Genomic DNA, 230,686 nt, shown 5'->3' with positions numbered 1-230,686 from the left:
ACATAGTTGTTTCGTATCTAACCCCTCGTCGCCTGCCGTATACAGCAAGGCTTCTAGGATGCCTGAATTAGGAATGCTCATAGTTTACACCTCTAAAGATTTCAATATCGGTAAAATTCTTCTCTTGTTCGATATTAATAATACCGGATTTAGACAATTCTAACATGGCAAGAAAGTGTGTGACGACAACTTCTAAACTTTCTTTAAACGTAAAAAGTTGGAAGAAATTAAAAGATTCGTGTTCTTTTAAACGGTCATTAAACTTAGAAGTTGCTTCTTGAATGGTAAACGTTTCTTTATGGACGTTAACCGTAGTTGGTTTAGATAGCGCGACACGGTTTTTGATACGCTGATACGCGATAATAAGTTCCGTTAAATCGATTGTCTCATTTTCATCCCACGTTTCTTGTGATTCCAAGTGTGATAAGTCAGATGGTGGCTTTGAGAAATACTGTTCGCGATCTGTTTTATATTGACTTAAAATTTCCGTATATTCTTTGTAGTTCTGATACTCAATCAAACGTTCTACTAAGTCATCACGCGGGTCCTCTTCTTCAAGGTCATCAGCGTCGTGTTGAGGTAATAACATTTTACTTTTAATCATGAGAAGTTCGCTCGCAACAACGAGATATTCACTTGCAACATTGATTTCAAGGCGATTCATCGCATGGATGTACTGCATATATTGTTCAGTAAGTGATTTCATGGGGATATCATAAATATTGATTTCAAATTCTTTAATTAAATGTAATAGTAAATCGAGTGGTCCATTGAAGGCATCTAATTTAACTTCGTACATAGTTTCTCCTTCATCTTTGCAAGTTGAATGCATATTTCAATAAAATATTATAGCATGTTTGTTAAGAACAATAAATTTTGGAGAGTATGTTTTATGAAGGATGCTTTATTAGAATTTTATTACGAATTTCATCATTCAAGACATTATTTTTTATGTCACGATATTTTAGAGGAAGCTTGGAAAGACAATCAAAGCTTCACTAAAGACGATCCTGTCGTGTCACTTATCCTGCTTGCGACGGGTTGTTATCATTATCGACGACATAACTATAAAGGCGCTTACCGTTCTTTTAGAAAGGCTAAGCATGTGATTGATGGCGTTGAGGATCAAGAACTGCTAGGTATCGATATCAATGCATATCTCGAAACACTCGATCATCTCATTGAAGCTTCCCATCAGCAAAAGCCTTATGCGCCGATAAGTCTGCCTTTAACAGAAACCTTTCAACGTTTGTTAATGCAGAAATACCCATCCTTTCAGAACAATATGACACCTATCGAGGATCACTATATCGTTCATCATCATTTAAAAAGAGATCGTCAACCCGTTGTCGACGCTCGAGATCAAGCCTACCGACAACGACATCAGGAGAAATAATATAAAAAAACCGAGCAACGTGGATTGCTCGGTTCTTCTATGCTCTCGGATGATATTCGTTATAAATCTTACGAATTTGTGATTTAGAGACATGCGTATAAAGTTGTGTTGTTGAAATATCTGAATGACCTAGCATTTCTTGTACAGCACGTAGGTCAGCCCCATTTTCAAGGAGATGCGTCGCAAACGAATGTCTTAACGTATGCGGCGTTAAATTCTTCTTAAGACCTGCTTTTAAAGCAGTCTGTTTCATAATCTTCCAGATACCTTGTCGTGTTAAAGGCTTACCGTGCGTGTTGAGAAATAAAATGTTCGTCATATGTTGCTTAAGCAAATTCGGTCGCACGTATTCAATATACGTGTCGAGATAATCAATCACGGTATCGCCTAACGGAACGATACGTTCTTTATCACCTTTACCAAAGACTTTGACAAAGCCCATAAGTAGATTGACGTTCGTGATTTCGAGCTCTATCAATTCCGTCACACGCATACCTGTAGCGTAAAGGAGTTCTAGCATTGTACGGTCACGATAACCGTTGTTCTTATTTAAGTCTGGTACTTGAAGTAGCCTTTCAACATCATCAATCGATAACACGTCTGGTAATTTACGTTCGTATTTGGGCGTTTCGATAAGTACTGTAGGGTCATTAGCCGCGTACTTTTCACGCAGGGCAAACTGATGAAAGCTACGAATTGTAGACGTAAACCTTGCGATCGATTTGTCTTGGCGACCTTGTTCTCTTAATGTGAGTAAACAGTCCTGAATGACTTTACGGTCGATAAAGTCGATATGACTGATTTTCTTTTCTTCAAGGAGTTCTCGATATTTATTGAGGTCTCGACGATAAGCGCCTATTGTATTGTCGCTGAGGCCTTTTTCTAATTGAATGAACTTTAAGTATTCTGAAATGATCTCTTGCATGAATCGCACCTCGCGTCTCTAAGTTACTTACCTTTTTGTTGACATGAATCACAGATGCCGTGAAATGTTAAACGATGGTCAATAATTTTAAAGTTAAAGTCTTTCTCTACTTTGTCTTCAACTTGAGGTAATAAATCTTCTTCTATTTCATCGACGCGGCCGCATTCCATGCATACTAAATGATGGTGGAAGTGCTTGGCACCTTCTTTTCTTAAATCGAATCTCGCGACGCCATCACCAAAGTTAATTTTATCAACCACTTTTAATTCCGCTAAAAGCTCTAATGTACGATATACTGTAGCAAGTCCAATTTCAGGGGCTTTATCTTTAACTTTAAGATAAACATCTTCAGCGCTTAAGTGGTCAGCCTCATTTTCAATTAATACAGTAACAGTCGCTTCACGTTGTGGTGTGAGTTTATATGATGATTGTTGTAATTGTTGCTTCACGCGATCTAAACGTTCTTCCACGGAAGCCTCACTCCTCTTCTAATGTTTATAATGATTCTCAATTAAATAATTTACATCTAATAAATTACCAGTTAATGAGAATTATTGCAACAAATCTCTGTCTTTTATTTATAATGATTATAATTTAATAAAAGGTATTGTAAAGCTATAATTGTCTTAGCGTCTTCAAACTCCTGGTTTTGTAAGGCTTCTTTTACTTTATCAATTGGAAGCGTGATATGTTCGACAAACTCATCATCATCTAAATCCACTTCACCTTTCGTTAAACCCTCTGCCATGTATATTGAGATTAATTCATTTGAAAAGCCCGGTGTGCCGTATGAATTTGCAATTAATGTTAGTGATTCTGCTTCATAGCCTGTTTCTTCCTTTAATTCGCGCTTCGCTGCGTCTTCACGATCTTCACCTTTTTCAAGCTTACCAGCAGGAATTTCGACTAAGGGCTTTTCAAGAGGTTTACGAAATTGCTTCACGAGAATAACCTCGTTATCCGCATTTAATGCACATACTGCCACTGCGCCATTGTGATACACGACTTCACGCTTTGATGTGTTACCGTTAGGCAGTTCGACCTCGTGTAACTCGACATCGATAATCTTTCCATTATAAATGACCTCTTTATTTAATGTAGGTTCATTGTTAGACATTTACATCACGTTCCCTTTTAATTAAGATTAGTTGTTTCATATGATAAACTGAATACATATTAAGTAAATGATAACGAAAGGAGCTTGTCCATGCAAAAGAATACTTTAAAGAGCGGTATTGAGATTTCTGAGTTAGGCTTAGGTTGTATGAGTTTAGGTACTGGCAAAAAATATGCTACAGAAATTATCGAACGTGCCTTAGAACTCGGTATTACCTATTTTGATACCGCTGACATTTATGATAAAGGGATTAATGAAGAAATTGTCGGTGAAGCGTTGAAGCCGTACCAAGACCGCGACGATATCGTGATTGGTACGAAAGTCGGTAATCATCTTAAAGATAATGGCGAAACGTTTTGGGACCCTTCTAAAAAGTATATTAAAGAAAGCGTTAAAGGTTCTCTAAAACGTCTTCAACTCGATCACCTTGATTTATATCAACTACACGGTGGTACGATTGACGATCCGTTAGATGAAACGATTAGTGCTTTTGATGAATTGAAACAAGAAGGCTATGTGAAAGCTTATGGTATTTCGTCTATTCGCCCGAATGTGATTAACTACTACCTTGAACATAGCGATATTGAAACGTTAATGTCTCAATTCAACCTTATCGACAATCGCCCTGAATCACTGATGGACAAAGTTCATGCTAATGAAGTGAAAGTACTTGCACGCGGTCCTGTATTTAAAGGTCTTCTCACTGAGAAAAGCAACGACGTGCTAGACCGTAAATTTAAAGATGGTATTTTCGACTACGATTACGAAACGTTAGGCGAAACAATTGCTTCTATTAAAGAGGTAGACCATAATTTATCTAGCTTGTCATTCAGCTACTTAAGATCGTTCAACGCTATGGGCTCTATCATTACAGGCGCTAGCTCAGTAGAACAAATCGAACAGAACGTTAAGCAATACGAAGACCTTGTTAAGGCAGATAAAGTTTTAGCTGCACGTAATCGTGTTAAGGACTTAGAGTATACGAATCACTTAGATTAATCAGGTTCAATGAGGAGCAAAGAAGCACGGCGCTTCTTTGTTCTTTTTTGTATTGGTTGATGAGGTTGGTTTTGATAGCGGTTTGGTTGGTGTAGTTGGCTCAGTAATAGTTTAAATGTGGGTCAAAGAAGCATGGGCTTCTTTGGACTGCTTTGAGGGGCGGTCGTAGGTTTGCATGATTGTGGGATCTTGTAATTTTGGGGGCCGTCGGTTTATCACGTTTCATCTTTCTTGATAAACGGAGGGCGTCGGTTTATCACGTTTTCGCAGTCTTGATAAACGGAGGCCGTTCATTTATCACGTTTTCACTTTCTTGATAAACGGAGGCCGTCGGTTTATCACGTTTCCGTTTTCTTGATAAACGGAGGCCGTTCATTTATCACGTTTTCTCTTTCTTGATAAACAGAGGCCGTTCATTTATCACGTTTCCGCTTTCTTGATAAACGGGGGCCGTCGGTTTATCACGTTTCGGTATTCTTGATAAACAGAGGCCGTTGGTTTATCACGTTTCATCTTTCTTGATAAACGGAGGGCGTCGGTTTATCACGTTTACGGAGTCTTGTAAATTTAGACCCGTTTGATTTACACGTTTACGGAGTCTTGTAATTTTAGACCCGTTTGATTTACACGTTTATGGAGTCTTGTAAATAAAGAGCCCTTTGATTTACACGTTTATGTAGTCTTGTAAATTTAGACCCGTTTGATTTACACGTTTACGGAGTCTTGTAATTTTAGACCCGTTTGATTTACACGTTTACGGAGTCTTGTAATTTTAGACCCGTTTGATTTACACGTTTATGGAGTCTTGTAAATAAAGAGCCCTTTGATTTACACGTTTATGTAGTCTTGTAAATTTGGAGGCCTTTGATTTACACGTTTTCGAAGTCTTGTAAATTTAAAGCCCTTTCATTTACACGTTTCGAAAGTCTTGTAAATTTAGACCCGTTTGATTTACATGTTTCTGTAGTCTTGTAATTTTAAACCCGCTATATTTACTCGTTCCAAAAATCTTGTAATTTCAAATTGAGATTATTTCATACAATCGCTTCTATTCTCTCAACCCCTACGACCGCCCGTCCCCCGCACCAACCAAAAAAGCTGCGGCAAGCAGCTTTTCACCGCTTACCACAGCAAGCCATACCATCCAAAGATTACCCTACGCAGCTTGACCTTGATCGTCTTTCATATCAGCGCGATATTCATCAATCATATGTTTAATCTTTGGATCAGCTTTGACATTCTCGATATCGTATAACTTATCCTTAGAATCTACAAGCTCTAGCTGTCCGTTCTTAACTTTATACGTTAAGTTCAGGCGACCTAGGTAATGTTCCTCTTCGCCACCGCCTTGTGTAATCGGTACGTTTTCATGACCGTTAGATTCATATTCAGCGCCGCCTTTAATCACTTTATGCGTATCGGCACCAAGTACAGCTGAAACACCAGGATGTTTCGCTAAGTCGTGGTCGCCTTTATTACCAACATGCGACAACACGATATTCGCATCAGATTTCTTACTTACTTCAGGCACTAATTTCTTAAGTGCTTTGGTAGGCTCGATGAAATCTAAATCCTTAACATCGTTCCACTTACGGTTCTCAGGTTTCATCGACGTTAACCCGATTACACCGATCTTAACGCCTTTCTTAAACGTATACGTATGATACGGGTCAGTCATCTTCATATAGTCATTCGTATCTTTATCAATCACGTTACCAAGTAGTAACGGGAAGTTCGCGTTCTTTTGATAATTCTTTAAGAATGCATCACGTTGTGCTGGGTCACCTATACCGGCAGGATGTACGCGGAAATCATTATTACCGATTACTAAACCGTCATAACCCATCTTCTTCATAAGCTTCGTTTCAAGGTCCCCTTCAGCACTTTCGAACTCACCGCGTAAGAACAAGTCACCGCCATCAAGGACAAGCACGTTATCTTCTTGTTGCTTAACTTCCTTAATCTTCGTCGCGTACTTCGCAACATTGTTCTCATGCATCTTACCATTCTCAAGCTTCGTCGTATCATCCAAATGACCGTGCCAATCATTACTATGTAATACCGTTAGATGAAATGTTTCACCCTCTTTTAACTTCTCTGATGCGTCAGCTTGTTGTGGCACGAAACTAAGTACACTGAGCATCATCACGCATACCGCGATAACTTTCATAACACGTTGCATCAACGTCCACCTCTTTCTCTCTTTATGAGAATAGTATATCTGACCATTGTAAACACCATGTTAAGTCGCAATAAAGTCGTCGTGAAGGCTACTTATTCAGCTTCGATGTGAAAAGCCCTTTAAACTTAGTCTCGAAAAATGCCGGATTTAATTGATAAATCTTAAGCAATACATACATCCAACGTGGCGTATTAATCTCACGCTTCTTATGTTCAATACCATTGACAATACGCTTCGCAAGCTTGTCTTTATTCAACATAATCAGTTTAACTTTCTTTTGATAGTTTAAGGTCGGGTCGGCCTTTTCATGAAACTCAGTCTTAACTGGACCCGGGTTCACAACGAGCACGTGATAATTCGGTTCTTCTAAGCGAATCGTGTTTAACAGTTGATAAAACCCCGCCTTACTTGCACCGTAATGCGCTGCAGCGGGTTGAGACGAAAAGGCCGCCATACTTGATATGCCGACGATATGCGCATTAAATCTTAAATAAGGTTTGATAAGTTTATAAAGCACGGAAAAGCTGACTAAATTCAATTGATACGTTTGAACGGTTTCGTCTATCGTATGTGCTTCAATTGATTTAAAGTAGCCCATACCCGCACTGTAGATAAAACCGTCGTACGGGGCAAATTGTTCGAGCTCACCTGAAATTTCTTTAATGTATTCGATATCATTTAAATCGCAATGTATATAATTCACCTTTGAATAACCGTACGTTTCCTGAAGACATTGCGCCTTCTCAACATTGCGCACGATTAAGGTCACTTTCACACCTTTTTTTAAAAGGGCTTTTACGAGAGAGAGACCGATACCACTCGTTCCGCCGGTCACAATAAAGTGTTGTGAAACCATATTTATCACCTCATGACTAGTTTACTTCATGAAATATGTTAATATAAAGTAGAAAACTAAATTGAGGAAGTGAGATACCGTATGAAAATTGTATTCTATGGTGCTGGAAATATGGCACACGCGATTTTTACAGGAATTGTGAACTCAAATATTGTACCACCTGAAAATATCCTGTTAACGAATCGTTCGAATGAAGAACGCTTAAAGTCGTATAACAAGGAACTTGGTGTCAATTATAGTTACGCTAATGAGGAGCTATTAAAAGACGCTGACTATGTATTTTTAGGTACTAAGCCGCACGACTTTGATGGCTTAGCTGACAGAATCAGACCATATATCAACGATAACAATAAGTTTATCTCAATTATGGCTGGATTACCGATTTCTTACATTAGAGAACAACTTGGAACAAGTAATCCAATAGCTCGTATTATGCCAAACACAAACGCACACGTAGGTCACTCAGTTACAGGTATAAGTTTCTCAAATAACTTTGGCCCTACTTCAAAAGGCGAAGTACATGACTTAATCAACGCATTCGGTTCAGTTATGGAAGTAAATGAAGATTCACTTCACCAAGTTACTGCGATTACAGGTAGTGGTCCAGCGTTCTTATACCATGTATTCGAACAGTATGTGAAAGCTGGAACAAACTTAGGTTTAGAGAAATCAGAAGTTGAAGAATCAATCCGTAACTTAATCATCGGTACAAGTAAGATGATCGAACGTTCTGATTTAAGCATGGAACAATTACGTAAGAACATTACGTCTAAAGGTGGTACGACGCAAGCAGGTTTAAATGCGTTGTCAGACCATGATATTCAAGGCATCTTTGAGGATTGTTTAAAAGCCGCGGTAGACCGCAGCGTAGAATTATCAAATAACGACGAATAATATTGAGGTTGAGATGATTCTCAACGTCTTACACGGCCCAACTCATATAGAATGAGTTGGGTTGTTTTAATTGGGGCTAATTCATGCTGTCACTAGTTCAATTATAAACCCCGGCTTGCTTTGCTTGTTAATTTGCTTACGCATAAAGCTCAACCCGAATTTTTAATTCGTTGGTTGAACTTACAAAGAAGCTAAGTCTTCTTTGTTCTTTGAGATGTGCCGGAGCCCCGCCCAACTTATCCACATAAAAAATAGCCGTGGCAACCTCGCCGTGGCTATCATTATATAAATATTCATACGCGCTAATCCTAAACAAGCGCCACACAATGACTTCTATTAAAACGTATACGCATCGAAATCTTTTACGAATCTAAAATCATGACTAAAGCCAGCCTTCAACTCAGCTTCAATCTCTTCAACATCTTCAATCGTGTAGCGATTACTGATATGCGTTAAGCAACTGTACTTAACATCATTGCGCTGCATTAATTCAAATACATCATCAATATGACTATGATGATAATTCTGCGCTAACGTTTTATCACCATCTAAGAACGTCGCTTCATGAACCATTACGTCCGCGTTCTCTACAAGCACATCCTCATTCGAACACGGTTTCGTATCACCAAGCACACTAATAACCGGCCCCTTTTTCGAAGGACCACGGAAATCTCTTGAATGATAAATTTCACCATTATATGAGAACGTATCCTCTGACTTAACCTGTTGATACAACGGACCAGGTTCCATACCAATCTCACGTAATTTCTCAACGTCTAACTTACCTACCGTACTAGGCGCTTCAATTCTAAAGCCGTACGATGGAATACCATGATTCAATATCTTCGCCGTAACTTGAAACTCATTAATCACAAGGTCCATCTCGTGATCAAGCTCAATCACATCAATCGGATAATTTAAATGCGACTGTGATAACTTCAAGTTCATCTCGACGAACGATTTAATGCCTTTAGGCCCAATAATGGTTAATGGCTTATCTTCACCGCCTTGGAACGAGCGGCTTGTAAGCACACCAGGTAATCCAAATATATGGTCACCATGCATATGCGTGATAAAGATATGACTCACCTTACCGAGCTTTATCGAATGATGTAGAATCTGATGTTGCGTTGCTTCACCGACATCAAATAACCATACATCAGACTGGTAAGGATCAAGTTTTAATGCGACAGATTGGGTGTTACGCTCTTTCGTTGGTAATCCCGCACTTGTTCCGAAAAATACTAATTCCATGTAAGTGCCTCCCTTAACGTCATCTTATCACATCAACACTTTAAAAAGATAATACAATTCGATTAAAATTTAAAGCAAAGTATATGCTTATCCCCTATACTTGTTCTATAATAAGTAAAGATATTTATTTAGAATTGAGGTTTTAAATCTTGAATAAAATTGATAAGCAAATTCCATGTTTGATTACCATTTTTGGTGCGACTGGTGATTTAAGTCATAGAAAGCTTTTTCCATCTTTATTCCATTTATTCCAACAAGATAATTTAGACAGCCACGTTGCCATTATCGGAATCGGAAGAAGATCATTAACAAACGATGAATTTCGTACTCAAGTAAAAGAATCAATTCAAGCCCATGTCGCAGATACAAAACACTTAGACAAATTTATGTTACACGTGTTTTATCAACCTCATGACGTGAATGATGAAGAAAGCTACGAGAACTTACTTGAGTTAAGTTTAAAGCTCGATCATGAATTCGAACTTGAAGGCAATCGTATGTTTTATTTAGCGATGGCACCTCAGTTCTTTGGAACCGTTACAGATTTCTTAAAGTCTTCAGGTTTAACTGAAACGAAAGGCTTTAAGCGTCTCGTCATTGAAAAGCCCTTCGGCAGTGACTTAGCATCTGCAGAAGAGTTAAACGAACAAATTAGACGTTCCTTCCAAGAAGAAGAAATCTACCGTATCGACCACTACTTAGGTAAAGATATGGTACAAAACATCGAGGTTCTACGTTTTAGTAACGCCATGTTTGAACCTTTATGGAATAATAAATACATCTCAAACATTCAAGTAACCTCTTCAGAAGTACTCGGCGTTGAAGATCGTGGTGGTTACTACGAATCAAGCGGTGCTTTAAAAGACATGGTCCAAAACCATATGCTTCAAATGGTTGCACTACTCGCAATGGAGCCACCTATTAGCCTAGAAAGTGAAGATATTCGTTCTGAAAAGGTCAAAGTCCTTAAGTCACTTCACCTTCTAAAACCAGAAGACGTACAACGTAACTTCGTACGTGGACAATATGATAAAGGTAAGATTCAAGGCCAAGAAGTCAAAGGCTATCGTGACGAAGACCGTGTCGACGAAAACTCTAAGACACCTACGTTCGTTTCAGGTAAAGTAATGATCGATAACTTCAGATGGGCTGGCGTACCGTTTTACATCCGTACAGGTAAACGCATGAAACGTAAGTCGATTCAAGTTGTCGTAGAATATAAAGAAGTACCAATGAACTTATATTACGAACGTGATAAACATTTAGATTCCAATCTACTTGTGATTAATATCCAACCAAATGAAGGTGTGTCATTCCACCTAAACGGTAAGAAATACGTTCAAGGTATCGAAACAGAACCAGTACAACTTTCTTACTCAATGAGTGCTCATGATAAGATGAATACTGTAGATGCGTATGAAAACTTATTGTTCGACTGCCTTAAAGGCGATGCGACAAACTTTACGCATTGGGAAGAATTAAAAGCAACATGGAAATTCATTGATATCATTCAAGAAGAATGGGAACACACAGAACCTGAATTCCCTAACTACGAAGCAGGTTCAAACGGCCCACTTGAAAGTGACCTACTCCTAAGCCGTGATGGGTTCCAATGGTGGGACGACATTCAATAAACATCAATATAATATTAGATTTTATAAACGCTGGCTGATTGTATACGACTACAATCGCCAGTTTTTTATGCACGCATTAAAAAGGCCGTGCCCTTATCAAGACACGGTCAGTTAACTATTTGCTCAATTGTAATGCGTCATTGAGGTGGTATAAAGAGCATATACAGTACTAATGTTAACAGGCCACCTAATAACCCAGCCACAAGTACTTGAAGCCAGAATCTTTTATTGCTTTTGAAAAAGCCCTTCGTAACATAGAAACTAATTAGAACACTAATAACTACGATTAACATCGTTAAAAACGTCGTATTCAAGCTTCTTCACTCCCTTCAGAGCGTTTAGGTTAATAAATCTACACTATCAAATTACCATATGAATGATTAAAATTTTTCAAAAGTTCTTAAGTGTCGTATTTAGTACCCTTAGTGTTCGATAGTATTACTATAAAAACGACTCAAGAAACATGTGTATATTTAAAGGGCTTTTCAGAGAGGAAGAAGCAATGAAACGAACAACCGATAATTTTTGACTTATGAAACGCTTTTATATATACTTTCCAAATATATGAATTGAACGAGAACCATTCAACGTGTAATTCAAATCAATTTAGTGTAAACTTAATGCGAGTTAGATTTTAGGAGTGAACATTTTGAACGTTATCAATCAACTTCAGCAAGCGATTGTGTATATTGAAGATCGTTTGTTAGAGCCTTTCGATTTACAAGAACTCAGTGATTACGTTGGTCTTTCACCCTATCACTTAGAACAAGCATTTAAAATGATACTCGGGCTATCACCTAAGGATTATCATTACGCTCGAAAAATGACTGTAGCAGCACACGAAATTTTACATACAAGTGGTAGATTAATTGATTTAGCTAAACGCTTTGGTTACCCAGATATGAACCAATTCGCGCATGACTTTAGTTCACATCATGACATTTCACCAATCCAAGTTAAAACCAAACAAGACCGATTAAATATACAGAAACGTTTATATATTAAATTATCTGCAACTGAAAAGAAACCCTACCGCTATAAACTTGAAAACTTAAGCGATATCTCACTTGTAGGTCAATCGAGATTCGTGCCTACTGATGATTTAAGTCAGCACTTTTTGATTCCTGACTTTCTCGAAGACTTAAGTTTGAGCGGTGATTTAGACGACATTATTAAATATAACGATTGTAGCCCGCACGAGTTGTTCGTTGTCAGTTGCCCATTAGATAATGGTTTAGAATTATTTATTGGCGTACCTAGTGAACGCTATCCCGATCATTTAGAAAGTCGTCTACTTCCAGAGCGACACTATGCGATGTTCAATTTAGAAGGTGAAATTGATTACGTGACCACTGAAGCATGGCATTATATCGAGACACGATTAGAGCTTAATTTACCTTACGAACGTGATAGCTTATATGTCGAAGTCTACCCACTTGATCTATCATTCGACCACCCTTACACCAAAGCCCAACTATGGGTACCAATTCAAAAGGACAATTTAGGTATGGATGAGGATATTATTTAAATAGAAGGATTATTAAATGTGAAACGCCCTACTACATGTGTAGTAAGGCGTTTTCTTTAGATATCGTTACTATAGTTAGGATTGTCTTTGTTTAAGATCCAATTACCTGTTGTAAGGTAACTTGCGTACGCACTCCATACAACGTATGGTAATAGCAACATGCCAATGATTGGTCGCTTTTTAATGACTACGACAGTTTGAACAACTACCGCTATTAATAGTAGGAAACTATCGATTAAGGCTGTAAATCTTAACTTCCATTTGAAGTAAAGTAACGTCCATGAGAAATTAAGAATAAGTTGTGTGCAATGTGTGACCATTACATCAAGTGAGTCCTTATCTTTCTTGCGAATAGCCATATACACGAAACCCATAATGAGATAAAGTATCGACCATACGATTGGAAATGCGATTTTAGGTGGCGCAAAGGGAGGCTTCTTAAAATCTTCATAGTCTTGTTTCGTTTCATTAGCGATAACTTTACCTATGATATTACCACCTACAAATGGTAGAAATATCCTAACTAGATCTTTAACGATCTTCATTTTAACACTTCCTATGTCTTTTATAGTACAATACCCTATTGAGCATGGAAATAATGTTAAAAGTATAAAATAATATTTAAAAGTTAGGAAATTTAATTAGCTTTGAGTTGATTTTTAGTAGTGATATGTAATATAATTCATTTATATAAAACACCTAGTCTCTTTGACCTTGATCTAGGTGTTAGAGTTTAGAACATATGGAACCGTGAAATTCGCTGATATGTTTACCAACAACTATTTAGTCATTATGTTGCTGCATAATGGCTATTTTTTTACGATTAAAATTTATTAAGTTTTTTAATAGATTTTTTATCATATTGTACGTGTTATATTGTATTATATAGTTGAGGAGGGATATGCATGGAACGCACTTATGAAATTTTACAAGCACTCGTTAAAGCACATGAACGTATAACCGGTGAAAGTTTAATCGGTGATGAAATGAAAGCCCACAAACTTATGTATTTCGCCCAAAAAACATCATTAGTATTGACTGGTGAAACACTATTTAACGAGAAGTTTGAAGGATGGGTTTACGGTCCTGTATTACCTTCACTTAGAAATATATTTAAGCATTTTAAAGAGGAAGAGTTTAGTGATTTTAAATTAAATGCTACAGAAACATACATTATTGATAACACCGTTCACACATATGGTAAATACGATTCTTATACGCTAAGCAAAATGTCTCATGAAGAATTATCATGGAAGAATAGCAGGAAAGGTATGAGAACCAACCAACGTGGGTATTATTCACTCAAAATAGATGATATAAGAAAAGACGCTGAAAATATGAGAATTTATGATCATTTATACGATATGTATTTAGATGAGTTTGACGATATTGATGAAGAGGAATTTAGATGTGTGGAATGATGCTTCAGATTATATAGGTATTATCGCCATAACGCGATTACCATACTACAACATTAAAGATAAAAAAATAGCATATAAAGCTAGACCAGTTTTAATTATTGGTGCTGAATTAAAAACTTTACCATGTGATTTTACTGTCTTGCCCCTTTCTTCGATTTCAGATAAATCTAAAATTAGTCTTGAATTCGATTATGAGATAAGTTCTAAAGATTGTAGAAAGTATAACTTAAAAAATAACCTTTCTTTTATACGAACTCATAAACCTACAACAATTAACAGTCGAGACGTACATAATAAGGTTATCTGTAATTTAAGATTATTAGACTACCAAACTTATCTTATAATAGAACAAAAATATCATAAATTTAGTAAAACGCTCTTCTAAATATAAAGCCCTACAACCTTAATTAGTTGTAGGGCTTAAATCATAACTTAATTCAGACTTATAATTTTTTATGGCTCTATAATAAATTCGGTTGGTGACCTCATTCGAGGTCATTAGCCGAATTATTTTTTGTACTAAAAGAGCGCATTTATCTCTATAATTGTAAGTGACCAAACTAACAAAAAGGAGATAATGCGCCTGTGAATAATTTTATAACAGAACTCTTAAGATTGAAAGAACCAAATTTAGTCATCGAGGAAAAGACTGATGAAAAAGAAATAAAAGGAAGAATCTATATAATGCTTTATGGGGTTCTCTCTTCCAAAGCTGATAAGTGTCAACACTGTGGTATCACTAATCATCAACGCACTATTATAAAGCATGGATTTCGAGTAATTAATGTTAAATTACCACGCCTAAGTGGGTTTCCATGTCTACTAGAATTAAAGAAGCAACGCTATTTGTGTCACAATTGTAATCGAACTTTTGTAGCTGAAACATCTATAGTAGATAAGTATTGTTGCTTATCTAACAACTTGAAAATGTTTATAGCTGACAAAGTTAGAGAAGTACGTTCCATTAAATCTGTTGCCGAATCTTGTTGTGTATCATCACCTACGGTGGTTCGAATCATTAAACAAACCGTTGATGAAATTAGACATAAAGTAGGTTCGCATTTGCCTGAGCACATTATGATGGATGAGTTCAAAAGCGTTAAAAATGTTGATGCTTCAATGAGTTTCATCTATTGTGACAGTACTTCTCATCAAATTATTGACATTGTCAGTGATAGAAGAAAGTTTAACCTCAAAAACTACTTCATGAAGTTTGATCTTTACGCAAGAAAGCGCGTTAAGACAGTATGTATAGATATGTATGAACCATACATGGATCTAATATCAGATGTTTTCCCTAATGCTTTAGTTATTATTGATAGATTTCATATCGTTCAGGCAATTAATCGTGAGATTAACCGTACCCGAGTTAAAGTCATGAATCAAGCTAGACGTAATAGGCGCCCACTTTACAATAAATATAAACGGTATTGGAAACTACTTTTAAAACCTAAGTTAAATCTTAACGCTATAAACTATAAATATCATCGATTATTCAAAACTTTAATTACTGAAAAAGACATCGTTTCGTACTTATTATCTAACGATAATACGCTCAATAACACTTACGAGATAGGACAAGAATTAATACTGGCATTGAAGCATAATGATATTGATTTATTTCGATCAGTACTGTATAAATCTCGTCAAAACCACATTTCAGAAGGTTTAATGAGAGTACTGCGATCATTTATGAAGTATTTACCCTTCATATGTAATACTTTAAATCACCCTATGATAACTAACGGTCCGATTGAAGGCATAAATAATAAAATAAAATTACTTAAAAGAAATGCTTATGGTTATAGAAATTACGCAAACTTTAGAGACAGAATATTACTCATGTCACGCTTATATAAACTTAGACAAAGAAAAACACCTATGCATGAAGTAGCATAGGTGTAGAATGATTGCTTGAAGACTCCCGTGGCTCTGTGAGTAAGGGAGATCCAAGCGAAGCTTTAGCTCCCAACGAGCGCCACAGGAAAGCGAAAAGCAAATCATTCGTCTACGGTTTTACCAACCGAATTTGACGTAGAGCCTTTTTTATTAAATTAGTTTATTATTTAGAACTGTCATGGTTTTAACCTTATAAGTAGTATTACTTTAAATCAATCTTGTGTCATAACTATAACTTTAACTTGATTCATAGCTTTCCTCAATATAAACTTTGGCTTTTTCAAGTTCATTATCATTACTAATTCTAATCTCAAAATTACCTGTTCCTTAATGCCCTATATCTGTCACGTCACTACTAAAAACCTCTATAAACTCAGCACTGTCTAACTTAACTTTTAAATATAAAGCTAAAACGCTTTTTTTAGAAAGACCTAAACGCTCACAAAGTTTTTAATAAGTTTGAAGGCATTATAGAATTTTAATTCTTTTAGTCGGACATCATCGTCCAATGACATTAAATTTTGCATAAGTCTGTCATAGAGTTCTTTAATATCCCCCATGTGAATTAACTCCTATAGCGTGTCATCTTTAAACCCATTAATAATTTTCTCTTCAATCCTAGGAAGTTCATTCTCAATAAATTTAACAAATTTATCCGTCACAAAACTTATAAGGTTGTGGTGGTCTTCACCATTAAGTTCATTATTAGTTGCTAAATTTTTAGTATATAAATTTGTAAAAGATTGGGATAATTTACGTTGATTTCTAAAAATACGTGAATTCTCACTTGTGATATGATGTATTTTTTCTCTTAATTCAGTTTCTCCAGGACCTAATTCTAAATGTAAACTTACTCTATTAGGAAAATTTTTAATCTCAAATAATAATGGGCGCTGAGTTGATGTCCATCTTTGCACAGTTTGATATTCCTTTAATAAATCATCTAACGTATTTGTAGTAAATCTAATATATGATTTATTGCAATCATCCATTATGATATGTTCATTTTCTTTGATAATTTCAGTGAGTTCGTGATTGATATCACTATTTATATCAGGCTTATATTCATATATTAAATCTAAAGCATCTTTATGTTTAAAATAGATTTCTCTACATATTTTTTCAAGTTTCGTATCAGTCAAAATATGCCTCCTTAAAATATCTAAGTACTGAGATAAAAAGTCTTTAACCTTTGAATCAAGTGAAAGATCGTTTTGAAGAATACTATCAATAGCATGTATAATATCGGCATAAGACATATTTACCCATTCATCGGGGATAGAACTTAAATCACCCTCAGGTGTAAGATAAACCTTAAATACTTGATAATTCTCAAATTCATGGTTAAGTACTTGAGTATAACGTTCTAATTGACCTTCAGATTCGGTACTATAAACTTTATTCTCGATAGCAACAATGATCTTATTGGTCTCTGATATAAGCAATAAATCAATGTGTTCCCATTCTCTTCTAACCTTTAAGTCACTATTATCAGCTATTAGTAGTTCTAAATAGTTAAAATTATCTAGTTCATTCAATGTAATGTCTACATATATATGCAGAAATTTCTTCATAAACGAATCCCGTAGATTGTGATTTTCGTATGGACTAAATAACCAAGCAAGCACGTTACTGTGACGAATCTCCGTATTTACTACACCTAATACCTAAAATGCATTAAAGTTTTTCGTATAGTGGTTTAAGTTGTCTAAAATAGCGATATCTTTCATAAACTTTAGTAATGATATTTCTTTTTCTGTCATATTTTCACTTCTTTAAAAGATTAAATTTGTATAGCATTGTATTTATTTAATCATATAATGATTATTAAATAAACATTTTTTGCAAAAGACCTTGTTTTTGTTGTCTAAGTAAATTAACTTTTTTTTCTTTAAGATTGATTAGATTATCTACTTTGCTTAGAAGATTACCAATATAAGCTTGTTCCTCTAGTGACGGCAATATTATTAGGATACTTTTAATAATTTTTGCTGATAAATTTCCTTGTCCACCCTGTAAAAAAGTCTTGATAATATGATTTTTTTTGTATTTCAAATAGTAGTATAAATAAGAAGGGTATTCATCAGTTCGTATGCATAAGATTGCTTGGTTAATTGCACCATCGATTTTACTTATCGCCACTTCCCCACTGGTAGCTCCATATAATGCGTATAAAATATCGCCTTCTTTTATCATTTTAGCCGAAGAATTTTGTAATGCTTTTTCACTTATTTTAAGTTCAGTTGAAATTTCACCAATTTCTCCAGATCTAATGAATGGAATTGTACCATTATAGAAACTTTTGTTTATAGAACTTGGGGTTCCTCCACTATATGTCAATGCTACATCGCTTAATTTCTTCTCTTCCCACTCAGGATAATCATTCCCATTTTCATCTTTAAATCGTAGCTTTTGGGAGAAGATTTGTTGCATGTACCCTTTCTTCTGTAGTTCAAGTAACTCAAGTTTTTTCTCTTCAAGTTCGATTAAGTGGTCGAGTTTGCTAAAAAAATTACCAAGTATATGTTGTTCTTTATGTTGTTTAGGATACATGTATTTCATATTACTTATAGCTTGTCCAGAAGTTAATGCTCTCGTAGTCATAGAACTTTTTATCATCATTTCTTTTCTAAACAAGTTCGTAATAAAAACATATTTTTTAAATAAATCACTGGATAGATTGCAATTATCTTTTGGTCTAGCTCTCAATACAAATCCACTAAAAACCGTACTACCCATGTCTGACATTGCTACAGCTGGCAGACCTATTTCTTCTATAACTTCACTTGTTCTAGTAAAAAAAACATCACCTTGTCTAACAGAAAAGTTTTTGATTTCAGATAAACTAGCTTCTACCCTTCCCTCTAAATTATCGAAATAGATAGCTCTATTATTATATACGTCTTTAAAGTTTATTATTGGTATACCATGTCCAAAATATTCCTTACCTTTATTAATCCCATTTTTAAAAGTAAAATTGTCACCTACTAAACCCTCTTCCCATTCATTTTTAAATCCTGGAAATCGTAGTTCTGGAACTTTTCTTTTATCGTTAGTCATGGTTAGCGACTCCTAATTCTTTTAAGTAACCTTGTATTTCTTTCTCGACTTCAGCGATTTCTTTTTCAATATCTTTAAGTTCTTGTTGAACTTTATTGAGATCCACTGGTTCTTCTTCTTCGAATGTATCAACATAGCGTGGTATATTTAAGTTGAAGTCGTTTTCTTCGATTTCTTGTAAAGTGGCGTTGTAACTAAATTTATCGATAGCTTCTCTATTGCGATATGTGTCAACTATTTTATCGACATCTTCATCAGTAATGTGGTTTTGATTTTTGCCCTTCTCGAACGACTGAGAGGCATCAATAAATAATACATCATCTTCTGATTTACGACATTTTTTAAATACTAAGATACATGTAGGAATACTCGTACCGTAAAAAAGGTTCGCAGGTAATCCGATTACCGCATCTAAATAGTTTTTCTGTTCAATCATATAACGACGAATAGTTCCTTCTGCTGCCCCACGGAATAAGACACCATGAGGTAAAACAACAGCCATTGTGCCATTATCATCAAGGTAATGAATCATATGTTGAATGAACGCAAAGTCAGCCTTAGATTTTGGCGCGAGTTTGCTATAATTACTGAAACGTTCATCATCTAGGAATTTAGAATCAGCACTCCACTTGGCACTGTATGGTGGGTTTGCGACAACCGCTTCAAACTTCTTACCTTCAAATGCCGGTTGTTCAAGTGTATCTCCATTCTCTATAGAGAAGCGTGTATAGTTCACATCGTGCAGTAACATATTCATACGTGCTAAGTTATATGTCGTATTATTGTATTCTTGACCGTAATATTCACGTACATTTGCTTCACGACCTATGCGTAATAATAATGATGCTGAACCACACGTAGGGTCGTAAACATGACGTAAATCCGTTTTATCAGTCGTTACAATTTTAGATAAAATTTTAGACACTTGTTGTGGTGTATAGAATTCGCCAGCTTTCTTACCAGCGTTTGCCGCAAATTGACCGATTAAGTACTCATAAGCATCGCCTAACATATCAATTTCTACATCGCCATCATTAAACGGTAATGTTGATAAATTCATCATAACTTTAGAAATAAGCTTCGTGCGTGTGGCGTTAGTATTACCTAAGCGCGTAGAATTTAAGTCCATATCTTCGAATAAATGATAGAAGTCATCTTCACTTTCTTCACCTTTAGTTGACTCCTCTATCTTATTTACTGCACGGTGAAGATCTTCTATTTCGAAAGTTTGGTGTTCGATCTTTGTAATTAAATGACCAAATAAGTCTTGAGGCTCTACAACGAAGCCAATACGTTTGATGAGTTCTTCTTCGATTGCCTCTCGATACTCAGGGTTCTCCCACGCTTCTTCGTAAGAGATACCATCGTCTTCATCATCGTTTAACATGTGTTCCACTTTTCGTTCCGTTTTCTCAGAAAGGTAACGATAGAAGATTAATCCTAAGATATAGTTTCTAAATTCACTTGCATCCATGTTCCCACGCAGATCATTCGCGATACTCCATAATTTCTTCTGAAGTTCTGCCTGTTGCATGCGTTGTTATTCAGTTATAGACACCTGTATTTCCTCCCGTTGAACGACGAAGCCGTGTTTTCTATGTCTCTAACGGGTTCATTGTTCACTTCTTAATAATGCTTTTCATAAAGTGATAGTAATAAAAGCTATCTTCTAACCACTTAATCCATATTTAATTGCGACTTCTTTAATGAAGTTCGTTATTTTATCAATCTTCTTTCTGCGTTTAATAAAACTTCCTTTAAGCTTTGAATCAACTTGATTACGGTTGATGTTACCGCTAAATTCGTACTCGTCTAATAGCGACGTCAGTTCACGTTGTGAGAAATCTGTGTCCGTTGCGAAGTCGTGAATTTCTTGAACTTTAGCTTGCTCTTCAAAGTTAAGGTAAGCTTCATTCATATCTGTTCCAACTTCAAGTTGAGGGACAACTTCATCTATAAACTCTCGAATTAAGTCAGCCTTAAGGCGAACTTGATCATCGATTGCTTTCTTAAGCATGTTATGAATTTGCTTACGCTGTTCATCGCGCTCGACTATATCCCTTAAATTAATATCTTGAATGAGGTCGAGTATGTACTGAACATTTATGACGTCGTTGTGTAACATCTCTATCTTGAAATCAATGTCTTCAAGTATAGATACCGCATCTGAATCTCGGCGCTTGATCACGCGGTCGTAAATATGTTGATGCTTACCTTTATAATCTTGAATGTCTTGTTCTGAAATACCTAGATCACGAGCCTGGTAGTCATCTCTCATCTTAAGTCGCTCAAGCAAACCTAGCATTCTTCTATAAGTTAAGACAAAGTCTTTTTGTTCTTCCTCACCTTCTAGTAAGTCAACGGACTCTGGTGTCGACGCAATTAAGTTTAATTGATCAACTAAGTCTTTAAACTCGTTTAAAACATCTTGATATTGAGGTTCAAGAACTAAATCCGTATTATCGGTTTGTGAAAAGATTTCAATAGCTTCGTCCGTACGCGCCTTTAAGTTTCGATAACATACGATATTGCCATAAGGCTTCGTTTCCTTTTCGACCCGATTTGTACGTGAATAAGCTTGAATAAGCTCATGGAATTGAAGATTTTTATCTACATAAAGGGTATTGAGTTTACGACTATCGAAGCCAGTTAAAAACATGTTAACGACGATAAGGATATCAATTTTTTGACCAGGGATTACTTCTCGCATGCGTTTCGATACATCTTTAAAGTAACTATCCGTATTCTCTGTCGAGTGATTCGTATCGAAGATGAGGTTGTAGTCCTGCATGACCCTTTCTAAAGCATCACGTGTTGCTTCTCGGTCGTCTTCTTTAACATCCTCATTTGGTCTTAATGAAAATATCGTTGTAACATTTAAATCATGTAACCCTTGCGCCTTAGCTTGACTAAAAAGATTATAGTATTTTAACGCCATAGGGATACTTTGGACCGCTAAGATACTTGTATACTTTCGGTTTACAGTTTTATTGTCATAATGATCTACAATATGACGCATAATTTGACTCAAACGTTCATCAGCCATCCAAACTTCTTCTGTATTGATCTTATCTGCAGTTTCGCTCTCATCGAGTTCATCCTTAACGTCAAGTGTATTCATGTAATCTATAGAGAAACCTAATACGTTACCATCTCGAATCGCATCCTTGATTAAGTACGTATGCAAGCAGCGTCCAAATATATCTGACGTTGCACGCCCGTCATTACTCTTATTCTCTTCAAATCGCGGAGTACCTGTAAACCCGAAGTATTGCGCATTCTTAAATTGTTTACGTATTAAGCGATGCATCTCACCGAATTGAGAACGATGGCATTCGTCTATAATGAATATCACTTTATCGTTTTCATAGCGTTTTAGAATATCGTCACCGCTTTTAATCGCATGTGATATTTTTTGAATCGTAGTGATAAGCAATTTTTGAGACGGATTTGCTAATTGCTCGAGTAATTTCTTCGTATTCTCAGTATCGTCTACCGAATCAGCTTGAAACTTATTAAATTCACTTAATGTTTGGTCATCTAAATCATTACGGTCGACTAAAAAGATGACTTTCTTAATATCTGGTTCTTCAGCAAGTACTTGGCTTGATTTAAAAGACGTTAGTGTTTTACCGCTCCCAGTTGTATGCCAAATATAACCATTGTTGTTTGTTTCAAGCGCTTGATTAATCAATGCCTCAACTGCATAAACTTGATACGGACGAAGTGCCATCAGTATACGATCAGCTTCGTTAACGATCATGTAACGACTTATCATTTTAGCGAGCTTACATGGCGATAAGAAAGCATCTATGAAATCTTTTAAGTGATTAATACGTTTATTGGCTTCGTCACTCCAATAAAACATAAAACCTTTAAGAAGTTCTTTATCACTATTTGCAAAGTAACGCGTTTCCATTTTATTACTAATGACGAAGAGTTGTATGTATCGGAATAAACCTGTGAAACTTTGTTTGTGGTATCGCTTCACTTGGTTAAACGCTTCAGTAATAGCAACACCACTACGTTTAAGCTCAATTTGCACGAGCGGTAGACCATTAATCAGGATTGTCACGTCATAGCGACTGCGATAGTCTTTGCGATCGTTCACTTGGTTTGCGACTTGAAACGTGTTCTTGCACCACTTCTGTTTATTTAAGAAGTCGAGGTAAACGATAGATTCATCGTCACGCTTTAAGACGTACTTGTCTCGCAAAATCAATGCACTATCGAATACACTTTTACCGTTTATATCAAGCATTAATCGTTCAAATTCTTTGTCAGATAAAGGTTTACCATCGAGTTTATCACGGTGTCTATCATTAATAATTTGACGAAAATTAGCTTCTAAAGTTTGTTTATTATGGATGTTCACGCGTTCATAGCCGATTTCACTCAAACGCTGTAATACATCATTTTCAAGTTGTAATTCGCTTTGATATGCCATACCGCCACCCCATAAAATAAAAGTTAAAATCATAAATCTTACATTTACGACAATTATATTTATATTTATATTCAGTATAGCAAAATTGTGTTTAAGTTTATATCAAAATATAAAGCTTCTTAGAATTTAAATGAATTTATGCAGATAGTATATAAAGTAGCTTGAAGCTTGATAATTAATAGGTATATAAAAAGCCCTGAACTTCAATATGAAGTTCGGGACTTAGATATAAAAAAATTCGGAGCGACGTGTCGCCCCGATTTTCAAAAATTAATATTAATTTATCCTTTGTTCCATTCTGTATGGAAGACGCCTTCTTTATCCTTACGTTCGTACGTATGTGCACCGAAGTAGTCACGTTGTGCTTGGATAAGGTTAGCTGGTAGGTTCTCTGTACGATAGCTGTCATAGTAGTTAATACTTGCTGAGAAACCAGGTGTTGCTACACCGTTCTTAACACCTTCTGCCACAACGTCACGTAAGCTATCTTGGTATGTTGTCACGATGTCTTTGAAGTAATCGTCTAATAATAAGTTTTCAAGTTCTGCATTGTTGTCATATGCGTCTTTAATCTTTTGTAAGAATTGCGCACGGATAATACAACCTTCACGCCAGATCATCGCTAATTCGCCAAGTTGTAAGTTCCACTCGTAAGCTTTACTTGCTTCAGCCATTTGGTGGAAACCTTGAGCGTATGAACAAATTTTACTCATGTATAAGGCTTTACGAATCTTTTCTAAGAAGTCTGCTTTATCGCCTTCAAAGTTTGCTTTAGGACCGTGAAGGGCTTTTGAAGCATTTGTACGCTCATCCTTTAATGAAGAAATGAAACGCGCGAATACAGATTCAGTGATGATTGTTAAAGGTACGCCAAGTTCTAATGCATTGATAGACGTCCACTTACCAGTACCTTTCTGACCAGCTTTATCCATAATTTGTTCAACGAGCACTTTACCGTCATCGTCAACTTTACTAAAGATATCGCCAGTGATTTCAATTAGGTAACTTTCAAGCTCACCTTGATTCCACTCTTTGAACGTATTTGAGATCTCAGTGTGCGTCATACCTAATAAATCTTTCATTAAGATATAACTTTCTGCAATTAGCTGCATATCCGCATACTCAATACCATTATGCACCATCTTCACATAGTGACCGGCGCCATTAGGACCGATGTAGTTTACACATGGTTCACCGTCTTCAGCTTTCGCAGCGATTGATTCTAAGATATCTTTCACTTTAAGATACGCTTCCTTTTGACCACCAGGCATTATCGAAGGTCCAGTTAACGCACCAATTTCACCACCTGAAACGCCTGTACCGATGAAGTTGATACCACTTTCAGCTAAAGCTTTGTTACGACGGATCGTGTCGTTATAGTTCGTGTTACCACCGTCGATTAAGATGTCATCATAATCTAATAAAGGTAATAATTGATCGATTGTCGCATCAGTAGCTTGGCCTGCTTTTACCATTAATAAAATTTTACGAGGCTTTTCTAACGATTGCACAAATTCTTCAAGAGAATACGTTGGAACAATGTTCTTCCCTTCTGATTCTTGAATCATTTCGTCAGTTTTTTCTCTAGAACGATTATATACAGATACAGTATTGCCGCGTGATTCGATGTTCCACGCAAGGTTTTTACCCATTACTGCTAATCCGATTACACCAATATCTTGTGTCATTTGTCATACCTCTCTTATTATAAATTCAAATTGATTGTACCATATTTCGAACACAACTTTCATATTAATTCACTCTCTTTGAAAAGCCCTAGCGCAATTATTTCAAGCGTTTGCCTCGTTAAATCCTCTAGGCTTTGTATCGCGATTCTTTCAGATGTCGTATGAATGTCTTCAAAGCCGACACCAAGGATAACCGTTTCAAGCCCGTATTGGTTTAGAATTGTACCATCTGACCCGCTTAGTACGGTAGATGTTTCTGGTTCAAGTCCTATACGCTTAGCACTTTCTTCAGCGATGGTCACGACATTCGTATCTTCCTGAACTTTGAAGGCTGGATAGAGTTCGATTATTTCCATCAGTGCTTTCGCATTTAGCATCGAAGTAGTTTCTTCAATCGTTTGCTTCATTGTTCGTGCGACTTGTCTAATAGTTTCATTTGAGAAGGACTTAAGTTCAAATTCAAGTCGTACCGCGTCGCTTTTAGCGAACGGTTCACCGCCCATTTTCATGAGCGTTACTTTCGTTTGTTCGTCGATTGTTCCAAGTTCAAGTTGTTGGATGACCCTGCTTGCGATTTGAGTGGCACTGAGTTGGGCTTTTCCAGGGGGAGCAATAATCGTCACTTTAAAATGCGTGCGTGCAGGTCCGCCGATAACGGTTTCGCCTACTGGTTTCGTAGCATCAAGCGTGAATCCCATATCACTCTTAATCATGTCAGGGTCTAGCGCTTTGATTCCGAGAAGCCCTGACTCTTCGCCAATTGTGAGCAGGATTTGAATCTTACCATGCGGGAGTGCGTCTTCTTGAATCGTTTTAAATGTTTCGAGGAGTACTGCGATGCCTGCTTTATCATCAGCACCCAGTATCGTCTCGCCCTCTGAATATATGTAACCGTCTTGAATGATAGGTTTCACGTTCTGACCTGGTTGAACCGTGTCCATGTGGCTCGTAAACAACATCGCGTGCTGATACGGTGCATTCGCTTCAAGCGTACAAATGAGGTTGTTCGCACCGAAACCCGTGTCGTTCATGGCGTCATCTTCTTGTACTTCAAAGTCTAATTCGGCAAATGCTTGCTTTAAATAACGTTGTAGCTGACCTTCGTGACCTGATACAGAATCGATTTGAACGAGTTCCATGAAAGTTTTACGTAGACGCGCTTTGTTCATATTTTCATCCTTATCTCTATTCGTCTTATGGTTGCATACGCATATATCTTAACACGACGGTTTCACGAAATGTACTAGAATTCATGAATTAATCTCGGTATAATAATACCAAGATAATATTTTGGAGGTTCAAATATGAGAAACGGAAACATACGTAGAATCGTAGTTATTGTGATGTTAATCGCAGTAGTAGTAGCGCTATTATTATCCAGCTTAGCGCCAATGATGGGATAAATTAAGAAATCATAATATAAAATGAGCGACGCGACAACTTGTTCTAGTGTTAAGGCTAGATCAGTTGTCGCTTTTTTGATTGGTTTGAGGGATTTTCTTGAAAATGGAGGTTACGTGCCGTAGCGAAACTTGATTAGAGTTTCGCCATCAAGTTTGGATGGGCCTGAGACTTGATTAGGAGTTGCTCATCAAGTTTGGAAGGGTCTGAGACTTGATTAGAGTTTCGCCATCAAGTTTGGAAGGGGTTGAGACTTGATTACAGTTTCGTCATCAAGTTTCAAAGGGCCTGAGACTTGATGAGAGTTTCACCATCAAGTCTCAAATAAAATCATAATCAATCGTTTCCCTTAATAATAAAGAAGCGTCTGGAGTACCAAACCCTAGACGCAACAATATTTAATGAGTAATAATGATATGAACTATTATAAATATTAATGCTATTGTACTAAAAATGATTTGTAGCTTTCTGCTTTCAACGATATAGGCTAAGAAGACAAATATTGTATTGAAAGTTAGTAAGTAGTTTGCTTCACCGTGAATAATCCCAACGGTATTAAGTATATCTAATACTAACATGCCTATAACGACTAATCCTAAAAGTGTTGTTAAAACTTTATGCTCTTTTGCATACTCATCCATAGAGATACTCCTTGTGAGAAATAATGTATAAGGTATTTATAAATTAACATAGTTTTTCTAAAAATTATAGACTTAATATAATGGCTGGCTAAATAATGTTACGAAATAATCTAAATTTTATTAATTGAAATAGTACTTAAATAAAATCTACAATGAAGTATAATAAATATTTTAAATTCAGGTGACAACTTATGAAAACTTTATCTTATATTAGCGGTACTATCCTACTACTCATTATTTTATACTTACTTCTTGCTTTCTTTTTCTACGACTATTGGGTGATTAAATCCAGTGAGACACAAATTAATTCGTATGTTGAAAAACACGATAACACTCATTTAAGCCAAATGAGCAATGATAAAACTACAGCTCGTTTACTTAATAAAGCTGATCATGTAAACCTTCATTTAAATAGCGACAATCAAGGTAGTGATGATATTGGTTATTACCGCATTGATTTAAACGGCGAACCAGCCGAGATTCAAGTTAAATTCGATCAATCCCCTTTTTCGTGGGATTATGAAATACAAGAAATAGGGTTGATTCATTAAAGTATACGCATAAGAATAAAAACTTAATGACATATTCTATAATGAGACTTGATTAGGAATTGCTCATCAAGTTCCAGAGGGTCTGAGACTTGATTAGAGTTTCGTCATCAAGTTTGAAAGAGCATGAGACTTGATTAGAGTTTCACCATCAAGTTTCAATTCAAATCTTAATCAATCTTTTCCCTCTTTTAATAAAGAAGCGTCTGGAGCTCAAACCCCAGACGCTTCGCCTTTTCATTCATTAAATGATATCGCCCCATATAAACAATGATATACCTGATATAATCATTAATACGTTAAATATAATGGAAATTCTTTCAGATTTAGCGACCTGAGCAATTAACATGCAAGTTAAAGTAACCGTAACGAGTAAGTTTGATTCATTAACTACGCCGAATAATCTTAGAATTCCTTTCACAACTCCAGCTATTATTACAAGCGTCGTTAATCCATATAAAACTTTCTCTTTTTTATTTAGTTCTCTCATAAATGAACTCCCTTCTCTTTATCTACGGGATCGATTTTTTAAGACTAAATCATCATATTTATAACCATGAATCCACATGAGATTAATCCCAAAGTGAAAGAAATCTAACGGTTTTTAATTATCATAGAGGCACCTATAAAGATAAAGCCCAATGTTAGAAAATAATTAGGATCTTTGGCTAGTCCAAACGTAGCCATCACATCGTGGACTACGCTAAGGACAATCATAATCGTATACAAAATGAATGCTATCCATAGGTATTTGTCAAATTCCTTAAATGCCACTTCTATCACCCTCACATAAAAAGTAAAATGATATGAGCAACCATAAAAATGCATGCTAATAAGTTTAAAACAATAGAAATTTTATCTGATTTAATGAATAACGGTAATCCTCCTAAAATAAGGCCTATAGTAAATAAAAAGGAAGAATCATTTGTAGCTCCAGTTAAAAACATAACGTTTTGAATGATTAGAATTATTAATGCAATAATTAATAAAACTAATCCTACCCATTGTATCTTATTGAATTTCGGAAAGTACATGTCCTTCACTCCTATCTTTATACGATGACTTGATTATGATGTTTCAGTGACCCAAATTCTGATTTAAGTTTTAAGTAAACTTCCATTTCATTCAAGATCTGTATGATGCTCGCGCGAGATTTTAGCTCAGCATGTGTTTTAGGTAAATCGTGTTTTTCAAGGTTGAGTTTGATTTCATATAGCGAGTGTAAACGTAATAACGTGTAGTTATTACTATTCACGTTCAGTGCGATCTCTTGGAAAAGCTGCGCAATATCCTGATGTATTGGATCATCAGTGCTAATTTCGCCGATTAAGGCTTGTATACGTTTAAGTACATCTAACTGTTCTTCACGCATATTAAAGTAATTGTAATATGAGTTTTCATTACGTACGTAATGGTTTTTAACATCTCGGAAAGCGTATGATTTCGCTTTCTTTATATTCGTTTCAACTGTATTGAATGAGAAGTTTGGCGATGTGTTTGGGTGCTTACAATGCTCACCAAACTGCATGAGAATTTCTGTAAAACTTGATTCAATACGATTTTTATAGTCCTTTAACTTACGGTCTAAGCTCGGCATAATTAAGTTCATTAAGAATGCGATACCAAGACCTACAAAGAGTAATAACACTTCGTTGATTATAAGATTAAAGTCGAGTGTCTTCGCGTTAAAGATGTGTAATAAGATAACGATACTCGTTACGACGCCTTCTTGGACTTTTAAAGAAACGGTCAATGGAATAAAAATTAAGACAATGAGTCCGAGTACAATGGCGGACTGACCAAGTAGCTGAAAGATTAAAAAGCCGAGTAATATCGCAATTAGACAAGATATAAAACGTGAAACGATGGCGTTTAATGAATGTACTTTCGTATCTTTAATACACAGTACAACTAAAATGGCACTAGATGCAAAATTATCTAAACCTATAAGTTTAGCAATTATGACGCCTAGTGCCATACCGATCGCCGTTTTAATGGTCCTAAATCCAATGCGATATGGATTTAAACGTAACATGGCGATACTCCTTATTATTTCGTTTCACAATATTTATCGAATAAGGCTTGAAGTTGGTTGATAACATCCATAATTTCGTGGCCTTCGATTTGATGACGTTCTACCATCTCTTGAACTTTACCATCTTTAACAAGTGCAAATGATGGACTTGATGGTGGGAAGCCTTCAAAGTATTCACGTGCTTTTTGAGTTGCTTCTTTATCTTGACCAGCGAATACAGTTACTAATCGATCTGGTAATGCATCATAGTGTAATGCGTGTTGCGCTGCTGGGCGTGCGATACCGCCAGCACAACCACAAACTGAGTTAACCATTACAAGCGTTGTACCGTCTTGTGATAAGACTTTGTCGACTTCCTCGCTTGTTGTAAGCTGTTCGTAGCCAGCTGCTTCTATTTCATTACGTGCTTGTTCAACCACGTTATTCATATATAAATCAAAATTTAAATCCATGGTAAACCCCTCTCTATTACTGTTAGTGTTAATTTAATTTTACTAGATTGAAGGGCGTTATTCAATTAGCCAAATTAAAAGATTTGCGTATGTTCAATGGTATATGACTCAATACGGTCTTTAATATAGTTGATAAATTGACCGGCCATTAAACCGTCTAAGATACGATGGTCAATTGAGATACATAAGTTCACCATATCACGAATACCAATCATATCGTTAATGACCATTGGGCGTTTAATGATTGATTCGACTTGTAAGATAGCCGCTTGAGGGTGATTGATAATACCCATTGAAGAGACTGAACCGAATGAACCTGTGTTATTCACAGTGAAGGTACCACCTTCCATATCGGCTTGTGTTAATTGGTTATTGCGTGCTTTATGAGCTAAACTGTCGATTTCACGCGCGATACCTTTAATGGACTTTTCATCGGCGTGCTTTATCACAGGCACGAAAAGCTTGTTTTCTGAAGCGACCGCAATAGAAATATTGATGTCTTTGTGGACTTTAATTTCGCTACCCTGCCAACTACTGTTAAGCATTGGGAATTGTTTTAAGGCTTCTGCGACTGCTTTTACGAAAAAGGCGAAGAACGTTAAGTTATAGCCTTCGTTCTTTTTAAAGTCTTTCTTGTAATGGTTTCTTGTTTTAACAAGCTCTGTCGCATCGACTTCTACTTTCATCCATGCGTGTGGAATTTCTGTAACACTTTGTACCATCTTGTTCGCGATTTGACGACGAACACCATCTACTGGAATACTTGAAGCATTGGCATGGTCATCGCTTGAAGCTGTTGTAGGTGTGCTTTGTGGTGCTTGAGATGATGGCTCAGCGCTCGTTTGATCAATAGCTGTACTTGGGCCTTCTTGAATAACACGTTCGATATCTTTCTTAGTAACACGTCCTAAGTTACCTGTACCTTCAACATCGGCTAAGTTAATATTATGTTCTGACGCTAATCTAAAGACAACTGGTGAATAACGACCATTGTTCTTAGGTTGATTTGAAGCAGGTTTAGACGTTTGCGCCTGATTATCTTTATTTGGCTTTTCAGAAGAGGAAGTGTCTTGAGACGGACTTTCAGATTGTGCATCCTCGGCATCAGACGTTGGCTCATTGTCCGCACTATCATCACCTTCTACCACCATCTTACAAATGACTGTTCCAACTTCGATGGTTTCTCCTTCAATTGCGATAATTTCAGTAATCGTACCCGCGTATGAAGATGGCACTTCGGCTGTAACTTTATCTGTGATAACTTCACAAAGCGGATCATATTCTTCAACTGTGTCGCCTTCTTTAACTAACCATTGTTCAATTGTCCCTTCGTGCACACTTTCACCTAATTTAGGCATTTTAATTTCCATCGTAGGCCCTCCTTAAAATTCCGCAAGCTCTTTCATTTTAGCTTTAATCTTTTCAGGGTTCATCATAAACTCATCTTCAAGTGGCGGCGCGAACGGCATCGCAGGCACGTCAGGACCCGCTAGACGCATAATCGGTGCATCTAAGTCGAATAAACAATTTTCAGCGATGATTGCAGCAACCTCTGACATGACGCTACCTTCAAGATTATCTTCGGTAACAAGTAAGTTCTTACCTGTCTTTTTCGCGCGTTCGATAATTGTCTCTTTATCAAGCGGATACACGGTACGAAGGTCGACAACCTCTACTTCAATACCTTTTTCTTTAAGCATATCGGCAGCTTGAAGGCAGTAATTGACGCATAAACCATATGTAAAGACGGTTAAATCGCTACCTTCACGTTTTACATCTGCCTTACCTAAAGGCACTGTGTAATAATCTTCAGGCACTTCTTCTTTTAATAAGCGATAAGCTTTCTTATGTTCGAAGTATAAGACAGGGTCATTGGACTCAATTGAAGCAAGCAATAAGCCTTTCGCGTCATATGGTGATGAAGGGATAACAACTGTGAGACCAGGCGTTGATGCAAAGACACTTTCGATACTTTGTGAGTGATATAAAGCACCATGAATACCGCCACCAAATGGCGCACGAATCGTAAGTGGGCAGTTCCAATCGTTATTCGAACGGTAACGAATCTTAGCCGCTTCACTCATAATTTGATTGGTCGCAGGTAAAATATACTCAGCAAACTGTATCTCCGCAACTGGTCGTTTACCTACCATAGAGGAACCGATCGCAGTACCGACGATATTAGATTCAGCGAGCGGCGTATCAAGCACACGGTATAAACCGTATTTATCTTGTAAGCCTTTCGTTACGCCGAATACACCGCCTTTCTTACCGATATCTTCACCTAGTAAGTAAACCTGGTCGTCTTTAGCCATAGCTTGATCAAGTGCTTGGTGAATCGCATCTAAATATGAAATTTTAGCCATTTTGGAAGCTCCCTTCTTCATAAACATGCGTATACGTTTCCTCGATAGATGGATAACTTGATTTCTCCGCATCTTTCGTCGCTTTATTAACGATATCTTTGTGCTTTTGATCAACTTCGTCGAACCAAGCTTCATCGCACACACCGTTATCTAAGAGGTAATGCTTAAAGCGTACGTTACAATCTAAACGCTTGTCTTCATCTTTCTCATCCGTTGTACGGTACGAATCATCATCGTCTGATGAATGGGGTGTTAATCTTGAACACATCGCTTCAATTAACGATGGACCTTCACCAGCTAATGCACGTGCACGGGCTTCTTTCATAACTTTATACATCGCGATAGGATCATTACCGTCGACTTGTTCACCATGCATGCCGTACCCTATTGCACGGTCTGATAGTTTCTCAGACGCATATTGTAAGTTTTGTGGTACTGAAATGGCGTATTTATTATTTTCGATAACGCAAATTAAAGGTAGCTTATGAACACCAGCGAAGTTTAAACCTTCGTGAAAGTCACCTTGACTGGATGAACCTTCACCTAAAGTCGTTAACGCGATGTTCTCTTTACCATCCATCTTCATCGCAAGCGCAGCACCTACACCGTGAAGTACTTGAGTTGCGACAGTTGAACCTTGTGAAATAATACCACTTTCTTTACGACTGAAATGTGATGGCATCTGTTTACCACCCGAACTGACATCGTCACGTTTACCAAACGTCGACATCATCGTATCAAGAACAGGCATACCAAGTGCCGTCACAAGTGCTAAATCACGATAATAAGGAGACGTAATATCGCCTTGTTCCATCGCATATGCCATACCAATTTGCGCTGCCTCTTGGCCTTGGCAACTAATTACAAACGGAATCTTACCGGCGCGGTTCAAGAGCCACATTCTTTCATCTAGCTTACGACCTAGATCCATCCATTCATACATTTTCTTTAAATCTGATTCAGTCAAACCCACTTCTTTATAATCTATCATCAATTTGCCTCCTTATTAGACATGAATCGCGCTATTCTCTGTTTTTAAACCCATCTCCATAAGCACTTCACCGATTGATGGATGTGCATGCGTAGTTAAACCAAGTTCTAACGTTGAACCATTCATAAATTGAAGCAGTGAAACTTCATTAATCAGTTCAGTTACGTTAGGACCAATCATACTTAAACCGAGTATCTCATTAGACCCTTCTTCAACAACCATTTCACACATACCGTCCTGTGGCGTGAGACTTTCAATGACTGCTTTGCTATTCGCTTGAAAAGGCACTTTGTGCTTCTTCGCCTTAAAGCCTTGAGACTTCGCTGCTTCAAAGGTCATACCAATTGATGCAATCTCAGGTTGCGCATAAATACATTTAGGCATCTTGTTATAATCGATTTCAATTGGACGTTGGTCAAACATATGTTCAACAGCCGTGATACCTTCCTTAGAACCCACATGCGCAAGTTGAAGTTGACCAATGCAATCGCCTGCCGCATAAATATGACTATCGTCCGTTTGCATGTAGTCACTTACTTGGATAAAGTTACGGTCATCCAGTTGAACTTTCGTATTATTAAGCCCTAGATCATCCGTTAAAGGTGCACGACCAATCGCAACGAGCACTTTCTCAACCTCAATCGTTTGGTCTTGTAATTGAATGGAAACCGTATCGCCTTGTTTAATCGCGTCTTCATCAAGCATGACATTTTCATAAATATGAATGCCCTTCTCTTGAAAAGCCCTACGCAACTGCGTAACGATTCTCGGACTCTCATTCGGTAGAATCGAGGAGCTACCTTCTATTATATGTACGTCTACACCAAAGTCATTAAGCATTGATGCAAATTCGATACCTATCACGCCACCACCGATAATCGCAATAGAATCAGGGAATGACGTCATTTGTAATAAATCATCACTCGATAAAATTTGTTTATGGTCAAATGGTAAGAAAGGTAGTGACATTGGTTTAGAACCTGTAGTAATCAATACATGGTGGTTCGGTAATAATTCTGATTCACCATCTTCATATTCAACAGATACCGTGCCACTTTGAGGTGAGAATATCGATGAACCTAGTAAGCGCCCACGTCCGTGGTAAACGTCAATTTTATTCTGCTTCATAAGATGTTTGACGCCTTGATACATTTGGTTCTCAACTGTATCTTTTCGGCCAAATATTTGGTCGACATTTAATTTAAAAGCTTCAGTTTCGATACCGAATTCACTTGCATGTTTAATCGTATCTAAAACTTTAGCTGATTTAAGTAATGCTTTCGTAGGAATACATCCTCTATGTAAACACGTTCCACCAAGTTGATGTTCTTCAACAAGTGCAACGGACTTTTTTAATTGACTTGCACGGATTGCAGCAGAATAACCTGCCGTACCGCCGCCAATAACGACTAAATCGTATTGTTCTTTAGACATTGTTCAACTCCTAACGATAGTCTTTAGCTTCTTCATGATCAATAAATAAATCATATACACGTGTGGCTAAAGCATCCATTTCTTTTTCACCTGCGTAAATCGTAACAGGTGCTATCCAATCAACGTAACGTTTGATTTCGTCTGTTATATAAGTGTTATAAGCAAGTCCACCTGTCAAAATAATTTGGTCAACCTGTCCTTTTAAAGAAATTGAACGTTCACCAATTGCCTTTGAAACTTGATAAATACAACTGTCTACGGCTAACTTATATTCAGCGTTTTGATCCATCTCACGACATATAGACTCAACATCATTAGAACCACAAAGTGATATGAAGCCTGTCTTACGGCTTAAGAAATGATTGAAGTCCTTAGGTGACATCTGTCGTTCAAAGCCGTATTGATAGAGCGCGTCGTTAGGTACTGAACCTGCACGTTCTGGACTCATTGGACCTTCTCCTAGTAAACCATCGTTCACATCGACAACTTTGCCTTTAAGATGGGCACCAACTGTTGTGCCACCGCCCATATGCGCAACGATCACATTAATCTCATCATATGGTCGATTAACGGACTTCGCATACATACGTGCTACAGCCTTTTGGTTTAAGGCATGATAAACACTTTTACGGGCTACACCTTTAATACCTGTAACACGTGAGATTGGTATAAATTCATCAGTTACAGGTGGATCAAGTGTATAAACAGGTACACCGTACATATTACCTAACGTGTAACCAGTCATGGCACTTAAATTTGATGCGTGGGAACCATATTTAAAAGATGAAAGGTCTGCAACCATTTCTTTCGTGACATGATACACCCCGCCTTCAATCGGTTTTACAAGACCGCCTCGACAAGCTATACCATCAAAGTGATGTAAATCATAGCCTTCTGTACGTATGCGTGCATGAATTTCTTCAAGACGTTTCCCTTCTTGTTCGGATAAAGGCAAGGATGTTAACGCCATATCATGTTTTAAGTTTTCGTAAAAGACACATTGATTATCAAAATAAATTGCAATTTTTGAAGATGTACTTCCTAAATTTAAAACTAAAATTTTCGTTTCCATAAGCAATAATCTCTTTCCGTTTTTTATTATACTATGATATGTTTTCCAATTTAAAATTATACGTATTCGTAAATGAGTGCAATCATTTAAGTTACAATTCGACAAACGTAACTGATTTAAATGGCTTTTAAAGTGAGAATAGCGGTTAAATACTTGTTCTTAACGCTATCGGCACGAGACGTGATTCCTATCGGTAATGAAGCCCCTAAGATAATGCTCGCAACGTTCGCATTACTGAAATACGTTAATGTCTTATAAATCGCGTTCCCCACGTCGAGTTGAGGCACGATAATCACGTCAGCTTCACCAGCTACTTGGGATGAAATTTGCTTCTTGATCGCGCTGTGCTTATCAATCGCATTATCAAACGCGAAAGGACCATCAACTACGACATTCACATCAGACGTTTGTTGTTGATAATGCTCAGCGACTGCTTTCGCGTCGATAGTCGAAGGAATGTTCTTTGTTTCATATTCTACAGATGACAGCATCGCAACGTTTAATGACGTATACCCGATTTCTCTCGCAAAGGGCTCAATGTTATGGATCATGTTCATCTTATCTTCAACACTTGGTAACACGTTTAAAGCAACGTCCGAAATCATAAGTAATTTATGGTAATCTGGGATATCGAAACATGCTACATGCGATAAGAAACATTGGTCTTGAACTTGCTTTTCATATTTAAGTACGGCCTTTAAGATCTTTGAAGTCGTGATATTACCTTTAAAGATGACGTCAATTTCTTTCGACGCAATGTCGTTAAAAACATGTTCAAGCATGTCACTTTCATCTTGGTATGTCTTGATATCAATGCGTTCGTAATCTGATTGGGATAAATCGAATGAACGTACCATTTCTGATGTATCAGTTACATCATATAAAACTAGTTGTGCGCTTGTATGGTGTAGGACATCAATCATTGCCTTTAAAGTTGATTCATCGTTTGCTGCAACAATACCGATGCGACCTTTGAGATTGTCTATATCATTTAATACATCTTTAAATTGCATGATTTAGTTCAGCTCCTTAGCGACTATTTTGTTCAATCATTTCTTTCGCGTTCTCGCGTGTAATCGATGTAACTTGTGCACCTGAGATCATTCGTGCGACTTCATCAATTCGGTTGTCACCTTCTAGCTCTTGAACGGATGTTGTCGTACGGTCATCTTTTTCAACCTTTGAAATAAATAAGTGATGGTCACTCATAGCTGCTACTTGTGGTAAGTGCGAAATACAGATGACCTGGATATGCTTTGCAATGTCTTTCATCTTAACAGCCATCTTTTGAGCGGCTTGACCGGATACGCCAGAATCCACCTCATCAAATAATATAGCCGTTTGACCACGAGATTTAACAAAAATACTTTTCAACGCGAGCATAATACGAGATAATTCCCCGCCTGATGCGACTTTATTCAGGCTCTTTAACGGTTCTCCTTTATTCGGACTAATTAGGAACTCAATAAATTCTAAGCCGTCATGAGATGGTGAATCTAACTTTTTGAAGGAAATTTCAAGGTTTGCATCCTTCATTTGTAGATTTTGGATTTCATCTACAATATGGTCGCGTAACTCTTGGGCTACTTTACGGCGTTTCTTGGATAGTTGCTCACCGTATTTAATGACCTTATCGTACAATTCTTCTATCTCTTTACGTAGTTCCGCTGAACTTTCTTCATAGTTCTCAATTTTATGAATCTCATCCGCGATCGTTTCTTGATAAAGCAGTAACGACTTAATGTCCTTGCCGTACTTACGCTTTAAGTTATTAAGCAAGTTCATACGTGACTCTAATTCATTTAAATATTGCTCATCAAATTCTGTATTACTCATTTCATCATAAATCTGATGTTTGGCATCTTCGAGCAGATAATAAAACTGGTCGACTTGATCTTTGAGCTCTTGATACTGATCAGGGATGATTTCGTTGATATTTTGAAGTTCCGTTGATAGTTCGTATAAACGATCAGGGATCGCATTCTCATCTGTAAGCACCACGTGCGCATTATTAAGCGCGTAACTCAATTGTTCAGAGTTTTGTATCCGCTTTATTTCAGCCTCAAGGTCTTCAATTTCTCCTTCTTTAAGATGGGCCTCTTTTAATTCATCGAACTGAAACTTCATTAAGTCTAAACGTTGTAACAACGCTTGGTCAGCAGACTCTAAATTCTTAAGCTCTTTCTTTTTACTCACATATGCTTCATACGTCTTATGATACTGTTTGAGCTCCTTATCATATTGACCTTCAGCATACTGATCTAATAGCGTGAGATGATATTTCTGCTTCAAAAGAGACTGCGTCTCGTGCTGGCCATGGATATCTAATAATTCCTGCATGACCTTTCGCAAAGATTGAAGCGTCACAGTTTGATTATTAATTCGGCATATACTTTTACCCGAACTAAAGATTTCACGTTTCACGATTAAGAAATCTTCGTCTACATCGATGTCCATATCCTTTAAAATAGCGATAGCATCTTTCGCATTATCGATATCAAAGATACCTTCAATAGTCGCTTTCTTAGCACCATGACGTACAAAATCATGTGACGCGCGTACCCCTATTAATTGACCAATCGCGTCGATGATGATGGACTTACCCGCACCCGTTTCACCACTAAGTACCGTTAAGCCATCGCCAAAATGAACTTCCAGTTCGTCTATAATCGCAAACTGGCGTATTGATAATGTTTGTAGCATATTCTCACATCCTATAGCATATTAAAGATTCTGTCTTTAATTTCCTTAGCTGCATCTTTGTTTCTGCAAATAAGTAAACATGTATCATCACCACAAATGGTACCAAGTACTTCGTCCCAATCGATTTGATCGAGTATCGCACCGATTGATTGCGCATTACCTGGTAACGTTTTAAGTACTAAAAGATTGTCAGTACCTTCTATATTAACGAACGAATCCATTAAATAACGACCTAGTTTTTCTAAAGGGTGATACTTGCGGTCGTTAGGCAAACTATAGACATAATGGCCGGTTGGTGCTGGCACTTTAATAAGTTGTAACTCTTTAATGTCACGAGAAACTGTCGCTTGAGTGACATTTAATTCAAAATCGTTCAGTCTTTTGACTAACTCTTCTTGAGTTTCAATTTGTTCATTTGTGATAATTTCTCTGATTTTAATGTGTCTAACCGATTTCTTGGCCACGACGAACACCTCTTATTTTGAATATTTATACATTCATTTTATCACAAGCAAATTTTTACAACTACTAATAACCATGTAATGTAAGGGTATTCACGAATGTTTTGATTTTTCGTTTATGTATAAATTGAATAAATGCATGATTATGACGCATTTGAAAGTCAGCGATTTAATAGATAACTACGTTTCTTATTACGAGCGATTAAGCCGGTTTTGTGACTTTAATACACGATGAAGGGAAATTCAATACATTAAAATCAAAAAAAGGACTTAAGACATGTAAGTCAATTTCGATATGGCGTTCATTCTAGGTCTCGACCTATTACAATCGCGATTTAGAAATTGAATGAATAAGCATAAAAGCTTTACTCGTTTAAATGTCTTAAGTCCATCTAAGAATGCTAAAGTACTTTTCAAGGAAGTAAAAAAGCATTCGATGTGTATTAAAGAGATTGTTTAAGATTGTGTGTTGAAAGCATTTCAGTTGTTGCTTTCACAATGTTTTCGGCAGTTAAACCGATGTCACGAAGGATTTCTGAAACGTCACCGTGTTCGATATACTCATTAATAATACCAAAGCGTTTAGTTTGATTAAGAAATTGATTATCCATAAGAAATGATTGAATTTGACTACCTAGTCCACCCGTTAACATTGCTTCTTCAACAATAATCATTGGTGTTTGCTTACGACCTAACGTCATTAGTAGAGATTCATCCATTGGCTTGATAAAGCGTGCATTAATTACTGACGCTTTGATACCATAATCTTCAAGCAGCTCTTGCGCCTTCTCAATCATTGAAACGCTTGGTCCATAGCTAATAAGTGCAACATCGCTACCTTCATGGATAACTTCCCATTTACCAATAGGTAGTTCTTGTTTCGTTGTGTCGAGTGGCACACCTAAACCATTACCTCTTGGATAACGGATTGCGACTGGGCCATTTTCATATTTCATGGCAGTATGAACGAGATGTTGTGCCTCATTCTCATCTTTAGGCATCATAATTGTCATATTAGGACACTGACTTAAGAAACCAATGTCAAAGACACCTTGGTGTGTTTCACCGTCTGCACCAACTAATCCAGCACGGTCAACACCAAAGATAACGTTTAAGTTTTGACGATCCACATCGTGTAACACTTGGTCAAAAGCACGTTGTAAGAATGTTGAATAAATCGCTACGTACGGTTTCATACCGTCTACAGCCATACCTGCAGCCATCGTAACGGCATGTTGTTCTGCGATACCAACATCAAAGAATTGCTCTGGTAATTCATTTTGGAATTTCGTTAACTTAGAACCTACTGGCATTGCAGGTGTGATCGCTACGACACGTTTGTCTGATTTTGCATAATGAAGTATTTCATCGCTCATAAACTGACTCCATGAAGGACCAGCGCTAGTACCTTTAATCTGTTCACCAGTTTCAAGTTTATAAGGTCCAAGACCATGCCAAGTACCGATTGTATCGAGTTCAGCTGGCTTATAACCTTTACCCTTTTTCGTTACAACATGAATAATGACTGGTTTATCGATTGATTTAGCTGTCTCAATTGACTCTCTAAGTTCGTGGAAATTATGTCCATCGACTGGTCCGATGTAACGAATACCTAACTCTTCAAAAAAGGCACCGTCTACCACGAGGTATTTCAAGCTATCTTTTAAACGATCAGCTGATTCACGTAATCGACTGCCACCTGGTAACTTGCTTAGTACAGTTTCCGCATCTACTTTTAGACGATTATAGCCTTGATTCATGCGAATACGGCCTAACATATTATGCATTGCGCCAACGTTCGGGGCAATACTCATTTCGTTATCATTTAAAATGATATTGATATTCGTTTTATCATGGCCAATATTATTTAAAGCTTCAAGTGCCATACCACCTGTTAAAGCACCGTCACCAATAATTGGAACAACGTGATGGTCTTCGCCTCTTATATCACGTGCTTTCGCCATACCATGTGCTGCTGATAAAGATGTTGAACTGTGACCTGCTTCCCACACGTCATGTTCAGACTCTTTTAATTTAGGGAATCCACATAATCCTTTATATTGTCGTAATGTATCAAATTGTTCACCACGGCCAGTCAATATTTTATGAATATATGATTGATGCCCCACATCGAAAAGTATCTTGTCAGTAGGACTATCAAAATACTTGTGTAATGCAAGTGTTAATTCAACAACACCTAAGTTAGCACCAATATGTCCACCAGTGATCGAACATTTTTTGATGAGAAATGTTCTGATTTCTTCGCTAAGTTGAATCAGTTCCTCGTCATTAAGACTTTTTAAGAATGATGGATCCTGTATTTTTTCTATATCCACATATATCACCCTTAATTTAAGTTGAAATAATTCATATGCAAGTTACGTTTAATCATTTAAGTTAATCATAATACCCAATTAATGTAAACGTAAAGTGTAATGACTATTTATTTCGTGCGTTGATACATTAATTTTGTGATTTCTTGGAGCTCTGATGTATCAAATTCATTTTCTAATTCGTTTAAAGCGTTGTGAGCTTGATCGACATATGCATGTAGACGTGCGTTTGTCTCTTTCTCGCCTAATAATGAAACATATGTATTTTTATTGTTCGCAACGTCGCTTCCTGTCGGTTTACCGATTTCGGCTTCGTCACCATATATATCAAGTAAATCATCTTTAATTTGGAAAATCATCCCAAGTGCATCGCCGAATGTATCTAATGCATTAAGGTATTTCCCATCTACTTTCGCAATGTGTGCACCTGCTAAAACAGCGTATTTAAGTAAAGCACCAGTTTTATAGCGATGAATGGTTTCAAGTTGCGATAGTGAGATTGTCTTATCTTCACTCTCCATATCAATCGTTTGACCACCAATCATGCCCATATGTCCACTTGCGATAGCTAGGTCTTTGATTAATTGAACCTGAATCGTTGGTTCTAGCTTCTCATCTTTCGTGATGATTTCGAATGCTTTTGTTAAAAGCGCATCTCCGGCTAGAATGGCTTTCCATTCACCATAAACTTTATGATTCGTTAATTTACCACGTCTATAGTCATCGTTGTCCATAGCGGGTAAATCGTCATGAATCAGTGAGTACGTATGAATCATCTCTAGCGCTATAGCGGTTTGATAACCATTTTGTACGGCGTTAGGATCAATCATATCAATGGTAAGTAACATGAGTAAGGGGCGAATACGTTTCCCGCCTGCTTGAAGTGAATAGCGCATGCTTTCTTCTAGGTTCGTATTCAGTTCTGAAGTTTCAATCGATTGTTCGATGACGTTATTTATATCATCAATTGTTTGCTTCATGTGTGGCGTTATCATGATTATTATCCTCTTCTTCTTTAATCATTTCGTTCACTTTTTCTTCAGCATTTTTAAGCGTTTGATCACATTTCGTTGATAATTCCATGCCGCGTTGATAGAGTTCTAACGACTCTTCTAGGGAAACTGTTTCGTTATCAAGCTTTTGAACAATGTTTTCAAGTTCTTGCATCATGTCTTCAAAGTTTTGCTTCTTACTCATTTTTACACCTAACTTTCTTTACGATTGCATCGACGTTGCCATCCTTCATAGTAAGTTCAATTTCATCATTTTCTTTTAAAGCTTGTGTGCTCGTCACAACTTTATCGTCTTTATTCACGATGGTATAACCACGTAGCATCGTGTTAGTAGGACTGAGATTGTTAAGTCGTTCTAGTTTATTTACATAGGCATTTTGATGATGCTTTAAGGTTGATTTCATTGTTTGTTGAAGCCTAGAACTTAACTTAGCTTTTGTCTCATTTAGATGAGTCACACGTTCATTTAATTGTTTGAGATTAAAACGTTGATTATACAAGCTTAATTGATAGGTCGTGTTTTGAATTCTCAACATCATTGTTTGTATAAGTTGCTTTTCAAGATCATCTTTCCTTTGAAGTTGTTGATCATAAAGTAATGTAGGTTGTTTGAACTTATAATAAGATGATAGATGAGATAAATGTTTGGAATGATGTTTTAAAAGTTGTTGCATTGACCTTGTAAGTGTTAACTTCGTTTGTTTTAGTTGTTGAAGTAACTCATACTTATCAGGAGTCGCGATTACAGCTGCTTGCGTAGGTGTGGCAGCTCTAACATCAGCTACAAAGTCACTAAGCGTGAAGTCAGTCTCGTGACCAACCGCTGAAATAATTGGCGTTTGGCATTCATATATTGCTTGAACAACTTCTTCTTCATTAAAGTTCCATAAATCTTCTATAGAACCGCCACCACGACCGATAATGATCGTGTCTACACCTAATGCATCAGCCTTTTGAATGTTTTGAATAATATCCTGTTTCGCTTGTTTACCTTGTACTAAGGTATTGATTTGAACTTGTTCCACAAGTGGATAGCGCTTATTAATCGTAGAGTGAATATCTCGAATCGCAGCACCCGTGCTCGCTGTTAATACTGCAATTTTTTGAGGGTATTTTGGAATGGGCTTTTTAAGAGATTGATCAAAATAGCCTGCTTTGTGTAACTTCTTCTTAAGTTCTTCAAGTCGTTGGTATAAGTTACCAATACCATCTAATTGCATTTTATTAACATAAATTTGATAACTTCCTCGTGCCTCATAAACAGAAACACGTGCTTCAATTAAAACTTCGTCACCTTCTTTAGGTTCAAAGTTTAATTTTGAAGCATTTCCTTTAAACATCATCGCGCTGATTACGCTTCCTTTGTCTTTTAAAGCAAAGTAAAGGTGACCGCTAAAGTGCTTTTTAAAGTTGGAGATTTCACCTTTAATAAGCACCGTTTGAAGATGCGGGTCTTGATCAAATTTATATTTAATGTATTTCGTGAGTGCTGAAACACTTAGATATTTTGACATAAAATCACTCAATCATTTTTAATAATATTACTTAATACGCCGTTCACAAATTTGTAGTGACCTTCGTCACTATATTGCTTGGCAAGTTCGATGGCTTCATTAATGATAACTTTATCAGGCGTATCACTATAACCGATTTCATAAGTAGCGATACGTAGAATGATGCGATCAGATTTTAAAAGACGAGAAATCGTCCAGTCCTTTAAATAGGGTTGAATCTTATTATCAAGAACAGATTCATGATCTTTAACGCCTGATACAAGCCAGTGAATGAAGTCGAAGTCTAAATCTGGATAATCATCTTTAATAAATGAAATCGCTTCATCAATTGAAAGTTCGGTATCTTTCATCTCTAATTGGAATAAAGTTTGAAAAGCTTGAGCTCTTGCTTGTGTTCTACTCATATTATGCTCCTTCATTTCTGTAAATTTCTACTAGCGCACTTTTTTATTATGAGACACTTCGATGTGAGAAATATGAATATTGACTTGTTTAGGTGTAATCGCAGACATCGTTTTTATTGAATTATGAATAGCATTTTGAACTTTGTGAGCAGTCTCAGAAATGCGTGTGCCATATTTAAATGAACAATACACATCAATATAAATTTCGTTATCTTTCGTTTCTACTTTGATACCTTTGCTTGGATTTCTCTTACCGAATCGCTCTAATGTTATATCTTTAAAATCAGAGAACAATCCATGCACGCCTTCAACCTCTGATGCAGCAATGCTTGCGATGACGGAAATAACCTCTGGTGCGATTTCTACATTACCTAAATTCGGGTGTTCTTTGGCAATAGCTTGAACCATGGTTTTTGCCTCCTTTATTAACTATTATTCTCCATTCATAATATCATGAATTTCCAAGAATTTCGTTGAAAAGAATCCTTTTCGGAAAACATCATGATTTAATAAACGTAAATGGAATGGAATTGTCGTATCAATATCAAGCACGACAAATTCGCTTAATGCACGAATACCTGTTTGAATCGCTTCATCACGCGTTGGTTGATGCACGATTAATTTGGCCACCATAGAATCGTAGTAAGGTGGAATCATATAGTTTGTATAGCAAGCAGATTCGATACGTACGCCCATACCACCAGGTGTTAAGTATTGCTCAATTTTACCAGGTGATGGCATGAAGTTTTGATATGGGTTCTCTGCATTAATACGAAATTCCATCGCGTGACCATTAATCTGAATGTCATCTTGCGTGTATGGTAATCGTTCGCCCATAGCTACTTTGATTTGTAGTTTAACTAAGTCGACTCCAGTAACCATTTCAGTTACAGGATGCTCAACTTGGATACGCGTATTCATTTCCATGAAATAGAAGTCATTCGTATCTAAATCATAGATAAATTCAATTGTACCTGCATTGACATAATTCACGGCTTTAGCAGCACGTACTGCCGCATCGCCCATTTCTTTACGCTTATCTTCAGATATGATCGGTGATGGTGCTTCTTCAACGAGCTTTTGCATACGGCGTTGGATCGTACAGTCACGTTCCCCTAAGTGAATAACGTTACCATATTCATCACCAATAATTTGAATTTCAACGTGTCTAAAGTTTTCTATAAATTTCTCAAGATATAAACCGCCATTACCGAAAGCTGTCTCAGCTTCTTGTTGAGTCATCTTATAACCGTTTTCAAGCTCTTTAACGTCGCGAGCTACACGGATACCTTTACCGCCACCACCTGCTGTTGCTTTAATGATAACTGGGTAACCGATACGTTTAGCTGTCTTCTTAGCTTCCGAAATGGAATCAACTAAGCCTTCACTACCTGGAACTACAGGAACTTCAGCACGTTTCATTTCTTCTTTAGCAACGTCTTTGATTCCCATTTTTTGTATTGAGCTATAGTTTGGTCCAATAAATTTTAATTGGCAAGCTTCACATAGTTCAGCGAAATCCCCATTTTCCGCTAAGAAACCATAACCTGGATGTACCCCGTCACATCCAGTTGCTGTTGCGATTGAGAGTATGTTTGGAATATTTAAATATGAATCTTTAGATTGCGTTGGACCTACACAGTATGCTTCATCTGCTATTTGAGTATGTAAAGCGTCTTTATCGCCTTCAGAATAAATCGCTACTGTTTGTATCCCTAGTTCATGGCATGCTCGAATAATTCGAACTGCAATCTCCCCACGGTTAGCAATTAGAATTTTCTTCATCATTATTTCACCTTAAATAACGGTTGGCCATACTCTACCATTTGTCCGTCTTCTACTAGAATTTCAACAATCTCGCCTGATACTTCGGCTTGAATTTCGTTAAATAATTTCATAGCTTCTAAAATACAAACAGTGGATTCGTTAGATACTTTATCTCCAACTTGAACATATGCAGGTTCATCTGGTGATGGTGCTTTATAGAATGTACCAACCATTGGTGCAGTAATTTTTTGCGTACCATCGTCTTCTTGATCGTTAGAACCTGGGTTTGATTGGTCAGACGTATTGACTGGTGCTTGTGGTTGAGCAGGTTGGTTATGTACTGGTTGAGCTTGAACACTTTCACGGATAACTTCTTTTTCCTTCTTAAGTGTTACATTATTCCCCTTACTTTCAACATTAATTTCGGTTAAGTTAGAATTGTCTAATATCTCTATTAATTCTTTAATCTCTTTAAAATTCATTTCGACTGACTCCTTCAGTTAGATTTCGTCTATCCTGTTATTTTACTTTACAGATTTTATCAATTCAAGTAAATCACGCATATACATTTACCCTAAACTCATGTATGATACATCATTTTAATTGATAAATATGTACACATAGTAATAGTAACATTTTATGAGTTTCAATGAACAGAAATATAGGTAGGCTTACGCTATAATTTCCTATTGATATAGAAAAATTCTCAATCTCTTAAGTCAGCACGACGTAAATAGCTTAATATTGAGTAAAAAACTCAACAGTGCTAAAGGTACGCAGGCTGTATAAGAAATTGAGAATCATGGTTCAAACTTAGCAATGATTTGACGATTATGCTCTTGAACTATAGCTTCCGTCAGAAGTGTTAATAACTAATGCGTCACCTTCATTAACGAAAAGTGGTACGTTTAACGTATAACCAGTTTCAACTGTAGCTGATTTCGTAGCACCAGTTGCTGTATCGCCTTTGATACCTGGTTCAGTATCCGTAACTGTAAGTTCAACAGTTTTAGGTAATTCAATACCGATTGTTTCACCTTCATAAGATTGAATTTGAACTTCCATGTTCGCTTTTAAGAATTGAAGTTCATATTTTAAGTAATCTTCAGGTAATTCAATTTGATCGAACGTTTCGTTATCCATGAAGACATGGTTTTCACCATCTGCATATAAGTATTGCATACGGCGGTTTTCAATCATTGCTGGTTCTACTTTTTCACCAGCACGGAATGTTTTCTCTTGAATCGCACCTGTACGTAGGTTACGTAACTTAGAACGTACGAATGCAGAACCTTTACCTGGTTTAACGTGTTGGAAGTCTACAACTTTCCAAATACCGTTATCTACAGAAATAGTTAAACCTGTTTTAAAATCATTAACCGAAATCATTCAGTTTCCTCCTCATTATGCTTTCATTATAAAATAATAAGTTCTTTTGACGAATTAGTAAAGCGTTGACACCCATCTTCAGTGATTAAAATGTCATCTTCAATACGTACGCCACCTAAACCTTCTACATAAATACCCGGTTCAATTGTAACACATTGATTGACTTTTAAAGTGGCATCAGATTTGAATGACAGTACTGGTGCTTCGTGTACATCGAGCCCGATACCATGACCTAGTGAGTGACCAAAGTTATCACCATAGCCTGCTTCAGTAATAATGTCACGCGCTACAGCATCAAGTTCTTTACAACCCATGCCTGCTTTCGCTTGTTTCACAGCTTCTTCTTGTGCTTTTAAAACAATGTTATAAATTTCTTTCATTTTAGGATCAGGGTCGCCGACCGCAAATGTACGCGTAATATCTGAAGCGTAGCCTTGATAATAAGCACCAAAGTCGAGTGTAATCATATCGCCTTTCTCGATTACTTTATCACTAGCAACACCATGTGGTAATGCGCCACGATAGCCTGAAGCTACAATCGTATCGAATGACGTGTCATCAGCACCAAGATGAAGCATTTTACTTTCTAGGTATGCTTTAACTTCTTTCTCAGTCATACCTGGTTTTACAACTGTTAAAATATATTCATAGGCATCATCCACGATTTTAGCTGCATGTTGAATAATCTCAATTTCTTCTTGAGTTTTAACTTGTCTGATTTTATCAATATCAAAATTTACCGAAGTTAAGGTAAAATCAAATGCATTTAAAGCCTCATATGTATCGTAAGGTACATGTGGACCTTCAAAGCCAATTTCTTTAAGTCCTTTAGATTCAATTAGCTCGCCAACGGTAGCAATTAAATCCTTCGTTTGCTTAACGATTTCAAAGCCTTTAGCCTGTTCATTAGCTTGTTCGATATATCTAAAGTCAGTGACAAGGATTGATTCTTTAGATGTGATTAACAGCGCACCGCTCGTTCCTGTAAAGTTTGAAACGTAGCGTCTATTGAAATCAGATAATATGATTAAGGCATCTAGATCTTTCTCTTTTAAAATGTTTTTCACATTTTCTAATTTATTCATGTCGTCATCCCCTTTAAATATTTGTACTAAGTAACGCTATACATTAAAATGATAGCATACATACTTTATAAAAATTAATTGAATAGGAAGATTATGAGATGAAAAAAAGTTTGTTGCTACTTATTTCAGGTTCGTTATTATTAACTGCTTGCGGGAGCCAAGATTTAGCTCCAATTGAAGAGAAAACAACTAAATTAAGAGAATCTAACCATAAAACAAAGCTTAAGATTCAAGAACTTAAGACAGATATCTCCGATAAAAAGGAACGTCTTCATGGTCTTGAAATGGATATGGAGAACGGTAAACAGGCCAAACAAAATCAAAAGCATTCTGATTATCTAGAAGCTTCTGCTAAGTATTATGAAGATATTACGCATATTATTGAGGAATATGCCAAGATAGATGAAGAAGTTACGGAAAATAAAGGTGAAGATGAAATTAATGAGCAGTTAGATGAATTACAAGAGAAAGCTAGCACTGCTTACGATGATTATAAGTCTAACATTGAGGAAGTTTCTAAAATATCTAAAGATGATGACAAACAAATTAAATCAATAAATAAGAATTTAGATAAAGCATTAACTGAAATCAAAGATGGTTATCGTGATAAAGATGATAAGAAAATAACTAAAGGTAGACAGAAATTACGTGAAATTACTTATGTAAATCAAGAAACTGAAAGTAATGATTCTGAAACTACATCACAAGAATAGAGGTGAAAGCATGGGTCAAAAAATATTCTTTTGGTTTATTGTCATCGTTGCCTTAATAGGAATTGTTCTCAATTTTAATATGTTTATGGATAGCTTCATTAGAATGATAATCTCCCTATTAATTTTAGTAGGTATTGGATATCTTATATACCATTTCTTCTTCTTAACCGAAGATCAACGGAAATATCGTCGTGCGTTGCGAAAGAACAAACGACGTCGTAGAAAGTAAGAGAAAGCCCTAGTTGACCATATATCATCTAGGGCTTTTAAAGTTGAAATAAATCTTTAATATGTGAGATGTCGTTATTTACGGTAATTCCACTCGTCAGACTTAAATTTCGCTTCTAGTTCTTTAATTTCTGCTTCTTGGGCTTCTGTAAATGTTAAAGGCTTGAATTCGATATTAAGACCTTTTTTAAAGCCAGCTTCAAATGCTTCTTCCATTTCTTCTAAGGTAATGTGTTTATCAGCAATATCGTTAATTGCGACTGCTTTATCGATAAACGCCTTTTTCATTTTGTCTTTAAGGCGATCATTTTTGAAGATGAACATATCGAATAAGTCATCAATGTCAACCTCTTGCAAGATAGAACCATGTTGTAAGATAACGCCCTTTTGTCTAGTTTGCGCGCTACCTGCAATTTTACGACCTTCTACTACAAGTTCATACCAACTTGGCGCGTCAAAACATACAGCACTACGTGGTTGTTTTAATTTCTCACGTTCTTCTTTTGAACGAGGGACAGCAAAATAAGCATCAAATCCTAATGATTTAAATCCTTCTAACAGTCCTTCTGAAATCACTCGGTATGCTTCAGTTACTGTCTTTGGCATATTTTCATGTGATTCAGGTACAATCACACTGTAAGTTAACTCTTTATCATGTAATACCCCGCGTCCGCCTGTTTGACGACGTACGAGACCATATCCTTTTTCACGCACCATATCGATGTCGATTTCTTTTTTTAGTCTTTGGAAATACCCTACTGATAATGTAGGTGGATCCCAAGTGTAGAATCTAACTACTGGATCTATTTCACCTCGAGATACAAAATTTAACAGTGCCTCATCGACTGCCATATTGTAAAACGGGTCGTTGCTTCCAGTGTTAATAAAGTTCCAAGTTTCAGTCAATTATAAAACTCCTATCTAAATATATCTATGTATATTGCACTAAATTCTAACTTTTCACATTATATTAATTCATAAATTTTTCAATGAAAAAGTTTTGAAAATTAACTAGAACAGTCTTATAATTATAATATCGGTATTTTAGGGAGGATGCAAGATGAGTAACTTTTGGTTTATAGCCCTAGCAATATTAATTATTATTGTGCTATATATGGTCTATCAATTTTTCATGAATAAAAAATCAGTTACTGAATTAAACCAAAATGAATTTAGTGATGGTTTACGTAAATCTCAAGTTATTGATTTAAGAGAGAAAGTTGATTATGACTACGGCCACATTAACGGTGCTCGAAATATTCCTATGACGATGTTTCGTCAACGTTATAAAGGCTTACGTAAAGATCAACCGATTTACTTAATTGATGCGAATGGTATCGCTAGCTACAGAGCAGCTCGTATCCTTAAGAAAAAAGGTTACACTGATATTTATATGCTTAAAGGCGGCTATAAAAAATGGACAGGTAAGATTAAGTCTAAGAAATAAGCTTATCTCACCAATTTATTTTATTATAATTATTAAAACACCCAAACCACTGCTATGTGGCTTGGGTGTTTTTTAGTGTATCGATTAATATGTTATTTATTCTTTTTCAGCTTTTAAACCTTCAAATTTTAAAACAGGTTTACGCGCAGCTTGTGTTTCATCTAAACGGTCGATAATCGTATTATGAGGTGCCTCTAATACTTTATCAGGATCTTCTTTAGCTTCATTAGAGATTTGAATTAAAGCGTCACAGAAGTAATCTAAAGTGTCTTTAGATTCAGTTTCTGTAGGCTCAATCATCATACCTTCTTGAACGTTAAGTGGGAAGTAAATTGTAGGTGGATGTACACCAAAGTCTAAAAGACGTTTAGCCATGTCTAATGTACGTACACCTAGTTCTTTTTGTTTAACACCACTTAGAACGAATTCATGTTTACAATATTGATCGAATGGAATTTCGAATTCTTCTTTAAGACGCGCTTTGATATAGTTTGCATTTAATACAGCTGATTCAGATACTTCTTTTAAGCCTGTAGCACCCATAGAGCGGATGTACGTGTATGCTCTAAGATAGATACCGAAGTTACCGTAGAACGGTTTAACACGTCCGATAGAATTTTCAATATCATTGTCATATTTAAAGCTGTCGCCCTCTTTAACTACAAGTGGTTTAGGCATAAATGATTTTAATTCTTTCTTAACGCCGATTGGGCCTGAACCAGGACCACCACCGCCGTGAGGACCAGTGAATGTTTTGTGTAAGTTTAAGTGTACAGCGTCAAAGCCCATGTCTCCAGGACGTACTTTATCCATGATGGCATTTAAGTTAGCACCATCGTAGTATAATAAGCCGCCTGCTTCGTGAACGATTTTACCAATTTCCATGATGTTTTGTTCGAAAATACCAAGCGTATTTGGGTTTGTTAACATGATCGCTGCAGTGTTTTCATTAACAAGCTCTTTTAAGTGCTCAATATCCACTTCGCCGCGTTCGTTAGACTTAACTGTAACTGATTTAAATCCAGCGAATGCCGCAGAGGCTGGGTTAGTACCGTGAGCTGAGTCAGGTACGATAACTTCGTTACGGTGACCTTCACCATTTTTCTTATGATACGCTTTGAAAATCATTAATGCTGTCCACTCACCGTGAGCACCAGCTGCAGGTTGTAACGTTACTTCGTCCATACCTGTGATTTCTTTAAGTTCTTCTTGTAAGTTATACACGATTTCTAAAGAACCTTGAACTTGTTCAACATCTTGTAAAGGATGTGATTCACTAAATCCAGGAATTCGTGCAACTTTTTCATTAATTTTAGGGTTGTACTTCATCGTACATGAACCTAATGGATAGAAACCGTTATCGATACCGAAGTTTTTATTAGAAAGCTCAGTATAGTGACGAACTAAATCTAATTCAGCAACTTCAGGTAATTCTGCTTTTTCTTTACGGATGAATTTCTCATCTAAAAGTGACGAAGCTTTTTGACCTTCAATATCTTTTTCTGGTAATGAATAAGAGAATCTACCTACTTTAGAACGTTCAAAAATTAATGGACTTGATTTACTGACCATTTACTTCACCTGCTTTCTTAACGAATGTATCAATCTCTTCTTTAGTTCTTAATTCTGTAACTGCAATTAACATATGATTGTCAAAGTCGCTAGATGCAGCACTTAAGTCGAAACCACCGATAATATCTGCTTCAAGTAATTGTTTATTAACTTCAGCAATTGGTTTATCGAATTTAACAACGAATTCGTTAAATGACATACCATCTAATACTTCGAAACCGTTATCTTTAAATTGTTGTTTTGCATAGTTTGCATTTTCAAGGTTACGTTCAGCAATTTCTTGAATACCTTGTTTACCAAGAGCTGACATCGCGATAGATGAAGCAATCGCGTTTAACGCTTGGTTTGAACAGATATTTGAAGTCGCTTTGTCACGACGGATATGTTGTTCACGCGCTTGTAATGTTAATACAAAGCCACGGTTACCATGGTCATCTTGCGTTTGACCTACTAAACGACCTGGTACTTTACGCATTAACTTTTTAGTCGTTGCGAAGTAACCACAGTGAGGACCACCAAATTGAGCTGGAATACCAAATACTTGAGTATCACCAACAACAATGTCCGCACCAAAGCTACCTGGAGGTGTTAATAAACCTAGAGCTAATGGGTTAGCGTATACAATGAATAATGCTTTTTTATCTTCAATGAATGACTTGATCTTTTCTAAGTCTTCAATAGAACCATAGAAGTTAGGATATTGAACTGCAACAGCAGCTGTATCGTCATCGATAGCGTCTTGTAACTTTTCTAAGTCCGTTACTGTACCGTCAAGATCAACTTCTACGACTTCAAAATCTTCTCTAATTTCTGCATAAGTGTGTAGTACTTGAAGCGCTTGGTAATGTAAGCCTTTAGATACTACGATTTTGTTTTTCTTCGTTTGAGCAAAAGCTAAAATACAAGCTTCAGCAAAACTTGTCATACCATCATACATAGATGAGTTAGCGATATCCATATCTGTAAGTTCACAGATTAATGTTTGGAATTCGAAAATTGCTTGTAGTTCACCTTGTGAGATCTCAGGTTGGTATGGTGTGTACGCAGTATAGAATTCAGATCTTGAAATCATCGCATCTACAACTGCAGGTGTGTAATGATCATAAACACCAGCACCTAGGAAAGATGTGTGTGTTTCTTTAGTAATGTTTTTACTTGCGATTTTATTTAATCTTTTTAAAAGTGTTGTTTCTGGTACTGCCTCTTCAATGTTTAATTTGCGATCTAATAAGATTTCTTTAGGAACGTCACTATATAACTCATCGATAGAGTTAACACCAATAGTTCCAAGCATTTCTTTTTTGTCTTGTTCTGTTAATGGAATATAACGATGACTCACAATATACACCCCTTATTTATTGATATGATTTTTCTTAACAATTTTAGCTTCTACTTGACGCTTACGAACTTGAATAATGATTGTTTTACCAAGTTCATATTCATCTCTCTTAATCATAGCTAGACCAATTGATTTGCCTGATGATGGAGATTGTGTACCTGAAGTTACAACACCGATTTCTTCACCATCTTCGTTGTATACTTCATAGCCAGTACGAGGGATACCTTTACCAACTAATTCAATACCAACTGAACGACGTGGTGAACCATTTTCTTTTTGTTCTTTAAGTACGTCTTTACCAATAAAGTCCTCTTCAATTAGAGGTTTACAAGCAAATGCGATACCGCCGTCATATGGCGTAATATCTTCTGATAAGTCTTGACCATGTAAAGGTAAACCAGCTTCTAAACGTAACGTGTCACGTGCACCTAGACCACATAATGTTACATCTTTATCAATGAAGCCTTCCCATACAGCTAAAGTATCTTCAGCCTTCGTATAGATTTCAAAACCGTCTTCACCAGTGTAACCTGATTGAGAAAGTAATACTTTTTTACCGAATATTTCGACATTTTGTTTAAATTCAAACGGTTTCATTTCTGAAACGTCAACGTCTACTAAAGATGCAACTAGGTCACGTGCTTTAGGACCTTGAACAGCAATTTGGCCATAGTCTTTAGATACGTTCGTAACCTCAGCATCAAAACCATTTTTATGGTTAGCCATCCATTCGTAATCTTTATCCGTATTAGCAGCGTTAACGACTAATAAATATTTATTATCATCTAACTGATAAGTGATTAAATCATCAATTACGCCACCTTTTTCGTTACATAAAGCTGTGTATTGTGCTTTTTCAGTAGTTAACTTAGAAGTGTCGTTAGATAATAAATATTGAACAAGCTTAGAAGCTTCAGGACCTTCAATTAAGATTTCTCCCATGTGACTTACATCGAACATACCAACGTTTTCTCTAACCGCATTGTGTTCTTCTTTAATGCTAGAGAATTGAACTGGCATTGCCCAACCACCGAATTCCACGATTTTAGCATCGTGATCAACAAAACTTTGATAAAGTGGTGTTTGTTTTAATTCATTTGACATATTGAAACCCCCATTTTAAATGATAAATAAAAAAGAGTGACAAGTAACTTGCCACCCTGTTGAATATCCTTCAGGAATGCGTCCCAATGTTATCCTTTTGCCTGAGAGATTCGCGTAATGCTTGCTCCTTCGGCGATGATTTTTGTATCATTCTCTCTAACATTGATCATTCGCGTTAATTTGATTCATAATTTCTTGGTAGGAATCATGAATAACCTGGTTCGTATTCACTTTTATGAATGCGATTTCATTATATCTTGAATGCCTTGAACAATACAAGTTTTTTAATTCGTCTAAAGTTTTACCATTAGCGTTTGGACGGTTTGAATCAGTGTTCACACGATGGTAGATTGTATCGATATCGCAATCTAACCAGACGACATTTTGACATGATTCTAAAAGTTTAAGAGATGTATCGCTTTCAATAATGCCACCACCAGTAGCGATGATGTCGTATTGATGCATACAATCCTTTAAATAATCATGTTCAAGCTTTCTAAAATGAGACTCGCCGTCTTGATCAAAAATTTCGGGAATCGAACGATTTTCATTAACTACAATATAGTGATCTAAATCTATAAACGTTGCTTGAAGTTTTTCTGCGAGGTACTCGCCTAAAGTTGTTTTACCTGTCCCCATAAAACCGACTAGGATAATTGGTTCATTTCGTTCCATCTCGTGCTTCATCCTTTTTGATTGATTTGATATATACGTTGATTTCATGGTCATAATATTGCTCTAAATGATAAAGCGTTTTAAATTTAAGTTCATATTGAATGATGTAATATGCCACGATTGACATATACAAACTAAATAATATGAGTACGCCGGGTAAAATAAATCCTTTGTTACACATAAAAAAGCTTTTCATAGGCATATTGACCTCTTTTATTAAGTATTTTAACGCTAATCATATCATTTGGTAAACGTATAAACTCTAGATCTGATACTTGATAAAGTAACGTGATGTCCCCTCTACCATTTACCGTTTTATGGATTTTATGATTTCTTATAAAAACACGTATGATATCTCCATCCTTTTCAAAAGTTAGCGCATCCTTTCGAACATGAACCTGATTACGTTTAACATGTTTTAAATCGTCTGTTAAATCTCTCATAAAAAATTCGAGTTGAACGTCGTTAGAATTATAGATTTGAAATTCTAACTGTCCTAACGTACGAATCATTAAAGGTAAAAGGCTCAGTACGAGTGACAGCACGAGCATCGCAAACAACATTTCAATATAAGTGAATCCACTACTTCGTTGCACACGTTTCATACTTTAACCCTTCATGTATGACGCATACACGACCTTTTTTAGATTCAATCTTATAAGGATGAAGTTTGTAAGATTGCGTTTCGAATTGGTGATGTTTTAAATGCGTAAATAACATTTGTTTCATTTCAACTTGACGTTCGATTTCTTCAAGCTTTTGGTTGAGTTGATTAAAAATTGGAATTAGGATAAACGTAATCGTTGAGAGAACAAACATCGCTAACAAAGTTTCAATGACTAATGACCCTTGGTTATTTTTTAACAATTCTAAAACGCCCTCTTTCTATATGGAAGATAAACCCATAATCTTGTTCACCAAATCTAATATCAATTCGACCAAATTGTTTTAAATGACCATCTTTTGTAAATGTTAGTCCGTTTATATTACTTGAAGGTAAAATTTTACCGCCTCGTAATGGCAATCGCTTTGGTTCTCGCTCCCCTTGCTCATATAACGTTATATAGTCTCTATAAGGGTTTAAAGTCACATGTATCGTTTTTTGCTGTCCAATTGCTTTTGCTTGAATGTAATTTAATTCTGATACAAAGTGTTTTACTTGTCTTTCAGAAGCTTGATCTCGGTTAATTAAAGCTTGTAAGTGTAGCGTAATCGTGAGCATAACGCTAATAACCATCAAGACTAATAGCATTTCTAATAAGGTGAATGCCTTATTTTCGCGCAACCGCTTCACCATTCACAATTGAAATCGTTGCACCATTTTTACATGTTTTTTGATTCTCTCTTAAAAAGCCATCATTAACAAGCTGATCAATCGAAGTAGGTTTTTGATTATGCTTAAGCGTGTAAGACTCAATTTGGCTATTTACCATTTTAGTTTGTGCTTCACATCCAGTAGCTTGAATATGTTCAGTTTGTTTCGCGATGTTCGGTAATATCAATATTAAAAGTAGAGATACCACTAACAAAACGACTAACATTTCGAGCAAGGTAAAAGCTTTATTATTTCGGAAAGTTTGTTTCAATTGTTGTAATTTTTGATTCATAGATGTCACTCCCAAATTAATTTTGTATCGATGCCATCATTTCAAACATTGGTAACATGATGACAAGGTATAAGGTTACGATAAAAAATCCTAGTAAGCAGAATACTAAGGGCTGTATCCACTTCAAGTGGAATAAAAAGCGTTTTTTAAGTTTGTTTAAAATAAAGGTGCTATACATTTTGAGTTCGATGTCTAACTTGCCACTTTTCTCACCTTGCCTAATATACTGTATAAAGTCATTTTCAAATAGGTTTAAAGAAGCTAAGGCATCTGGTAAAGCCGTACCTTGATGCATGTGTTCATTTAACGCCTTAGAAATGTACTTAAGATACATATCTTCGTCCTGCGTGCGATAAATGTGAATCATATTCTGAAGCTTAATACCGTTCTTATAAAATAGCGCAAATTCATTGGTAATAAAGTACGTTTTAAACATGCGGTAATACTTTGAAATAATGGGTATACGTCGATACACGATTAAACGCCTCTCAATCGACAACCGCTTCATCACCGTTATAAATATTACGACACTTAACGATATAACGAAGAGAAGACCCATGAGTACTGTAGGTAAATGAAAGATGATGTTGGTTAATATAACTTGGATATGCGACCGTTTAACTTGCATCGTATCGAACATCGTTTGAAATTCAGGTATAATGGTTTGATTAATTACGATAAGCATTGAAATAAAGATGAAGAGTAATACAAGCGGATATTGAATCGTCTTAAGTAAATTCTTTCGTATATTGAGTTGCTCTTTCAAAAAGAAAGCTGCTGTCTCAAGGTTCTCCTCTAAGGAACTATACTTTTCCGCAAAGAAAATTTGCATAATGACAGACTTCGGATATTTCAATAATGTCAAAATATAATAACATTCCTTGCCTGAGCGTAGGTCCTCTAAGATGTCATCCTTAAGATGTTTCGGTTTTAGATGATATTGCGATAATAAAAACTCAACCGATTCGTATAACGTAAAGCCGTGTTTCAATAATTCTGAGAGCCGATTTAAAAAGTCAATTTGATCCTCTGGCTTAAAAGACTGTCGAAATTGAATCGAGTTAATGATAGCGGTTATACGTGTCTTCACAAATAATACCTTCTTTGTTCAATTTAGCGAGCGTGTCTTGGATGCTCAAAAATGAGGACGGCAAGACTTCATGTGCTAAGAAATATTGAATGGCTTCCTTATCCATTACTTCATAAACCAGTTGACGTTCATGATCATTGGTAGTTATTAAACGCTGGTTCGTTACTTGGTTAATCGCTTGTTTAAGTTCTTCTTTCGTAACACCCATTTCGAGTAACCTTAATAAAACGCCTTGGCAATCATTCGCGTGAATGGTTGATAGCACTAGGTGACCACTTAAACTCGCTTGAATCACTTTCTTCGCGATATGGTGGTCTCTGATTTCGCCGATTAAAATGATGTCTGGATCACAACGTAGTATCGCTTTGAATGATGTTTCATAATCGATTTCTGCCTTATCATTAACCGAGATTTGTGTTATACCTTCTATAAGTTGTTCGACTGGATCCTCAATGGTAATAATGTTGCGGTTTAGATGATTTAAGGCATATTTCACCATTTGATACATCAGCGTACTTTTACCAGCGCCTGTTGGTCCACTAAATAAAATTAAACCTTGCTTCTTATGCATGAGCTTTAATAAGGGCTGATGTGAGTGGTACCGCTTCTCATCTTGAAAGTATTGAGGCGTAATCCGAATGACACAACTTTCAATCCCCAAACTTAATGGCAATGTAGAAATCCTTAGGAAATATACGATATCTTGCTTAAAGACGTAACGCCCACTTTGAGCTTTATGCTTTGTCGATACATCTAAACCTGCTTCGTATTTCATGTACGTTAACAACTTATTGTAAGTATCGAACTTTACGCGTTCAAACTCCTCTAACTCATCTCCTATCCTAAACTTAATGACGACCTCATCTCGAAACGGTATAAAGTGTACATCAGACGTTTGCTTTAAAATGGCTTGTTGAATAATACCTTTAAATAATAACTTCAAAAAAACACCTCCTACATATAATTAAACGTAGGAGGTGTCTAAATTACTTTTAATTTTAGCCATTTAAATATGGATTGAGTTCTTCGTCTTCCACTGTTGTATATGGCCCATGACCAGGATATAAAGGTAAATCTTGTTCAAGTTCAAAGATTTTATCTTTGATGGAATCAACAAGCGTTTCATAATCACCTTTGTATAAATCCGTACGTCCGATACCACTATTGAATAATGTATCGCCTACAACAGCGAATTCATCAAATACATACGTTAAACTACCTGGTGAATGACCTGGCGTATGCAATACATTAAATTTAAATCCTTCAACTTCTGCTTTGCCTTCATTAAGAAATTGAGGCTTGGCAGTGCTTTTCACAAGAGGTAAACCATACTCTGCGAACTTGCCTGAGCCGTTCTTATCAGGGTCTGTTAGGAAGCTTTCTTCTTCTTGATGCATATAAACGGGCACGTCATATTTCTCGATAACGTCATCAAGTGCACCGATGTGGTCGAAGTGTGCGTGCGTTAGGAGTACCGCTTTAACAGGTTTATTAATCTTGTTCACTTGATCAAAGATTCGACCTGAGTCAGCACCTGGGTCGACAATGATTAAACTGTTATCATTCTCAATGAAGTAACAATTTGTTTCAACCATACCTAGTGGTAGATGTGAAATACGCATTATTGATCACCCTTTAAATGTTTGTTTACAGAGTCTAATTTTTCGTTCATCTTGCGAGATTTGTCGCGACGATCGTCAATTCTAATATTCGTACATACACGGTCTAAGCCTTTATCGAAAGGTAATTCGTGAATGACTTGAACAACTTCTAGTAAATTTTTTAAATCACCTTCGATTAACGTATTCATTGGTGTTAATTGATAATCAATTTTACCTTCTGCTTTATAAGACTCAAGCTTCGTTTGGATTTCAGCGATGTATTTACTTACGCTTGGTCCTTCTGTACCTACAGGAATTACAACTACGTCTACTATTGCCATAATTATGCTCCTTTTGTATCGATTAGATAAGTTTTGATTAAGCCAGCTGCACCTTCAATACCTGCATCGTTACCAAGTTCTGCTTGAACGATTTCAGTACCATCTTGCGCTGGGTTAAATGTTAAATGACGATATTCTGTCTTAATATTTTCAATAAGAATGTCACCAGCGTCTGACATACCGCCACCTAAAATAACGAATTTAGGATTACTCATGACGCTGATAACACTGATCGCATATGCGATGTGGTTTGCGACACGCTCTGTAATAAAGATACAGAATTGATCGCCTTCTTTTGCAGCATCGAACACAGATTTAGCGGTAACTTTGTTCTCCTTAATTAAATGTAATATCGATGATTTAAACGTTAATTTCGGATAGTAAAAGTTCACGAGATTAACAACACCTGTCGCTGAAGCTACGGTTTCTAAACATCCTGATTTACCACAATTACATTGAAAGCGTTGGTCATGGTCAACTCTAAAGTGGCCGAATTCTGCGCCTGAACCATTGTGCCCATGTACCAGTTTATCATTCGCAATCATACCACCGCCAAGTCCAGTGCCTAATGTAATCATCGCTACGTCACGCGCACCTTTACCTGCACCCTTGTGCTTTTCACCGAGGGCGGCTACATTCGCATCATTATCAACAAATACAGGACAGTCGATATGTTTACTTAGAAGCTTCGGAATATCGACTTTATTCGGCCAATTTAAGTTAACAGCGCCATTAACGACACCTGTTTCGAAATTAACTGGGCCTGGTACGCCAATGCCGATGCCTAAAACGTCTTCGAGTTCAAAGCCGAGATCCTTAAGTGATGCTTGCCATGCGTTGAAAATATCTTCAATTAAGCTTTCGCCTGTTTCGTCCTTGATGTCGGTTTTGATGGACCATTTCTTTAGTCTGATGAGTGTTGAATCAAAGATGCCTAATTTACATGTTGTACCTCCAATATCAGCTGCTAAAATAATGTTTTTCATTTAAGTTCCATCCTTCTCTGATTGATAAGTAATTTAGCTTCTATAAACGTTTGGTTGGAAATAAGATGAAAGTCTCGTAACTCATGAATTTCTTGTTCGATGAGTTCTAAATGGTCAAGTGGATTCTTCATATAAGACACGTAACCAAACTGTTTGAGAAGTTGTAATACATCATAAAATTCTTTTAACTGATTATTCTTCATCGTCGTCCTCAAGTTCATGCTTTAAATCTTTATACTTCTTCACATTAGGCGCGTACTTAACAGCTTTATTAATGTGTTCTTTAGCCGTATCTAAGTCACCTAGTGAGCGGTTCGCAATCGCCATCTCGAAGTGAAGTAAACTTGATTTAGGGAATATTTTAAGACCGCGTTCCCAATCAGCCATTGCTTCTGCTTTCGAATTTTTAGTCGCATTAATTAAACCGCTTAAATAATACGTGTAATCATCCGCATAATCCTTCTTCTTCGTTTGATTAATCATGTGCTCCGCTTCATCATAATGATTCTCATACATCTGTTCTCGAATAATTCGGTTGTAGATGTTATCGGTTTGTGTCACAAATATCTTGATTAAAAGTAATAACGCAACAAATGCCGTACATGCGATGATGATACAGAATAACTTACGGTCCTTTAAGAAGTAATAACCTAGGAACGTTACAAGTACACCACCTAGTAAACCACCAATATGTGCTAAGACATTGATGTTTGAAATGAAGAGCGAAATCACGACCATAATCAATAGCGCTAATAAAAGTTGACCGATTGTACGTTGGTCGAATTTCTGGCTAATAATCATGCACGCGATTAAAGAACCGATTAAGCCGAATATCGCACCACTAGCCCCTAACGAGAACGTATCTGGGCTAAATGCGAGCGTAACTAAATTACCAATAATCCCCGATAACATGTATACACCGAACATGCGCCATGAACCGAGAATCGACTCGAGTAACTTACCAAATATGAATAAACTCAACATGTTAAATAATATATGTTCAAAGTTGAGATGTAAGAACATCGATGTAATCAGACGGTGCCATTCACCGTGAACGACATTGAAATGCGCTAACGCACCTAAATCAATTAACTTTAAATCTGTAAACTCGTTATGATGTAAGATATTAATTAAGGCCCAAATGATTACGTTAAGTAGTATAAGGCCATATGTAATTGGACTAAATTTGTTCATGTGTCGTTCGATAGGATTTTCATTGAGCACACGTTTCTTATAGTAAGAAGCGGATTTACTATCTTTACGATTTGCCATGCGTTTCGCAATCGGGTGCGACATAATTGAAGCTAAATCAGATTGAGATTCAATAAAATGATACGTCATCTTTGTACGGTCATATTCATTGAAATCGTGCGTGTCATACGTGCGGTCTGTGAAATAATAAAACTTATAAGCTTCTGGCCTAAAGCCAAGAAATCTATTAATATTATCAGGATGTTCAAGGATACGACTTTTATCGAAACGAATTTCTTGAGATGTACTAGACCCATATTTAAAGATAGCAATCTCATGGCGCTTCGTATGTTTTAGCCAAATCTCATTAAGATCCTTTGATTTAAATGCAATTTCATAATTAGAATATTTCATCCAACGATGAATCGTCTGCCAGTAATACTTTTCACTAATCATAAATGCCTCCGTTACGTTTTCGCCACAATCAGTTCATCAACTGGTTGATCATGTGACGCTACTGGTATTTCATCAATTTGAAATTCATAAATTAAACTTAACGTTTTAGGTTGATGTTTACTTAAAAACTTATCAAAGTATCCGCCACCATATCCAATACGGTACCCCTCTTCATTAAAGACAACGCCTGGTACAACAACTAAATCTAAGTCGTTGCTGATTTCAGTATCGCTCACGACATGGTCAATCCCTTTATCGTCAGGTCCAATTTGATCAAGACTTTCGATACGTTTAAAGTTCATTTCTTTATTGTCATAATCTGTTTCCGGCACGAATACAGCTTTATTCATAGCAAGTGCCTTTTCAATGATGGGATGCGTATTCACCTCATGCGGCATAGATAATACGAGCCCGATACGGTTCGCTTTTATAAATTTATCATGTTTTAATAATTGATTCATTAAATATTGATCAGAAGACTTTTTATTTTCAATTGAATAATCTTTCATTTTAGCTATTGTTTCTTTTCTCAATAAACGCTTATCCAATCATAACACCCTCTTTTATGTAGTATGCCTTAATTATACAATTTCTCTAATATGATGTCATGAATAGACGTCGCATTTTTGAAAAGTCCTTTAAATACAAAAAACTTGAACGATGCTAAACAAAGTTCAAGTTTTAGGCTTTTATTTCATGTTTCTATGAAATTTAAGCAATATTATTTAGTTTCACGGTGTAATGTGTGTTTATTATCACGTGCACAGAACTTTTTCATTTCGATACGTTCAGGATTCGTTCTTTTGTTTTTAGTAGAGATGTAGTTTCTGTCTCCACATTCTGTACATGCTAGCGTTACGTTGATACGCATTATAAACCCCTCCTCATTTTTCAAAATACGACCTATATATCATATCATTTCACGAGAGATTTTGAAAGCGTTAATTTTTATCATAAGATTCGTAACGTTCACCTGTCATGTAGTAATAGATATGTTCTGAGATATTCGCGATGTGATCACCAATACGTTCTAAATATCTCGCTGCTAAATGCGCTTGTGCTGCAACGAATGGGTCGTTATCAATTAAGTACGTTGTGTTGATGATATCTTTAAATAAGTCGTCAATATCTTCATCGCGAATAATGATTTCTTTAATTAAAGTAATATCATCCTCACGTACTGCAGTGTTTAAATCTTTAAGCATTAACATCGCAAGTTTACCCATTGTATCAAGGCGCATCAGAATGTAGTTATCTGTGAACTTAACACGCTTTCTGATTTGAGCGATATTCGCGGCATTATCACCGATACGTTCAAATTCTGATGATATTTTAAGCGCAGCAATCATTAAACGTAAGTCAGTCGCAATTGGTTGCTGCTTCGTAATTAGCATGATGACTTGTACATTGATGTCATGATCTAAACGATTAATTACGGTATCCTTTTTAACAACAGCTCGTGCATGGTTAATGTCTTGATCACTTAATACAGATACGGATTGCTGTATTAAAGAAAAAATACGAAGGCCCAATCGTCTGATATCTTTTCTAAGTTCTAACAATTGGCCTTCGTATGTGTGTCTAATTATTGCCATGTATTAACCGAAGCGTCCTGAGATGTAGTCTTCAGTTTCTTTATCTGAAGGATTAGAGAATAAAGTATCCGTATCATTATATTCATTCACATAACCATGTAAGAAGAATGCTGTTTTATCAGATACACGCGCTGCTTGTTGCATGTTGTGTGTAACCATGATAATTGAGTATTCTTGTTTTAACTCTTGAACAAGTTCTTCGATTTTTAATGTTGAAATTGGGTCAAGTGCAGATGTTGGTTCGTCCATTAAGATAACATCTGGTTCAATCGCTAAACATCTTGCGATACAAACACGTTGTTGTTGACCACCTGATAAACCGTAAGCGTTTGTATCTAAACGGTCTTTTAATTCATCCCAAATTGCTGCGCCACGTAAAGATTTTTCAACGATTTCGTCTAACGTTTTCTTATCTTTAATACCGTGGATCTTAGGACCATATGTGATGTTGTCATAAATTGATTTAGGGAATGGGTTTGGTTGTTGGAATACCATTCCGACATCAGTTCTTAATTTTTCAGTTGAGTATTTCTTATCGTAGATGTTTTGGTCACGATATAAAATTTTACCTGAAGTTTTAACTGATGGTACTAATTCTACCATTCTGTTTAAAGCTTTGATGTATGTTGATTTACCGCAACCTGAAGGTCCGATAATCGCTGTTACGTTATTTTCTAAAATATCTAAGTTGATATTTTTTAATGCATGGTTCTCACCATACCATAAGTCTAAATTTTGAGTAGAGAATACTACGTCTCTATCTTTGTCTGTGATGATTTTCTTTTTGTTGCCTTCATTTTTTTCTAAGTTAGATTCAAATGTTTTTTGATCAGTGTTTTGCTCTGTATTTAAATCTTTTACTTTATTCATATTAAAAACCCCATTTTATATTAATACTTTTTAGAGAATTTGTTTCGGATATAGATTGCTACTGAGTTTAATAAAAGTAATAACACTAGTAGAACAATGATTGCTGCTGCAGAAAGGTGTTGGAATTCTTCTTGCGGAAGCGCTGACCAGTTGTAGATTTGAAGTGGTAACGCTTGGAATGAATTTAAGATACCTTGTGGTGTCGCAAGTAAGATTGTCGGAATTCCAAGTGCTACAAGTGGTGCTGTTTCACCAATTGCACGAGAAATCGCTAAGATAACACCTGTTACGATACCAGGGATAGCCGCTGGTAATACAACATTCTTGATTGTTTGCCATTTGTTGGCACCTAAGCCATATGAAGCTTCACTTACTGAACGTGGTACTGAGCGAATCGCTTCTTGGCTCGCTACAATAATTACAGGTAAGATTAATAATGATAAAGTTAATGCAGCCGCAAGAACTGAGTTACCCATTTTCATTAAAGTAACGAAAATTGTTAAACCTAATAAACCGTAAACAATTGAAGGAACACTTGCTAAGTTAGAAATGTTCACTTTGATAAATTTAGTAAATGCGTTGTCTTTCGCATATTCTTCTAAGTAAATTGCTGTACCTACACCAAGTACTAAAGAGATTGGAATTAATGTCATCATTAACCATAATGTACCGATTAATGCACCTTTAATACCTGCTTTTGAAGGTGTCGTAGATGAAAAGTTTGTAAAGAATCCACCAGTTAGTGAACCTAAACCTTGTCGTAAAATATCGATTAATAAGATTGCTAAAACGATTAAACCGATTAATGTACAAGCAAAGAAAATACCTCTAAAGATCGAATTCTTTTTCTGTCTGCCAGAGAGATTTTTTTCTATAGCTTTATGATCGACTAAAGACATATTTTAATACTCCTCTCTGAATCGTTTCGTGATCCATTGTGAAATTAAGTTCATGATTAACGTAAAGATAAATAATGTGAAACCAACAGCATAAATACTGTAGTAGATATCAGTACCGAATCCAGCGTCACCTGAAGTTACTTGAACAATGTAACCAGTCATTGTTTGGATTGATTTGAAGATACTGAAGTCTGAACTTGGATCACTACCTGCTGCAAGTGATACAATCATTGTTTCACCGATTGCACGTGAAATCGCAAGAACGATAGAAGCAATGATACCTGAAATCGCAGCCGGAATTACGACTTTTAAAATCATTTCTAATTTCGTAGCACCTAAACCTAAGGCACCTTCACGAATTTTATTTGGAACTGAAGACATTGCGTCCTCACTTAAACTTGCAATCATAGGAATAATCATTACACCTACTACTAAACCAGGACTTAGTGCGTTGAAGCTTTCTAATCCAGGGATAATACTTCTAAGTAATGGTGTAACAAATGTTAAAGCGAAGAAACCGAATACGATAGTAGGAATACCAGCAAGGATTTCAAGTATTGGTTTGATGATTCTTCTTGCTTTATCAGATGCATATTCACTTAAGTAAATAGCAGCACCTAAACCAACAGGTACGGCAATTAACGTAGCTATGATTGTAATTTTAAGCGTACCTAAAATTAATGCCCAGATACCAAATTTAGGATCAGATGAGAATGGTTTCCACTCGCTCGTAAATAAGAATTCGGCGAATGAAATGCGTGTAAAAAATGTAATTGTCTCAGTGAGTAACGTGATTAGAATACCAATCGTAGTAAGGATTGAAATAGTAGCAATAGCACCTAAGATGACTGGCATAATCTTATCACTGATGTTTGATTTACCCTTTTGATTTTTCTTAATCATCTCTCTTACAGAAGAATTTGATTTCATAAGATAACTCCTTTATTCACAAAAAGGGGCGTCTTAGGATTAAGCGCCCCTTTGGTTGATCTTAATTCAATTCATTATTTTGATTCTTTTTTGTCTTCAGAGCCACCAGAGATCTTTTTAAGTTTGTCAAGTTGCTCTTTGTACTTATCTTCTGGTAATGCAACGTAACCAGCGTCTTCAGCTGCTTTACCTTTATCTTCTAAAGCAAATTTCATGAATTCAGATGCTACTTTGTTTTCTTTTAATTTCTTGTTGTTAGCATAGATGAATAATTCACGGCTTAAAGGATAAGATTTATCTTGGATAGTTTCTTTAGTTGGTTCTACAGCTTCACCTTTGTCACCTTTGATTTTAACAGGTTTTAACTTGTCTTTGTTTTCTTGGAAGAAGCTATAACCGAAGAAACCGATACCGTTTTTGTTATCTTCAACTGATTTAACGATTACGTCAGTTTTTTGGTTCTTTTGAGACGTTAAGTCTTTTTTATCTGTAACGTGTTCAGTAAAGAAATCGTATGTACCATGTGATTGGTCAGGTGAGAACGCTTTGATTTCTTTATCAGGATATTTAGAATTTACATCTTTCCAAGTCTTAGCTTCGCCAGTGTAAATCTTTTTAAGTTCTTCCATTGATAATTCTTCAACGAAATCATTTTCTTTGTTTACAGCAACTGTTAGTCCGTCAAGACCTACAGTGAATTCAGTGTAGTCGATACCTTTGTCTTTTAATTGTTTTTTCTCATCGTCTTTAATTGGACGAGAAGCATTTGAGAAGTCAGTATCGCCTGAGATGAATTTCTTGAATCCATCACCAGTACCTGATGTAACTGATTCGATTTGAGCTTGAGGGTTTTTCTTAGCCCATTCTTCGTTTAATTTTTCAACAACAGGCGCAACAGTTGATGAACCGTTAGCTTTTGCTTTACCACTTAAATCGCTTTGGCCACCGCCTGAACCAGAACCACTTTCAGATTGTCCAGCGCCACCACAAGCAGCTAATAATAATGCAGCACTAGCAGTCGTAGCACCTAAAACATGTAATTTCTTCATTGAAACATCCTCCTAGTATCAATATACTTTCTACAACATCCACAATACATACATATTATTAATGCGTGATGAACTTATTGTAAATTTTCTGTTAACATGCTATTTAATTTCGTAATTCTTTATCGTTTACGATATTTATACTTAAATATTAAGTAACTTAAAATATATTCATAATTTTTCGACTATTCCAATCACTAAATTTCTTTCTTTTTCTCCTTGAAAAGCCATTAAAAAACAAGGACGCGTTTGCGCCCTTGTTAACTATAATTATTGAGTTTGTGATTCATTTTCATCTTCAGGTCTTGTAGCATTCTGTTGGTTAGTACCTGCATTTTGGTTACCATTACCACCTTCTGAGTTTTCTGAAGGTGATTCACCATTGTCATCTTGACCGTTCTCAGATGATGCTTCACCATTTTCGCTTTGCTCTGTTTTCTTATCTTTAGATGACGGGTCGTCCTCTTTTTCTTTCTCTTCTTTGAAATAGTAGTTGATGATATCTCTACCTAAGTCACCACCTGGTAAGAATGGTTCTGGAACTGGGTGGTTCGTATAAACGATTGAGAATGCAAGTTCTGGATCGTCTTTTGGAGCATAACCAACATATGTTGAGTTAACACGAGGCTCACCATCAAGGAATACTTCAGCAGTTCCTGTTTTACCAGCTGATGGAACAACTGTGTCGTGGAAACTCATATAACCTGTTCCATTGATGTCATTGAATGCCTTGTCGAAACCTTTTTGAACTTGATTGAGTTCTTTATCGGAGTTATTGATTTTATTTAAAACATTGCCATCGATTTTACTCTTAACTGGACCAAGCTCATCTTTATTTGTAGCTTTACGAATTTCTTTGCCAATGTGTGGCTGAATACGATAACCACCATTACCCACTGTAGATGCATATTGTGCTAATTGGAATGGTGTGTACGTATCATACTGACCAATTGATAAATCGAGATAGTTACCAGGATTATCTTTTAAAGGTTCGATTTGACCGTTTACCTCATTAGGTAAATCAAGACCCGTTTTAACGCCTAAACCTACTTGGTTAAGACCTTTACGTAATTTAATACCTGCTTCTGATACATCACTTGGAAGTGGCATATCTTCCTTATATTCATAGCCAGCAAGTTTTAATGCTGTCTTGAACATGTAGACGTTTGATGAATGCATTAATGCTTCAGCATCATTAATTTCTTTAGAACCATCTTTATTAAAGTAAGAACTTTTCTTAAGGCCACCATTAAAAATCATCGGCGTATCAATCATTTGTTCGCCAACTTTAATCGCGCCATTTTGGTAACCAGCGAGTAACGTAGCACCCTTAACAGAAGAACCTACTGTATACTGAGTACTAAACGTACCGTAGTCGAAGTTCTTAATTGTGCCATCTTTTTCGATTTGCTTACCAGATAAAGCGAGTACTTCACCTGTTTTAGGATTTTGGACGACCATTAAGGCTTTGTCCATATCCTTAGCACCCTCACTACGGAGCTTTTTAATATGTTTTTCCATAAGTTCTTCAAGTTTTTGTTGTAACTTAATATCAATAGATAATACTAAATCATCGCCACGAGAACCTGGATGAATGACTTCAGAGTCAATAATACTACCTGACTTATCGGTCGTATATTTCATCTCTTTCTTCTTAGCTTTTAAGATGTTCTCATATTGATATTCTAAATATGTTTTACCAACGCGGTCATTTCGTGAATAGCCTTTCGATAGATACTCATTTAAAAGCTCTTTAGGTACACCTTCTTCTTCTGAAGAAACATTACCAAAGATTTCTCTTAACGTTTCATCGTAAGGATATTTACGATCCCAATCCATTGAAGTGTTAACACCTGATAAGTTAGATAATTGTTGTGATACTGCCGCATATTCTTTTTCAGTAACATCTTCATTCTTGATTGTTTGTGGATCCATCATAGTACCTGACATCATACGGCTAAAGATAGCTGCGACTTCTTTATCTTTATCTGAGAGGTTGTCAAGTTCTTCTTGAGGTATTTTCTCATGCATCTGCTTATCATAATCTTCCTGAGAAATACTACCATCTTGAACCATTTGTTCTTCTTTTTTAACAATTTCTTTAGCTTTTTCAGGGTTCTTTTGAATCCAATAGTCTTGTTTATCACGAGGTGTGAGTTTCGAAGTATCCATTTCTATAAGCTTAGAGAGCTTTTCGGCAGTTTCTAAAACTTCATCAGGACTTGAGTTTCTATTTCTTGTATATGTAATCGATTTTTTGGATGCATTATCTACAAGGACATTACCATTTCTATCAAGTATACGTCCTCTTGGTACGGGTTCATTTACAGTTAGGTTTTCGCTATTTTTGATTAATTCACTATAATGCGAGCCTTGAGCAATCTGTAAGTACCCTAGCCTTAGGACGAGAATTGCAAATATAAAGATAACAATACCAAATATAAAATTGATCCGTTTGTTCATCTTATTGATGTTTTTTTCATCATAAGATTTCTCTTTTAATCTTTTTAGCAAAACAACCTACCTCTATTCACTAAAGTCTCTTTATCAACTATAAATGAAATCGCATGATTTTGCGAACAATTTTATAAAAAATAAACGACCTCGTATAGAGGTCGTTATTTATAAATATCATGCAAAATTATTTTGCAGCGTTGTATAACTCGTCTACTTTTTCCCAGTTAACAACGTTCCAGAATGCTTCGATATATTCTGGGCGCTTGTTTTGATATTTAAGGTAGTAAGCGTGTTCCCAAACGTCTAAACCAAGTAAAGGAGTTTGACCTTCAGTTACTGGGTTATCTTGGTTTGGTGTAGTAACGATTTCTAATTCACCGTTATTTAATACTAACCAAGCCCAACCTGAACCGAAACGGCCTGCAGCTTTTTCAGCAAATTCTTTTTTGAAGTCGTCCATTGAACCCCATTTTTCTTTGATCTTTTCAACTACGTCACCTTTTTCTTCTGAATTAGGTGAAAGTAATTGCCAGAATAGTGAGTGGTTTAAGTGGCCACCACCGTTGTTACGTACTGCTGTACGTTTTTCTTCTGGTACGCTGTCTAAGTTAGCAATGATTTCTTCGATTGATTTAGATTCTAAATCAGTACCTTCAACAGCTGCGTTTAATTTAGTAACGTAAGTGTTGTGGTGTTTAGAGTGGTGGATTTCCATAGTCTCTTTATCGATATGTGGTTCTAATGCATCGTATGCATATGGTAATTTTGGTAATTCAAATGCCATAAATAATCATCCTCCTTGATTTGTTTACAACTTAACTATAACAACTAGCTATGTTGCTACTCAATCTTTTTGCTTGTAACGACTTAATTGAATAAGTGCGTTACGATGTATGTTCAAAATAACATCTTTAAAGGACTTTTCAAAATATTGAAATTGATTCATTAATGTTTAAACAATTAATGTTATAAGTAGTGAGACTTTAACCTTTTGCATATAATATAGTATAATGAGCTTTGACAATAAAGTAAGTAACATATTTGATATAAATATTGGTATAAAGGAGTCATAACATGTCTGAAATTACGCATCGTAAAAATACGCGCACTGTGAATGTTGGAGGTATTCCAATTGGTGGTGCGAATGAAGTAGTCATTCAAAGTATGACGACAACTAAAACATATGATGTTGAAGCAACTGTGGCTGAAATTAAACGTTTAGAAGAAGCTGGTTGTCAAATCGTGCGTGTCGCTTGCCCTAACGAAGAAGATGCGCATGCGATTAGAGATATTAAAGAACAAATTAATATTCCTCTTGTAGTCGACATCCACTTTAACTATAAATTAGCGTTAATCGCTATTGAAAATGGTGCTGACAAGATCAGAATCAATCCTGGTAATATTGGTCGTCGTGAGAAGGTAGAAGCTGTAGTTGAAGCATGTAAAGCTAAAGGCATTCCAATTCGTATTGGTGTTAATGCTGGTTCATTAGAAAAGCACATCCTTAAGAAATATGGCTACCCTACTGCTGATGGTATGGTTGAAAGTGCGTTACACCATATCAAAATCTTAGAAGACCTAGATTTCCATGACATCATTGTTTCAATGAAAGCAAGTGATGTTGATTTAGCTATCGAAGCTTATACTAAAGCTGCGAAAGCTTTCGACTACCCATTACATTTAGGTATTACAGAAAGTGGTACATTATTTAATGGAACAGTTAAATCATCAGCTGGTCTTGGTGCGATTTTATCACTTGGTATCGGTAACACATGCCGTATTTCATTATCAGCTGACCCTGTTGAAGAAGTTAAAGTTGCAAAATCGCTATTAAAAGCATTTGGTCTTGCTAGTAACGCTGCTACTCTAATCGCGTGCCCAACTTGTGGTCGTATTGAAATTGACTTAATTTCAATCGCGAACGAAGTTGAGGAATATATCGAAAAAATTCAAGTGCCGTTGAAAGTAGCCGTACTTGGTTGTGCCGTAAACGGCCCAGGTGAAGCGCGTGAAGCCGATATTGGTATTGCTGGTGCGCGTGGCGAAGGCTTGTTATTCATGAAAGGTAAAACTGTTCGAAAAGTCCCAGAAGAAACAATGGTTGATGAACTTAAGATTGAAATTGATAAGTTAGCAGCTGAATGGGAGAAAAAACGCGAAGAAGAAAAAGAAGCAGAAGCTACAAAATAATAGCTTTATATAAAAAGAAAGGATCTAAGACGATTAACTTGTTCAGTTATTACACTGAATGAAGTTAAAGTCTTGGATCCTTTTTATATTTAAAGTCTAATTTCCTAACAGCATGCTTTCCTGGGGCGTGGCCGGAGCCTGTAGTCTCCGGACTCACGCTACTCCCCTAGGAGTCAGCTGTTAGGAAATTTAAAGTTTATTCACTTAGTAAGTACTATTACTCTTTTAATAAGACAACAGGTTCAGCTGTTTAATCTAACAATTTCTTTAATTTACTATTTAATAAAATATAGTAATAGTACAAATATATATAAAACTTTAATATGATTTATTTCGCATTGCACTTTTCGCAGATGCCATAAACTTCTAATTTATGTTTTTGAATGTCAACTTTAGGTAACTGCGATTTGATTTCATCAATCGGACAATAATCAATGACTTTCGTATCACCACATGATTCACAAATAAAGTGATGATGGTGATGATCGGTACAAGCGATTCTGAATTTCATTTCTCCATCTAATTCAGTACTTTCAATGATGTCTAAATCTTTGAATAAGTGTAAGTTTCGGTACACCGTATCAAAAGAAATGCCAGGATACAATGTGTTCATATGCTTTTGAACGTGTTTCGCATTAATATATTTATCTTCATCAATAAATAATTGTGCCATATCACGTCGTTTATCTGTATATTTATGTCCGTTAGACTTTAGTATTTGAATCGCATCGTTAACGTTCATGATTACCAGCTCCTACAAATTTATTCGCAATGAATTTTTGGTATAACATTGTGATGATAAGTAATAATATAAGTACTACTACAATAACACCACCAGGCGATAAATTCATATAAAATGCTAGCGTCAATCCACTAATTACTGAGAACTCCCCTATAAGGATGCTGAAGGCGATAAGTTGTTTAAAGCCTTTTGACAAACGCATCGCAATCGCGACTGGTAAAGTAATCAATGCACTTACGAGTAAGATACCTACTACGCGCATTGAAGCTGAGATAACGAGTGCTACGATAACGATAAATAAGAATTGAATCCATCTTGGAATACCAATCACTTTACTATACTCTTCATCAAAGGATAATATAAACATTTCTTTATAAAAGAATAGAATGAATAAGAGTACGATAATCGCTATCACAATAACTGTAATTAAATCACTTTTCGCAACGGCACTAATAGAGCCAAAGAGTAATCCGACTAATTCTTGGTTAAATCCTTCTGATAATGAAAGAAAGATAGCGCTCAAACCAATACCTGAACTCATAATAATCGGTATCGCAATTTCTTGATAATTTGAGTATGAGGTACGTAGTCTTTCTATTAAAAAGGCACCAACGATAGCGAACAGAATTCCGAACCAAATCGGATTAAATACGACCATAAATGGGAATGCGGTAATGATAAACATCCCGAATGAAATACCACCGAGCGTAACGTGACTTAAAGCATCTGCGATAAGAGATAGTCGACGTACGACGATGAAAGCCCCGATTAATGGGGCGAGTAAACCGATTAAAATACCACTGATGAAAGAGTAACGCATAAACTCATAGTTAAGTATCGCCTCAATCATGAACAACACGCCCTATCATGTTGGTGATCCACGAATTTAACCGGATGACCATATATTTTAGATACTTCAACTTCGTCTAGTGACTTGAAATCTTCAGTCGTGCCATGGAAGTGTAAGTGACGATTTAAGCATGCCACTTCTGTAGCCGTATCTACTACGACACCAATATCATGTGTTACGAGAATGATCGTTACGCCGTCTTCTTTAAGTTGGTTCAGTGTGTCATAAAATTCTTTTACGTGTTTCGCATCAATACCGTTAGTCGGTTCGTCTAAAATGAGTACGCTTGGTTCAGAAATTAACGCACGCGCGATTAAAACGCGTTGTTGTTGTCCACCTGATAAACGTGCAATATTTTTATGCTTAAGATGAGTAATATTTAAACGATCGAGCACGGCATCTACAGCTTTATCATCTTTTTGATTAAACCATTTAAATAAGCGTTTCTTTTTCGTAAGCCCACTCAGTACAACTTCTTTCACGGTTGCTGGAAATCCTTGGTTAAAGGCAATCGCACGCTGAGAAACGTAACTAATCTTTTGCATCGCATGTTTATTTGAATAGCTACGACCATCTACAAGAATTTCACCCTTTTGTAGTGGAATTAAGCCTAAAATGAGCTTTAGTAGCGTAGATTTACCAGCTCCGTTAGGACCAACAATCGCCAAAAATTCAGCTTTATTTATCTTAATATTTATATCTTCAAGTACTTGTTTATTTTCATAATAGAAATCTATATGCTTTAATTCGAATACTGGCGTTTCCATAGTTTCACCTCGTTTAATACTATACAACCAGTTGCAAGTTATGTAAATAGTAATCTTTACGAAATATATAATTTGAAATAGATGTTTAATTCTGATAATTGTATGATTGGGATAACACGCAATGTCAGTTTAATTTCTAAAGGGCTTTTTATAAAGAAAAAACCGACACATCAAGTGCCGGTTACTTTCATTTAGTAAGGTTCGCACGCGAAGCCATCTTTGTCTCTATCAAGTTTTCGAGAATAAGAAGGATGACTACTTGGGACTCCGCCTGGATAGAATTGCCTCATTTGACCACATGTACCAAAATAAACAGGTATAGCAGGTTGCTCCTGAGGTTGAGGTTGCTGTTGTTGTTGCGGTTGTGATTTAGAATCATTTGGTTGTGAAGGCGTATTATAATTATCTTTTTGGTCATTTTGTATAGATGGATTCGTATGATTCGTATTTTTCTCAGATTGTTCCTTTTCAACGGTCTCTGGTAGATTACCAACTTCCCTCTTTAAATAAGACCATAAATTTAATCGCTCTTTTTTAGCTAAAGATTCACTTTCATAAAACTTATCGTATAAGGTATCGTTTTTAAAAGAATCGAATTTAAGACGGGCTAAACCCTGACGTAATAGTTCATTATTTAAGGAATTATTATCTGCAAATAGATATACTAAATAATGTCCCTTGTCATTCTTTTGACGCCCTTGATCAAAGACTACATATATTTGTTTTGCATTAGTTAATAGCTTTTTAGTTAAATGATACGCCTTTTTACCGTAGTACTTAAATTCTTTAGTGGTACTTTTTATATCAGGTGTTTCTACCATTAATAACTGCATCGTAAGTACTTCACCTTTATATTTAAGTTTAATGGTATCACCATCTACAACCTCTTCAAGCTTCATTATGTATTTAGGAACATCCTCCTCGGATTTTATTTTACCGTAAATATCTGTTTTGAGTGACTCGAATTTCAAGTCATTACTAGTCTTTTTAGACTTGGTCTTTTCCGTATCTTGGGTTTTAGTTTTTGTATCATCCTGTACGAAGAAACCTAAACCCATAAATAAAATGAATGTTATAAATAATCTTTTAATGATTGGTTTAACTTTTCTTCTCTTAATTAGATAGTAAAGTATTTTAATCGTATAAAATATGAGCATAATAAATGTAATTACGAAGCAAAAACTTATGATGAAATTCAAATTACATCTTCCTTTCAAACTGTATAATATAATTATAGATACTTTATAAATAATGTATAGTATTTTAGCGTTTTTTCACAAAAATAAACCGACACATCAAGTGCCGGTTTAATCCATTAACCTACTTCACAAGCGTAACCATCTTTGTCACCATCTAAAGATGACTTGTATGCTGGGTGATCTTTTGAAACACCTTCTGGATAAACTTTACGTAGTTCAGAACAATTACTGAAATCGTTATCAGTATTTTCATCAGGTGTGTCAGGCGCTGTTTCATCGCTTGACCATAGATTTAATTTATTCTGTTTTGCGTATTCTTGGCTTTTTTGAAGCTGAGGTAAGTATGTCGTGCTTGGTGGGTAAACGTATTTAATTTCTGCTAAACCATTTTTCACTAGTAGATTGTTTAACATTTGGCCATCCACATAAATATAAGCAAGCATGCGACCATATTTGTCACGTTTTTCACCAACGTCAAATTCCACTTCAATTTTCTCAGCGTTCTCTAATTTCTTCTTCGTGAATGCTGCAGCCTCTGGGCCGTATGGTTCAACGCCAATATCAGGGTGTTTTGTTTCAGGTGTATCCACTAATAAGAATCTAAACGTTTCTTGCTTGCCGTTTAAATTTAATCTCACTGTGTCACCGTCAACTGCTTCTGAATATGTAGCCTCATATTTTGTTAAGTCTTTGAAGTTATCATCTGAAGATTCAGCTGCTTGAACCGATTCGCTTGGTGCTTGGTATGTAGTTACGCCAACTAAAGTTGCGATAGCCGTTAGTACAATTAAACCTTTTCTCACTTTAAAAGCACTTTCAATACGACTCGCCATAAATAACAATAAACCAACTGCAAGTAATGTCATCGAAATAAGTGTGATATTCATTTGTATAACCTCCCTCAACAAATCATATACTAATTGAAAAAAGAGGTATATATCTTACGAATAATCTAAATAATTATTTAATTAGAATTTACAAATTTTAAATATTCAAAGGTATCTTCACCCTATTAAAAAGGCTCTACGTCAAATTCGGTTGGTAAAACCGTAGACGAATGATTTGCTTTTCGCTTTCCTGTGGCGCTCGTTGGGAGCTAAAGCTTCGCTTGGATCTCCCTTACTCACAGAGCCACGGGAGTCTTCAAGCAATCATTCTACACCTATGCTACTTCATGCATAGGTGTTTTTCTTTGTCTAAGTTTATATAAGCGTGACATGAGTAATATTCTGTCTCTAAAGTTTGCGTAATTTCTATAACCATAAGCATTTCTTTTAAGTAATTTTATTTTATTATTTATGCCTTCAATCGGACCGTTAGTTATCATAGGGTGATTTAAAGTATTACATATGAAGGGTAAATACTTCATAAATGATCGCAGTACTCTCATTAAACCTTCTGAAATGTGGTTTTGACGAGATTTATACAGTACTGATCGAAATAAATCAATATCATTATGCTTCAATGCCAGTATTAATTCTTGTCCTATCTCGTAAGTGTTATTGAGCGTATTATCGTTAGATAATAAGTACGAAACGATGTCTTTTTCAGTAATTAAAGTTTTGAATAATCGATGATATTTATAGTTTATAGCGTTAAGATTTAACTTAGGTTTTAAAAGTAGTTTCCAATACCGTTTATATTTATTGTAAAGTGGGCGCCTATTACGTCTAGCTTGATTCATGACTTTAACTCGGGTACGGTTAATCTCACGATTAATTGCCTGAACGATATGAAATCTATCAATAATAACTAAAGCATTAGGGAAAACATCTGATATTAGATCCATGTATGGTTCATACATATCTATACATACTGTCTTAACGCGCTTTCTTGCGTAAAGATCAAACTTCATGAAGTAGTTTTTGAGGTTAAACTTTCTTCTATCACTGACAATGTCAATAATTTGATGAGAAGTACTGTCACAATAGATGAAACTCATTGAAGCATCAACATTTTTAACGCTTTTGAACTCATCCATCATAATGTGCTCAGGCAAATGCGAACCTACTTTATGTCTAATTTCATCAACGGTTTGTTTAATGATTCGAACCACCGTAGGTGATGATACACAACAAGATTCGGCAACAGATTTAATGGAACGTACTTCTCTAACTTTGTCAGCTATAAACATTTTCAAGTTGTTAGATAAGCAACAATACTTATCTACTATAGATGTTTCAGCTACAAAAGTTCGATTACAATTGTGACACAAATAGCGTTGCTTCTTTAATTCTAGTAGACATGGAAACCCACTTAGGCGTGGTAATTTAACATTAATTACTCGAAATCCATGCTTTATAATAGTGCGTTGATGATTAGTGATACCACAGTGTTGACACTTATCAGCTTTGGAAGAGAGAACCCCATAAAGCATTATATAGATTCTTCCTTTTATTTCTTTTTCATCAGTCTTTTCCTCGATGACTAAATTTGGTTCTTTCAATCTTAAGAGTTCTGTTATAAAATTATTCACAGGCGCATTATCTCCTTTTTGTTAGTTTGGTCACTTACAATTATAGAGATAAATGCGTTCTTTTAGTACAAAAAATAATTCGGCTAATGACCTCGAATGAGGTCACCAACCGAATTTATTATAGAGCCATTAAAAAAGCATCCACTTACAAAGCGGATGCATCATAAATTATTGATTCATAATTTTTTCTTTTAAGTTCATATCGAATGTTTGGTTACGGAATGATTCAATTTCAAATTTATATGGTGGTTTCTTATTCTTCTTATCCTCACCAACATAAGGTGTTTCTAAGATTTTAGGAATATCTTTGAATGTATCGTGATGCACGATGTAGTTGAGTGCATCAAATCCAATGTGTCCAAAGCCAATGTTTTCGTGTCTATCTTTATGAGCGCCCATTGGATTCTTACTGTCGTTAACGTGAAGCACTTTAATGCGATCTACACCTATGATTTTATCAAATTCCTCTAACACGCCATCGAAATCTTCTTTAACATTATAGCCAGCATCATGTGTATGACATGTGTCGAAGCATACTGATAATCGTTCGTTATGGTTAACGCCTTCCATAATTTGAGCAATCTCTTCGAATGAACGTCCAATCTCAGAGCCTTTTCCTGCCATCGTCTCAAGCGCAATACGAACGTCATTATCATTAGTAAGTACTTCGTTAAGACCTTCAATAATACGTTTAATACCAACGTCTACACCTGCACCTACGTGAGAACCAGGATGTAATACGATATCTTTAGCACCTAAAGCTTCAGTACGTTCAATTTCTTTTTGTAAGAAATCTACACCAAGTTCGAAGACGTGAGGCTTTTGTGTATTCGCAATGTTGATGATATATGGTGCATGAACGACAAGGTTTGAAAGACCATACTCTTCCATCGCTTTCTTACCCGCTTCAATATTTAAATCTTCGATGCTTTTACGGCGTGTGTTTTGCGGCGCACCTGTATAAATCATAAATGTTGAAGCATCGTACTTGTGCGCTTCTTCAGCCGAACCTTGTAGCATTTTCTTACCATTCATAGATACATGAGAGCCAATTAACATAAAGTCATTCTCCTAACCTTTTCTATTCTGTCTATTACGTCTCTTACTATATTTACGACGTTCTTTACGTTTTAATTCTTCAAGTTCAAACTTAAATTTCTTTTTATAGCCTGGTTTAACACGTTTCTTATTGTTACGTTTAAGCTTGTTTTTAAGTTGTTGTTCTAGATGATCGTCTTGCTTTTTACGTACTTTACGCGTGTTGTGGGCTTTAATTGGTTTTAATTCTCCGTTCTTAATATCGACGTTTTCAAATTTATAACCTTTATCTTCAACTAAAGCAATTTTATCTTCTTCGTCAGGCGTGTAAAGTGTAATTGCGATACCTTTATAATTACCGCGTCCTGTACGACCAACACGATGTGTAAAGAAATCAATATCTTTAGGTACATCATAGTTAATAACGTGACTAACACCTTCGATATCTATACCACGTGATGCAAGGTCACTCGCAATAACATATTGGAATTCTAAATTACGAATACGTTTCATTTGTTGCTTACGTTCACGAGGTGTTAACCCACCATGAATCATACCGACTTTTAAGCCTGTTTCATTTAATTGTTTCGCAAGCACATCAGCATTATCACGGCTATTACAGAAGATAATACATAAATAAGGATTTAAGATGTCGATAAGGGCTTTTGCTTTATCGAGCTTCTCGGCACCCTTCGTTGGAATTAAATAGAATGTGATATTCTTCTTATTCTTCTGATGAGACTCAACCTCAACAAATTCAGGGTTCTCTAAGTATTTATTAAGAAATGGATAGAGTGATTTCGGAATCGTAGCACTGAATACGGCGAGTTTCGCATCATCGCTTAGACGAGCAGCGACGTGGTCGACATCGTCAATTAAACCTAAATCAATCATTAGGTCTGCCTCATCGACAACTAAGTGTGTCGCTAAGTGAACGTGAAGTTCCCCTTCGTTTGCTAAATCGTTAATACGCGTAGGCGTACCGATAATAATTTGAGGTTGCGTTCTTGCTTTCTGCTTGTCCTTTTCAAAGTCAGTGCCGCCAATAAATAAGCTCACTTTAACCCCTTCTTTAAAAGACGTTAAGTGACGGCATGCATCAAATAACTGCGTCGCAAGCTCACGAGTTGGCGCAAGCACAATCATTTGTGGTTCTTTCACATCAGGATCTGCCATGTTCACAAGTGGTAGTAAGAATGCATGTGACTTACCTGTACCAGTTTGTGATTGACCGATTATATTTGCCCCTTTAAATATTTTAGGGATAATACGCATTTGTATGTCAGTTGGTTTATCGAAGTTTAAATCTTTAACCGCATCAATTAATTCAGGTTGTAAATTAAAGTGCGAAAACGGATGGTTTGCCATTTTGTGGCCTCCTTAAAATTTCATCTTATCTATTATAAAGGAAAAGTGTTCACTTTTGAACATTTTAAATAAGATTTCACCTTAAATCCTTTCTCGTTTCACCGCATCGTATGACGTTACTGTCGTCACGTGTTATCTTTATTGTGTAATAAATGAGTGAATCATGCAATTAAATTACATCATTCGACCGATACTCAATCTATTTCAATCGTGTATCTAAGTTGATATAATGAGAGTAAAGAAGGAGGCACATTCATGGAACTCGTAAAAATTACGCCAAGAGGCTACTGCTACGGTGTGGTAGACGCTATGGTGATTGCTCGTAACGCATCTTTAGATAAGTCACTTCCACGCCCGATTTATATCTTAGGAATGATTGTACATAATAAACATGTAACGGATGCATTTAAAGAAGACGGCATTATTACATTAGATGGTCCTAACCGTTTAGAAATCTTGGATCAAATTGATGAAGGTACAGTTATTTTCACAGCACATGGTGTCTCACCAGAAGTTAAACGTCGTGCTAAAGAAAAAGGACTTACGTGCATTGATGCTACGTGTCCAGACGTTGAGAATACACACAACCTTATCCGTCAAAAACGAGATGAAGGTTATCATGTCATCTATATAGGTAAAAAAGGACATCCTGAGCCAGAAGGTGCAGTTGGTGTCGCACCTGATATCGTGCATTTAGTTGAAACGAAAGATGATGTTGAAGCACTGTCAGATGATTTAGCACAATATCCGCTTATCGTGACGAACCAAACAACGATGTCACAATGGGATGTTCAACATCTTATGGAAGATTTAGAAGACAAGTACCCACATATTGAACAACATGAAGAAATCTGCCAAGCAACGCAAGTTCGTCAAGAAGCTGTTGCGACGCAAGCTGAAGAAGCAGATTTATTAATCGTAGTTGGCGATCCTAAGAGTAATAACTCAAACCGCCTAGCTCAAGTTTCAAAAGATATCGCGCATACAAATGCACATCGCATTTCAGATATCTCACAACTTGATACAGCATGGCTTGAAGGTGTTGAAACTGTAGCTGTCACAGCTGGTGCTTCTACGCCTACACCGATTGTTAAAGAAGTTATTAAATATCTTAAAGACTATAATCCGTTAGAACCATCAACTGAAGAACTACGTTCAAATGTGCCTGTTGAAAAAATCTTACCTAAAATTAAAAAAGCACAACCAGTTAAGATTATGGAATAATCTACTTGTTTATATAGAGGAGAATCTGGAACTTAAGCGTCCAGATTCTTCTTTTTTGTGGAGAAAGATCGATTTCATGAGGAATTTGGCGAATATCGCGGTGTACTAGGACGGGATGAGACTTGATGAAAGAACTGTAATCGCTTTTCAAGCCGATTGAAACTTGATGAGCGAAACTTAATCAAGTCTCAAGCCGATTGAAACTTGATGAGCGAATCCTAATCAAGTCTCAAGCCCTTTGAAACTTGATGAGCAAAACTTAATCAAGTCTCAAGCCCTTTGAAACTTGATGAGCGAAGCTTAATCAAGTCTCAAGCCCTCTGTAATACCCTCCTTACCGTCACCCCCACTGAATCAACACAACCATTTCGTACTTTTCCTAACCGCCTCCAACCAAAAAAAAGAATTCAAGCCACCTTAGCTTGAATTCCTACCTATGTCATTACATATAATCATAAGGATCTGTATTTAAAGTAGAAGCTACGATTGAAACAGAACTTTCTTTACCTAACCAATCTTCTAATAATGCTTTAAGTCCATCTTTCATGACGTATTCACTGTAGTGATTAATGTCTAATAAGTTCATACCATTGATTTTAGCGTCTAGTGCTTCATGGTGTTTGATATCACCTGTAATAAAGATGTCCGCGCCTAGGGCTTTTGCTTTATATTCGAAACCGATGCCACTACCACCGATAATCGCAACTTTCTTAATCGACGCACGCTTATCGCCAATGAAACGAACGCTCGGCATATCAAGTTGAGACTTAACGTCTTGAACGAATCCTGGAACTGCCTTCGCTTCTTGAAGTTCACCAATCACTCCGAGACCACGCGTCATTTCCTTATCTAATCGAATGAAATCAAATACTGGTGTCTCATACGGATGATGTTTATAAATTAATTGTTCTGTCTTCATACGCTCGTGTTCTTGAATCATGAACTCCATGCGCAGTTCGTTAACGTTCTCGACCTTACCAATTTCGCCTAAATAAGGATCTGCACCTTCTACAGGTCTAAACTGGCCATTACCTTCAACTTGGAAGAAGCAATATTCATAGTCGCCATCTTTCGCAATACCTTCTTTGCTTAATGCTTCCTTAAAGTCATCGGCATTCTCTTTCGGAATAAATACTTGCACTTTATAATAATCTTCATACTGTGGATTTAAAATTTTAACATCGCTTAAACCTAATTTAGACGCAAGCATATGGTTGACGCCTTTCTCATAAACATCTAAATTCGTATGCAAGGCGATTAAGTTTATGTCGTGCTTAATTAACTTACGAATAATTGTGCCGTAACCATCTTCTGTAATAGACTTAACCCCTTTAAAGATAAGTGGATGGTGCGCAACAATCGTATCTACTTTAGCTTCAATCGCCTCGTCAACAACTTCGAGCGTACAATCTAAGCACGTCATAATGCGATTAACCTCTTGAGACGCGTCACCTATTAATAAACCAACATTATCCCATGATTCCGCTGTATAAAACGGAACGTGCGTTTCAATTTTAGAAAGTAATTCTTTAACAATCATCGTAACACCTCTTCTAATTGTTTAATTTGCGCGGTGATTTCAGCCAGACGTTCTTGATGTGATGCTTCATTAAGTTGGGCTTGGATACGTTTAAGTGCTTGTAATTCTCGTTCCCACTTCTTATAAAACAATGCATCTTTCTCTTGTAATAACTCAGGGCCGAACTTATAAGCTTCGTCGCTCAACGTCATCTCACCTTGATCCGCTACAATAATCTCATAGATATGCCCTTTCTCTTCAACAAGCGCTTCCGCAACAATTTTATAATTGAGCTCATTTAACGTGCGTCTTATTGGCTCAGATTGAATGTTAGATTGTAAAACTAAGCGAGGATGGTTCACGAGTTTTGACGCCCCATTGTTTAAGATATCGGCAATGAGTGGCCCGCCCATGCCGCAAATCGTAATACAATCAACGTCATCTGATGGGTCAATGACCGCTAATCCATTCCCTAAGCGCGCAGAAATCGATGATGTTAAACCATATGATGCGATATTGTCTTCCACTGCTTTTAGAGGACCGTGAATAACCTCACCTGCAATCGCGCGTTTGATGTGTTGGTTTTGAATCAAATAAATCGGTAAATAAGCGTGATCAGAACCAATGTCAGCAAGCGTATCGCCCGTCACATAAGTACTCACGCGTTTTAATCTTTGATTGATATTAATCATAATGTCACCTTTTAAATATATTTACGTTTAAAGTCATTTTATCATAACTTATTTTCCCTCTTCATTGAAAAGCCCTATCGTTATTCAATCGTCTAGGGTGCCTGAACGCGTTTCCTTAAATTATCTTAATAAGTAATAAGTATTTCAACACCTCAAAAGTAGTTTATGAAACCTAATTCCCTTAACAGCTGACTCCTAGGGGAATAGCGTGCGTCCTGAGACTACAGGCTCAGGCCACGCCCCAGGAAAGCATGCTGTTAAGGAAAGAACTTTAGATATAAACTAATCAAACCTACAAAAAAACTGGCTTGTCTTATTAAAAGACAGCCAGCTTCTATCCTTATTAGTCCATAAAGTCTTTAAGACGTTTACTACGGCTTGGATGGCGAAGTTTACGAAGTGCTTTTGCTTCAATTTGACGAATACGTTCTCTCGTAACACCAAATACTTTACCAACTTCTTCAAGCGTACGTGTACGACCATCATCTAGACCGAAACGAAGACGTAAGACATTTTCTTCACGGTCAGTTAGCGTATCTAAAACATCTTCAAGTTGCTCTTTTAGAAGTTCATAAGCTGCATGGTCAGATGGACTTTGTGCTTCTTGGTCTTCGATAAAGTCACCTAAATGACTGTCGTCCTCTTCACCAATTGGCGTTTCAAGTGATACTGGTTCTTGAGCAATCTTAAGGATTTCACGTACTTTTTCTGGAGGTAAATCCATCTCTTCACCGATTTCTTCAGGTGCAGGATCACGGCCTAAATCTTGTAAGAGTTGACGTTGAACACGAATTAATTTGTTGATTGTTTCAACCATATGCACTGGAATACGAATTGTACGCGCTTGGTCAGCGATGGCACGAGTAATTGCCTGACGAATCCACCAAGTTGCATAAGTTGAGAACTTGAACCCTTTACTAAAGTCGAACTTTTCAACGGCTTTAATTAAGCCCATGTTACCTTCTTGAATTAAATCAAGGAATAACATACCACGGCCAACATAACGTTTCGCAATACTTACAACAAGTCGTAAGTTTGCTTCTGCGAGGCGTGATTTCGCAATTTCGTCACCTTGCTCAATACGTTTCGCAAGTTCGATTTCTTCTTTGGCACTTAATAAGTCCACACGACCAATTTCTTTTAAGTACATGCGTACTGGGTCATTAATTTTTACGCCTGGAGGTGCACTAAGGTCATTAGGATTCAGTTTGTCATCTGTATCAGAGCTATCTTTTTCATTAACTAATGTAATATCATTATCATTGAGTAGATCGAAAAATTCATCCATTTGGTCAGAATCCATATCGAAATTCTGTAATTTATCCGCAATTTCTTCGTGACTAAGATGACCTTCTTTTTTACCTTTTTCGATGAGTTGTTTTTTAACATCTTCTAATGTTAACGTCGGGTCTATTGTCTCTTTTTTAATTACTTTTACCTGGTTATCAGACATAAAAAGGCCTCCTGAAAATAATCTATTATTAATGGTTTATATTTTGTCGTTTAAGTGATATCAATTGTTCTAAATAATATTTTTGCAATTCAAAATCACCTGTTCTCTCTGCTTCACGTATTTTCATCGCGATATCTGTTACAGAAAGCGTATCTTTCCCCTCAGTCATTGTATGAATGTAGTCATGCATTTCTTCAATAGATGGCTCATAATTCATATCTAATCCATCTAAATAAATCAATGTATCCTTATCTTCATTGTATTCAATATATTGAAACGCATCACTTAAGATAAATTCATCATATTCACCATAGTATTGATGCAATAAATTAAAAATGCGTTTAAATTGTAATTGATTAAAATCATCAGATTCAATTGATTTATGATGATCTAAGAATATATCCTTATCATTCATAAAATGCTTTAATAACGCTCTTTCTGCCTTATCTTTTCGTGATAATTTAGGGTTTGAAGCTTGATTGTGATTTGAATAAGATTTAGGTTCATGATTATGAGTCACTACTTCATTATTTAGACTATCAAAGCTTACTTTAAACAATTCAGCTACTTCTTGCAATACTTTTTTGCGTAATAAATCAGATTTCATGAATCCTACATCATGGGTGATTTCTTTTAAATAACGCTCATAGGCTAAGTCATTATTTTCAATTTCATCCTTATATTGTCGCATCTTATATGATACAAACGCAACTTTATTTGATGTTACATATTGATGGAACGTCTCTTCACCATACTTCGAAATGTAGTCGTCTGGATCCATGCCATTTGGTAAGGTAATCACAAATACATTGAGATGCTCTTTTAATAGCGCTTCGCCCGTTTTAAGCGTCGCATTAATACCTGCTTTGTCACCATCGTACATGAGCGTCACGTTAGAAGTAAGCTTACGAATCACTTGGAAATGATCACTCGACAATTCGGTACCCATACTTGCGACAACATTCGTAACGCCCGCTTCATTCGCTTTAATCACATCCATAAAACCTTCAAGAACCATCATCTCATCTAGCTTACGGATAGACCTACGAGCTTGATGTAAATTATAAAGCAACTTTCTTTTTTGGAAGATAGGAGACTCTGGACTATTCAAATACTTAGGTTGCTGACTTTCTTCATATCCTCTTCCTGAAAAGCCAACCGTACGCCCTTGATAATTTTTTAAAGGGAACATGACACGATCACGAAATCGGTCATAATAGGAGAAGTTTTCTTCATTACGTGATAATAAACCTGCTTCATAAGCAAGATTAATATCATAGCCTCTCTTTTTTAGAAAGTCATGACAGAAATGCGACACATTTGGCGCATAACCTATTTTAAGCTTCTGGATAAGTTCTAACGTGAATCCTCTCTCTTTAAGGTAGGCTAATGCTTTTTCACCTTCTACGGTTTTAAGCAGTGCATAATGATAGTAAGACTCAATCAGCTCATGCATCTCAATCATACTTAAGTCATCAGATGCATACGTTTCTTCTTTACTGCTCTGGTTCGTTTCAACTTTAACATTTACACGCTCACCAAGTTGTGCAACTGCATCGACAAAGGAAAGACCTTCGATTTCTTGTAAAAATTGAAAGGCATTGCCCCCTTTTTTACAACCGAAGCAATGACATATTTGTTTATCCTCTGATACTGTAAACGAAGGTGTCTTTTCATCATGAAAAGGACACAAACCTATATAATTGCGTCCTCTTTTCTCTAACTTAACGTATTCACCTACAAGATCAATGATATCTGTCTTATGTTTGATTTCATCTATAACAGATTGTTCAATTCGCAACCCTATCACCTGATTATTCTAGCTAATTCGTCATTAAATACGAAAGACATTATATTAGATATTTAAACATTATAACAATTAAAAGCGCATATTGGAATTATTTTGTTCAATAATATACATAATATCGTTAGCTGTTTCTTCAATCGCTTTGTTCGATACATCAAGTACCGGGCATCCAATGCGTTCTACGATTGTTTCGAAATACTCGAGCTCTTCTTTAATACGTGTATCTGTCGCGTAACGTGCAGAATCATCTAAACCTAGCTGCTTTAAACGCTCTTTGCGAATCGTATTTAAACTTGCTTCGCTGATTTTTAAGGCGATGCATTTCTTCGGATCAATTTCGTATAAAGCTTCTGGTGGTGAAACTTCAGGTACAATTGGTACGTTCATGACTTTGTATCGCTTATGTGCAAGATATTGAGATAACGGCGTTTTAGACGTGCGTGAAACTCCAATTAATACGATATCCGCTTTTGGTAAACCTTTAGGGTCCTTACCATCATCGTATTTAACCGCAAATTCGATTGCCTCTATTTTCTTAAAGTAAGCTTCATCAAGTTTATGCACGATACCAGGTTCATTGTATGGTAACTCTTCAAACTTCTCGGATAAGATACGCATCAGTGGTCCCATAATATCAACTGACTCAATTTCTTCCTCTTGAATTAAGCCTTCCATATATTCACGAATTTCAGGTTTAACGAGCGTATAAACGATGATACACCCTTCATCTTTCGCTACTTGAATCACTTCTTCAATGTTTTCTCTCGTTTCAATATATGGATAACGCACGATTTCCGTAATTTTATTACGTGTATTGTATTGTGAAATACATGCTTTTGCTACTAATTCAGCAGTTTCTCCTACAGAATCCGAGGCAATGATAATCTTTACTCTTTCCATGATTAACTCCTCCTGTTACTTAAATAATGACACAAATAGCTTTGTAATCGTCGTCTTCGATATACGCCCCGTCACTTCATACTTACCGTTTGGCTTTTCAGAAACGATAGGAATCGAATCAATTTCTCGCTCAATCATTTGATTCGCAGCATAAAGCACTAAGTCGTCATCCTTTAAAAGCACTATATTCGGCATTCTTGTCATAATGACATTAACAGGTATGTTATGGATATCTTGACCTGCCATCGAAGCGCGCAATAAATCTTTACGTGAACATACACCAATTAGATCGTTGTCACTGTTAACGATGAATAGCGTACCGACATCCTCTAAGAAAATGGTGCATATGGCTTCATAAACGGTTACATTACTCTTTAAAATAACAGGTGTTGATTTATAATCTTTAACGAGATAATGTTTAAACTTCTCAGTTAATAATTGAGAACTTGATTTTCCTGAATAGAAGTAACCTACACGTGGTCTTGCTTCTAAATAGCCTGCCATTGTTAAAATTGCTAAATCCGGTCTTAAGGTAGCACGCGTTAAATCAAGCTTATCTGCAATTTTCTCACCTGTAATGGGTCCATCCCTTTTTACAATTTCAATGATTTTCTCTTGCCTTGAATTGAGTTCTATTGGAATCACCCCTTTGAAATACAACCTCAATTTAATCATGGGCAAACAATTTAATTAATAATTCCTATTATACCCTTTAACAATTGAAACGACAAACTTGGTGAAAAGCATCATTTTACTTGCCTTAAATATGCCTTTAACTTAAAATAAAGATTGAAGCGAGCTAAGGATGGTGTGAGCTTAGCAATTAATTTGGCGTAAGATACAATTTCATGTAAAGCGAGTGGCTACACTAATTTGGGTGGAACCGCGGATTATCATACATAATTCGTCCCAAGACTTAGAGTTAATCTTTGTCTTGGGGCGTTTTTTATATTAAAAAGGAGTGTTATGGAATATGACAAAAGATATGGAAACAATTGTACAATTAGCCAAGCATAGAGGTTTTGTATTCCCTGGCAGTGACATTTACGGTGGTTTAGCAAACACTTGGGATTATGGTCCATTAGGTGTTGAACTTAAAAATAACGTTAAAAAAGCATGGTGGAAAAAATTCATTTCTCAATCACCATATAACGTTGGTTTAGATGCAGCTATTCTTATGAACCCTAAAGTGTGGGAAGCTTCAGGTCACTTAGGTAACTTTAACGACCCAATGATCGATAATAAAGATAGTAAAATTCGTTACCGTGCCGACAAAATCATTGAAGAATACATGCAAAATGAAAAAGGCGACGAAAACTTCGTAGCTGACGGTTTAAGCTTCGATGAAATGAAGAAAATCATTGATGACGAAGGTATCGTATGTCCTGTAAGTGGTACAGCTAACTGGACTGACATTCGTCAATTCAACTTAATGTTCAAAACTTTCCAAGGTGTAACTGAAAGTTCAACTAACGAAATTTTCTTACGTCCTGAAACAGCTCAAGGTATCTTCGTAAACTACAAAAACGTTCAACGTTCAATGCGTAAAAAGTTACCATTTGGTATCGGTCAAATCGGTAAATCGTTCCGTAACGAAATTACGCCAGGTAACTTCATCTTCAGAACGCGTGAATTCGAACAAATGGAATTAGAATTCTTCTGTAAACCAGGTGAAGAAATTGAATGGCAAGAGTATTGGAAAAACTTTGCAAGTAACTGGTTACGTAACTTAGGTCTTGTTGATGATAACGTAAGATTACGTGATCATGACGAAGACGAGTTATCTCACTACTCAAATGCTACTACTGATATCGAATACCGCTTCCCATTCGGTTGGGGTGAATTATGGGGTATCGCAAGTCGTACAGACTTCGACTTAAAACGCCATAGTGAACATTCAGGTGATGACTTTAAATATCACGACCAAGAAACGAATGAGAAATACATTCCATATTGTATCGAACCATCTCTTGGTGCTGACCGTGTTACATTAGCATTCTTATGTGATGCTTATGACGAAGAAGGTGTTGAAGGTAGTAAAGATGCACGTACAGTATTACACTTCCACCCTGCTTTAGCACCATACAAAGCAGCAGTTTTACCATTAAGTAAGAAATTATCTGACGATGCAATGAAAGTTTACGAGCAACTTAGTGAAAACTTCACAATCGACTTTGACGAATCACAATCAATCGGTAAGCGTTACCGTCGTCAAGACGAAATTGGTACACCATACTGTATCACATTCGACTTCGATTCATTAGAAGATAACCAAGTTACAGTTCGTGACCGCGATAGCATGGAACAAGTTCGTATGCCTATCGATGAGTTAAACGACTTCTTAGCTGACAAAGTTAAATTCTAATTTATTCTCAATATAATTAAAAGATCCGGGACACAATTAGTTGTCTCGGATCTTTTTTAGTCTGACTCAGTTGATTGTTCAAAGCGTTTCAACTGGTTGATTAACTTTTGACCTTTAAAGAAGACGCCCGCGTACTCACGGTATAGCATCAATAATAAATCATTCATCTCAGTTAATATGTCTTCATTTATCGTAATAGATTTCATTTTATCGATCGGTAAATGTTGTAAAACATCCATTAGATAAAACGTTCGATTTTTTATGCGCACCGCATGGGGATCTTGGTGCAAGACCTTTTCAGAAATGGGACCATCAAACTTAAAGCTATAACCAGCTAGATGAGATTGGTCGGTATCATGCGTAATGGCGCAAGTTGTAAAGTCGAGCTGGAAGCCGAAGAGATACATACACTTTAAGAATACAATATTTGCTACGAGTTGAGGTGAAACGTCCGCTTCAATTCGCGTTAAAGCAAACTGTAGTAGCTTAAAACTTTCTTCGCTTATTTGATCTTCAAAGCCACGATCTATAATTTCCGCACACAAACTCACGTAACTACTTTTATAAATATCTAATTGCAATGGATAATGGCGGTCAATCACATCTACAGACGTTAACGTCCCCATACCGCGCCATTTAGAATAAATAAACAAGCCATATACAAATAATTGTGTACTGGCTTGTAGTCCTTTTTTACTCTTTTTCGCACGACGAACCATCAACGGCACTTTACTACCGTGCTCATTTAATATCGTAATAACCTTATCCGATTCACCATAATCGACTGATTTAATAATGACGCCCTTTTGCTTTTGTAACAAAAGGCATCACCTCTTCCTTTTAATATTCATCCTCAACGTAACCCATTTGGCGAATGAAATTCACTTTATTACGCCAGTCGCGTTGAACTTTTACCCAAACATCTAAATAAACTTTAGAACCAAGGAGTATCTCGATATCACGTCTTGCGCGCTTACCAACTTCTTTTAACTTCTTACCGCCTTTTCCGATAACGATACCTTTTTGGCTGTCACGCTCAACAAAAATCGTTGCTTCAATACGCACGCGGTCTTCGCTTTCTTTAACCATACGGTCAACGTTTACACCAATCGCATGCGGTATTTCCTCAGAAGTTAGCTCTAAAATCTTCTCGCGAATGAGCTCACTAACAACGAATTGTTCAGGGTGATCAGATATTTGATCGTCTGGATAATACTTCGGCCCTTCCGGTAAGTAAGATTTCAACACACTAATAAAGTGATCTACATTAAGACCTTCTAAAGCGGAAATCGGAATCACTTCTGTGAAATCCATGTACTCTTGATATTGTTCAATACGTGGCATTAATTGATCAGGATGCACAAGATCAATTTTATTTAATACTAAGAATACGGGCGTCTTAACATTTTTAAGCATGTCCATGATATATTGATCGCCGCGGCCTATTTCTTCATCCACATTGACCATAAACATAATCGCATCAATTTCACCGAGCGTATTTTTAGCGACTTTCATCATATAGTCACCTAGTTTATGTTTCGGTTTATGAATACCCGGTGTATCAAGAAAGATAATTTGAGAATCCGCTTCCGTCATAACACCTTGAATTTTATTTCGAGTTGTTTGCGCTTTATCAGACATGATTGCAATTTTATGTCCAATCACACGATTCATGAACGTCGACTTACCTACATTCGGGCGTCCAATAATCGATACAAACCCTGATTTATGTTCCATTTAATCTAAATCCTTTCCTGAAAAGCCAAGTGGTAATAATTCATTGACTGTTAACATTTTCATATCACCTTTGTGGTTCGTCATATAGACAGGCATATCGTCATCACAGAGTTCTTTTAACACTTGTCTACAAGAACCACATGGTGAAGATGGCTCATTTGCATCAACTGTAACTGTGATACTTTCAAAGTCGCTTGGGCGGTAACCATCACTAATAGCAGCAACTAAACTTGAACGTTCTGCACAAATACTGTCTGGATATGCAGCATTCTCAACGTTAGCGCCATGGTAACTTTTACCATCTTTCGTAATTAAATAAGCACCTACTTTAAAGTTACTATACGGTGCATAAGCTTTACTTTGCGCTTCACGCACTTCTTTAAAATACGTTTCATTATAAGCCATGCTTGTTCCTCCTTGTTGTTAAATAAGTTTCGGTATGAATATGATTATTCCAATAATGACTGCCACAATAGCCATGATTACAACACTGAACGCAGCGATATCTTTAGCATATTTAGCATAATCGTGATACTCAAGTGTCACTAAATCAACAACGTATTCAAGCGCTGTATTTATCACTTCAAAGGCAAGCACTAATCCGATTACGAGCGTGAGTATCATCCACTCTATAGGAGAAATTCCGCAAATGATTCCAAATATGATTGCAATTATCATTAACACGATGTGCAACAAGAAATTATGATCTTTTTTAAAGAGTTGAATACATCCTTCAAATGCATATTTGAAACGCTTCATATTAATCCCTTGTTAAACCATATTCATTGAGAATCTCTGTCTGACGACCAAACATTTTCTTCTCATCCGCTTCATTCATGTGGTCATAACCTAAAAGATGTAAGAAACCGTGTAGAGCTAGGAACCCAAGTTCACGTTCGAATGAATGGTTATAGCTTTCAGCCTGTTCTTTCGCAACGTCAGTACAAATAATGATGTCACCAAGAACGCGCGGCATGTCTAATCCTTCAATCTCAGGCTCATCCTCTTCTAATGCAAAAGAAATCACATCCGTCACTTTGTCTTTGTCACGATAATCTCGGTTAATACTTTGAATTTCTTCTTTATCTACGAAAGTTACGGATAATTCAGCTTCCTCTTCAATACCTTCTTTAGATTTAGCAAACGTAAGCAGGTCTTCAATTTGTTCAAACCATGAAGCCTCAACTTCATTCGTGTGATCACTAAAATCTATCGTAAACATGCTTTATTCCTCCTCATAACGATCGATAATTCTACCGACTAATGGGTGACGCACAACATCAGTTTGTTCTAACTGAAGTATCGAAAGGCCCTTAACACCTTTTAAACGTTGTTCAGCTTCAACTAAACCACTTTTAACACCTTTAGGTAAGTCAATTTGGGTTTTATCGCCTGTAACAACCATTTTAGAACCGAATCCTAAACGTGTTAAGAACATCTTCATTTGTGCATGCGTTGTATTTTGAGCTTCATCGAGAATTACAAATGCATCGTCTAAAGTTCGACCGCGCATGTATGCAAGTGGTGCAATTTCAATAATACCGCGTTCAATAAAGCGGGCAGTTTGTTCAGCACCGAGCACTGTGTTTAAACCATCATATAACGGACGTAAATACGGGTCGACCTTCTCTTTTAAGTCACCAGGTAAGAACCCTAAAGATTCGCCCGCTTCAACTGCTGGTCGCGTAAGCACAATTCGCTTAACTTCACCTTTTCTTAACGCCTTAGCTGCAAAGACGACCGCTAAGAACGTTTTACCTGTACCAGCAGGACCTATTCCAAACACCAAATCATTTTGTTTCATAGCGTGTACATACATACGTTGCCCCATTGTTTTGGCACGTATTGTTTTACCATAAGCATCTTTGGTAATTTCTTCTTCATATAAATCAATTAAATGATTGATGTTGCCGTTTTTAGCCATTTTAACTGCTGCTTGAACATCTTTAATGTTAATTGAGGCACCTTGTTCAATCACCTTTAACAGATTCTTGATAACAGATTCAGCAAGTTCAACTTCCTCAACCTTTTGACCTCTTACAGCAATTTCTTGACCTCTGGCATGAATATTGACATCAAACGCATCATCGACAAACTTTAAGTGTTCATCATTACTCCCAATTAATGCTTGTGCTTGATTGATGTCATCGATATGAATTAACTCAGGCATACATGAGCTCCTTTTCAATTGTAATTTAGTTCAATTTAAATGTATCAAAAGCATGTTAGCCATGCAATTTAATTAACTTATATCCATCTCAATTATATCACGATTCATGACACATCACCTTAAAATTGAAACTACGATTTCGCCATTTTATTCTCGCTTTCCCCAAATAAAAAGCCCCGAATAATCTCGTACTTAAGATCACTCGGAGCTTTATCATCATACTTTTTGAAAAGCCAATTTAAACATTTATAATTGTTTAGGTTTATTTAAAATTTCTGACCAAATTAACCCATTAACCACTTCATTATCTGAAAACTGATGACCTGACTTCAATTGATCTTTAGGTTTAAACTGTGCCATTAATTCTTGAATGCGAGCACGTTTTGCTCTAGGCGATAAGTATTTGTCGTCTAAGATAAGTTCAGTTTTGTATCTAATTTCAGCTAAGCGTTCGTCCTTAACCTTGTCAATTTCATAACTAACACTATCCATGTGACGACGTACATCTTCTTCAAGTTCACGTCTCACTTCAGCTTCAGCGGCACGCTTTTTCTGTTCAGAATTAGACATTTCTTTAGGTTTTTCAGTTCGAGTCGTTTGTCTTTCACGTGAAGGTGGTGTTTGTTCTTCTTGAGGTGTTTCATGTACTCTTTTAGAAGGTTTATCATCTTCCTCATCAAATACATCTGAAAAGCCACCATCTAGTTCACGTTCAACCTCTTTCATCGTGTCTTCAAACCGTTCAAAAACGTTTTTAGGTTTATTAGGTGTTTGTTGTTTAGGTCTTTGATTTTGTCGCGATTTATGACTCTTATCATTAATCGCACTAACGACCGAAATGATAATAGAGACTACAAAAATTATGAGACCTATATTCACTTATATCACCTCATTTAGTTTTCTGGTGAATCTTGGTCGCCTTGATTAGTACTCTTGTTAATTGCTTCTCTCATGCCTGTATCCGCTTCGATGTTCTTAAGATTATAATAATCTTTCACACCGATATTCCCTGAACGTAATGCTTCAGCTAAAGCAAGTGGTACTTCTGACTCAGCTTCAACAACTTTCGCACGCATTTCTTGCACACGTGCTTTCATTTCTTGTTCAGAAGCTACAGCCATTGCACGACGTTCTTCGGCTTTTGCTTGAGCAATGTTTTTATCAGCCATTGCTTGTTCAGTTTGAAGATCGGCACCAATGTTCTTACTGATATCAACGTCTGCGATATCAATAGATAAAATTTCGAAAGCAGTACCTGAATCAAGCCCTTTACTTAATACTGTCTTAGAGATATTATCAGGATTCTCAAGTACTTCTTTATGGTGTTCACTAGAACCAATTGTAGAAACGATACCTTCACCTACACGGGCGATGATTGTTTCTTCACCAGCACCACCGACTAATCGAGAAATGTTTGCACGAACTGTAATACGTGCTTTAGCTTTTAACTCGATACCATCCATCGCAACACCAGCGATAAATGGTGTTTCAATCACTTTCGGGTTAACTGACATTTGAACCGCTTCAAGTACATCACGACCTGCTAAGTCGATAGCAGCGGCACGTTCAAATGGTAAATTAATTTCAGCACGTTGAGCTGCGATGTTCGCATCAACGACACGGTCTACGTTACCACCTGCTAGGTAGTGAGACTCAAGTTGGTTCGTTGATAAGTGTAATCCAGCTTTATGCGCTTTGATTAAAGGCCCGATAACACGTCGAGGTGATACACGTCTTAAGCGCATACCTACAAGTGTACCGATACCTACTTTAACGCCAGCTGCAATCGCTGAAATCCATAATCCTACAGGAACAAACGATAGTAAAATCATTAGTGCTACGATAACGAGCACAATAATGACAATAAGAGGAATTAATCCGCTAAACATCATTTCCTATACACTCCTTATTCAATTTCTCTTACTACAACACGGGTACCTTCAACTTCAATAATCTTGACGGGCTTGTCTTTTAAAATAAAGGGACCATCAGAAACCGCATCTATTCGATCATCATTTAAGACAATGACCCCAGATGGTCTTAGGTCTGTAACGGTGTTAGCTACTTCTCCAACTAAATGCGATAAATCATCGTGAGATGTATATCCTGACTCACGACTCGTCGAATCTTTAAGTACCACATTCTCAAAAAATGGAATCTTACGTTTGAAAAATTTCACTAAAATCACCCACTCAATAATTGCTAAAATTAATGCAATGACAACATTAACTAGCATTTGTAATAAATTATCTCCCAACGAAACAATACTAAATATAATCAGCACTAATCCGGTAATACCGAGCACAGCACCTACTACGAATAGTTCAAGAATTAAAAAGATAACCCCGACTATAAATAGTATGAATGTTAGAAAGCTCATACTGCCTTCGATTAAGAACCCTAAAAAGAAGACCAGTAAAGCTAATGTAGCGATAATACCAATGATATTAATTCGTTTAGAATATAATTGGTACAAAAACCCTAAAAAGATCACACACGTTAAAACTAATGAAATTAAAGGTGAGGTAATCATTTTACTTAACATATTCATCCAACTATTATCTTGTGTATTTTGAAGAAAAGTTAGTATATGTAAATTCATCATGGGATAACCTTTCACCTCACTCCCTAATTTAAGTATACATTAAATACAAGCGTATAAATAGGTGTTTTATTTAGAATTGAATATATTATCAACCTTTTTATATCACCCTCTAAAATTTAAAGAATCATTATGATTGAAACGCATTTTTATGCATACTTCTTGCATTTATGCGCGTTCAAGGTTGCCTCCTTTTGAAAAGCCATACCCCTATAACTTGGCTTTTCAGATATAAAAATAACAGCCTAAGACATGTGTCTTAGACTGTTATTCATAATGAATTTATGTGTTGAGGGAGATCAACAGATTCATTAATTATTTAAATTTACGCTTACGTGCAGCTTCTGATTTTTTCTTACGCTTAACACTTGGTTTTTCGTAGAATTCACGTTTACGTACTTCTTGAATCGTACCGCTCTTAGAAACAGAACGTTTGAAACGACGTAAAGCGTCATCGATTGATTCGTTTTTACGGACTACTGTTTTAGACATCTGTATTTCCCTCCCTCCAAATCTCAAGAAAGCTTTATATTATCTTTACATAGTCTTATAACTATGTACAACAAGTATAATATAAGTCGCTTTTACGGTCAAATGCGAATTTCATAAAATTTACATTTAAACTAATACTTCTTTATTTGACTGATTTGTAGCATGTTCAACGACTCTTAAGAGTTGACCTTTATTTATTGGATAGTTAGGTTCTGTAATCTTTACTTTGACAAGTTCACCAATTAATGATTCGTCACCGTCAAATTCCACTTTCATGTAATTATCAGCATAGCCAACTAAGATGCCATCGTGAGAGCCTTTTTCTTCAGGGATCACTTCAAGAACATCTTGGTCAAATTTAGAAGCATATTGTTTCGCAAGCTGATTACTTAAATTGATTAAACGATGCACACGCTCATTCTTCACTTCTTCGTCAACTTGATCGTCCATACGAGCGGCTGGCGTACCAATTCTTGGAGAATATGGGAATACGTGTAGTTCTGAGAAGTGATGGTCGACAATAAAGTCGTATGTTTGTTGGAATTCTTCTTCTGTTTCACCTGGGAACCCAACTATAACGTCACTTGTAACTGCTAAGCCAGGTAAAGCTTCATGTAATTTCGTTAAACGCTCAGAGAAATGTGCCATTGAATATTTACGTCTCATACGTTTTAACACTGAGTCTGAACCTGATTGTAATGGTACGTGTAAGTGACGCACTACTTTAGTAGACTGTTGTAACACTTCAATCACTTCGTCTGTTAATTGGCTTGCTTCGATTGAAGAAATACGAATACGCTCTAAGCCATCAACCGTTTCAAGATCTCGTAGTAATTGCGCGAGATTATAATCTTTAAGGTCTTGACCATAACCACCAGTGTGAATACCAGTTAGAACGATTTCTTTATAACCTGAATTCACAAGTGTTGTTGCTTGTTCAACCACTTTCTCAGGATCTCTTGAACGCATTAAACCACGTGCCCAAGGGATGATACAGAACGTGCAGAAGTTATTACAGCCTTCTTGAATCTTAAGTGATGCACGCGTACGGTCTGTAAAGTAAGGCACTTCAAGTTCTTCGTATGTACGGTTCTTCATGATATTACCGACACCGTTGATTGGTTCACGTTCTTTACGATACGTTTCAATGTAATCTAATAAGCGTGAACGACCTTCTGTACCTACTACAATATCCACACCAGGAATTTCCATAATTTCTGCTGAAGATGTTTGAGCGTAGCAACCTGTCACGCAAATAACTGCATCAGGATTTTTACGAATTGCACGACGAATAATTTGACGACTCTTCTTATCGCCAGTGTTTGTTACTGTACATGTATTAATAACGAATACGTCAGCGTTTTGATTGAAATCAACGCGTTCATAATCCGCATCTTTAAATAATTGCCAAATTGCTTCAGTTTCATAATGATTTACTTTACAACCTAAAGTATGAAAAGCAACTGTTGACATTTAATCACCTCATTAATTCTAATTCATAGCTTATCGCACTTAATACATAAAGTGGTGCTGTTTCTGCGCGTAATATACGAGGCCCTAAACCTACGGCACAGCCTACTTCAGTTAACTTCTCGATTTCGTTTTCACTAAAGCCACCTTCAGGACCTGATACAAATAAGATTTTGTCACCTGCTTTAAACTTTTGAGTTAAAGCTTTCAAATGACTAACTTCACCACGTTTGGCTGACTCTTCATATGCGATAATGACATAATCATATTGATTAATAATATCATATATTTCATTAAAGTTCGACATGTATTTAATAGAAGGTATCGATAAACGATAACTCTGCTCAGCAGCTTCTTTAATGATCTTTTCCCAACGCGATAGCTTTTTAGAGGCTTTATTTGGTTGTAACTTAACTACATTTCGTTCCATTTCAGTACCAATAAAGTGTTTAGCACCTAATTCAGTTGCTTTTTGTAACATCCATTCGTATTTATCGGCTTTGATGAGTCCGCTTAAAATCGTAACTTCAACAGGCATTTCACTCATAACATCTAAAGCTTCGATAGTTTCAACTTCGATGGCTTCGTTAGAAATGTCTATGATCTCACACTTAAATACCTTTTCATCGTTAAACGTGAAGACGATGTGATCTTCAGGCTGCATGCGCATCACCTTAGAGATATGATGGATATCATTTTTTTCTTGTATAAAAAAACGCTGATTTAAATCAGCGCTTTCTGTTAGGAAATATCGTTGCATATTATTCGCTCACTTTCTGACAAACGATGCATACCCAACCGTTGTCTTCTTTTAAATTGATGTGTTTAAAACCAACGCGCTTTAATTGTTCAATGATTTGATTACTTTTTTCTATTATAATACCCGATGTGATAAAGTAACCACCATCATTCAATTTATCATATGCATCTTCAATCATTTGTTCAATAATATGTGCTAATATATTTGCGATTATAACGTCATATTTGCCAGTTTCTTCTTTTAAAAGGTTGCCAGTTGCGGCTTCAATATCTTGAGCACAGTTATTCTTTTCAAAGTTCTCAACCGCAACGTTAACTGCCATTTGGTCAAGGTCAATTGCTTTAATTCGCTTAGCCCCCATGAGGTGACTTGCAATACTTAAAACACCTGAACCAGTACCCACGTCTATAACCGAATGTTCTGGTTTAACGATGTCTTCAATTGCACTCAGACACATGTAAGTAGTTGGGTGATCCCCTGTTCCAAAGGCCATACCAGGGTCTAACTCTATACATTTTTCTTCAGTATCTTGCGTTTCGTAATCTTCCCAACTTGGCACAATTGTAAAATGTTTTGAGGCTTTAAATGGATGAAAATAATGTTTCCATTCATTTTCCCAGTCAGATTCTTGTAGATGCTTAACATGCAGTTGAATAAAGTTTTGATCAGCATCATCTAAGTTAAGAATCGCTTGTTCAATGTTTTGTTGTAAGGTTTCACTGAAGTCTAACTCATTGAAATAACACTTTACACGTATACCTTCCTCAGGATAGTCATCTGGATTAAGATCATAAATTTCTCCGTATTGATCTTGACGTTCTTTCGTTAATTCTTCAGGGTCTTCAATGACGACACCTGAAGAACCAAAGTCAACTAAGAGAGACGTCACTAAAGATTCTATCTCACGATTGATATTGATTGATAATTCAATCCATTTCATGATTATTCTCCTTTAAAGAAACGTCTCGCTTTATCTGTGAAACTTGATGGTTGGTCATTAATTGACTCCCCACTAATTTCAGCAAATTCTTTCATAAGTTCACGTTGTCTTTCAGTTAATTTGTCTGGCGTTCTAACATTAACGTCTACGAATAAGTCACCGTAGCCATATCCATGTACGTTCTTAATACCTTTTTCTTTTAATCTAAATTGCTTACCTGTTTGCGTACCTGCAAGGATTGTAAGCATAACATTACCATTTAGCGTAGGTATTTTGACTTCATCACCTAAAGCAGCTTGTGGGAAACTGATGTCTAAGTGATACAGAATGTGGTCGCCATCACGTTCGAATGTTTGAGAAGGTTTGACTCTAAATACGATGAATAAATCACCTGCTGGACCACCATTTTCACCTGGTGAACCTTGACCTTGAAGTCTAATTTGTTGTTCGTTGTCAACACCTTCAGGGATTGTTACTTGTAATTTAACGTTTTTCGTTTCAGTACCTTTACCATGACAATTTGGGCATGGTTCTTCAAATTCTTGACCTGAACCATTACATGATGGACATACTTTTTCAGTTCTTACGCGACCAAGGATCGTATTTTGTTCAACTGATACACTTCCTGCACCGTGACAGTAGTTACAAGTTTTCTTTTTAGTACCAGGTTTAGCACCTTCACCATCACAAGTATCACACTTAACATCTTTACGTATAGATATCTCTTTTTCGCCACCAAAGACTGCTTCTTCGAATGTAACAGTCATAGTGTATTGAAGGTCGTCACCTTTACGTGGCGCGTTTGGATCACGTTGACGTGCGCCTCCACCAAAGAATGAACTAAAGATATCTTCGAAGCCACCGCCAGAGAATCCACCAAAGTCTTGACCACCAAATCCTTGGCTGCCATAGCCGCCTTGAGCACCTGCATGGCCAAATTGGTCGTAGTTAGCACGTTTATTTTCATCACTTAGGACTTCATAAGCTTCAGAAATTTCTTTGAACTTCTCATCCGCACCTTCTTCGTGGTTAATATCTGGATGATATTTTTTAGATAATTTGCGGTAAGCTTTTTTTATTTCATCCTTAGAAGCACTTTTACTTACACCAAGGACTTCATAGTAGTCTCGTTTTGCCACAGTTATCTCTCCTTTATGTTTAAAATCGTGAAATGATTACGTTTATATTTTATTCAAGAAAAAAGTCAAAGCCAATAGCATTGACTTTGACTTTTAATGATTGAAGCTAGAACTTATTTGTTGTTTTTATCATCGTCGTCTTTAACTTCTTTATAATCAGCATCTTCTACATTGTCGTCTTTAGATTGTTGTTGACCTTCAGCACCTTGTTGAGCTTGTTGTGCTTGCTCATACATCTTCATAGTTAATTGTTGAACAACTTGTTCTAAAGCTTCTTTCTTAGACTTGATGTCTTCGATATCGTCGCCTTCTAGAGCTGATTTTAATTCGTCTTTCTTAGTTTCGGCATCTTTCTTGTCTTCTTCAGAAACATTGTCACCAGCATCTTTTAACGTCTTATCAACTTGGAATACAAGTTGGTCAGCTTCGTTACGTAAGTCTACTTCGTCACGACGTTTTTCATCGGCTTCTTTATTTTGTTCAGCTTCTTTAACCATACGATCGATTTCGTCGTCTGAAAGTGATGAGCTTGATTCGATCGTAATTTTTTGTTCTTTGTTAGTACCTAAGTCTTTAGCAGTTACATTAACAATACCGTTTTTATCGATATCGAAAGTAACTTCGATTTGAGGTACACCGCGTGGAGCTGGTGGAATGTCTGTTAATTGGAAACGACCAAGTGTTTTGTTGTCGTTAGCCATTGGACGTTCACCTTGTAATACGTGAATATCTACTGCTGGTTGGTTGTCAGCTGCTGTAGAGTAAACTTGTGATTTAGATGTTGGGATTGTAGTGTTACGTTCGATTAGTTTATTGAAACGTCCACCCATGATTTCAATACCTAATGATAATGGTGTTACGTCTAATAATACAACGTCTTTAACGTCACCAGTGATAACGCCACCTTGGATAGCAGCACCCATTGCTACTACTTCGTCAGGGTTAACACCTTTGTTAGGTTCTTTACCGATTTCTTTTTTAACAGCTTCTTGTACAGCTGGGATACGAGTAGAACCACCAACTAGGATAACTTCGTCAATTTCAGAGCTTGATAAACCAGCATCTTTCATTGCTTGACGAGTTGGTTCCATTGTTTTACGGATTAAGTCATCAGCTAGTTCTTCGAATTTAGCACGTGTAAGGTTAGTTTCTAAGTGAACTGGACCTGCTTCACCAGCTGAAATGAATGGTAATGAAATTTGAGTTGAAGATACACCTGATAAGTCTTTCTTAGCTTTTTCAGCAGCATCTTTAAGACGTTGTAATGCCATTTTATCTTGAGATAAATCAATGCCATTTTCTTTCTTGAATTCTGATACTAAGTGGTCGATGATAACTTGGTCGAAGTCATCCCCACCTAAGCGGTTGTCACCAGCTGTAGATAATACTTCAAATACACCGTCACCAAGTTCTAAGATAGATACGTCAAACGTACCGCCACCTAAGTCGAATACTAATACTTTTTGATCTTGGTCTGTTTTATCTAAACCGTAAGCTAAAGCTGCTGCAGTTGGTTCGTTGATAATACGTTCAACTTCTAAACCAGCGATTTTACCAGCATCTTTAGTCGCTTGACGTTCACCGTCGTTGAAGTATGCAGGTACAGTGATTACTGCTTTTTCAACTTTTTCACCTAAGTAACTTTCAGCAGTTGATTTTAAATTTTGTAAAATCATAGCTGAGATTTCTTGAGGTGTATATTGTTTACCTTCGATATCTTCTTTATGGTCTGTACCCATGTAACGTTTAATAGATTGAATTGTATTAGGGTTAGTGATAGCTTGACGCTTAGCTACTTCACCTACTTGAGTTTCACCGTTTTTAAATGCTACAACAGATGGTGTTGTTCTAGCACCCTCTGGGTTTTGAATTACTTTTGGTTCGTCACCTTCTAATACTGTTACACAACTATTTGTTGTACCTAAATCAATACCAATTACTTTACTCATAATTAACAATTCCTCCTATTTAGTCAAAACAATTTTATTTTTACATAATGGTTTCTATTCGTCAAAATTATTGATTTACTTTAACCATTGCAGCTCTTAAGACACGCTCTTTAAGCTTGTATCCTTTTTGGAGCTCAGCTGTAACAATACTAGAATCATATTCTGAATTGTCATCTTGCATAACTGCTTGGTGGACATTAGGGTCAAATTCATGACCAGTAGTTTCAATAACTTCCATACCATTTTCTTCTAAGGCTTTACCTAAACTATCATAAACCATTTGAACGCCTTTTTTAAGTGATTGGAATGATTCATCAGAACCTTCAATTTGAAGTGCACGTTCAAGATTGTCTAATGTAGGTAAAATGTCTGTTAATACTTGTTGAGACTGATACTTTTTAAGTGTTTCATTCTCTTTCTGAATACGTCTCTTGTAGTTTTCAAATTCTGCACGTAAACGTAAGAATTGATCTTCTTTTTCGTCTACTTCTTTTTTAAGTTGTTCAATTTCTTGATCTTTTTCATCTACTTGCTCATTAGATTCAGATTGTTCTTCATTGTTTTCATTTTGATTATCTTCTGAATCTTGAGACTGAACTTCTTCATTCTCATTAGAAGCTTGAGTTTTGTTTTCAGCTTCTTCGTTAGCAGCTTCATTTTGTTGTTTTAAATCTTCATCATGTTCTGCCATTACTAGCCCTCCATAATAATATATTTACCAAATACGTCCTAATAATTGGATAACATCATGATATCTCATTGCGGTAGGACCGATAACCGCAATATGGCCTTTAGATTCATCATCAATATGGTAATCACTTGTGATGATTGATATTTCATCTAGCCCTTCATCGATTTCTTTACCGATTTTTACATTAATACGTGCATCATTCATGTGATCAATTAACGACATAATTTGATTAGATTCGATGTACTGCAAGATAGGTTGTATCGATGAAACATTAGATTCATTTAAAGCATCAATCAGTTTCACCTTACCACCCATAAAGACACCGTAAGCATTATTACTAATCTCAGTTTTAATTAATGTATTAATCTGTTGTATCAACTTTTGATAAGACGTTGCATCAAAATCATCTCGCATTCCAACTTCATTACGAGTTTGGATTTCGTTCGTGATGTAATTTGATAACATTATCAAATCATCAGTACTGTAAGAATCCGGCGTTGATAAATGAAGATGATCGACGTGACCAGTATTAAAGACAACTACCATTACAAGATGGTGTTCTGTAGCTTTAATTAGATGCACAGTGTTAATTTGGTGCTCTGAATGATTAGGACCAACCACAAGCGTTGTATACTCTGACATTGATGATATTTCATTAGCAAACTCGTTCAAAGTCGAGGTCATATCATAATGATTATTCACTAACATGTCACTTATATGATTTAATCTTTCATTATTTTGGAATGAATGTTGATCTAAAATGTGGTTAACGTAAAAGCGAAAACCTAAATTTGAAGGTACACGCCCTGACGACGTGTGCGTCTTCTCTATGAGAGACATTTCTTCTAAGCGTTTCATATCGTTACGAATTGTCGCTGGACTTACATTCACACCATGTCTTTCAATTAAACTTTTTGAGCCGATAGGTTGTCCTAAATCAACATAATCTTCAACAATCGCATTAAGTATGCGAAATTGCCGTTTTGTAATCATGTTATCACCTCATTAGCACTCATCACTTTCAAGTGCTAATTATAATTTAACAAAAAGGTCAAAGTAAGTCAACGTGAACGCTTTTGAATTTAATTTTTTATTTAATCCCCTATCAGAAAGGCTTCAAAGACTTCATTACCGATTACTCTACCTCGATTCGTCAAAGCGATATTTTGACCATCTTCAATAAGCAAACCTTTCTCAACGTATTTAGGTATCGTTTGACCAAAGACGTCGTTTGGTGTTTGATGGTACCTCTTGTAAAAGCGATCTTTATTAACGCCTTGATTCATTCTGAGTCCTAGAAACATCTCTTCTTCCATTTGTTCTTTAAGCGTTGGGCGAGACGCGTGCAACAATGGTCGTTCGTTATGCTTAATATGTTTGATGTAATGATTAACAGGATTCACGTTAGTGTAACGTTCGCCATCTACATAACCACTAGCTCCAGCACCAAACCCATAGTAATAATCGTTCTTCCAATAAACTTGGTTATGGATTGAATCATGTCCTTTTTTCGCAAAGTTGGATAATTCATATTGTTGAAAAGGCGTTTCGATAAGTCGATGCATCAGATATTCATACATTTCAGCACCAATATCTTGATTAGGTAGTTTCAATTTGCCTTGACGATACATATTATAGAACTGCGTTTTAGGTTCGAGTATGAGCCCATAACTCGAAATATGATCAATATCCATTTCAATACTACGGTTAAGACTATCTCCAAACTCATTCATGGTTTGAGTTGGCAAGTGGTACATTAAGTCAAGACTTATAGACGGGATACCCACCGCTCTTGCATCGTCAACTGAGCGATATATATCCTCAGTACGATGTGTGCGTCCTAATATTTCTAATAAGCGAGGTTCAAACGTTTGCACCCCCATTGATATACGGTTAACACCATAGTCTTTAAGGAGCTGTACTTTTTCTCTCGTTAATTCATCGGGGTTTGCTTCAAAAGAAAACTCTTTAGTAATTTTAAATTGATTTTGAATGGCTTTTAAAAGATATTCAAGTTGATGCATCGAAAGTGCTGTCGGCGTTCCACCCCCGACAAAAAGTGTTTGAATCGTTTGTTTAGGGATCGTTGCCATTTCTGCTTTTAAGCACTCTAGATAGGTATCTACGGGTTGGTTTTGAATATAGTATTTGTTGAAATCACAATATGTGCATATGCGGACACAAAACGGGATATGTATATAAACACTTTTAGCCATAACTATCATCTCAACTTTCATAAATTAAAACGGGTAGGGAGACCCTAACCCGTTTGTCATCTTATTATTCATCATCCATTTTTAATACTGCTAAGAAAGCGTCTTGAGGAATCTCAACATTACCTACTGCTTTCATCTTAGCTTTACCAGCTTTTTGCTTTTCAAGTAGTTTACGTTTACGACTAATGTCACCGCCGTAACATTTAGATAGAACGTTTTTACCCATTGATTTAATATTAGTGCGGGCTACAATTTTGTGACCTACCGCTGCTTGAACAGGTACTTCGAACTGCTGGCGCGGAATGAGCGTTTTAAGCTTTTCAACAAGTGCTTTACCACGTTCATAAGCAAAGTCTCTGTGTACGATGAAGCTTAGCGCATCAACTTTACTACCATTTAAAAGAATATCCATCTTAACAAGCGTACTTTCTTTATTCTCGATGAATTCATAATCAAATGATGCATAACCTTTTGTATTAGATTTAAGTTGGTCAAAGAAATCGAAAACGACTTCAGATAATGGAAGTTCATAAACGATGTTCACTCGAATATCATCTAAATAATCCATGTTTACAAATTGACCACGCTTACGTTGGCACAGTTCCATAACAGGTCCAACATAATCATTTGGAACCATCATTGTAGCTTTTACGAATGGTTCGTAAATCGCTTCAATTTGGTCACGCTCAGGCATTTGTGCTGGGTTATCAACAAAGATTTCTTCACCATTCTTCATGTGAACGGTATATATAACAGATGGTGCAGTAGCGATGAGTTCGATACCAAACTCACGCTCAATACGTTCTTGAATAATTTCCATGTGTAACATACCTAAGAAACCAGTACGGTAACCGAAGCCTAAAGCTTGAGAAGACTCAGGTTCGAACTCTAGCGAAGCATCGTTAAGTTGAAGTTTCTCTAAGGCTTCACGTAAGTCATTATATTTCGCATTATCAATTGGGAATAGACCACAGAATACCATTGGGTTTAATTTCTTATACCCTTTTAATGGGTTGTCTGCAGGACGTTCAGCATGGGTAATCGTATCACCAACACGAGAGTCATCAACATTCTTAATATTTGCGATAATGTAACCTACATCGCCGACTGTTAACTCTTCAATTGATAATGGTTTTGGCGTATTAATCCCTACTTCAGTTACCTCAAATTCTTTACCTGTAGCCATCATTCTGATTTTATCTCCAGGTTTAACGACACCATCAATTACTCGAATAGATGAAATTACACCGCGGTATGGGTCATATTCAGAGTCAAAGATAAGTGCTTTAAGGGGTGCTTCAGGATCACCTTCTGGAGGAGGTACCATATCTACGATTTTCTCAAGAATTTCATCGATACCAATGTTAGATTTAGCACTCGCAAACACAACATCGTCCTTGTCTAAACCAATTACATTTTCGACTTCTTCTGCTACACGTTCAGGTTCAGCCGCAGGTAAGTCGATTTTATTGATTACAGGTAATAGTTCTAAATCATTATCTAAAGCTAAATATACGTTAGCTAACGTTTGTGCTTCGATACCTTGAGCAGCATCTACAACAAGAATCGCACCTTCACAAGCTGCTAAAGAACGTGATACTTCATATGCGAAGTCGACGTGCCCAGGTGTATCGATTAAATGGAATATGTATGTTTCTCCATCGTTAGCTTCATATTTTAAACGAACTGCGTTAAGTTTGATTGTGATTCCGCGTTCACGTTCTAAGTCCATTGAATCTAATAGTTGCGCTTGCATATCTCGTGACTCAACAGATTTCGTATTCTCTAAAATTCTATCAGCGATGGTAGATTTACCATGATCAATATGCGCGATGATAGAAAAATTTCTGATCTTCTCTCTTCTATTAATACGCTCTTGTTTATCCATTACATCCGACTCACTTTCTAAAAAGAATTACCTGTAGCTTTCTATTGCATCTTTGATATAATAACGTTTTTACAACATAATTGCAAATCTTGATCGTTCGCTTTGCCTTAAGTAAAAGAACTTTAATAATTAATGATTGCTAAAAGAACGTGATTTTGGTAAAATATTTTTTGTTGTAATCAAATTTATTTGATCATTCTAGTTCACTTTTAGGAGGTGACCGAAATGCCAAACATTAAATCTGCAATCAAACGTGTAAGAAGAACTGAAGTTGCTGAAGAAAGAAACATTTCTCAAAAGAACAATATGCGTACAGCAGTTAAACGTGCTAAATCAGCTATTGAAAACAATGCTGATAACAAAGCTGAGTTAGTAAATGTTGCGATTAAAAAAATCGACAAAGCAGCTCAAAGCAACTTAATTCACTCAAATAAAGCTGACCGCATGAAATCTAAATTAATGACAGCTGCAAAATAATGTTATAAAACAACTGAGATACGTCTCAGTATGAAATTAGGGTTAAAGCTCATTTCTATATGAACTTTAACCCTTTCTTTATGCCTTCTTTTAGAGACTTAGTATAAATAATTCGAGTATAAGCACTTTATCCATGTAAGATGACTTTAATTTGTAATCTGTCTCAACACAGGAATCCATAATTTTGAGTAATGTTTCTAGATCATACTTACGTGCTTGACCTAAAGCAAGTTTAACGCGATATGGGTGAACACTTACTGTTTTGGCAATTTGTTGACCACTATACCCTTTCTGACTCAATATCTTACATTGATAGAATAAGCGATAGTTACTTGTAATGAGCGCCAATAACTTGATTGGTTCCTCTTTCATATATACTAAATCTTTAACTAAATGAATTGCTTTTTCTTTCTTCCCTTTTTGAATATATTCAGTAAGTAAAAACACATTTTGTTCCAAACTACGACTTACAATTTGTGAAACATCACGCTTTGTAATCGTAGGATTATCGCCTAAGAAGAGCATGAGTTTCTCAAGTTCTTGTTTAATAATGTTGTAATGAATGCCTGTAAGTTCGATAAGTAAATCAAGTGCATCCTGTTTGATATCTTTATAGTGATCGTTTAAATAGCGTTTAATCCATGCTTTCATTTCCTCTTCGGTCATTTGGTCAATCTTTTTTAATGTAGCATGTTTCTTAAGTGTTTTAACAAGCTTCTTACGTTCATCTAACTTTTGATTATATATTTCAAATATGACTAATGTATGATCATCGTATTTTTCAATAAATTCCATAAGTTGTTGAAGATTATGGTTAACATCCTTAGGCGCTTTTTCACCTGTAAAAACAAACGCATTTTGAATGAGTACGACTTTCTTATCTGATAAAAAAGGTAAAGTTAACGCTTCTTCAATACATTGTGTGATTTCAGTATGATACAAATCAAACTTAACAAAGTTAAAGTCATCTTTAGGTTCATCGAGATAAGCTTCTACTTTTTCATTAGAGAATTTACGAATGAGTTCTGGTACTTCGCCATAAACTGCAATCAGATTATTCGACATCTTCAAGCGCCCTTTCTAATTATCATTGCTTCATTATATCATCTACGGTTTATTTAGACTATTAACGGACACTTTCTTGATAAATTTGGAGCTGATCCCCTAACTCAAAAACAACATGTTCATGCTTTTGCGTATCGTATAATATCGTTTGGTGTTGAAGCAACCGTGACACGACCTCTTTATTAGGAAGCCGGTACACATTGTTTTTACCGCTAGATATGACACTAAAGGTTGGATGAATCGTTTCAATAAACTTAGGACTAGAGCTTGTTTTACTTCCGTGATGTCCTACCTTAAATATATCGATATGCGGAAGATCATATTGATTTAAGAGCTTTTCTTCATTGCGCGCGGTAGCATCTCCCATAAAGAGAAGACGATACTGATTGATGTTAGCTAAAACAACGATTGAGTGTTCATTCGGATCATCGCTTGTATCAATGTAGCCATCTAAAAAATTAAATTCTACCTCGTCAACTTGTAGCTGATTCATTGATTTAACATCTGTTAATTGAAAACGATATGTTTTTGAAAGTGTTTCAAAAGCTTGTAATAAAGATGGTTCAAAGCTACCTTTATTAATAATGACATGCTTGATAGGCACTTTTTGAAGCAAGTTTTCGATTTCGCCGTAATGATCTTTATGAGGGTGTGTAATAATCAAATGGTCTAAGTGAGTAATACCGTGTCTTTTCAGTAAAGGATACGTGTTGCGTTCTGTAATACTTTTAGAAGATTTCCGACTTGAGTGCTCGTGCTCTAACCCTCCTGTATCAATCATAATATAATGATGCTTTTTAGTTTCAAACAACGTTGAATCACCCTGTCCAACATCGATAAACGTTAATTTAGTACCATGAAATATAAATATAAACTTTAGACATAGTATTAACGTGAGCAAACATACTATTGCGGCTTTGGGCTTTTTATGAGTGAAACAAACGAAAATCGTTAAAACTAGGATAAACGTTATACATAAATATAATGGCGTTAAGTCTTGGACGTGCCATTTAAAGCGCGTAAGTGGTTCAAAGAGTCGTAATAATATATCTTGTAGTCGAAACAACCAACTTGCGATAAAAGTTATGAGGAATGGTGCTTGTCCGAAAGTGAGTACGATTAAGAAGTACAGAAATACGAATGGTAAAATGATGATTGAATATAGTGGAACGAATACAATGTTTGAAATGAGCCCAATCCATTGGACCTCGTTAAAAGCATATATACTAATTATCATGGCACCAAACTGTGCTATCGCAGTGATACTTATAAGCTGTTGGAACCTGCTTAATTGACTTAGAAATGTTTTAGATAATATTAGAAAGCATGTTATAAGATAAGAAAATTGAAACCCTAAATGAAATAATATTTCTTTATTTATTAAGCACATACATATAAATAATACACTCAGTATCTCTAATAAATAAGGCCGGCATACCTTAGGTAAAAACAATAAAATTAAACACATCGATACCGCTCGAATCGCACTAGGTTGCATGCCTGTGAAGATAGCATAACTGGGTAGTAAGACGACGAGCGCTATATTGATATAAATAATAGGTATATTCAAACGCAGCATGATGTATCGTACGCATAGACAAAATAAGCCTACATGTGTGCCACTTACCGCAAACAAATGATAGATACCTAGTTGACGTATCAAGTCGAGTTCACTTGAATCTATTGTTTTAGTGCTACCTGATATTAAGGAAACAATTTTATCTGACCCAAAATGCGGGTGCGCTTGAATACGTTGTATAATATGTGAGCGGAATACGTTAATGTGCGATATCACATTTTTAGGTAGGGGCTTACATGTTTCAAAGTGTATGTTTTGTGCGATAAAAATGCCTTTAGACTTGTATTGTTGCGAGGTATTTTGCTTAAAGGAGCCTTCTACTTGGCACGTATGATAAGTAATATATAGCTTGTTTATCTAAAGCTTTTCTTGGTATCAAAAATTTGTATGGTTCGTCTTGGTACGTGATGTCAGTTAACAAGTTAGGTTCTTTAAGTTCAAATTCATCGAGAAATTGTAATGTGTAAGTTGATTTCGTAGCTAACATTTGGGTGGTTTGACTATCATCATGGCTTTCAGGCGTATACCAGTAGAATCCGCCTAACATTGCGATTAAAGACAAACCACCGAATAATTTAAAAAGCGACTTTCGTAATAAGATAAAGCCGTTTAGCAAGCATAAAGTGATTGAAAGATAAATATTATAATGAAACAAAGCTCCAATTAAAAAACTTAAAGCGATATGAAACAATTAGCGCTCCAAGAAATACTGGGCAATATGTTTCGGATTGAAAGGTACCTTTTGATATGTAATGCCAGATTGTTCTAGTAATTGAATTGCATAATCATGGTTATGATAATTTTCAGCGTAATAGACTGTCGTAATACCTGCTTGAATTATAGACTTCGTACAATTTAGACAAGGAAAATGCGTCACATATATCGTTGCATTATGTGCTGAAACACCCTGTTTCGCACATTGTAATAAAGCATTCATTTCAGCATGTATCGTTCTTATACAGTGTCCATCTTCAATTAAACAACCTTCATCAATACAATGTACTTCACCAGCAACCGAGCCATTATATCCGCCGGCGATAATACGGTTATCTTTCACAATCGTGGCACCTACAGATAATCTTATACAAGTTGATCGTAGTGATAAAAGATAACTTTGAGCCATAAAATAGTCCGTCCAATTAATACGTTCCATCAACTCACCTCCTAGATACGTGTGATACCTATATTGTAAAATAATCTTTTAATTTCTCAAAGGTTTTCTCTCCAATGCCCTTTACTTCTTTCAATTCTTCTACTGACTGAAAGGCTCCTTTCTCATTTCGATAATCAATGATCGCTTTCGCTTTTTGAGGACCAATACCTGGTACTTTAGTAATGTCTTGTTCAGTTGCTTGATTTAAATTAACGCTTACTTCACCGCTATTATTACTTGTACTCGAGGTCGGTTCCATAGACGTAGTATGAACACCATTTGGTTTAGGTCCTTCGTCATATTTAGAAGGTATATAAATGAGTTTTTGATCTTGAAGTCTTTCAGATAAATTGATTTGAGATAAATCCGCTTCTGGTAAGACACCAGCACGATCTAACAATTGCTTGATGCGATCATTCTCTTTCATCTCATACACATTTGGAGACCTTACAGCACCCTTAATATCAACCATTAATCGTTTATCCTTCGACTTAGTCTCACCTACTTTCGAATGCTTTTTTGTATCATATGTTTTGTCACCTAGTATAGGTTGAGGTTGTTCGTTAATCGGTTTCATGGATTCTTGAGAATTCATATCTGAAGCACCGAACTGGCTATAACCCATCACAATTAAAATGAGTGCACCAATACCTATTAATACATGCACTTTATACTTCATGACTAACGACTTAAATTGATTAATATCCATACAAAAAAACCTCCCTCATATATATAAACGAGGGAGGTCAAATTTTTACTTTTACTTTTTCACAACAAAGAATAAACGATCGCTATGTTCGTCCTTACGATGACGATCAAAATCATAAAATGTTTCGATGTCACTGAAGCCCGCTTCTTTTAACCAAGTAGCATAAGTCTCGAGCGTATACGTTTGTTGGTAATGACTTTCATCAACACGTCGATATAAGTCATTGTTGTCTTGTATAAAAAATGTCATATCGTGCCAAACACTATATGGTTCTTCGCCTTCGACAGCGTCCCATACAAGCATAAAGTCTTCTTGCTCATCACGGTATGTTTGATTATGAAACAGCGTTTCCATCTTGTAAATCGTGTGCACGTCAAATATAAAGACGCCATCTTGATCTAAATGCTTGTATACATTTTCAAAGGTTGCTTTGACTGCTTCAGTGTCCTTCAAATAATTCAGTGCATCACAAAATATCGTGATAACATCGAACGTTGTTTTTAAGTCGAAGTCAGACATATCACCTTCAAGCCATCTCACATCACGTGATTTAGCACGCGCTAATGCGAGCATCTCTACGCTCAAATCCATCCCAGTAACCTGACCTAGGCGCGTTAATCGATGCGTTAAGCTTCCTGTACCACAACCGATATCGAAAATTTTTAAATTACTACGCTTGGGCACATACGTTTCAACGATATCTTGCCATAAGTCATAAGGTTGGTCTTCTGTTAATCGATCGTAGTACTGACTTAGTTCTGTGTACTGTGACATAAATTCATAACCTCGTCGTATGAATAAGACGTTGCATCTTGATATAAGCGCTCTAAATTATAATAATCACGTTCATCTTTATGGAAGATGTGCACAACGACATCTGATAAATCAACTAATGTCCAACGTGCTTCTTGATACCCTTCCATACGTTTTACGTCATATCCTTTTTCATACGCTTTATCTTTAACAGCTTTAGCAATTGCTTGAACTTGACGTTCATTATTACCATGGCAAATTAAAAAGTAATCCGATATATCATGGATACCTTTCATATCTAAAGCAATAATATCTTCACCTTTTTTATCGCCAATGGCACGAGTGCTTTCAATTAGTAAATCTTTTGAATTCATTCAATCATCCTTTTTTATTTCGCATTTAAATTATAATAATTTAGACATTCAATCGTTGACTTATAGACACTAATATCTTTTTCAATTAAGAATAACACGGTACGCTTAGAAATTTCATAAATGGTATGGTCTAAGTTCCCTGTTTTAAAAGCCATCTCTCTAATATCATCTACTCCAGGTGTAGTGCGTCCAGGTTCTATATAATCTGCTATAAATATAATTTTTTCATTTTTAGTCATATTTTGTCGACCAGTTGTATGATTTTTAATAGCTAGAAGAATCTCTTCATCATCTATTCCAAAATCATGCTTCATCACCGCCGCACAAACAGGACCATGCAGAATTTCACCGCCATAACCAAGTAAGTCATTCTCAAGTTCGTATTTTCTAACGACTTGATACATGTCACTTAACTCATCATATTTACAATAATCATGTAAGATTCCAGCTAGCTTCGCTTGTTTAACGTCACCATCATGTTTCTTAGCTAACTTTACAGCAGTATCTGCTACGCGTAATGAATGGTCAAAGCGTTTCTTTGGTAATTTCTCTTCAATTAATGCGATTGCTTCTTTAGCTTTCATATAAGGAAGCCTCCTTTATATAGGTTTCGATATCTTTAGAAACGAGAAGTTGGATACTTTCATGTTGTTGGATACGTTCTCTAATCATCGTTGAGCTAATATCAAACCTTGGAATTGAAATGGCAATCATACCATCTTCAACTTCTTGTGTTTCTTTCTCTCTATTTACAACAACAAATGTAACTAATTGTTTGAGTGCATCAATATGATACCATTTGTCGAGCTGATTATACTGATCAGTGCCAATCACGAAGTAAAAGGCATAATCTGAATACGTTTCAGTCAGTGCTTTAATCGTATCGTACGTATAACTTTCACTTTTACGTTCGATTTCATCAAGACGGCATTCACCAAAGCCTAAATGGCGTATTGCCAGTTCCACCATTTGAATACGATGTTTCACGTCAATTTGTGATTGATGCGTTTTAAGCGGCGACATATAGCTCGGCATAAAGAAAAATTTATCCGGTTGTATGTGATGATAAACTTCAGATGCGACAAGTTCATGCGCGGTATGAAGCGGGTTAAATTGACCGCCATATATGACAATCTTTTTCATATTATGGTAACTCGATTTGTTTATTGTCACTTGATTCTTTATATAACACAATCATAGAACCAATGACTTGAACGACTTCACTTTGCGTGTGTTCGCTTAAACTTTCTGCTAAATCTGATTTATCATCAAAGTTATTTTGTAGTACGTGAATTTTAATTAATTCTCTCTTTTCTAAGACATCATTAATTTGATCAACCATATTTTCATTTATACCTGATTTACCAATTTGAAATATCGGGTCTAAATGATGTGCTTTACTTCTTAAAAAGCGTCTTTGTTTACCTGATAACATATCTAGTCTCCTTTTTTATAAATATTCGATAACTTTATTCTTCATAGCTTCTATATCAGCAGTGTGACCTGTCCAAATTTTAAAGCTTTCGGCACCTTGTTGCACAAACATATCTAAACCATTATATATAGGGTTGCCTTGTGCCTTTGCTGCTTTTAGAAAAGGCGTTTCACTCGGCGTATAAACGATATCACTAACGAGTGCCCCTCTTTTAAGATTTGTAAGTTCGATAGGTAGTTCTTGATTATCTTTCATACCTAGTGGCGTTGTGTTAATAACGATATCAAATTGGTCTAATTCTGAGGCCGCTTCATTGAGTGACATTGTATGAACATCTAATTGCCAAGAATCAAATCTTGATAGCGTACGGTTCGCTACAGTAACCTTATGTTCGGTAATTTTATCTAAAGCGTGCGCGATACCTTTACTCGCACCGCCTGCACCTAATATGAGTATCTTTCGATGTTTTAAATGTAGGTCTAGTTCAATTAATCCTTTAACATATCCAATGCCATCTGTATTATAGCCTATCCATTTACCATTTTCGATCTTCACGGTATTTACAGCACCAATCGCACAGCTAGCTTCATCAATCACATCGAGGTACGACATGATCTCAGTTTTATGAGGAATCGTGACATTAAAGCCATCTAGGCCTTTTGAAGTGATAATTTCTTTAATTAAATGCATATCTTTAGGTGGAACATTTAAGGCCTCATAGCCGTAGTCTAAGTTAAGTGCTTGAAAATTCGCATGATGCATGACTGGTGATAATGAATGGTCAATTGGATGACCGATAACTGCAAATTTCATGACATTCACTCCTACATAATTGATGGTCTTAACGTAACATCTACATTTCTAGGGACTTTAACAACGAACTTCGCACCGCTTTCAATCGTAATAAAACCTAATCCAGATATCATAACATCTTTCTTGTGTTTACCCGTTTCAAGTTTAACTGTCTTGATTTGATCCAAATTGAATTGAGATGGATCTTTAGGTGGTTCTAGAACATCACCAAGTTTTGTTTCCCATAAACGATCGGCATTTTCAGTTTTTGTACGATGTATGTGTAACTCATTTGAAAAGTAACACACGAGTGGTCGCTTTCCACCTTCATGATAATCAATGCGTGCTAGACCACCAAAGTATAATGTTTGGCCTTCGTTTAATTGAAAGACGCGCTGCTTGATTTCCTTTTTAGGCATAATGATTTTAAGTTCTTTATCAGAAACCAAATGCGTCATTTGATGTTCTTGGATAATACCCGGTGTATCAAACATAAAGCTATCGTCATTTAAAGGTATATCTATCATGTCTAACGTTGTCCCAGGGAAGCGAGAAGTTGTCACAACGTCTTTCTCTCCAACACTAGTTTCAATTAATTTATTGATTAAAGTCGATTTACCAACATTTGTCGTTCCTACGATATACACGTCATCTTGACCACGGTATTTCTCAATCGTTTCGAGAAGCGTTTCAAGACCGATATTCTTTTCAGCTGATAATAATACAACTGCTTCCGTTTCTAAGCCGTATGAACGTGCAGTACGTTTAATCCACTCGGTAACGCGTCTCTTATTGATTTGTTTTGGTAATAGATCAATCTTATTAGCTGCTAAGATAATTGGTTTATTACCAACGATACGTTTGATGGCATGAATAAATGATCCTTCAAAGTCGAAAATATCAACTACATTGACAACGATACCTTTCTTGTCAGAGAGACCAGTAAGTAAGTCTAAGAAGTCTTCACTATCCATACCTACATCTTGCACTTCATTGTAATGCTTTAAGCGAAAGCAACGTTTACATATAACATCTTCTTTACCAATATTGTGCGCGGGTACATATCCAGACTTCTTAGGATCTTCTGATTGAAGTGTAGCACCACAACCGATACATTTATACGTTTCTTGCAATCGTTATTCCTCCCAATCTATATATCCTTTTCTTTTAAAGTATTTAAGTAAACGACGTTCGAAAACACGATTGATTCGTGTCGTAAAACCATCTGTATTCTTTACAGGTACCACCATAATGGTATATAAGCCATTTCGATTACCACCGAAGATGTCAGTTAACATTTGGTCACCTATAACTAGTGTTTCTTCTGGTTTAATATTCATGAGGTCAACGGCCTTTCTGAATGATTTACCTCTAGGTTTATGTGCACGACAAATATAATCGACGCCTAGAGGTTTTGAGAACACAGAAACACGTTCTTCATTATTATTTGAAACGATGGTTACTTTGATGCCTTTTGCATCAGCTTCTTTAAACCATCTCTCGACAAGTTCAGTTGGCGCTTCAACGTCCCAACCTACTAATGTATTATCTAGGTCTGTAATAATACCTTTAATGTTCATTTCAACAAGCTTTTCAGGTTTGATTTCATAAATTGAATTTACATATTCATTAGGCATAAAATACTTTTTTATTAAGCTCATGTGTAGATTCCCCTTAACTACTCAAATATAATGTTTGATACTGTTTAAATGGCTTTTAAAAGATGCTCAACCATCTCACTAGATGACACTGAGGCATCCTTTAAGAATGTTTCGAAGGATACATCCGCGTTACCGTCTGCTAAATCTGAGATTGCACGCGTAACGATGAATGGCACGTCGAATTGATAGCAAACTTGACCAATCGCAGTAGCTTCCATGTCACAAGCCATCGCTTTAGGGAGCTGAGCTTTAATACCATCTTTTTGTTCCTTAGTGCCGATAAAGCTATCCCCACTAACAATTAATCCAGATTTACCATTTAAAGACATTTGAGGTAACACATCTAATGTTTGTTTAAGTAACTCATCGTTCGCCTTGAATGATGCAGGCATATTTGGAATTTGACCGAAAGTATAACCAAACGCACGTGCATCTGCATCGCTATAAATGACTTCGTTACTTACAACAACGTCTCCGATATTTAACGAAGCGTCTAAAGCACCTGCTGAGCCAGTGTTAATAATATATTCAGGATTAAATTTCTCGATTAAAAGTGTTGTTGAGATTGCTGCGTTCACTTTCCCGATTCCTGATTGAGTAAGAACAATGTCTTTATTGTTAAGTTGTCCTTTGTAAAAGATAACGTGCGCAATCTTGATTTCTTCTATATCTTGTATTTTATTTTTTAGAATTTCAACTTCTTCTTCCATTGCACCAATGATTCCGATCATGATGGATGCCCTCCTCATATACTCATAACACCAATATTTTAACATATTTCAGATATGCTAAGAAAATTTAACTAAAGTCGACTTGTACAATATTACCACAGTTTCAATGACTACCGAAATACAAAAAAGCAATTTAAGGCCGCATTGACCTTAAATTGCTTTTAAAACAACTTTATTTATTATTTTGACCATAAGTCCCCTAAACTTTGGAAAGATAATACACCAGTATAAACTGTCACTAAAACAGCTATGGCACCGAATACAATCATCCACATAGGGTGTTTGTAATCACCAACAATGCTTTTCTTCCTAGACGCAATTAGTACTGTAGCTAATACGATTGGAAGGATTAAACCGTTTAAGGCACCTGCTAAAATTAATAACTTAACTGGTTTACCAATAAATAAGAATACAATTGTTGAAATCACGATGAAGACGATAACGATTAAGTTACTTCTATTATAAAGTGATTTGTGCATTGTTTTTAAGAACGTCGAACTTGTATAAGCTGAACCTATAACTGAAGACATTGCTGCTGCGAATAATACGACACCGAATATATTCTTACCAATCGGACCTAAAGCATGTTCAAATACGGATGCAGGTGGGTTGTCTGGATTTAAAACTGCACCAGTTGCTACAACACCAAGTACTGCTAAGAAAAGTAATGTACGCATAACTCCAGTAGTTAAAATAGCAGAAATCGCTGCTCTGTTAACAAATGGTAAATAGAATTTACCTTTAATGTCTGCATCTAAGATACGGTGTGCACCTGCGAATGAGATGTAACCACCTACTGTACCACCAACTAAAGTAATAATTGGTAATACGAGAGCGCCTGGATTTTCAGGCATAACTGTGTGAACTGCTGCATCTGCGTATGGTGGATTTGATTTAACCATTACGAATGCTACGATTAAAATCATTAACGTACCTAATACCATTGTGACTATGTCCATAATCTTTTGACCACGTTTACTTGTGAAGATAAGAATTGCAAAAATTGCAGTTAAAGCTGCACCCCATTTAACGTCTAATCCAAATATCGCATTCAGACCAAGTCCTGCACCAGCAACGTTACCAATATTGAATGCTAATCCACCTATTGCAATTAAAGCTGATATAAATGTCCCTAAACCTTTAAATACGTCATTAGCAACTTCTTGGCCACGTTTGCCAGTAACTACTAGAACACGCCAAATGTTTATTTGAGCACCAATATCAATGATAATAGAAATTAAAATCGCAAATGCAAAACTTGCTAAAAATTGTTCTGTAAATACTGCAGTTTGTGTTAAAAAGGCAGGCCCAATGGCTGATGTCGCCATTAAGAACACTGATCCTAGTAATAAGCGCTTATGCGCTTTTGTGAACTCAAACTCTTGCTGTTCTGGTCTATTCCCCATAACTTAACCCCCTAGGCGTATAACTTCTACATTCGCCTCTTTCAATTTTGTTCTAATTTGTGATACGAATTCAAACGCGTGTGCTCCATCCCCATGGACACAAATCGTGTCTGCATCAATATCGATTTCTTTTCCAGATACTGAAGTGACTTTACCTTCTGTTACCATTTTTACTACTTGGTTGATTGCATCTTCTGTATTTTCGATAACAGCATTAGATTTTTTTCTACTTACTAATTGACCATCTTCTTCATAACGACGATCGGCAAAAACTTCTGAAGCTGCGTTTAAGCCAACTTCTTTTGCTGCGTCAATCAATTTAGAATTAGATAAACCTACTAAAATGAGATTAGGGTCAATATCATAAATAGCTTTAGCAATTGCTGTCGCAATTTCTGAATCACGAGCCCCCATGTTATATAAAGCACCATGTGGTTTAACGTGATTTAATGGAACCCCGTAAATATCACAGAATGCTTTTAAAGCACCTACTTGATAAACGACAAGGTTGTAAATTTCATCTGGATTAATATCCATGTTACGACGGCCAAAGCCTTGTAAATCTGGTAAACCAGGGTGTGCACCAATACTAATGCTATTTTCTTTAGCTAATTTGACAGTTTGGTGCATCACATTTTCATCACCTGCATGAAAGCCACATGCTACGTTTGCAGACGTGATGACAGGAAAAATGTTTGCGTCATTACCAATTTTATAATTACCAAAACTTTCACCTAAGTCACAGTTTAAATCAACTTTAACCATTATGAATCCTCCTTATAAATCGGATGACGATCTAAGAATTTAATATCAACTTCACTTGCGTCACCATCACAGTATGGTGGATAAGATAATAACGCATATAAGAAGTCTGCTGTAGTTGTAAATCCATCGATAACCATTTCATCTAATGTTACTTTAAGTTTTTCAATTGCATGGTCACGGTCATTACCACTTACAATGACTTTTGCTACAAGAGAATCATAGTAAGGAGAAACGGTATAACCTGGATATAATAGTGAATCTACACGCACTAAGAAACCATGTGGTAAGTGTAAACCACGCACTTTACCTGGTGTAGGACGGAATCCTTGCTTAGGATCCTCCGCATTAATACGCGCTTCAATAACATGACCACTGAAGTGAATGTCATCTTGTTTAAGCGATAATGTGCCTTGTTTCATTAGTTCGATTTGTTGACCAACTAAATCAATGTTTGTACGCATTTCTGTAACGGTATGTTCAACTTGAATTCTTGCGTTCATCTCGATGAAGTAGTACGCATCGTCCGTAACGAGATATTCGATTGTACCAGCACTACGATAATTAGAAGCTTTCGCAACTTTAACAGCATCCTCACACATCTTAATACGCTTTTCATCAGTTAACGAAGCACATGGTGATTCTTCAATAAGCTTTTGGTTTTTACGTTGAACAGAACAGTCACGTTCACCTAAATGTATGTAAGTATCTTTGCCATCACCTAAGACTTGAACTTCTACGTGCTTAGCTACTGGAATAAAGGCTTCAATGTATACACGATCATCGCCGAAGTATTTTTCGCCTTCGCTTTTAGCTTCTTTGAACTTTTGCTCAATTTCACTTTCTTCTTTAATGATACGGATACCTTTACCGCCACCACCGCTTGCAGCTTTCAATACAATTGGAAAGCCTAAATCTTTAGCGAATGCTTTAACTTCATCAATTGATTCAACTGCATCAGAAGAACCAGGAATAATAGGTACACCTGCGTTTTTAACGGTTTGACGGGCAGTAATTTTGTCTCCCATCATTTCCATTGTTTCTTTAGTAGGTCCCATGAAATAAAGACCTTCTTTTTCAAGTTCTTCAGCGAACTTTGGACTTTCTGATAAGAAACCATAACCAGGATGCACTGCATTTGCACCTGTAATTTCACAAGCAGTAATTAACTTTGGAATATTTAAGTAACTGTCTAAAGGATTTGCGCCACCTATACAAACTGCTTTGTCAGCTAATTTAACGTGTAAACTGTCTTCGTCTCCTTCAGCATACACTGCAACTGATTCAACATTTGCTTCTCGCAACGCACGAATAATGCGGACTGCGATTTCACCCCTATTTGCGACTAAACAACGATACATTTATAAATCTCCCCTTACTTCAATTTAATGATTGGTTGATTATGCTCAATATTTTCTCCGTGTTCTACTAAAATTTCCGTGATTTTACCTGATTGGTCAGCAGTTACTTCATTCATAACTTTCATTGCTTCAACGTAACCAATAACGTCACCTTCATTAACTTCGTCGCCTACTTTGATGATTGGATCTGTAAGTTCCTTTTCATCTTGAAGGTAGAATGTTCCGATCATTTGAGAACGCACTTCTTTAGCTTCTTGATTATCATTAGCTGCAGTTTGCTCAGAAGCTTGACTTTGATCTGGTTGAGGTGTGCTTGTAGCTTGAGCAGTACCATCTGATTCAATTTGTGCAGTATTTAAATCAAGTTCTAATTCTAAATCTTCATCTTTATATCTTAAGTGCTTAGCACCATGTGCTTTAAGTAGTTGTAACGTTTGTTCAATTTGATTTAAATTCATAATTCAATATCCCTTTCTATTACTTGATTAATCTTTTTAGCCGTGTGTCTGATACCTGTTATATCACGTTTTGGCGTACGTTTAAGTGCATGTTTCACTTCACTAAAGCGTTGTAACATACCTTTGTAAACTTCTGTCGCTTCTTCTACAGTAACCCATTCAAACTTAATTTCCTCACCTGGTTTGATTTGAGCAACTTTAGGAAGATCTGCTTTGATGACAGTAGCAATTTTAGTATAGCCACCTACTGTTTGTTTATCATTCATTAAAATGATTGGATTACCATCGTTTGGCACTTGAATACTACCGAGAGCAACTGGTTCAGAAATAATATCTGCCGATTCAATTGGAGGTACTTGATTACCCTTAAGTCTATACCCCATACGGTCAGAACTTTCAGTAACTTTATACGTATCACGACTTAGCATTTCATGACTTTCTTTACTGAATTTATCGAACTGAGGTCCAGCCATAACTCGAATCACGTTGCTCGTACGTGTTAGTATCGTTTCAAAGTCTGTCGTACGACCAATTAAATCGTGATTAAGCGCTTCGTTTTTAGATGGTATGATATCACCTTTTTGTAATGTACGGCCTTTAAAGCCACTAATTTTGCTTCGTGTATGAGTCGCGTAACTATCTGCAATATATGTCGCATCTAGTGCTTTTCCAAAGTTAAGATAACCTCGAATACCTTCTGTTGCGGCACCTACTTCTAATACATCACCTTTCGAAACATACGTAACGGTTTGAGGTTGAACTGGTTCACCGTTAAGTTTCGCATTAAATTTAGCCCCAGTTATCACGAAAGTGTTCGGTACTAAGAATTGAACCGTAGGACCTATCATTGTCATTTCAAGAGCTGGTGACTTGTCCTTTTCAAAAAGGCACGTCCCTAATTGATAACTAAAGATGTCCATAGCACCGCTTGTAGAGAATCCAGCATCCTCGTAGCCATAGCGACCTTCATCTTGAATTGTAGTAAATAGTCCTGGTTTTAAAATCTTAATTGTCATCTTTAATCACCACCCATTTACTATAATCAAGTTTATCTGCTTCGATTTCAGCTTTAATGTCTTTAAACTGAGATTCAGTGATTTCATAAAATTGAATCTTATCTCCAGCTTCGTATACACACATCGGTTTACGATATTGATTAAATACATCGATTGGTGTACGACCAATAATTTGCCAACCACCAGGAGAATCTAATGGATAAAGACCAGTTTGGTTATTCGCGATACCAACTGAACCTGCGTCAATTTTAAGTCTTGGTTCTTCGCGTCTAGGCGTATGTAGCTTTTCATCTAAGCCACCTAAGAAAGGAAAACCTGGTAAAAACCCTAGCATATATACGAGATAAGCGTTCTCGGTGTGACGTTTTATAACGTCTTCTACACTTAAATCATGATGTTGAGCTACATTTTCAATATCAGGTCCATACGCGCCTCCATATACGACTGGAATATGAATAATACGTCTGGATTCAGTTGATGATTGCTTGTCTAAATCTAATTCATTTAATTTTAAATCATCAATAATCTCTTCTTTACTTGCTTTCAGAAAATCAAAATGCAACATCACTGCTCTATACGACGGTATAATTTCAGTGATTGCTGCATGGTTAAAATCTTTTATGTATTCAACTACTGAAGCAACTTGCCCATAAACCTGCTCGCTAATTTCAGGTTTAAAGTAAATCATCAAAGATTGCTCATTGATTTGAATTATCTCCATTTTCACTCCCCCTAGAAAACCCTTACATGTCATTTTATCATCTATAATTACTAAGGGCAATTTCATGAAATAGCGAAGACTTTAGTCATTTTAAAGATGTAAACTTAAATACATTTTAAAATTTACTTAATTGTAAACGATAACTATTTAAAAAGCTACCTAATATTTTAAGTTTTCGCAATATTTATTATAAAAATTTAAGTTTAAAGCTTTTACAGTTAATAAAAAAGCATGAACACGAATATTCATACATTTCCTATATATATTATACTAATTAAGACGAACAATTAACAATAGGAAATTTGTAAATGACATGGATATGTAATGTATCCTGCAATTTATCTGATCTACCATTTTATCGAGACCTTATACTATGAGACGCGGTCTAAGCGTATACCTACTGCCTAGTCGCTTTCCCTTATTTAAAAGTCCTTTTAAAAAAGAGGCTCTATAATAAATTCGGTTGGTGACCTCATTCGAGGTCATTAGCCGAATTATTTTTTGTACTAAAAGAGCGCATTTATCTCTATAATTGTAAGTGACCAAACTAACAAAAAGGAGATAATGCGCCTGTGAATAATTTTATAACAGAACTCTTAAGATTGAAAGAACCAAATTTAGTCATCGAGGAAAAGACTGATGAAAAAGAAATAAAAGGAAGAATCTATATAATGCTTTATGGGGTTCTCTCTTCCAAAGCTGATAAGTGTCAACACTGTGGTATCACTAATCATCAACGCACTATTATAAAGCATGGATTTCGAGTAATTAATGTTAAATTACCACGCCTAAGTGGGTTTCCATGTCTACTAGAATTAAAGAAGCAACGCTATTTGTGTCACAATTGTAATCGAACTTTTGTAGCTGAAACATCTATAGTAGATAAGTATTGTTGCTTATCTAACAACTTGAAAATGTTTATAGCTGACAAAGTTAGAGAAGTACGTTCCATTAAATCTGTTGCCGAATCTTGTTGTGTATCATCACCTACGGTGGTTCGAATCATTAAACAAACCGTTGATGAAATTAGACATAAAGTAGGTTCGCATTTGCCTGAGCACATTATGATGGATGAGTTCAAAAGCGTTAAAAATGTTGATGCTTCAATGAGTTTCATCTATTGTGACAGTACTTCTCATCAAATTATTGACATTGTCAGTGATAGAAGAAAGTTTAACCTCAAAAACTACTTCATGAAGTTTGATCTTTACGCAAGAAAGCGCGTTAAGACAGTATGTATAGATATGTATGAACCATACATGGATCTAATATCAGATGTTTTCCCTAATGCTTTAGTTATTATTGATAGATTTCATATCGTTCAGGCAATTAATCGTGAGATTAACCGTACCCGAGTTAAAGTCATGAATCAAGCTAGACGTAATAGGCGCCCACTTTACAATAAATATAAACGGTATTGGAAACTACTTTTAAAACCTAAGTTAAATCTTAACGCTATAAACTATAAATATCATCGATTATTCAAAACTTTAATTACTGAAAAAGACATCGTTTCGTACTTATTATCTAACGATAATACGCTCAATAACACTTACGAGATAGGACAAGAATTAATACTGGCATTGAAGCATAATGATATTGATTTATTTCGATCAGTACTGTATAAATCTCGTCAAAACCACATTTCAGAAGGTTTAATGAGAGTACTGCGATCATTTATGAAGTATTTACCCTTCATATGTAATACTTTAAATCACCCTATGATAACTAACGGTCCGATTGAAGGCATAAATAATAAAATAAAATTACTTAAAAGAAATGCTTATGGTTATAGAAATTACGCAAACTTTAGAGACAGAATATTACTCATGTCACGCTTATATAAACTTAGACAAAGAAAAACACCTATGCATGAAGTAGCATAGGTGTAGAATGATTGCTTGAAGACTCCCGTGGCTCTGTGAGTAAGGGAGATCCAAGCGAAGCTTTAGCTCCCAACGAGCGCCACAGGAAAGCGAAAAGCAAATCATTCGTCTACGGTTTTACCAACCGAATTTGACGTAGAGCCAAAAAAGAAAACTCAATTCCTGAGTAACGTTAGTAAGGAGGATAACCTACTGTAACGCCTTCAGAAATTGAGTTTAAATGTCTACATGTATACGATTATTAGTTGCTTTCGATTTTCTTAATTTGAACAGTCATTTCGCCACCGTTAGGAAGTGGTACGCGAACTTCATCGTTAAGTTTTTTACCAATTAAGCTTTGAGCAATTGGCGATTCGTTAGAAATTTTACCGTTAAAAGCGTCTGCTTCTGCAGAACCAACGATTTGATATGATTCTTCTTCATTACCTGGTAATTCAACAAAAGTTACAGTTTTACCAATTTGAACTACGCCGTTATCACCAGTATCCTCGATGATTAAAGCGTTACGTAGCATTGTTTCAACACGTTGAATGTCTTGTTCAATGAAACCCTGTTCGTCTTTAGCTGCATCGTACTCTGAATTCTCTGAAAGGTCACCAAAGCTACGTGCGATCTTAATTTTTTCAACAACTTCAGGTCGTTTAACGGTTTTTAATTCTTCAAGTTCTTGTTCTAACTTATGAAAACCTTCTTTGGTCATAGGATATTGCTTTTGATTTTCCATTCGTCATCTTCCTTTACAAAATGTTAGTCGTGATTTTTAACCAACGTTTGGATTTTTGTAGTCATGATATCAATAGCAACTTTGTTACTTCCACCTTCAGGAATAATGATATCTGCATATCGTTTCGTTGGTTCAATAAATTGAATATGCATTGGGCGTACGACATTAAGATATTGATTGATTACAGAGTCCATCGTTCTTCCACGTTCTTTCGTATCACGAATTAAACGGCGTAAAATTCTGATGTCCGCATCTGTATCAACATAGATTTTAACATCCATCATGTCTCTTAATGCCTTGTTTTCTAATGCAAATATACCTTCTACGATAATAACATCTTTTGGTTCAAAGTAAACCGTTTTGTCACTTCTCGTATGCTCAGTATAGTCGTAAGTAGGTACTTCAACTGATTCACCGTTTTTAAGCGATTCTAGATTCTCTATTAACAATTCATTGTCGAATGCAAATGGGTGGTCATAGTTGGTTTTTAATCTCTCATCAAATGTTAAATGAGATTGATCTTTGTAGTAATAATCTTGAGCTAGTAATGCAACACTATACCCTTCTAGATTTTTCATAATCTCATTTGTAACTGTTGTTTTACCTGAACCAGAGCCACCAGCAATACCAATAATCGTAACGTTATTCATCATCCAATTTCCTTTCGCATCATGTTATTCTTATGAATTTTATGACTAACTTTAATTTGGACGATTTGAAGTGGATGTCTCGCAGCGTCGAGTTCATTACCTTCTTCATCATAGATTTTATCGATTGTTTCAGTAAATGTATCAATTTCCGGTCCGAAGAATTCAATTTCTTGTCCAGGCTTAAAGTTATTACGTTGTTGAATTGTAGCCATTTGTGTTGATTCATCATAATCAAGTACTAAGCCGCAGAAATCATATGGTGATTTCTTCTTAGATTCATCTCCAAACATTTGTTCATGATAACCTGGCGTACCTTCAAAGAATGCGGGTGCAGTGTCACGGTTCGCACATTTATCAAGTTCTACTAACCATTCCTTTTTAATTTTAAAGTTGTCAGGATCATCATAGTAAGCATCAATGACTTTACGATAAACCGAAACAACAGTCGCAATATAATGGATAGACTTCATACGACCTTCGATTTTAAGAGAATCAATACCAATATCCATCATATTTGGAATAGATTCGATAAGCTTTAGGTCTTTAGGGCTCATCGCAAACGGTACAACATCATCTTCATCATATACTAAATCAAGTTCGCCGTCATCTTCTACTTCAAGTAAATCATAATCCCAACGACAACTTTGACAACAACCACCACGGTTAGAGTCACGCGCAGTCATATGGTTACTTAATGTACAACGACCAGAGTACGCGATACACATCGCACCATGGATAAATGCCTCAATTTCAATATCGACTTTATCTTTAATTTCTTTCATTTCCATTGCGCCTGTTTCACGCGCAAGTACAACGCGGTCAAGACCTTCTTCTTTCCAGTATTGAACCGCTTTATAGTTACTTAGAGATTGTTGTGTAGATAAATGAATTTCAAGTCTAGGTGCCACTTCTTTACATGTTTCAATAATAAGTGGATCTGCCACAATAATTCCTGTAGCTCCTGTCGCATCTAGGTCTCTTAAATACGTTTCTAAGCCTTCAATATTTTCATCATGCGCAATAATATTCGTTGTTACATAGATTTCAGCGCCGTATTGTTTAGCGAAATCAACGCCTTCTTTAATTTCTTCCATTGTAAAGTTATCAGCGTTAGAACGTAACCCGTATTCTTGTCCACCTAAGAATACCGCATCTGCACCGTAGTGAACGGCAATTTTTAGTTTTTCTAAGTTACCAGCAGGTGCAAGTAGTTCTGGCTTTTTCATAACGGGTTTAGATTTCGGTTTTACTGCTTCTAAAGTTTTCAAACTTAAACCCTCCTATAAATTTATCAATCAGTTCATTAATATACAGTTTGTTTGAATAAGAACCCTTCATCAAAAGGTCTATGTTCAGGTTGAATATCTTCAATTGGATCAACTAACATGAATTTCTCATCTTCATATAGCTCAGGATCTTCATTGTATAAATCAATGGCTTCACGATATTGTTCTGTACACACATTGATATATGCTTCTGTTTGAAGTACGCCATCGATTTTAAGACTATCAATACCCGCTTCAAATAACGGTTCTAACTCTTCAATTAGGCACATATCGTTTGGCGACATGATATGTGTACCATTGTAATCTTCAAAGACTGGGTATTTATTATCACGTTCCTCATCGTATAGTAGTAATGTCTTTTCAGATTGGTTACGTTCAATCTTCATTTGACGTTCCTGGAATGTATAATAGTTACCAAGTAACATACGTTTAGATTGGAACATACATGCCATACCATGAACCTGAACTTCTACTTCTACATTAGTATTTTCTTTAATATTAATGATTTCTTCTAAACTTAATTCTTTAGCGAGTACGGCACGTTTAGAGCCTCTACGTCCCCAATAATTACATTGAAAGTGGTTTGTGACAAGTGTGCCAGCATCCCAGTTCAATGGAATTGGATTTTCTTGTTCTTTAACAATCATAACTACCGCAGGATCACCAAAGATAATACGGTCTACTCTAATGTCATGTAAGAATTGAATATAGTCTTCTAAAGCATTGATATGATAGTTATGATAAAGACCATTAACTACAGCGTAAGCTTTTTTACCATTCGCATGAATCAGTTCAACAGCTTGTTTCATATCATCACGTTTAAATTCACCTGCTAGACGTAAACCGAATTTTTCTTCACCGATAACAAATGCATCAGCACCCTTATCGATTAGCGTTTCGATATGGTCTATAGACTTAGGTGTTACTAATAATTCAGTCATTCTCATTCTCCTTTTATCGTAATTGCTAGTCCATCTTCTATATCTAAAAAGTTCGTATGATAACCTTCTAATTGAATAAGCCACTCGTTATATTTTTGTACTTTCTTAACCATTTGTTTCACGTTACGACTACGTACAACATCGATATCTGCAACAAATCCATGATACAACACGTTGTCCGTTAAGATGAGACCGCCTGGCTTAACTAATGGCGCGTACATTTCAAAGAAACGTTTTGATTGGGCTTTTGCTGCATCAATAAATAACATGTCGTACGTTTGATTGAAGATCGCATCATGTCGCTCAGACGCATCACCTTCAACAAGCGTGATATTGTCCTCATATCTATAGTGTTGAATATTTTCTTTAGCGCGTTGAATCATGTCAGGATTTCGTTCAACCGTTGTGACATGGATACCCGATTTAACTGAAGCAAACTGCATACTACTATAACCTATCGCAGTTCCAATTTCTAAAACTGATCGAACGTCTTTCATACGTATTAACTGTTTAATCATATCTAAAGTTAAAGGATGAACGATAGGAACTTGATGTGCTTCGGCATATTCACGCAATTGTTCTATTGTATCATTTTCCTTTAAAACTTGATGTAAGTTAACGAGATAATTTAGATCTTTCTCTGACATAAACATACTTCCTTCTAAATGAACACATAATAAAATAAATCAGTCATCGGTGACTGATTTGTACTATTTCTCGCGTTTTCATCTGTGTCGTAATTTAACTTTAAATATTCTATCATATATTGACCAAAATTATAAGTGTAAAATTAAAAGAGCAGGCACGAAATTAATAGAAATTTCAATTACCTACTCAGTTGAGTTAAAGTTTAATTTTAAGCAGTGCTAATAATCTTCCCCATTTTGAAAAGCCCTTTAAATTCAATACGATTTATTTTAGGGGGCATTTGATTTATAGCTTAACTTCATAATCACAGTATTGAATCACTTCTGGATCATGGGTTACGATACATATCGTAGATTGACCCTTTAAAGAAGTGATAAGTTGCATGACTTCGTGCTTATTTTTATCATCTAATGCACCTGTTGGTTCATCAGCAAAAATAATTTTAGGTTTATAAGTAACAAACGCGCGAGTGCCACACGTTGTTGTTCACCACCACTTAATGTAAATACTTTCGTTTTGAGTGGATGCTCTAACCCTACTTTCTCAAGCACATTTCTCATGCGTTCACGCTTTTCTTTCTGAGATAACTTCATATATGTTAAGACAAGGTTCAAGTTGTATTCAATCGTCTCATATGAAACGAGGGCATAGTTTTGGAACAAGTAACCAAACTCATTCCGATACATCAACATCTTTTGGCGTCGAGAAAGTTTCGCGATATTCTTAGAGTTAATCCATACTTCTCCAGTATCAAATTTTTCCAATCCGCATATACAATTTAACAATGTAGATTTACCCGATCCACTCTTACCTGTTATAGCAACCATAACCCCTTCAGCTATACTTAAATAATATGAATCAAAAATGGTATTTTGTCCGTACCTTTTTGTAAAGTTATTTAATTGAATCATATGCTTACACCTCTTTAATACAATATGCTTTCCAAGTGTTCATGAAGTAGCACACCTATTTATTCAATATAGATAATAAATTATTCTTTAAGTAATTCTTGATAACGGTTAAATGCAGGTCGTTCTAAAATTCGCAGTAACAACGTCATTATTAATGTATTTGCTAGTAGGATGGCCCCATATAGATATGGTGAGAACGACGCCAAGTTAAAATGGTAGATGAGATAACTTACAATTACAGTAAGCAATAAGTCATATATTAGGAAGGTTCTATGTCGATGTAAAAAATGACTACCATATAAATACTTTATAAATATTTTGTCTTTATGTAATTCAAAGTGAGTTTGAGTAGTAAAATACAACGTGAACCCATATATAATCATACTTACGCTTAAAGCAATAAAGTTGTAATACAGGTTAGATTCTAGAACTTTAATATCTTTATCAACCACATACTTTATGTCTGTAATACCATTCAAGAAATGCTTTAGGACGCTATTTTCAATGTATGAAGCAAGTTCCTCAAAATCCTTAAATAAAATTTCATTTTTAGTCAATGCTGAATAATAAAGATCATGAAGAGGTAATTGATCAGGTATTACAATAAGGACTGGGTTTGTTTCAAAGCTAAATTCTAAGCCGATTCTTGAGTTATAATTAAATGCACGTATCTGTTCTTGGTATGGGACGATCTTGACTAATGGTTTATTTACCTTAGTGTAATCTAATCTTTTATCTAATTCGTAATACATATCTAAACTATTATTTATATCAGATTTGAGTTGAGATACGTCGTCTTTATTAAAATCTCTTTGTGGATATAAAGCTAGTAATGTATTGTTAGAAAATTGCTTCACACGTCGATTAATTTCATTGAAATTCAATTGATCTTGTAAAAATGTTCGATTAACCCACATATATCTATCATATGAATCACTTATAGACATTTCACCATATTTCGCATCACTCCGCGAAATGATAACATTATTAGACTTCTGATGCTGTAAAAGCTTGTAAGATTCAATGGTGATTTTGTCATGATATTTTTGTCTGCTATTATGTAGAGGCACAAAGTCAATTACATAAAGATCTTCAATTTTCTTCCATTTATTTTGAGCCTCCGTGCTACTTTGGTACGTCTTTAAGTTATTTAAACTTACAGACATCGTTGTCAACACAATGACAATTAAAACCATTTTCATTGTTTGTGGTAAAAAATTCAATACCTTCGATAACATAGCCCCTTTTATAAATTTACTTATTTGTGATGAAGCACGTGCAATGATGCCAAAACTGATAATAAATAAACCTATAATTATTACAATGATTGATACTGAATATATTAGATATTGATACAGAAACGTTTTAAATTGGGCCAACTGATTATAAAAAATCAAAATTATAAACATGATCATAGCGGATATGGAATAAGTTATTAGAATAATTTTCATTTCCTTATTAAAAGAAACCCAAAAAACCCTTTTCATTGACCAACCATTCAAGCGTTGAATCGCAAATTGATACAAATTTTTACTTGTATCAACTATATTTAGCATTAATACGAGTATTAAGATAACGATGAGTAGTGGTATAATTGAATAAATTTGAATAAAATCATTAAAAATTAATCCAGGTGTTTGATACGAATAAACAACTTTGAGTCCTAATTTTTCAAAATCATTTTCTATTGATTTAGAGAAGGGTCTAGTCGTGTAAAAAGTTGATGTTATCGGTAACTTCAAACTTTCTGTACTACCTACCTTTAAATATTCATAGTCAACATTAGGACTAAATGGTGTTATTTTATCGTGTTTTACGTTACTCGGAAAATACGTCACCGTCTTAATTAAATGTTCGCCCTTATACTTATCACTAACACGTATAAATACCTCGTTATGCCTGATTGAAATTTTATCTATCTCTTCTTCTATTTCTTTTTTGGAAAGTTTTTGATCCCAGCTCACAATGGTTAAACTATGTGTATAGTTAGGAAGTTTGATTTCTTCTAGGTTATTAAAGAATTGTACATATATAAAGTTAAGTATTAAAAATATGAATGCATAGATGATTACCTTTAATTTAACCATAAGCCTCAAACCTCTTAAGTGAATCAGTTATTAGTAATCTTTTCATGATGTCCTCACCTTAGTTGTAAACTTTTTTATTCCTTACCTGTTTGATGCTTAAATGTATGCTTATCTATGTATTCTATGCTAAAAACCCACAGTCCTTTATGATCAATAACCACATATGTTCCTAGCGGATCATGGCCTTCAAAATCTAGATGATATGTGCGTTCAATACCTTTTTCATCATAGATATTGATGTTTCGATAGTCTTGTAAGTTCATGAGTGCTTTATCAGACAATTTTTTCATCTCTTCTTGTGTTGTATGAGGTACTTTAGCGTAACTTTTTGTCCTTGGTTCGAGCGGATTTAATCTATCGACAAAATGATTGAAATGCCTCAAGCTGAAACTTAATATCACGCCAATAACAATAATACTAATTATAAAAATTAAGAATTTTTTCATGGTGAATAACTACTCCTGATGTAAATTCTAGTTTAGAACTTCTTACGTTCTTTTCGTAAAAGGCCCTGAGTATAACGTAAAAACAATGCGCTTCTAACTTTTAATTTAAGTATACACAATATTTCTTTTATGTAAAATATTATTCTATTTTTATCTTTTAACCTCAAAAAAGAACGCGATACGTAAGTATCGCGCTCAACTTTAATGAATTATTCTTCTGGTTCATCTAAATTTGTATGAACAACTTCTTCAATCATGTCCCACTCTTCATCAGTTTCAACTGGTAAGAATTTACCACCGTCACCTGATTCATCTGGTTCGTTAATCATCGGAATTAACTCAACTAAGTCATCCTCATCACCAGATGCACCTTCTTCAGCTAAGATCACATAATCTTTTTTGAATTCAGGGTGATAAAATTCTAATACTTTACGATAAAGAACTTCGTTACCATCTTCATCAAATAATGTTAAAAGTTCCTCTTTCTCGTTAATTTCTAAATTTGCATCTTGATTATTTTGTTCTGTCATAGTATTACGCTCCTTAATTTAAAGAATCTAAATAGCCTTGAAGGATAAACACTGCGGCCATTTTATCAATTACTTTCTTTCTTTTTTGTCTTGAAACATCTGCTTCTAATAATGAGCGCTCAGCTGCCATAGTACTTAGGCGTTCATCCCACATTATCAGTTCTAAGTTAGGACATGCTTCTGCTAACTTCTCTTTATATTGTAACGATGCTTCGCCTCTAAATCCAATAGAATTGTTCATGTTCTTAGGTAAACCAATAACAACAGAACCTACGTCTTCTTTATTAATAATTTCAACGAGTCGATCAATACCAAGCTCGCCTTTATCTTCATTAATTCGGAGTGTATCTAGCCCTTGTGCTGTCCATCCCATTAGATCACTAATGGCAATTCCGACAGTCTTACTTCCAACGTCTAATCCTATAATTTTATGTTTTAACATATTATGACTTTTTATTTTGCTCTAGATATGAAGATACAAGCTCTTCCATAATATCATCACGGTCAATGCGTCTAATTTGGTTTCTTGCTTCATTATGACGAGGAATGTAAGCAGGGTCTCCTGAAAGTAAGTAACCAACGATTTGGTTTACAGCATTGTAGCCACGTTCTTCTAAAGTTTTATTGACGTTGTCTAATACAGATTTTACATCTTCTGTTGGGATATCTTCATAACTAAATTTCATTGTTTTATCGAAATTGTTCATCTTCAACACTCCTTAATAGATAAATCCTTTAATTACATTCTACACGATGTGTTTCAGAACTTATAGTGATTTAATGTAGTTTTTAATGAATTGTAACGCGTCTGTTATTTTATCAGGATTCGTTCCGCCACCTTGCGCCATGTCAGGTCGGCCGCCGCCTTTACCATCAACAACAGGGGCCATTTCCTTAATAATGTCGCCAGCTTTAATCGTTTGAGTTAAGTCCTTAGGAACTGTCGCAATCATTGATACTTTACCGCCTACATCACTAATTAAAATGATAACAGTATCTTGTAATTTAGATTTAAAATCATCCATCGTTGAACGAATTTCTTTTGGATTTGAAACCTCTACTTCAGTGGCAATGACTTTAATTCCATTAATCGTTTCAACTTGATCTTCAACATTACCCATCTTAAGCTTCGTAATTTCTTTGTTTCGTTGTTCTAACGTTTTAGCAAGTTCTTTTTCCTTACTTTGAAGCTCCGTTACTTTTTGAAGCACTTGATCATCAGTTTTGGCTTTAACGGAGGCCTTCACGTCGTTGAAATGGTTTTGAATTGTTTCAAGGTATCGGAATGCTTCTTTACCAGTTAAGGCTTCAATACGACGAACACCAGCGCCCGTACCCGATTCAGATACAATCTTAAATAAACCGATTTCTGAAGTATTCGTGACATGAATACCACCGCATAGCTCAATAGAGAATGGCCCCATATCTACAACTCTTACGACATCACCATATTTCTCACCGAATAGTGCCATCGCTCCTTTAGCCTTAGCTTCTTCAATTGGCATCTCTTCAATAGAAACATGTAAGTTATTCCAAATTTCCTCGTTTACACGTTGCTCAACTTGCTTAATTTCGTCATCTGTCATAGCGCCAAAGTGAGAGAAGTCAAAGCGTAAACGCGTACTTTCTACAAGTGAACCAGCTTGGTTAACGTGATCGCCTAAGACTTCTTTTAAAGCAGCATGAAGTAAATGCGTTGCACTGTGATTCTTCTTAATATCTTGGCGTTCAACATGGTTAACAGACGCTTCAACATTTTGATGAATTGATGGCTCACCAAACTTAACTTTACCTGTGTGTAAATTCTGACCATTAGGTGCCTTAATAACTTCAGTAACCTCAATCTCAAATGTCTCATTTGAAACAGTACCTTTATCAGCTACCTGACCACCACTTACCGCATAGAACGGCGTTTCTTTTAGTATAAAGTGAACTTCGTCGCCCGCTTCAACACTATCAACACGTTCACCATCTTTAATTAAGTCAGTTATTGTAGTCGTCGTATCCATCACATCATAACCAACAAACTTGCTTTCGGTATCAATTTGTCCAAGTACTTCACTTTGAACTTGCATTGATTGTGAAGCTTGACGTGCCTCTCTCGCGCGCGTTTTTTGCTTATCCATTTCAGTATCAAACGTTGCCATATCAATTGATAAGCCTTCATTAGAAGCAATTTCTTCAGTTAACTCAATTGGAAAGCCGTAAGTGTCATATAGTTTAAAGGCATCTTTACCGTTAATTTCATTGTTGTTAGATTTCGCATCTTTCATAAATTGATTTAAGATAGATAAACCTTCTTCTAATGTCTCATGGAAACGCTCTTCTTCTGATTTAATCACACGTTTAATGAAATCAGATTTTTCTTTGACGTTAGGGTAATATGGTTCCATAATTTCAGCCACTGTATCAACTAATGCATACATAAACGGCTCGTTGATATCTAGTGTTTGACTGAATCTCACAGCACGACGCAATAAGCGGCGTAGTACGTATCCGCGTCCCTCGTTGGCTGGTAATGCGCCATCTGAAATCGCGAACGAAATTGTTCGAATGTGGTCTGCAATTACTTTAAAAGCCACGTCCTGTGTTTCATCTTTTAAATACGTTTTACCTGAAACGTTCTCAACTTCTTTAATTATAGGAACAAATAAATCCGTTTCATAGTTCGTACGCACATCTTGAGAAATAGATGCCATACGTTCAAGACCCATACCAGTATCAATGTTTTGACTTGGTAGAGGTGTGTAACTATGGTCTTTATTATGGTTGAACTCACTAAATACAAGGTTCCATACCTCAAGATAACGTTCATTCTCGCCACCTGGGTACATTTCTTCTTCAGGATCATCTTGACCATATTCAGATCCACGGTCATAGAAAATTTCAGTGTTAGGACCTGATGGACCTTCACCGATATCCCAGAAGTTACCTTCAATACGAATAATTCTACTTTCTTCTAAACCGATGTCTTCATGCCATAATTTATAAGCTTCCGTATCTTCAGGATGAATCGTTACATAAAGGCGTTCTGGTTCCATTGCCATCCACTTATCGCTTGTTAAGAATTCCCAAGCAAACTCAATCGCTTCCTTCTTAAAGTAATCGCCAATAGAGAAATTACCTAACATCTCAAAGAACGTATGATGTCTTGCAGTGAAGCCAACGTTCTCAATATCATTTGTACGAATTGCTTTTTGAGCATTCACAATTCTTGGTTGCTTCGGTGTTTCACGACCATCAAAGTATTTCTTCAATGTCGCTACACCTGAGTTAATCCATAATAATGTATCATCATCGATAGGCACTAATGGTTGAGAAGGTTCGACCATATGTCCCTTTTCTTTAAAGAAATCAATATAACTTTGCCTAATGTCACTTGCCTTAAGCTTTTTCATAACAATCACTCCTCATAAAATAAAAAAACACCCGTCCTATCAAAGGGACGAATGCTTCGCGGTACCACCCTAATTATGATTTATCATCATCACTCTAAATGCGTATTTCGGTTATCAAATAAAGTAGCGTTCAATAATTTGTGTCATACTTTACACCAACCAGTATGTCTCTGAAAAGCACAAGATTATTTACTCATCTTTATCGTTAATTTAATTAAATTATAAAAGATATTAAGCTTCATTGTCAATTTCTAAGAAGTCATATGGCGTGATGTCACCCATATTAATCATAGGGTTAATATGATATATCGTCGATTCAGAAAGCGTAATTAAAGCTTCATCTTCACTAGAGGGTTCATCCTCAGTTTCATTTCGTACACTTTGATTGTCTTTTGAATCAGGTGAAGACTGAACCTTATCTTTCGATTCCACTTCAACTTCATTGACGCTCTTACCATCGAAATATGCCTCAAGATACGATTTCAAGCGCGTCATGCGCATTTGCCCTTCCGTATTAAGTCCTAGTTCGAAAGCACTCGGATCACCTAAGAATACTAACGACTGCTTAGCTCGCGTGAGACCAGTATATAATATCGGTCGTTGCAACATTCTAAAGTATTGTTTAACCATTGGCATTATGACAATCGGAAATTCAGACCCTTGAGCTTTATGAATGGATGTACAATACGCATGGGTCAACTCCATCATATCTTGCTTCGTAAATGTGATTTCATTGCCATCAAAGTCGACGATAAGGACGTCTTTATTTAAAGCATTCTCTTTTGCCCAAAAGACACCAATAATTTCGCCGATATCACCGTTAAAGATATTATCATTCGGACGATTAACGAGTTGCAAGACTTTATCGCCTTTTCGAAAAAGAACATCGCCAAACTCAATTTGACGCTTATCATCTTCAAGCGGATTTAAAATGTTCTGCAGTACTTGGTTCAGACGTTTGATCCCTGCATTACCACGATACATCGGAGCTAATACTTGGATATCTGTCATATCGTAACCTTTAGTAACGGCGTTCTTCACAATCTTCTCAACGACGTCAGCAATCTGACTTGTATCACATGGAATAAAACTACGGTCATGGAAACGCGCAGTAACATCAACCGGCGCCTTATGCTTAATTTGATGCGCAAGTTGGATAATACTTGAACCGTCTTGTTGTCGATATACTTCGGTAAGGTTAATACGCTTTAACACATTCGCGTCAATCAAGTCCTTGAAGACTTGCCCGGGCCCTACTGAAGGCAATTGGTCTTCATCCCCGACAAGAATGACTTGGGCGTCTATTGGCACAGCGCTCATAAATTGGTGGAACAACCATGTATCTACCATCGACATTTCATCAATAATAATCAATTTCGCGTTAATTTCATTATCTAGAATATCTTCAGGTTTCGTATCTTGACTCCAACCTATAAGTCGATGAATGGTCATCGCTTCTAAACCTGTCGATTCGTAAAGACGCTTTGACGCACGTCCAGTCGGAGCAGCTAGAACGACGGGATAGTCGTCCTCTTGATAATCATCATAATCTAGTGAAATTCCGTGCACCTCTGCATAAAGTTCAACAATTCCTTTGATTACCGTTGTCTTACCCGTACCAGGACCACCTGTTAATAGCATGACTTTCGAATTCATTGCAGTCTCTAAAGCCTCACGTTGAGACTTCGCATAAGTAACATTGTTATGTTCTTCAATTTCACCGATTCGAAGTTGCAAATCGGACTGTTCAATCGTCTTAAATTGGTGGTCATGCGTCACAGTGCGGAAGATATTTTGCGCACTTTTAAGCTCAGAGTAATATAGACTTGGAATTGATACGACACCATTATCTTTGATGAGTTTACGTTCCTCGCTAAGTTGCTCAATCATATTTTCTAACTGATCTGATTGTATGGCTTCTTCATCACTACGACTTAAGATTTTCAGCGCTTCTTGAGTAAGCGTTTCAATCGTTAAATACGTATGACCTTCCTTAACGCATTGTTCCTCTAAGACGTAGAGCAATCCTGCTTTAATCCGTTCATCATCGTTAAAAGCAATGCCAATTTTAGTCGCTAACTGGTCAGCTTTATTAAACCCTATGCCCTTTACATCATATACGAGTCGATACGGTTCCTTATTAATAACATCTAACGTATCACCGAAATATACTTGATAAATCGCCATCGCAAGCTTTGCACCAAAGCCTAAATCATGAAGCTGAATCATAATTTTTTCAGTTTCTTGGTTACTTTGGATTTGTTCAGCAATTTGATCTTTTTTCTTCTTATTTAAGCGTGGTACCTGATCTAGCACCGTTTTATCGTTAAGGATATCATTAATCGCATTTTCACCAAGTGTTTCGACAATCGTAGTAGCTGTCTTTTTACCTATACCTTTAAATAAGTCACTCGATAAATAATTAATGATAGCGTCTTTGGTTTGAGGCATTTCCTTTTCAAACGTTTCTGTTTTTAGCTGCTTACCATACTTCGGGTGTTCGACAATTTGACCTTTAAACGTGTATGTATCGCCTTCTTGGATATTCGGAAAGAAACCTACAATCGTCGGTGAATCATCAAAGTCTTCGTTTGATTCAATTTTATCTACTTTTAATACCGTATAGAAATTTTCCTTATTCTGGAAAAGAACGATTTCAACCGTACCTTTGATGATGGAATAATCAAACAATGTAGGTTCTGACATTTCCTACTCCTCCTCTTTAATACCTTTAAACGTCTTTAAAGCATGTTGACTTAGTAAATGACCCGGGTCGATTTCAATGGCCTTTTCAAAGGAAGCAATCGCACCATCTGTGTCCTCATGCGCCATATAAGTAGCAAGTCCTAAATTGTAGCTTGCGTCAACGTGTTTCGGATCGACTTCAAGTACATGATTAAGCTGTTTGATGGCCTCTTCAAACATCTCTAAATGGCATAAAACTAAACCGTATTGAAACTGTACTTCAGTGTCCTTAGGATCAAGTTCGGCAGCACGCATTAAGAATGGCATCGCTTCGTTAAATGCCTCAAGCTGATTGAATGACATGCCAATCATATAATTTGTGTCAACTGAATCAAAGCCTTTCTGGCTCGCAAGTTGATACAATTTAATCGCTTCTTTATAGCGACCTTGATTGTAATACATGTTCGCAAGATTATAGTACGTTGCGCCATGTTCTGGCTTTAACGTTATCGCACGTTGGAAGAAGCGTTCTGCTTTGTCAACTTGATTGGCTTCAGCTAAAAGTACACCTGCATTGATATAGTTTTCAACTTCTTCAGGAGATTGTTCGATATTCTCAAAAAGTGCGCTAAGTGCTTGCTCATATTGACCCTTTTTGATTAAGTCATAGATCTCTTCTTGACGTGTCATAGTGTTTTAGCTCCTCATCTTTTTCTTCTATTATAATAGAAATGTTATTGAATTTCATTTTGCTGAAAGAAATCGCTTTAAATAAATGGAGGTCTAGACACATCTCTATGCCTAAGCCTAACGTTATACAACGTAACTTAATTGACCTGAGTTTTTATAGACGTCATCGATTGTTGCGCCACCTAAGCACACTTCACCGTCGTATAACACAACTGCTTGACCTGGTGTAATGGCACGAACTGGAGTATCGAATGTCACGCGAATCGCATCTTCGGATTCTTTCGTAACGGTCACTTTCGTATCTTTCTGACGATATCTAAATTTAGCCGTACATGTTAACGGTTCGTCTAGATTGATTGGATTTACAAATGAAACGTCTGAAGCAATCAGATAATCACTATATAGCGCATCATGATGGAATCCTTGTTCAACATATAAAACGTTATCATCAAGATTCTTTCCTACGACGAACCATGGATCACCGTCACCGCCGATACCTAAACCATGACGCTGGCCAATCGTATAATACATTAAACCAGTATGTTTACCTTTAACTTCACCATCTAAAGTCACCATGTTACCAGGTTGAGCTGGTAGGTATTGTGAAAGGAAGTCTTTAAAGTTACGTTCACCTATGAAGCAGATTCCTGTAGAGTCTTTCTTTTTAGCTGTTGCGAGACCACGATCTAGCGCGATTTCACGAACTTCGCTTTTCTCCATTTCGCCTAACGGGAACATTACTTTAGATAATTGTTCATGTGTAAGTTGGTTTAAGAAATACGTTTGGTCTTTGTTTTGATCGACACCACGTAACATTTCGACTTTACCATTATCGCGACGTACACGCGCATAGTGACCTGTCGCCACATAGTCAGCACCTAATTTAAGTGCATGTTCGAGAAATGCCTTAAATTTAATTTCTTTATTACACATGACGTCTGGGTTTGGTGTACGACCTTTCTTATATTCGTCTAAGAAATACGTGAATACTTTATCCCAATATTGCTTTTCAAAATTGACCGCATAGTATGGGATACCGATTTGGTTACAAACTGCAATCACGTCATTGTAATCTTCAGTCGCTGTACATACACCGTTCTCATCAGTGTCGTCCCAGTTCTTCATAAAGATACCGATGACGTCATAGCCTTGTTCTTTTAAAATTTGAGCTGTTACGGAACTATCTACACCACCTGACATTCCGACCACAACTCGAATGTCTTGATTACTCAATTTCTAGTCCTCCTTAAATCTGTGATAAATCTTCTGTAATTCAGCCGCAATGGTCTTAACTTCTACTTCTGTAGTTTCTGAACCGAAACTAAATCGTACTGAACGATAAACACGGTCATCTTCACCATACATCGCGTTTAATACGTGAGACGGTTTTGTTGAACCAGCAGTACATGCTGAGCCTGATGACACATAAATATTCGCCATGTCGAGTAACGTTAGAAGCGTTTCAACGTCCATAAATGGCAAGTATAAATTAACGATATGACCCGTCGTATCAACCATAGAACCGTTCACTTCAAATGGAACTGCGCGTTCTTGAAGCTGTACGAGGAATGTTTCTTTTAAAGACATCAAATGAATATTGTGTTGATCGCGATTATCATCCGCTAATTTTAAAGCTTCTGCCATACCAACAATTTGAGCTAGATTCTCAGTACCAGCACGGCGCTTAGTTTCTTGTTCACCGCCAAGTTGACTAAATGTTAAATCCGTATCCTTCTTAACAAGTAAGACACCAACACCTTTAGGTCCGCCAAACTTATGAGCCGTAATACTTAAGGCATCTATCGCGAGTTCATTAAATTCTACTGGCATGTGACCGACAGCTTGAACAGCGTCAACATGAAGTTGGGCGTTCGAGTCTTGTAGGATCATTTCTATATCAAATATGGGTTGCACTGTACCGACTTCATTATTAACAAGCATAATTGACACAAGTGTCGTATCTTCACGTAACGCTTCACGTAGCTGGTCTAGATTAACGATACCTTCTTTCGTTACATCGAGATACGTTACCTCAAAGCCTTCCTTTTCAAGTGCTTCAAACACGTGCAAGACAGCATGATGTTCCATTTTAGTCGTAATGAGGTGCTTACCTTCTGAAGCACGCTTATAAGCCATGCCGCGAATCGCCGTATTGTTAGATTCCGTGGCACCACTTGTGAAGATCACCTGCTCAGGATTCGCATTTAAATGCTTTGCAACCGTGCGACGTGATTCGTCTAAGAACTTTCTCGCATCACGCCCGATACTATGAATCGATGAAGGATTGCCATAGTGATGCTTATAAATCTCTGTCATTTTATCGATGACTTCCGGTTTAACTGGCGTTGTTGCAGCGTAATCAGCATAAACTTGCATTTGAGAACTTCCCTTCTTTTAACGTTCAATACCACTTAATGGTGGCTTTTCACATAGATTCGTTGATAATCAATGTTCCTATGATAGCACTTATTTATCAAAACTTCTAGGTCTTAAACCTAACCGTAACGTTTTCTTCACACACCACTATTCTAAAGGTTGCAGATTGTCGGTGCAAACCCCTCCTTGAAAAGCCCTTTGAGCAATTGATTGTCGGTGCTGACTTCTCGTTGAAAAGCCCTTTGAATAATTGATATCGGTGCTAAACTCTCGATGAAAGGCCCTTTGAACATTTGATTGTAGGTGGCCCCCTTCGAATGCCTTTGAATATTTGATTATCGGTGCAACCCTTCCATTAAAAGGGTCTTTGAACATTTGATAATAGGTGCCCCCTTCAAAATGCTTTTGAGCAATTAGATTAAGAAGGTGTAAGGTAATTGATATAATTGATATACGATTAATGAGGGAGGAATTTAAATGGCTCAAGCTAAAAAATTGTCTGCATTAAACTTAGCGCCGATACGTGAAGGCCATAGTGATAAAGAAGCGATAGATGAACTTATTCGCTTAGCGCAACACGTAGAAGATTTAGGTTATCAGCGTTACTGGATTGCAGAACATCATAATATGCCTCACTTAGTGAGTACGGCGACATCGCTACTCATCCAACATACCCTTCATCATACGAAATCAATTCGCGTTGGTTCAGGTGGTATCATGTTACCTAACCATGCACCTTTAGTCGTTGCAGAACAGTTTGGTACGTTAGCTACGATTTTCGGCGACCGTATTGATTTAGGTTTAGGTCGCGCACCAGGTACGGATATGATGACGGCTAGTGCTCTACGTCGCGATCAACATGCAGGCGTTCATCAGTTCCCTGATGAGGTTGAATCGTTACGCATGTACTTCGGTCCGTCATCTCAACAACCACATGTTCGCGCTTATCCAGCACCTGAGAAAGAAGTGCCTTTATATATTCTTGGTTCATCTACAGATTCTGCTCATCTTGCTGCCCGAAAAGGCCTACCGTATGTATTCGCTGGTCATTTCGCGCCACAACAAATGAAAGAAGCAATGGATATTTACAAACGCTTATTCGAACCATCTGATGTACTTGACGAGCCTTATATGATGGTATGTTTAAACGCTATCGTAGCTGATACGGATGAAGAAGCTCAATATCTAGCTACTACACAAGCTCAAGTTATGATTAGTATCATTCGCGGTAAACTTCAACCCGTTCAACCACCTGTAGAAGACTTAGAAGCAATTCTAACGCCAAGAGAGTATGAACTTGCTAAAACACGTATGCAACAATCGTTAGTCGGTTCTAAAGAAACCGTTAAGAAACAGTTAGAAGCATTCGAAGAAACTTATGGTGAATTCGATGAGTTAATCGCAGTAAGCTATATATATGATGAAGACAAACAACATTACTCTTACAAACTGCTTAAGGAAGCTTTAGAATCATAATTTGTTGAATTAAATGAGGGTCAAAGAAGCCGTCGCTTCTTTGGTCCTTTTTTATGGATATTTAGCGGTATTGGGTGTTGTTCCTTTGATATTTCTGGTTATAATCGGGGCAAAGAAGCCATTGCTTCTTTGGGTCCATATGAGAGAGAATTATGTGCTGCTGGGGTTTACTGTAAATGCTAATTTAGAATGTACATAAGTGATAAGATAAGTATGTACAATTTTTAGAGGGGGGCTTGTTTTACACGTTCTCGAAGTCTTTTGAATTTGGAGGCCCTTGATTTACACGTTTTCGATTTCTTGTAAATTTGATGGCTCTAGGTTTACACGTTTTCAATTTCTTGTAAATTTGGAGGCCCTTGGTTTACTCGTTTTTGAAGTCTTGTAAATTTAGAGCCCTTTCATTTACACGTTTTCGATTTCTTGTAAATTTAGAGCCCTTTCATTTACACGTTTTCGATTTCTTGTAAATTTGAAGGCCCTTAATTTACACGTTTCTGATTTCTTGTAATTTTAAAGGGCCTTGGTTTACACGTTTCTGATTTCTTGTAAATTTAGAGCCCTTTCATTTACACGTTTTCGATTTCTTGTAAATGAAGAGCCCTTTCATTTACACGTTTTCGATTTCTTGTAAATGAAGGTATAAGCCCTCCGTTTATCACGTTTCAACTTTCTTGATAAACCAAAGCCTCCCGTTTATCACGTTCTACTTTTCTTGATAAACCAAGGGCCTTCATTTATCGCGTTTCAACTTTCTTGATAAACCAAGCCCCTCCGTTTATCACGTTCTAACTTTCTTGATAAACTAAGGCCTCCCGTTTATCACGTTTCAACTTTCTTGATAAACCAAGCCCCTCCGTTTATCACGTTCTACTTTTCTTGATAAACCAAGCCCCTCCGTTTATCACGTTCTAACTTTCTTGATAAACCAAGCCCCTCCGTTTATCACGTTCTAACTTTCTTGATAAACCAAGGGCCTCCGTTTATCACATAACAACTTTCTTGATAAACCCAGGGCCTCCGTTTATCACGTTACAATTTTCATGATAAACCACCAACAATTCCAAGCCAAATCCAACCCAAATCCAACCCTTTAACAGACTAAAAGCTACAACGCATGTACATCGTTGTAGCTTCGTAAATACTTATGATTTGTCGCCAGTGAATTTATCGATAGCGTCTTTAGCTTGATCCATGAAGTTGCCGCCGCTCTTTTCATTATTTTCATTATTATCGTTATTGTCGTTATCGTTGTTTTCGTTATTCTCACCATTTTTGTTTTGGTACTCTTGGTATTTGTTATAAGCGTCTTCCGCTGTATCTTTAATTTTATCGAATTGTTCTTTATTCATAGTTAATCAGCCTTTCGTTAAATTCTATAGTTGATAATTATTTGTCGCTTTTGAAGTTATCAATAACATCATGTGCTTTATCTTTCACATCGTTTACAACTTCTTTAGCTTTACCAGACGTTTTATCTTCTTTACCTTCATTCTCTAAATCTTTATTATTCGTCATATTACCGATCGTTTCTTTAACGTTACCTTTAGTTTGCTCGAACTGATTGTTTTCTTCAGACATCTCACATTCTCCTTTCAAGGTTTTACTTGTCAATAACCTTAAAAGAGAGTTGTTAAACATCAATTCACGCGCGCATTATATAAATTATTTGTAAAATATTTACATTATTTTAAATGTAAAACATATACCCTTCTAATGCGTCTTTTTCTTGATAGTTAGCGAGGTATTTCAAAGTAGTTTCATCTAAAACTTCTTTGACAGCATCACGCATACGTAGCCAAAGTTGTTGTTGCGCAGGTGGCTCTGATTCAATACCTTCAACAATTGTAATTGGACCTTCAAGTAAGCGTATAATATCACCAGCTGTAATTTCTTCTGCTGGCGTACGTAATTGGTAGCCACCCTTTGCGCCTCTAACACTTTTTATTAAACCTGCGTTACGCAGTGGGCCCACAAGTTGTTCTAAATATAAATCACTTAAGCCATTTTCTTCAGCGATCGTTTTTAAAGACACACAACCTGAGCCTTCTTTTTTGGCTAAAGAAATCATAAGTGTTAAGCCATAACGCCCTTTTGTAGAAATTTTCATATTTTACCCTCTCTTAATTCTTCTTAATACGATTCATTCACATTTTATCATTTTTTACGTTAAGATAATAGTTAGAAAGGTGTGACATAAAGTGACGAATGAACCATTAGCATCTAGAATGCGACCAGAAACGATAGACGATATTATTTCACAAGGCCATCTTGTGGGAAAGAAAGGTATCATCCGACGTATGGTTGAGACCAAACGTCTATCATCTATGATATTTTTCGGCCCGCCAGGTATCGGTAAGACGAGTATCGCTAAAGCCATTGCGGGTAGTTCCAAATTTAAATTTAGACAGTTAAATGCTGTTACCAATACTAAAAAAGACATGCAGATGGTTGTGGATGAGGCTAAAATGTCAGGCCAAGTTATCTTATTACTTGATGAGATTCATCGACTTGATAAAGCAAAGCAAGACTTCTTGCTACCTCACTTAGAAGACGGTAAAATCGTGCTCATCGGTGCGACAACTTCGAACCCTTACCACGCGATAAACCCAGCCATTCGTTCGCGTGCTCAAATATTCGAGCTTTATCCACTAGATGAGGATGACGTTCGTGTTGCACTCAATCGTGCTTTAGAGGATTCCGACAAGGGACTTAAAAATTATAACCCTAAAGTAGACGACGATGCGTTAACGTACTTTATGACAAGTAGCCAAGGTGACGTGCGTAGTGCTCTTAACGCACTCGAACTTTCCGTGTTATCAGCTGATACTGATGATGATGGCTGTCGACATGTAACGTTATCTGACGCGAAAGATTGTCTTCAGAAGAGTGCTATTGTTAGTGATAAGGATGGCGATCATCATTATGATGTGATGAGTGCTTTTCAAAAGTCCATTAGAGGTAGCGATGTTGACGCTGCGCTCCATTACCTAGGCCGCTTAATCGAGGCTGGCGATTTACCAACGATTGCGAGACGTTTACTCGTCATCAGTTACGAAGATGTAGGACTTGCTTCACCTGGTGCCGCACAACGTACACTCGCTGCGATAGAATCAGCAGAGCGTCTCGGCTTTCCAGAAGCGCGAATCCCGCTCAGTCAGGCGGTTATCGAACTTAGTCTGTCACCTAAATCAAATTCGGCGATTAAGTCAATCGATGCTGCTTTATCTGATATTAGAAAAGGCCTCATCGGCCAAATTCCAGATCACCTTAAAGACGGTCATTACAAAGGAGCGAAAGATTTAGGTCGTGCTATTGGCTACAAATATCCGCATAATTATGATAATGGCTTCGTGCCTCAACAATATTTACCAGACAAGTTAAAGCACCGTTCATATTATCAACCAAAAGACACATCTAAAAGTGAACATCAATTTAAGACAATTTATGATAATTTAAAAAATAAATCTTAAAACGATGCCATTTCCTAAAGACACATCAATGCCATAAACATTAGCTCAAATCTTTACCACAATCTTAAATTAAATCCATAACCACTAATCTATACCATTAACTAAGATCATTTCCTGTAACTTAAAACCTTACCACAACCTTAAATTCAACCCATAACCACAAATCCATACCATAAACTTAAAGACGTGAGACACGCTATTCACAATGTGCTCACGTCTATTTCTTTATCAATAATCGTTCAACCTTTTCCGTCTTTAACACGGCGTACTGGAATATCTTTTAAAATATCATTTACGACATAACTTGCACAAATTAATCCTACTGTACTTGGTACGAATGCATTTGAAGACGGTGGCATTTGGGCTTTTCGGGTAGGCGCATTCTTATCACCCACAACTTCGTTGACGTCCTCACGAATAACGATCGGACTCTCATCAGAGAATACAACTTTAACACCCTTCTTAATACCATCCTTCTTGAGTTTCTGACGGATAATCTTTGCCATAGGATCGGTATGTGTCTTAGAAATATCAGCAATTTCAAAGCGGGTTGGATCAGTCTTGTTCGCAGCACCCATGCTTGAAATCATCTTGATATCACGACGGATACATTCTTTCATTAAGTGCACTTTATACATAATCGTGTCACTAGCGTCCACAATATAATCGATATCAAAATCTTGGAAGAAGTCCTCATACGTCTCTTCAGTATAAAACATATGAAGTGAAGTCACTTTACATTCTGGATTAATTAATTTAATTCGCTCTTCCATAAGGTTAACTTTACTTTGACCGATTGTCGTAGTTAACGCATGAATTTGGCGATTGACGTTTGTGATATCTACATCATCTTTATCTATTAATATGATATGGCCGATATTTGTTCTCGCGAGCGCTTCAGCAGCAAAAGAACCCACACCGCCTACACCAAGTATCGCAACTGTTTGTTCCTTTAGCTTATCGAGGCCTTCGCTACCATAGGCCAACTCATTTCTTGAAAATTGGTGTTTCATTGAACAGACTCCTTTAACACGTTTCAGTTTATAGCCTAAAAAAATACGCAAGACAATAAATGCCTTGCGTACCGATAGAATCCATAGTGCCGTAGTTTTATAAGTGCTTGATCATTTTGGCCTGCTAAATACAGGTGGGTGCCCTGTTTCTTAGTTTGCAAGTCCTCCTATAGAGGCGTTTGCGCCGTAAGAAAACCTATTGGGCTCCCTGATCAGAGAGTGTTAGGTCAAAATACATAAAGCGAACTTACGAACACTTCAGACGGCTATCTTATACTTATATAATACCATAATTTTACGTATTGGCAAGTTTAACGTTTATTGTTTAATGCGAAGTGATAACTCATCTAATTGACGTTCTGAAACTTCACCAGGTGCATCTGTTAATAAGCAAGATGCTGACGCTGTTTTAGGGAATGCGATTGTGTCACGTAAGTTAGAACGACCTGATAATAACATCACTAAACGGTCTAAACCTAAAGCGATACCGCCATGTGGTGGTGCACCGTATTTAAATGCTTCTAGTAAGAATCCGAATTGTTTTTGTGCTTCCTCTTCTGAAAAGCCTAATGCTTTAAACATTTGTGATTGGATATCACCATCATGAATTCTGATAGAACCGCCACCTAGCTCATAACCATTTAATACAACGTCATAGGCTTTTGCTTGAGCGTCCTCAGGATTTGAAGATAGTTTATCTAAGTCTTCATCTTTTGGCGCTGTGAATGGATGGTGCGCAGCTACATAACGATGTTCTTCATCGTCATATTCAAATAATGGCCAATCCGTTACCCATAAGAAGTTTAATTGTTCTGGGTCGTAAAGTTCACGTTCTTTCGCAAGTTTCGTACGTAGCGCACCTAAACTTTGAGCTACTACATCTTTTTGGTCAGCAACAAAGAGTACTAAGTCTCCTGATTTCGCGTTTGTTAAAGCTTGAAGCTTTTCAACGTGGGGGTCCTCAAAGAAACGTGCAATCGGTCCACTTAAGCCATCATCTACTACTTTGACCCATGCTAAACCTTTAGCGCCATAAATGTTAACGAACTCTGTTAACGCATCGATATCTTTACGCGTGTAATCTTTCGCAGCATCTTCGACTACGATAGCTTTAACTTGGCCGCCGCTTTCAACAGCACCTTTGAATACTTTAAAGTCCATAATTTCACCAAGCTCTGACACATCTTGAAGTTCCATACCAAAGCGTGTATCAGGTTTATCTGAACCATAGCGTGCCATTGCTTCATCATATGTCATACGTGGGAATGGTGTCGTAATGTCTTTACCTTTCACGTCTTTAACAACTTGTTGCAGCATCTCTTCACCCATTTGAATCACGTCTTCTTGATCAACGAAGCTCATTTCGATATCGACTTGCGTAAATTCAGGTTGACGGTCAGCACGTAAGTCTTCGTCACGGAAACATTTTACGATTTGATAATAGCGATCAAGACCACTAATCATTAACAATTGTTTAAATAACTGCGGTGATTGAGGTAATGCGTAAAACTCACCGTCATGTACACGAGATGGTACTAAATAGTCACGTGCACCTTCTGGTGTTGATTTCGTAAGAATTGGCGTTTCAACGTCGAAGAATCCATTGTCATCTAAATAATTACGGAAAGAGCGCGTAATCTGTGAACGCATCTTCATTGTGTTCGCTAAACCTTCACGACGTAAATCTAAATAACGATATTTTAGACGAAGGTTTTCATCTACATTTAAATTGTCTTCATTAATCGCAAATGGTGGTGTTTGAGATTTATTGATAACTTTAATTGAAGAAACTCGTACTTCTACGTTACCTGTTTTAATTTTAGGGTTGATTGTTTCAGGGTCACGCTTTTTAACGATACCTTGAACTTCAACAACGTATTCTGAACGAATCGTTTCCGCAATTTCTAATGCCTCTTTTGAAAAGTCAGGGTTAAATACTGTCTGTACATAACCTTCACGGTCACGTAAGTCAATGAAGATTAAACCACCTAAGTCACGACGGTTATGCACCCAACCTTTTAAAGTTACTTCTTTATCTAATAGTGATTCTGTAACTAAACCACAATATGTTGTACGTTTTGACATTAATAACACTCCTTATTTTAAATGCGATACGAGCTCTGAAAGTTTAATAGATTGTTGCTCGCCTGTTTCCATAGTCTTAAGGTTAACTTCATCGTTATCAAGCTCTTGATCACCTAGTACAATTGTATAAGTAGCGTTTAAGCGATCCGCTTGTTTCATTTGGCCTTTTAACTTACGAGAAAGATAATCTTTATCTGCTTTAATATTATTTTTGCGACATGCGTCTAATAGTTTTACTGCATAAGTATCAGCACGTTCACCCATCGTCGCGATGAATAAGTCAAATTCATCATCTACAGGTAGTTCAATACCTTCTTCTTCAAGCGCAAGTAGTAAACGCTCGATACTTAACGCGAAACCAATACCTGTTTCCTTAGGTCCGTCAAGTAGCTCGAGTAGACCATTATAACGACCGCCACCACATAACGTTGTAATAGCACCGTCATAAGCTTCGTTATCCATCATGAGTTCGAATGCTGTGTGCGTATAATAATCTAATCCTCGAACTAAATTCGGATCTTCTTCATAAGGGATTTCAAGCACATCGAGTAATTCCTTAACCTTTTGGTAATACGCTTTTGAATAATCATTTAAGTAATCTGTAATCTTTGGTGCGTTTTGAACAGCTTCATGATTACGGTCTACTTTACAATCCAAGATACGCATTGGGTTAGAATCAATACGATTTTGACAATCGCTACAAAATTCGTGAATCACTGGCTTAAAGTGAGCTTGTAAAGCTTCGTAATACTCTTTACGAGATTCCATATCACCAATACTATTGATAACAAGCTTAAGTTTCTTTAAACCAAATGCTTGGTAAACATGCATCACTAGAGATAACACTTCAGCATCAATACTTGGATTCTCAGCACCAATAGCTTCAACACCGAATTGCGTAAACTGACGGTAACGCCCTTTTTGTTTACGTTCATAACGAAACATTGGCCCATTGTAATATAATTTGATTGGTTGATTAGGTTCACCTTGCATTTTATTTTCGATAAAGCTACGAACAACTGCAGCTGTACCTTCAGGACGAAGTGTTAAACTTCTGTCACCTTTATCTTTGAATGTATACATTTCCTTTTGCACAACATCAGTAGAATCACCAACACCGCGTGCGAACAATTCTGTACTTTCAAAAATCGGTGTACGAATTTCTTTATAATTGTAATATGTCATGAGTTCATCTAATTTATTTTCGATGTAACGCCATTTCTTTGTTTCTGTAGGCAAGATATCTTGAGTACCTCTAGGGATACGTATCATATCGGTCATCTCCTTAATGTGATTATAAGTAAGTGCGATTATTCATCTCTTAGTAGTTAAAGTATTTAATTCACCCTAATTTCCTTAACAGCATGCTTTCCTGAGGCGTGGCCGGAGCCTGTAGTCTCCGGACGCACGCTACTCCCCTAGGAGTCAGCTGTTAGGAAATTAGATAATTAAAGTTGTCATTTAGCAAAAACGTTTAAAAACTAAGAATTTTAAACTTCGAGTTTGAGTTTCATGCAATAAAAAAAGCCCCTTACATAGTACTTAACTATGTAAGGGACGAAATTTCCGTGTTGCCACCCTAATTAGTAATCAAATGATTACTCACTCGTAACGTGTAACGTACGTTGAACGGCCTTACTTTTTAATAAGACACCTCTTCTTGTGTTCCATAAATTAAATAGGAATTTGCGTTATCTTTCAGCCACGGATGAACGTCTCTTTAGCTATCACTATTTAACATGCAAGAATATTAACGGTTCATGTCTGTAATTAATTACAATCATAACTGCTTTTTGAATAAGTTGCAAGTACCTATTCCATAAAGTAATATTTTAAGCCATCTACAACTGCATGTTCAACAACGTGACGGTGTAATTTATCATTAATCATTTCTTCATCGGTAGGATTACTAATATAGCCAAGCTCAAGTAAAACAGCTGGTGTTTCTGTTTGTCTTAATACTTGGAAGTTTTGTTGACGCGCACCACGGTTACTTAGAACTGCTTTTTTCTGAATCGATTGGTTCAGAGTTTCAGCAAGAATTTCTTGTTGTTCATGGTACCAATATACAGTCGCGCCGTTAGCTTTAGGTGACTTAAGTGCGTCATTATGTATACTTAAGTACGCATCACCGTCAACTTTACGTTCCTCAAGGCTTACAAACTTATCCTCTTCACGCGTAAGCTCTACTTTAGCGCCTTCTTTTTCAAGTAGTTTCTTAAGTTCTTGTGCTGTTTTAAGTGTGATTGTCTTTTCTAAACTATGTGCTTTCGTACTACTTGCTGCACCTTGGTCACCACCACCATGACCTGGATCTAAGACAATGGTTTTACCTTTCAAAGGATGTTCATTCGGATTAACGTCTTCTTTAATACCTAAATCCGTATGCCAACCTGCTATCCAACCTTTACGTTTATCATCACCAGATTTAACTTCAACCCATTTACCTTTTTTACCTATAATTTCATAGGCTTCGCCTTTTTTAATTTGATAAAGCTCTGGGTATTGTGCGCCAGGACCTGATCTAATTTCAGCATCTTCTTTTAAAGAAAGTCGGTCATCATTTTTAAGATGATAAAACCCTAAGATCGCTAACAGTATTAAACCGAGTAAAAACGCTAAAGCGAGAAGTAAAACAGGTACTGGTTTTAATCTTTTTTTCTTAAACCATGCGAGTAGTTTTTTCATTTTACTTTGCCATCCTGACTTTCAAATATGATTGTTACTGGACCATCATTGACGATATCAACAGTCATATCTTGCCCAAACGCACCTGTTTGAACAGGGATATCATATTGACTTAGAGATTCATTAAAATATTCATATAACGAATTAGCCTCTTCTGGCGACATTGCGTTCATAAAGCTAGGGCGATTGCCCTTATGTACATCTGCATACAACGTGAATTGCGAAATCGAAAGAATTTCACCCGACACGGCTTGTATGTTCAGATTCATTTTACCATTTTCATCTTCAAAAAGTCTGGTATTGGCTATCTTTCTTGCGAGCACCTCAGCATCCTCTTTTGTTGAATCCTTGCCAACACCAACTAGTAAACAGAAACCTTTTTGAATAGCATGTTCTTCTTTATCAAAAGAAACTTTAGCAGACTTTACTCTTTGTAAGACAATTCTCATGTAAGGTGCACTCCTAATTCCATACTCGTGTCACGGTGTAAACATCGCCAAGTTGTTTGATTCTATCTACGACTTTATAAACTTCATTCACATTTTTAACCATTATACTTAAGTTAATAACGGCATTTTTATCGATATCAGATTTACCTGAAACTTTAACTAAATTGCTTGTTGTACTATTCACTGCTTGTAAAACTTCATTTAAAAGACCATTACGATCATAAGCGTTAACCTCAAGATCAACTTGGTAACGCTGTGTTTCATCTTTAGATTTCACCCATTCAACCGCAATTAAACGATCCTTTTCATTACGAATATTCGGGCAATCACTTCGATGAACTTTGATACCATGACCTTTCGTGATATAACCTAGAATATCATCTCCAGGTATTGGATTACAACATTTAGACAGCTTAATTAAAACATTTTCAAGCCCTTCAACATAGACACCAGTGTCCGTTGTAATACTATCCTTAATCGGTATTGATTTACTCACTTCTTGAACGTCATTTAGCATCTTTTGCTTATCGATAATACGTTGCTTTTCAGAAAGTTTATTCACAACTTGTAACGACGTGATACCACCGAAACCGACAGCAGCATATAAGTCATCCTCATTCGAGAAGTTGTATTTCGCATTAACAATTTCGATGTTGGCTTCCGTTAGAATATCTTCAACACGATAACCTTGTTCTTTAATTTCCGCTTCAACCATAAATTTACCTTTTTCAATGTTTGATGAGCGGTCTTGCTTTTTGAAAAAGCTACGTATTTTACTCTTCGCACTTGAAGACTTCACAATCTTTAACCAGTCGCGGCTCGGACCGTAAGAATGTTTACTCGTACGAATTTCAACAATGTCACCAGTTTTCAAGACATAATCAATCGGCACGATCTTACCATTCACTTTAGCACCTATCATTTTATTACCAACTTCACTATGAATATTATAAGCAAAGTCTATAGGTACTGCGCCGTAAGGTAACTCTATGACGTCACTCTCAGGCGTAAACGCGTAAACTTTATCACTTTGAAGATCGAATTTAAGTGACTCAATAAATTCTTCTGCATCAGACGTCGTGTTATCCGTTTCAGCGATTTCTTTAAGCCAGCTTAATTTTTTTTGATAATCATCGTCTTCTTTCGTGATTTGCTTACCTTCTTTGTAAGCCCAATGTGCTGCAACACCATGTTCCGCAATTTCGTGCATTTCAAATGTACGAATTTGAATTTCAAGTGGGTCGCCATTAGGACCTACTACCGTTGTGTGTAAAGATTGATACATATTCTGTTTCGGCATCGCGATATAATCTTTGAAACGCCCCGGCATGGGTTTCCATAACGTGTGCACTAAGCCTAATACCGCGTAACAATCTTTAATAGAATTCACGATAACGCGTACTGCTAAGAGATCAAATATTTGTTCAAACTGCTTCTTCTGCTTCATCATTTTGCGATAGATACTATAAATATGCTTAGGACGTCCACTAATGTCTCCTGAAATCGACATAACATCCATTTCTTGGCGAATGTTTTTAATCGCATTTTGTATATAATCTTCACGCTCACTACGCTTTTTTTTCATCAGATTGACGATTCTAAAATATTGCACGTTATCAATGTAACGTAACGCAATATCTTCAAGCTCCCACTTAATCGTGTTAATACCTAAACGATGAGCGAGTGGCGCATATATTTCTAAAGTTTCCTTAGAAATACGCACTTGCTTTTCACGGGGCATTGCTTTTAAAGTACGCATATTATGTAAGCGGTCAGCAAGCTTAACTAAGATAACGCGAACGTCTTTCGCAATGGCGATAAACAATTTACGATGGTTCTCAGCTTGTTGCTCCTCTTTAGAGCGATATTTTACTTTCTTAAGTTTAGTAACACCGTCCACAATTCTAGCGATTTCTTCATTGAAGATACCTTTCACATCATCAAACGTATAAGATGTATCTTCAATTACGTCGTGTAAAAACCCTGCTACAATTGTAGGACCATCTAAGCGCATCTCAGTTAATATACCCGCTACTTGGATTGGATGCATAATAAATGGTAATCCGTTCTTACGGAACTGCCCTTCATGTGCCTCATATGCAATATGATAGCTCTTTAGAACATATTCATAATCTTCCTTACTTAAATATGTTTTAGCTGTATACAATACTTCATCAGCACTGTATGGATATTCATTATTCAAAAGGACACCCCCTACGAAAAGTTAATTTCTTCTATTTTACTATAAGTTTATACAGATTTAAATGTTCATGTTTCAATAGTTCTATAATCGAAAATGAATTAAATATATTTTACTTATAGATTTTATCCAATCTGATTTCTTGTTTTGAGTACATTATATAATAATTTCTTTTATTATTGAATTGTTTTTGGAATCTTATCGGTTTGATTACTCAAATATGTAAAAAAAGAGGTCTAAGACATAATAACCAATTCCCTTAAACAGCATGCTTTCCTGGGGCGTGGCCGGAGCCTGTAGTCTCCGGACTCACGCTACTCCCCTAGGAGTCAGCTGTTACGGGAAATGTACAAATAAAGCAATTATGCTCTATTGTTTAAATAATGTCCCAGCCTCAGTTAAATTATTTGTTATTCTTCTTCGTATGAGATTAAGCACATTGTGTCATAGTCCTTAATCTTCTCCATACCGTTTAAGTATTTTAATTCTATAATGAATGCGATACCCGCAACAATACCACCTTGTTCTTCAACTAAGTGAATGGCCGCTTCAATCGTACCGCCAGTAGCAAGTAAGTCATCAGTTATAAGTACACGTTGACCTGGTTTAATCGCATCTCTATGCATTGTTAACGTATTCGTACCATATTCAAGATTATATTCATATGAGATAACTTCTCTTGGAAGTTTACCTTCTTTACGAACAGGTGCGAATCCAATACCCATTGCGTAGGCAACTGGACAACCAATAATAAAACCACGTGCTTCTGGTCCAACTACAATATCTACTTCTTTTTCTTTCGCATACTTAACGATTTGATCTGTCGCATAACCGTACGCCTCACCGTTATCCATAATTGTAGTGATATCCTTAAAGTTGACGCCCTCTTTAGGCCAATTCGGTACTTCTGAAACATATTGTTTTAAATCCATGTTTGTGCCTCCCTAAAACTTATGCCAATTCATTTAATATCCATTTTTTTAATGAATCAAAATCCTGATAGAGTAAGTGTTTCTCAACCATTATGCGTTGTTCCCTTTTTTGATAAATCTTACTCGATTGAATGTCCTTTTTCTCATTTAACGGAACGATTTCAATTATACCATTTTCCTCTTTAATAAACTGTAATTCGAGAAATACTTTTAATATAAATTTCAATTCATTTGGTTTAATTCTTAAATACTCACATAGCATCATGCCTTGATCTTCTAAGTTCACACGCTTCTTCGCATAAATAGCTTTATAACAATTTTTAAAGCTAGACATATGTGGCATACCATCAAAGTAAATGGATTGATGATGCTTTAAAATCAAATAGATTTGAGATACATTGTTTAATTTAAGCGTTGCCTTAAAGTCATCAAGCGTATTCGGTAAATCTCTAAACACGCATTTGTCATACTGCTTATCAATCGCTTCACCATAGTAGTAATAGTTGTCACCAAGTTTGTCTTCGGAATCGTTAATGAAAAATGCGAGTTCATCTTCAATTTGTTTGAGCTGGTTTACTTTATTTTTACTACGATAATCGAGAACTTGAATATGATCACTTTTTAAATCTTCTAAGATGACTTGAGGATTTTTATTACCATTCCATTCGTTAACTTGTAGTTTACCTATAAAGCTTAGTGACTCATCTGTCATCATTTCTTGCGACAGTTGACCTTGGTTCCAAAATAGTGCTTGAATAGAACGTTCACCTAGCGTTAACTTAAGATGACGCTTTTCTTGTCCGATTGCTTTTGAATCACGAATGCGAATATTATTAATACGTATAAGTGGTGCATTAAAATCTGTTCCGAATGGACGTAAACGTTCGATATCTTGAATATTTTCCACTGTGATATCTGATTCTTCTAACTCTATATCAACGGTTTTCTTTGGTGATAAATCATATTGCTGACTGAGCTTTTGAACATAGGCGTCTAATGCCGCTTCAAGTTCATCAATGTTCTCAATCGGTAATGTCATGCCGGCAGCCATGTGGTGACCACCAAACTTAGAAATTAACGATTGATTCTCTGATAAGCAATCAAACATGGATACTTGTTCAATACTTCTAGCTGAACCTTTCGCGTGGTTTTGGTCAATATCTATATTTAATATGAGCGTAGGTAAGTTATACATTTCAACGATGCGTGAGGCTACAATTCCGAGTACGCCCTCATGCCAACCTTCTTGGGCTAACAGAATAAACTTTCTGCCTGACTGAACCTTTTCTTCAGCAATAACAGAAGCCTCATCATAAATAGACTGGACGACATCTTTACGTTCAACATTATAGGCATCCACTTGTTCTGCTAGAAAACTTGCTTCTTCGATATCTTCAGTCATAAGTAATTCAAGCGCTAAACTCGCATCATCTAATCGACCTACAGCATTTAAACGTGGTCCTATAATAAAACCAATCGTTTCCTCGTTGATATCATCCTTATAATTCGCTTGATTTAATAGCGCTTCAATAGCTACAGGGCAATGTTGATTCAGTACTTCAAGCCCCTTTTGCACAATGGCACGGTTTTCATCGGTTAATGATACGAGGTCCGCAATCGTACCTATTGCTGCTAAAGCTAAGAAGGACTGAGGTGGATGATCAATGAGTGCTTGAGCAACCTTATAAGCAACACCAGCTCCACATAGATACTTGAATGGATAATTAAATGATTCATGCATTGGGTGCACAATAGCAAAAGCATTTGGCAATGTCTCACCGATTTCATGGTGATCTGTAACGATTACATCTACACCTAATTCTTGAATCATGTCAATTTCATCGTGACCTTGAATCCCGTTATCGACCGTTATGATTAAGTTTACGCCTTCTTCATAAGCCTGCATAAAGGCATCTTTATTAGGTCCATATCCTTCAGTAAAACGGTTTGGTATGTAATAACCCACTTCAGCACCTAAAGAACTTAAAGTTTTAACCATAATCGTTGTTGAAGTGACACCGTCAGCATCATAGTCACCATAGACGAGTATCTTTTCATCGGACTCTATCGCTTCGTTAATGCGTTCGACAGCCTTGTCCATATCACTCATTAGAGTTGGCGCGTGGTCTATATCTTTAGATTTGAACAAAGCATTAATCGAATCAGCATCCGTAATATGTTTGCTTTCAAGTACTTTCTTAACGATTGGTGTTAAGTTTAATGACGTACTCACTTCATCAGGTATTTGATTGTCCGTAAATTTTGTATCCCAAACAAACTTAGATTTAATCATAATCAATTCCTCATTTCCACAAGTCATTATATCGAACTATTCACCAAATCAAAAGTAAGTACTTTAAATTAGCACGACAAACTAGATATTTAAAGTCCTTTTCAAGAAAAAAGGAGCTAAGACATTAACATGTCTTAACTCCTAAATTGCATCTATTAAACGAGAATTTTCTCTTCGTTTGATCGTTTTTCTTCGTGTACGACAAGTTTATGATTATCTGTCTTCTTAAGTTGACGTTTTTTCATGATACCCCATAATGGAACGGCAATGAAGATAGATGAGAAGACACCTGAGATTAAGCCAATTAATAACGCTAATGCGAAATTAAAGATACTTGAAGCACCAAAGATTAATAATGTTATAACTACGATTACTACAGTGAGAACTGTACTAATTGAACGTGTCATCGTTTGTCTAATTGAGCTGTTAACGATATCGTCGATTTGTTTTTCCTTCGTAATGACTTTAACTTTACGTAAGTTTTCACGAACCCTGTCGAACGTTACAATCGTATCGTTAATTGAATAACCAATAATCGTAAGTACAGCTGCAATGAATGTAATATCAACTTCTAATCTGAATAAACTAAATACAGCTATAATCATGAACGCATCGTGAAGTAAAGAAATGATGGATGCGATACCCATACGCCATTCGAATCGTAATGAGATGTAGATAATCATACCGATTGATGCGTAAAGTAACGCCATGAGTGCGTTTTTAGCAAGTTCTTGACCAATTACTGGTGATACCTTACTTACTGTTGGCGTTGCATCATATTCTTTTTTCATCTTAGATTTAATCTTAGCTTCTTCGTCTTTCGTTAAATCTTTCTTAAATTGCATTTTAACGTTGGTCTTTTCACCATCAGACACTGAAAGCTGATCAGGTTTAAGATCAAGATCTTTCATTTGCTTCTCAATCTTATCTTGTTTGATTGCTTTGTCAGATTGCATGCTGACTTGAGTACCACTTGTAAAATCAATGCCTAAATTTAACTTGAAGATAAATAAGATAATAGCACCGATTAAAATCACGATACCACTAAGCGCAAATAATGGTTTAGCAAGTTTCATAAAGTTAATTTTATCGTAAGGTGTTTTTAAATCATGGATGTCATATCCTTCAACAATATCATGTTGTGACTTCTTGTTGACACCAAACAGGCCTGGCTTTTTCTTGAAGAAGTTTGAATAAACAAGTAGTGACATTAGAATACGTGTTAAAAGCACCGCTGTTATGAAACTCATCAGAATCGCTAATAATAACATTGTAGCGAAACCTTTAACTGAACTTTCACCGAATACGAAAAGTACGCCTGCTGCAAGTACTGTTGTTAAGTTGGCATCGATAATCGTAATAAAGGAGCTCTTATTCGCACGTTTATAAGCTTGTTTTAATGTCCTACCGATTCGTAATTCATCTTTGATACGTTCGTACATGATGATGTTCGCATCTACTGCCATACCAACACCAAGTACTAACGCTGCAATACCTGGTAATGTAAGTACACCAGAGATAAAGTTAAATGCGACTAATGTTAAGTATACATATGTTGTTAACGTGATAATCGCGATTAAGCCTGGTAGGCGATAGAAGAACAACATAAATAAGAAGATAAGTCCGATACCAATTAATGACGCGAATACTGTCTTTTTAAGTGCATCTTGACCGAACTGAGCACCAACTGATGTAGAGTAAATTTCATCTAATTTAACTGGAAGTGAACCTGCATTAAGTAAGTCAGCAATACGTTTAGCTTTCTTAACGCCTTCTTCACCGTTAAAGCCACCTGAAATTTCTACATTTTCTGAGTTAATTGGTTTGTCTACAGAAGCTGCAGATACGTATTTAGGATCTTTCTTATCTTTTTCTTTCTGATAAGTATCTCCTTTTTCATGGTCTAGCCAAACGACCATCACATTTTCTTCTTTTTTAGAAATCTTCTCTGTAACTTGTCTAAATTTGTCACTATCTTTTAATTTAAACGTTACAGCGGGTTGATTCGTGTTCTGTTTAAACTCTTGTTTCGCAGAGCCTTCAACCAAGTCATTACCATTTAATAATACCTTATCATCAGCATCACGAATGGTTAAATTAGCTTGAGATGACAAGATATCCCTTGCTTCGTTTTGGTTTTTAACACCGGCAAGTTGAACACGAATACGGTTCGGTTTTTCAACTTGAATCTTAGGTTCAGAAACACCGAGTTGGTTGACACGGTTTTCTAAGGTCTTAGCTGTCGACTGAACAGCAGTATCGTCTACTTTATCACCTTTTGACAAAGGCTTAACTTGATAAAGTACCTCAAATCCACCTTGTAAGTCCAAACCAAGACTTACATTTTTTACTACATTCTTATATGTAAACGCCATACCTGCAAAGAGTAACGTTACAATCAATAAAAATGCAATAATTCTACTACTCTTTTTCACATGAACACCTCATTATTAACTTATGGGACTAGCATACTCGAAAGTATGAGCACTGTGCAAATAATACAAAAAATACATTGATTTTCTCCTTCAATACATCTTTTCTATTATCTCTTTAAGATGAGCTTTTATTGATGAGAAAATGACTCTTTGCATCACATCATTTTACCACAAATTACTTAATATAAAAATCTATTTCAAGAATAAAAAAGTACTAGGACAAAATCTTAAAAAACAATTCATACATCGCCAAATAAGATTTGCCCTAGCACTTATAAACATCTTAATTAAGATGGATCAACTTGTTTGATCGCACCTTTTTCAAAAGTCATTTCAGTACCTTGTCCGTTAATTGAAATAACTGCAGTTGTTTCGTCCACTGCGCGTACTGTACCTTTAATACCGCCAATTGTTGTAACACGTTGACCTTTTTCTAATTGACTCACCATTTCACGGTGTTCTTTTTGACGTTTTTGTTGAGGTCTGATCATAAAGAAATACATCACAACAAAAAGCAGTAAAAAAGGAATAATAGAAATTAAACTACCCATTTATGATACTCCATTCTAAAAGTTTTTTGGGTTCTCTTTATTGAGCCCATATTGTTCAAAGAATTCTTCTTTGAAATCAAGCAAACGATCATCTCTAATAGCTTGTCTGATATTCTCCATTAATTTTAGCAGAAAATGTAGATTATGATAAGTAGTTAATCGTATACCAAACGTTTCTTCAGCTTTAATTAAATGGCGAATGTAAGCTCTAGAGTAATTACGACATGTATAACAATCACAGTTTTCATCAAGCGGTCTTAAATCATCTTGGAATTTCGCATTCTTAATAACCAAGCGACCATTTGATGTCATACATGTACCATTTCGAGCAATACGCGTTGGTAACACGCAATCATACATATCCATACCTCGTATACTACACTCAATTAGCGCATCAGGTGACCCAACACCCATTAAATAACGCGGTTTATCATGAGACATGTACTTCACAGTATGTTCTACCATATCATACATCACTGGTTTTGGCTCACCAACTGATAAGCCACCAATTGCGTATCCTGGGAAATCTAACGCCACAAGTTCTTTAGCACTTTGTTCACGTAAATCCTTATATTCGCCACCTTGAATAATGCCAAATAACGCTTGGTCTTCAGGACGTTTATGCGCTTTTAAACAACGTTCTGCCCAGCGCGTAGTGCGCTCTATTGATTTCTTAACGTACTCATACTCAGCAGGCATTGGTGGGCACTCATCAAAAGCCATCATAATGTCTGAACCTAAATCATTTTGAATTTCCATTGATTTTTCAGGACTTAAGAATAACTTAGAGCCATTCGCATGGTGTCTGAAATGAACACCTTCTTCTTTAATTTCGCGAAGGTTACTTAAACTAAATACTTGGAAGCCACCTGAATCCGTTAAGATCGGCTTGTCCCAATTCATAAACTTGTGTAAGCCACCCGCTTTTTTAATGATATCATTACCAGGTTGTAACCATAGATGGTACGTATTACCTAGGATGATTTTCGCTTCCATATTTGTAAGATCTTCAGGGCTCATCGTTTTAACCGTTGCTTTTGTTCCAACCGGCATAAACATTGGTGTTTCAAAAGACCCGTGCGGTGTATGTACGATACCGAGTCGTGCACCTGATTGCTTACAAGTTTTAATATGTTCATACGTTACTGCAGGCATATGAACCTTCCTTTCATTATTAAATAATTATCATCGCATCTCCAAAACTAAAGAATCGATATTTAGATTCTACCGCTTCCTGATATGCATTCAACACGTATTGCTTTGTTGAAAATGCAGAAACAAGCATGACGAGTGTCGATTTAGGTAAATGGAAATTCGTAATCAGGCCATCAATCGCCTTAAACTCATAGCCAGGATAAATAAATATATCCGTCCACCCACTTGAGGATACAAACGTGTCATGTTTAGCGCGTATTGTTTCAAGAGTACGCGTAGAAGTCGTACCTACTGAAATAATACGACCGCCGCGTGCTTTAGTTTTGTTTAATAAAGCGGCTGTCTCTTCAGACATTTGATAGAACTCACTATGCATCGTGTGGTCATCAATGTTATCTACGCTCACAGGTCTAAAGGTACCTAAGCCAACATGTAACGTAACATAAGCAAGGTCAACACCTTTAGCTTTTATTGCTTCAAGTAAAGGCGTCGTGAAATGAAGTCCTGCTGTAGGGGCTGCCGCAGACCCTACTTCTTTAGCGTATACCGTTTGATAACGCTCACGTTCATCTAAACGCTCTTTAATATAAGGTGGTAATGGCATTTCACCAAGTTCATCTAGACGTTCTTGTAAGATGCCTTCATATGATAGACGCATGATACGTCCACCTTGAGCTTGTTCTTCAATGCATTCTGCAATAATTTTCCCTTCACCAAAAGAAACCTTCTGACCTACCTTAATACGTTTCGCAGGTTTAATTAGTACTTCCCAATCATCACCTTCAATTTGCGTAAGCATTAACATTTCAATTTTAGCCAAAGTATCTTCTTTTAAACCAAAAAGACGCGCCGGCATCACGCGTGTATCATTTAATACAAGCGTGTCACCAGCTTTTAAAAAGGAAATGATATCTTTAAAAGTGTGATGCGATACGTCACCGGTATGTCGGTTTAAATGCAAGAGTCTACTTTCATCACGATTTTTAAGCGGCGTTTGTGCAATCAGTGATTCAGGTAAATCATAATTAAATTCTTCTATATTCACTTCATTCCCTCTTTCTATTCATCATACTTGAAGTGGTCGTATGCATAAGGTGTTGCTTTTCTACCACGTGGCGTGCGCTCTAAGAAGCCTTTTTGAATTAAGAAAGGCTCATACACATCTTCAATCGTAATGCGCTCTTCACCGATAGAAACAGCTATCGTGTCTAAACCAACTGGCCCACCTTTATACTGTTCTATAATACATGACATCATTTTGTGATCAATATAATCTAAACCTTCATCATCTACTTGAAGTAAATTTAACGCATGTTTCGTCGTTTCGATATAAATTTGTTCATCGCCATTAACTTGTTGGAAATCTCGCACACGCTTTAAAAGCCTATTCGCAACACGAGGTGTCCCACGACTTCGTTTCGCAACTTCAAGCGCACTCTCTTCATCGATGGATGTACCAAGCACTTCTGCAGTGCGGGTAATAATTTCTTTAAGTTCGTGTTCTTTATAATATTCTAAACGTAAATGAACACCAAAACGATCACGTAACGGACCAGTTAAGCTTCCTGCACGTGTTGTAGCCCCGACTAAAGTAAATGGTGGTAAATCAACACGGATACTTCTCGCTTCATCGCCCTTTCCAATAACGATATCTAAAAAGAAGTCTTCCATAGCAGGATATAAAACTTCTTCAACAACGCTACTTAAACGATGAATTTCATCAATAAATAAAACATCCCCAGGTTGTAACCCTGACAATATCGCTGCTAAATCACCTGGACGTTCTATAGACGGGCCAGAAACTGTACGAACATTAACATCCATTTCATTCGCTATAATGTAAGATAATGTTGTTTTACCTAAGCCTGGAGGTCCAAATAAGAGTACATGGTCTAATGGTTCTTCACGTAACTTTGCGGCTTTGATAAATACTTCTAAGTTAGACTTGATTGAAGATTGACCGATATATTGTCGCAAATATTGAGGTCGTAAAGATAATTCAAATTCTGATTCATCACCATGCATCGTTTGATCAACCATTCTGTCATCCATCTCTATCGTACCTCCTTAAATTATGAAATTAAGAGCTGAAGACCGTATTTAACCGCTTCATCCACACTATCAATAGAAGAAGCTTGAAGTGCCTTTTTAATCTTATTAAGCTCTCGCTTAGAATAACCTAATGCTTCAAGCGCTAGAATTGCCTCGTCAACCACTTTATTTTGTTCATCAGGTGATGCAACTTGTAACACATCTTGCTTAGCTAAATCAGTAATTTTAACCTTACCTTTTAAATCTAATACAATTTGACGTGCCGTTTTCTTACCAATTCCGGGGAACTTTGTTAAGTATTGATCATTTTCATTTTCAATGGCTTGTTTAACTTCATCCGGTGTACTACTTGCAAGTATAGCAAGCGCTGACTTTGGCCCGATGCCAGTAACTTTATTTAGGCTTAAAAACATCTCTTTTTCTTCTTCATTTTTGAAGCCATATAAAAGTTGAGCATCCTCACGTACGACAAGCGACGTGTATAAAGTTAAAGCTTGGTTTAATTGATGCTGAAATCGATACGAGTTCGGTGTTTGAATTTCATAGCCCACGCCATCTCTAGTCTCTATAACTACATGAGTTGGATAAATCTTAGTAAGTTCTCCTTTAATATATGAATACATCGTCACACTTCCTTACATCGTCATTCCAATAAGTTCTACGTTCGAAACGTTATCGATATCTTTTAAAGCACTGATAATTTCATTAATAGAATATTGAGATCCTTTAGCATTTAAAGACAATGTGATTGTCGCCTTTTGATCGATAGGTAAGCTTTGATGAATGGTAAGAACAGACAATTTTAAGCTTGAAACCGTACCCATCACCATAGCAAGCATACCAATCACATCATCTACATACAGGATTAACGTAAATTCTCTTGATTTCTCCGTCTTCTCATCGACAGGAAATATTGTATCTCGATACTTATAAAAAGCACTACGCGAAAGATTAAATTGTTTAACTGCTTCAAATATAGATAACTGATTATCCTTTTTTAAAGCATCCTTAATCTGCAACGTTTTTATGACAGATTCAGGTAAAACATCTTCTCTGATTAAGTAAAATTTCTTATAATCTTTCTCCTTCATCTGAGCACCTCTTATTCTACGAATTCAAATTCTCCGCCAAGTATGCGTACAATATCTCCATTTTCACAACCACGTTCTCTTAGCGCATCATCAATACCCATTGAGCGCATTTGACGCGCAAATCGGCGTACAGCTGGGTCGCTGTTAAAGTCAGTCATCTTGAATGTACGTTCGATTTGATCACCACTTACAACATAAGCACCATCGTCGTCTCTTGTAATATTGAATTTATCTTTAGATGGAATGTGTTTATAAACAACTCGGTTTACACCGACATCATCTTCATCCTTTTTAGAAAAGTCCACGTCTTTAACGGAATCTAATGTGTCCGCAATCGTGTATAAGAGTTCATCAATATTCTCTCGTGTAAATGACGAAACTGGAATAATCTTAACGTCTTGATCTTTAGTTTGAGACTTAAACGTTTCAAGTTGTTCTTCTGCGCCTGGAATATCCATTTTATTAGCAACAATAATTTGAGGGCGATCTTCAAGTCGTTGTTCATAAGCCTTAAGTTCATTATTGATCGTGACATAGTCTTGGTAAGGTTCGCGGCCTTCCATGCCACTCATATCGATAACATGAACAATAACTTTCGTACGCTCTACGTGTCTTAAAAATTGATGACCTAAACCTACGCCGGTTGAAGCACCTTCAATTAAACCTGGTAGGTCAGCCATAACAAAGCTACGGCTATCTTTCGTTGAAACGACACCTAAATTAGGTTTAATTGTAGTGAAGTGGTACGCACCGATTTTCGGCTTGGCTTTTGACACAATAGAAAGTAACGTAGATTTACCTACGCTTGGGAAACCGACTAAACCAACGTCAGCGAGTAGTTTTAACTCTAGGGTAACTTCGATTTCTTCACCTGGTTCACCATTCTCACTGAAGTCTGGTGCAGGGTTTTTAGGTGATGCGAATCTAGAGTTACCGCGTCCGCCACGACCACCTTTAGCGATTACAGCTTGTTGACCATGTTCAACTAGGTCAGCTAACACGTTATCGGAATCAACTGGTTTAATAATTGTACCTGGTGGGACTCTTAAAATGAGGTCATCAGCATTTCTACCATGCATGTTACTACTTTGACCGTTCTCACCTTTTTTAGCTTTAAATTGTCTTTGATATCTAAAGTCAAGAAGTGTACGTAGGCCTTCGTCTACTTCGAATACAACTGAAGCACCTTTACCACCATCGCCACCAGCTGGGCCACCGAATGGTACGTATTTTTCTCGTCTAAAAGCAGTGATACCATTACCTCCATCACCAGCTTTTAAAAATATTTTTACCTGATCGACAAACATGTTGTCACCTCTTTCTTGTCTATTTCCGTACATAATCTATTTAATTATATCATTTTCAAGAAAATTACAAAATGAATGTAGTAACTCATACGTTATTTGCCAAAAATAAAGCTCGGGACAAAATGGATTTGTTCCGAGCTTAACTTCGTTATAAAAGATTTATGTCTTTAACAAATTATTCAGCTACTGCGTATACAGAAACTTGCTTTTTGTTACGACCTTTACGTTCGAATTTAACAACGCCATCAATCTTGGCGAATAATGTATCATCGCCACCGCGACCTACATTTTCACCTGGGTGAATCTTAGTTCCACGTTGGCGGAAGATAATGCCACCACTTCTAACAGCTTGACCGTCAGCACGTTTAGCACCTAAACGTTTTGATTCAGAGTCACGACCGTTCTTTGTAGAACTTACCCCTTTTTTCGATGCAAAAAATTGTAAGTTTAATTTTAGCATGAGTTACACCTCACTTATAATTTAGTTTAATATATGCTTTGTATTCGTCTTCTAAAGTCTGTAATGAGACCAACATTGCTTGTAATATCAACTGAGCTTCTTTATTATTCGTATCAACACTTCTTATATGGAAGTAGCCACCATCGTCTTCATAATCGATATCTGGTTTCTCACTCGTTAATCCAATAATTGCGTTAACACTACCGAATAATACGGCTGAAGCGCCTGCACAAACGATGTCCTTTCCATGCTCATCAAAATCAGCATGACCATCCATAATCACGTCTGTGACTTGACCTTCATCATTTAAAGATATATCAACAGTAATCATAATTAAGCGTTGATTTTGTCGATAGTTAATTTAGTGAAAGGTTGACGATGGCCTTTTTTACGTTTGTAATCTTTTCTACGTTTGTAAGTGAATACAGTGATTTTCTTACCGCGACCTTGTTTGTTAACTGTCGCTGTAACTGTTGCACCTTCAACTGTTGGCGCACCAACTTTAACTGAATCTCCACCTACGAATAAAACTTTATCAAATGTAAAAGCGTCACCTTCGTTAGCATCTACTTTCTCAACGTAGATTTCTTGACCTTCTTCTACTTTGATTTGTTTACCGCCTGTTTCAATAATAGCAAACATACTTTGCACCTCCTGTATAATAAGTCACGCCAAAAACAGGTGACAAAAGTGTACTTAAACCTGATTTCGAGCGGTTGTACGTAGCTATTGAACTACTCAACTACTGCATAATAACATTACGCATGACGTCTGTCAATCTTTGATTGAACTTTTTCTATAACTTTCATCACGATTGGGAACATGATGAGTAACAAGATGAAATTCATGATAAATGTTGGAATAAGTCTATATAAGATAAAGCTTATAGGTTTTACATCTATCAGACCTACCATCGCGTACACAGCAAAGATAAAGAGTTCAAATAGAAATGTTAAGGCTAATATCAACGCAAATAGCATTTCGTAATCTCTGTAGAAGACCTTTACGAAATAGTGAACCAATAACACAAATATGAGATAGCCAAATAAATACAAGCCATAAAGCTGACCAAAGTACAGGTCAATAAAGATTCCAAAGAATGTGGCGAAGATAAGACTGAACCTCACATCTTTATACACCGAAATAATCATGAGGAATAAAAAGAATAAATGCGGCGCAAATACAATTTTTTGACCGAAAATGAAAATTGGTGATAAAAACGTAAGCAACGTATCTATAAAGAATAATAGGATACCAATTAAAACGTAGTACAGCACTCTCATGGTTACTCACCACGCTCTTCTTCTGAAGGAATTGACTTAGGATCACGCTTCGCAATGTATACGTGATTTAAATCTTTCATCGTTGCTGCAGGCTTAACTCTAACTTGTTTAGATAAACCATATTGCTCATTTTCAACTTTAGTTACTTCACCAATGAAAAGCCCTTTCGGTAATTGGTCTGCTAAACCACTTGTTACAACTTTGTCGCCTTCTTTAATTTTCTTACTATTATCGATATCACTAATCACAAGTTCATTGGATTCTTCTTCGTAATGATCGATTAAACCAAACACATTATCATCTTCATGTTGGATATTTACAGATAATTTACCAGCACGTGACTTAGTCGTGATCATTTCTACCTGGGATGAGTATTGGTTAACCTTTGAAATACGACCTACTAATCCAGAAGCTGTCATAACAGCCATATTCGAATCAATGCCAGCTTTTTCACCCTTATCGATTACGATACGGTTCATCCATTGATCCGGGTTACGCGCTAACACAGTCGCTGAAATAGGCTCATATTTCGATATATCTTTGATGTCTAATTCTTTTTCGTACTTCTTATTCTCTGCCTCTAATCTTTGGTTCTGCGCTTCTAGCTGTTTAACTTTGTCATCGGCTTCTGGTTGTTCATCCTTAAAGTTAAATAAATCACCTATAGCACCTGTAACAATATGTGCAGGGTATGTAAAAGCCCGTTGTCCAAACGAAACCGTATCGCCTGCATATTGTTCTACCGGTGATTGATGTTGAGAACGGATAGATAATCCTATAAGTGAAATAAATAATATCAAACCACACAGAAACACGATGAGTTTGTTATTTTTCAAAAAATTAGACAAACCGAACACCTCTATTAACAATATGTATTTTTTAAGTTCTTATATTATTTTATATTACAATTTAGCCTAAATAAAGTAGTATGATGAGAAAGTTATAAAATTCAGTTAAGTCTATGCGGTATGCGTAAATCATTATGGTACAAAAAAAGAGTAAGACCTTATAAGCCTTACCCTAAACATTTAAATTTATGCTTCTTTGTCGTTGTCATTGTCGTCAGATTCTTTGTTGTCTTTTTCTTCGTCTTCTTTATAAAGTACTTCGTCTTGACGCCACTTAGCGAATAGGTTTTGCGCTTTGGCTTGTTCATTACTTTGTTGTGCTTTATCTTCAGACATTCAAATCACCTAAACCTTTTTAGTTCTTTATAAACAAAGGTTACCGTAATTCGAAATAACTTTCAAATAATCTATTTTTGATATGCTTCAGCAGGTTTCATTTCTATAGAATGACCAAGGTTTTCCATATCTTGAGTCATTTCTTGCTCTGTCGCATAAACACGTATTTGGTCCTCACCAAACTTATAGACAATAAACTGCGAATCTCGCTTACCTACAATATATTCGTCATCGTAACCCATTTCTGATAGTCCTGTTACTGACATAAATTCAGATTTATTTAACCATTGAAATACATTTTTAGTTTGACCTAATGGTACGTTTTGAAAGAATTCATTACCTTCAAGCGAATAACTGACACCGTTTTGAGGCACCGGTGCACCATTATTGTTCATTTGTTCCGTGTTTTGGTCACTAAATGGATTCCATGGTTGCTTTTTTAGAAAAGGTGCGTGATTTAAAGCGATATATACCACAAATAAGATTATAGCAAGGGCAATTAGATTTTTTATCATACGAAATATAAATCGCATATTATCCCCCTCCTTTATTCAACGAACCAAATTATATCAAATGGAAATTTGTGTAACATCGGACTCTAGGCGTATAATATAATTTACTGTAGACTGATGACAGCTTTATACAGCTTAGATAAGATATACTTAAAGGAGAGAGAAACGTATGAACATCTTAATTGCACTGATTGTCATCTTTTTAGTTGTACTTCTATTTAAATTTAGCCTACAAGTGTTTCGATTTATAATTAAACTATGCATTCTTGCACTTGTATTATATTTAGTTTATCAAGGTGTAACTTTAATGATGTGATTTTAGAACACTTTACCGATTACAATGATACATACGATCTATAAACGGGGCTGGGACATAATACTACAATTCCCTTAAACAGCATGCTTTCCTGGGGCATGGCCGGAGCCTGTAGTCTCCGGTCTCATGCTACTCCCCTAGGAGTCAGCTGTTTTGAGAATTGTGTGAAATAAAGCTCAAATGCTCTATTTCACAACTTATGTCCCAGCCTCGCTATTTTATTTGATAGCCTTTAACTTAGTAAAGAAAAAGTATGTTATGAGAATAAGTACTGCCCACACGACTCCCACAATGAGCCCACTTAAAATGTGAATTAAAATGGACTTAGTGATACCAATTACAAACCATTTGATGAGGACACCAATCGTTAACGAGACCATCGAAATAAGCAAGGTGTTCCGAATCCTTGAGATATTTAAAGTCAAATTTTGTTGGTGTAGCTTGTAAATGTAGAATACTGGTGTTAATAATGCGATCAATATGATGAAATTCATAGATGTACCTCCTAAACACCATTATTATACTGTATTTTACGTATATTAACTAAGCATTTTCGCCATCTATATAGCCTTCTTCTGATAAACTCACAAATCTTTGTTGACCGATAATAATATGATCTAACAATTCAATACCTATCGCAACACCGCATTCACACAGACGTTTAGTCGTACGAATATCTTCTTTAGACGGCGTAGGGTCTCCTGAAGGATGATTATGTGCGACGATAATCGCATGCGCAGCACATTTCACAGCTTCTTTAAATACTTCACGTGGATGAACGAGCGAAGCGTTTAACGTCCCTATAAACAAGGTTTTTTCATGGATGATTTGATTCTTACTATTCAGGAAGAGTGCTACGAAATGTTCTTGTTCAAGGTCAGTCATTCTCCCTTCAAGATACATTAACACGTCATGAGGTGACTTAATAAACACCTTATCGTTCAGAGACTGTGAGTTCATACGTCGACCTAATTCAAATGCGGCTTTTAATACGATGGCCTTATGCGCGCCAATTCCTTTGATTGCTTGTAATTCATGTAAGCTTACATTAGAGAGTTGTTTTAAATCTCTTGAATGTTTTACGACTTCTTGGGCGAGTTCCACACTTGAAAAGCCCTTTCGTCCAGTATTAATTAAAATGGCAAGTAATTCACTATTCGATAAACTGTTGGGGCCTTGGGAAACAAAACGTTCTTTAGGCTTTTCATTAGATGCAAGTTGATTTAAATTCCCCATAAACTAACCTCCGATGTATAAATTAATCATTTCAAAGTAAGTGTTCAAAAATAGGAAGGCAGCAAATACAAACGGAATTAACGGCACACCTTTTATTTTACGACGCTTAAATGCCATTAAGATTAAGGCAAATATACCACCGAGTATAAATGTAAACATAAAGAGCATCATAAATTCGTATAGAGGTAGCCCCATTAAAAGCACACACAGTAGTTTAATATCACCATAGCCAATAGATGCTCGACTAATAGCATAAAGCATATGTAATCCTAAAATAATACTTACTTTAATGAAAATGTCTTCAAAAACGTAAGGAGAAAAATATATGATGAGTATCGACAATAAGATAAGCATATGGTCAGGCACCATTTGTGATCGAATGTCGTACATAGAAAGTGCAAGTAAAAAGAATATAAAGAGTAAATAAAGTTCAGTTTGAAAATGAACTTGAATGTAAGATGGCAATGTGATGCATGCAATTATTAAAATTTCACCAACTAAATACAAGCGTGATAAAGGTTTATCACAACAATGCGTTCGCCCTTTGAGTAAGAGATAACTAACGACGGGAATAAGATCTCTTTTTCTAAGCGTTGAACGACATGCGTCGCATTTAGAGCGCGATGTGAAATATTTAAATTTAAGATCAACTACAAAGCATAGTTGATATAAGAAGCTGAACATCAATGAACTTAACAGAATTAATAAAACATACATAACATCGACCACCTTGAAATAAGCATACCACATTGCGTCTAATAATATAACAATAATATTTAATTTTTATTAAAATAAATAAAAAGATACACTTTATCCAAAACTGCATCTTAACTTACATATAAAACGCCAAAAAAAGAGGTTAGAGCGATATGTCGCCCTAACCTCTTCTATTTAAGTTAATAACTTAAGAAATGTTTTCAATCCTTTACCCTTACAAACGCTACGCTGTTCCGAAAACATCATCGTATATCTAAAGGGCTTTTCAAGGGGATTAAAATTTCATATTTAATTTAACTTCGCTAATAAAATATAGACTTCCAACAATTAATAAACCTGGTCCTTCGTATTCTTTGATGAATGTTTGATAGTCGTGAATTAAGGCCTTGTTATCATGTTCGACTTCGTCATATAACGTATGACGTGGTAGTGCTTTAGGGAAGTCGAAATCCGTAACATTGAACGTTGTCGCGATTTGAGATAACTGATGAATCATAGATTGAACAGGTTTACCGTCTATCGCCGCAAACAATACGTCTACCTGATCAAGATGATAATAGTCACGAATACTCTTTACCGAGGCTTCAATACTCTCAGTATTATGTGCACCATCTAAAATGATTAATGGTGATTCGCTAACTTGTTCTAAACGCCCTGTCCAATTAACCGCTTCAATGCCGTCTATCATCTTATTGAAATCGAGTTCAACGATGCCTGCTTCTTTAAGCTCTAACAGCGCAGTAATTGCTAATGAAGCGTTCTCTTTTTGATGATCACCAATCATATTCAGCACTAAATTCTCAAGTTCATAGTCTTTATAGCGATACGTGAATTCATCATCTTCTGAGATAACCGTGATTTCTCGACCAATTTCAATCGCTTTCGCATTACTCTTCTCTGCGAACTCGCGAATGTATTTCAGAGCGTCTGGATCTTTGACTGAATATATCACTGGCGTATCTTCTTTAATGATATGTGCTTTATCACGGGCGATATCAAGGTATGTTTGACCTAAAATGTCAGTATGATCTAAACCGATGCTTGTTAAGATAGACATGATCGGCTTAAAGACGTTTGTTGAATCATTTTTAACACCGAGACCAGCTTCCACAATAACGAAATCTACAGGTCTGATTTGACCAAAGTATAAGAACATCATTGTAGTAATGATTTCAAATTCTGTTGCCGTACCAAGATCTGTTTCAACGCTTAATGCCTCACATATCGGTTTAACACGCGCTACAAGATCTACAAGTTCATCATTCGTGATAGGATGACCGTTAAAACTGATACGTTCGTTAAACGTTTCAATATATGGAGACGTAAACGTTCCAACGTCATAACCATTGTCGACAAGCGCACTCTTTAAATAGGAAACAGTTGATCCTTTACCATTCGTGCCACCAACGTGAATACCTCGTATTTGACGCTCAGGATGGTCTAGTTGCTCTAGCATCCATTCCATGCGTTTAACACCAGGTTTTATTCCAAAATTCTTTTGCTCATGTATCCAATATAAGCTGTCTAGGTAATTCATAGTAAGACTCCTATACGTTTAATTGTTCTATTCTTGATTTTACACCATCGTATTTCTCTTGGTAATCTTTTTGTTTATCACGTTCAGCTTGGATAATTTTTTCTGGTGCTTTATTAACGAAGTTTTCGTTAGCTAATTTGTTTTCAACGCGGTCTAATTCTTTTTGCCATTTTTCAAGTTCTTTTTCCAAACGTTTACGCTCTTTATCCATATCGATTAAACCTTCTAATGGTAAAATCACTTCCCCTGCAGTCACTACTGATGTCATAGCCTTTTCAGGAATCTCAACATCAGTATCAATAACGAGTTCGTTTGGATTACAGAATCGCTCGATGTAGTCGCGGTTGTCGTTTAGAACTGCTTTAACATTGTCGTCTTTAGCTTGAATACGAATCGGAATTTCTTTAGAAAGTGGTGTATCCACTTCTAAACGAGACTGACGTACTGCTTTGATAATTTCTACGAGATGTTCCATCGTCGTTTTACTATCTTCAAATTGAAGTGACGTATCGACTTTCGGCCAAGATGCGGTAACAATAGAGTCACCTTGATGTGGTAAGTTTTGCCAAATATGTTCCGTTACAAATGGCATAAATGGATGTAACATACGCATAATTTGATCTAATGTATAACTTAATACAGAACGTGTTGTTTGTTTACGCGCTTCGTCGTCACCATTCATCGGGATCTTACTCATTTCGATATACCAATCACAGAATTCATCCCAAATAAAGTTGTATAAGTTACGACCAACTTCACCGAATTCATACTTATCACTTAAATCTGTAACCGTCTGAATCGTTTCATTTAAACGCGTTAAAATCCATTTATCTGCTAGTGATAATTCACCACTTAAGTCAATATCTTCATACTTAAAGTCTTCACCAATATTCATTAAGCTAAATCGTGCAGCGTTCCAGATCTTATTAATGAAGTTCCATACAGATTCAACCTTTTCAGTTGAGTAACGTAAGTCGTGGCCTGGTGATGAACCTGTAGCTAAGAAGTAACGTAAGCTATCTGCACCGTATTCATCGATAACATCCATTGGGTCTACACCATTACCTAATGATTTACTCATTTTACGGCCATCTTCAGCACGTACTAAGCCGTGTAATAACACGTCGTTGAATGGTTTTTGATTTGTAAATTCTAAACCTTGGAATATCATGCGTGCTACCCAGAAGAATATGATGTCATAACCTGTCACAAGCACGTTAGTTGGGTAGAAGCGTTTATAATCTGCGCTATCTTCATCTGGCCAACCAAGCGTTGAGAACGGCCATAACGCACTTGAGAACCATGTATCTAAAACGTCTGGATCTTGCGTCCAATTCTCAATGTCTTCAGGTGGCGTTTCTGAAACGTATAATTCGTTTGTTTCATTATGATACCAAGCTGGAATTTGATGACCCCACCATAACTGTCTAGAAATAGTCCAGTCTCTAATTTCATTCATCCATCTCGCAAAGGTCTTTTCAAAACGAGGCGGAACGAATTCGATACGTTCATCAGTATCTTGGTTGTTAAGCGAACGCTCAGCAAGCGGCTTCATCTTAACGAACCATTGCGTTGAAAGATAAGGTTCCACAATCGCGCCACTACGTTCTGAGTGACCAACTGAGTGCATATGACTTTCAATCTTGATAACTAAACCTTCGTCTTCAAGGTCTTTAACAAGTTGCTTACGACATTCAAAGCGATCCATACCCTCGTATTTATCCGCTTTATCGTTCATGCAACCAGATTCATCCATTACAACAATGCGTTCTAAATCATGGCGATTACCGATTTCAAAGTCGTTCGGGTCGTGTGCAGGCGTAACTTTCATCGCACCACTACCGAATTCCATATCAACGTAATCATCCGCAATAACTGGTAACTTACGACCTACAATCGGTAACGTCACATACTTACCAATAACGTCTTGATAACGCGCGTCATCAGGGTTAACCACAATCGCTGTATCACCAAGCATTGTTTCAGGACGAGTCGTCGCGATCTCAATATATCCATCGCCATCCGCATATGGATACTTAAAGTGATAGAATTTACCTTCAACGTCTTCGTGAATCACTTCAATATCAGATAAAGCCGTACGCGCTTTAGGATCCCAGTTAATAATACGTTCGCCGCGATAAATCAGACCTTTGTTATACATATCCACAAAGACTTTCTTAACAGCCTTACTTAAACCTTCATCTAAAGTAAAGCGCTCACGACTATAATCTAAGCCTAGACCAAGTTTCGCCCATTGTTCACGAATAAATGACGCATACTCCTCTTTCCAGTCCCAAGCCTTTTCCATAAATTTGTCGCGACCAATGTCATGACGTGAAATACCTTGTTCTTGCATCTTAGCTTCCACTTTAGCTTGCGTCGCAATACCAGCATGGTCCATACCTGGTAAATATAATGTGTCATAACCTTGCATACGTTTCATACGCGTAATCATATCTTGTAACGTTGTATCCCATGCATGACCTAAATGTAAACGACCTGTCACATTCGGAGGCGGGATCACAATCGTGTATGTTTCTTTAGATTCATCTTGTCCTGCTTTGAAAAGCCCTTGGTCTAACCATTTTTGATAACGACCACTTTCAACTTCATTTGGATTATATTTAGGCTTCATTTCCATATCAAAAACCTCCTTAAAATATAAAAAACACCCGTCCATAATAGGACGGATGTTCCGTGGTACCACCTATATTCGACATAATAACAACGTATTATGAAGCACTCCAATTTGATTAACGCTCAATCACGCTTTTACCTAGTCTTTCCCATTTCAGCAAAAGTTATCTCGGGCTACCTTCAATTATGAACGCTATGTACTCACAGCACACGTACACTCTCTTAAAACGTCACATAACATACTCTTCCCTAAACTATATTCATCTACTTTAATATAGTATACTGATATTGGTCATAAGTCAATATACGGGAGGTTGCTACACATGAACCCTTGTGCTTTTGGAACGAAAGATCCTATCTATATCGCATATCACGACAACGTTTGGGGACAACCCATGTATAATTCAAAAGACTTGTTTAAATTAATTGCCCTTGAATCACAGCACGCCGGTCTTTCCTGGTTAACGATACTTAAGAAAAAGGAAAGCTATGAAGACGCCTTTCATCAATTTGAACCTACTAAAGTTGCTGAAATGACTGAAGCTGACATCGATGAATTAATGTCGTTTCCTAATATTGTGCATAATCGCAAGAAATTAGAAGCCATTGTCTCTCAAGCAAAAGGCTTTCTAAAGATTGAAGCAGAATTTGGAAGTTTTAGCGATTTTCTATGGTCATATGTAGACCATGAACCTATTAATTTTAAATTTAAAACACGAGAAGAACGTGAAGCTATTACAGTTGATGAACGTGCTAAACGCTTATCTAAGGATCTTAAGACATATGGCTTTAAGTTTTTAGGACCGGTAACTGTTTACTCCTTTATGGAAGCTTGTGGGATGTACAATGGACATCTTGTAGATTGCCCTAACAACCCTGAGAACAAATAAAAAGCAGGAATGAGCTTATACCTCATTCCTGCTTTTTTTGATTCATGTATTTTAAATAATAGCCAACTAGAGGCGCGATGATAAACAAGATAAAGAAAATTCTAAAGATGTGATAGCTTGAAATCATCGCCACATCTGCGCCTACTTCTAATGCAACGAGTATAATCTGGCTCATGCCTCCAGGTGCAGCACCTAAGAACAACTCATTAATAGATTGATGATTAAAGAAATGTAATACGATCACCATAAGTAAAGCCGTTAAAATAAGCATGATATTTTGAAAGGCAATTGCAATCGCGATACGCCCTTTTAAATCATTTAGTAAGTTCGATATTTGTAGCCCAATTCGAATCATATAAATAATTTGCGCAATGGCGATTAACCACGGGTCTAGCGTAAACGTGATTTCCGTTGATAAATTCCACACGATAAGCACAACAATCGGTGCTAATAAGATTTTAGTTGGGAATTTGATTGCTTTCATGATGTAATATACGACAACGATACCTGCTACAAGTATCAACACATGCCAAATATTAAGCGTCTCAGTTAGATACGACGTGTCAAAGCTCGATTGGTTCTTAGCATCCTTTTCCTGGAAGAGAAATGATAATAAAGGTACCAACATCACGACGAAGATAATGCGTGAAGTTTGCGTCAAACTCACGATCAACATATTCGCTTTCTTATTCTCTTCAGCCATGACAAGCATTTGGCTGAGCGCACCTGGGATAACACTTAGTATCGCCGTTTCTCGATTGATGCCCGCTATCTTTCTGAAAGGTATAGAAATGATTAACGCAAGCATAAGCAATAAGATACTTACTAATATAATAGAAATCCAATCATCTTTGATATCACCGATTACGGTCTTCGTAAATGACGTTCCAATTTGAATGCCGAGTGCTATTAACCCAAGGTTACTTAGCCATGTCGGCCATTTAATTTGCATCTTGAAAAGCTTCGTACAAATTAAACTTGCAATAATGGGACCGAACATCCAAGGTAATATGATATGTAATGCTTGTAGGATAAAGCCACATACGACAGATAATAGTAAGATGATTACTTTATTGAGATCACTTCGTTTCAAATCATCCCTCCTAATAAAGCTTAAATGAGCCTATCTAAAAAAATAAAAGTATATCTGGTTTAAAACGTATTTTATTAAAACAATTCCAATAAACAGCATGCTTTCCTGGGGCGTGGCCTGAGCCTGTAGTCTCTAAAGTCCAACTCAAACTTCCAGTTTGCTAGTTGGACTTACAAAGTAGCATTGCTACTTTGCACCACGCTTAAGCCCCGGCTTGTATAGCTTGATAATTTGCTTACGCAAATTCCTTTGCCGGGGCCCCACCCCTAGGAGTCAGCTGTTTAAGGAATTGTAATACCAGTATCTTTAATGCTATAAGGGCTAGTTTTAATTAAATCTAATTGAATTGTCTTTAAAAGTATTAGAGAATGCAAGCTTTGAGACTCCCGTGGCACTGTGAGGAAGGGAGATCCAAGCGAAGCTTTAGCTCAAAGCGACGCCACAGGAAGGTCCCTTGCATAGAGGATTGCATGAGCAATCCAACAAGCTAAGTAAGCAAGGCATAGCGAAAAGCAAACCATTCTCTAATAAATATAAACAACCAAACTACAATTAAATACTAAAAAAGACCCAAGACATTCAGAGCATTTAAGCTAAAATGCCTTGGATCAAACGTTATCTTACAATCGCCCTTTTATTAAAACGAAAGTTAAACAATACGACTTAACGCTGTATCAAAAGCTTGAATTGTTTTCTCAATATCGTCCTTAGTATGCGCCATTGATAAGAACGTACCTTCGAATTGAGATGGCGGTAAGAAGACACCTTCTTTAGCCATTTCACGATACATATTACTAAATAATTCTAAATCACTTTTGTTTGCTTCATCAAAATTTGTTACAGGACCTTCGTTTAAGAAGTAACCAATCATTGAGCCAGCACGGTTTACTGTAATTGGTACGTTATGCTTACTAAATACCTCTTTAAGACCTTCTTCTAATAAGTCACCGAGTTCGTTAAAGTATTCGTAACTTTCTTCAGTTAACTGACTTAACGTTTCATAACCACTTGTCATTGCGAGTGGGTTACCTGATAGTGTACCTGCTTGATAGATATCACCAACTGGCGCAATATGGTCCATAATTTCAGCTTTACCGCCGATAGCGCCTACCGGTAAGCCACCGCCAATGACTTTTCCTAAACAAGTTAAATCAGGTGTCACACCGAAATAACCTTGCGCACAGTTATAGCCTACTCTAAATCCAGTCATCACTTCGTCAAAGATAAGTAATGAACCATGTTCTTTAGTGATGTCACGTAGATGTTCTAAGAAGCCATCTTTAGGCGGCACAACACCCATGTTACCTGCTACTGGCTCGACGATAACACCTGCAATATCGTCACCAAACTCTTCGAACGCTACTTTGATGGCATCGAAGTCATTATAAGGAACTGTAATTGTGTTCTGAGCGATACCTTCAGGGACACCTGGAGAATCAGGTAAACCTAATGTCGCTACGCCAGAACCTGCTTTAATTAGTAATGAGTCACTATGACCGTGGTAGCAACCTTCGAATTTAACGATCTTATTACGACCTGTATAACCACGAGCTAAACGTAACGTATCAAGTGTCGCTTCAGTACCTGATGACACCATACGTACCTTCTCAATAGATGGTACACGTTCAATAACAAGTTCAGCTAACTTATTCTCTTCTAAAGTTGACGTACCAAAGCTTGTACCTTTATCGATAGATTGATGTAATTTCTCGATAACTTGAGGATTCTTGTGTCCTAGGATTAAAGGTCCCCAGCTTAACACATAATCGATATATTCATTACCATCGATATCATAAATTTTAGACCCTTCACCATGATCCATAAAGATGGCTGGTGTATCTACAGATTTAAATGCACGAACGGGGCTATTAACACCACCTGGCATTAGTTTTTCAGCTTTCTGATGAGCTTCAATTGATTGATTGTAACGCATGAATTGGCCTCCTTATTGATTTAAATAACGACAAATGTCTTTAGCAAAGTACGTAATAATCATATCTGCGCCTGCACGCTTCATTGAAATCATTTGTTCCATAACAACTTTCTCTTCATCGATCCAACCATTTAAAGCTGCCGCTTTCGTCATACTATATTCACCGCTTACATTATAAGCAACAACTGGTACATTCGTACGGTTACGCACATCGCGAATGATATCTAAATAACTTAAAGCAGGTTTCACAATCATCATGTCACAACCTTCTTTCAAGTCACTTTCTAATTCGCGGAATGCTTCTAAGCGATTAGCAGGATCCATTTGATACGTCTTACGGTCACCAAATGATGGTGTTGATTCTGCGGCGTCTCTGAACGGTCCAAAGAAGCTTGACGCATATTTAATACCGTAACTCATAATTGGCACATATTCATAACCCGCTTCATCTAAACCTTTACGTATCGTCGCCACAAAGCCATCCATCATATTACTTGGCGCGATAATATCTGCACCTGCTTCTACTTGAGATACAGCCGTCTTAACAAGTAAGTCTAGTGATTTATCATTATCGACATCTTTTTTATCCGGGTCAATTACACCACAATGACCGTGGTCCGTATACTCACAAAGACATGTATCCGCAACAACTAACATGTCATCATAAAGCGATTTAGAAATGCGTGTTGCCTCTTGAATGACACCATGATTATGGTAAGCACCTGTACCTACATCATCTTTCTCATTAGGTACACCAAAAAACATTAAGCCTCTGATACCAAGTTCATAAGCTTCTTTAATTTTTTCATGTAACAGATTTAAACTAATTTGGTAAACACCAGGTAAAGATTTGATTTCCTTCTTAACATCGTCTTTTTCAACAACAAAGATTGGATAAATTAAATCCTCTTTTCGTAAATGTGTCTCTCTCACCATGTTACGCATTGTCGCTGAACTACGTAATTTTCTGTGTCTATCAAATTGCATATTGTCGCCTACTTTCTTAATATTGTTTGCATCATAGCATCTAGCGTCTGAATTGGCGCCACCTTAGCGCTTGCACCATAACTTTCAACAGTTTTTAACGTTTCATGACCAATCACATAATAATGTTGAAACGTCGTATCGCCACCCTTTGAAAAGTAATAGCGTGCACTTGAACTACTAGCAAATGTTAACACATTTATTAGATTACTTTCAATTAATTGAATTGCTTCTTGTATATGTTTATCATGTGCGATTGGCTCATATAAATCAAGTTTTGTAACTTCTAAACCACGATTTCGAAGCGTTTCAGCAAGTTTAGGTCGTGCCTTAAGACTACTTGGAATCAGAACACGTCCTTCCTTTCCATGAAATGCTTCAAGAAACCCCTCTTGTGAAAAGTCCTTTGGACAAAAGTCCACCTTCAAACCTAAATCATGACACAGTTGCTTCGTCTTTTCTCCAATAACTGCGAGCTTCTTATAATGGATATGGTCTAAATAGGGTTTAAAATGTGTGACCGCATTTTTAGACGTTAGAATTAACCAGTCATACGATTGATTATTAAAGTTCGAAGGTAAAGAAAGAGGACTAATTTTAATGAACGGTAGATGTAACACATGCGCATCAGGATGTTGATAACGCGTAGACTGTGTCATAATAATCGTCGGTTTCATAAATTAGCCCTCCTTACGTATTATTGATTTTCATTTAAGTTTTTAATAATTTCATAAGCACCTTGTGATTTAAGTTCATCACTAACAGCTTTACCTAAAGCTACTGGGTCAGTGCCTTCTTTCGTACATTCATAACGCTCTTTACCATCAGGCGTCATAATTAGACCTGTAAACGTAATCGTACCTTCATCATCTTCAGTCGCATAACCACCGATAGGTACTGAACAACTGCCGTCCATTTCTTTTAAGAACGTACGCTCACTCGTCACACAACGTTCAACAGATGCATTATGCACCTTCTGAAGTAATTCTAATAATTCTGTATCATCACTTCGGCATTCAATACCAAGCGCGCCCTGACCGATAGCCGGGATTAACGTGTCAGGTTGTAAGTACGTCGTAACCATATCACTTGGCCAACCCATGCGTTTTAAACCTGCAGCGGCAAGAATAATCGCATCATAATCTTCATCTTGTAGCTTCTGTAAGCGCGTATCAATATTACCGCGAATCCATTTAATTTCAAGATGCGGATATTTAGCGAGAATTTGCGCGCCACGACGCAACGAACTTGTACCAACAATACTACCAGGCTTAAGTTCATCTAATGGCACATGGTCAATCGCAATATACGCATCAAACGGATTCTCACGGTCAGGAATACAACCAAGCGTTAAACCTTCAGGCATGACACTCGGTACATCCTTTAGCGAATGGATCGCTAAATCGATTTCATGATTATAAAGTGCTTGCTCAATTTCCTTCACGAAAAGCCCTTTACCGCCAACTTTAGATAATTGACGGTCTACAATTTGGTCACCTTTCGTAACGATTTCTTTAATTTCAACTTCAAGCCCTTCAGATACACTTTTAAGTTGTTCTATAAATTGCTTACTTTGTGTAAGTGCTAATTTACTACGTCTAGAACCTACGATTAATTTTCTCATAGTTGCCTCCTAACAAAATTGGCTAAACATTACTTCCCTGTCCATTGATGGAACGTGGATAATTGCGTGATAACGATCATGTTAATCATACAAAGCAAAAATAACACGATATTGATATAGATTAAATGTTTTGGATTAAGCTTACGTCGTACGAATAAACAAATAAAGATGCCATACAATAAAGCGATAATTGATGAAGAGATAACCTTAGGATCAAGTAAGATACCACTACCTATCGTAAATAAACCCCACAGACCACCTAATATTAAACTTAAGACAAGAATAATAAATCCCGTTAACGTACTGTAGAATAATAATTGTTCTAAGAAGGCTACGCTACCAATTCTGAAGTACGAATGGTCAAAGCGCTTTTCCTTGAGGTTACGATATTGAACGAGAAAGAGTAAGCCATTTACAAATGCGAAAGCAAAAGCGACATAACTTACAATCGCAAGTGAAATGTGAATCATCAGGAGTTCATTTACAGCTTCAAGTCTTAAACCACCTGAACTATACTGTGTAGGTTGGAAAGTGTGCAAGGTAAGTAGCGTAAATCCTATAAGGTTTAATAAAAATATTGAAAAGTCTAATCGCTTAATACGGTGTGTGATTAGAGAGACGAGTATAATGAGCCAGGTTAGAACATTAAATACTTCGGATATCGACCCAAACGGAAAGTCTCTCGTTTCAATTATAAACATAGTTAAAGAGATTGTTTGCAAAACCCAAACAATCCCAAGTGTATAGACACCGAGCATTTTAACTTTGTAGTTGTGTTTAATAAAATCAATGAAATAAAAACCTATACTTAAGACATAGATTAAAAGAATAATTTCATGAAAACGTATAAATATTGAATCTTGCATGACATCACCATCATGTTAAATGATTTAAATTAAAGATACTGCGCTTCTTGGAATATGACTTACGCGTTTCAATTTCTTGTTGATATTCATCTAAAACATCAATATCAAAGATTTCTTGGAATAATTCTAAACGCGCTTTACTATTTTTATCATTGCTAAGTTCTTTAGCTTGTTTAATTGGATCTTTAAGCATTTGATTGATAATACTTTTCGTGTGCTTAGATATCACTTTACGTTCTCTCTCATTTAAATCAGGTAATTTGCGGTCGATGCTTGCCATTGTGTCTTGTTGGATACCCATCGCTTTTTCTCTTAAAGCTCGAATTACAGGTACCACACCTAACATGTTTACCCAATCGTTATGCGCATCAATTTCATTTGGAATCATAGATAAAATTTCATTGGCTGCTGATTGACGTTCTTTAAGGTTTGCGTCTACTAAGCCATTTAAATCATCTACGTCATAGTTGAATACACAATCGATGTCAGCGACCTTTGGATCAATATCACGAGGTACAGCGATATCAATCATTACTAATGAATCATTATGGCGTTGCATCGTAGCATCTTGCACCATGTCACGATCAAGTACAAAGCCATCTTTTCGAGTGGAACTAATCACCACATCAACATCACGAAGTAATGTCGTTAACTGAGACATATCATGACTCATAACATTGTGTTTAGAGGCAAGTGCATCTGCTTTTTCAAAGGAACGGTTAACAATGTGAATATCTGTCATACCTGCACCCTTCAAGTTAAGCAGTGATAATTCACTCATTTCACCGGCACCGATAATTAACGCACGTTTCTTATGAAGGTTACCGAATACCTTCTTCGCAAGTTCTACCGCAGCATATGATACGCTAACAGCATTGTCTGCGATATCTGTTTCATGATGTGCACGTTTACTAAAGGTAATCGCTTGTTTAAATAAATGATTAAAGATCGTTCCTGTCGTATGCATGTCTTGTGCAGTAAAGAATGCATTACGAATTTGACCTAAGATTTGAGTTTCACCAAGAACGATGGAATCTAGGCCTGTCATAACTTTAAATAAATGTTCAACTGCTGCATCACCAATGAATACCTCTGACATATCTTTAATGTCATCAACTTCCATGTTAAATGATTGCGCTAAAAAGCGTTGAATATAGTAACGCCCTGTGTGGATCTGGTCTACAACAGCGTATACTTCTGTACGGTTGCAAGTTGAATATATTACATTTTCTAAAATTGATTTCGTATCAAATAATTGCGTATGAACACGCTCGATTTCATCATTTTTAAAAGCAACTTGTTCACGTAATGAAACGTCTGCAGTACGATGATTAATACTTATTGCAATTAAATGCATGTATAACGCCCCTTCTTAAATTTCCATTATTCATATTGTAACATAGGGCTAATTTTCAATGCGATACGATAACGCCTAAATTAGAAAGATTTTAATCTATCGTCATAATTTTGTCGAATTTCATCATCATTCGCCCTAATACTTATCTCGTCTTTATAACGATTATAAATAACTTTCAATCGCATCCCAAATAACTTGCTTTTTATTCGTATTTAAAGATGAATAACTAATAATTTGATCTTCAGGCTCAAGTTCTAGCGCTTCTTTAATCACTTTAATATGCTTTTGAACCTTACCTTTAGCAATCTTGTCTTCTTTCGTTGCGATAACTAAAGTCGGTAAATCGAAGTGTTTTAAATAATCATACATAAGAATATCATCTTCAGTCGGTTTATGACGGATGTCGATTAATTGGACAACGAGCTTTAAACTTTCACGTTCAGTGATATATTTTTCAATCATCTTACCGAATTCTTCGCGCTTTTTCTTACTCACTTTGGCATAACCATATCCTGGTACATCGACAAACACGAGCTTATTATCGAGATTATAGAAATTGAGCGTTTGCGTTTTACCAGGTTGTTGCGATGTACGTGCCATGTTCTTACGCCCGATCATACTATTGATAAATGTAGATTTACCTACATTAGAACGTCCACTTAAAGCAACTTCAGATAAACCTGTTTCTGGATATTGGTCTTTTCGGACAGCACTAATTAATAATTCAATTTCATTAGGATTGATTTCCATAATTTCTTCCTCACTTAATTACTTGATATAGTTTCACTCATACCCATTAAAAAAAGATTGATACATTAAACAACGTTAATGCACCAATCTAATTGTTAAGCAGTTTGATTATGCTGATGTTTTTTCATCATTAACAAGATTACCTTCTGAATCATATAACTCAGGAGCATCTTCATTCTCAATCGTATCTTTCGTGATCACGACTTTAGCTACTTCATCTGATGATGGAATATCATACATAATTTCAATTAATGCTTCTTCAATAATTGATCTTAGACCACGTGCACCTGTCTTACGTTCAATAGCCTTTTCACTAATTGCAGCAAGCGCATCTTCAGTGAAGTCTAAATCAACATTATCAAGTTCTAGCATTTTCGTATATTGTTTAACAAGCGCATTTTTAGGCTTCGTTAAAATATTTTTTAAGGCTTCAACGTCTAGTGATTCTAGGTTCGCTACAATTGGAATACGACCGATAAATTCTGGGATTAAACCATACGTTTGAAGGTCTTCTGGACGAATGTGCTCAAGTAGGGAGTCTTCGTCGTATTTATCAGCTTCATTACTAGCGAAACCAATAACTTTTTCACCTAACCGACGTTTGATAACATCATCGATTCCATCAAAAGCACCGCCAAGAATGAATAAAATATTAGTTGTATCAATTTGAATAAATTCTTGGTTAGGATGCTTACGTCCACCTTGAGGAGGCACACTTGCAGTTGTACCTTCTAAGATTTTAAGTAAGGCTTGTTGTACACCTTCACCTGAAACGTCACGTGTAATTGACGTATTTTCAGATTTACGTGCGATTTTATCAATTTCATCGACATAGATGATACCTTTTTCAGCTTTATCAATATCAAAGTCTGCAGCTTGAATAAGACGAAGTAAGATATTTTCAACGTCTTCACCAACGTAACCCGCTTCAGTAAGGCTTGTCGCATCTGCAATGGCAAATGGTACGTTAAGTGACTTAGCTAAAGTTTGAGCGAGTAATGTTTTACCGCTACCTGTAGGTCCGATTAAAGCAACATTACTTTTTTGTAATTCAACTTCATCTTCGTTAGGTCCAAGTTGTTGTACACGTTTATAATGATTATAAACAGCAACAGCTAAAGATTTTTTAGCTTTATCTTGGCCGATAACATAATTATTAAGCTGTTCCATAATTTCTTTAGGTGTAGGTAATTCTGTAACTTCTGTTGTATCTTTTTGAGCTAGTTCTTCTTCAACGATTTCAGAACATAATTCGATACATTCATTACAAATATAAACGCCACTACCTGCGACAAGTTTTTTAACTTGATCTTGGTCTTTTCCGCAGAATGAACATTTTAAGTTTTCTTCACCTTCATTAAATTTAAACATACTTTTACACCCCTATTCCTTACCGACTATACTATTTCACACTTTATTATGCAAATTTAAGGTCATTTCGGTTCAAATTAATTTAGATATATATTTAGTTTTGTGTAAATGTGCGAATTAATGGTAAATCTCTCTTTATTTATTAACCAAAATGACGCTTGTTTTGGAGTCTTATCAAAATATAACAAAATTTAAGGTATAGTCAAATTTTAATGCTTATCTTTTAGATTAGATTTGTATGCAATCAACATAAAGTTTTAACTTGATTTATTTAAAATTTTGCGTCTTAAGTTTCCTTAAGAAATAGCATGGAGCTAGAACATGAATTGTCCCAGCTCCATACATCATTTATTTAATTTAACGATTGTTTTAATTACGCTTCTTTGTCGTCTTCTTTATTATCTTTAGCTTCAACTAATTTAGCTTCAGATACTAATAAGTCGATAACTTTTTTAACACGAACGTCATTCTTAACGATATCAGTGTTACCTAAAGTTTTCTTGATGTCTTCAACTGAAATGTTGAATTGCTTACTCATGTTTTCTAATTCAGCGTCAACATCGCCGTCGTTAACTTCGATGTTTTCAGTGTCAGCAATTGCGCTTAACGTTAAGTTTGTTTTAACGCGTTCAGTTGCGTCATCTTTCATTTGTTCACGTAAGTCATCTTCAGATTGACCAGAGATTTGGAAGTACGTTTCAAGGTTAAGACCTTGTTGTTGTAATCTTTGACCAAACTCTTGTAACATACGGTCAGTTTCAGTTTTGATCATTGCATCTGGAATATCTACTTTAGCATTTTCAGTAGCTTTTGTGATTGCTTCTTCTTTCTTAGCGTTTTCAGCGTTTTGTTCTTTTTGTTCAGCTAAACGCTTACGTAAGTTTTCTTTATACTCATCTACTGAATTTGCTTCTGGATCTAATTCATTTGCAACTTCATCGTCTAATTCTGGTACTTCTTTTTGTTTGATTTCGTTTAACTTAGTTTTGAAAGTAGCTTTTTTACCAGCTAATTCTTCAGCGTGGTATTCTTCTGGGAACGTTACTTCAACGTCTTTTTCTTCGCCTACTTTAAGACCAACTAATTGTTCTTCGAAACCAGGGATGAACATACCTGAACCGATTTCTAAGTCATAACCATCAGCTTGGCCGCCTTCGAATTGTTCACCATCAACATAACCATCAAAGTCGATGTTTACAGTGTTACCTTCTTGAACAGCGCCTTCTTCTTTAACAACCATGTCAGCCATTTGTTCTAAGCTTTGGTTGATTTGTTCGTCAACTTCTTCATCAGTTAACTCAGTATCTTTTTTTTCGATTTTTAGGCCTTTGTAGTCGCCTAATTCAACTTCAGGTTCAACTGTAACTGTAGCTTCAAATTCGAAAGGTTTACCTTTTTCGATTTGAGTTACGTTTACTTCTGGTTGATCAACTGGGTTGATTTCAGTTTCATCGATAGCTTTACCATAAGCTTCTGGTAATAAGATATCTACAGCATCTTGATATAATGCTTCCACACCGAAACGTTGTTCGAAGATTTGACGTGGTACTTTACCTTTACGGAAACCAGGTACGTTGATTTGTTTACTTACTTTTTTAAAAGCTTTGTCTAATGCTTTATCTAATTCTTCAGAAGGTACAGTTACTTTTAGTAACCCTTCATTGCCTTCTTTTTTTTCCCAAGTTGCTGTCATGTATAAAAACCTCCATGATATTCCTATTTTAAAATTTTTCAACTTCTACATTATAACATAGGTGACAGTTCTTTCAACTGCCGATACTTATTGATTCTAATTTTTTAATAAATGACATGAAATCATCATACTCATCATTATATTCTAACGTATGATCGACCATTTGTTCAAAATAAAATACATAGCCATTTATCCATGTTTCCTTATCAAATATCTCATAAATATCTAGAGGATACATGAGAATTGCATGCGTATTTAATACCGTAAACGCATCGGTAAGAATGGATGGCATATCGTCTTCAAGTTTATCAACGATTTCAGGTATGATATCTGTCTTAAATTGACTTTTTTCTATACCTGGTAATCGCGATGGTACGACCGTAATCGTTTGTTCAAGTTTTTGTATCTTAAGTTCTTTTCGGAAAGTAGCAAAACGCAAGTATTCAAGCATAATACTCATGACGTTTGGATGGAACGTTTGTGTCGTTAGAAGTTCTGCTACCGTATGTTTGAATAAGAATTGATTGTCATCAATTAACGTCAGCATGATTTGAATCTGTTCGCGCATCGTCTGATTCTCGAAATCCTGCAAGATCACTTGCGCATGCTTACGTTTATGCTCAAGTTTCTCCTCAGCTTGATCTTTAATCGGTAGTAACTTTAAACGCGTCTTGTGCTCAACCACTTCATCCATAATCTGGTCAATAATTTCAATCGCAATGAAATATTGCTTTAATTCATACAGACTTAAGACGTGTAAGTATATGAGATGATCGTAATCTTTGATGCCTTTATTCAGTAAGATGCTTGTTTCTTCTCGTAACTCGAGAAACGCTTCCATCTTGTATAGTAAATCGCATTTCTTAAGCGCCAGTTCATCAGACATTTCATAGTGTCTCTCATATTCCATGAATGAATCATAGGCCTCTTCATACTGACCTTTATCCATCTCGGACTTAATGTCTCGAATAAGTTTTTCTTTTAGGTGCGGAAAAGGTATGATGTCTGACATCGTATTCACCTCTTATTGGAATGCTTTTAAAATGAGTGCACTCCATGATTCAAATGATGAAAGATCTTGAATGTCGTCTTCTTTCACCCACTCTAATTTAAGCGTATCCGTTTCTTTTGATTCAACTTCGTCTTTATTAACTTTTACTTTGAAGACTACACCGATGTGAACTCGGCCTACTTCATTGTCATCATCGTTAATAAATCCGATATGTTCCATATTTTTACAGGCTTCTTCTGAAAGCCCTACTTCTTCTTCAAGTTCACGTGCAGCATTCGTACGTACTACATCTTCAATCGTCTTAGCGTCCTCTACATCATTCATATGACCACCAACGCCGATGGATGATTGACCGTGTAAACGTTCTTCGCCGCCACCTGAAAGACGTTCGTATACAAGAATATCGTTATCTTCGTTTTCTAAGATAACGTAAGAAATTAATTGTTTATAATTTGGATCTTCTTCCATATCGCCACGTCTTTTAATTTCATATTGTTTTAAAGTTTCATAAATTTCATTTGCACGTTTATCTTCATTAGATATAAACCCGTTAAACGCATTTTGTTCCTTGTTAAAGATAACCTCTCTCGGAACAACCGTAATCATTTCATCAAATTTAGACATAATAATCTCCTTTGCTATGACTTGCCTTTATTTTATCAAAGTTAATTTCCAAACAAAAGTGAGGTTACGGGATGTTGGTAATAATTCGGCCTTGCGTATTATGATGGATTAGCTTATTTCGTTGGGAAAAGCCCCTAAGAGTTAAGTTGGCAGTTTACGTTCAGTTGGGCAATAGTAAGTATTTATGCATCGCCATGTCACATAGTTTATGTAAATTTTTATGATAAGGCTTCCTTATTACATTGTTGGCGTTGGTCTTTGTAACAAGGCGTCCATGTTACATTGTTTGCGTCAGACTTTGTAACATGGCTTCCTTATTACATTGTTTGCGTAAGTCTTTGTAACATGGCGCCCTTATTACATTGTTGGCGTCAGACTTTGTAACATGGCTTCCTTATTACATTGTTTGCGTAAGTCTTTGTAACATGGCGCCCTTATTACATTGTTGGCGTTATTCTTTGTGATAAGGAGAATTTTCGTCAGCGAAAATTTCTCATAATTTAAATCACAGATGTAAATTTTGATTTAGTTTTTTATATGGTGTCGAGGGGCGTTATGCGATTGTTTTTAATTTCTTTGGCATAACGGCCTCCTTATGCGATTGTTTCAATTTTCTATCGCATAACGGCCTCCTTATGCGATTGTTTCTAAAATCTTTCGCGTAACAGACCCCTTATGCGATTGTTTCTAAAATCTTTCGCGTAACAGACCCCTTATGCGATTGTTTCTAAAATCTTTCGCGTAACAGACCCCTTATGCGATTGTTTTTATTTTCTATCGCGTAACGGACCCCTTATGCGATTGTTTCTAATTTCTTTCGCGTAACGGAACTACCATAATAGCCCCCTGCAACACCCTTTCCACAAATAACCCTTCTATAACAGCCCATCCATCCCCACCTAACCGAACTGCCTTCAACAATCCCCATCTAAAAACAAAAAAACTAGGACACGTACTTATGTCCTAGTTTGAATCATTTATATTATTTTAAAGCGTCTTTAGCTTTTGATACTAATTCGCCGAACGCTTTATCGTCTGAAATAGCGATTTCAGATAACATTTTACGGTTAATATCGATACCAGCTTGTTTTAAACCGTTCATTAATCTTGAGTAGCTCATGTCGTGTTGACGAGCTGCTGCATTGATACGAGTGATCCATAATTTACGGAAATCACGTTTTCTTTGACGACGGTCACGGTATGCATATTGACCTGATTTCATTACTTGTTGTTTTGCTACTTTATATAAAGTGCTTTTAGCACCGAAGTAACCTTTAGCTAATTTGATCGTTTTTTTACGACGCGCTCTTGTTACTGTTCCACCTTTTACACGTGGCATATAGAATTCCTCCTTTTAACTTTTCGCATGTCTATTCATGCATTCTTTGAATTTAGATTATTTTACGTATGTTAATAATAGACGTACACGTTTAGCATCACTTTTTGAAACTAATGAAGCTTTACGTAATTTACGTTTTTGTTTAGTTGTTTTGTTTGCAAATAAGTGAGAAGTGAAAGCTCTAGAACGTTTTAATTTACCTGAACCTGTTCTTTTAACACGTTTAGCAGCTCCACGGTGAGTTTTCATTTTAGGCATGAATAATTCCTCCTATAGATTTGTTTATTTTTCGTTGATTGGGGCTAACATTAAGAACATTTGGCGTCCTTCCATTTTAGCCTTTTGCTCAACAGTCGCAATGTCTTTACATTCTTCAGCGAATTGTTCTAAGACACGTTGACCAATTTCTTTATGAGTAATCGCACGACCACGGAAACGAATTGAAACTTTACATTTGTCGCCTTTAGTTAAGAATTTACGCCCGTTTTTAAGTTTTGTATTGAAATCGTGCTCTTCAATTGTAGGACTTAAACGGATTTCTTTTACGTTAACGACTTTTTGTTTCTTCTTCATTTCTTTTTCTTTCTTCTGTTGCTCGAACTTGTATTTACCGTAATCCATGATTCTAGCAACTGGTGGTTTTGCTTTAGGTGCTACTACTACGACATCTAAACCAACACGATCGGCCATATCAAGGGCTTCTTTTTTAGATTTAACTCCAATTTGATCACCATCTTGACCGATTAAACGTAATTCTTTTGCGCGGATTCTCTCATTAACTTGCGTTTGATCTTTAGCTATGGTTGACACCTCCCAATGAATTTACGAATCGTCCAAGCAAAAAAGAGCGAAAGACATAAATGTCTCCCGCTCCTTAACGCACATGAACATACATGTAATTGTCGTTAACCTGCCAACAGCTTGTGCGTCGCTACAGGTGAGAAGCGGGATGCTTCTACTTGGTCCGTTTCGTATTCAACGTCTACTATCTTACCAAGTATGTTCATTAAAGTCAATCACTTTTTCTAAATTAATTATGTTTTACTTGATCCATTGAGTTCTCTTGACTTAAATCAACTTCTTTTAATGGAATCTTCTTCGTTTTATATCTTATTTTATGATAGATAAAGAATGCTAAGAATATCGGAATACCCATGTAAGTGATGAAGAATCGTTTAATATCAAAATCACCTGTTTTAATTAAGTCAACATCCTGACCTAAGATAACAAGTACACAGAGTAAACCAGCGAAAATTGGGCCGAATGGGAAGAACATCGCTTTATACTTTAACTTAGATTTATCATAATCTTGCGCTTTGAACGCACGTCTAAATCGATAATGGGAAATCGCAATACCAACCCAGGCAATAAAGCCTGTTAAACCACTTGCCGCAACGATGTACTCATAAGCTTCACCACTAATATGTTGAAGTAAGAATACGATAATAACAATAATCGCAGTTGCTAATAATGACATAATCGGTGTACCTTGTTTATTCGTTTGACCGAACTGTTTCCAAGCAAGTTTATCTTTACTCATTGAGAAAAGCATACGCGTTGACGCATACATGCCTGAGTTACCTGCTGATAATACAGAAGTTAAGATAACGGCATTCATAAATGATGCTGCAAAAGCAAGTCCTGCATTCTTAAATACAAGTGTAAACGGCGACATCGCGATATCTTCTTCGCCACCCATTAAAGCACCACTTGTATACGGAATTACCATACCAATTACAAAGATGGCTAAAATGTAGAATAACAAAATTCTCCAGAATACTTGCTTTATAGCTTTTGGCACAGCACGCTCTGGATTCTCAGATTCCCCTGCTGTAATACCGATTAACTCAGTACCTTGGAATGAGAAACCGGCGATTAAGAATACACCAAGAATCGTTAAGAAACTACCACCAAGGCCATCACCTAAAATAGGTCCTTCACCTTGCATAAACGTTTCAAATCCAATGAATGGTCCACCTAAAATACCAAAAATTGTAAGTAAACCTACTATAATAAACACGATTACTGTTAAAACTTTGATTAAAGCAAACCAATACTCACTCTCACCATATACTTGAACACTTAACATATTAAGTCCAAAAATAATGGCTAAGAATATCGCACTCCAACCCCAAGCTGGTAAAAATTGTAACGGCGACCAATACTGTATAACTTGCGCTGCAATGGTTACATCGGCTGCAACGGTAATGACCCAGTTAAACCAGTAGTTCCAACCTAAGGCGAATCCTAGCGACGGATCTACAAATCGTGTCGCATATGTACTAAATGAACCTGAAACCGGTAAATATGTTGCCATTTCACCGAGTGAGGTCATTAAGAAGAATACCATAATCCCGATTATCGCATAACCGAGTAAGGCACCAAGTGGCCCAGCATCGTGAATGGCACCACCAGATGTCATAAATAATCCTGTACCAATACAACCTCCAATAGCAATCATGGAGACGTGACGATCTTTAAGACCGCGTTGTACTTCATTTTGTGTCTTATGATTATTTTCCATATTCTTATCCTTTCTTCAGTTGAGAGGCAAAAATAAAAGGCTGCATTTTGAAATGCAACCTTTTGTCATTTATATAGGTAGCACATCACATGTTGTGACAGTCCAATTCCTTTCGGCAATTGGCCCAACAAAACGTACGATGAATACGCTTTGTTTCGGCAACGTTACCTTTCGTACTTTCAACATATGTTTCATCAAACTTCTGAAGTACTACTGATTAAAGTTGCGACCTCTAACTTCTTTAAATATTTAATTAACGATAACTATACATTATAATGTGTATATTTTCAAGCTTTCATTACTTTTTCAGACGAATTTCGTCAACTAAATCCCAGATAAATGTATCGCGTTCAACAGTTTCTTGATCTTGTGAACCGTATTTACGCACGTTAACTTCTTTATTTTCAACCTCTTTGTCACCAATAACAATTTGGTAAGGGATTTTCTTCATTTGCGCTTCACGGATTTTATAACCCATTTTCTCATTACGGTCGTCGATTGATACACGTACGCCTTGAGATTTTAACTCATCTTGTAAAAGTCTTGCATAATCATAGTGTAAGTCTACATTTACTGGAATAATTTCGACTTGTTTAGGCGCTAACCATGTTGGGAATGCACCTTTAGTTTCTTCAGTTAAGAAAGCAACGAAACGTTCCATAGTTGATACGACACCACGGTGAATAACGACTGGACGGTGATGTTCACCATCACTACCGATGTATGTTAAATCAAACTTTTGTGGTAATAAGAAGTCTAGTTGTGCTGTAGATAACGTTTCTTCTTTACCCATCGCAGTTTTAACCTGAACATCAAGCTTAGGACCATAGAATGCCGCTTCGCCAATTGCTTCTTCATATTCTAAGCCTAACTCATCAACCGCTTCTTTTAACATGCCTTCTGCTTTTAACCACATGTCATCGTCATCGAAGTATTTATCTTTATCCTCAGGGTCACGATAACTTAAACGGAAACGGTAATCTTCAAATCCGAAATCTTTGTAAACCTCAATAATCATTTCAACAACGCGTTTGAACTCTTCTTTAATTTGATCTGGACGCACGAAGATATGTGCATCATTTAAAGTCATACCTCGAACACGTTGTAAACCTGAAACAGCACCACTTGCTTCATAACGATGCATTGTACCAAGTTCCGCAATACGGATTGGTAATTCACGATAAGAATGCGGCTTGTTCGCATAAATCATCATGTGGTGTGGACAGTTCATCGGACGCATTACCATTTCTTCAGATTCATCTAATTTCATTGTCGGGAACATATCATCTTGATAGTGATCCCAGTGACCTGACGTTTTGTATAAATCAACGTTCGCCATAACTGGTGTATACACGTGGTCATAACCAAGCGCAACCTCTTTATCAACAATATAGCGTTCGATTTCACGACGAATTGTTGCACCATTTGGTAACCATAATGGTAACCCAGCACCAACTAATTGATTATTTGTGAAAAGCTCTAAGTCTTTACCAATACGACGGTGGTCACGTTCTTTACGCTCTTCTAAAACTTTTAAATGCTCTTTTAATGCTTTCTTATCGAAGAAGGCTGTACCATAAATACGTTGAAGCATTTTATTGTTACTATCGCCTCTCCAATAAGCACCAGCTGTTGATAATAATTTAAATTCCTTAATTTTAGAAGTTGAAGGTACGTGTACACCGCGACAAAGGTCAGTAAATTCACCTTGAGAATAAAGTGTCACGTTCTCATCTTCAGGAATCGCATCAATTAATTCAAGCTTGTATGGATCATCGCTAAAGAAATCTTTAGCTTCGTCACGTGATACAACTTTACGTTCAATTTTATGATTTTCGTCGACAATTTTCTTCATTGTCTTTTCAATCTTGTCAAAATCTTCACTTGAAATACGAGTGTCCATATCAAAGTCATAGTAGAAGCCCTCTTCGATAACAGGACCAACACCAAACTTAACATCGCCATATAAACGTTTTAACGCTTGCGCCATTAAGTGTGCTGTTGAGTGACGTAATACTTCTAACGCCTCTTCACTACCAGGCGTAATTATTTCAAGTTCTCCATCTTCTTCAAGTGGACGTGTTAAATCAACCATTTGCCCATTATATTTACCGGCAACTGCTTTTTTACGTAATCCAGGACTAATAGATTGCGCGATATCTTCAGTAGTTGTACCGTGTTCAAATTCCTTCACATTACCATCTGGAAATTTTACTTTAATTTGATCCATGATATTGCCTCCTTTTATTTTAAAAAACGCAAAAAAGACCCCATCCCATAAAGGGACGAGGTCTAAATCGCGTTACCACCCTAATTGACTCATAAATGCATGCGCACTTAAAAGTAACTCTACTTAAGATAACGGTCTTGAGCCGGGTGTTCATTACAAACACCAACAAAGAGGGAGTAACAAATAAATATGTATCTCATGCTCTCAACATATGCATAATTCTCTGTACATACAGTGATTCATCTATCGTATCCTCGAGATTTTTCCTTTGAATTTAAGTCTATTATACAACACTTATCTCAAATTTCAATTGTTTCTATAATTTTCACCATCTAAATAAAATGGCGTTGCTAATGTTTTAATACGCTCCAAGATACGTGCAGCCTTCGTAGCTTCCGCGCCTCCACGGGTAATTGAAAGGTGATGTTCAAGCTCGTCTAAATCAAAGTTAGATGTAAAGAACGTCGGTAATTCATTCACCATTCTATAATGTAATACTGGTCCAATAATTTCATCACGAACCCATGGTGTCACTTCTTCAGCACCAATGTCATCTAACATCAACACGTTAGCCTCTCGAACAAATTTTAATTTATCTTCAAACGACCCATCCTTAATACCAGATTTCAACGCACGGATAAATTCAGGCAAGTAGACAACCGTTGACGGCACTTTTTTAGTACGTAATTGATTAGCCATGGCACCAATGATGAACGATTTCCCTGTGCCAAAAGGCCCATAGATATAAAAACCTTTTACAGAACGACCTTCCGTTATTGCATTACACACTTTCTCAGCTTCCTGCGCAATTTCAATACGTTGATGGTCATCTAAATGAATGTCTTTCAAGTTCGCATTTAACGTATCATGATGCATGTGGTATGACGTAATCAAATTCTTAAATGCTTTCTCTTCATCGTGCTTAATTTTACATGGGCACGGCGTATATTTGATCTTAATACGACCATTCTCGATGTACAGGCTCGGTACGTGACCTTTAACGAAATTCGGACAATCTTCGAACTTATGATTGTCTGTGTAATGTTTTTGCTGGTCTTTATACTCCTGCAGAATATTCAAATCTTGATCAATCATATGTGTCGTCAATTCTGATTGATGCGCATCTAAGAACGCCTTAACATCAGGATCATTTAGCACATCGCGTTTGATTTTGTCAATGCGCGCTTGTAACTTATCTTGGTTTCCCATAATACTTCCGAAAGATTTCATTATACGTCATCCTCCCCCCAATTTTCTTGTAACCTTTTGTAAAAGGCCTGTCGTTTCTTCTCAAGTTCCGCTTCTTCTTCAGCTGACAATGTTTTCTTACCTTTAGCAGGTTTAGATGCATTCGATTTCTTATTTTGAAGCCATTTAGGCGTTTTCTCTTTAGAAACAATTTGTTTCTGAGATGATTTCGCTTTAGAAGCTTTTCGCTTTTGTTGGCTTTCTTGAATGTTCTTAGAGTGTTCATAGGCTTGTTCAGCATTTTGTAAGCCCTTTTTCTTCCAGCTTGACGCAATTTCTTCTACATAAGAACGATTAATCGTGTAATCATTTTTAAGCATGACATATTGTAGCAAGATATTAATAACGCCGAATGGTAATTTCTCACGTTCAATCAAATCTTCTATGAGTTTCTTTTGACGTATGGTTGGTTCAGATTCTGACCACGATGCTAACATATCAATTGGACTCGTCTCATCCAACAATTCAAACCAAGCTGCCATTCCATCTTCAGATGAAGTCGCCTGTTCACGCGTTTTAGAATCCTCGCGCTCATACGATTGCTGTTTTAATTCAGGCAATTCTTTTTCATGCTCCATCAGATAATACGAACGCGCATATTTACGCAGCGACTCAGTCGAAATGCGTTGATTACTCGTTAAAGATTTTAGAATGATAGATTTCATCGACGACTCATTCAATCCGTATAGCGTCGCGAGTTGTATGATGAGCGCCTTAATATCCTTCGACACAATTTCCTTACTCACATAGTGATGTTGCAATAAATCATATAACGTCTCAAAGTTAAATTTAAGCTCTGATAAGTCGACACCTTGATACTTCTGCTCCCCTTGAACGTTCGTCGCGTCCAAGCTAAGCGCGTCCTTAGGTATTTCAAAGACATCCGTGAACTTCTTCGTTATCTCTTGAAAAGCACTTAAGTCTTCGTTTGGCTTCGTAAAATACGCCTTCAATTGTTGGTAACGCTTCTTCTCTACAGCTTGATATAAATACACAGATAACATTGGATCTTGGAAGAATTGATGTGGTGTAGGTAAAGGCAATAGTTGATAAATAAAATGTGACGCATCTTGATTATGTTGCACAAAGGATTTAATAAGCCCAATGCCCTCTAACGCATCCATCGCGGCTCTAAATTTCATCAAATTAACTTTTAATTCATTCATAATCGTATAATGCGTTAACGGTACCGCTTCCATCATTTCGCCAAATTGACTTAAATAAATATAGATACCTACTGCTTTAGGCCCGATTAACGGCGTAAAGAGTCTATTTAGTACATTTTGCTGCATATGTGAAAAGTGAAAGTCTTGTACTACACTAAAACCATCTTGAGGTCTTAGGCTAAAATCATAAGACGACATCGACATACTTACTCACTCCGTTTATTATCTTTTAAAATACCTTGCATGGATTGTAATAATTGATCGACATCTTTAAATTCTCGATAAACTGACGCAAAGCGCACGTAGGATACTTGGTCAACGTGCATCAATAAATCCATCACGTACTCACCAATCTCACGTGAAGATATTTCTGAATGACCATCTTCTCGCAATTGCCATTCTACTTTATTCGTAATTTCCTCTAATTTTTGAAATTGTACGGGTCTTTTCTCACATGAACGGACCAGCCCATTCAAAATCTTATCGCGGTTGAATTGCTCTCTCGTACCGTCTTTCTTCACTACAATTAATGGACTCACTTCAATATGTTCAAATGTAGTAAAACGTGTACCACAAGTTTCACACTCGCGACGTCTTCTTATTGCATTCATTTCATCCGCGTGACGAGAATCTACCACGCGAGATTGAGTAGCATTACATTTGGGGCATTTCATCCATTCTCACCTTTCATCCATTTAATTTCTCTTTATTATACTATAAATCACGCTTTCACAAAAGAAAGGACGTGTCCCCTCCTTGAAAAGCCCTTTAGATGATACTTCTGAAAAGTTAAGAAGGAAGCGGGTTAACGTTCGTCTAAACAGACGAACGTTTCTTGTTTGAGACTTTTAAGGAAAATATGATTTTAAATAGTCTTGTATTGGGTCAGTTATGCGAAAGAAATTTCAAACAATCGCATAAGGAGGCCGTTACGCGAAAGATTTTCAAAACAATCGCATAACGAGGCCGTTACGCGAAAGAAATTTTAAACAATCGCATAAGGAGGCCGTTACGCGAAAGAAAAATAAAACAATCGCATAACGAGGCTGTTACGCGATAGAAATTTCAAACAATCGCATAAGGAGGCCGTTACGCGATAGAAATTTTAAACAATCGCATAAGGAGACCGTTACGCGATAGAAATTTTAAACAATCGCATAACGGCAACGCTATCATATAGAAATCATAATCAATAATTAAACCAACGATTCAAATAATGAAAAAATTTTCGATGGCGAAAATTCTCCTTGTTACAAAGACTTAATCAAACAATGTAATATGGGCGCCTTGTTACAAAGATCAACTCAAACAATGTAACATGGACGCCTTGTTACAAAGATCAACTCAAACAATGTAACATGGACGCCTTGTTACAAAGATCAACTCAAACAATGTAACATGGGCGCCTTGTTACAAAGATCAACTCAAACAATGTAACATGGACGCCTTGTTACAAAGACTCAATCAAACAATGTAATATGGGCGCCTTGTTACAAAAACTCAATTAAACAATGTAACATGGGCGCCTTGTTACATAGACTCAATCAAACAATTTAACATGGACGCCTTGATACAAAGACCGACTTAAACAATGTAACATGGGCGCCTTGTTACATAGACTTACTCAAACAATGTAACATGGGCGCCTTGTTACAAAAACTTAATCAAACAATGTAATAAGGGCGCCTTGTTACAAAGACACGATCAAACAATGTAATATGGACGCCTTGTTACAAAGATCAACTCAAACAATGTAACATGGGCGCCTTGTCAAACAGACCTTCACAAACTGCGGAGCAACATATGAGTTACACTAAAGAATTTCAAACAATCGTATAACGCCCCCGTACCACTAACTAACTAAACCCAATTCACCCACACTACAGCCCCGCCGTTAGCCCCCATTTTCAAAAAAGGCATAAAAAAAACAACCTTAGGCACTAATGCACCTAAGGTTGATTGCAATATCCATATTAAGATTTTATCTTAGTTTCAGATTATTTTAAAGAATTTGCAATTAACTCAGCAACTTCTACAACGCGGTTTGAATAACCCCATTCGTTGTCGTACCAAGCTAATACTTTAACTTTATTGTCGCCCATAACGATTGTAGATTGAGCATCAACAATACTTGAATGTGGGTTTGTATTGAAATCAACTGATACTAAAGGTTCTTCAGTGATGTCAACTACACCTTTATATTCACTGTTTTCGAATGCTTTATTAACTTCTTCAACAGTTACATCTTTCTTAAGGTCAACCACTAAGTCAACGAGAGATACGTTTTTAGTTGGTACACGTAAAGCCATACCGTGTAATTTACCTTCAACTTCCGGTAATACTAATGCTAATGCTTTAGCAGCACCTGTTGAAGTTGGAATGATACTTTCATTACAAGCTCTCGCACGACGTAAGTCTTTATGAGGATTGTCTAAGTTCTTTTGATCGTTTGTAATCGCGTGAACTGTAGTCATAAGACCATTTTCGATACCGAATTCGTCATTTAAGATTTTAGCTACTGGCGCTAAGCAGTTTGTTGTACATGAAGCGTTACTGAATACGTCATATTTTTCAACGTCTAAGTCTTTGTCGTTAACACCTTTAACGATCGTTTGAACGTCGCCGCCTTTAGATGGCGCAGTTAATAATACTTTTTTCGCACCAGCTTTAACGTGTGCACTTGCTTTATCACCATGGTTGAAAGCACCTGTTGCTTCAATTACAATATCAACATTTAATGATTCCCATGGTAAGTTTTCAGGATTACGATCAGAAGTTAATTTAATCTCTTGACCATCGATTTCAATGTTGTCACCTTTTACTTTAACATCTTTTTCGTATAATCCGTGAGTAGTATCGTATTTAACTAAGTGTGCGATTGTTTCTGGTGGATAGCTCGCGTTGATTGCTACCACATTTAAGTCATCGCTATTCATAGCAATACGTAATACCATTCTTCCGATTCTTCCTAATCCATTAATTGCAATATTTGTTGCCATTTTCAAAAAGCACCCCTCGAAATTGTGTTATACTTTATAATCAAAAGTATAGCACAATTATGAGAAATTGAAACCGTTTTCCTAATAATTTATGAATTAAATTGAAAGTATTGATATATTAATGCTTTAAATGATTAAAACCGTTAATTATCTTGTAATTTTATACTGTTAATCACCGTCACCCTCCCTTGAAAAGCCCTTTATAATCCTATAAAAAAACTGAGATGACATTCATCCCAGTTTTAAATAAATTATTCAGTTTCATTTTGTTCTTCTAAATAGCCTTTTACCTTCAACACAGCTTCTAAGTTTTGTTTCAGTTCAAGTAATGAACCTAAGTTTTCAATCACAACGTCCGCCATACGGCTCTTCTTATCAATTGAAATTTGACTATACACACGTGCTTTCGCATCTTCCATCGAAAGATCGTTACGCTGCATTAAACGGTCAACTTGAATACTTTCAGAAGCGTATACAAGCCACGTTTCATCGACTGTGTCTTCTAAGCCATTTTCAAAGAGTAACGGAATATCCATCACAACATCGTGACCTTGCTCAAGTAAAGCATCCTTTTCATCATCCATAATTTCACGAACAATTGGATGAATAATTTGATTAAGTTGCAGGCGTTTCGCGTCATCCGTAAACACAATGTTACCTACATATTGACGGTCCATTTCTCCTTGATCATTAATAGCTTCATCACCAAACACTTCACGGACTTGCTCAAGGCCTTTACTACCCTTCTCAACGGCTTTACGTGAAGCAATGTCAGCATCTACAATTTTAAACCCATGTATTTCAAGTAACTCAGCGACTGTAGATTTACCTGTCGCAATACCTCCTGTTAACCCTATAACCTTTGGCATAGTTTCCCTCTTTCCTCTAATTTTGGCAGTTTGGACAATAGTGCGTATTACGCTTGCCAATAATTTCTCTACGAATTGATGTTCTACAAACCGGACACGTGTGCTTTTTATAAACTTGAAGGCGATCTTGCATCGTACCTTCATTACCGTCTGCATGACGATAGTTCGTCACACTCGTGCCACCGTATTTTATACCTAATTTAAGCACATCAACAATTTCTTGAAAGACGCACATTTTATCATCATCAGATAATTGCTTAACTTTAGTAGCAGGATGCAGCTTCGCATTAAATAACGCTTCACATGCATAGATATTGCCACAACCCGATATAACACGATGATCGAGAATCACCTGCTTAATCGGTTTAGATTGAACAGATTTTTGATTTAACTTATGCATAAAGTGTGCATATGCCGAATCATCAAACGGTTCCGGCGCGATTTCCTTAAGCGACGGATATCCGTCATACGTCCCAATGTTACGTAACTCCCCGAATCGTCTAATATCAGAGAACACAAGCAACATATCATTATCAAGTTTAAATGCCACATGCCAATGTTTACGGTAGTTCTCAACCGGAATGTCCTCAATGTTGTTAACAATAAAGAATCCACCTGCCATACCTAAGTGGCCTACAATTATACGCTTATTCGAATCTTTTCTCAAATGAAATAGAATATATTTGCTACGTCTTTCAATTTTTTCAATTGTATAAGATATCGCATATTTTGAAAAGTCCTCTAAAGTATTTCCCTTGATGATCGTCTGACGACCCTCTTTCTTTCCTTGAAATACTTGTACAGAGTAATAAATATCTATAATTGTTTGACCTTCCGCAAAAGGTGTAATGCCTTTTTTGACATGTTCAACTTCTGGTAATTCTGGCATAGTCGTCCTTCTTTCTATTTAGCATCGTACCATGTAGGTCCATAATTCGCATCGACTTGTAATGGTACATCTAAGTCGATCGCATTTTCCATGATGTCTTTTACAAAGCGGCTAAACGCTTCAATCTCATCTTTAGGCACCTCAAAGATCAGCTCATCGTGCACTTGTAAAAGCAATTTCGCATTAAAGTCTGTGTCTTTGACCGCTTCTTTAAAATGAACCATCGCAAGTTTAATAATATCAGCTGCACTACCTTGGATAGGTGTGTTCATCGCAGTACGCTCAGCGAAACTACGACGATTGAAATTACGGCTCGTGATATCTGGAATATAGCGACGTCTGTTATACAATGTCTCAACGAATCCATCTTGTTTCGCATCTTGTATGATGTCATCCATATATTGTTTTACCCCTGGAAAATGACCAAGATATTCATCAATAAATGCTTTTGCTTGTTTACGCGGAATACCAAGACTTTGGCTTAAACCATAATCACTTATACCGTAAACAATCCCAAAGTTAACTGCTTTAGCTTGTCGACGCATATTTGATGTTACGTCATCTGCTTTCACATCAAATACCTTCATCGCAGTCGTCGTATGAATGTCCTCGCTTTCAATAAAGGCTTTAGATAAAGTTTCATCACCAGTGATATGCGCAAGTACGCGTAACTCGATTTGAGAATAATCGGCCGCAAAGATCACATAATCCTTATCGGTTGATTTGAACGCTTTACGGATTTTACGCCCTTCTTCTAAACGAATTGGGATATTTTGTAAGTTAGGATCAATAGACGATAAACGACCTGTTTGCGCTAACGTTTGATTGAAGCGTGTGTGAATGCGATTATCTTCAGCAATCACTTTCTGTAAGCCTTCAACATATGTCGATTGTAGTTTCGCAAGCTGACGATATTCTAGAATATCATCAATGATCTTATGTTTACCTTGTAATTGTTCCAGTACGTCTACTGCTGTTGAATAACCTGTTTTAGTCTTCTTAATAACTGGTAGTTCAAGCTTTTCAAATAAGATAACTCCAAGTTGCTTAGGTGAATTAATATTAAAGTCTTCACCAGCAGCTTCATGAATACGCTCAATGAGAACGTCTAGTTTTTCTTGAAGTTCTTTCTCCATTGTTTTAAGTTCATTTACATCCGTGTAGATACCTATTTCTTCCATCTCACTTAAAATTTTCGCAAGCGGTAATTCAAGCTCTTTTAACAGTTCTAATTGCTTATAAGCTTCAAGTTTCTTCGTTAATTCAGGTTCGAGGTCGTGCGTGGCTTTTAAAATAGTGGCCACATAATCATCAAGCACGTTGCTTTCAGGAACCTGGCGTTTCTTACCTTTACCATAAATCGCTTCTTGAGATTTCACATAACCGATATTGAACTGAGATACCACGGATTGAACGTCCTCAATCGTGTGCGACGGGTCTAGAATGTAACTCGCAAGCATGAGGTCGAACGTGATGTACGCGATTTCAAGATTTAAACGGTGGCTCGCCACATACGTTTTCTTCGCATCAAATACAACTTTCTTCGTTTTATGAGAAGCTAAGAAAGTTTTTAAATCTTCATGATTCTGAACCTGATCAGCGTCTACCACAACGAAATGTTCGCCGTCTGAAATACCAAACTTGAGGATGTCATCCTTTAAATAATTGAAGCCGTCGAGTTCGAAGTGAATCGTCGCTTGATCAAGGTGCTTAAAGTCAATTTGACTTAAATCGTTTGAGACGTCGATTTCAACTTCAGTCACTTCTTCGGACACGTCTTCATCTGACATTTGGTTGAGTAATTGTTTAAATTCAAGCTCTTTAAACAATTTAATCTTGTCGTCTTCTTTAATTGAATCAGGTAACTTCGTTTCATCAAGTTTAACTTCAATCGGGCTATCAACGTTAATCGTCGCGAGTGATTTACTCATTAAGGCATCATCTTTATGATCGATTAACTTTTCCTTCATCTTTTTACCAGAAACGTTATCGATGTTGTCATAAACACCTTCAACCGTTTCATATTGGTTAAGTAATTTAATCGCTGTCTTCTCACCAACACCTGGCACACCTGGAATATTATCTGAAGTGTCACCCATTAAACCTTTCATATCAATAATTTGATGCGGCGTTAAACCGTTATATTTTTCACTAATGAAGTCTGGTGTGTAGTGGTCAACATCTGTTACACCCTTTTTCGTATAGTAAATCGTAGTATGTTCAGAAGCGAGTTGCGTTAAATCGCGGTCACCTGTAATGATGATTGTTTTAAAGCCTTCCTGATCAGCTTGTTTACTCAACGTACCGATAATGTCATCCGCTTCATAATTCTCAAGCTCATAGCGTTTGATTTGATACGTATCGATTAACTTACGAATGTACGGGAATTGCTCGCTTAATTCAGGTGGTGTCTTCTGACGACCGCCTTTATAATCCTTGAATTCCTTGTGACGGAATGTCGTTTTTCCTGCATCAAAAGCTACGAGAAAATGAGTAGGTTGTTCATCTCTTAATATTTTTTCTAAAAGCATCGTAAATCCATACGTTGCGTTCGTATGAATACCTGACTTATTTGTTAGTAGTGGTAAGGCGTAGAACGCTCTAAAACTTAAGCTATTACCATCGATTAATACTAATTTCTTCAAAACTTTTGACCTCCAGACAATGTTTCTTTCATTTTATCATATCTATTTTTATTACCGTATAGAAATCACTTATTTGGCGTTAAATGCTTGAAGTTATTAAGGTTGGACGATTGATTCAATGCCGTGGCGGTTGCTAAACGTAACCACCCCTTTGTTTTAGAAGCCTTTTCAAAAAGAAAAAGGACTGAGACACGTTTGTATCTCAGCCCTAGTTAATTTGTGCTATTTAAATTTCTATTTCAACGTAAATCATTCATAAAACGTAACTCTAAAGAGTGACCCTTTGTCTACTTCGCTTTCTACTTCAATGGTACCGTTAAAGGCTTCGACGATATGCTTCGTGATGGATAAACCAAGTCCAGTACCACCAGAATCACGGCTTCGTGCTTTATCTACACGGTAGAAGCGCTCAAAGATTCTCGGTTTTTCTTCTTCGCCGATACCGATACCTTCATCTTCGACTTCAATGATTTGTTGGTCTTGTAAATCTTTAATGCGAAGCGTTACCTTGCGATCTTCTGGTGAATAATTGACCGCATTCGTCATTAAGTTTACGATAACTTGTGAAATTTTGTTTTCATCAGCATTCGTGTATACATCAGGCTCGATTTCAGTAATTAACGTAATGTCTTTACGATTTGCGAGCGGTTCGATAACTTTCTTCGCTGATGCGGCCACCTGACTTAAATTAATTCGTGTCTTTTTAATAGAAGAATTTTGTTCGATTTTAGATAAATCGAGTAAGTCATCGACTAATGATTGAATACGGTTCGATTCTTTTAACATAATCGATAAGAACATATCTAAAGATGCTTCATCATGCTTCGCCCCATCTTGCAACGTTTCCGCAAACCCTTTAATTGACGTGATAGGTGTACGTAACTCATGTGACACGTTAGCTACGAACTCACGACGCATCTTTTCAAGTTTTTGAAGCTTCGTAATATCGTGGAACACCACAACCATACCTTGTAACTTCTTACGATTCTTAGATAAGATGGGCACACAAGCCATATCATAGAAACGTTGATGAATTTTATTTACATACAGCTCGATTTGTTCATAAATCGGTTGCTCCGTTTTAAAAGCCTCGAAGATCACGCGCTTGATATTATTATCAAGTAAACCCGTATAACGTTGGTGTTGAATATTTTCATTTTGATAGAAAATTTCGTAGTATGTCTGGTTCGCGATTACGATTTCACCTTTGTTATCAATCATGAGAATCGCACTTGGTACGTTTTGTAAAGTTGTTTCGAGACGGTTTGTCTGTATCTTTTGATCGCTATTTAAACGTGCAAGTTTTCGCGCAAGTACATTCGTCGTCACAAATAAATCTCTTGTTTCAACAACACTACTTTCAGGCACGCGTACTCTATAATTTCCTTTTGCTAGAAGTTTCGTCGCATACGTCACTTCATTAATAGGACGGATGTAACTGCGGTTAATATACTGAGCAGCGAGTAATAAAGCTACCATCACGATTAAGAAAATAATAAATAAGTATTTCCAAAAGTCGATTTGTAGTTCTTTAATCATGGTTGCTTGATAACTACCGATGACCTTAATCCCATGTGACTCATACCCGTAGAGTATTTCACCTTCTACGCTATCGAGATAATAATGATCTTCAGAACGTGTTAGATCATTAAGGATTGCTTCTTTCTTATCTTTCATTATTTTAGAATCAAGACTATGGTAATCGTATTGTTGCTTACCATCTTCAATTAAGATATCCGCATTGTAATGATCAGCTACTGTTCGTATATCTTTAAAGTCATGTTCTTGATACTTTTCTAACACATTTTTCGCGACTTTTTTATAATTGTCAGTTTGATGTTCTGTCACAATCGAAAAAATCGTATTGTGAACAATGAATCCTAATAAAAGAAAACTTACAACTATAATCGTTGTAAGTATCAACAGTAATTTATGATAAAACTTAATCATTAACTTTAGGACGCTCCAGTTTATATCCTAAGCCTCTTACCGTTTTAATAATTTTAGGTTGCTTTGGATTTTCTTCAAGTTTATCGCGTAAATGACTGATATGTACATCTACAATTCTTGAATCTCCAGCGAATTCATAGTTCCAAACTGAATTTAACATGTGTTCACGCGTAATCACACGACCACGACGTTCAACTAAGTATAATAATAATTCGAACTCTTTAGGTGTAAGTTCGAGTAATTCATCATTGCGATAAACTTCGAAAAAGTCAGGTCTAATTTTAATATTACCAATTAAAATATCTTCGTCTTCGTCAGTTGATTTAACGCTTTCAACTTGACTCGCACGTCTTAAAATGGCTTTTACACGAGCGACAACTTCCCTAGGAGAAAATGGCTTAGTCATATAATCGTCTGCACCAAGTTCTAAGCCAAGTACACGATCAAATTCATCGTCCTTTGCAGTAAGCATCAGTATAGGCACTTGATTTTTCTCAGAGCGAATCGTTTTACAAACTTCTATACCGTCCTTTTTGGGTAACATGACATCAAGCACAATTAAGTCAGGTTTAGTATCATTTGCTTTTTCGAGCGCTTCTTCACCATCATTCGCAATTTCAACATGATAGCCTGCTTGTTCTAAATTGTATTTTAATAATGTTACGATTGACTGTTCATCATCAACTACAAGTACCTTCTGGGACATGAACAATACCTCCTATGTATGTTTGCCTTAATTATAACGTAAAACATATAAAAAATAACATGGAATTAAGTAACTTTACAAAACCTTAATATTTAATTCATATTATATACAAAATACTCTGTTACTTAAACGATTTCGATGTGAATATATGATTTAAGAAATTGTAATTTCATTTATAAAGTTTACATTGCCTCAAAAAAGGACACTCAAACTTCTAGCTTTAAGTTCAAGTGTCCTTGTCGCATTTACGCATTTCGTAAAGCGTTATATTATAGGTTTTTGATTAATTCATCAGCGAATTCAGATGTTTTAACTTCAGTTGCACCTTCCATTAAACGAGCGAAGTCGTAAGTTACAACTTTAGAAGCGATTGTTTTTTCAATTGAAGCAGTGATTAAGTCAGAAGCTTCTTGCCAACCTAAGTGTTCTAACATTAATGTACCACTTAATAATACTGATGATGGGTTAACTTTGTCCATGCCAGTATATTTAGGTGCAGTACCATGTGTTGCTTCAAAGATAGCGTGACCAGTTTCATAGTTAATATTAGCACCTGGTGCGATACCAATACCGCCAACTTGTGCAGCTAATGCATCTGAAATGTAGTCACCATTTAAGTTCATTGTAGCAGCTACATCGTACTCAGCTGGGCGAGTTAAGATTTGTTGTAAGAAGATATCAGCGATAGAGTCTTTGATAATGATTTTACCTTCTTCTACAGCTTTATCTTGAGCTTCGTTCGCTTTGTCTTTACCTTCTTCTTCTACGATCTTATCGTATTGTTGCCAAGTAAATACTTTATCACCAAATTCACGTTCTGCTAAATCGTAACCCCATTGTTTAAAAGCACCTTCAGTGAATTTCATGATGTTACCTTTATGAACTAAAGTAACTGATTTGCGGTTATTTTCAAGCGCATATTCAATTGCTGCTCTGATTAAACGTTCTGAACCTTCTTTAGATACTGGTTTAACGCCGATACCTGAAGTTTCAGGGAAACGGATATTAGTAGCACCCATTTCATCTTGTAAGAAGTCAATCACTTTTTTAGCTTCAGGAGTACCTTCTTTATATTCGATACCAGCATAGATATCTTCAGTGTTCTCACGGAAGATAACCATATCTGTATCTTCTGGGCATTTTACAGGTGATGGAACACCTTTAAACCAGCGTACTGGACGTAAGCAAGTAAATAAATCTAATTCTTGTCTTAATGCTACGTTTAATGAACGAATACCGCCACCGATTGGTGTAGTTAATGGTCCTTTAATCGCGATTAAATATTCTTTAATAGCGTCTAAAGTTTCTTGTGGTAACCATTCACCAGTTTCGTCATAAGCTTTTTGACCTGCTAAGATTTCTTTCCACTCAATACGTTTTTCACCGTTGTAAGCTTTCTCAACAGCAGCATCAATAACTCTGCTCGCAGCATTCCAAATATCTGGTCCGATACCGTCACCAATGATATAAGGGATGATTGGTTCGTTTGGTACTTGTAATTCGTTATTTGATTTTACTACTTTTTGTGCAGTCATACTTTGCTACCTCCAATAATTTTTAAAAGTTCATTTATCTAAAGTATAAAGATTATCTTTCTTCGATTGCAACATATTTACGGTCTTTTTGACCGATGTATGTCGCACGTGGACGCATAATTCTGTTGTCACGATATTGTTCTAAGATGTGTGCAATCCAACCTGCTGAACGACTTACAGCAAAGATTGGTGTGAATAAATCGTGTTCGATACCCATGCTGTGGTATACTGTCGCACTATAGAAGTCAACGTTAGGTAATAAACCTTTTTCTTTTTCCATGATGTCCGCAATCTTAATAGAGATTTCAAACAGTTCTTTTTGACCTGTTTCATCAGTGATTTTACGACTCATGTCTTTTAGGTACTTCGCACGAGGGTCGCCGTTTTTATATACACGGTGACCGAAGCCCATAATTTTATCTTTATTATTAAATTTCTCTTCAAGGTAAGCTTCTACTTTAGATTCTTCACCAATTTCAGTTAACATGCGCATAACGCGTTCGTTCGCACCACCGTGTAAAGGTCCTTTTAAAGAACCAACAGCAGCTGTGATACCAGAATAAATATCTGATAATGATGAAACCGCACAACGCGCAGTAAATGCTGATGCGTTTAATTCGTGGTCAGCGTGTAAGATTAATGCTTTGTTGAAACCTTCAACTTCAACGTCTGTAGGTTTTTCACCACGTAACATATATAAGAAGTTAGCAGCATAGTTTAAGCTACGGTCAGGTTTAACTGGCGCTTTACCTTCACGTACACGAGCAAATGCTGTCACAAGTGACGCAATTTTAGCTTGGATTCTAATAGCACGTTCTAATGTTGAATCCATGTCATCTTCATCAGCACCTGGATCGAAGTGTGCTAAGTATGAAACTGAAGTACGTAATGCAGTCATAGGGTGTACTTTATCTGTTGCATATTCTTCGAAGTGCTCATACATTCTTGGATTTAAAGTCATATGTTCATATAACTTGTCTTTAAGTGATTCTAATTGTTCTTTATTAGGAAGCTCGTAATTCCACAGTAAGTAAATGATTTCTTCAAACTGAGCATTCTCTGCTAAGTCATCGATATCATAACCAGCATACGTTAACTGATTGTCGATAATTGAACTAATCTTAGTTTCTGCAGCAATTACGCCTTCTAAACCTCTTTTTAATTCTGCCATAGATATTTCCCCTTTTCCTTAAAATCCAACTATTTATAATGGCTTTCAATTTATATTATAGCCAATAATCCTAAATTTGTGAACATTTTAAGAACATTGATTATTTTGACGTCTATCAGAAATGACGTGCAATTCATTTTTATTTTTATAAAAAACGTCGTAGTTATAGGCTATACAACCTTATGTTTACCCTAATCTGGAGCGCATAGTCGCGTTTTGGTCATATTTCTATTTAATTATCATTAATAATAACTTTTTAAAAATCTTTATACATTTTTTCTATGAATGCTTTAAAGGGCTTTTCACACAATAAAAAAAGACAAACCACAAAGCGTGGTTTGTCAAAAATGTATCGTTTATAGAACGTTTGCGTAGCCTTCGAATACTTTACCTTGATTGGCATCAACTGTAATTAAAGCACCATCTTCAATTACGTTAAGTACATCATCGACACCTACGATTGTAGGAATATGATGTTCTAAACCAATGATTGCACTTGGTGAAGTTAAGCCACCTTCTTCAGTAACTAAACCAATCGCTTGGCTAATGTAAGGCGCAAATGAAGCATCTGTTGATTGTGTCACGATGATAGAATCTGATAAGTCTTCGCCTTCTAATTCTTTCGCATCTTTAACTAATCTTGCGTGACCAACTACTGAATTGCGACCGATACCTTGACCAGTTGCTAATTCGTCACCGACTAAGTGAAGTTTCATAAGGTTTGTGGTACCTGTTTCACCAGTTGGCACACCAGCTGTAATAATGATTAAGTCCCCGTTCTTAACGCGTCCAGTATCCACTGCAGTTGCTACTGCTTTGTTAAGAAGTTCGTCAGTAGAAGGACGGCCAGATCTAACGACAGGGTTAATACCCCAAACTAGTGTACATTGGCGAGCAGTTGTATCTCTTGGCGTAACCGCGATAATATCTGATTTCGGACGGTATTTAGAGATAATACGTGCAGTAGAACCACTTTCAGTTGCAGCAACAATAGCTTTAACATTTAAGTTTAAAGCAGTGTGGGCTACAGATTCACCAATAGCATTAACTAGAGACGTCATCGATAACTTCGTACGGTCATTTAAAATCTTGTCATAGTCTTGCGCATCTTCAGCTGCTAATGCAATATTACGCATTGCTTCAACAGCTTCTACAGGGTAATCCCCAGCTGCTGTTTCACCTGATAACATAACAGCATCTGTACCATCATAAATCGCGTTCGCTACGTCACTTGCTTCAGCACGCGTCGCTCTAGGATTACGTTGCATTGAATCAAGCATTTGAGTAGCTGTGATAACTGGTTTACCTAGCTTGTTACACTTACGGATTAAGTCCTTTTGAACCATTGGTACGCGTTCAGGTGGGATTTCAACACCCATGTCACCACGTGCTACCATTAACCCATCAGATACTTGTAAGATAGACTCAATGTTATCAATACCTTCTTGGTTTTCAATTTTAGGGATAATGCTGATAACTTCATTTTTCTCTTCTTCTAACAATTTACGAATTTCTAAAACATCGCTTGGACGGCGCACGAAGCTTGCTGCGATGAAGTCGATATCTTCTTTGATACCGAAACGAATATCTTCAGCATCTTTGTCAGTAATACCTGGTAAATTCGTTTTAACGCCTGGTAAGTTGACACCTTTTTTATTTTTAAGTTCGCCTGTATTTAAGACATTACATACGGCTTCACCTTTTTCAGCATCTAAAGATTTAACGCGTAGTTCAATTAAACCATCATCTAAAAGAATTAATGAATCATCATGCAAGTCATTGATTAGATCTGGGTAAGTTACTGAAATCTTTTCAGGTGTACCTTCTACTTCGCTTGTAGAAACGATAATTTCAGAACCTTTTTCTAACACAATTTTACCGTCTTTCATGTTGTGTGTTCTGATTTCAGGACCTTTCGTATCTATTAAGATACCGATGTTTAGGTCTAATTTTTTAGCGATGCTACGGATGCGATCAATACGTACTTTATGTTCTGCGTGGTCACCATGAGAGAAATTTAAACGGGCAACGTTCATACCAGCTTTCATTAATTTTTCTAACATTTCTTCTGATTCAGATGCAGGTCCAATCGTACATACAATCTTTGTTTTCCTCATTGTTAAAATGCCTCCCTAATTGATTTATATAGATAACTCATCTGTTAATTCATACATATGTTTATCGATATTATCATGAGATGTTTTAAATATTTCATCAAATGAAGTTGCAGTGAGTTGATTATTTTTAATGCCAACCCCTTTAGCTGTTTCACCATTAAGTAATAATTCCACTGCATGTCCACCCATTCTCGATGCTAATACACGATCAGCACCTGTAGGACTTCCTCCACGCTGGATATGACCTAATACGGAAATACGAGCATCTACATTAATATATTTCGTTAGCTCTTGCGCACATTCTTCACCTGACATACACCCTTCAGCCACAATGATAATCGAATGTTTTTTACCTCGATCAATACCTTGTTGAATCTTTTCTGCAATTTCTTGAATATCCTTTTGACGTTCCGGAATAATAATAGATTCCGCACCTACTGAGAGTCCTGACCATAATGCCAAATCACCACAGTCTCGTCCCATTACTTCAATAATAAAGGTTCTTGCATGACTTGATGCTGTGTCTCTAATTTTATCGACAGATTCAATAATCGTATTTAATGCGGTATCAAAACCAATCGTAAAGTCCGTCCCATTAATATCATTGTCAATCGTTCCAGGAATACCGATTGTTTGAATTTCCTTACATTCCTCACTAATACGTTGAGCACCACGGTAACTTCCGTCACCACCAATTACAACTAAACCTTCAATTCCCCTTTTTCTAAGGTTACCAATACCTACTTTTCTAACGTCACGTTCCTTAAATTCCGGACATCTTGCTGAGTATAAGAATGTTCCCCCACGTTGAATCGTGTCTCCAACAGTCCCAAGTTCAAGTTTCTTTATCTCATCATTAATTAAACCTTGATAACCTTGATAAACACCAAACACTTCAATATTGTGAAACATCGCTTTACGTACAACAGCACGTATTGCTGCATTCATACCGGGAGAATCTCCACCGCTCGTTAACACTGCTATTCTTTTCATAACGACATACCTTTCACATTTATATTATTAATTTAAAAATACCACAAATAATAGCGCTATTCCATTAATATCAAGTGTTTATTCAATGTAAACTTTTTAATTTCCGAATGACTTTTAATTGTACAACACATTCATTGTTCACGTGTTAAATAGTATGTCATAATCGCGTTTCATTACTCACAATTCTCTAGGAAAAGCCCCTTAGATATGTTCCCCATTTACAAAAATTCATACGTCTTACCATTAATTTAGCTTTACTATATTATTGAGCTTAATTAACAAATAATGACATAAATTTTAAGAGATCAATTATTTCATTCATCCACTATTAAATCTCCAATTACTTTTACATAATAGTAATTAAACCAAATTAAAAAAGACGCAACCCGCTAAGGATTGCGTCTTTAAAATATATTATTCAGTAAATGAACCGATATTTCTAAATTTATTAAAACGATCATCAGCGACCTCAGTAGCTGACATTTTAGAAAGTTCATCTAAATGAAATTTAAATGCATCTTTAATTCTTTGAGCTTGTGTTTGAATATCTTGGTGGGCGCCACCTAATGGTTCTTGAATAACCTCATCTACGATACCTAAATCATGTAAGTCATTCGCAGTAATCTTCATTGTTTCAGCAGCTATTTTAGCTAGATTGCTATCTTTCCATAATAAAGCCGCTGCACCTTCAGGTGAAATAACTGAGTACGTACTATTTTCAAGCATGATAATGCGGTTCGAAATGCCTAAACCTAGTGCACCACCACTACCGCCTTCACCGATAACAATCGCAATAACAGGTACTTTAAGCGAAGCCATCTCGACTAAATTTTTAGCGATAGATTCACTTTGACCACGTTCTTCGGCAGCTTTACCTGGATAAGCACCCTTAGTATCTATAAATGTAAAGATTGGTCGATTAAATTTTTCAGCTTGTTTCATTAATCGAAGTGCTTTACGATAACCTTCTGGATGCGCCATACCAAAGTTACGATAAATGTTATCTTTTGTATCTTTACCTCTTTGGAGACCTACAACTGTAACGGGCTTTTCATTAAAGAAGCCTACGCCCCCAATTAAAGCAGGGTCATCAAGATAGTTACGATCGCCATGTAATTCTAGGAAATCATCAAAGATATATGGTATGTAATCTAGAGTAGTTGGTCTCTCTTGTAAACGTGCAAGTTGAACACGATCCCACGGTTTAAGGTTCGTATAAACTTTCTCAGTCTCTCGTTTAAGTGATGCTTCAAGCATATCAATTTCATCTTGCAAGTCGACATCATTTTTCTCTTGGGATTCTTTTAATGATTCAATTTTATCTTTAATTTCAAAAAGTGGTTTCTCAAAATCAAGCATTATTTTTCACCTCTTGATGCATTTTTAGAATAGAAGCGAGTGTTGATTTCATTTCACTACGATGAACGACCTTGTCTAACTGACCATGTTCTAATAAGAACTCAGCAGTTTGGAAGTCATCAGGTAGCTTTTCATTAATAGTTTGTTCGATAACACGTCGACCAGCAAAACCAATTAGCGCTTTAGGCTCCCCTATATTAATGTCACCTACAGAAGCGAAACTCGCTGAAACACCACCTGTAGTTGGGTGCGTCATATAAGAGATATATAATAAACCTGCATCAGAATGACGTTTTAAAGATACGCTTGTTTTACCCATTTGCATAAGTGAAATGATACCTTCTTGCATTCTAGCACCACCACTAGCTGAGAACAGAATGAATGGTAGACGGTGTTCAGTACAATAATCGATGATACGACAAATCTTTTCACCGACTACTGAACCCATACTACCCATACGGAAACGTGCGTCCATTACAGCAACACCATATTTGATGCCTTCTAATTCGGCCGTTCCCGTTACAACAGCTTCATTAAGACCCGTTTTCTTCTGGTCTTTTTCAATTTTCTCTTCATAGCCAGGAAAATCTAATGGATTGGCAGAGGTCATACCTTTATCAAACTCTTTAAAAGTCCCCTCATCTGAAATAGCATTGATACGATCATGTCCTGTAAGTGGAATATGATGATCACAATTGAAACAAACATTTAAATTTTCTGCGAGCTCTTTTGTGTACATGATTTTCTTACATTTAGGACATTTCGTCATAATACCTGCTGGTACATCATTTTGTTTTGAGTTTTGTACTGTTACATATTTTTTCTTTTTAGAATTGCGATTAAAAAAATCCTTAAACATACGTTAACCTCCACACTACCATAGATTTCTGAACTGTTTATTTATATGGTTCATGCATCTGTCCAAATTTTTAACACTTATAATTGTATATGAATTTGTAGAAAATGAAAATTATTTACAAATTTATATATCATTTCATTTATCAGTTCAGAATATTTCTCTTTATTTTAAATCTGTTAGTGATAAAGTCTTCTCGTAAACTTCATCAGGATCTACTTCGATACGTGCAACGCCTGATTCCATAGCAGCTTTAGCTACGTTACGTGCAACTGATGGTGCAACACGTTTATCAAATGGTCCTGGAATACAATAGTCAGGGTTTAATTCATCAGGTTTAATTAAGTCAGCAATCGCTTCGACTGCAGCTTGTTTCATCTCTTCATTAATATGAGTCGCTTCTACGTCTAACGCCCCTCTAAAGATGCCAGGAAAAGCTAAAACGTTATTAATTTGGTTAGGGTAATCAGAACGTCCTGTACCAATAACTTTGGCACCTGCAGCTTTCGCAACATCAGGTTTGATTTCTGGCTCTGGGTTAGCCATCGCAAAGATAATTGGATCATCGTTCATTGATTTAACCATTTCTTCAGTTAAAAGGTTTGCTACAGACACACCGATAAATACATCTGCGCCTTCAATTACATCTTGTAATTTACCTTCTGTTTTCTCTTTATTTGTCCAACGTGCAACATATGATTTTGTATCATTCATACCATAAGAACGACCTTCGTAAATCGCACCTTTAGAATCACACATAATCATATTTCTTACACCATAAGAGTATAATAATTTAACGATTGCGATACCTGCAGCACCTGCACCATTAAGAACAACTTTAATATCAGATAAATCTTTATCTACAATACGTAAAGCATTCATAAGACCAGCTAACGTTACAATCGCTGTACCGTGTTGGTCATCATGGAAGATTGGAATCTTAGTTTCTTTCTTTAAGCGCTCTTCAATTTCAAAACATCTTGGAGCTGAAATATCTTCTAAGTTAATACCACCATAATTTGGTTCTAGTAATTTAACAGTCTCAACAATTTTATCTGGATCTGTTGTATTTAACGCAATAGGTACACCGTCGATACCAGAGAAGCTTTTGAATAATACAGCTTTACCTTCCATAACTGGAATACTTGCTTCAGCGCCAATGTTACCTAAACCTAATACTGCTGTACCATCTGTAACAACCGCAACTGTATTACCTTTCATTGTATAATCATATACTTTACGTTTATCTTCATGTATATCTTTACAAGGTTCCGCTACACCAGGAGAGTAAGCTAAACTAAGCTCTTCTTTGTTCGTAACTTTTACTTTTGATGTAACTTCTAATTTACCTTGATTTTCTTTATGCATTTGTAATGCATCATTTCTTAAAGACATTTTGAAATCATCCCCTAATCTATCATTTTTTAATTAAAACGAATCCCAAATAGATACGAATCACTCATATTAACATCAGATAACTATACCATATTTCATTATATTTTCAAAAGTTAGAGTAATCTGATGTGTGATGCATGGAAATCAGAAACAAAATCTTTCATTCTAGTTTGTTCGCTTTCAATGTAACCGATTAATTCCATACCTGACGATTTATAATAATAAACCGGTATGTGGTTCGCTTGTTTTGATTGCGATAATTGATTTTTAACAGCTTCTACATTCATAATGTTGCGAATAACAATTTGCTTACAATGCGTGAGCTTGTCACGCTCATACGCTTCAAGCGGGATTAATTGATTAACGATAACTTGTGGATTCCCCGCTCTCACCTCATATTTACCAAGGACAACGTATACGGCGTCTTCTTCAACGTCAGTTTCAATCTGTCGATACAACGTTGGAAAGATAACGCCTTCCATTTCTTCTTTACCATCATTTAGCGTAACAAATGCCATATTTTGCCCTTTTTTCGTACGAATTGGCTTAATGACATCTAAATTAATCAGCATGGGCTTGTTTAATTCTGCTTGGTTCAATTGAAAGAGCGACAAATATTGCTTCTCTTTAAAGAGCTTTTCAGTGGGGTGCTCGGAAACATAGAAGCCTAAATATTGTTTCTCATAACTACTTAAAATTTTATCTGGCATTTCGTCAGTCTCATGATACTCTTCTTTCACCGTCAACTGATCGAATATAAAATCTTGATCGTCTATTTGCGTTGAGCCATCCACGACTTGGTCAATAGATTGAAGCAACGTGGCACGATTCTTACCAAATGTGTCGAAGGCCCCGACGAGTATAAGTGCCTCAAGATTCTTACGTGATTTGATGCGATTTGGAATTCTCCGGCAAAAGTCAAAGAAGTCTTTGAAAGGACCATTCGCCTTTCGTTCGCTTAGAATAATATTGACTGTCTGATATCCGATACCTTTAATAGTACCGAGCGAAATATAAATACCTTCAGGTTTCGGTTTATAGAACCAAAAACTTTCATTAATATTCGGCGTTAGGATGTCAATACGCTGTCCTTTAGCCTCTTTAATTATATCCATTGTCTTCTTCTCGCTACCAATCACATTACTTAAGATATTTGCGTAGAAGTAATTCGGATAATGAACCTTTAAACAAGCCATAATGTACGCGATTTTAGAATAACTTACCGCATGCGCACGTGGGAACCCGTAGTCAGCGAATTTCAGAATCAAATTGAAAATTTGTTGACTCAGTTCAGGACTATATCCCTTCGCTGTCGCCCCTTCTACAAAGTGCGTTTGCTCACTTTCAAGCACTTCACGGTTCTTCTTACTCATTGCTCGGCGTAGAATATCCGCTTCACCATATGAAAAGCCTGCGAAGCGACTCGCAATCTGCATGATTTGTTCCTGATAAATGATAACGCCATACGTTCGATTCAGAATCGGTTCAAGGTCTTCATGAAGGTACGTTACCGTTTCAGGATGGTGTCGGCGCTTAATATATGTCGGTATTTCTTCCATTGGACCTGGTCGATATAGCGACGTCACGGCTACAATGTCCTCAAAGTGTTGCGGTCTTAACCGTTTTAACACACTTCTTACGCCGTCAGATTCTAATTGGAAGATCCCTGTCGTATCTCCATTAGATAACAATTTAAAGACCTTTTCATCATCAAAAGGGATGTCCTCAATTTTTATGTGTACTTTCTTGTCATATTCGACCTGTTTCACGATTTTATGAATAATCGACAAGTTACGCAAGCCTAGGAAGTCAATTTTTAAGAGACCGATACGTTCTGCTTCCGTCATCGTCCACTGCGTGAGTAAACCAGCATCACCAAGCGTCAACGGCACATAATGATATAAAGGTCGGTCGTTTACAATTACGCCTGCCGCATGAGTAGACGTATGTCGTGGTAGCCCTTCCAACTTACGACAGAGTTCATACCATTTCTCATTACGATAATTACGGTGCACGAATTCTCGAAACGCTTCAGATTCATACGCGGCCTCTAATGTGATACCTGACTTATGCGGAATAAGGCTCGATACTTCATTTAACGTAACCTCATCAAAGCCCATAATACGGCCAATATCTCGCGCTACAGCTCGAGCGAGTAAATGTCCAAACGTCACGATACCAGCTACATGATGTTCCCCATACTTTTGTTGCACATACTCGATAACCTTCTCACGCTTCGTATCTTCAAAGTCGATATCAATATCGGGCATTGTGACACGTTCAGGATTTAAGAAACGTTCGAATAAAAGATTATATTTAATCGGGTCAATCGTTGTTATGCCAAGTAAGTAACTGACTAAAGACCCTGCAGACGACCCACGTCCTGGTCCAACTAACACATCATGCGTCTTAGCGTAATGAATTAAATCACTAACGATTAAGAAGTAATCCGCATAACCCATTTTCGTAATCACATCATATTCGTAATCGAGTCGCTCTCGATAGACATCTTCCGTTAGTTCGAATGCTTGTAACCTTTCTTCAAGTCGTTCACGTAAATACTCATCTGCAGATTGGTTATCAGGCGTGTCGAACTGTGGTAATAAAGACTGATTATAGTGTAATGTCGCGTTACATTGTTCAAGAATGTCTTCCGTTGCTTTTAAATATGAGGGCTCAATATCTTGTTCCACTGCTTCCAATTTAGGAAAATGAAGCCCAGGATCTTCAACCTCGTTTACGATATCAATCTTAGTGTTATTCTTTATGGCACCTAGCGCAAAGTACGCTTCCTTATCCGCTTCATCTAAATAACACGTTTTGGCCATCCAGACCTTTTCAAAGGGAAGTGAATCCAAGCTAAGATGACTCATGTATACGTTAGCTTTCTCTTTAAAAGGCGCGTAAATCATATGGTGCGCTTCGTCTAAATCTTTGAAAATAATCATAAGATTATCTTGATAGCGTTCGAGCCAACTTAACGGTGTCTCAGTCTTTTCTCGCATCTTTAAAGCGGAAGATAATTGGTATAAAGCCTTTAAGCCCGCATCGTTCCTAGCAAGAACTACTGTTTCGACTTCATGAAGTTCATCTGTCACATATAGCGTCATACCAAAGGCAGGTTTAATCCCATGTTTGTTACAACTATCAAAGAATTGTGGTAACGCATATAAGACATTGGTATCTGTCATAGCAATCCCATTATAACCTTCAGCTTTCGCCCGCTTCACTACGTCTTCGATTCGAATGCTCGAGTTTAACAAGTCATAGGCTGTATGCACATTTAAATGAGCAACCATAGTGTTTCCTCCTTAAATGCGGTCGTTTAGCTTTGTAGCAAGTGCGTCGAACGTTTCCCAATCATCAACAGAAACGCCAGAAGCATTCTCATGGCCACCGCCACCAAATTCGCTCGCGATATCATTGATCTTAATGCCTTTAGAGCGAATACGACAACGAATTTCACTACCTTCATCAACCGCAAAGACCCATACTTTCAAGCCATCCATATCTGCAATGGCATTCACGAATAATGACGCTTCATTTGGTTTTACATTGAACTGTTCTAACACATCGTGCGTGATTTTAACCTTACAGAAGCCTTTATCATTTAAGTCAAAGTTCTGCAGAATATATCCTTGGAACGGCATTAATTTAGGATCTTTCGCACCAAGTTGATTCAGCTCAAAATTATGATCAAAGTCATAAGCAATTAATGATGCTGCTACGTTCAATGTTTGAGTTGTCGTGTTATTGAATAAGAAACGACCTGTATCTCCAACGATACCTAGATAAAGCACACGCGCCGCCTTATCACTGAGATAAACCTTGTCATTCAAGAAATCTATCATCGTATAAATAATTTCACTCGTAGAAGACGCTTTCGTATTTACATAATTAATATCCCCATACTGATCAACTGCTGGATGGTGGTCAATTTTAATGATTTCTTGACCTAATTTGAAACGTTCATCATCAATGCGCCCTTCATTTGCTGTATCACAAATAATGATAAGTGCTTCTTTAAATGTCACATCAGAAACGTCATCAAGTTCACCTATAAAATCTAATGAAGGTTCGTTGTGACCAACCGCATAAATTTGTTTGTCTTGAAACTTTTCCTCTAAATAATATTTCAAACCAAGCTGTGAACCATAAGCATCAGGATCCGGTCTCACATGTCTATGTATGATAATTGTGTCGTATTGTTCAATCTTTTCCATAATTGCATTAAACGTTTGCATAAATAAAGTTCCTCCTTATTCATAATGGTCGATGAGTTGGCACATAATTAAGGCCTTAGCAACGGTTTTATTTTGTGTCGTCATGGTTACTTCAAGTTTCGCGAAGCTTCTACCCATGTCTAAAAAGTCATAATGAACCTCAATATCTGACTCAATTTGAACCGTCTTTATGTAAAAGATATTTAAATTCTCAATCATAACTTCAAGTTTCTTTTGCTTACGCATCACTGATTTCATCGTCTCTTCGATAATCGCGACAAAGACGGCTTTACTTAACGTACCAAACTGATTTGTAAGTAAAGGTGTGATTTGTACTTTAATTTGATTATGATCGATTGAAATATGTTTCGCAATTTGATCGTTTATCGTTTCACCTACTTGAGGCTGCTTACCGATAAGCTGCATGGCGCGTAATACATCTTCACGCGTTATAACACCGATAAGTTTTCGATTACTCGACGTAACAGGCAACAGTTCAATACCTTCCCAGATCATTAGATGCGCACATGAAGCTACGGTCGTGTTGAGTTGCACGTATATCGGCGATTTCGTCATCACTTGTTTAATATCCGTATGCGTATCATGTGAAATGATATCTTTACTCGTAATAATGCCAAGTAACTTCTTATTACGATCCACTATTGGGAAACGGGCGTGCCCTGTTTCCTTAGCAACGTCTTTAAAGTCTGCCACTTTCGTATCATCGAAAAGCACTGACGTTTCATCAACTGGTATTACGATATCTTCAACCACTAATATTTCTTTACGTATCATTTGGTCGTACATCGCTCGGTTAATCATGTTGGCTACTAAGAACGTATCATAATTACAAGAAAGAATCGGTAAACCTTTATCATCTGCATATGCTTTAATTTCATCCGTCGTATCAAAGCCACCTGTTATCAGTACAGCACTACCGCGTTTTAATGCTTCCAATTGAACGTCTGTACGGTTACCAACAATAAGTAGTGTGTTTTTAGATAAGTATCTTACAACGTCTTCAAGTTCCATGGCCCCTATCGCAAACTTGGTCAACGTTTTGTACAAACCACTACGTCCACCTAAAACTTGTCCATCTATAATTTTAACAATTTCTCCAAACGTTAAGTTTTCAATTTGGGCTCGAGATTTCTTTTCAATACGAACAGTTCCAACACGATCAATCGTTGCAACAAGTCCTAATTGTCCAGCATCCTTGATTGCGCGATAAGCTGTACCTTCTGAAACTTTAAGGTCTTTCGCTATTTTACGTACCGAAATATTCTGTCCGACTGACAATGATTCTATATGCTTTAAAATTTGTTCGTGTTTTGTCATTTTATTACCTCAAAATCCACTCATTATTATATATATTATAACGTTTTTATCTATGAAATGCGAAATCTGGGTTTAATCGATTTCTTGTAAATTTCTTTTAAAAACATGTTAATTTTGTAAATAAATAGGGAATATAATAAATGAGGAAATTATCAGTGGACGACTTTATTAAGCGCCCATATATCTAGAGAGGGAGGCGTTTCTTATGTATAAGAACATTTTACTTGGTGTAGACACTCAACTTAAAAATGAAAAGGCAATTCAAGAGGTTTGTAAGTTAGCAGGACCGGACTCACTTGTTACGATTGTAAACGTGATTAGTGAACAAGATTTAAGAGCTTCTATTCAATTTGGTATGCATTTAGAAGAACTTAAGGAAAAGCGTTGCGAAGAACTAGAGCCAACGAGACGTCGTTTGACAGACTGTGATATCCAGTTTGAAGAACTTATTCTAAAAGGTAGTCCTAAAGAGAAATTAGTTGAAACAGCTAACCGTGGTAACTATGAAATTGTTGTGTTAAGTAACCGTAAAGCCGAGAAAGAAAAGAAATTCGTTCTTGGTAGTGTGAGCCACAAAGTTGCTAAACGTGCTACAATTCCAGTACTTATCGTGAAATAAAGGAAATTTAAAGGGAGCAGGACGTTTATTAAAGCGTCACCTGCTCCCTTTTTTCTATAAGATGGTTTTAAGGTAAATTAAAACTTAACTGCTTCACCTGGTTTTAAGACTTGAACGTCCCCTTCTGTTACGGCTTTCCTGAAGTCTTCAGGGTCTTGTTCAATATATGGGAATGTATCGTAATGAATTGGTACTGAGATTTTCGGTTTAATGAATTCATTGATCGCATAGCTTGCGTCATCGATACCCATAGTGAAGTTGTCGCCAATCGGAATAAAGCAAACATCTACTGGGTGTCTTTTAGTGATAAGTGCCATGTCACTGAATAAAGCAGTGTCACCACAGTGATAAATTGTTTGACCTTCAACTTCTAGGATTAAGCCCATTGGCATACCTAAATAGATTGGTTTACCATTATCGTCCATTAAACTTGAACTGTGGAATGCTTGTACATATTTTAAAGTACCGAATTCAAATTCCCATTTACCACCAATATTCATTGGATGCACGTTCTCGATACCACGTGCAGTAGATAAATAGTTTGCTACTTCTGCTGAACCGATTACAGTAGCATCATTATTTTTAACGAGTTTTTCTGTATCGCCGAAATGGTCTTCGTGACCATGAGTTAGAATAACGTAATCTACCTTTAATTCATCCGCATTTAAATCTGATAGTTCGTTACCAGTAATAAATGGGTCTACGATAATTTTCTTACCGTTAGCTTCAAAATAGATTGTTGATTGACCGTGAAATGATAAATTCATGATTTTTCCTCCTCATTAATTGTATACTTTTAATATACCACTTAATCGATTTCAATATTCAATTGAAGTCAAAATCGCATATCATATTTAAGGAGCGTGTAACGATGAAGAATGAACAACTAATTAAGGTACTGAACGACATGAATGGTGATGCGATGTGGATTTCCAATCCTAAGAACATCTTTTATTTAACAGATTATCATTCAGATCCTCATGAGCGCTTGTTTGCCCTGCTCATTGAAAAGGATGGCACAAGAACTTTGTTTGCCCCTCAAATGGAAGTTGAAGATATTAAGAATTCGCCTTATGAAGGTAACATTTTAGGTTACTTAGATACAGAAGATCCGTATGAGAAATTTGGAAAGACGTTGAATCACATGCTTGTTGAAGCTGAGTATTTAACGGTTAAACGTGAACATGAACTTAAAGACGCTTTTCAAGTAGCTCAATTCTCATATGTAGATGACGAGGTAAAAGCTTTACGTAACATTAAAACAGATGACGAACTTTCAAAATTGCGCCGCGCAGCCGAAATTGCGGATACATGCATTGAGATTGGGAAGGACTTTTTAAAGGTGGGCGTAACGGAACGTGAGGTAGTGAATCATATTGAAACGGAAGTGCGTCAATACGGTGTTTCTGAGATGAGCTTTGATACGATGGTGTTATTTGGTGATCACGCTGCATCGCCACACGGTGTTCCGGGCGACCGTCAATTAGCTGATGATGAGTACGTGCTCTTTGATTTAGGCGTTGTGTATCAGAATTATTGTAGTGATATCACGCGTACGATTCCATTTGGTACGCCGTCAGAAGATGCACAGCGTATTTATCAAATTGTGCTTGAGGCTGAGACAGAAGCGATGAAAATGGTTAAGCCGGGCGTTAAGATTTCAGATGTTGACCGTAAAGCGCGTGGCATTATTGAAGCGCAAGGCTTTGGTGAATACTTCCCTCACCGTTTAGGTCACGGCTTAGGTATTGATACGCACGAGTATCCGGATATTTCGAATAAGAATGACAATGTCTTTAAAGAAGGCATGGTGTTCACGATAGAA

General features: G+C 36.5%; 225 protein-coding genes, 1 other RNA gene, 1 pseudogene, 2 riboswitches and 3 other annotated features (2 of these 232 cut by a window edge). Of the genes and pseudogenes, 24 read left to right on the top strand and 203 right to left on the bottom strand.

Going from position 1 to position 230,686, the window contains the following annotated elements; all coding sequences use genetic code 11:
* Positions 1-81: the 5' portion of an SMC-Scp complex subunit ScpB gene (scpB, locus tag ACF3N8_RS08170; protein ID WP_017176506.1), read on the bottom strand. It extends 468 nt beyond the left edge of the window; the window shows 81 of its 549 coding nt (coding positions 1-81); it begins with the start codon at positions 79-81; its stop codon lies off the left edge, out of view.
* Positions 68-799, bottom strand: coding sequence for a ScpA family protein (locus ACF3N8_RS08165; RefSeq protein WP_009382458.1), 732 nt, complete (start codon positions 797-799; stop codon positions 68-70). Before ACF3N8_RS08165 ends, scpB begins: the two co-directional genes overlap by 14 nt.
* Before the next feature lie 93 nt (positions 800-892).
* On the opposite strand from ACF3N8_RS08165, the gene ACF3N8_RS08160 reads away from it, so the two are divergent.
* On the top strand, positions 893-1,396 hold the full coding sequence (locus ACF3N8_RS08160) for a DUF309 domain-containing protein (RefSeq protein ID WP_009382460.1): 504 nt from the start codon (positions 893-895) through the stop codon (positions 1,394-1,396).
* Between the two features lie 37 nt (positions 1,397-1,433).
* Here ACF3N8_RS08160 and xerD read toward each other — a convergent pair whose 3' ends face one another.
* From xerD to ACF3N8_RS08145, 3 genes are all read right to left on the bottom strand, one after another.
* A complete protein-coding gene (gene xerD, locus ACF3N8_RS08155) occupies positions 1,434-2,321 on the bottom strand; it encodes a site-specific tyrosine recombinase XerD (protein WP_009382461.1) in 888 nt (295 codons plus the stop codon).
* 23 nt (positions 2,322-2,344) lie between these two features.
* The gene (locus tag ACF3N8_RS08150) at positions 2,345-2,791 is read right to left on the bottom strand and encodes a Fur family transcriptional regulator (protein WP_238093448.1); all 447 of its coding nucleotides are present in this window, start codon (positions 2,789-2,791) and stop codon (positions 2,345-2,347) included.
* Positions 2,792-2,895: 104 nt separating this feature from the next.
* Entirely contained in the window at positions 2,896-3,438 is a 543-nt protein-coding gene (locus tag ACF3N8_RS08145; protein ID WP_009382464.1) for an NUDIX hydrolase, read from the bottom strand.
* 90 nt (positions 3,439-3,528) lie between these two features.
* Between ACF3N8_RS08145 and ACF3N8_RS08140 the strand changes: the two genes are divergently transcribed.
* Positions 3,529-4,437 (top strand): aldo/keto reductase, encoded by a 909-nt coding sequence (locus ACF3N8_RS08140; protein WP_238093444.1) that lies wholly within the window; start codon positions 3,529-3,531, stop codon positions 4,435-4,437.
* Positions 4,438-5,593: 1,156 nt separating this feature from the next.
* Here ACF3N8_RS08140 and ACF3N8_RS08135 read toward each other — a convergent pair.
* A complete protein-coding gene (locus ACF3N8_RS08135) occupies positions 5,594-6,619 on the bottom strand; it encodes a bifunctional UDP-sugar hydrolase/5'-nucleotidase (protein ID WP_238102199.1) in 1,026 nt (341 codons plus the stop codon).
* A gap of 88 nt (positions 6,620-6,707) precedes the next feature.
* On the bottom strand, positions 6,708-7,475 hold the full coding sequence (locus ACF3N8_RS08130; RefSeq protein WP_009382469.1) for an SDR family oxidoreductase: 768 nt from the start codon (positions 7,473-7,475) through the stop codon (positions 6,708-6,710).
* Between the two features lie 81 nt (positions 7,476-7,556).
* On the opposite strand from ACF3N8_RS08130, the gene proC reads away from it, so the two are divergent.
* Complete coding sequence (gene proC, locus ACF3N8_RS08125) at positions 7,557-8,369, top strand: pyrroline-5-carboxylate reductase (protein ID WP_392449814.1); 813 nt, start codon at positions 7,557-7,559, stop codon at positions 8,367-8,369.
* Between the two features lie 336 nt (positions 8,370-8,705).
* On the opposite strand, the gene rnz is transcribed toward proC, so the two are convergent.
* The gene (gene rnz / locus ACF3N8_RS08120; RefSeq protein ID WP_009382472.1) at positions 8,706-9,623 is read right to left on the bottom strand and encodes a ribonuclease Z; all 918 of its coding nucleotides are present in this window, start codon (positions 9,621-9,623) and stop codon (positions 8,706-8,708) included.
* A gap of 149 nt (positions 9,624-9,772) precedes the next feature.
* Here rnz and zwf point away from each other — a divergent pair, with 149 nt between their 5' ends.
* On the top strand, positions 9,773-11,257 hold the full coding sequence (zwf, locus tag ACF3N8_RS08115) for a glucose-6-phosphate dehydrogenase (RefSeq protein WP_009382473.1): 1,485 nt from the start codon (positions 9,773-9,775) through the stop codon (positions 11,255-11,257).
* Between the two features lie 137 nt (positions 11,258-11,394).
* On the opposite strand, the gene ACF3N8_RS08110 is transcribed toward zwf, so the two are convergent.
* Positions 11,395-11,571, bottom strand: a complete 177-nt coding sequence (locus ACF3N8_RS08110) for a hypothetical protein (RefSeq protein WP_017176505.1) — start codon at positions 11,569-11,571, stop codon at positions 11,395-11,397.
* Positions 11,572-11,906: 335 nt separating this feature from the next.
* On the opposite strand from ACF3N8_RS08110, the gene ACF3N8_RS08105 reads away from it, so the two are divergent.
* Positions 11,907-12,785: an AraC family transcriptional regulator gene (locus ACF3N8_RS08105; protein WP_009382474.1), complete on the top strand. Its 879-nt coding sequence runs from the start codon at positions 11,907-11,909 to the stop codon at positions 12,783-12,785.
* Between the two features lie 56 nt (positions 12,786-12,841).
* Here the strand turns inward: ACF3N8_RS08105 and ACF3N8_RS08100 are convergent, their stop codons facing one another.
* Positions 12,842-13,330 (bottom strand): TspO/MBR family protein, encoded by a 489-nt coding sequence (locus ACF3N8_RS08100; protein ID WP_238102200.1) that lies wholly within the window; start codon positions 13,328-13,330, stop codon positions 12,842-12,844.
* A 360-nt stretch (positions 13,331-13,690) separates the two neighbouring features.
* Between ACF3N8_RS08100 and ACF3N8_RS08095 the strand changes: the two genes are divergently transcribed.
* From ACF3N8_RS08095 to ACF3N8_RS08085, 3 genes are all read left to right on the top strand, one after another.
* Positions 13,691-14,206 (top strand): Panacea domain-containing protein, encoded by a 516-nt coding sequence (locus ACF3N8_RS08095; protein ID WP_009382476.1) that lies wholly within the window; start codon positions 13,691-13,693, stop codon positions 14,204-14,206.
* Positions 14,196-14,591 (top strand): type II toxin-antitoxin system PemK/MazF family toxin, encoded by a 396-nt coding sequence (locus tag ACF3N8_RS08090; protein ID WP_009382478.1) that lies wholly within the window; start codon positions 14,196-14,198, stop codon positions 14,589-14,591. Before ACF3N8_RS08095 ends, ACF3N8_RS08090 begins: the two co-directional genes overlap by 11 nt.
* A gap of 200 nt (positions 14,592-14,791) precedes the next feature.
* A complete protein-coding gene (locus tag ACF3N8_RS08085) occupies positions 14,792-16,105 on the top strand; it encodes an ISL3 family transposase (protein WP_009385730.1) in 1,314 nt (437 codons plus the stop codon).
* Between the two features lie 431 nt (positions 16,106-16,536).
* On the opposite strand, the gene ACF3N8_RS08080 is transcribed toward ACF3N8_RS08085, so the two are convergent.
* The 7 genes and pseudogenes from ACF3N8_RS08080 to ACF3N8_RS08050 all read right to left on the bottom strand — a co-directional run bounded on the left by ACF3N8_RS08080 (position 16,537) and on the right by ACF3N8_RS08050 (position 26,469).
* Positions 16,537-16,665, bottom strand: coding sequence for a hypothetical protein (locus ACF3N8_RS08080; RefSeq protein WP_009382480.1), 129 nt, complete (start codon positions 16,663-16,665; stop codon positions 16,537-16,539).
* Positions 16,666-16,677: 12 nt separating this feature from the next.
* A pseudogene (locus tag ACF3N8_RS08075) lies at positions 16,678-17,754 on the bottom strand (PD-(D/E)XK nuclease family protein); the annotation flags it as partial.
* A gap of 178 nt (positions 17,755-17,932) precedes the next feature.
* Positions 17,933-19,165 (bottom strand): restriction endonuclease subunit S, encoded by a 1,233-nt coding sequence (locus ACF3N8_RS08070; RefSeq protein ID WP_009382483.1) that lies wholly within the window; start codon positions 19,163-19,165, stop codon positions 17,933-17,935.
* Positions 19,158-20,699 (bottom strand): type I restriction-modification system subunit M, encoded by a 1,542-nt coding sequence (locus ACF3N8_RS08065; RefSeq protein ID WP_392449813.1) that lies wholly within the window; start codon positions 20,697-20,699, stop codon positions 19,158-19,160. The genes ACF3N8_RS08070 and ACF3N8_RS08065 overlap by 8 nt, the downstream gene beginning before the upstream one ends.
* Positions 20,700-20,834: 135 nt before the next feature.
* Complete coding sequence (locus ACF3N8_RS08060; protein WP_392449812.1) at positions 20,835-23,612, bottom strand: type I restriction endonuclease subunit R; 2,778 nt, start codon at positions 23,610-23,612, stop codon at positions 20,835-20,837.
* A 281-nt stretch (positions 23,613-23,893) separates the two neighbouring features.
* The gene (gene gndA, locus ACF3N8_RS08055; RefSeq protein WP_009382487.1) at positions 23,894-25,300 is read right to left on the bottom strand and encodes an NADP-dependent phosphogluconate dehydrogenase; all 1,407 of its coding nucleotides are present in this window, start codon (positions 25,298-25,300) and stop codon (positions 23,894-23,896) included.
* 59 nt (positions 25,301-25,359) lie between these two features.
* Positions 25,360-26,469 carry a M20/M25/M40 family metallo-hydrolase gene (locus tag ACF3N8_RS08050; RefSeq protein WP_392449811.1) on the bottom strand — a complete coding sequence of 370 codons (1,110 nt, stop codon included), beginning with the start codon at positions 26,467-26,469 and terminating at the stop codon, positions 25,360-25,362.
* Positions 26,470-26,604: 135 nt separating this feature from the next.
* Between ACF3N8_RS08050 and prli42 the strand changes: the two genes are divergently transcribed.
* Positions 26,605-26,703: a stressosome-associated protein Prli42 gene (gene prli42, locus ACF3N8_RS08045; protein ID WP_017176500.1), complete on the top strand. Its 99-nt coding sequence runs from the start codon at positions 26,605-26,607 to the stop codon at positions 26,701-26,703.
* Positions 26,704-27,099: 396 nt separating this feature from the next.
* On the opposite strand, the gene ACF3N8_RS08040 is transcribed toward prli42, so the two are convergent.
* Positions 27,100-27,342: a hypothetical protein gene (locus ACF3N8_RS08040; RefSeq protein ID WP_009382490.1), complete on the bottom strand. Its 243-nt coding sequence runs from the start codon at positions 27,340-27,342 to the stop codon at positions 27,100-27,102.
* Between the two features lie 191 nt (positions 27,343-27,533).
* On the opposite strand from ACF3N8_RS08040, the gene ACF3N8_RS08035 reads away from it, so the two are divergent.
* The gene (locus tag ACF3N8_RS08035; RefSeq protein ID WP_017176499.1) at positions 27,534-27,893 is read left to right on the top strand and encodes a hypothetical protein; all 360 of its coding nucleotides are present in this window, start codon (positions 27,534-27,536) and stop codon (positions 27,891-27,893) included.
* A gap of 241 nt (positions 27,894-28,134) precedes the next feature.
* Here the strand turns inward: ACF3N8_RS08035 and ACF3N8_RS08030 are convergent, their stop codons facing one another.
* The 21 genes from ACF3N8_RS08030 to ACF3N8_RS07930 form a co-directional block, all read right to left on the bottom strand.
* Positions 28,135-28,380: a hypothetical protein gene (locus tag ACF3N8_RS08030; RefSeq protein WP_009382492.1), complete on the bottom strand. Its 246-nt coding sequence runs from the start codon at positions 28,378-28,380 to the stop codon at positions 28,135-28,137.
* Between the two features lie 561 nt (positions 28,381-28,941).
* A complete protein-coding gene (locus tag ACF3N8_RS08025; protein ID WP_009382496.1) occupies positions 28,942-29,925 on the bottom strand; it encodes an aromatic acid exporter family protein in 984 nt (327 codons plus the stop codon).
* A 14-nt stretch (positions 29,926-29,939) separates the two neighbouring features.
* Positions 29,940-30,377: a bacilliredoxin BrxB gene (brxB, locus tag ACF3N8_RS08020; RefSeq protein WP_009382497.1), complete on the bottom strand. Its 438-nt coding sequence runs from the start codon at positions 30,375-30,377 to the stop codon at positions 29,940-29,942.
* A gap of 74 nt (positions 30,378-30,451) precedes the next feature.
* Complete coding sequence (locus ACF3N8_RS08015; protein ID WP_238102067.1) at positions 30,452-31,747, bottom strand: dihydrolipoamide acetyltransferase family protein; 1,296 nt, start codon at positions 31,745-31,747, stop codon at positions 30,452-30,454.
* Positions 31,748-31,759: 12 nt separating this feature from the next.
* Positions 31,760-32,743, bottom strand: a complete 984-nt coding sequence (locus ACF3N8_RS08010) for an alpha-ketoacid dehydrogenase subunit beta (RefSeq protein WP_009382499.1) — start codon at positions 32,741-32,743, stop codon at positions 31,760-31,762.
* On the bottom strand, positions 32,736-33,734 hold the full coding sequence (locus tag ACF3N8_RS08005; protein ID WP_009382501.1) for a thiamine pyrophosphate-dependent dehydrogenase E1 component subunit alpha: 999 nt from the start codon (positions 33,732-33,734) through the stop codon (positions 32,736-32,738). Before ACF3N8_RS08005 ends, ACF3N8_RS08010 begins: the two co-directional genes overlap by 8 nt.
* A 15-nt stretch (positions 33,735-33,749) precedes the next feature.
* On the bottom strand, positions 33,750-35,168 hold the full coding sequence (gene lpdA, locus ACF3N8_RS08000) for a dihydrolipoyl dehydrogenase (RefSeq protein WP_238102068.1): 1,419 nt from the start codon (positions 35,166-35,168) through the stop codon (positions 33,750-33,752).
* 10 nt (positions 35,169-35,178) lie between these two features.
* Positions 35,179-36,240: a butyrate kinase gene (gene buk, locus ACF3N8_RS07995; protein WP_238100777.1), complete on the bottom strand. Its 1,062-nt coding sequence runs from the start codon at positions 36,238-36,240 to the stop codon at positions 35,179-35,181.
* A gap of 116 nt (positions 36,241-36,356) precedes the next feature.
* Positions 36,357-37,253, bottom strand: a complete 897-nt coding sequence (locus ACF3N8_RS07990; RefSeq protein ID WP_238100778.1) for a phosphate acyltransferase — start codon at positions 37,251-37,253, stop codon at positions 36,357-36,359.
* Between the two features lie 16 nt (positions 37,254-37,269).
* Positions 37,270-38,943 (bottom strand): DNA repair protein RecN, encoded by a 1,674-nt coding sequence (gene recN / locus ACF3N8_RS07985; protein WP_238102069.1) that lies wholly within the window; start codon positions 38,941-38,943, stop codon positions 37,270-37,272.
* Positions 38,944-38,954: 11 nt separating this feature from the next.
* The gene (gene ahrC, locus ACF3N8_RS07980; protein WP_009382507.1) at positions 38,955-39,407 is read right to left on the bottom strand and encodes a transcriptional regulator AhrC/ArgR; all 453 of its coding nucleotides are present in this window, start codon (positions 39,405-39,407) and stop codon (positions 38,955-38,957) included.
* Between the two features lie 440 nt (positions 39,408-39,847).
* On the bottom strand, positions 39,848-41,740 hold the full coding sequence (dxs, locus tag ACF3N8_RS07975) for a 1-deoxy-D-xylulose-5-phosphate synthase (protein ID WP_392449810.1): 1,893 nt from the start codon (positions 41,738-41,740) through the stop codon (positions 39,848-39,850).
* 107 nt (positions 41,741-41,847) lie between these two features.
* A complete protein-coding gene (locus ACF3N8_RS07970; protein WP_009382509.1) occupies positions 41,848-42,732 on the bottom strand; it encodes a polyprenyl synthetase family protein in 885 nt (294 codons plus the stop codon).
* Positions 42,701-42,934 carry an exodeoxyribonuclease VII small subunit gene (locus ACF3N8_RS07965; RefSeq protein WP_009382510.1) on the bottom strand — a complete coding sequence of 78 codons (234 nt, stop codon included), beginning with the start codon at positions 42,932-42,934 and terminating at the stop codon, positions 42,701-42,703. The genes ACF3N8_RS07970 and ACF3N8_RS07965 overlap by 32 nt, the downstream gene beginning before the upstream one ends.
* Positions 42,927-44,264, bottom strand: coding sequence for an exodeoxyribonuclease VII large subunit (gene xseA, locus ACF3N8_RS07960; protein WP_009382511.1), 1,338 nt, complete (start codon positions 44,262-44,264; stop codon positions 42,927-42,929). The genes ACF3N8_RS07965 and xseA overlap by 8 nt, the downstream gene beginning before the upstream one ends.
* 8 nt (positions 44,265-44,272) lie before the next feature.
* Entirely contained in the window at positions 44,273-44,668 is a 396-nt protein-coding gene (gene nusB / locus ACF3N8_RS07955) for a transcription antitermination factor NusB (RefSeq protein ID WP_009382512.1), read from the bottom strand.
* A 30-nt stretch (positions 44,669-44,698) separates the two neighbouring features.
* Entirely contained in the window at positions 44,699-45,076 is a 378-nt protein-coding gene (locus ACF3N8_RS07950) for an Asp23/Gls24 family envelope stress response protein (protein WP_238100781.1), read from the bottom strand.
* Positions 45,077-45,100: 24 nt separating this feature from the next.
* Positions 45,101-46,453, bottom strand: a complete 1,353-nt coding sequence (accC, locus tag ACF3N8_RS07945; protein ID WP_392449809.1) for an acetyl-CoA carboxylase biotin carboxylase subunit — start codon at positions 46,451-46,453, stop codon at positions 45,101-45,103.
* 2 nt (positions 46,454-46,455) lie between these two features.
* Positions 46,456-46,917: an acetyl-CoA carboxylase biotin carboxyl carrier protein gene (gene accB / locus ACF3N8_RS07940; RefSeq protein WP_238102070.1), complete on the bottom strand. Its 462-nt coding sequence runs from the start codon at positions 46,915-46,917 to the stop codon at positions 46,456-46,458.
* 349 nt (positions 46,918-47,266) lie between these two features.
* On the bottom strand, positions 47,267-47,824 hold the full coding sequence (efp, locus tag ACF3N8_RS07935) for an elongation factor P (RefSeq protein WP_009382517.1): 558 nt from the start codon (positions 47,822-47,824) through the stop codon (positions 47,267-47,269).
* A gap of 26 nt (positions 47,825-47,850) precedes the next feature.
* Entirely contained in the window at positions 47,851-48,909 is a 1,059-nt protein-coding gene (locus ACF3N8_RS07930) for a M24 family metallopeptidase (protein ID WP_392449808.1), read from the bottom strand.
* A 98-nt stretch (positions 48,910-49,007) separates the two neighbouring features.
* Here ACF3N8_RS07930 and ACF3N8_RS07925 point away from each other — a divergent pair, with 98 nt between their 5' ends.
* On the top strand, positions 49,008-49,622 hold the full coding sequence (locus ACF3N8_RS07925; RefSeq protein ID WP_238093422.1) for a hypothetical protein: 615 nt from the start codon (positions 49,008-49,010) through the stop codon (positions 49,620-49,622).
* Positions 49,623-49,632: 10 nt separating this feature from the next.
* On the top strand, positions 49,633-49,851 hold the full coding sequence (locus ACF3N8_RS07920) for an SA1362 family protein (protein WP_026048946.1): 219 nt from the start codon (positions 49,633-49,635) through the stop codon (positions 49,849-49,851).
* A 74-nt stretch (positions 49,852-49,925) separates the two neighbouring features.
* On the opposite strand, the gene ACF3N8_RS07915 is transcribed toward ACF3N8_RS07920, so the two are convergent.
* Positions 49,926-50,756 (bottom strand): biotin/lipoate A/B protein ligase family protein, encoded by an 831-nt coding sequence (locus ACF3N8_RS07915; RefSeq protein WP_009382523.1) that lies wholly within the window; start codon positions 50,754-50,756, stop codon positions 49,926-49,928.
* Between the two features lie 154 nt (positions 50,757-50,910).
* Between ACF3N8_RS07915 and ACF3N8_RS07910 the strand changes: the two genes are divergently transcribed.
* Complete coding sequence (locus tag ACF3N8_RS07910) at positions 50,911-51,297, top strand: rhodanese-like domain-containing protein (RefSeq protein ID WP_009382525.1); 387 nt, start codon at positions 50,911-50,913, stop codon at positions 51,295-51,297.
* A gap of 96 nt (positions 51,298-51,393) precedes the next feature.
* On the opposite strand, the gene gcvPB is transcribed toward ACF3N8_RS07910, so the two are convergent.
* From gcvPB to ACF3N8_RS07785, 25 genes are all read right to left on the bottom strand, one after another.
* Positions 51,394-52,869 (bottom strand): aminomethyl-transferring glycine dehydrogenase subunit GcvPB, encoded by a 1,476-nt coding sequence (gene gcvPB, locus ACF3N8_RS07905; protein ID WP_009382526.1) that lies wholly within the window; start codon positions 52,867-52,869, stop codon positions 51,394-51,396.
* Entirely contained in the window at positions 52,859-54,208 is a 1,350-nt protein-coding gene (gcvPA, locus tag ACF3N8_RS07900; RefSeq protein ID WP_009382527.1) for an aminomethyl-transferring glycine dehydrogenase subunit GcvPA, read from the bottom strand. Before gcvPA ends, gcvPB begins: the two co-directional genes overlap by 11 nt.
* Positions 54,209-54,220: 12 nt before the next feature.
* Complete coding sequence (gene gcvT / locus ACF3N8_RS07895; RefSeq protein WP_009382528.1) at positions 54,221-55,312, bottom strand: glycine cleavage system aminomethyltransferase GcvT; 1,092 nt, start codon at positions 55,310-55,312, stop codon at positions 54,221-54,223.
* A gap of 79 nt (positions 55,313-55,391) precedes the next feature.
* Positions 55,392-55,482: riboswitch (glycine riboswitch) on the bottom strand.
* Positions 55,469-55,987 carry a shikimate kinase gene (locus tag ACF3N8_RS07890; RefSeq protein WP_009382529.1) on the bottom strand — a complete coding sequence of 173 codons (519 nt, stop codon included), beginning with the start codon at positions 55,985-55,987 and terminating at the stop codon, positions 55,469-55,471. It overlaps the preceding riboswitch by 14 nt.
* On the bottom strand, positions 55,974-56,183 hold the full coding sequence (locus tag ACF3N8_RS07885; protein ID WP_009382530.1) for a hypothetical protein: 210 nt from the start codon (positions 56,181-56,183) through the stop codon (positions 55,974-55,976). The genes ACF3N8_RS07890 and ACF3N8_RS07885 overlap by 14 nt, the downstream gene beginning before the upstream one ends.
* Entirely contained in the window at positions 56,161-56,592 is a 432-nt protein-coding gene (comGF, locus tag ACF3N8_RS07880; RefSeq protein ID WP_009382531.1) for a competence type IV pilus minor pilin ComGF, read from the bottom strand. The genes ACF3N8_RS07885 and comGF overlap by 23 nt, the downstream gene beginning before the upstream one ends.
* A complete protein-coding gene (gene comGE / locus ACF3N8_RS07875; RefSeq protein WP_009382533.1) occupies positions 56,570-56,854 on the bottom strand; it encodes a competence type IV pilus minor pilin ComGE in 285 nt (94 codons plus the stop codon). Before comGE ends, comGF begins: the two co-directional genes overlap by 23 nt.
* Positions 56,841-57,284, bottom strand: coding sequence for a competence type IV pilus minor pilin ComGD (gene comGD / locus ACF3N8_RS07870; RefSeq protein ID WP_392449807.1), 444 nt, complete (start codon positions 57,282-57,284; stop codon positions 56,841-56,843). The genes comGE and comGD overlap by 14 nt, the downstream gene beginning before the upstream one ends.
* A complete protein-coding gene (gene comGC / locus ACF3N8_RS07865) occupies positions 57,259-57,594 on the bottom strand; it encodes a competence type IV pilus major pilin ComGC (RefSeq protein WP_238100785.1) in 336 nt (111 codons plus the stop codon). The genes comGD and comGC overlap by 26 nt, the downstream gene beginning before the upstream one ends.
* Positions 57,595-57,610: 16 nt before the next feature.
* Positions 57,611-58,684 (bottom strand): competence type IV pilus assembly protein ComGB, encoded by a 1,074-nt coding sequence (gene comGB / locus ACF3N8_RS07860; protein WP_017176497.1) that lies wholly within the window; start codon positions 58,682-58,684, stop codon positions 57,611-57,613.
* The gene (gene comGA / locus ACF3N8_RS07855; RefSeq protein WP_238100787.1) at positions 58,656-59,627 is read right to left on the bottom strand and encodes a competence type IV pilus ATPase ComGA; all 972 of its coding nucleotides are present in this window, start codon (positions 59,625-59,627) and stop codon (positions 58,656-58,658) included. The genes comGB and comGA overlap by 29 nt, the downstream gene beginning before the upstream one ends.
* 55 nt (positions 59,628-59,682) lie before the next feature.
* Positions 59,683-60,306, bottom strand: a complete 624-nt coding sequence (locus ACF3N8_RS07850) for an MBL fold metallo-hydrolase (RefSeq protein WP_009382539.1) — start codon at positions 60,304-60,306, stop codon at positions 59,683-59,685.
* Positions 60,306-60,626: an MTH1187 family thiamine-binding protein gene (locus ACF3N8_RS07845; protein ID WP_238102074.1), complete on the bottom strand. Its 321-nt coding sequence runs from the start codon at positions 60,624-60,626 to the stop codon at positions 60,306-60,308. The genes ACF3N8_RS07850 and ACF3N8_RS07845 overlap by 1 nt, the downstream gene beginning before the upstream one ends.
* A gap of 2 nt (positions 60,627-60,628) precedes the next feature.
* Entirely contained in the window at positions 60,629-61,612 is a 984-nt protein-coding gene (locus ACF3N8_RS07840; protein WP_009382541.1) for an ROK family glucokinase, read from the bottom strand.
* Complete coding sequence (locus tag ACF3N8_RS07835; RefSeq protein ID WP_009382542.1) at positions 61,609-61,815, bottom strand: YqgQ family protein; 207 nt, start codon at positions 61,813-61,815, stop codon at positions 61,609-61,611. Before ACF3N8_RS07835 ends, ACF3N8_RS07840 begins: the two co-directional genes overlap by 4 nt.
* A complete protein-coding gene (locus tag ACF3N8_RS07830; protein WP_238102075.1) occupies positions 61,805-63,259 on the bottom strand; it encodes a rhomboid family intramembrane serine protease in 1,455 nt (484 codons plus the stop codon). Before ACF3N8_RS07830 ends, ACF3N8_RS07835 begins: the two co-directional genes overlap by 11 nt.
* 11 nt (positions 63,260-63,270) lie before the next feature.
* Entirely contained in the window at positions 63,271-63,807 is a 537-nt protein-coding gene (locus ACF3N8_RS07825; protein ID WP_009382545.1) for a 5-formyltetrahydrofolate cyclo-ligase, read from the bottom strand.
* Positions 63,808-63,980: 173 nt separating this feature from the next.
* On the bottom strand, positions 63,981-64,130 hold the full coding sequence (gene rpmG, locus ACF3N8_RS07820) for a 50S ribosomal protein L33 (RefSeq protein WP_009382546.1): 150 nt from the start codon (positions 64,128-64,130) through the stop codon (positions 63,981-63,983).
* Between the two features lie 70 nt (positions 64,131-64,200).
* Positions 64,201-64,854 (bottom strand): phosphate signaling complex protein PhoU, encoded by a 654-nt coding sequence (gene phoU / locus ACF3N8_RS07815; RefSeq protein ID WP_238102076.1) that lies wholly within the window; start codon positions 64,852-64,854, stop codon positions 64,201-64,203.
* A 3-nt stretch (positions 64,855-64,857) separates the two neighbouring features.
* The gene (gene pstB, locus ACF3N8_RS07810) at positions 64,858-65,724 is read right to left on the bottom strand and encodes a phosphate ABC transporter ATP-binding protein PstB (RefSeq protein WP_009382549.1); all 867 of its coding nucleotides are present in this window, start codon (positions 65,722-65,724) and stop codon (positions 64,858-64,860) included.
* Positions 65,725-65,744: 20 nt separating this feature from the next.
* On the bottom strand, positions 65,745-66,623 hold the full coding sequence (pstA, locus tag ACF3N8_RS07805; RefSeq protein WP_009382550.1) for a phosphate ABC transporter permease PstA: 879 nt from the start codon (positions 66,621-66,623) through the stop codon (positions 65,745-65,747).
* A gap of 3 nt (positions 66,624-66,626) precedes the next feature.
* Positions 66,627-67,553 carry a phosphate ABC transporter permease subunit PstC gene (gene pstC / locus ACF3N8_RS07800; RefSeq protein WP_238100789.1) on the bottom strand — a complete coding sequence of 309 codons (927 nt, stop codon included), beginning with the start codon at positions 67,551-67,553 and terminating at the stop codon, positions 66,627-66,629.
* 74 nt (positions 67,554-67,627) lie between these two features.
* Positions 67,628-68,602: a PstS family phosphate ABC transporter substrate-binding protein gene (locus tag ACF3N8_RS07795; protein ID WP_009382552.1), complete on the bottom strand. Its 975-nt coding sequence runs from the start codon at positions 68,600-68,602 to the stop codon at positions 67,628-67,630.
* Between the two features lie 267 nt (positions 68,603-68,869).
* Positions 68,870-71,113 carry a peptidoglycan D,D-transpeptidase FtsI family protein gene (locus ACF3N8_RS07790; RefSeq protein WP_392449806.1) on the bottom strand — a complete coding sequence of 748 codons (2,244 nt, stop codon included), beginning with the start codon at positions 71,111-71,113 and terminating at the stop codon, positions 68,870-68,872.
* Between the two features lie 127 nt (positions 71,114-71,240).
* Positions 71,241-71,840 carry a superoxide dismutase gene (locus ACF3N8_RS07785; protein WP_009382554.1) on the bottom strand — a complete coding sequence of 200 codons (600 nt, stop codon included), beginning with the start codon at positions 71,838-71,840 and terminating at the stop codon, positions 71,241-71,243.
* Between the two features lie 290 nt (positions 71,841-72,130).
* On the opposite strand from ACF3N8_RS07785, the gene ispG reads away from it, so the two are divergent.
* Positions 72,131-73,246, top strand: coding sequence for a flavodoxin-dependent (E)-4-hydroxy-3-methylbut-2-enyl-diphosphate synthase (ispG, locus tag ACF3N8_RS07780; protein ID WP_009382555.1), 1,116 nt, complete (start codon positions 72,131-72,133; stop codon positions 73,244-73,246).
* Between the two features lie 328 nt (positions 73,247-73,574).
* Here the strand turns inward: ispG and ACF3N8_RS07775 are convergent, their stop codons facing one another.
* From ACF3N8_RS07775 to ACF3N8_RS07740, 8 genes are all read right to left on the bottom strand, one after another.
* The gene (locus tag ACF3N8_RS07775) at positions 73,575-73,988 is read right to left on the bottom strand and encodes a Fur family transcriptional regulator (RefSeq protein WP_009382556.1); all 414 of its coding nucleotides are present in this window, start codon (positions 73,986-73,988) and stop codon (positions 73,575-73,577) included.
* Entirely contained in the window at positions 73,978-74,838 is an 861-nt protein-coding gene (locus ACF3N8_RS07770; protein ID WP_009382557.1) for a metal ABC transporter permease, read from the bottom strand. Before ACF3N8_RS07770 ends, ACF3N8_RS07775 begins: the two co-directional genes overlap by 11 nt.
* Complete coding sequence (locus ACF3N8_RS07765; RefSeq protein ID WP_009382559.1) at positions 74,835-75,605, bottom strand: metal ABC transporter ATP-binding protein; 771 nt, start codon at positions 75,603-75,605, stop codon at positions 74,835-74,837. The genes ACF3N8_RS07770 and ACF3N8_RS07765 overlap by 4 nt, the downstream gene beginning before the upstream one ends.
* A gap of 191 nt (positions 75,606-75,796) precedes the next feature.
* Positions 75,797-76,804, bottom strand: coding sequence for a thermonuclease family protein (locus tag ACF3N8_RS07760; RefSeq protein WP_392449805.1), 1,008 nt, complete (start codon positions 76,802-76,804; stop codon positions 75,797-75,799).
* Positions 76,805-76,920: 116 nt separating this feature from the next.
* The gene (locus tag ACF3N8_RS07755) at positions 76,921-77,691 is read right to left on the bottom strand and encodes a thermonuclease family protein (protein WP_238093403.1); all 771 of its coding nucleotides are present in this window, start codon (positions 77,689-77,691) and stop codon (positions 76,921-76,923) included.
* A 275-nt stretch (positions 77,692-77,966) separates the two neighbouring features.
* Positions 77,967-79,280: an ISL3 family transposase gene (locus tag ACF3N8_RS07750; RefSeq protein WP_009385730.1), complete on the bottom strand. Its 1,314-nt coding sequence runs from the start codon at positions 79,278-79,280 to the stop codon at positions 77,967-77,969.
* Positions 79,281-79,448: 168 nt separating this feature from the next.
* Positions 79,449-80,339: a deoxyribonuclease IV gene (locus tag ACF3N8_RS07745; protein ID WP_009382562.1), complete on the bottom strand. Its 891-nt coding sequence runs from the start codon at positions 80,337-80,339 to the stop codon at positions 79,449-79,451.
* Between the two features lie 12 nt (positions 80,340-80,351).
* Positions 80,352-81,686: a DEAD/DEAH box helicase gene (locus ACF3N8_RS07740; RefSeq protein WP_017176493.1), complete on the bottom strand. Its 1,335-nt coding sequence runs from the start codon at positions 81,684-81,686 to the stop codon at positions 80,352-80,354.
* A gap of 255 nt (positions 81,687-81,941) precedes the next feature.
* Here ACF3N8_RS07740 and ACF3N8_RS07735 point away from each other — a divergent pair, with 255 nt between their 5' ends.
* Complete coding sequence (locus ACF3N8_RS07735) at positions 81,942-82,910, top strand: 4-hydroxy-3-methylbut-2-enyl diphosphate reductase (RefSeq protein ID WP_009382567.1); 969 nt, start codon at positions 81,942-81,944, stop codon at positions 82,908-82,910.
* 442 nt (positions 82,911-83,352) lie between these two features.
* Here the strand turns inward: ACF3N8_RS07735 and ACF3N8_RS07730 are convergent, their stop codons facing one another.
* The 6 genes from ACF3N8_RS07730 to ACF3N8_RS07705 all read right to left on the bottom strand — a co-directional run bounded on the left by ACF3N8_RS07730 (position 83,353) and on the right by ACF3N8_RS07705 (position 89,956).
* A complete protein-coding gene (locus tag ACF3N8_RS07730; protein WP_238100793.1) occupies positions 83,353-84,450 on the bottom strand; it encodes a Nif3-like dinuclear metal center hexameric protein in 1,098 nt (365 codons plus the stop codon).
* Positions 84,447-85,121: a tRNA (adenine(22)-N(1))-methyltransferase gene (locus ACF3N8_RS07725; RefSeq protein ID WP_392449804.1), complete on the bottom strand. Its 675-nt coding sequence runs from the start codon at positions 85,119-85,121 to the stop codon at positions 84,447-84,449. Before ACF3N8_RS07725 ends, ACF3N8_RS07730 begins: the two co-directional genes overlap by 4 nt.
* 343 nt (positions 85,122-85,464) lie before the next feature.
* Positions 85,465-86,574: an RNA polymerase sigma factor RpoD gene (gene rpoD / locus ACF3N8_RS07720; RefSeq protein ID WP_009382573.1), complete on the bottom strand. Its 1,110-nt coding sequence runs from the start codon at positions 86,572-86,574 to the stop codon at positions 85,465-85,467.
* A 28-nt stretch (positions 86,575-86,602) separates the two neighbouring features.
* Positions 86,603-88,375 carry a DNA primase gene (gene dnaG / locus ACF3N8_RS07715; protein WP_238093396.1) on the bottom strand — a complete coding sequence of 591 codons (1,773 nt, stop codon included), beginning with the start codon at positions 88,373-88,375 and terminating at the stop codon, positions 86,603-86,605.
* A 78-nt stretch (positions 88,376-88,453) separates the two neighbouring features.
* A complete protein-coding gene (locus ACF3N8_RS07710) occupies positions 88,454-89,281 on the bottom strand; it encodes a pyruvate, water dikinase regulatory protein (RefSeq protein ID WP_238093394.1) in 828 nt (275 codons plus the stop codon).
* Positions 89,282-89,296: 15 nt separating this feature from the next.
* On the bottom strand, positions 89,297-89,956 hold the full coding sequence (locus ACF3N8_RS07705) for a helix-turn-helix transcriptional regulator (protein WP_241864513.1): 660 nt from the start codon (positions 89,954-89,956) through the stop codon (positions 89,297-89,299).
* A 298-nt stretch (positions 89,957-90,254) separates the two neighbouring features.
* Here ACF3N8_RS07705 and ACF3N8_RS07700 point away from each other — a divergent pair, with 298 nt between their 5' ends.
* Complete coding sequence (locus ACF3N8_RS07700) at positions 90,255-91,646, top strand: glycine--tRNA ligase (RefSeq protein WP_009382579.1); 1,392 nt, start codon at positions 90,255-90,257, stop codon at positions 91,644-91,646.
* Positions 91,647-91,702: 56 nt separating this feature from the next.
* Here ACF3N8_RS07700 and recO read toward each other — a convergent pair whose 3' ends face one another.
* The 19 genes from recO to lepA form a co-directional block, all read right to left on the bottom strand.
* On the bottom strand, positions 91,703-92,467 hold the full coding sequence (recO, locus tag ACF3N8_RS07695) for a DNA repair protein RecO (protein ID WP_009382580.1): 765 nt from the start codon (positions 92,465-92,467) through the stop codon (positions 91,703-91,705).
* Between the two features lie 19 nt (positions 92,468-92,486).
* A complete protein-coding gene (gene era, locus ACF3N8_RS07690; protein WP_009382581.1) occupies positions 92,487-93,383 on the bottom strand; it encodes a GTPase Era in 897 nt (298 codons plus the stop codon).
* The gene (cdd, locus tag ACF3N8_RS07685; protein ID WP_009382582.1) at positions 93,384-93,788 is read right to left on the bottom strand and encodes a cytidine deaminase; all 405 of its coding nucleotides are present in this window, start codon (positions 93,786-93,788) and stop codon (positions 93,384-93,386) included.
* 18 nt (positions 93,789-93,806) lie between these two features.
* Complete coding sequence (locus tag ACF3N8_RS07680) at positions 93,807-94,142, bottom strand: diacylglycerol kinase family protein (protein ID WP_009382583.1); 336 nt, start codon at positions 94,140-94,142, stop codon at positions 93,807-93,809.
* Position 94,143: 1 nt separating this feature from the next.
* Positions 94,144-94,605 (bottom strand): rRNA maturation RNase YbeY, encoded by a 462-nt coding sequence (ybeY, locus tag ACF3N8_RS07675; protein ID WP_009382584.1) that lies wholly within the window; start codon positions 94,603-94,605, stop codon positions 94,144-94,146.
* A gap of 3 nt (positions 94,606-94,608) precedes the next feature.
* The gene (locus ACF3N8_RS07670) at positions 94,609-95,553 is read right to left on the bottom strand and encodes a PhoH family protein (RefSeq protein WP_009382585.1); all 945 of its coding nucleotides are present in this window, start codon (positions 95,551-95,553) and stop codon (positions 94,609-94,611) included.
* A 246-nt stretch (positions 95,554-95,799) separates the two neighbouring features.
* Positions 95,800-96,432 carry a hypothetical protein gene (locus ACF3N8_RS07665; RefSeq protein WP_009382586.1) on the bottom strand — a complete coding sequence of 211 codons (633 nt, stop codon included), beginning with the start codon at positions 96,430-96,432 and terminating at the stop codon, positions 95,800-95,802.
* 14 nt (positions 96,433-96,446) lie between these two features.
* On the bottom strand, positions 96,447-97,445 hold the full coding sequence (gene floA, locus ACF3N8_RS07660; RefSeq protein ID WP_009382587.1) for a flotillin-like protein FloA: 999 nt from the start codon (positions 97,443-97,445) through the stop codon (positions 96,447-96,449).
* Between the two features lie 14 nt (positions 97,446-97,459).
* Positions 97,460-98,158 carry a nodulation protein NfeD gene (locus ACF3N8_RS07655; RefSeq protein WP_009382588.1) on the bottom strand — a complete coding sequence of 233 codons (699 nt, stop codon included), beginning with the start codon at positions 98,156-98,158 and terminating at the stop codon, positions 97,460-97,462.
* Positions 98,159-98,470: 312 nt separating this feature from the next.
* Positions 98,471-98,647: a 30S ribosomal protein S21 gene (rpsU, locus tag ACF3N8_RS07650; RefSeq protein WP_009382589.1), complete on the bottom strand. Its 177-nt coding sequence runs from the start codon at positions 98,645-98,647 to the stop codon at positions 98,471-98,473.
* Positions 98,648-98,773: 126 nt separating this feature from the next.
* Positions 98,774-100,120, bottom strand: coding sequence for a tRNA (N(6)-L-threonylcarbamoyladenosine(37)-C(2))-methylthiotransferase MtaB (gene mtaB, locus ACF3N8_RS07645; RefSeq protein ID WP_009382590.1), 1,347 nt, complete (start codon positions 100,118-100,120; stop codon positions 98,774-98,776).
* A gap of 4 nt (positions 100,121-100,124) precedes the next feature.
* Positions 100,125-100,877 (bottom strand): 16S rRNA (uracil(1498)-N(3))-methyltransferase, encoded by a 753-nt coding sequence (locus ACF3N8_RS07640; RefSeq protein ID WP_238101953.1) that lies wholly within the window; start codon positions 100,875-100,877, stop codon positions 100,125-100,127.
* Between the two features lies 1 nt (position 100,878).
* Positions 100,879-101,817 carry a 50S ribosomal protein L11 methyltransferase gene (gene prmA / locus ACF3N8_RS07635; protein WP_009382593.1) on the bottom strand — a complete coding sequence of 313 codons (939 nt, stop codon included), beginning with the start codon at positions 101,815-101,817 and terminating at the stop codon, positions 100,879-100,881.
* A 2-nt stretch (positions 101,818-101,819) separates the two neighbouring features.
* Positions 101,820-102,956 (bottom strand): molecular chaperone DnaJ, encoded by a 1,137-nt coding sequence (gene dnaJ, locus ACF3N8_RS07630; RefSeq protein ID WP_392449803.1) that lies wholly within the window; start codon positions 102,954-102,956, stop codon positions 101,820-101,822.
* A 113-nt stretch (positions 102,957-103,069) separates the two neighbouring features.
* Positions 103,070-104,905 (bottom strand): molecular chaperone DnaK, encoded by a 1,836-nt coding sequence (dnaK, locus tag ACF3N8_RS07625; RefSeq protein ID WP_238093392.1) that lies wholly within the window; start codon positions 104,903-104,905, stop codon positions 103,070-103,072.
* Positions 104,906-104,972: 67 nt separating this feature from the next.
* Positions 104,973-105,596, bottom strand: coding sequence for a nucleotide exchange factor GrpE (gene grpE, locus ACF3N8_RS07620; protein WP_392449802.1), 624 nt, complete (start codon positions 105,594-105,596; stop codon positions 104,973-104,975).
* Positions 105,597-105,620: 24 nt separating this feature from the next.
* Complete coding sequence (hrcA, locus tag ACF3N8_RS07615) at positions 105,621-106,589, bottom strand: heat-inducible transcriptional repressor HrcA (protein WP_238100797.1); 969 nt, start codon at positions 106,587-106,589, stop codon at positions 105,621-105,623.
* Between the two features lie 101 nt (positions 106,590-106,690).
* Positions 106,691-107,821 (bottom strand): radical SAM family heme chaperone HemW, encoded by a 1,131-nt coding sequence (hemW, locus tag ACF3N8_RS07610; RefSeq protein WP_238101957.1) that lies wholly within the window; start codon positions 107,819-107,821, stop codon positions 106,691-106,693.
* A 55-nt stretch (positions 107,822-107,876) separates the two neighbouring features.
* Positions 107,877-109,700 carry a translation elongation factor 4 gene (gene lepA / locus ACF3N8_RS07605; RefSeq protein WP_009382600.1) on the bottom strand — a complete coding sequence of 608 codons (1,824 nt, stop codon included), beginning with the start codon at positions 109,698-109,700 and terminating at the stop codon, positions 107,877-107,879.
* Positions 109,701-109,925: 225 nt separating this feature from the next.
* Between lepA and rpsT the strand changes: the two genes are divergently transcribed.
* Complete coding sequence (gene rpsT / locus ACF3N8_RS07600) at positions 109,926-110,177, top strand: 30S ribosomal protein S20 (RefSeq protein ID WP_009382601.1); 252 nt, start codon at positions 109,926-109,928, stop codon at positions 110,175-110,177.
* Between the two features lie 90 nt (positions 110,178-110,267).
* On the opposite strand, the gene holA is transcribed toward rpsT, so the two are convergent.
* From holA to pxpB, 20 genes are all read right to left on the bottom strand, one after another.
* Positions 110,268-111,242: a DNA polymerase III subunit delta gene (holA, locus tag ACF3N8_RS07595; RefSeq protein ID WP_238093386.1), complete on the bottom strand. Its 975-nt coding sequence runs from the start codon at positions 111,240-111,242 to the stop codon at positions 110,268-110,270.
* A gap of 61 nt (positions 111,243-111,303) precedes the next feature.
* A complete protein-coding gene (locus tag ACF3N8_RS07590; RefSeq protein WP_238101951.1) occupies positions 111,304-113,037 on the bottom strand; it encodes a DNA internalization-related competence protein ComEC/Rec2 in 1,734 nt (577 codons plus the stop codon).
* An 88-nt stretch (positions 113,038-113,125) separates the two neighbouring features.
* Positions 113,126-113,512 carry a hypothetical protein gene (locus tag ACF3N8_RS07585; protein WP_238101950.1) on the bottom strand — a complete coding sequence of 129 codons (387 nt, stop codon included), beginning with the start codon at positions 113,510-113,512 and terminating at the stop codon, positions 113,126-113,128.
* Positions 113,513-113,974: a ComE operon protein 2 gene (locus ACF3N8_RS07580; RefSeq protein ID WP_009382606.1), complete on the bottom strand. Its 462-nt coding sequence runs from the start codon at positions 113,972-113,974 to the stop codon at positions 113,513-113,515.
* Between the two features lie 28 nt (positions 113,975-114,002).
* On the bottom strand, positions 114,003-114,683 hold the full coding sequence (locus ACF3N8_RS07575) for a helix-hairpin-helix domain-containing protein (RefSeq protein WP_009382608.1): 681 nt from the start codon (positions 114,681-114,683) through the stop codon (positions 114,003-114,005).
* Between the two features lie 51 nt (positions 114,684-114,734).
* Positions 114,735-115,457 (bottom strand): class I SAM-dependent methyltransferase, encoded by a 723-nt coding sequence (locus tag ACF3N8_RS07570; RefSeq protein ID WP_009382610.1) that lies wholly within the window; start codon positions 115,455-115,457, stop codon positions 114,735-114,737.
* Complete coding sequence (rsfS, locus tag ACF3N8_RS07565; protein WP_009382611.1) at positions 115,436-115,810, bottom strand: ribosome silencing factor; 375 nt, start codon at positions 115,808-115,810, stop codon at positions 115,436-115,438. Before rsfS ends, ACF3N8_RS07570 begins: the two co-directional genes overlap by 22 nt.
* A gap of 14 nt (positions 115,811-115,824) precedes the next feature.
* On the bottom strand, positions 115,825-116,394 hold the full coding sequence (gene yqeK, locus ACF3N8_RS07560; RefSeq protein ID WP_009382612.1) for a bis(5'-nucleosyl)-tetraphosphatase (symmetrical) YqeK: 570 nt from the start codon (positions 116,392-116,394) through the stop codon (positions 115,825-115,827).
* Positions 116,384-116,953 (bottom strand): nicotinate (nicotinamide) nucleotide adenylyltransferase, encoded by a 570-nt coding sequence (nadD, locus tag ACF3N8_RS07555; RefSeq protein ID WP_392449801.1) that lies wholly within the window; start codon positions 116,951-116,953, stop codon positions 116,384-116,386. The genes yqeK and nadD overlap by 11 nt, the downstream gene beginning before the upstream one ends.
* A 1-nt stretch (position 116,954) precedes the next feature.
* A complete protein-coding gene (yhbY, locus tag ACF3N8_RS07550; RefSeq protein WP_009382614.1) occupies positions 116,955-117,245 on the bottom strand; it encodes a ribosome assembly RNA-binding protein YhbY in 291 nt (96 codons plus the stop codon).
* 15 nt (positions 117,246-117,260) lie between these two features.
* The gene (aroE, locus tag ACF3N8_RS07545; RefSeq protein ID WP_238093381.1) at positions 117,261-118,058 is read right to left on the bottom strand and encodes a shikimate dehydrogenase; all 798 of its coding nucleotides are present in this window, start codon (positions 118,056-118,058) and stop codon (positions 117,261-117,263) included.
* An 11-nt stretch (positions 118,059-118,069) separates the two neighbouring features.
* Positions 118,070-119,170: a ribosome biogenesis GTPase YqeH gene (gene yqeH / locus ACF3N8_RS07540; RefSeq protein WP_238093380.1), complete on the bottom strand. Its 1,101-nt coding sequence runs from the start codon at positions 119,168-119,170 to the stop codon at positions 118,070-118,072.
* A 3-nt stretch (positions 119,171-119,173) separates the two neighbouring features.
* A complete protein-coding gene (locus ACF3N8_RS07535; RefSeq protein ID WP_009382617.1) occupies positions 119,174-119,698 on the bottom strand; it encodes a YqeG family HAD IIIA-type phosphatase in 525 nt (174 codons plus the stop codon).
* Positions 119,699-119,742: 44 nt separating this feature from the next.
* Positions 119,743-120,429, bottom strand: coding sequence for a 5'-methylthioadenosine/adenosylhomocysteine nucleosidase (locus tag ACF3N8_RS07530; RefSeq protein ID WP_009382618.1), 687 nt, complete (start codon positions 120,427-120,429; stop codon positions 119,743-119,745).
* Between the two features lie 179 nt (positions 120,430-120,608).
* Positions 120,609-121,835, bottom strand: a complete 1,227-nt coding sequence (locus ACF3N8_RS07525) for an NRAMP family divalent metal transporter (protein WP_009382619.1) — start codon at positions 121,833-121,835, stop codon at positions 120,609-120,611.
* Between the two features lie 3 nt (positions 121,836-121,838).
* Entirely contained in the window at positions 121,839-122,600 is a 762-nt protein-coding gene (gene pxpA / locus ACF3N8_RS07520; RefSeq protein WP_392449800.1) for a 5-oxoprolinase subunit PxpA, read from the bottom strand.
* Positions 122,600-123,958 (bottom strand): acetyl/propionyl/methylcrotonyl-CoA carboxylase subunit alpha, encoded by a 1,359-nt coding sequence (locus ACF3N8_RS07515; protein ID WP_392449799.1) that lies wholly within the window; start codon positions 123,956-123,958, stop codon positions 122,600-122,602. Before ACF3N8_RS07515 ends, pxpA begins: the two co-directional genes overlap by 1 nt.
* A 14-nt stretch (positions 123,959-123,972) precedes the next feature.
* Complete coding sequence (locus tag ACF3N8_RS07510; RefSeq protein ID WP_238101948.1) at positions 123,973-124,416, bottom strand: biotin/lipoyl-containing protein; 444 nt, start codon at positions 124,414-124,416, stop codon at positions 123,973-123,975.
* On the bottom strand, positions 124,413-125,432 hold the full coding sequence (locus tag ACF3N8_RS07505) for a biotin-dependent carboxyltransferase family protein (RefSeq protein ID WP_392449798.1): 1,020 nt from the start codon (positions 125,430-125,432) through the stop codon (positions 124,413-124,415). The genes ACF3N8_RS07510 and ACF3N8_RS07505 overlap by 4 nt, the downstream gene beginning before the upstream one ends.
* Positions 125,422-126,153: a 5-oxoprolinase subunit PxpB gene (gene pxpB / locus ACF3N8_RS07500; RefSeq protein WP_238101947.1), complete on the bottom strand. Its 732-nt coding sequence runs from the start codon at positions 126,151-126,153 to the stop codon at positions 125,422-125,424. Before pxpB ends, ACF3N8_RS07505 begins: the two co-directional genes overlap by 11 nt.
* A gap of 572 nt (positions 126,154-126,725) precedes the next feature.
* On the opposite strand from pxpB, the gene ACF3N8_RS07495 reads away from it, so the two are divergent.
* Positions 126,726-128,039 carry an ISL3 family transposase gene (locus ACF3N8_RS07495; RefSeq protein WP_009385730.1) on the top strand — a complete coding sequence of 438 codons (1,314 nt, stop codon included), beginning with the start codon at positions 126,726-126,728 and terminating at the stop codon, positions 128,037-128,039.
* Between the two features lie 241 nt (positions 128,040-128,280).
* On the opposite strand, the gene greA is transcribed toward ACF3N8_RS07495, so the two are convergent.
* The 16 genes from greA to ACF3N8_RS07415 form a co-directional block, all read right to left on the bottom strand.
* A complete protein-coding gene (greA, locus tag ACF3N8_RS07490; RefSeq protein WP_017176481.1) occupies positions 128,281-128,763 on the bottom strand; it encodes a transcription elongation factor GreA in 483 nt (160 codons plus the stop codon).
* 23 nt (positions 128,764-128,786) lie between these two features.
* Complete coding sequence (udk, locus tag ACF3N8_RS07485; RefSeq protein WP_238093377.1) at positions 128,787-129,413, bottom strand: uridine kinase; 627 nt, start codon at positions 129,411-129,413, stop codon at positions 128,787-128,789.
* Positions 129,413-130,639 (bottom strand): U32 family peptidase, encoded by a 1,227-nt coding sequence (locus tag ACF3N8_RS07480; protein ID WP_392450437.1) that lies wholly within the window; start codon positions 130,637-130,639, stop codon positions 129,413-129,415. Before ACF3N8_RS07480 ends, udk begins: the two co-directional genes overlap by 1 nt.
* A gap of 77 nt (positions 130,640-130,716) precedes the next feature.
* Positions 130,717-131,640, bottom strand: a complete 924-nt coding sequence (locus ACF3N8_RS07475) for a peptidase U32 family protein (RefSeq protein WP_392449797.1) — start codon at positions 131,638-131,640, stop codon at positions 130,717-130,719.
* 2 nt (positions 131,641-131,642) lie between these two features.
* Positions 131,643-132,287, bottom strand: coding sequence for an O-methyltransferase (locus tag ACF3N8_RS07470; RefSeq protein ID WP_017176480.1), 645 nt, complete (start codon positions 132,285-132,287; stop codon positions 131,643-131,645).
* A 408-nt stretch (positions 132,288-132,695) separates the two neighbouring features.
* On the bottom strand, positions 132,696-133,199 hold the full coding sequence (locus ACF3N8_RS07465; RefSeq protein WP_392449796.1) for an ABC transporter ATP-binding protein: 504 nt from the start codon (positions 133,197-133,199) through the stop codon (positions 132,696-132,698).
* A gap of 80 nt (positions 133,200-133,279) precedes the next feature.
* Positions 133,280-135,286 carry a DUF1430 domain-containing protein gene (locus ACF3N8_RS07460; RefSeq protein ID WP_238101945.1) on the bottom strand — a complete coding sequence of 669 codons (2,007 nt, stop codon included), beginning with the start codon at positions 135,284-135,286 and terminating at the stop codon, positions 133,280-133,282.
* Between the two features lie 74 nt (positions 135,287-135,360).
* Entirely contained in the window at positions 135,361-135,732 is a 372-nt protein-coding gene (locus ACF3N8_RS07455) for a hypothetical protein (RefSeq protein WP_238100805.1), read from the bottom strand.
* 209 nt (positions 135,733-135,941) lie between these two features.
* The gene (locus ACF3N8_RS07450) at positions 135,942-136,262 is read right to left on the bottom strand and encodes a DUF1292 domain-containing protein (protein ID WP_009382635.1); all 321 of its coding nucleotides are present in this window, start codon (positions 136,260-136,262) and stop codon (positions 135,942-135,944) included.
* A gap of 13 nt (positions 136,263-136,275) precedes the next feature.
* Positions 136,276-136,704 (bottom strand): Holliday junction resolvase RuvX, encoded by a 429-nt coding sequence (gene ruvX / locus ACF3N8_RS07445; RefSeq protein ID WP_238093374.1) that lies wholly within the window; start codon positions 136,702-136,704, stop codon positions 136,276-136,278.
* 1 nt (position 136,705) lies between these two features.
* Positions 136,706-136,969 (bottom strand): IreB family regulatory phosphoprotein, encoded by a 264-nt coding sequence (locus tag ACF3N8_RS07440; RefSeq protein WP_238093373.1) that lies wholly within the window; start codon positions 136,967-136,969, stop codon positions 136,706-136,708.
* Positions 136,970-137,029: 60 nt separating this feature from the next.
* Positions 137,030-139,660 (bottom strand): alanine--tRNA ligase, encoded by a 2,631-nt coding sequence (alaS, locus tag ACF3N8_RS07435; RefSeq protein ID WP_238101944.1) that lies wholly within the window; start codon positions 139,658-139,660, stop codon positions 137,030-137,032.
* Between the two features lie 231 nt (positions 139,661-139,891).
* Complete coding sequence (locus tag ACF3N8_RS07430; protein ID WP_238093371.1) at positions 139,892-142,366, bottom strand: ATP-dependent RecD-like DNA helicase; 2,475 nt, start codon at positions 142,364-142,366, stop codon at positions 139,892-139,894.
* Between the two features lie 3 nt (positions 142,367-142,369).
* A complete protein-coding gene (locus ACF3N8_RS07425; RefSeq protein ID WP_238093369.1) occupies positions 142,370-143,035 on the bottom strand; it encodes a lipopolysaccharide assembly protein LapB in 666 nt (221 codons plus the stop codon).
* 123 nt (positions 143,036-143,158) lie between these two features.
* Positions 143,159-144,268, bottom strand: a complete 1,110-nt coding sequence (mnmA, locus tag ACF3N8_RS07420; RefSeq protein ID WP_238093368.1) for a tRNA 2-thiouridine(34) synthase MnmA — start codon at positions 144,266-144,268, stop codon at positions 143,159-143,161.
* A gap of 3 nt (positions 144,269-144,271) precedes the next feature.
* Entirely contained in the window at positions 144,272-145,411 is a 1,140-nt protein-coding gene (locus tag ACF3N8_RS07415) for a cysteine desulfurase family protein (protein ID WP_392449795.1), read from the bottom strand.
* A gap of 477 nt (positions 145,412-145,888) precedes the next feature.
* On the opposite strand from ACF3N8_RS07415, the gene ACF3N8_RS07410 reads away from it, so the two are divergent.
* The gene (locus tag ACF3N8_RS07410) at positions 145,889-146,887 is read left to right on the top strand and encodes an LLM class flavin-dependent oxidoreductase (RefSeq protein WP_009382645.1); all 999 of its coding nucleotides are present in this window, start codon (positions 145,889-145,891) and stop codon (positions 146,885-146,887) included.
* A 1,145-nt stretch (positions 146,888-148,032) separates the two neighbouring features.
* Here the strand turns inward: ACF3N8_RS07410 and ACF3N8_RS07405 are convergent.
* From ACF3N8_RS07405 to cymR, 3 genes are all read right to left on the bottom strand, one after another.
* The gene (locus ACF3N8_RS07405; RefSeq protein WP_009382647.1) at positions 148,033-148,239 is read right to left on the bottom strand and encodes a hypothetical protein; all 207 of its coding nucleotides are present in this window, start codon (positions 148,237-148,239) and stop codon (positions 148,033-148,035) included.
* Positions 148,240-148,276: 37 nt separating this feature from the next.
* The gene (locus ACF3N8_RS07400; protein WP_009382649.1) at positions 148,277-148,468 is read right to left on the bottom strand and encodes a CsbD family protein; all 192 of its coding nucleotides are present in this window, start codon (positions 148,466-148,468) and stop codon (positions 148,277-148,279) included.
* A 109-nt stretch (positions 148,469-148,577) separates the two neighbouring features.
* Positions 148,578-148,997, bottom strand: coding sequence for a cysteine metabolism transcriptional regulator CymR (gene cymR / locus ACF3N8_RS07395; protein ID WP_009382651.1), 420 nt, complete (start codon positions 148,995-148,997; stop codon positions 148,578-148,580).
* Positions 148,998-149,088: 91 nt separating this feature from the next.
* Between cymR and ACF3N8_RS07390 the strand changes: the two genes are divergently transcribed.
* Positions 149,089-150,360 (top strand): replication-associated recombination protein A, encoded by a 1,272-nt coding sequence (locus ACF3N8_RS07390; protein WP_009382653.1) that lies wholly within the window; start codon positions 149,089-149,091, stop codon positions 150,358-150,360.
* Between the two features lie 239 nt (positions 150,361-150,599).
* On the opposite strand, the gene ACF3N8_RS07385 is transcribed toward ACF3N8_RS07390, so the two are convergent.
* The 24 genes from ACF3N8_RS07385 to ACF3N8_RS07270 all read right to left on the bottom strand — a co-directional run bounded on the left by ACF3N8_RS07385 (position 150,600) and on the right by ACF3N8_RS07270 (position 174,071).
* On the bottom strand, positions 150,600-151,373 hold the full coding sequence (locus ACF3N8_RS07385; protein ID WP_238093363.1) for a ThiF family adenylyltransferase: 774 nt from the start codon (positions 151,371-151,373) through the stop codon (positions 150,600-150,602).
* 74 nt (positions 151,374-151,447) lie between these two features.
* Positions 151,448-151,641: non-coding RNA, 6S RNA (ssrS, locus tag ACF3N8_RS07380), on the bottom strand.
* Positions 151,642-151,691: 50 nt separating this feature from the next.
* On the bottom strand, positions 151,692-153,458 hold the full coding sequence (gene aspS, locus ACF3N8_RS07375) for an aspartate--tRNA ligase (protein ID WP_238100809.1): 1,767 nt from the start codon (positions 153,456-153,458) through the stop codon (positions 151,692-151,694).
* Between the two features lie 12 nt (positions 153,459-153,470).
* Positions 153,471-154,730, bottom strand: a complete 1,260-nt coding sequence (gene hisS, locus ACF3N8_RS07370; protein WP_009382656.1) for a histidine--tRNA ligase — start codon at positions 154,728-154,730, stop codon at positions 153,471-153,473.
* A gap of 540 nt (positions 154,731-155,270) precedes the next feature.
* Positions 155,271-156,146: an N-acetylmuramoyl-L-alanine amidase gene (locus ACF3N8_RS07365; RefSeq protein ID WP_392449794.1), complete on the bottom strand. Its 876-nt coding sequence runs from the start codon at positions 156,144-156,146 to the stop codon at positions 155,271-155,273.
* On the bottom strand, positions 156,143-156,595 hold the full coding sequence (dtd, locus tag ACF3N8_RS07360) for a D-aminoacyl-tRNA deacylase (RefSeq protein ID WP_009382658.1): 453 nt from the start codon (positions 156,593-156,595) through the stop codon (positions 156,143-156,145). Before dtd ends, ACF3N8_RS07365 begins: the two co-directional genes overlap by 4 nt.
* 13 nt (positions 156,596-156,608) lie before the next feature.
* Positions 156,609-158,798, bottom strand: coding sequence for a bifunctional (p)ppGpp synthetase/guanosine-3',5'-bis(diphosphate) 3'-pyrophosphohydrolase (locus tag ACF3N8_RS07355; RefSeq protein WP_238101942.1), 2,190 nt, complete (start codon positions 158,796-158,798; stop codon positions 156,609-156,611).
* Positions 158,799-159,205: 407 nt separating this feature from the next.
* The gene (locus ACF3N8_RS07350) at positions 159,206-159,727 is read right to left on the bottom strand and encodes an adenine phosphoribosyltransferase (RefSeq protein WP_009382661.1); all 522 of its coding nucleotides are present in this window, start codon (positions 159,725-159,727) and stop codon (positions 159,206-159,208) included.
* Between the two features lie 19 nt (positions 159,728-159,746).
* Entirely contained in the window at positions 159,747-162,020 is a 2,274-nt protein-coding gene (gene recJ, locus ACF3N8_RS07345; protein ID WP_238093357.1) for a single-stranded-DNA-specific exonuclease RecJ, read from the bottom strand.
* A 155-nt stretch (positions 162,021-162,175) separates the two neighbouring features.
* Positions 162,176-164,455 (bottom strand): protein translocase subunit SecDF, encoded by a 2,280-nt coding sequence (secDF, locus tag ACF3N8_RS07340; protein ID WP_238101941.1) that lies wholly within the window; start codon positions 164,453-164,455, stop codon positions 162,176-162,178.
* Positions 164,456-164,742: 287 nt separating this feature from the next.
* Positions 164,743-165,006, bottom strand: coding sequence for a preprotein translocase subunit YajC (yajC, locus tag ACF3N8_RS07335; protein WP_009382666.1), 264 nt, complete (start codon positions 165,004-165,006; stop codon positions 164,743-164,745).
* A 15-nt stretch (positions 165,007-165,021) separates the two neighbouring features.
* Positions 165,022-166,161: a tRNA guanosine(34) transglycosylase Tgt gene (tgt, locus tag ACF3N8_RS07330; protein ID WP_392449793.1), complete on the bottom strand. Its 1,140-nt coding sequence runs from the start codon at positions 166,159-166,161 to the stop codon at positions 165,022-165,024.
* 19 nt (positions 166,162-166,180) lie between these two features.
* Complete coding sequence (gene queA, locus ACF3N8_RS07325) at positions 166,181-167,206, bottom strand: tRNA preQ1(34) S-adenosylmethionine ribosyltransferase-isomerase QueA (protein WP_238093356.1); 1,026 nt, start codon at positions 167,204-167,206, stop codon at positions 166,181-166,183.
* A 14-nt stretch (positions 167,207-167,220) separates the two neighbouring features.
* Positions 167,221-168,213 (bottom strand): Holliday junction branch migration DNA helicase RuvB, encoded by a 993-nt coding sequence (gene ruvB, locus ACF3N8_RS07320; RefSeq protein ID WP_238093355.1) that lies wholly within the window; start codon positions 168,211-168,213, stop codon positions 167,221-167,223.
* Between the two features lie 20 nt (positions 168,214-168,233).
* A complete protein-coding gene (gene ruvA, locus ACF3N8_RS07315) occupies positions 168,234-168,836 on the bottom strand; it encodes a Holliday junction branch migration protein RuvA (RefSeq protein WP_009382696.1) in 603 nt (200 codons plus the stop codon).
* A gap of 12 nt (positions 168,837-168,848) precedes the next feature.
* A complete protein-coding gene (locus ACF3N8_RS07310; protein ID WP_009382699.1) occupies positions 168,849-169,304 on the bottom strand; it encodes an ACT domain-containing protein in 456 nt (151 codons plus the stop codon).
* Positions 169,305-169,315: 11 nt separating this feature from the next.
* Positions 169,316-170,611, bottom strand: coding sequence for a GTPase ObgE (gene obgE, locus ACF3N8_RS07305; RefSeq protein WP_009382701.1), 1,296 nt, complete (start codon positions 170,609-170,611; stop codon positions 169,316-169,318).
* Positions 170,612-170,786: 175 nt separating this feature from the next.
* Positions 170,787-171,071, bottom strand: a complete 285-nt coding sequence (gene rpmA / locus ACF3N8_RS07300) for a 50S ribosomal protein L27 (protein ID WP_009382703.1) — start codon at positions 171,069-171,071, stop codon at positions 170,787-170,789.
* Positions 171,072-171,081: 10 nt separating this feature from the next.
* The gene (locus ACF3N8_RS07295) at positions 171,082-171,402 is read right to left on the bottom strand and encodes a ribosomal-processing cysteine protease Prp (protein ID WP_017176471.1); all 321 of its coding nucleotides are present in this window, start codon (positions 171,400-171,402) and stop codon (positions 171,082-171,084) included.
* Positions 171,403-171,404: 2 nt separating this feature from the next.
* Positions 171,405-171,713: a 50S ribosomal protein L21 gene (gene rplU / locus ACF3N8_RS07290; protein ID WP_009382708.1), complete on the bottom strand. Its 309-nt coding sequence runs from the start codon at positions 171,711-171,713 to the stop codon at positions 171,405-171,407.
* A 12-nt stretch (positions 171,714-171,725) separates the two neighbouring features.
* Positions 171,726-171,799 (bottom strand) — a sequence feature (ribosomal protein L21 leader region).
* A 30-nt stretch (positions 171,800-171,829) separates the two neighbouring features.
* Positions 171,830-172,354, bottom strand: coding sequence for a rod shape-determining protein MreD (mreD, locus tag ACF3N8_RS07285; protein WP_238093351.1), 525 nt, complete (start codon positions 172,352-172,354; stop codon positions 171,830-171,832).
* A 2-nt stretch (positions 172,355-172,356) separates the two neighbouring features.
* Complete coding sequence (gene mreC, locus ACF3N8_RS07280; protein WP_392449792.1) at positions 172,357-173,202, bottom strand: rod shape-determining protein MreC; 846 nt, start codon at positions 173,200-173,202, stop codon at positions 172,357-172,359.
* Between the two features lie 186 nt (positions 173,203-173,388).
* Complete coding sequence (locus ACF3N8_RS07275) at positions 173,389-173,538, bottom strand: hypothetical protein (RefSeq protein WP_009381849.1); 150 nt, start codon at positions 173,536-173,538, stop codon at positions 173,389-173,391.
* 71 nt (positions 173,539-173,609) lie between these two features.
* Positions 173,610-174,071 carry a DUF4930 family protein gene (locus ACF3N8_RS07270; RefSeq protein ID WP_392449791.1) on the bottom strand — a complete coding sequence of 154 codons (462 nt, stop codon included), beginning with the start codon at positions 174,069-174,071 and terminating at the stop codon, positions 173,610-173,612.
* Between the two features lie 148 nt (positions 174,072-174,219).
* On the opposite strand from ACF3N8_RS07270, the gene ACF3N8_RS07265 reads away from it, so the two are divergent.
* Positions 174,220-174,366 carry a hypothetical protein gene (locus tag ACF3N8_RS07265; protein WP_017176469.1) on the top strand — a complete coding sequence of 49 codons (147 nt, stop codon included), beginning with the start codon at positions 174,220-174,222 and terminating at the stop codon, positions 174,364-174,366.
* Between the two features lie 218 nt (positions 174,367-174,584).
* On the opposite strand, the gene ACF3N8_RS07260 is transcribed toward ACF3N8_RS07265, so the two are convergent.
* From ACF3N8_RS07260 to ACF3N8_RS07240, 5 genes are all read right to left on the bottom strand, one after another.
* Positions 174,585-174,860: a hypothetical protein gene (locus tag ACF3N8_RS07260; RefSeq protein ID WP_009381853.1), complete on the bottom strand. Its 276-nt coding sequence runs from the start codon at positions 174,858-174,860 to the stop codon at positions 174,585-174,587.
* Positions 174,861-174,909: 49 nt separating this feature from the next.
* On the bottom strand, positions 174,910-175,602 hold the full coding sequence (gene radC, locus ACF3N8_RS07255) for a DNA repair protein RadC (protein WP_238101939.1): 693 nt from the start codon (positions 175,600-175,602) through the stop codon (positions 174,910-174,912).
* A gap of 3 nt (positions 175,603-175,605) precedes the next feature.
* A complete protein-coding gene (locus ACF3N8_RS07250; RefSeq protein ID WP_009381855.1) occupies positions 175,606-176,319 on the bottom strand; it encodes an A24 family peptidase in 714 nt (237 codons plus the stop codon).
* Positions 176,320-176,593: 274 nt separating this feature from the next.
* On the bottom strand, positions 176,594-177,856 hold the full coding sequence (locus ACF3N8_RS07245) for a bifunctional folylpolyglutamate synthase/dihydrofolate synthase (protein WP_392449790.1): 1,263 nt from the start codon (positions 177,854-177,856) through the stop codon (positions 176,594-176,596).
* Between the two features lie 10 nt (positions 177,857-177,866).
* Positions 177,867-180,497 (bottom strand): valine--tRNA ligase, encoded by a 2,631-nt coding sequence (locus ACF3N8_RS07240; protein ID WP_238101937.1) that lies wholly within the window; start codon positions 180,495-180,497, stop codon positions 177,867-177,869.
* A gap of 38 nt (positions 180,498-180,535) precedes the next feature.
* Positions 180,536-180,758: a binding site (T-box leader), on the bottom strand.
* A gap of 58 nt (positions 180,759-180,816) precedes the next feature.
* Between ACF3N8_RS07240 and ACF3N8_RS07235 the strand changes: the two genes are divergently transcribed.
* A complete protein-coding gene (locus ACF3N8_RS07235) occupies positions 180,817-181,383 on the top strand; it encodes a DNA-3-methyladenine glycosylase I (protein ID WP_009381858.1) in 567 nt (188 codons plus the stop codon).
* A 22-nt stretch (positions 181,384-181,405) separates the two neighbouring features.
* Here the strand turns inward: ACF3N8_RS07235 and ACF3N8_RS07230 are convergent, their stop codons facing one another.
* From ACF3N8_RS07230 to ACF3N8_RS07055, 36 genes are all read right to left on the bottom strand, one after another.
* Entirely contained in the window at positions 181,406-182,476 is a 1,071-nt protein-coding gene (locus ACF3N8_RS07230; protein ID WP_017176468.1) for an AbrB family transcriptional regulator, read from the bottom strand.
* Positions 182,477-183,125: 649 nt separating this feature from the next.
* Positions 183,126-184,409 (bottom strand): glutamate-1-semialdehyde 2,1-aminomutase, encoded by a 1,284-nt coding sequence (gene hemL / locus ACF3N8_RS07225; RefSeq protein ID WP_009381860.1) that lies wholly within the window; start codon positions 184,407-184,409, stop codon positions 183,126-183,128.
* A gap of 12 nt (positions 184,410-184,421) precedes the next feature.
* A complete protein-coding gene (hemB, locus tag ACF3N8_RS07220) occupies positions 184,422-185,396 on the bottom strand; it encodes a porphobilinogen synthase (RefSeq protein WP_238101801.1) in 975 nt (324 codons plus the stop codon).
* 8 nt (positions 185,397-185,404) lie between these two features.
* Entirely contained in the window at positions 185,405-186,070 is a 666-nt protein-coding gene (locus ACF3N8_RS07215) for a uroporphyrinogen-III synthase (RefSeq protein ID WP_238101802.1), read from the bottom strand.
* Between the two features lie 20 nt (positions 186,071-186,090).
* Complete coding sequence (gene hemC, locus ACF3N8_RS07210; protein ID WP_009381863.1) at positions 186,091-187,017, bottom strand: hydroxymethylbilane synthase; 927 nt, start codon at positions 187,015-187,017, stop codon at positions 186,091-186,093.
* A gap of 29 nt (positions 187,018-187,046) precedes the next feature.
* The gene (locus tag ACF3N8_RS07205; protein WP_392449789.1) at positions 187,047-187,883 is read right to left on the bottom strand and encodes an inner membrane protein YpjD; all 837 of its coding nucleotides are present in this window, start codon (positions 187,881-187,883) and stop codon (positions 187,047-187,049) included.
* Between the two features lie 10 nt (positions 187,884-187,893).
* Entirely contained in the window at positions 187,894-189,240 is a 1,347-nt protein-coding gene (gene hemA, locus ACF3N8_RS07200) for a glutamyl-tRNA reductase (RefSeq protein ID WP_392449788.1), read from the bottom strand.
* A 162-nt stretch (positions 189,241-189,402) separates the two neighbouring features.
* Complete coding sequence (yihA, locus tag ACF3N8_RS07195) at positions 189,403-189,990, bottom strand: ribosome biogenesis GTP-binding protein YihA/YsxC (protein WP_009381869.1); 588 nt, start codon at positions 189,988-189,990, stop codon at positions 189,403-189,405.
* 108 nt (positions 189,991-190,098) lie between these two features.
* Positions 190,099-191,361 (bottom strand): ATP-dependent Clp protease ATP-binding subunit ClpX, encoded by a 1,263-nt coding sequence (gene clpX / locus ACF3N8_RS07190; protein ID WP_009381871.1) that lies wholly within the window; start codon positions 191,359-191,361, stop codon positions 190,099-190,101.
* 373 nt (positions 191,362-191,734) lie between these two features.
* The gene (gene tig / locus ACF3N8_RS07185) at positions 191,735-193,054 is read right to left on the bottom strand and encodes a trigger factor (RefSeq protein ID WP_238101805.1); all 1,320 of its coding nucleotides are present in this window, start codon (positions 193,052-193,054) and stop codon (positions 191,735-191,737) included.
* Between the two features lie 73 nt (positions 193,055-193,127).
* Positions 193,128-194,066: a hypothetical protein gene (locus tag ACF3N8_RS07180; protein WP_238093337.1), complete on the bottom strand. Its 939-nt coding sequence runs from the start codon at positions 194,064-194,066 to the stop codon at positions 193,128-193,130.
* A 12-nt stretch (positions 194,067-194,078) separates the two neighbouring features.
* Complete coding sequence (locus tag ACF3N8_RS07175; protein WP_238100821.1) at positions 194,079-194,690, bottom strand: NUDIX domain-containing protein; 612 nt, start codon at positions 194,688-194,690, stop codon at positions 194,079-194,081.
* A gap of 982 nt (positions 194,691-195,672) precedes the next feature.
* Positions 195,673-196,029, bottom strand: coding sequence for a 50S ribosomal protein L20 (gene rplT, locus ACF3N8_RS07170; RefSeq protein ID WP_009381875.1), 357 nt, complete (start codon positions 196,027-196,029; stop codon positions 195,673-195,675).
* Between the two features lie 57 nt (positions 196,030-196,086).
* Positions 196,087-196,287 (bottom strand): 50S ribosomal protein L35, encoded by a 201-nt coding sequence (gene rpmI / locus ACF3N8_RS07165; protein WP_392449787.1) that lies wholly within the window; start codon positions 196,285-196,287, stop codon positions 196,087-196,089.
* A gap of 24 nt (positions 196,288-196,311) precedes the next feature.
* Complete coding sequence (gene infC / locus ACF3N8_RS07160) at positions 196,312-196,839, bottom strand: translation initiation factor IF-3 (protein WP_009381887.1); 528 nt, start codon at positions 196,837-196,839, stop codon at positions 196,312-196,314.
* Positions 196,840-196,862: 23 nt separating this feature from the next.
* Positions 196,863-196,996, bottom strand: a sequence feature (ribosomal protein L20 leader region).
* A gap of 63 nt (positions 196,997-197,059) precedes the next feature.
* Complete coding sequence (locus ACF3N8_RS07155; RefSeq protein WP_238101806.1) at positions 197,060-198,553, bottom strand: amino acid permease; 1,494 nt, start codon at positions 198,551-198,553, stop codon at positions 197,060-197,062.
* A 70-nt stretch (positions 198,554-198,623) separates the two neighbouring features.
* Positions 198,624-198,796: riboswitch (Lysine riboswitch) on the bottom strand.
* A gap of 55 nt (positions 198,797-198,851) precedes the next feature.
* Positions 198,852-200,783, bottom strand: coding sequence for a threonine--tRNA ligase (gene thrS / locus ACF3N8_RS07150; RefSeq protein WP_238093336.1), 1,932 nt, complete (start codon positions 200,781-200,783; stop codon positions 198,852-198,854).
* A 306-nt stretch (positions 200,784-201,089) separates the two neighbouring features.
* A complete protein-coding gene (gene dnaI / locus ACF3N8_RS07145) occupies positions 201,090-202,013 on the bottom strand; it encodes a primosomal protein DnaI (protein ID WP_392449786.1) in 924 nt (307 codons plus the stop codon).
* Positions 202,013-203,401, bottom strand: a complete 1,389-nt coding sequence (locus ACF3N8_RS07140) for a replication initiation and membrane attachment family protein (RefSeq protein ID WP_009381893.1) — start codon at positions 203,399-203,401, stop codon at positions 202,013-202,015. The genes dnaI and ACF3N8_RS07140 overlap by 1 nt, the downstream gene beginning before the upstream one ends.
* A gap of 2 nt (positions 203,402-203,403) precedes the next feature.
* Positions 203,404-203,871 (bottom strand): transcriptional regulator NrdR, encoded by a 468-nt coding sequence (gene nrdR / locus ACF3N8_RS07135; protein WP_009381903.1) that lies wholly within the window; start codon positions 203,869-203,871, stop codon positions 203,404-203,406.
* Between the two features lie 1,323 nt (positions 203,872-205,194).
* Positions 205,195-206,196 (bottom strand): glyceraldehyde-3-phosphate dehydrogenase, encoded by a 1,002-nt coding sequence (locus ACF3N8_RS07130; protein WP_009381904.1) that lies wholly within the window; start codon positions 206,194-206,196, stop codon positions 205,195-205,197.
* A 251-nt stretch (positions 206,197-206,447) separates the two neighbouring features.
* Complete coding sequence (gene coaE, locus ACF3N8_RS07125; RefSeq protein ID WP_392449785.1) at positions 206,448-207,065, bottom strand: dephospho-CoA kinase; 618 nt, start codon at positions 207,063-207,065, stop codon at positions 206,448-206,450.
* Positions 207,066-207,081: 16 nt separating this feature from the next.
* A complete protein-coding gene (gene mutM / locus ACF3N8_RS07120; RefSeq protein ID WP_238101810.1) occupies positions 207,082-207,954 on the bottom strand; it encodes a bifunctional DNA-formamidopyrimidine glycosylase/DNA-(apurinic or apyrimidinic site) lyase in 873 nt (290 codons plus the stop codon).
* Positions 207,955-207,968: 14 nt separating this feature from the next.
* On the bottom strand, positions 207,969-210,599 hold the full coding sequence (gene polA, locus ACF3N8_RS07115) for a DNA polymerase I (RefSeq protein ID WP_392449784.1): 2,631 nt from the start codon (positions 210,597-210,599) through the stop codon (positions 207,969-207,971).
* A gap of 249 nt (positions 210,600-210,848) precedes the next feature.
* Positions 210,849-212,549 carry a two-component system histidine kinase PnpS gene (gene pnpS, locus ACF3N8_RS07110; RefSeq protein WP_238101811.1) on the bottom strand — a complete coding sequence of 567 codons (1,701 nt, stop codon included), beginning with the start codon at positions 212,547-212,549 and terminating at the stop codon, positions 210,849-210,851.
* Positions 212,542-213,255 (bottom strand): response regulator transcription factor, encoded by a 714-nt coding sequence (locus ACF3N8_RS07105; RefSeq protein WP_017176462.1) that lies wholly within the window; start codon positions 213,253-213,255, stop codon positions 212,542-212,544. The genes pnpS and ACF3N8_RS07105 overlap by 8 nt, the downstream gene beginning before the upstream one ends.
* 269 nt (positions 213,256-213,524) lie before the next feature.
* Positions 213,525-214,790: an NADP-dependent isocitrate dehydrogenase gene (icd, locus tag ACF3N8_RS07100; RefSeq protein ID WP_392449783.1), complete on the bottom strand. Its 1,266-nt coding sequence runs from the start codon at positions 214,788-214,790 to the stop codon at positions 213,525-213,527.
* Positions 214,791-214,842: 52 nt separating this feature from the next.
* A complete protein-coding gene (locus ACF3N8_RS07095; RefSeq protein WP_009381914.1) occupies positions 214,843-215,961 on the bottom strand; it encodes a citrate synthase in 1,119 nt (372 codons plus the stop codon).
* 356 nt (positions 215,962-216,317) lie between these two features.
* Positions 216,318-218,078 carry a pyruvate kinase gene (gene pyk / locus ACF3N8_RS07090; protein ID WP_238101812.1) on the bottom strand — a complete coding sequence of 587 codons (1,761 nt, stop codon included), beginning with the start codon at positions 218,076-218,078 and terminating at the stop codon, positions 216,318-216,320.
* A gap of 24 nt (positions 218,079-218,102) precedes the next feature.
* Entirely contained in the window at positions 218,103-219,071 is a 969-nt protein-coding gene (gene pfkA / locus ACF3N8_RS07085) for a 6-phosphofructokinase (RefSeq protein WP_238101813.1), read from the bottom strand.
* Between the two features lie 414 nt (positions 219,072-219,485).
* Positions 219,486-220,430 (bottom strand): acetyl-CoA carboxylase carboxyltransferase subunit alpha, encoded by a 945-nt coding sequence (locus tag ACF3N8_RS07080; RefSeq protein WP_392449782.1) that lies wholly within the window; start codon positions 220,428-220,430, stop codon positions 219,486-219,488.
* Entirely contained in the window at positions 220,423-221,289 is an 867-nt protein-coding gene (accD, locus tag ACF3N8_RS07075) for an acetyl-CoA carboxylase, carboxyltransferase subunit beta (protein WP_009381918.1), read from the bottom strand. Before accD ends, ACF3N8_RS07080 begins: the two co-directional genes overlap by 8 nt.
* Positions 221,290-221,451: 162 nt before the next feature.
* A complete protein-coding gene (locus ACF3N8_RS07070) occupies positions 221,452-222,681 on the bottom strand; it encodes an NADP-dependent malic enzyme (protein ID WP_238100829.1) in 1,230 nt (409 codons plus the stop codon).
* 113 nt (positions 222,682-222,794) lie between these two features.
* The gene (locus ACF3N8_RS07065; RefSeq protein WP_238101815.1) at positions 222,795-225,980 is read right to left on the bottom strand and encodes a DNA polymerase III subunit alpha; all 3,186 of its coding nucleotides are present in this window, start codon (positions 225,978-225,980) and stop codon (positions 222,795-222,797) included.
* Positions 225,981-225,992: 12 nt separating this feature from the next.
* On the bottom strand, positions 225,993-226,925 hold the full coding sequence (locus tag ACF3N8_RS07060) for a bifunctional oligoribonuclease/PAP phosphatase NrnA (RefSeq protein ID WP_392449781.1): 933 nt from the start codon (positions 226,923-226,925) through the stop codon (positions 225,993-225,995).
* Between the two features lie 15 nt (positions 226,926-226,940).
* Positions 226,941-228,242: a DRTGG domain-containing protein gene (locus ACF3N8_RS07055; protein ID WP_238101817.1), complete on the bottom strand. Its 1,302-nt coding sequence runs from the start codon at positions 228,240-228,242 to the stop codon at positions 226,941-226,943.
* A 205-nt stretch (positions 228,243-228,447) separates the two neighbouring features.
* Between ACF3N8_RS07055 and ACF3N8_RS07050 the strand changes: the two genes are divergently transcribed.
* A complete protein-coding gene (locus ACF3N8_RS07050; protein ID WP_009381924.1) occupies positions 228,448-228,861 on the top strand; it encodes a universal stress protein in 414 nt (137 codons plus the stop codon).
* Between the two features lie 77 nt (positions 228,862-228,938).
* On the opposite strand, the gene ACF3N8_RS07045 is transcribed toward ACF3N8_RS07050, so the two are convergent.
* Complete coding sequence (locus ACF3N8_RS07045; RefSeq protein ID WP_392449780.1) at positions 228,939-229,628, bottom strand: metal-dependent hydrolase; 690 nt, start codon at positions 229,626-229,628, stop codon at positions 228,939-228,941.
* A gap of 104 nt (positions 229,629-229,732) precedes the next feature.
* On the opposite strand from ACF3N8_RS07045, the gene ACF3N8_RS07040 reads away from it, so the two are divergent.
* A protein-coding gene (locus tag ACF3N8_RS07040) for a Xaa-Pro peptidase family protein (protein WP_238101819.1) crosses the window boundary here: on the top strand, positions 229,733-230,686 show its 5' portion. The gene runs 99 nt beyond the window's last position; only the first 954 of its 1,053 coding nucleotides appear in the window; its start codon is at positions 229,733-229,735; its stop codon lies beyond the right edge, outside the window.

Origin of the sequence: Staphylococcus massiliensis (assembly GCF_043186315.1) — a bacterium.
Lineage (GTDB): Bacteria > Bacillota > Bacilli > Staphylococcales > Staphylococcaceae > Staphylococcus > Staphylococcus massiliensis.
The sequence above is the reverse complement of the archived record's forward strand: the minus strand, read 5'-3'. Positions and strand labels throughout refer to the sequence as shown.

Excerpts from the sequence above, each read along its gene's own strand:
- ACF3N8_RS08165 (WP_009382458.1), bottom strand. The coding sequence starts at position 799 with ATGTACGAAGTTAAATTAGATGCCTTCAATGGACCACTCGATTTACTA.
- ACF3N8_RS08160 (WP_009382460.1), top strand. The coding sequence starts at position 893 with ATGAAGGATGCTTTATTAGAATTTTATTACGAATTTCATCATTCAAGA.
- xerD (WP_009382461.1), bottom strand. The coding sequence starts at position 2,321 with ATGCAAGAGATCATTTCAGAATACTTAAAGTTCATTCAATTAGAAAAA.
- ACF3N8_RS08145 (WP_009382464.1), bottom strand. The coding sequence starts at position 3,438 with ATGTCTAACAATGAACCTACATTAAATAAAGAGGTCATTTATAATGGA.
- ACF3N8_RS08140 (WP_238093444.1), top strand. The coding sequence starts at position 3,529 with ATGCAAAAGAATACTTTAAAGAGCGGTATTGAGATTTCTGAGTTAGGC.
- ACF3N8_RS08135 (WP_238102199.1), bottom strand. The coding sequence starts at position 6,619 with ATGCAACGTGTTATGAAAGTTATCGCGGTATGCGTGATGATGCTCAGT.
- ACF3N8_RS08130 (WP_009382469.1), bottom strand. The coding sequence starts at position 7,475 with ATGGTTTCACAACACTTTATTGTGACCGGCGGAACGAGTGGTATCGGT.
- proC (WP_392449814.1), top strand. The coding sequence starts at position 7,557 with ATGAAAATTGTATTCTATGGTGCTGGAAATATGGCACACGCGATTTTT.
- rnz (WP_009382472.1), bottom strand. The coding sequence starts at position 9,623 with ATGGAATTAGTATTTTTCGGAACAAGTGCGGGATTACCAACGAAAGAG.
- ACF3N8_RS08100 (WP_238102200.1), bottom strand. The coding sequence starts at position 13,330 with ATGAAGATCGTTAAAGATCTAGTTAGGATATTTCTACCATTTGTAGGT.
- ACF3N8_RS08095 (WP_009382476.1), top strand. The coding sequence starts at position 13,691 with ATGGAACGCACTTATGAAATTTTACAAGCACTCGTTAAAGCACATGAA.
- ACF3N8_RS08080 (WP_009382480.1), bottom strand. The coding sequence starts at position 16,665 with ATGGGGGATATTAAAGAACTCTATGACAGACTTATGCAAAATTTAATG.
- ACF3N8_RS08070 (WP_009382483.1), bottom strand. The coding sequence starts at position 19,165 with ATGACTAACGATAAAAGAAAAGTTCCAGAACTACGATTTCCAGGATTT.
- ACF3N8_RS08065 (WP_392449813.1), bottom strand. The coding sequence starts at position 20,699 with ATGCAACAGGCAGAACTTCAGAAGAAATTATGGAGTATCGCGAATGAT.
- ACF3N8_RS08060 (WP_392449812.1), bottom strand. The coding sequence starts at position 23,612 with ATGGCATATCAAAGCGAATTACAACTTGAAAATGATGTATTACAGCGT.
- gndA (WP_009382487.1), bottom strand. The coding sequence starts at position 25,300 with ATGACACAAGATATTGGTGTAATCGGATTAGCAGTAATGGGTAAAAAC.
- ACF3N8_RS08050 (WP_392449811.1), bottom strand. The coding sequence starts at position 26,469 with ATGAACAAAGCGCGTCTACGTAAAACTTTCATGGAACTCGTTCAAATC.
- prli42 (WP_017176500.1), top strand. The coding sequence starts at position 26,605 with ATGAGAAACGGAAACATACGTAGAATCGTAGTTATTGTGATGTTAATC.
- ACF3N8_RS08040 (WP_009382490.1), bottom strand. The coding sequence starts at position 27,342 with ATGGATGAGTATGCAAAAGAGCATAAAGTTTTAACAACACTTTTAGGA.
- ACF3N8_RS08035 (WP_017176499.1), top strand. The coding sequence starts at position 27,534 with ATGAAAACTTTATCTTATATTAGCGGTACTATCCTACTACTCATTATT.
- ACF3N8_RS08030 (WP_009382492.1), bottom strand. The coding sequence starts at position 28,380 with ATGAGAGAACTAAATAAAAAAGAGAAAGTTTTATATGGATTAACGACG.
- ACF3N8_RS08025 (WP_009382496.1), bottom strand. The coding sequence starts at position 29,925 with ATGTTACGTTTAAATCCATATCGCATTGGATTTAGGACCATTAAAACG.
- brxB (WP_009382497.1), bottom strand. The coding sequence starts at position 30,377 with ATGGATTTAAATTTTGATTTATATATGAATAACGTGGTTGAACAAGCA.
- ACF3N8_RS08015 (WP_238102067.1), bottom strand. The coding sequence starts at position 31,747 with ATGGAAATTAAAATGCCTAAATTAGGTGAAAGTGTGCACGAAGGGACA.
- ACF3N8_RS08010 (WP_009382499.1), bottom strand. The coding sequence starts at position 32,743 with ATGGCTAAAATTTCATATTTAGATGCGATTCACCAAGCACTTGATCAA.
- ACF3N8_RS08005 (WP_009382501.1), bottom strand. The coding sequence starts at position 33,734 with ATGATAGATTATAAAGAAGTGGGTTTGACTGAATCAGATTTAAAGAAA.
- lpdA (WP_238102068.1), bottom strand. The coding sequence starts at position 35,168 with ATGTCTAAAGAACAATACGATTTAGTCGTTATTGGCGGCGGTACGGCA.
- buk (WP_238100777.1), bottom strand. The coding sequence starts at position 36,240 with ATGGAAACGAAAATTTTAGTTTTAAATTTAGGAAGTACATCTTCAAAA.
- ACF3N8_RS07990 (WP_238100778.1), bottom strand. The coding sequence starts at position 37,253 with ATGCAATTTAAAGATGTATTAAATGATATAGACAATCTCAAAGGTCGC.
- recN (WP_238102069.1), bottom strand. The coding sequence starts at position 38,943 with ATGCTACAAACATTATCAATACGCCAGTTTGCGATTATAGACGAACTG.
- ACF3N8_RS07970 (WP_009382509.1), bottom strand. The coding sequence starts at position 42,732 with ATGATAACGCCACACATGAAGCAAACAATTGATGATATAAATAACGTC.
- ACF3N8_RS07965 (WP_009382510.1), bottom strand. The coding sequence starts at position 42,934 with ATGAGTAAGAAGCAAAACTTTGAAGACATGATGCAAGAACTTGAAAAC.
- xseA (WP_009382511.1), bottom strand. The coding sequence starts at position 44,264 with ATGTCAAAATATCTAAGTGTTTCAGCACTCACGAAATACATTAAATAT.
- nusB (WP_009382512.1), bottom strand. The coding sequence starts at position 44,668 with ATGAGTAGAACACAAGCAAGAGCTCAAGCTTTTCAAACTTTATTCCAA.
- ACF3N8_RS07950 (WP_238100781.1), bottom strand. The coding sequence starts at position 45,076 with ATGGTTCAAGCTATTGCCAAAGAACACCCGAATTTAGGTAATGTAGAA.
- accC (WP_392449809.1), bottom strand. The coding sequence starts at position 46,453 with ATGAAGAAAATTCTAATTGCTAACCGTGGGGAGATTGCAGTTCGAATT.
- accB (WP_238102070.1), bottom strand. The coding sequence starts at position 46,917 with ATGAATTTTAAAGAGATTAAAGAATTAATAGAGATATTAGACAATTCT.
- efp (WP_009382517.1), bottom strand. The coding sequence starts at position 47,824 with ATGATTTCGGTTAATGATTTTAAAACAGGTTTAACTATTTCTGTAGAT.
- ACF3N8_RS07930 (WP_392449808.1), bottom strand. The coding sequence starts at position 48,909 with ATGAATAAATTAGAAAATGTGAAAAACATTTTAAAAGAGAAAGATCTA.
- ACF3N8_RS07925 (WP_238093422.1), top strand. The coding sequence starts at position 49,008 with ATGAAAAAAAGTTTGTTGCTACTTATTTCAGGTTCGTTATTATTAACT.
- ACF3N8_RS07920 (WP_026048946.1), top strand. The coding sequence starts at position 49,633 with ATGGGTCAAAAAATATTCTTTTGGTTTATTGTCATCGTTGCCTTAATA.
- ACF3N8_RS07910 (WP_009382525.1), top strand. The coding sequence starts at position 50,911 with ATGAGTAACTTTTGGTTTATAGCCCTAGCAATATTAATTATTATTGTG.
- gcvPB (WP_009382526.1), bottom strand. The coding sequence starts at position 52,869 with ATGGTCAGTAAATCAAGTCCATTAATTTTTGAACGTTCTAAAGTAGGT.
- gcvT (WP_009382528.1), bottom strand. The coding sequence starts at position 55,312 with ATGTCAAATGAATTAAAACAAACACCACTTTATCAAAGTTTTGTTGAT.
- ACF3N8_RS07890 (WP_009382529.1), bottom strand. The coding sequence starts at position 55,987 with ATGGAACGAAATGAACCAATTATCCTAGTCGGTTTTATGGGGACAGGT.
- ACF3N8_RS07885 (WP_009382530.1), bottom strand. The coding sequence starts at position 56,183 with ATGAAAAGCTTTTTTATGTGTAACAAAGGATTTATTTTACCCGGCGTA.
- comGF (WP_009382531.1), bottom strand. The coding sequence starts at position 56,592 with ATGAAACGTGTGCAACGAAGTAGTGGATTCACTTATATTGAAATGTTG.
- comGD (WP_392449807.1), bottom strand. The coding sequence starts at position 57,284 with ATGGTGAAGCGGTTGCGCGAAAATAAGGCATTCACCTTATTAGAAATG.
- comGC (WP_238100785.1), bottom strand. The coding sequence starts at position 57,594 with ATGAATCAAAAATTACAACAATTGAAACAAACTTTCCGAAATAATAAA.
- ACF3N8_RS07850 (WP_009382539.1), bottom strand. The coding sequence starts at position 60,306 with ATGCGTATTTCACATCTACCACTAGGTATGGTTGAAACAAATTGTTAC.
- ACF3N8_RS07845 (WP_238102074.1), bottom strand. The coding sequence starts at position 60,626 with ATGGCAATAGTAGACGTAGTTGTAATTCCTGTAGGTACAGAAGGACCA.
- ACF3N8_RS07840 (WP_009382541.1), bottom strand. The coding sequence starts at position 61,612 with ATGAAAAACATTATTTTAGCAGCTGATATTGGAGGTACAACATGTAAA.
- ACF3N8_RS07835 (WP_009382542.1), bottom strand. The coding sequence starts at position 61,815 with ATGAAGAATAATCAGTTAAAAGAATTTTATGATGTATTACAACTTCTC.
- ACF3N8_RS07830 (WP_238102075.1), bottom strand. The coding sequence starts at position 63,259 with ATGATTAGTGAAAAGTATTACTGGCAGACGATTCATCGTTGGATGAAA.
- rpmG (WP_009382546.1), bottom strand. The coding sequence starts at position 64,130 with ATGCGTATCAACGTAACGCTAGCATGTACAGAATGTGGAGACAGAAAC.
- phoU (WP_238102076.1), bottom strand. The coding sequence starts at position 64,854 with ATGGCAATAATTAGACACACATACGAAGGCCAATTGTTAGAACTTAGA.
- pstB (WP_009382549.1), bottom strand. The coding sequence starts at position 65,724 with ATGAATAAAGTAAAAGATTTAAATACAGAGCAAAACACTGATCAAAAA.
- pstA (WP_009382550.1), bottom strand. The coding sequence starts at position 66,623 with ATGTCTTTAGTCGATCATAAAGCTATAGAAAAAAATCTCTCTGGCAGA.
- pstC (WP_238100789.1), bottom strand. The coding sequence starts at position 67,553 with ATGAAATCAAATTCTTCTGTAAGAGAGATGATTAAGAAAAATCAAAAG.
- ACF3N8_RS07795 (WP_009382552.1), bottom strand. The coding sequence starts at position 68,602 with ATGAAGAAATTACATGTTTTAGGTGCTACGACTGCTAGTGCTGCATTA.
- ACF3N8_RS07785 (WP_009382554.1), bottom strand. The coding sequence starts at position 71,840 with ATGGCATTTGAATTACCAAAATTACCATATGCATACGATGCATTAGAA.
- ispG (WP_009382555.1), top strand. The coding sequence starts at position 72,131 with ATGTCTGAAATTACGCATCGTAAAAATACGCGCACTGTGAATGTTGGA.
- ACF3N8_RS07775 (WP_009382556.1), bottom strand. The coding sequence starts at position 73,988 with ATGAACGTTAACGATGCGATTCAAATACTAAAGTCTAACGGACATAAA.
- ACF3N8_RS07770 (WP_009382557.1), bottom strand. The coding sequence starts at position 74,838 with ATGATTGAGGCGATACTTAACTATGAGTTTATGCGTTACTCTTTCATC.
- ACF3N8_RS07765 (WP_009382559.1), bottom strand. The coding sequence starts at position 75,605 with ATGGAAACGCCAGTATTCGAATTAAAGCATATAGATTTCTATTATGAA.
- ACF3N8_RS07755 (WP_238093403.1), bottom strand. The coding sequence starts at position 77,691 with ATGAATATCACACTTATTTCGATGACATTACTTGCAGTTGGTTTATTG.
- ACF3N8_RS07745 (WP_009382562.1), bottom strand. The coding sequence starts at position 80,339 with ATGTTAATTGGCTCTCATGTATCTATGAATGGTAAGAAAATGCTACAA.
- ACF3N8_RS07740 (WP_017176493.1), bottom strand. The coding sequence starts at position 81,686 with ATGGCAAACCATCCGTTTTCGCACTTTAATTTACAACCTGAATTAATT.
- ACF3N8_RS07735 (WP_009382567.1), top strand. The coding sequence starts at position 81,942 with ATGGAACTCGTAAAAATTACGCCAAGAGGCTACTGCTACGGTGTGGTA.
- ACF3N8_RS07730 (WP_238100793.1), bottom strand. The coding sequence starts at position 84,450 with ATGATTGTTAAAGAATTACTTTCTAAAATTGAAACGCACGTTCCGTTT.
- ACF3N8_RS07725 (WP_392449804.1), bottom strand. The coding sequence starts at position 85,121 with ATGATTAATATCAATCAAAGATTAAAACGCGTGAGTACTTATGTGACG.
- rpoD (WP_009382573.1), bottom strand. The coding sequence starts at position 86,574 with ATGTCTGATAACCAGGTAAAAGTAATTAAAAAAGAGACAATAGACCCG.
- ACF3N8_RS07710 (WP_238093394.1), bottom strand. The coding sequence starts at position 89,281 with ATGGAAAGAGTAAAGATTATCATTGCCTCGGATTCTGTAGGAGAAACT.
- ACF3N8_RS07705 (WP_241864513.1), bottom strand. The coding sequence starts at position 89,956 with ATGATTAAATTGAGGTTGTATTTCAAAGGGGTGATTCCAATAGAACTC.
- ACF3N8_RS07700 (WP_009382579.1), top strand. The coding sequence starts at position 90,255 with ATGACAAAAGATATGGAAACAATTGTACAATTAGCCAAGCATAGAGGT.
- era (WP_009382581.1), bottom strand. The coding sequence starts at position 93,383 with ATGGAACATAAATCAGGGTTTGTATCGATTATTGGACGCCCGAATGTA.
- cdd (WP_009382582.1), bottom strand. The coding sequence starts at position 93,788 with ATGGCTTATAATGAAACGTATTTTAAAGAAGTGCGTGAAGCGCAAAGT.
- ACF3N8_RS07680 (WP_009382583.1), bottom strand. The coding sequence starts at position 94,142 with ATGAAGCGTTTCAAATATGCATTTGAAGGATGTATTCAACTCTTTAAA.
- ybeY (WP_009382584.1), bottom strand. The coding sequence starts at position 94,605 with ATGTTTACGATAGATTTTAGTGATCACACGAATGAAGTTGAGGCTTCA.
- ACF3N8_RS07670 (WP_009382585.1), bottom strand. The coding sequence starts at position 95,553 with ATGCCTGAGTTAATTCATATCGATGACATCAATCAAGCACAAGCATTA.
- floA (WP_009382587.1), bottom strand. The coding sequence starts at position 97,445 with ATGATGTTTAGCGGATTAATTCCTCTTATTGTCATTATTGTGCTCGTT.
- ACF3N8_RS07655 (WP_009382588.1), bottom strand. The coding sequence starts at position 98,158 with ATGATGAATTTACATATACTAACTTTTCTTCAAAATACACAAGATAAT.
- rpsU (WP_009382589.1), bottom strand. The coding sequence starts at position 98,647 with ATGTCTAAAACAGTAGTCCGTAAAAACGAATCAATCGATGACGCTTTA.
- mtaB (WP_009382590.1), bottom strand. The coding sequence starts at position 100,120 with ATGTCAACAGTTGCTTTTCATACTTTAGGTTGTAAAGTAAATCATTAT.
- ACF3N8_RS07640 (WP_238101953.1), bottom strand. The coding sequence starts at position 100,877 with ATGCAACGATATTTCCTAACAGAAAGCGCTGATTTAAATCAGCGTTTT.
- prmA (WP_009382593.1), bottom strand. The coding sequence starts at position 101,817 with ATGAAATGGATTGAATTATCAATCAATATCAATCGTGAGATAGAATCT.
- dnaK (WP_238093392.1), bottom strand. The coding sequence starts at position 104,905 with ATGAGTAAAGTAATTGGTATTGATTTAGGTACAACAAATAGTTGTGTA.
- grpE (WP_392449802.1), bottom strand. The coding sequence starts at position 105,596 with ATGGCAGAACATGATGAAGATTTAAAACAACAAAATGAAGCTGCTAAC.
- hrcA (WP_238100797.1), bottom strand. The coding sequence starts at position 106,589 with ATGATTACAAAACGGCAATTTCGCATACTTAATGCGATTGTTGAAGAT.
- hemW (WP_238101957.1), bottom strand. The coding sequence starts at position 107,821 with ATGATAGTTATGGCTAAAAGTGTTTATATACATATCCCGTTTTGTGTC.
- lepA (WP_009382600.1), bottom strand. The coding sequence starts at position 109,700 with ATGGATAAACAAGAGCGTATTAATAGAAGAGAGAAGATCAGAAATTTT.
- rpsT (WP_009382601.1), top strand. The coding sequence starts at position 109,926 with ATGCCAAACATTAAATCTGCAATCAAACGTGTAAGAAGAACTGAAGTT.
- holA (WP_238093386.1), bottom strand. The coding sequence starts at position 111,242 with ATGTCGAATAATCTGATTGCAGTTTATGGCGAAGTACCAGAACTCATT.
- ACF3N8_RS07580 (WP_009382606.1), bottom strand. The coding sequence starts at position 113,974 with ATGGAACGTATTAATTGGACGGACTATTTTATGGCTCAAAGTTATCTT.
- ACF3N8_RS07575 (WP_009382608.1), bottom strand. The coding sequence starts at position 114,683 with ATGGATATTAATCAATTTAAGTCGTTAGTCATGAAGTATAAAGTGCAT.
- ACF3N8_RS07570 (WP_009382610.1), bottom strand. The coding sequence starts at position 115,457 with ATGTCACAGTACACAGAACTAAGTCAGTACTACGATCGATTAACAGAA.
- rsfS (WP_009382611.1), bottom strand. The coding sequence starts at position 115,810 with ATGAATTCAAAAGATTTACTAATTGAAAGCACTCGTGCCATTGGCGAT.
- yqeK (WP_009382612.1), bottom strand. The coding sequence starts at position 116,394 with ATGAAAGCTAAAGAAGCAATCGCATTAATTGAAGAGAAATTACCAAAG.
- nadD (WP_392449801.1), bottom strand. The coding sequence starts at position 116,953 with ATGAAAAAGATTGTCATATATGGCGGTCAATTTAACCCGCTTCATACC.
- yhbY (WP_009382614.1), bottom strand. The coding sequence starts at position 117,245 with ATGTTATCAGGTAAACAAAGACGCTTTTTAAGAAGTAAAGCACATCAT.
- aroE (WP_238093381.1), bottom strand. The coding sequence starts at position 118,058 with ATGAAATTTGCAGTTATCGGTCATCCAATTGACCATTCATTATCACCA.
- ACF3N8_RS07535 (WP_009382617.1), bottom strand. The coding sequence starts at position 119,698 with ATGAGCTTAATAAAAAAGTATTTTATGCCTAATGAATATGTAAATTCA.
- ACF3N8_RS07530 (WP_009382618.1), bottom strand. The coding sequence starts at position 120,429 with ATGATCGGAATCATTGGTGCAATGGAAGAAGAAGTTGAAATTCTAAAA.
- ACF3N8_RS07525 (WP_009382619.1), bottom strand. The coding sequence starts at position 121,835 with ATGGGGAATAGACCAGAACAGCAAGAGTTTGAGTTCACAAAAGCGCAT.
- pxpA (WP_392449800.1), bottom strand. The coding sequence starts at position 122,600 with ATGGTTAAAGTTGATTTAAACTGTGACTTAGGTGAAAGTTTTGGTAAT.
- ACF3N8_RS07515 (WP_392449799.1), bottom strand. The coding sequence starts at position 123,958 with ATGTATCGTTGTTTAGTCGCAAATAGGGGTGAAATCGCAGTCCGCATT.
- ACF3N8_RS07510 (WP_238101948.1), bottom strand. The coding sequence starts at position 124,416 with ATGAATTTAAATCAAATTGAACAAACGTTACAACTACTTAAAGCACAT.
- ACF3N8_RS07505 (WP_392449798.1), bottom strand. The coding sequence starts at position 125,432 with ATGACAATTAAGATTTTAAAACCAGGACTATTTACTACAATTCAAGAT.
- pxpB (WP_238101947.1), bottom strand. The coding sequence starts at position 126,153 with ATGGAGATAATTCAAATCAATGAGCAATCTTTGATGATTTACTTTAAA.
- greA (WP_017176481.1), bottom strand. The coding sequence starts at position 128,763 with ATGGAAAATCAAAAGCAATATCCTATGACCAAAGAAGGTTTTCATAAG.
- udk (WP_238093377.1), bottom strand. The coding sequence starts at position 129,413 with ATGAATAACGTTACGATTATTGGTATTGCTGGTGGCTCTGGTTCAGGT.
- ACF3N8_RS07480 (WP_392450437.1), bottom strand. The coding sequence starts at position 130,639 with ATGAAAAAGCCAGAACTACTTGCACCTGCTGGTAACTTAGAAAAACTA.
- ACF3N8_RS07475 (WP_392449797.1), bottom strand. The coding sequence starts at position 131,640 with ATGACTGAATTATTAGTAACACCTAAGTCTATAGACCATATCGAAACG.
- ACF3N8_RS07470 (WP_017176480.1), bottom strand. The coding sequence starts at position 132,287 with ATGTCAGAGAAAGATCTAAATTATCTCGTTAACTTACATCAAGTTTTA.
- ACF3N8_RS07465 (WP_392449796.1), bottom strand. The coding sequence starts at position 133,199 with ATGATTCAATTAAATAACTTTACAAAAAGGTACGGACAAAATACCATT.
- ACF3N8_RS07460 (WP_238101945.1), bottom strand. The coding sequence starts at position 135,286 with ATGGTTAAATTAAAGGTAATCATCTATGCATTCATATTTTTAATACTT.
- ACF3N8_RS07455 (WP_238100805.1), bottom strand. The coding sequence starts at position 135,732 with ATGAAAAAATTCTTAATTTTTATAATTAGTATTATTGTTATTGGCGTG.
- ACF3N8_RS07450 (WP_009382635.1), bottom strand. The coding sequence starts at position 136,262 with ATGACAGAACAAAATAATCAAGATGCAAATTTAGAAATTAACGAGAAA.
- ruvX (WP_238093374.1), bottom strand. The coding sequence starts at position 136,704 with ATGTTAAAACATAAAATTATAGGATTAGACGTTGGAAGTAAGACTGTC.
- ACF3N8_RS07440 (WP_238093373.1), bottom strand. The coding sequence starts at position 136,969 with ATGAACAATTTCGATAAAACAATGAAATTTAGTTATGAAGATATCCCA.
- alaS (WP_238101944.1), bottom strand. The coding sequence starts at position 139,660 with ATGAAAAAGCTTAAGGCAAGTGACATTAGGCAAAGTTATATTGATTTC.
- ACF3N8_RS07430 (WP_238093371.1), bottom strand. The coding sequence starts at position 142,366 with ATGTCAGAACCTACATTGTTTGATTATTCCATCATCAAAGGTACGGTT.
- ACF3N8_RS07425 (WP_238093369.1), bottom strand. The coding sequence starts at position 143,035 with ATGACACGTCAAGAAGAGATCTATGACTTAATCAAAAAGGGTCAATAT.
- ACF3N8_RS07415 (WP_392449795.1), bottom strand. The coding sequence starts at position 145,411 with ATGCAAGTTTATGCTGATTACGCTGCAACAACGCCAGTTAAACCGGAA.
- ACF3N8_RS07410 (WP_009382645.1), top strand. The coding sequence starts at position 145,889 with ATGGCTCAAGCTAAAAAATTGTCTGCATTAAACTTAGCGCCGATACGT.
- ACF3N8_RS07405 (WP_009382647.1), bottom strand. The coding sequence starts at position 148,239 with ATGAATAAAGAACAATTCGATAAAATTAAAGATACAGCGGAAGACGCT.
- ACF3N8_RS07400 (WP_009382649.1), bottom strand. The coding sequence starts at position 148,468 with ATGTCTGAAGAAAACAATCAGTTCGAGCAAACTAAAGGTAACGTTAAA.
- cymR (WP_009382651.1), bottom strand. The coding sequence starts at position 148,997 with ATGAAAATTTCTACAAAAGGGCGTTATGGCTTAACACTTATGATTTCT.
- ACF3N8_RS07385 (WP_238093363.1), bottom strand. The coding sequence starts at position 151,373 with ATGAAACACCAATTTTCAAGAAATGAGTTGGCCTATGGTAGCGAAGGC.
- aspS (WP_238100809.1), bottom strand. The coding sequence starts at position 153,458 with ATGTCAAAACGTACAACATATTGTGGTTTAGTTACAGAATCACTATTA.
- hisS (WP_009382656.1), bottom strand. The coding sequence starts at position 154,730 with ATGATACGTATCCCTAGAGGTACTCAAGATATCTTGCCTACAGAAACA.
- ACF3N8_RS07365 (WP_392449794.1), bottom strand. The coding sequence starts at position 156,146 with ATGAAAAAACTACTCGCATGGTTTAAGAAAAAAAGATTAAAACCAGTA.
- dtd (WP_009382658.1), bottom strand. The coding sequence starts at position 156,595 with ATGAGAATTGTCTTACAAAGAGTAAAGTCTGCTAAAGTTTCTTTTGAT.
- ACF3N8_RS07350 (WP_009382661.1), bottom strand. The coding sequence starts at position 159,727 with ATGGATTTAAAACAATATGTTTCAGAAGTACCGAATTGGCCTAAAGAG.
- recJ (WP_238093357.1), bottom strand. The coding sequence starts at position 162,020 with ATGATTAAATCTAAGTTTGTTTGGGATACAAAATTTACGGACAATCAA.
- yajC (WP_009382666.1), bottom strand. The coding sequence starts at position 165,006 with ATGGGTAGTTTAATTTCTATTATTCCTTTTTTACTGCTTTTTGTTGTG.
- tgt (WP_392449793.1), bottom strand. The coding sequence starts at position 166,161 with ATGCCTGCAGTAACGTATGAACATATTAAAACTTGTAAGCAATCAGGT.
- ruvB (WP_238093355.1), bottom strand. The coding sequence starts at position 168,213 with ATGGATGACAGAATGGTTGATCAAACGATGCATGGTGATGAATCAGAA.
- ruvA (WP_009382696.1), bottom strand. The coding sequence starts at position 168,836 with ATGTATTCATATATTAAAGGAGAACTTACTAAGATTTATCCAACTCAT.
- ACF3N8_RS07310 (WP_009382699.1), bottom strand. The coding sequence starts at position 169,304 with ATGAAGGAGAAAGATTATAAGAAATTTTACTTAATCAGAGAAGATGTT.
- obgE (WP_009382701.1), bottom strand. The coding sequence starts at position 170,611 with ATGTTTGTCGATCAGGTAAAAATATTTTTAAAAGCTGGTGATGGAGGT.
- rpmA (WP_009382703.1), bottom strand. The coding sequence starts at position 171,071 with ATGCTAAAATTAAACTTACAATTTTTTGCATCGAAAAAAGGGGTAAGT.
- ACF3N8_RS07295 (WP_017176471.1), bottom strand. The coding sequence starts at position 171,402 with ATGATTACTGTTGATATATCTTTAAATGATGAAGGTCAAGTCACAGAC.
- rplU (WP_009382708.1), bottom strand. The coding sequence starts at position 171,713 with ATGTTTGCTATTATTGAAACAGGCGGTAAACAAATCAAAGTAGAAGAA.
- mreD (WP_238093351.1), bottom strand. The coding sequence starts at position 172,354 with ATGAGAGTGCTGTACTACGTTTTAATTGGTATCCTATTATTCTTTATA.
- ACF3N8_RS07275 (WP_009381849.1), bottom strand. The coding sequence starts at position 173,538 with ATGTCTGAAGATAAAGCACAACAAAGTAATGAACAAGCCAAAGCGCAA.
- ACF3N8_RS07270 (WP_392449791.1), bottom strand. The coding sequence starts at position 174,071 with ATGCGATTTATATTTCGTATGATAAAAAATCTAATTGCCCTTGCTATA.
- ACF3N8_RS07265 (WP_017176469.1), top strand. The coding sequence starts at position 174,220 with ATGAACATCTTAATTGCACTGATTGTCATCTTTTTAGTTGTACTTCTA.
- ACF3N8_RS07260 (WP_009381853.1), bottom strand. The coding sequence starts at position 174,860 with ATGAATTTCATCATATTGATCGCATTATTAACACCAGTATTCTACATT.
- radC (WP_238101939.1), bottom strand. The coding sequence starts at position 175,602 with ATGGGGAATTTAAATCAACTTGCATCTAATGAAAAGCCTAAAGAACGT.
- ACF3N8_RS07250 (WP_009381855.1), bottom strand. The coding sequence starts at position 176,319 with ATGTATGTTTTATTAATTCTGTTAAGTTCATTGATGTTCAGCTTCTTA.
- ACF3N8_RS07245 (WP_392449790.1), bottom strand. The coding sequence starts at position 177,856 with ATGAATTACCTAGACAGCTTATATTGGATACATGAGCAAAAGAATTTT.
- ACF3N8_RS07240 (WP_238101937.1), bottom strand. The coding sequence starts at position 180,497 with ATGGAAATGAAGCCTAAATATAATCCAAATGAAGTTGAAAGTGGTCGT.
- ACF3N8_RS07235 (WP_009381858.1), top strand. The coding sequence starts at position 180,817 with ATGAACCCTTGTGCTTTTGGAACGAAAGATCCTATCTATATCGCATAT.
- hemL (WP_009381860.1), bottom strand. The coding sequence starts at position 184,409 with ATGCGTTACAATCAATCAATTGAAGCTCATCAGAAAGCTGAAAAACTA.
- hemB (WP_238101801.1), bottom strand. The coding sequence starts at position 185,396 with ATGCAATTTGATAGACACAGAAAATTACGTAGTTCAGCGACAATGCGT.
- ACF3N8_RS07215 (WP_238101802.1), bottom strand. The coding sequence starts at position 186,070 with ATGAAACCGACGATTATTATGACACAGTCTACGCGTTATCAACATCCT.
- hemC (WP_009381863.1), bottom strand. The coding sequence starts at position 187,017 with ATGAGAAAATTAATCGTAGGTTCTAGACGTAGTAAATTAGCACTTACA.
- ACF3N8_RS07205 (WP_392449789.1), bottom strand. The coding sequence starts at position 187,883 with ATGCAAGATTCAATATTTATACGTTTTCATGAAATTATTCTTTTAATC.
- hemA (WP_392449788.1), bottom strand. The coding sequence starts at position 189,240 with ATGCATTTAATTGCAATAAGTATTAATCATCGTACTGCAGACGTTTCA.
- yihA (WP_009381869.1), bottom strand. The coding sequence starts at position 189,990 with ATGGAAATCAATCCTAATGAAATTGAATTATTAATTAGTGCTGTCCGA.
- clpX (WP_009381871.1), bottom strand. The coding sequence starts at position 191,361 with ATGTTTAAATTTAATGAAGGTGAAGAAAACTTAAAATGTTCATTCTGC.
- tig (WP_238101805.1), bottom strand. The coding sequence starts at position 193,054 with ATGACAGCAACTTGGGAAAAAAAAGAAGGCAATGAAGGGTTACTAAAA.
- ACF3N8_RS07180 (WP_238093337.1), bottom strand. The coding sequence starts at position 194,066 with ATGTCAGACATCATACCTTTTCCGCACCTAAAAGAAAAACTTATTCGA.
- ACF3N8_RS07175 (WP_238100821.1), bottom strand. The coding sequence starts at position 194,690 with ATGTCTAAATTTGATGAAATGATTACGGTTGTTCCGAGAGAGGTTATC.
- rplT (WP_009381875.1), bottom strand. The coding sequence starts at position 196,029 with ATGCCACGTGTAAAAGGTGGAACAGTAACAAGAGCGCGTCGTAAAAAA.
- rpmI (WP_392449787.1), bottom strand. The coding sequence starts at position 196,287 with ATGCCTAAAATGAAAACTCACCGTGGAGCTGCTAAACGTGTTAAAAGA.
- ACF3N8_RS07155 (WP_238101806.1), bottom strand. The coding sequence starts at position 198,553 with ATGGAAAATAATCATAAGACACAAAATGAAGTACAACGCGGTCTTAAA.
- thrS (WP_238093336.1), bottom strand. The coding sequence starts at position 200,783 with ATGGATCAAATTAAAGTAAAATTTCCAGATGGTAATGTGAAGGAATTT.
- dnaI (WP_392449786.1), bottom strand. The coding sequence starts at position 202,013 with ATGAAATCTTTCGGAAGTATTATGGGAAACCAAGATAAGTTACAAGCG.
- ACF3N8_RS07140 (WP_009381893.1), bottom strand. The coding sequence starts at position 203,401 with ATGTCGATGTCGTCTTATGATTTTAGCCTAAGACCTCAAGATGGTTTT.
- nrdR (WP_009381903.1), bottom strand. The coding sequence starts at position 203,871 with ATGAAATGCCCCAAATGTAATGCTACTCAATCTCGCGTGGTAGATTCT.
- ACF3N8_RS07130 (WP_009381904.1), bottom strand. The coding sequence starts at position 206,196 with ATGGCAACAAATATTGCAATTAATGGATTAGGAAGAATCGGAAGAATG.
- coaE (WP_392449785.1), bottom strand. The coding sequence starts at position 207,065 with ATGCCAAAGGTTATAGGGTTAACAGGAGGTATTGCGACAGGTAAATCT.
- mutM (WP_238101810.1), bottom strand. The coding sequence starts at position 207,954 with ATGCCAGAATTACCAGAAGTTGAACATGTCAAAAAAGGCATTACACCT.
- pnpS (WP_238101811.1), bottom strand. The coding sequence starts at position 212,549 with ATGATTAAGTTTTATCATAAATTACTGTTGATACTTACAACGATTATA.
- ACF3N8_RS07105 (WP_017176462.1), bottom strand. The coding sequence starts at position 213,255 with ATGTCCCAGAAGGTACTTGTAGTTGATGATGAACAGTCAATCGTAACA.
- icd (WP_392449783.1), bottom strand. The coding sequence starts at position 214,790 with ATGACTGCACAAAAAGTAGTAAAATCAAATAACGAATTACAAGTACCA.
- ACF3N8_RS07095 (WP_009381914.1), bottom strand. The coding sequence starts at position 215,961 with ATGGCAGAATTAAAAAGAGGTTTAGAAGGCGTAATTGCTGCAGAAACT.
- pyk (WP_238101812.1), bottom strand. The coding sequence starts at position 218,078 with ATGAGGAAAACAAAGATTGTATGTACGATTGGACCTGCATCTGAATCA.
- pfkA (WP_238101813.1), bottom strand. The coding sequence starts at position 219,071 with ATGAAAAGAATAGCAGTGTTAACGAGCGGTGGAGATTCTCCCGGTATG.
- ACF3N8_RS07080 (WP_392449782.1), bottom strand. The coding sequence starts at position 220,430 with ATGCTTGATTTTGAGAAACCACTTTTTGAAATTAAAGATAAAATTGAA.
- accD (WP_009381918.1), bottom strand. The coding sequence starts at position 221,289 with ATGTTTAAGGATTTTTTTAATCGCAATTCTAAAAAGAAAAAATATGTA.
- ACF3N8_RS07070 (WP_238100829.1), bottom strand. The coding sequence starts at position 222,681 with ATGTCTTTAAGAAATGATGCATTACAAATGCATAAAGAAAATCAAGGT.
- ACF3N8_RS07065 (WP_238101815.1), bottom strand. The coding sequence starts at position 225,980 with ATGGTTGCTCATTTAAATGTGCATACAGCCTATGACTTGTTAAACTCG.
- ACF3N8_RS07060 (WP_392449781.1), bottom strand. The coding sequence starts at position 226,925 with ATGCAAACGTTTAATGCAATTATGGAAAAGATTGAACAATACGACACA.
- ACF3N8_RS07055 (WP_238101817.1), bottom strand. The coding sequence starts at position 228,242 with ATGACAAAACACGAACAAATTTTAAAGCATATAGAATCATTGTCAGTC.
- ACF3N8_RS07050 (WP_009381924.1), top strand. The coding sequence starts at position 228,448 with ATGTATAAGAACATTTTACTTGGTGTAGACACTCAACTTAAAAATGAA.
- ACF3N8_RS07045 (WP_392449780.1), bottom strand. The coding sequence starts at position 229,628 with ATGAATTTATCATTTCACGGTCAATCAACAATCTATTTTGAAGCTAAC.